The following is a 226,933-nucleotide window of genomic DNA, read 5'->3' on the forward strand; positions in this document are numbered from 1 at the left end:
ATCCCCAGGATTGTGCCCAGCACCGCTGCGACGCCAGCCACCAACACTGCCTCGATGGCCAGCATTCCCCGAAGCTGTCCACGCGTCAGGCCGAGGGCGCGCAGGAGCGAGTTCTCCCTGGTGCGTTCCAGTACGGACAGGGACAGAGTGTTTGCCACGCCAATCAGGGCGATGACCACTGCCACGCCCAAGAGGCCGGTAACCACCAGCAAAAGGACATCAATGATCTCGTTGAAAGTAGCCCGTTCAATCGCGGCGCCGCTGACGGAAGCTGCAGGTACCTTCAGGGCCGTTGCCACAGACTGCTGGACGTCGCGAACTGCGTCCCCGGTGATCTCCTTATCCAGCAGGAGCCACAGGGTCGGTCCGTCGGCTGTCTCCGGGGCATCGGCTGAATGGGCGGGGGCCGATGCGCCCGGGACTAAAGCCAAAGTGCGGCTGTCGATGAGGGGTGACATGTTGCGGGTCTTGAGCACCACGGGTTCAAGTTGGATCGTGCTTCCGCCCACGGTCATGGTCACCGGCGTGTTAGGTGAGTCCTCAGGAAGGTAGATCTTGCCGGGCTCCGGCCTCAAGGTTGAATCCCGTAACACACCGGCATCGGACGCTGCCAGGGAGTACACGGGGACGTCGGCGCCGTCGAGCTTGACGGTCCCGGCTTCCGGCAACAACGCAGCAGCCTTCACTCCATCGATCGCCTGAACCGCTTCAACCTGGCTCTTTAACGACTCCGGGGAAGCAAGCACCGCCATGTCCACGGGATAGTTCTGGGCCAGGACCTGGTCAAAGGCGAGACGGGATGACGACGCCCCGGTCATCATCAGGGTCACCAGGGTGACGCCGATCAGGAGTGCTGCCGCAGTCACGGACGTCCGTCCCGGGTTCCGGACGGCGTTGCGGGCAGCCAGATGGCCGGGCACCCCGGAAGGAGCGGCCAGCCGGCCTGCAAGTGCCACGAGCTGCGGCACGAACAGGGTGGCACACAGCAGCACTCCCAGAAAGGACAATGCGCCTCCGGCCAGAGCAATGAGCAGTTGATTGCTCCACGCCCCAAATCCTAAGGCCGCAGCCCCGCCCAAAAGCGCCAGTAATCCTCCCACGAGACGAAGACGGCCTTTCGGGTTCCCTAGCGCTGCCGGATCGGCAGGGCGGAGGGCGGCTAGGGGCGCCACCGCTGTGGCTGCCCGCGCAGGGATTAGGGCGGCGATGACGGTCAGGAGCATTCCTACGGCCAACCCTGTGAGGATGGCCGACGGCGGTATAGAGAGCGTGGCAAAAGCCCTGTCAGGCTGGCTCTTGGCCCAGGCGATGAGCGCGGACATGAGTCCAGCACCGGCCAGAACTCCTGCCGCCGATGAAACCGCTCCAACAAGCAACGCCTCAAACAGGACAGACCCACGGATCTGGGAACGGCCAGCACCAAGGCACCGGAGCAGGGCAAGCTCACGGGTGCGTTGCGCCACCAGGACGGCAAAGGTGTTGCTGACAACCAGCGCCGACACCACCAGTGCCACCCCTGCGAATGCCAGCAGGATCACTGTCAGTTCGTCCTTGCCTGAGCTGAACTGTGCCACCTGGTAGGTCACCTGTTCCGTCGCGGTCCGCAGTACGGCGTCGCCCGCCCCCGCGTTTGCGAGCGCAGCCGCAACCTGCCCCTTAGCTGTTGCATCGCCGTCGCCGGCCATTACAACCTGGATCGCTTCCAGGCTTTGCCCATCGCCGGCAAGAGTGCTGACCGCGGGCGTCTGGGCCAACAACTGGGGTAGGGCGGACGCGAAGGGATCGTTGCTGGGAACCAGGACTCCAGTGACGGTCAAGGCCACGGTGGTGGAAGCGTCTCCGGCTATGAGTTTGAGTTGCTGGCCGATTTGCAGGCCGTAGCGTGTGACGGTGTCGGCATCTACGGCGACTTCACTCGCCGTCTGTGGATAGCTGCCGGTTTTAAGAATTGACGGTTCCAGAGCATCGGGGGCAAGATTCCGGATGCGTCCGGACACTTCGTCTCCTCCGACGGCGAATGCAGTGAAGGCCGTCTGCTGACCGTAGACAGCCGTAACACCAACAAGGCCGCTGACGGATGCGATGGCTGCCTGCTCCAAGGGAGCTGTGCCAGGCGAAGCGATGAGATCAGCCTTGCGGTAGGTCTCGCCCACGCTGGCACCGAGGGAGGCCTGGGTGCTCGCGCTGACCATAAGCGTGGTGGAGAGGAAGGCAACGGACAACATCACGGCAAGCCCGACGGCGATAAATCGCCTGGCGTGCGTAGTGAGTTGGGAGAGTGCAACACGGAGCATGACTATGCCCCCAGCTTGCCGAGTGCAACGAGGATGCTCTCAGTGGTGGGGTTCCGCAGTTCGCCCACCAACCCGCCGTCGCTCATCAGCACAACGCGGTCCGCGTAGCTGGCCGCCACGGGATCATGCGTCACCATGATGATCGTCTGGCCCATCTCCTGGCTGCTGCGGCGGAGCAGCGCCAGGACTTCCCCGCCAGACTTTGAATCCAGGTTGCCGGTGGGCTCATCTCCGAAGATGACGTCCGGACGGGTCAGCAGCGCCCTGGCGACCGCAACGCGCTGTTGCTGCCCGCCGGACAATTCGTGCGGACGGTGGGAGAGACGGTCTTTGAGCCCCAGAATAGTCACGACCTCCGTGAACCACGCAGTATCCGTCTTGGCTCCGGCGAGCGCCAGCGGGAGGGTGATGTTCTGTTCCGCCGTCAGCGTGGGGACAAGGTTGAACGCCTGAAAGACAAAGCCGATCCGTTCCCGGCGGAGGGTTGTTAGTTGCTTATCGTTGAGCCCGGTAATTTCGGTGCCGCCCACGGTGATCCTGCCGTCGTCAGCGGTGTCCAACCCGGCGAGGCAGTGCATGAGGGTTGATTTTCCGGATCCGGATGGGCCCATGATGGCCGTGAATTTGCCGGCTTCAAAACTTACGCTGACGTTTCGGAGGGCCATCACCCTGGTTTCAGCGCGGCCGTAGCCCTTGGAGAGCGAGAAGGCTTCGACGGCGGATTGGGCGGTGGCGCTGTCATGGCCGGATTGTGGGAGTTGCATGGAAGTTGTCATGCTTCCACGCTATTGAGGGAAAGCAGCCACGCCGTCGTGCCCAGGGCTGGTCAATGCGATGGGTTCCTCATACCGGGGGAGGAGACGGCGTCGATATTTATGCGCCCGGAGTGACCACGCCTGTCTCGTAGGCGATGACCACAATCTGAACGCGGTCCCGGGCATGCAGTTTCGCCAGAATATGCCCCACATGCGTCTTGACCGTGGCTTCTGACAGGAAAAGCCCGGCAGCGATTTCGGGATTGGACTGGCCCTGGGCGATGAGTTCGAAGACTTCGCGCTCACGGGCGGTGAGGCGCTCGACGGCGGCGCTGTGCATCGCCTGCTCAGGCCCTTGGGTGCGAAGCAACGGGGCAACGTGGTCCAACAGCCGCCGTGTGGTGGACGGCGCCACAACGGCATCACCTCGATGCACGGTCCTGATGGCGTTCAGTAGTTCCTCTGGCGGGGCGTCTTTCAGGAGGAAGCCGCTGGCACCTGCCTGGATGGCAGCCAAGGCGTACTCGTCCAGGTCGAACGTTGTCAGCACGACGATCTTGATGTCGGCCCTTCTGGAGCCTGTGGGGGCCGCGGCTGCCTGCTCCAGGAGCCGGGCAGTTGCCTCGATCCCGTCCATTCCGGGCATCCTGACATCCATGAGCACCACGTCAGCCACGGTGGCATTGAGCGACTGGATGGCCTCGATACCGTTGCCGGCTTCGACCACCACTTGCAAGTCAGGCTGCGAATTGATGAGCATGCCGAAGCCCGAACGGACCAGGCGCTGGTCATCCACCAATGCCACCCTGATCACCTCTGATGCATCCGTTCGTGTGGCTGCTGTTTCCTGGCTGAAATCAAACCCGGGAGGAACGCTTACCTGAAATTCTCGGGTCATAGGGTTATGCCTCCGTGTAGGGGATGAATGCCGAAACCTGGAAGCCGCCGCCAGCGGCCGGCCCGGCCTCCAGTGAACCATCGTAGAGGCTGATACGTTCGCCCATGCCGTGCAGTCCGTTGCCCTCCCCGTGGGTTGTATCTGCAGCAGCGCCATGACCGTCGTCCGTAACTTCCAGCCTGAGCCCTGATGACTGCCACTGCATTGAAGCGCTTGCTTTGGCCTGTGATCCGGCGTGCTTGAGTACATTCGTGAGCGCTTCCTGGAGTACTCGGTAGGCCGTTAGCTCCGCGCCTGAGGGTAAGGCGCGGCGTGGGGTTCCACTTTGTTCGAATCTCAGGGGCAGGCCGGCAGCGCGGAATCCCAGGAGGAGTTCGTCCAAATCCGTCAGGCCGGGGAGTGGCCGCGTTGAGGCTTGTTCGTCGCTGCGCAGCACCCCCAGGAGCCGGCGCATTTCATTCAGCGAACTGCGTCCGGCGGAGGCGATCGTCTCGAGCGTCGCTGTAGCGATTCTCGGGTCGGAAGCAGCGGCGTAGCGGCCGCCGTCGGCCTGGGTAATGATTACCGAGAGCGAGTGAGCCACGATGTCGTGCATTTCACGTGCAATATGGGATCGTTCATCGGCCGCTGCCAGCAACCGTTCCTGGTGCTGTTCAATCTCCAGACGGCGGGTCCGGTCCTCAAGCGCCTGCAGTTGCAGCCGCCGCACGCGCGTAAGGTCGCCCAGAGTCCAGCTGACCATCACAAGCATCCAGATCAGGACTGTATAGAGAACCCCGATGCTCAGGCCCAAAATGCCGGATTCCGACGGGCTGGTGAAGTACCGGGTGGTGAGCATAACGCCGCCCACGAGGCCGAGTGCCAGGACAGAGCGGCTCGCCCAGGCCGGTCCGTAGGCAGCCACGGCATAGATAACCAGCGGTACAGCAAGCTGTCCGACCACAGGCTCCACTGCGAAAGCCCACTGCACCAGGCAGACGACGGCGATCGCCGCTGCTGCCGCTACTGGCCGGGTGCGGCGCCAGGCCAAGGGGATCAGGAGGCTGCAGGACAAGGCAAACAGCAGCGGCCGGTCAGCCAGCAGGTAAACCGGACCAAATGCCAAAAACAGGAGGCCGGTGGCAGCGATGTCCACTTTGAACGGGTTGTTCCGTACCCAGCTGTACAGAGCGTGACGTTTATCCACTGTGAAACTCTATTTCCTCAGCAGCTCCGGGGCGTCATACCGTAGGCGGACATTTCCGGTGTCCCACCGTGACGCTCACTCACGTTTCGCAGGTTTTTGGGGGACCCTCCCTCACTTGCGGGACAGAAGTGAGGGAGGGCTGGCGGTTTTACGGCGAAACGTGAGGGAGGGTTTGCTGCACGGAACCCAGGAGTCTGCAAGTAGCGGCAGGTACAGGAGTGAGTGACGTGGCGCTGAACCAAGTACTCGAGGCTCTGCGAGTTATCGAATAAACGCGTACCGGCTACTCGGGCTTATTAATTGGCACAAATTTAGCCTGAAAAGGCAAAGCGAACTGATGACACTTTCTGGGGAGTAACTGTCACAATTCATTTCGCTGTTGAGGTCTCAAATAGGTTATTCATTCCTGGTCTCAAAGACGGTTACTCCGCAAAGTCTGGTCGGTTCGAATCCGATTTGGTATGGAGGGACCGAAAATGAAACGAACTATTGCCACCCTTGGGGTCCTGGGCCTCGGATTGATGGGCGCCACCGTTGCCGCGAACGCTGCTCCGCCGGACAACACGAATGATGACAAAAAGATCAGTATCTGCCACGCCACCAGCTCACCGGATAACCCATATCTGTTTCAGACCATCAGCCTGAGCGCATTGACCGCGCACGCCGGTGATACGGGGGATATCGTGCCCGCGAACTCCGGCACAGTCATGCCGAATGGCCTGAATCTGACGCCAGAGAACATCATCCTCCTGGCCAACCAGTGCGTTGCGCCAATTGTTCAGCCAACGGTGGAGCCAACCATTGAACCAACGGTGGAGCCAACCATTGAACCAACGGTGGAGCCAACTATTGAACCAACGGTGGAGCCAACCGTTGAACCAACGGTGGAGCCAACCGTTGAACCTACAGTGGAGCCAACCGTTGAACCTACAGTGGAGCCAACCGTTGAACCTACAGTGGAGCCAACCGTTGAACCGACAGTGGAGCCAACCGTTGAACCGACCGTGGAGCCAACCGTTGAACCGACCGTGGAGCCAACTGTTGTTCCGACGACGACAGTAACGACGACTCCTGCCGGAGTGGGCACGGGCGCGGGCACGGGCAAGACCGTAGTCAAGGACACGGTGAACAAGAGGGGATACAACGTCCAGACAGCTGCTGGTAGCAGCACTGTTGCGGGGATCCCCACCTGGCTCACCGGACTCACTGGCCTCCTAACCACCGTGGCAGCACTTGTGCTTTGGAGGAGCGGAGCCAGGGCCAGGGGCACTCACAGCTAGGCACAAACTCAGGCAGACAGTGAGGGCGGGTGCCACGGAAAAGTATCCGTGGCACCCGCCCTTCCACATCCCGATCACAGGAGTAAGCCGTGGCAAGTCAGCGCAGGGTTCGGCGCAGTAGGAGAGCCGTTAAACGCAGCCTGCTTCTGCGGGGCAGGGATGTGCTTATTCTTGCCATCTGTGCAGGTGGTCTCCTGACCGCCTGGCTTGCCCACGGAATGGCCGGAGCCTATGGCACGGGCAACCAAGCCGGCAATGGAATCAGCAGCTTTCCTACTCCAAGCATCAGCGCATCTGTCAGCATTCCCGCAACACCGCCTTCTGCCTCCGTGAAAGAACCGGAACCCTCTGCATCGGCCCGGGTACCTGAAGTACCGGATACGCCCTCGCAGGCCGGACTTGCCGTTGTGCCGATGCCTGACCAGGGATCCGGGTCGCTTCCTGCCGCCTCTGCCCCCTCACGGGTCACGTATCCCAAAGCAGGGATGGACGTGGTGGTTCACGCCCTGGAACCGCATGCTGACAGTCAGAGCATCGATCCGCCTGTAACCATGGACGGGTACTGGCTGACGCCCTTCGGCTTGCCCGGCGCGGGATCCACGGACACGACCTACATCATCGGTCACAGTTGGCTGGATCGGGATGCCCCGTTCAACCACTTGAGCTGGGCCGCAAATGAAGGTGACGAACTGACAGTTACTACGGCAAACGGCGTCGTGGCTTACCGGGTTGAGTCGGTCACCACCTATTCCAAGTCCACACTGAAAGACAGCCCGATCTGGGATGCAGTACCCAACCGCCTTGTCCTGGTCAGTTGCTACTCAGAAGATCCTTGGGGAAGGAATGTTGTAGTGGTGGCCTCGCCGGCCCCGGAAAACTAGCGCCGTTCGCATATTGAGACAACTTGACCATTATGTGGATGGTTTGGCTACCCTGAAAACATGAGCGCATCCACCATTGATCTTGCTGTCATTCCAGGCGACGGCATCGGCCCGGAGGTCATTGCCGAAGCCCTGAAGGTTCTGGAGAAGGTGGCGGCAGCCGAAGGCGTCGCCATTGAGCAGACCCACTACAAATTGGGTGCGCAGCACTGGTTGGAGAGCGGTGAAACTCTTCCCGACGAGGTCCTGGAGGACCTGCGAACAAGGGATGCCATCCTGTTCGGTGCCGTCGGAGCTGCACCAGGGGACACACGGATCCCGTCCGGCCTCATTGAACGCGAGATGTTGCTCAAGCTGCGGTTCAGCCTTGACCACTTCGTCAACCTGCGGCCGTCCAGGCTCTATGGGGGCGTGGGAAGTCCGCTCGCCACCCCTGGCACCATCGATTTCGTCGTGGTCCGTGAAGGTACGGAGGGCCCCTACGTTGGAAACGGTGGCACGCTCCGCGGTGGAACTCCCCACGAGGTGGCCACTGAGGTTTCGCTGAACACAGCCCATGGAGTGGAACGGGTGGTCCGCGATGCCTTCCGCCGGGCCAGTGAGCGTCCGCGCAAGAAGGTCACCCTGGTCCACAAGCACAACGTCCTGGTGTACGCCGGTCACTTGTGGAAACGAACCGTCGAGGCTGTCGCCCAGGAATTCCCCGAGGTCAGTCACGACTACCTGCACGTGGATGCCGCCACGATTTTCATGGTCACAGACCCCGCCCGCTTTGATGTCATAGTCACGGACAACCTCTTCGGAGATATCCTCACCGACCTCGCGGCGGCCGTAACAGGCGGCATTGGTCTTGCAGCTTCGGGCAACCTGAATATGGACCGGACAGCACCTTCGATGTTCGAACCCGTCCACGGCTCCGCACCCGATATCGCGGGCCAGCAGAAGGCGGACCCGACGGCGGCCATCCTGTCTGCAGCGCTCCTGCTGGACCACCTCGGCTACTCCGAGGCGGCACGGAAGGTCGAAGCTGCGGTAATTGCCGACGTCGAAAGCCGGAACGGCGAAGCCCGGAGCACTTCCGCAATCGGCGACTCGATCGCTGCCGCCCTGTAGGTCCGGCCCCTCCGGCCAGCAGGCGTAAGCTAGTTTCGAATCACCAAACTGCTGCCGTGGTCCGAGGCTGAACCACGTTTACCATCAGGCAGCCAACCGTGGAGGAACCATGACTCAGACTGCCCATGGCGTCGAATTCACCCAGCAACTTTCGGCAACCCCGAAGTCAGCTGAAGAGCGTGCGGCCATCCTGGCGAACCCAGGATTCGGCAACTTCTTTACCGACCACACCGCCGTCGTCGACTACAGCGTTGACGCCGAAGGGAAGGGCGGCTGGCACAGCCCCCGCGTGGAGTCTTACGGGCCAATCACCCTGGACCCCTCCGCCGCCGTCTTCCACTACGGCCAGGAAATCTTCGAGGGCCTTAAGGCCTACCGTCATGGCGATGGCTCCATCTGGACCTTCCGTCCGGAGGCGAATGCAGCACGCCTGAACAAGTCAGCGCGTCGGCTTGCCCTCCCGGAGCTTCCGGAAGAGTATTTCCTGGGGGCCATCCGTGAGCTCGTCGCCGCGGATAAGGAATGGGTACCTTCCGGCGACGGCGAGGCCCTCTACCTTCGCCCCTTCATGATCGCCACCGAAGCTTTCCTCGGTGTGCGGGCGGCCCGCGAAGTGTCGTTCAGAGTCATTGCCTCCCCGGCAGGAAACTACTTTGGCGGCGAACTCAAGCCCGTCTCCATCTGGATCTCCCGCGACTATGCCCGCGCCGGTCGTGGCGGCACCGGTGATGCCAAATGCGGCGGTAACTACGCGGCGTCCCTGATCGCCCAGCAGGAAGCCGAAGCCCACGGCTGCAAGCAGGTGCTGTTCCTTGACCAGTTCAATGACAATGCCGTTGAGGAACTGGGCGGCATGAACGTCTTCTTCGTCCTGAAGGATGGTTCCCTGGCCACACCGGCGCTTACCGGCACAATCCTCGAGGGCATCACCCGGATGTCCGTTATCCAGGTGGCCAAGGATATGGGCCGCGAGGTCAGCGAACGCAAGATCACCCTCGACGAATGGCGTGAGGGAGTGGCCTCCGGCGAGATCACCGAAGTCTTTGCCTGCGGAACAGCGGCCGTCATCACGCCCATCGGCCTGCTCAAGGACGCTACTGAGTTCATCGGGTCTGAAGACGCGACGGCGGGGGAGACCACCATGGCGATCCGTGAGAAGCTGCTGGGCATCCAGACCGGAACGGTCGAGGACACGCACGGCTGGCTTACGCGGCTGGCCTAGCGGCGGCTCTCACCGCTTCCTTACTAAGGAACACACATACGACGGCGGTTGGCCGGCGCTGCAGCAACAGGAACGCAGTGCGGGCCCGCCGCCGTCGTTCCTTAATCCCCGGGAGACGAGAGGCCGGATTCGCGCGTCAGCGCCTGGCGGCGTTCCGTGCCGCGTTCTTCAGTGCCTTGCGCGACACAGGCTTCAGAGCCTTCCGCACAGCCTCGTCCGCCAGGGCTTGGTTGCGACGGGCATCGATGATGTCGTTCCAGAAAGTGGTCGCGAAAACGCCGCCGTCCTGCGCGTAAAGGTCATAGGGATAGCCGGCAAGATAGGACGGCGGGGCGCTGCCGGTGGGCAGATCCTTCCCGGTTGCCTTCGCGACGGCATCGGCCACTGCCCAGGTCCGGGTCAGGTGATGCGTGAGGTTTTCCTGGACGAAAGCGTTGACGTCGCTGGAAACCGCGGCGAGTTTCAGGAGTGTGGCAAGGTCGTCCGCCAGGAACTTGGCGGCCCATTCTTCCCTGGATCCTGAGCCCGACCGCAGGTCTTCAGCGGCTCCGTCCACGGCCTCGCTCCAATCGGCGGTCTCACGGAACTTCTTCCATGTGGGAAACCAGACAATGCTGCCCGTTGCGTGGTTGTGGATGTGCAGGAGCCCGCTGTTCTTCTCCGTAGCGGCATGGTCGTGGCCGGCAGCATCGGCTTCGGCGAGGAGTTCTGCAAGCGTGGTGGTGCTCATGATGGCTGGTTCCGGCTTCCTGGGAGAGATGGTGTGGTCTTCACTGGAGATCAACCCGGACCGCCCGGTGTTCTATTCCGGCGCAGAAGACAGTGGCTGCGGCGGGGTCGATGCAAAGATGGGATGGTGACTTCAGCTTCCGGCCCCATCGTGCACCGCAGCTCAGCCCTGACGGAGTTCATCCTGGCCCCCAACCCGGGGCCGATGAGCTTGGAGGGCACCAACTCTTATGTAGTGCGGGAGCCGGGATGCCCGGCCGCTATTGTGGTTGACCCTGGGCCGCTGCACGAAGGGCATCTCCAGGCGCTCGCCGTGGCCGGCAGCGTGGAACTCATCCTGATCACCCACCGGCACCCTGATCACACTGCAGGGGCCGCCCGGCTCCACCAGATAACCGGCGCTCCTGTTCGTGCGGCGGATCCGGTCCATTGCCACGGGGGAGCTGTCCTGACTGATCACGAGAGTATCCGGGCCTGCGGGGTGGAACTGAGGGTACTCGCGACTCCGGGCCACACCTCAGACTCGCTGAGTTTTCATCTGCCGGCCGACGGCCCGCACGGCTCTGTCCTGACCGGCGACACCGTATTGGGCAGGGGAACCACTGTCCTGGATTTTCCGGATGGATCCCTGGCCGACTATCTGGCCTCCCTCGACCGCCTGGAGCAGCTGGGGCAGGCAACAGTGCTTCCAGCCCACGGCCCTGTGCTGCCGGAGCTGGACACGCTGGTCCGGGCCTACCGGGCCCACCGGCAGGAACGTCTTGAGCAGATTCGGAGGGCGCTGAACGTCCTGGGGCACGGGGCAGGGGTTCACGAGGTAACGGACCTGGTCTATTCCGACGTCGGCCCTGACGTCCGCAAAGCTGCTGAGAATTCCGTCGCTGCACAGCTGGCATACCTGCGCCGATGATCTGCCGGGAGAGGACGTCCCCCCGGAGACGGTAGGCTGGAAACCATGCGTATCGCCCGGTTTGTTGTTGATTCTGATCCCGTCTACGGCGTTGTTGAAGGCCAACCTGGGAGCGAGGAGATTACCGTCATTAACGGCGACCCCTTCTTCCATGGTGTAGAGCGCACCGGAGTCAGGCACAAGCTGGAGGATGTCCGCCTCCTCGCCCCCATCATTCCGCGCAGCAAGGTCATCGGAGTGGGACGCAATTTTGTGGAACATGCCCGCGAGCTCGGCAACGAGGTCCCTGCCCACCCTCTGCTGTTCTTGAAGCCCAACACGTCTGTCATCGGACCCAATGACCCCATAGTGCTGCCCGAGTTCTCCGACGAAGTGTCTTTCGAGGCGGAACTCTGCGTCGTAATCGGGCGGATCTGCAAGGACGTCCCCGAGGAACGGGTGGACGATGTCATCTTCGGATACACCTGCGGGAATGACCTGACCGCACGGGATGTCCAGAAAACGGATCTGCAATGGGCCAGGGCCAAAGGTTTTGACACCTCAGCTCCTTTGGGTCCCTGGATCGAAACCGAACTGGACACCGAGGACCTTTCCATTCAGGGCCGGCTCAATGGTGAACTGCGTCAAGACGGCAGCACCAGCCAGATGATCCGCGGCGTCCGTGAGCTGGTTTCCATCGTGTCCCAGGCCTTTACTCTCCTGCCTGGTGACGTCATCATGACCGGCACTCCTGCCGGCGTCGGCCTCGTCAAGGCGGGCGACCGCTACGAAGTCGAGATCGAGGGCATCGGCCGCCTCTCCAACCCGGTAGTCCGCCGCTGAGTAATGCGGCGTGACCGCCGTCAGGGGACGCTGCCCGGGTCGCGGGCGACGTCCCTGACAGGCGGTAAAGTTGGACGCACTATGACTACTCCTTCCGTGCCCAACGACGCCCTCGACGCTGCTGCCGCCCCCACTGACTCCGAATCGAACGTGCGGGTCCGCTTCTGCCCTTCACCCACCGGTACACCGCACGTCGGCCTTATCCGTACGGCTCTGTTCAATTGGGCCTACGCCAAACACACCAAGGGCACGTTCGTCTTCAGAATCGAGGACACGGACGCAGCACGCGATTCCGAGGAGAGCTACCAGCAGTTGCTTGAGGCGCTGAAGTGGCTGGGCATCACGTGGGAAGAAGGCGTCGAGGTGGGCGGCCCGCACGAGCCCTACCGCCAGTCGCAGCGGCTTGACCTTTACAAAGACGTCGTCTCCCGCCTCATTGAGGGTGGCCACGCCTACGAGTGCTACTCCTCCCCGGAGGAAGTTGAGGCACGCCACCGTGCCGCCGGCCGCGACCCCAAGCTGGGCTATGACAACTTTGACCGTGAGCTCACTCAGGAGCAGATTGCTGCGTTCAAGGCCGAGGGCCGCGAGCCTGTGCTGCGCATGCGTATGCCGGATGAGGACGTAACGTTTACGGATCTGGTCCGAGGCGAGATCACCTTTAAGGCAGGGAGCATCCCCGACTATGTGATCGTCCGGGCAGACGGCTCACCGTTGTACACACTGGTTAACCCTGTGGACGATGCCCTGATGGGGATCACGCACGTGCTGCGCGGGGAGGACCTGCTGTCCTCGACACCCCGCCAGGTGGTCATGATCAACGCACTGATAAAGCTCGGCGTTGCCCAGTACCTTCCCGAGTTCGGCCACCTGCCCTACGTCATGGGCGAGGGCAACAAGAAGCTCTCCAAGCGCGATCCGCAGTCCAATCTCTTCCTGCTCCGTGACCGCGGCTTCATCCCCGAGGGTCTCCTGAACTATCTTTCCCTTCTGGGCTGGAGCCTGTCCGCCGATGAAGACATTTTCACTGTGGACCAGCTCATCGAACACTTTGATGTGCACGACGTGCTCGCGAACCCGGCCCGGTTCGATATCAAAAAGGCCGAGGCCATTAACGGCACCCATGTACGCATGCTGGAAGCCGAGGACTTCCGGAACCGCCTGGTTCCCTACCTGCGCACCGCGGGCCTTGTGGGCGAGTCGCTTACTGAACGTGAAGACGACATCCTCAGTGAGGCGGCCCCGCTGATCCAGGAGCGGATCGCCCTGCTGGGTGAAGCGCCTGAAATGCTGGCCTTCCTCTTCAAGAACGACGACGCCATCGACGTCGCTGACGATGCCCGGAAGGGACTGCCGCAGAACCTCACCGAGGTTCTGGACGCCGCCATTGCCGCGCTCGACCCGGTCACGGACTGGAGCGCTGAAAATATCCAGACTGCTTTAAAGGAGGCCTTGGTTGAGGGCATGGGAATCAAACCCCGGCTCGCTTTCGGTCCCGTGCGCACCGCGGTATCCGGTAGGCGCATTTCGCCGCCGCTGTTCGAATCCATGGTCATCCTGGGCAAGGAGTCTTCACTGAAGCGCCTTCAGGCGTTCCGCGGCTGATGACCCAGCCTGTGGGAGGAGCCCTGGAAACAGAATTCGGAGCAGTGCAGGGGATCCTGTTCGATATCGACGACACCTTGGTGGATCTTGAATTTTCCATGACCACCGCACTGCGCGATGTAAGTGAGCACCTCCTGCCCGGTCTCGATCAGGCCGGGTGGGAGAAGTTCGGCAGGATCTTCACCCATGAGACCACTCATTATTTCGACCGGTACCTGGCCGGCGAACTGACGTTCAACGAGCAAAGACTCCTGCGGGGACGCGCAGCCTTAGGACATTTCGGCGTGGATCTGGGGGAGGGGGAGGAGGCGCACAACTGGCTCACCTCTTATGCCCGGCTCCAGCCCGGCTACGTCCGCCCCTTTGACGACGTCGAGCCCCTGCTCGATGCCCTCGATGCCGCCGGAATTCCATACGGCGCCGTGAGCAACAACGTCCACGACTATCAGCGCGCAAAGCTGGACAGCGCCGGGCTGCAACGCATCCGGCTGCTCGTCGGCACCGACACCGTCGGGGTCCCGAAACCTGATCCTGCGATCTACCTTGAGGGCGTCCGGCAACTGGGAATCCCGGCCGCCGAAACCCTCTTCGTGGGCGACAACCCTTTGCTTGACGCCGAAGGCGCCACTGCCGCCGGCCTCCTCGGAGTGTGGCTGAACCGAACAGGCCAGCCAGCAAGAGATTTCACTGGCAGGGAAGTAAGCACCCTCGCCGAACTGCTGCCTTAATCCGCTTCCCCTTGCTGGCGGTTAGCGTGCGCGGTTCCGTCGATTTGTGCGAGCCAAGACTCTCGGGTAAAGTAATTACTCGTGCTGAGGCGCTGGGAGCGCGGGTTTTGACCCGTAGATCCAGCCCGAAAGTTCCATTGGGATATGGTGTAATTGGCAACACTACGGTTTCTGGTACCGTCATTCTAGGTTCGAGTCCTGGTATCCCAGCTCTGAAATATCGCCGTAAACAGCGGAATTTTAGAACTTTCAAACCGGTTATGCCGATTTGAAACGCGCGCGGAAAGTGTGAAACAATCTTTCGGTGCGCGAGGCAGAAATGCCTGGGAAGTACACGGCCCCATCGTATAGCGGCCTAGTACGCTGCCCTCTCACGGCGGTAACGCGGGTTCGAATCCCGCTGGGGTCACCAATAAAGGGGCCGGAAACTTACGGGTTTCCGGCCCCTTGTTTTTGTATCCTGCTCCAAGTCAGCGCTTATGGCATAGCTCGCACGTCTCTCGCACAAAAGCGCTAATATCTCCTTTCACCAGGCTCATCGGAAATCGTTTCCAAGGCTGGCATGATGTTGGTGTGACCTCCAACGAAATCACCGGTCCGGGCGGGAACTCCACCCCGGCCCAGCGGACGGCCTCGGCGATTGAACTTCTGGAAAGCGTCCAGGAGGACCTTTCGGCCGTGACGCTGCCCCTCGCCCTCGCTGGCGCGGATCAGGCCAAGCTGGACGTCCGGAATTCCCTGGCCCAACTTGAGGATTATATTCTGCCGCGCTACCGAAGCCTGGATGCGCCCCTGCTTGCCGTAGTGGGCGGCTCCACCGGTGCCGGGAAATCAACGTTGGTCAACGCTCTGGTGGGACACCCTGTTACGCGTGCCGGAGCTATTCGTCCTACAACGCGCCAGCCCATTCTGCTCCACCACCCCGATGATGCCGAGTGGTTTGAAGGCCAACGCGTCCTGCCGAAACTCAGCCGCATCCGGGGCGCGGTCCTCTGGACCCCCCTCCCCAGAAGCGAGGCCGGCCAGGCATATGCAATCCCGGAGCCGGGGCCGGTTTCGTCCCTCGTTCTGGTCGCCGATTCATCGGTGCCGGCGGGCATCGCGGTACTTGACGCTCCCGACGTCGACTCCATCTCCGACGCGAACCGCCAGCTGGCCGGTCAACTGCTGGCGGCCGCGGATCTCTGGATCTTTGTCACTACGGCCAACCGCTATGCAGATGCCGTGCCATGGAAGCTCCTCCTGGATGCAGCCTCACGGGACATTCTGGTGGCTGTTGTCCTGGACCGGGTGCCGGCCTCGGCTGAAACGGAAGTCAGCACCGACCTACGTTCCATGCTCCAGCGCGAAGGATTGGGGGAGGCCAGGCTCTTCATTGTCCCGGAAGTGGAATTGGACGGTCTCGGGATGCTGCCGCAATCGCCCGTAGAACCCATCAGGCATTGGCTGCGGAACCTGGCCGAAGACGCAGCGGGGCGGGCGGGCATTGCACGGCGGACTCTCAACGGGACCGTCAAAGGGCTTGCGCTGCGCGTTGCCGGTGCAGGCAAGGCAGTGGAGGATCAACAGCGGGCGGCAGAGGTTCTGGCGGACGACGTACGAGGCGCCTACACCGACGCCGTTGCCAGGATCCTTGAGGCCACGCGGGATGGGGCTTTACTCCGGGGCGAGGTGCTTGCCCGCTGGCAGGATTTTGTTGGCACCGGGGAGTTCTTCCGGACGCTTGAACAGAACATCGGCCGTGCCCGGGACAGAATCGGTGCCTACTTTCGCGGTGAGCCGGCTCCGGCAGTCAAGGTGGAAACCGCAATCGAATCTGGTCTTCAAGCCGTAATCATGGACGAGGCGGCTAATGCTGCCGAAGATTCAGACCGGCGCTGGCGCTCTGACCCGGCCGGCCGTCAACTGCTGGGAAGCGATGACCTGAGTGGCACGAGCGCTGGTTTTGGGGACAAGGTGGCCGCCGAGATCAGGGACTGGCAGGGCGCGCTGATGGAACTGATCCGGACCGAGGGCCAGGGAAGGCGCACCCAGGCCCGGTGGCTTTCCATTGGTGTGAATGGACTTGGGGCGGCTCTCATGATTGTTGTGTTTTCCATGACTGCCGGCCTGACGGGCTTGGAGATTGGTGTTGCCGGCGGTACCGCCGTCGTCGGGCAAAAGCTTCTGGAAGCAGTATTCGGTGAGGACGCCGTGAGGCGCCTCGCCCGGACGGCGCGGGAGGATCTGCATGTGCGCTGCGAGAATCTGCTGCGGGCCGAGCAGCAGAGGTTCCTGGTGAGGCTTGAGAGTGACGGCGGCGTTTCTCCCCAGACACTGCTTGCCCATGCGAAAGCACTCGAGACGCTCGCAGCCGCCGCATGAGCCGTCATGGTGCGGCCCGCGAAGCGTCAGACCTTCACCGCAGGCTGGAGGCCCTGAATAACGCCCGCGAACTGGCGGAGGGGGTCCTATCCGACGAGACGCTGGATGCCGTCCTGGACGTGCTGGAACGGGCCAGTTCGCGACGCTCGCTCTCGTCGGACCACACCGTTGTGGGATTCTTCGGAGCAACCGGCAGCGGAAAGTCTTCCCTCTTCAATGCGGTTGGGGGAGCGGAAATTGCGACGGCGGCAGCCCGGCGGCCAACTACCTCTGAACCTTTAGCAAGCGTTTGGGGCGTCACTGGAAGTGAGCCGATCCTCGACTGGCTGGAGGTCAAGCAGCGTCACCACGCGACGGCGGTGCCAGGGTTTGCCGATGAATCTACTGGCCTGATCCTGCTCGACCTTCCGGACTTTGATTCCACCAGGGCTGCCAACCGCGAAATCGTGCAACGAATGGTTGGTCTGGTGGACGTCCTGGTCTGGGTTCTGGATCCACAAAAATATGCGGACGCAGCCGTACACAACGATTTTCTGACCCCCCTGGCCTCCCACGCCGACGTGACACTGGTGGTCCTCAACCAGATCGACAGGCTGCCAAAAGCTGAGGTTGATCCTGTGCTGGAGTCGCTGCGGGGCATTCTTGCCCGTGACGGGCTGGGGCCGGTTCGGGTAATGGGCACGTCCGCGGTGACGGAGGAAGGAATTGACGACGTCAGGGCTGCGATCCGCAGGGTAGTGGTGCAGCGCCAGGCATCGTCCCAACGCCTGGCTGCGGACGTAGCGCGTGAGTCTTCCCGGCTCGCTACTGAGTCCGGAGACGGTGAAGCGGCCGGGGTGACCTCAGGAGCCAGGGCACGCCTGGCCGACGAACTCGCTTCCGCCGCAAACGTTCCGCTGGTGGTAGAAGCTGTCGCCAAGTCTTACACGATCGAATCCACCCGACGGACGGGTTGGCCGGTGACCCGCTGGCTGGTGCGCTTCCGTCCGGACCCGCTGCGCAGGCTCAATCTGCGCCGGAACGAACCTTCGGCCGTCAACAGGACGTCGCTGCCCCCGGCGGGAGCCCCGGAACGTGCAAGGACGGATGCCGCCGTCCGCGAGTTTGCCGACGCCGCGAGCGAAGGCGCCCCTGGGCCCTGGCGCGCTGTAATCCGAAGCGCCGCCCGTGATGGCAGGGATCAATTGCCCGACGCCCTGGATCAGGCCATTGCCGGAACCGAGCTGTCCGCCGGAAAAAAATCGTGGTGGTGGCCTGTCTTCAATTTGGTCCAGTGGCTGGCGCTGCTGACAGTCCTTGGCGGCTTGGGCTGGCTGGGTGGCCTCGCCGTTCTGGGCTATTTGCAGTTGCCGGTTCCGGAGGTTCCCAGGGTGGAAGGTTGGCCGCTACCAACCCTGATGGTGCTCGGCGGAGCGGTGCTGGGGATATTCCTTGCTATTACCGGCAGGGTCATAGCTGTTGTTGCGGCCAAGGTGCGGGCTGCTGCGGCAAGGAGGAGGCTGAAGAGTGCCGTAACTGCAGTAGCCGAGCGGAAGGTGGTGGAGCCGGTGGAAGCTCAGATCAGCCGGCTGCGCTCCTTCAGTGCCGCGCTCAAGGCCGCCCGGGCCAAGTGACGCCCGGTCTCCTCACTCCTGCGAAAGAGCGTTTGCGGCGTCCCGCACCTTAATCAGGGTGCGAAGGTTGCGCGTAGTGGTGGTCGATTTGTAGCGTGGCTTGGCCGAAACCTTACTGAACGGGCTCTCAAGGGTTCCCCCGGCGGGAGCCAACCAGGCCACCGCCTCCGGACCCAGCCGTTGGAGGACGTTTCCTTCAAGCCCGGAGCCCTCAAGGGCGGAGGCGGCTTTGACCAGGTCGTCCAGCATGCCGGGATCCGAGGACAGTGTGACGTAGCTGTGCGTGCTTTTATCATCTGCCGGATAGGGACATGCTTCCACGAGGTCCGCCACCCGCTTGTCCGTCAGAACCACCACCCAGGCGTCGTAGCCAAAGGACTCGCGCAGACAGGCCTCAAATTCCTTCTTCACCGCAGCCGGGTCCAGGTCACTGGTCAGCACAACGTTTCCGCTGGCCAGGAGCGTCTTTACGTTGTTGAACGGACACTTTTTGAGGGCCATTTGGAGATCGGCCATCTTGATATTGATTCCACCCACGTTCACGCCTCGGAGAAACACTGCGTAGCTGGTCATGGTGCCAGCCTAGTGCCGGCGCCGGCGGTACCTCAGCCGAACCGCAGCAGTACCTGGATACAGCAGGCAGCCGGTTTGCCGTCAGTCGTTGGTCTTGCGGAGTGCTTCAGTCAGGAGGCGGGCAGCGTTGCACACCACTTCGGCGTGGAGCCTTCCTGGCTGACGCGTCAATCGCTCAATCGGGCCGGAAATGGAAACTGCCGCAATCACGCGTCCGGACGGCCCACGGACGGGGGCCGAAACTGACGCCACCCCAGGCTCGCGTTCACCCAGGCTCTGACCCCATCCGCGCCGTCGTACTCCTGCAAGGACAGTGGGAGTGAAGCGGGCCGACTGCAGACCCTCCAGGAGGCGGTCATGGTCCTCCCATGCCAGGAGGACCTGGGCAGCAGATCCGGCTTTCATGGACAGCTGTGTGCCCACGGGGATCGTGTCGCGGAGTCCAATGGGGCGTTCCGCTGAGGCGACGCAAACGCGCCAGTCGCCCTGGCGGCGGAAGATCTGGGCGCTTTCGCCGGTGGCATCGCGCAACTGCATGAGGACGGGTCCGGCGGAGGCGATCAGTCGGTCCTCGCCTGCCGCGGAAGCGAGCTCAACGAGCCGGCTGCCGAGGACAAATCTTCCCTGGATGTCCCGGCTCACAAGCCTGTGGTGGACAAGGGCCAAAGCGAGCCGATGCACCGTTGGTCGCGCCAGCCCGGTAGCCGCCACGAGCTGCGCCAGTGTGGTGGGTCCGGCCTCCAGTGCGTCAAGCACATGGGCCGCTTTATCGATGACACCGACTCCGCTAGAATTGTCCATGTACTGATATTGACGTCTCATTATCTGAGATGCAAATCTTTGGACTGGCTTATTACAGAGGTCTGCTGATTCAGTGGATATTAACAGCCAACAGCAGTGAAGGGAGATGGCCATGGCAAAGACATTGGCCGAGAAAGTCTGGGACGCGCACGTGGTGCGCAAAGGCGACGGCGATGGCGCCAACGCTCAGCCGGACCTTCTTTACATTGACCTTCACCTGGTCCACGAAGTGACGTCACCGCAGGCCTTCGAAGGCCTCCGCCTGGCTGGCCGCAAGTTGCGCCGCCCCGACCTCACTATCGCCACCGAAGACCACAACACGCCGACGCTGGACATCGACAAGCCCATTGCCGACCTCACCAGCCGGACCCAAATCCAGACCCTGCGCAATAACTGCCAGGAGTTCGGCGTCAGGCTGCATTCCCTCGGTGATGCCGAACAGGGGATCGTCCATGTCGTGGGCCCCCAGCTCGGCCTGACCCAGCCCGGGATGACTGTTGTCTGCGGTGACTCCCATACCTCCACCCATGGGGCGTTCGGCGCACTTGCGATGGGTATCGGCACGTCCGAGGTTGAGCACGTTATGGCCACCCAGACCCTTTCCCTGAAGCCTTTCAAGACCATGGCCATCAACGTCGAAGGCACCTTGAAGCCCGGCGTTTCCGCCAAGGACATTATCCTGGCCGTCATCGCGAAAATCGGTACGGGCGGCGGCCAGGGCTATGTCCTGGAATACCGCGGCTCCGCCATCCGTGCACTCTCGATGGAAGCGCGGATGACCATCTGCAACATGTCCATCGAAGCGGGTGCCCGCGCCGGCCTGGTGGCCCCGGATGAGACCACGTACGCCTACATGAAGGGCCGCCCGCACGCGCCGCAGGGCGCAGAGTGGGACGCCGCCGTCGAGTACTGGAACACCCTGCTGACTGAAGAAGACGCGACATTCGATGCTGAGGTGGATCTCGACGCCGATACGCTTGAGCCGTTTGTCACCTGGGGCACCAATCCGGGCCAGGGCGTGTCCCTGTCCTCCAAGGTTCCCTCTCCCGAGGACTTCGGTGACGAGAATGCCAAAGCCGCGGCCGAGCGTGCCCTGCAGTACATGGGCCTGACAGCCGGTACCCCCATGAAGGAAATCCGTGTGGACACTGTGTTCCTGGGTTCCTGCACCAATTCACGTATGGAAGACCTCCGGGCAGCTGCTGACATCGTCCGCGGCCGCCAGAAGGACCCCAATATCCGCATGCTGGTGGTGCCGGGATCCGCGCGCGTGCGGCTTGAAGCCGAGGCTGAGGGTCTGGACAAGGTCTTCAAGGACTTCGGTGCCGAGTGGCGCTTCGCCGGATGCTCCATGTGCCTGGGAATGAACCCGGACCAGCTGGAGGTGGGTGAGCGCTGCGCTTCGACCTCCAACCGTAACTTCGAGGGCCGGCAGGGCAAGGGTGGCAGGACGCACCTCGTTTCGCCTGTTGTGGCCGCCGCTACCGCTGTCCGCGGAACGCTCAGTTCCCCGTCGGATCTGGACCCCGCTCCGGACACCGCAGCCATCCGCACCGACGCCGCCTAGGAGTATCCATGGAAAAGTTCACCACCCACACCGGAATTGGCGTCCCGCTGCGACAGAGCAATGTGGACACCGACCAGATCATCCCTGCGGTTTATCTCAAACGCATCACCAGGACCGGTTTCGAGGACGCCTTGTTCTCAGCCTGGCGCAAAGATCCGTCCTTCATCCTGAACCAGGCTCCGTTCAATGCCGGGTCCGTACTGGTTGCCGGCCCCGACTTCGGTACGGGTTCCTCCCGTGAGCACGCAGTCTGGGCACTGAAGGATTACGGCTTTAAGACAGTTCTCTCCTCACGCTTCGCTGACATCTTCCGCGGCAACTCCGGTAAGCAGGGACTGCTCGCGGCCGAATTGGCCCAGGATGACATCGAACTCATCTGGAAAGTCCTCGAGAACGCCCCGGGCACCGAGGTGACTGTGGACCTTGTTTCCAAGACGGTCATCTGCGGTAACGTCGTGGCCCCGTTCGAAATCGATGATTACACGCGCTGGCGTCTCCTGGAGGGCCTCGATGACATCGGGCTGACCCTCAAATACGAGGAAGACATCACCGCCTATGAGGCCACCCGGCCCGCGTTCAAACCCAAGACCCTGCCTGCACGGCTGTCCTGAACGTCCCCTCGGAGCAGAGTTCTCCAGCAGGCTTCAGACCGCAGTCGCTTGCCCGCTCATCACACCGTATTTAAGCGGGCCACAGATGCCACGGTACTGCCTCCGCCGGCCGCTCGGCTGCGCCTGTATTTCGGTTCGGTACAGCGAACTCATATGCTTAGCGGGAGCCTTTGGAAGTATTGGGGGGCGAGTAATCGTGAGGAAACCGGTATATGAGTAGTGTTCTGACAATCCGCGGAGGCGTCCCGCTTACAGGCCGCGTCACCGTCCGTGGGGCCAAGAACCTCGTCCCCAAGGCGATGGTTGCGGCCTTGCTGGGCAATGAGCCGTCCCTGCTGCGGAACGTTCCTGAAATTAAGGACGTGGAGGTTGTTACCAGCCTCCTGCAGCTGCATGGCGTCACCGTGGACAAGGATCCCATCACTGGCGATCTCACACTTGACCCCAAAGATGCCAAGACGGCATCCAGCACTGCCATCGATGCACACGCGGGTGACTCGCGCATCCCCATCCTTCTTTGCGGACCCCTGATCCACGCGATTGGCGAAGCTTTCATTCCCGACCTCGGCGGCTGCAAGATCGGCGATCGGCCTATCGACTACCACCTCGATGTGCTGCGGCAGTTCGGCGCTGTAGTGGAGAAGCGGCCCGGTGGCATCCACATCTCCGCACCCCGGGGCCTGCAGGGAGCAAAGATTTCCCTTCCCTACCCCTCGGTAGGCGCCACAGAGCAGGTCCTGTTGAGCGCCACTCGCGCGGACGGCATCACCGAGCTTTCGGGTGCGGCGACGGAACCGGAGATTGTGGACCTCATCGCTGTGCTCCAAAAAATGGGCGCCATCATCAGCGTGCAGACGGACCGGACTATCCGCATCGAAGGTGTCCGTGACCTGGGCGGATACAACCACCGCGCTCTTTCGGACCGCAACGAATCGGCGTCGTGGGCCTCTGCCGCGCTTGTGACACGAGGCGATATCTTCGTCGAGGGTGCAACTCAGCGCGACATGATGACGTTCCTGAACACCTACCGCAAGGTGGGCGGGGGAATGGACATCGGCGAGGACGGCATCCGCTTCTATCACCACGGCGGAAAGCTCAGTCCGCTTGTGCTCGAGACCGATGTGCATCCCGGGTTCATGACCGACTGGCAGCAGCCCCTGGTTGTGGCCCTCACCCAGGCTGAGGGCGTTTCCATCGTCCACGAGACTGTGTACGAGAACCGCTTCGGTTTCACGGATGCCCTGCTCCGCATGGGGGCCAACATCCAAGTGCACCGCGAGTGCCTGGGCAGCGTTCCGTGCCGGTTCGGGCAACGCAACTTCCTGCACTCTGCCGTTATTTCCGGTTCCACCCAGCTCAAGGGAACTGACATCGACGTGCCCGACCTTCGCGGCGGGTTCAGCCACCTCATCGCGGCGCTGGCGGCCACCGGGACATCGCGCGTCACCGGCATCGACATCATCAACCGAGGCTACGAACGGTTCACCGAGAAGCTTGCGGGCCTGGGCGCCGATTTCGACATCACTGCAGTTAAGTAGCGGGGGCTCCCTTTGAAGGAAACGGCCAAGAGCCACGTCACATTCATGATCATCGCGGGCATCGTACGCAGCCTGCTGAACGTCATGATGGACAGGAAATGGGAGGGCACGGAGAAGCTTCCCGCGGGCGGCTTCATCGCTGCCCCCAACCACTGCACGGAAATTGATCCCCTTGTCGTGGGGCATATGCTCTACAACCAGAAGCGGGCGCCGCACTTCCTCGCCAAGGCGAGCCTTTTCAAGGTTCCCGTACTGGGCTGGATCCTGCGTGCAACCAAACAGATCCCGGTGGAACGCTCGACGGCGGGAGCGAACCGTTCACTGCAGCTCGCCCAGGAGATCGTGGCCGAAGGCGGAGCCATTGTCATCTACCCCGAAGGCACCCTTACCCGGGACCCCGGACTCTGGCCCATGAAAGGCCACACCGGGGCGGCCCGCTTGGCTCTTGAGGGCGGGATCCCCGTTGTTCCCATAGCCCATTGGGGAGCCCACGAGGTTTTTCCCCGCTATGCCAAAAGCTTCCACCTTTTTCCGCGGAAGCGTTCACGGCTGGTGGTGGGGCCACCAGTGGACCTCAGCGCCTTTGAGGGCCGCCCCTTGGACAAGGCAACGTTGACCGCGGCCACCGCAGCGATCATGAAGGACATCACAGCGTTGCTGGCTGGGATACGCGGTGAGGACCCGCCAGCCGAGCGCTGGGATCCTGCTGCCCATAACCAGTCAAAGCATGGCCGGAAGATTCAAAAGGGCTCCCCGGAAATCATCGCCGACGGCAGCGACGCTCCCGGGAGCAACCCGACCGACCCTTCCCGGGGTGTGGAATGACCGAGCAGGACACCAAACCCGGTTCGGCGCTCTCGGTGGCCGTTCTGGGTGCAGGCTCCTGGGGAACCACCTTCGCGAAGATCCTCGCTGACGCCGCAACGGCCTCCGGCATCGACCGGAGCATCCGAATCTGGGGGCGCCGCTCTGAAGTGGTCGAGCAGATCAACGCAAGCCACCGCAACCCGCAATACCTTAAGGATGTTGAATTACCGCCGAGCATTACCGCGTCCATGAATGTGGATGAGGTTCTGGCGGGCGCTGACCTGGTGGTGCTGGCTGTGCCGGCCCAGACCCTGAGACCACAGCTGCGTAGCTGGAAACACCTTGTGGGCGCAGATGCCATGGTGGTCTCCCTGATGAAGGGCCTGGAGCTGAGTACCGACGCCCGCATGAGTGAGGTCATCTGTGAGGAATTGGGCATTCCAGCAGATCGCATCGCGGTGGTTTCAGGTCCCAACCTCGCGATGGAGATCGCTAGGGAAGAGCCCACCGCTTCTGTTGTGGCTTGTTCCAACGCTGCCGCTGCGGGATGGATCGCACGCACTTGCACTGCGCCGTATTTCCGTCCCTACACCACGGGGGACGTCGTCGGCGTCGAAATTGGTGGCATCGTGAAGAACGTGATCGCGCTGGCCGTAGGCATCTGCGAAGGCAAGCAGATGGGGGACAACACCAAAGCCTCAGTCATCACCAGGGGGCTGGCCGAGACTTCCCGCCTGGCGCTTGCCCTGGGCGGCAACGCCAAGACGATGGCCGGACTGGCGGGTCTGGGTGACCTTGTGGCAACGTGTTCCTCGCCGTTGTCCAGGAACCATACTGCCGGCCGGCTGCTGGGAGAGGGTCTTACCCTGGTCCAGGTAGCTGAGAAGATGACGCAGACGGCCGAAGGGATCAAATCCGGCCAGGCTGTTCATGAACTGGCAGGAAAACTGGGTGTTGATATGCCCATTACGGCGGCCGTGGTAGCCGTCCTTGCCGGAAAGATGTCCGTTGACGAACTGGGACCGCGGCTGCTCGCCCGGGAACTGAAACCCGAAGGCGATTACTGACTGTGTCGGATGAGAATGTAGAAACCGCGGGCAAGCCCCGCCCCCGGGTTGTTGTGCTCTTCGGTGGCCGCTCCAGCGAGCATGCCGTCAGCTGCGTCACTGCCGCCGGGGTGCTGGCTGCCATCGACAAGGATAAGTACGACGTCATTCCCATCGGCATTGCCAAGACCGGCCAATGGGTCCTGGCATCCGGAGATACCAGGCAATGGTCGCTGTCCTCGTCATTGTTGCCGGAGGTCGAGGCGTCGTCCAACACGGTAACGCTGGCGGAGATCGGCGGCGAGCACCAGCTGATTGTCGCCTCACCGAACCAGATCCCACAGGAACTCGGAACGGTCGACGTCGTGTTCCCCCTCCTGCACGGGCCGTTCGGCGAGGACGGGACCATCCAGGGGCTGTTGGAACTTTCTGATACCCGCTACGTGGGCGCCGGGGTGCTGGCCTCTGCCGTCGGTATGGACAAGCACTTCATGAAGGTTGTCTTTGAGGCGGCCGGGCTTCACGTGGGACCTTACGTGGCCGTGACAGACCGCCAGTGGCTTACTGATCCTGAATCAGTGCGTAAACGCGTCGACCTGCTTGGATTCCCCGTTTTTGTGAAGCCGGCCCGGGCGGGATCGTCCATGGGGATCTCAAAAGTGGACTCCCTTGAAGGCCTGGATGCCGCCATTGAGGAGGCACGCCTGCACGATCTCAAGCTCGTCATTGAAGCGGGAATCGTCGGACGGGAGATCGAGTGTGCCGTGCTTGAGGGGCGGGGGACGCAACCCCCGCGTACTTCAATGCCAGGCGAGATCTCGGTTGCAGGGGGCGGCCACGAATTCTATGACTTCGAAGCCAAGTACGTTGAGGATGATGCTGCACAGCTGAGCTGCCCCGCTGACATTCCCGAAGAAGCCATAGCCCGGGTCCGTGAACTCGCTGCCGCAGCTTTTGACGCCGTTGGTGCCGAGGGCCTGAGCCGTGTGGACTTCTTCTACACGCCCGACGGCCAGATCATTATCAATGAGATCAACACAATGCCCGGATTCACCCCCAAAAGCATGTACCCGCAAATGTGGGCCGCTTCAGGGCTAAGCTATCCGGCCCTCATTGACGAACTGATCTACCTGGCCCTCAACCGGAAAACAGGGCTCCGCTAGTCCCCACCGGCACCCTAACCTCGCTCCGCTTCGGCCAGGGAACCCTGCCGGCGTGGGCCCAGGCGGCACCCTAACCTCGCTCGAGTTAGGCTCTAACTGCTTGGTGGCAGGTTCTGCAGATCTTCCTTGCCCACGCAGTTGCGGCTTGCAGGGATCTTTCCAGCAGCACTGGCAAGATCAGCCAACACCGTTGCCGAGGATATTTTGTCCGGATCCATCAGGATCTCCGTAGCGGGTTCCCGCCCGAACGTGGTGAGCGTGTAGACCGGGTCACCTTCTTTAATGACCCAGTCGATGCCGTTGACGCTGACGCACCTGTCAGTCGTGGGTCCCGGCGGGTTGACGCCGCACCGGAGGATGACGCGGGAGGGGTCTCCCCATGCCGCTGTCGCCTGGCTGTTCGTCTTGCGCAACGGGGCGTCCCCTATTGCCTCGGGAAGGGCCACCATCATGGGTGCACAGGCCGGATTGGCGGCATCCTTCGCGGGGGCAACATCGACGACGGGAGAGCAGGCTGTAAGCGAAAGCGCGCCAGCGGCCAGAATGGCGAGGAGGCGGATCCTGTGGGAGGTGACCGGTGAGTTGGGCCGAAGCATCAAACAAGCCTATCCTGCAGCGCCCGCCCGGTGATGTCGCTGCCCGTGATGTCCGCCCCCCACGATAGCGTAGTGCCGTGCTTGAAACTCCGTTGACCGTTGCTGACCTCACCGAATCCGGGCTGCTTGCCAGGATCTTCCCCCGCCTCAAAGGCGCGCCTGAGGCCGACGCCCTGTTACTGCTTGGCCCTGGCGATGACGCTGCAATTGTGGGCGCGCCGGACGGGCGTACGGTAATCAGCATCGACACCCAGGTCCAGGATCAGGACTTTCGCCTCGTGTGGCCCAACGGCCATGCGAGCACAGGGTACGACGTCGGCTGGAAGGCTGCTGCCCAGAACCTCAGCGACATCAACGCCATGGGGGCCCAGGCAACCGCCATGGTGGTGAGCCTGACTTTGCCCAGCGAAACCCGGGTGTCCTGGGTCGAGGATTTTGCGGATGGATTGTCTGCCGCCATCGGTGAACTGGGAGCACTCCGCTGTTCAGTCGCCGGTGGTGACCTGGGGCGCGGACGTGAAATTGCCGTGACGGTGGCTATCCTGGGGACTCTGGATGGCAGGGACCCCGTCCTTCGGTCCGGTGCCGCGCCGGGAGATGTCCTGGCCCTGGCCGGCACGGTGGGCCGGGCGGCGGCCGGCCTTGCCATTCTGGAGTCGGGACACAGCGTGGCGTCACTGGCGCCGGGGCTGCGCCAGTTCGTGGACGCCCAGTGCCGCCCGATTCCGCCGCTGGCCTCGGGTCCGTTGGCGCTGGAGGCGGGAGCCTCGTCCATGCTTGATATCTCTGACGGGCTCGTGAGGGATGCCGGCCGGATGGCGGCCGCCAGCCAAGTGATCGTGGACCTTGATCCCGAGTCTTTGAAGCTCCTGGCCGCCCCACTGGCACCCGCGGGGCAGCTGCTCGGCACGGAGCCGCTTGAGTGGGTGCTGGGCGGAGGCGAGGACCACGGTTTGCTTGCAACCTTCCGCGCTGGAGTTCAGTTGCCCAGAGGCTTTGCTGCGATAGGCTCAGTGCAGGCCCTTGCAGGAAACAACAGTACGGGTGTCAATATCGCGGGCCGGCCCGCTGACCTTGTGGGATGGGATCACTTTGCAGACTAAGATTGCCGCCAACGCGCAAGCGATGAAGCGGTGGTTGAGCAAGGCAGAAACGGCCCTTGGAAACCACAGCGATCGCCTTAATGCGATCAATATCTTTCCGGTCGCAGACGGGGACACCGGCACCAACCTGTATCTCACCGTCCGCGCCGCAACGGAAGCTTTGGGCGGACGCAGCAGCTCAGCAACAGCCGGGCCCCAGGGCGCGTCGGGGGAATCAGTAGCTGCCGTCCACGGAATTGCCGGACAAAGTGATGTGGGGGCCGTGCTCGCAATGGCAGGGCAAGCGGCCATGGAGAAAGCCCGCGGCAACTCCGGAACGCTGTTTTCGGTGTTCCTCTGTGCCGCCGCTGAACCCCTCGCCGGGCACACACGGCTTAGTTCGCCTCTGCTGGCAGCCGCCCTCAACAGGGCACAGATCAGGGCGTGGACTGCCCTCAGTGATCCGGTGCCCGGCACCATGCTCTCCGTGATCGAGGCTGCTTCCCGGGCAGTCTCCGCCGTCGACTCAGCATTGAACGGGGATGACAGCAATCATGCCCTTGGCCTCGCCCTCGACGCCGCGGTGCAGGCCGCCCTGGAAGCCGTGATCCGTACAGAGTCCCAGCTGGATGCGCTGCAGGCGGCCAAAGTGGTGGATGCGGGGGGAGTCGGAATGCTCCTGATCCTGGACTGCCTGCGCTCGGCTGTCCTCGGGGAAGAGCTGCAAAGTGAACTTCTGGATGGCTTGCACGGCTACGACGTGCAGGACCCCCATATCCATACCGACATGCCCGACGACGACGGCGTGGAAGTCATGTGTACCATCAACCTCTCGCCCCTGGATGCCGCCACCCTGCGGCAGCGCCTTGACCAGATGGGCGACTCCGTCATTATGAGTCAGCTGGGCCATTCTGCAGACCCGGAAGGCAAGTACCGCTGGCGGGTCCACGTCCATGTGAAGGAAGAGGCCCCCGCCGTCGCCCTGATCCGCGCGCTGGGTGAGCCCGCCGAAATCTCCGTCAGCGAGCTGGCCCCGGCGCGGAATGTTGAGGTCGGAGACTATAACGGGTATGAGCGCTGAGCTGAAACTTGCCTTGGAGCGTCGCATAGGAAAGCGTTCCGCGGCTGTCATCGAGAAGCACCTTGGCATTACCACAGTTGGTGAGCTCCTCAATTACTTCCCCCGCCGCTATCTGAGCAGGGGAGAGCTGACACCTATCAGCGAGGTGCCGCTGGATGAAGAAGTTACGCTGATTGCCCGCGTCGTCTCCAGCAGCACGCGGGCCATGAGGGCCCGCCGTGGTTCCCTGACCGACGTCGTCATTACCGACGACGCCGGGACCGCCGCCGGGCAAGGCGCAGGCCCCGGCGCCCGGGCGGGAACGCTCAAAATCAGCTTCTTTAACGGGTATAGGGCTAAGGCTGAACTCCTTCCTGGCCGCCGGGCCATGTTCTCCGGCAAAGTCACGATGTTCGGCGGCACGCTGGGGCTGACCAATCCAGACTTCCTCCTGCTGGACGAGGACCCCGACACTCCGGGCGTGGACCCCGAGAAGCTCGCCGCAATGCCCATTCCTGTCTATCCGGCCACGGCCAAACTCACCAGTTGGTCCATCCAGAAAGTGATCTCCACGCTGCTCGACACTGTTGAGCTCGGCGACCTGGAGGACCCGCTCCCTGCCGACATCGCCAGCAGGGAAAAGTTTCTTCCGGTGGATGAGGCCTACCGCCTGATCCATGCCCCTGAGACGCAGCAGGACTGGCAGCGCGCCAGGGACCGCTTCCGGTTCCAGGAGGCTCTGGTCCTTCAATCGGCTCTTGCGCGGAGGCGCGCGCAGCTGGCGTCCGAGGAAGCGACTGCACGAAGGCCGGTAACCAATGGCGTGCTGGCTGCCTTCGACCGGCAGCTGCCCTTTACGCTCACGGCCGGGCAGGCCGCCGTCGGAAAAACCCTTTCCGGTGAGCTTTCCCAGGACAGCCCCATGAACCGGCTCCTGCAGGGAGAAGTCGGCTCCGGAAAGACCATCGTGGCCTTACGCGCGATGCTGCAGGTTGTTGACTCGGGTGGACAGGCGGCCTTGCTCGCACCCACCGAAGTCCTCGCAGCCCAGCACTTCGAGTCGATCCGCCGGACCCTCGGCCCGCTGGTCCGCGATGGTCTCCTTGGCAGCGGGGATGCGGCCGGGGCAACCGATGGCATCCATGTCACGCTGCTGACGGGATCAATGCCGACGGCTGCCCGAAAGCAGGCCATGCTGGATGCGGCCTCCGGAACAGCCGGCATCATCATCGGCACTCACGCCCTGCTCAGCGAAAACGTCTTGTTCTACGACCTGGGCCTGATTGTGGTGGACGAGCAGCACCGTTTCGGAGTCGAGCAGCGCGATGCCCTCCGCGCCAAAGCCCGCAAGCCGCCACACCTGCTGGTCATGACCGCCACGCCCATCCCGCGGACCGTCGCGATGACCGTTTTCGGTGATCTGGAAACGTCGGTCCTCGACGAGCTCCCCGCCGGGCGTGCCCCGATTTCCACTCATATTGTCGGCCTGGCCGAGAACCCGGCCTGGGCAGCACGGATCTGGTCGAGATCCCGGGAAGAGATCGACGCCGGACACCAGGTATACGTGGTGTGCCCCAAGATCGGCACGGACGACGACGGCGACTTCAGCCCCGGCGAGGCAGAGCCTTCCGGAGCGGAACCAGAAAATGATACGACCGGGCGCGAACTGGCCTCGGTGACCGCCGTCGTCGAACATCTCAAGGAGGAACCAGTCCTCGCCGGTGTGCCTCTGGCACCACTTCACGGTAGGCAGGATCCCGCCTTGAAGTCGGAGACCATGGCGTCCTTCACCACGAACCAGGTCAAACTTCTTGTCTCCACCACGGTCATCGAGGTAGGAGTGGATGTCCATAACGCCACACTGATGGTGATCCTTGATGCCGACAGGTTTGGCATTTCCCAGCTCCACCAGCTCCGCGGCAGGGTTGGCCGCGGCGGATTCCCTGGGACCTGCCTGCTGGTGACCACCCTGGAACCCGGGCATCCGAGCCGCCGACGGCTGGACGCCGTCGCAGCCACCACCGACGGCTTTGAGCTGTCGCAGGAGGACCTCAAGCTTCGCCGCGAAGGGGACATCCTCGGAGCCTCGCAGTCTGGCGGCCGCTCCACATTGAAGCTGTTGAGGGTGCTGGAACATGAGGATGTCATTGCACGCGCACGGCAGGATGCCCAACGCATTGTCGGCCTGGATCCGCAGCTGTTGACCTATCCTGTCCTGGCTGCAGCCATCGACGAATACCTGAACCCTGAAAAGGAGGCCTTCCTTGAGCGAGGCTAAGACAAATGCCGCCATGGAATCCGGCCTGCGCTCCGGGGGAGCGGCTTGAGCCGGGTCATTGCCGGTGTGGCCGGCGGGACACCCCTGGTCAGCGTCCCGGGTTCGTTGACGCGACCCACCACGGACCGGGTCAAGGAGGCACTGTTTTCCCGGCTGGAGGCCTTCGACGTCATCGCCGGGGCCAGGGTTCTGGATCTCTATGCGGGTTCAGGATCGTTGGGCGTAGAAAGCGCCAGCCGTGGTGCCGAAGCCGTGGACCTCGTGGAATCCGATGCGAAGGCAAGCGCCGTCTGCCAGCGGAATGCGGACATGATCAACACAGCGCTGGGCAGCAAGAACGTCTCGGTTCACAGGTCAAAGGTGGAGCCGTTTCTTGAACGGGCCGAGGCGGGAATCCTCTGGGATCTGGTGTTCCTGGATCCGCCCTATCCGCTGGATGAGCCTGCCCTCGCCGCTGTTCTGGAGAAACTGTCCGGACATCTCGCCGACGCTGCCGTGGTGGTGGTGGAACGTTCGTCGCGGACCCCTGAACCGCAGTGGCCTGCCTCCATGGAACGATTTGCGGAACGAAAATACGGCGAAACCAAATTGTGGTTCGCTGAACCCTCCGCCGGGGATTAGAGCCTGTGGCTGATTCGGTCAGTTGAGGGCGTCGAGGTCCACTCCGGCAAGCACCTTCGCCGGATGGGGTGCACGGGACTTGAGGGACGTCGTCCATTCCTCCGGCCATGCCTGCTGCGTTCCCACCAGGACAATGTTGCCCGGGTAGCGACCTGCGAACATCCCGGCCTCAGCCGTTGCTGCTACCGCCTGGAATACCCTCCGCAGGGCTGCAACCTGGCTCCGGACGAGGCTTAGCCCCGGCTCGTCACCCACGTTTACGATGAGGACTCCTCCCGGAGCCAGTCGATCAGCCGCCTCTTCGTAGAACCCGCTGCAGGCAATGTGCGCGGGGGCTTCCGGGCCCGAGAAGATGTCCAGGATAATCACGTCGAAAGAGAGGCCGGCCGGAAGGTCGGCAAGGGACTCGCGGGCGTCCCCAACAATCGCAGTCAGATCAGTCCCTTCAGGCAAAGGAAGGTGCTGGAGGACAAAGTCCAGCAGTTCCCGTTCCAGCTCAACTGCATACTGGCGCGAACCGGGCCGGGTGGCCTGAATGTAGCGGGCCAGTGTGAGGGCACCTGCGCCAAGGTGCAGCGCGTGGACGGCCTGGCCGGGAGGGGCGGCGAGATCCACCACGTTCGCGATCCTCCGCAGATACTCATAAAAGACCTCATGGGGGTCGGCGAGGTTTACGTGGGACTGCTCCGCGCCCCCGATGCTGAGGACGTAGCCGCCTTGAGTGTAAGCATCCGGCTCTATGCTGGCGTGTTGTCCGATGCCTTGGAGGAACCGAGCGGCTGGCGGGCCGCTGCGGCTGATCATCAGAGCCTGTCCCGCAGCGTCGCCAGGCGAGCGGCAGCCTCTTCGAGGACTGCCGTTTTTTTGCAGAAGGCGAAGCGCAGGAGGCTCCGGGTGCGCTCTGCACCTTCCGGATGGCAGAACACCGGAACGGGTATGGCAGCAACGCCTACCAGCGCCGGTAGCCGCCGGGCCAGATCCACGGCATCGGAGATTCCCAACGGGGAGGTGTCGACGTTCACGAAATATGTGCCCCGTGGTGTGAACACGTCCAGGCCTGCGGCCCGTAGGCCTTCGCTGAGGATGTCACGCTTGCGCTCCAGGCTCTTGGCGATCCCGGTGTAGAAATCATCAGGAAGGCCAAGCCCCACCGCAATGGCACCCTGGAACGGTGTGCCGGAGCTGTAGCTCAGGAACTGCTTCACGGTCCGGATGGCGGCGACCAGATGTTCGGGGCCACTGAGCCAGCCGATCTTCCAGCCGGTAAACGAGAAGGTCTTGCCGGCGGAGGAGATGGTGATGGTGCGCTCCGCGGCACCGGGAAGGGTGGCGACGGGAATATGGGGGACACCGAATGTGAGGTGCTCGTACACCTCATCCGTGACGATGACGGCATTGTGCCGGGTTGCCAGGTCGACGACGCGCTGAAGCACTTCACGGGGAAACACAGCGCCAGTGGGGTTGTGGGGATTGTTGATCAGCACCACCTTGGTCCGCTCCGTGAAGGCTTCCTCCATCAGCGCAGCATCGGGCATAAAGTCCGGCGCGAGGAGGGGCACAGTGGTATGCGTGGCCCCTGAGAGGCCGATCATTGCGCCGTAGGAGTCATAGAACGGCTCGAACGTGAGGACCTCGTCCCCAGATTCCACAAGTGCAAGCAGGGTGGCCGCGATACCCTCCGTGGCCCCGGTCGTGACGATTATCTCAGTGCGGGGATCCGGCCGGAGCCCATAGAACCGGTCCTGGTGGCCTGCAATGGCTTCCCTCAGCTCCACCGTTCCCTTACCAGGGGCATATTGATTGGCGCCGGCGGCGATGGCAGCTTGCGCCGCCGCCTTGATCTCGGCGGGTCCATCCTCGTCCGGAAATCCCTGGCCCAGGTTGATGGCGCCGGTCTTCACCGCGAGGGTGGTCATCTCTTCGAAGATTGTGACGCCAAGGGAACCGTCGGCGGCGAGCAGATTGGCTCCGGTGGCTGCCCGCTGCCAAGGGGAAGGAGTTGTTCGGGTCACGTGGTTCCTGTCTGTGCTTTCCCGGCTTATCCCGGGCTTATCTCCGGCTCAATCGCGCGTCCATGCGGTGCTGTCATGGTATCCCGCTCCGCCCATGGGGTAGGTTCGGAATATGCGACGCGCAGTATGCCCAGGTTCCTTTGATCCCATCCATAACGGTCACCTGGAGGTCATCGCCAGGGCGGCCGGGCTCTTTGACGAAGTCATTGTGGCCGTCTCCACGAACTATGCGAAAAAGTACCGGTTCACGCTCGATGAACGCATCGATATGGCACGGGAAACGCTCGCATCACTGCGCGGGATCGTGGTGGAGCCTGTAGGGGAGGGCTTACTGGCGGAGTACTGCCGCAAGCGCGGTGTGTCCGCCATCGTTAAGGGCTTGAGATCGTCCTCGGATTTTGACTACGAGCTGCCAATGGCCACGATGAACCGGCAGCTAAGCGGCGTGGAAACTGTCTTCCTTCCCGCTGAAGGGCACTACCTCCATCTGTCCTCCACCTTGATAAAGGAAGTCGCCTCCCTGGGCGGCAACGTCTCGGACTTTGTCCCCAGGTCGGTCCTCAAACGTATGCTTGCTGGCGAGTCTTCAGCATAAGCACCGCCCAGAGGGTAAGCTCTATCGGTACACATCGCCCGACGACTGTGGCATTCACCCCGATGGCAAGCGCTGCATGCAGCGGTTCGGCCTTCAGTTTGAGTCCGCACCGCCCATCAGGCTAAGATGGTACGTCGGTCATATGTTCAACAGGAGTTCTCATTAAACGAGATGCTAGTTCGCCCTTGGTGTTTGACGTCAAGGACCTCGGACGCAGTCCGGGAAGCATGCGGACACTGACGGAGCATGTACCTGCACCAGGTGATCTTGGTGTAGCACTCATTGGCGTTCAGCAAGGTTCGGATATCGAACTGGACCTGAGGCTTGAGGCCGTACACGAAGGAATTCTGGTATCAGGAAATGTAATCGCCGAAGTTTCAGGCGAATGCGGCCGATGCCTGGATCCCCTTGCGTATGACCTTGAGGTCAATGTGCAAGAACTTTTCTTCTACGAGGGCGTTCAGTTCTCTGAAGGAGAAGACGATGAAGAGCAACGTCGAGTCGAGCACGATCTGATCGATCTTGAACCGGTGTTGCGGGACGCAGTGATTACCATGCTGCCGTTCCAGCCGGTGTGCCGGGAAGACTGCCAGGGCCTTTGTTCCGAATGCGGAGCGCGCCTGGAAGACGAGCCGGGGCACCACCACGAGGTCGTAGATCCTCGCTGGGCTGCCCTAGCTGATCTGGCTAAGCCTGACCGGCAAAATTGATTTGTAAGTGTTGGACTAAGAGAGAAATGAGTTAGCCGTGGCTGTTCCCAAGCGGAAAATGTCTCGCTCGAATACCCGCGCCCGCCGTTCCCAGTGGAAGGCGACCGCCCCCCACCTGGTGAAGACCGTTGAGAACGGCCAGGTTACCTACAGCCTGCCGCACCAGGCAAAGGTCGTTACCGACTCGGCTGGCACTGCGCTGTTCCTTGAGTACAAGGGCCGCAGGGTCGCGGACGTCTAATCGGCCATACAAGGCTGAACAAGATGTCTTCAACTGAAGAGCTTCTGAAGCGTCTCGGTGTCTCTATTGACGCCGGGACGCTTCGTCTTGCGCTCACACACCGCTCCTATGCCTACGAAAACGGCGGCATACCCACCAACGAGCGTCTGGAGTTCCTGGGTGATTCCATCCTTGGCTTCTCCGTCACTGACGCCCTGTACCGTGACAATCCATCCCTGCCGGAAGGTGATCTCGCCAAGCGACGCTCCGCCGTCGTCAGTACAAGGGCGCTGGCAGGAATCGGGCGAAGCCTCGGTATCGGGGAGTACATCTATCTTGGCCAGGGTGAAAAACTCACTGAGGGCAAGAACAAGGCTTCCATCCTTGCGGACACCATGGAGGCCCTGATCGGGGCCACCTATGTCTCCAATGACATCGAGACCGCCCGCCAGCTGGTGATGCGCCTTATCGGACCGCTCCTAAAGGACGCCGCCGCCCTTGGTGCCGGAACCGACTGGAAGACCAGCATCCAGGAGCTGGCTGCCAGCCGGCAACTGGGCAGCATCTACTATGCCGTTGAGGGTTCCGGCCCGGACCACGCCCGTACTTTCCAGGCCGTGCTTCGCATCGGTGGAACCGATTATGGCAAAGGTGCCGGGCACTCGAAGAAGGAAGCGGAGCAGGAAGCGGCCGCCGATGCCTGGCGCAAGCTCTCCTCACCCCAGGACGCCAACGCAGCATCCGGTACACAGGCGGGCGTCTAGGCGGTTCCTTGCCCGAGCTGCCTGAAGTAGAAGTCGTGCGCCGCGGCCTGGTGAACTGGGTCCGCGGACGCACCATCATCTCGGTGGATGTACTCGATCCCCGTTCCGTCCGCAGGCATCTGCTGGGTCCTGAGGACTTTGTGGGGAATCTTGAGGGCGCGACGGTCCTCGATGTTGTCCGCCGCGGCAAGTTCCTGTGGATGCCGCTGGCCGAAGCTGAACCCGACCCTGCAGGTGTACCCACGGAACCGGCCTCGGGGCCGGCTTCACTTCGGAACACTCGTCCGGCTGTGGCGGTGATGGCCCATTTGGGCATGAGCGGCCAACTGCTGGTCGAGGATGCCGCGGAACCTGATGAAAAACACCTGAAGGTCCGGCTTCGGCTGAGTCCCAGCAACGGCATGCCCGAAGAACTGCGTTTCGTGGACCAACGGATTTTTGGCGGGCTTTTCGTCACCTCGCTTGTTCCAACAGACGACGGCGGCCCAGGCGGGCTCGCCGAGGAGCCTCTGCCGATGATCGCCGAGGAGGCCTCCCACATTGCACGTGACCCCCTGGATCCCCATTTCTCCTTCGATGCCTTCTATCGGCGGCTGCGTCTTCGCAAGACAGGGCTGAAGCGTGCGCTCCTGGATCAGGGCCTTGTTTCGGGCATCGGCAACATTTATGCAGACGAGGCGCTATGGAAAGCCCGGCTGCATTACGCCCGTCCCACTGACACGCTTCGAAAGGCAGAAGCGCTGCGCGTGATCGAGGCTGCCCGCGAGGTGATGCTGGAGGCCCTGGCCGCCGGGGGTACCAGTTTCGACGCCCTCTATGTCAACGTCAATGGAGCCTCCGGCTACTTCGACCGTTCCCTGAATGCCTATGGCCGGGAGGGCCAGGAGTGCAAGCGGTGCGCGGAAGCCGGCCTGGTCAGTCTGATGAAGAGGGAGCAGTTCATGAACCGCTCCTCCTACACTTGTCCCGTCTGCCAGCCGAGACCACGAAACGGACGCTGGTAGCCGCTCCTGCCGGTCGCACTCCGACGAATGATGGACGGCAAATCTGCCGCCCAAACCGGCGGAAATCCGCTGATTGTCGTTGCCACGCAGTAGATTTGGGCTGGAAAGCTACCGCTGCTTCCGTCACCTTGCTTGTACAACCTTGTCCGCATCAACCAGCACCGCAGCTATTCAGGAGATCCGAACCACTTTGCACCTTAAGAGCCTGACTGTCCGGGGATTCAAGTCGTTTGCGTCGGCCACGACCTTCGATTTTGAGCCAGGCGTCACTGCTGTGGTGGGTCCCAACGGTTCGGGCAAGTCCAACGTGGTGGACGCGCTGGCCTGGGTCATGGGTGAACAGGGCGCCAAGACCCTGCGCGGCGGAAAGATGGAGGACGTTATTTTTGCGGGAACGTCCGGCCGGCCACCCCTCGGCCGGGCGCACGTGTCGTTGACCATCGATAACACCGACGGCGCACTGCCGATCGAATACAGCGAGGTCACCATCTCCCGCACCCTGTTCAGGACTGGCGGCTCCGAGTACGCCATTAACGGCGCCAGCTGCCGTCTGTTGGATATCCAGGAACTGCTCTCGGATTCTGGTCTGGGCCGTGAAATGCATGTGATTGTCGGACAAGGGCAGCTCGACAAGGTCCTGCACGCAACACCCGAGGACCGCAGGGGCTTCATCGAGGAGGCCGCCGGCATCCTCAAGCACCGCCGTCGCAAGGAAAAAACTGTCCGCAAGCTCGAGGCCATGCAGGCCAACCTCCAACGGCTCAGTGACCTGACCTCAGAGATACGCCGTCAGCTGACGCCGCTTGGCAAGCAGGCGGAAATCGCCCGGCGTGCCCAGACAGTCCAGTTCGAGGTTCGTGACGCCCGGGCAAGGCTCCTCGCCGACGACCTTGTCCAGCTGCAGTCCGCCTTCGAACAGGACGTTGCCGATGAGTCTGCTCTCAAGGAGCGCCGTGGTGTGGTGGAGCTGGAGCTTGAAGGTGGTCGACGGCGGCAGGCCGCTTTGGAACAGCTGGCAGCCGAAGCCACGCCCCGGCTCAGCGCCGCTCGGGATACGTGGTACCAGCTGACAGCTCACCGGGAGCGTCTCCGATCGCTTGGATCCCTGGCCACGGAAAGGCGTCGGCTGCTTGGCGCCTCCGACCCCCTTCCCGACTCCGGACGGGATCCTGAACAGCTGGAAAAGCAGGCAGCAAGGGTGCGGGCCGAACAGGCTGAGCTGGAGCACCTCATCGCGGTCAAAAGCGGTGAGCTGGAAGCAGCGACAACGGGAAAGAAAGAGGCCGAAGAAGCGGCGGCAGCCGAGGACAGGCGACTCGCCTCAGTGCTCAGGGCCGCGGCGGACCGGCGCGAAGGGCTGGCACGTCTGGCCGGCCAGGTTGCCGCTGCGAGGTCCCGCGTGGAATCGGCAGAAGCTGAGCTGGGACGCCTTCGGGAATCAAAAGCTGCAGGTGATGAGCGGCGCCGTCTTGCTCAATCCGAGTTCACCGCCCTCGAATCCCAAGTGGCAGGGGTGGAGGATGGCGAGGAAAGCCTCGACGCCGACTACGAAAACGCCAGTGCCCTCCTCGAGGAAGTTCTCTCCGAGATCGAAGAGCTGAGAGCTGCTGAGCGCGAGGCTGAACGCGAACGGGATGCTCTGGCTGCCAGACGCGATGCCCTGCAAATGGGGCTGAACCGCAAGGACGGAACAAGCCACATCGTTGATGCCGGGCTTCCGGGAGCCATGGGCACGTTGGCCTCATCGCTGAAGGTCGAGGCCGGTTACGAAGCGGCTATCGCCGCGGCCCTCGGTTCGTGCTCAGATGCCGTGGTGGTTCGGGACGCCCGCACGGCCGTTGAAGCAGTTCAGCTTTTGAAGGACGACGACGCCGGACGTGCCTCGCTGCTGCTCGCTGGAGCTGGGGCGGGCACCCTCGGATCGGTGGCAAGGGAGCTATCAGCAACACACGGGCAGGAGCTTCCTCCAAGTAGTCCAGAGCTCCCGGCTGGTGCCCGGTGGGCCCTGGCGCTTGTGCAGTCCCCGGTGCTCATTGAAGGCCCAGAGCTCATTGAATCCTCGGAGCAGGGTGAAACTTCCCGGCGGGGTGAGGGGGCCCTGGCAGAACTGCTTGCCGGCGTCGTCGTTGTTGAGGACCTGGAGTCCGCCGCGGGGGTCGTCGCAAATCGACCCGAACTGACGGCCGTGACGCGAGCCGGGGACGTCTTTACGGCTCTGACGGTCACCGGCGGTTCGGCTTCGGTTCCGTCCTTGTTGGAGGTCCAGGCCGCCGTCGACGACGCCGATGCCCGGATCCAAGGCGTTGTGGCTGAGTTGGAGCGAACCCGGTTTGCGCTGGCCGCCGCAGAGTCAAAAAGGGCGGAGGCCCAGGACAGGACGGACGCTGCGCTCGAGAAACTGCACGATTCGGATGCCAGGCTGGCAGCTGTCGCCGAACGCCTTGGCCATCTGAATTCCGTGCTGCGCAGTGCCGTGGGGGAGAGCGAAAGGCTTGCTGCCTCGTTGACGGCAGCAGAGGCGAACATCCTGAGTGAGCGGGACGCTCTGCAGCAGATAGCTGCCCGTCTGGCCGCAGCGGAGGAGGCTCCCGCGGACCAGGAACCATCCTCCGAGCACCGGGACGCCCTGGCGCTGGCGGCCTCGTTGGCCAGGGCTGCGGAAATGGACACCAGGCTCTCGCTGAGGAGTGCCGAAGAACAACTGACTGCCACCCGAAACCGGGCGTCTTCCATTGAAAGGGCGGCCGCTACGGAGCGGCGCGCGCGGGAGGAAGCAGCGCAGCGGGCTGCCAGGCGGCGCCTCCAGGCTGCCCGCGCCGCTGCCGTCGCCGCCGGCGTGGAGCAGGCGGCCGCCTTCGTCGATGTATCGGTTGAACTCGCCCGGCAGGAACGCGACCATGCCGAGGAACAGAAGGAAGCAAGGGACAGCGAGCTCGTGGAAGTGAGGTCAGCAAACGATGCCCTTGCCCGGGAACTGGCTGACCTGACCGACTCCGTGCACCGGGATGAGCTGGCCCGCGCCCAGCAGCAGCTCCGGATCGAGGCCCTCGAGCTCCGGTCGGTGGAAGAACTTGGGCTTACCCCTGACCAACTCATAGCTGACTACGGCCCCCATTTGCCGGTTCCGGTGCCTGCAGGGGAAACAACCGATAAATGGGCCTCCCTGCGCGCGCCGGTAGATGAAGAGGGAAACCCTGTCCTGGAGGGCAAGCCCTATGTCAGGGAGGAACAGGAAAAACGCCTGAAAAGGGCTGAGCGGGACCTCTCCTCGTTGGGCCGCGTCAATCCGCTTGCCTTGGAAGAATTCGCAGCCCTCGAAGAACGGCATCAGTTCCTCAGCACCCAGTTGGAAGATCTTAGCTCCAGCCGCAAGGACCTCCTGGACATCATTAAGGAAGTCGACGATCGCGTGCAGAAGGTGTTCGCGGAGGCTTTCGCCGACACTTCAGCCCAGTTCGTGCGGGTGTTTGCCCGGCTGTTTCCGGGTGGTGAAGGCCGGCTGGTGCTGACCGATCCCACGGACATGCTTACCACCGGCATCGAGGTTGAAGCCCGCCCGGCCGGAAAGAAAATAAAGCGGCTCTCACTGCTTTCAGGCGGCGAACGCTCCCTCACGGCAGTGGCTCTCCTTGTTGCCATTTTCAAGGCCCGGCCGTCACCCTTCTACGTTATGGATGAAGTGGAGGCAGCCCTTGATGACACCAACCTTGGCCGTCTCATCACCATCTTCGAGGAACTGCGGGAATCCAGCCAGCTAATCGTTATAACCCACCAAAAGCGGACCATGGAAGTTGCGGACGCGCTGTACGGTGTGACCATGCGCGGAGATGGTGTCTCCACCGTCATCAGCCAACGGCTCGCTGCTGAGGTGTGAGTAGAGGCTCTCACCTTCGGGGCCCGGGGAGCGCTGAGGCCAGTCGGCCTTCAAAAAAACACCGTTCCCGATTGTGAGAAGCTAGGGGAGTGAACGACATCCTCCCTATTCTTCTGCCCATTCTTGCTGCCCTGGTGGTTATCGGCGGCCTGATTCCGGTTTTCATGAAGACCCGGAAGAACATCAACCGCTACCCGGGAACGCGTGACCTGAACGATCCCGAGGAGCCGCAGCAAGGATCCCGCGGCACACTGGTTGAGGAGAGGCCTGTGGCTGGTAAGGAGCGCAACGCTCCTGCCGGCGTCGACCTCGAAGACCTTGAAATCACAGAGGTGCCGGATAACGTTGCCGGGCTGGAAACCATTCCGGTTGAAACACCACTTCCGGTAGCCGGCCGCCTGAACAGGCTGCGGGAACGCTTGGTCAAGTCCAACAACATCCTGGGCAAGGGGCTTTTGGTCCTGCTGTCCAGCGACAAAATCGACGAGGACGTCTGGGACCAGGTCGAAGAGACCCTGCTGCTGGCCGACCTTGGCACCGGCCCCACCATGGAGTTGATGGACGCCCTCCGCGAACGGGTCAAGGTACTTGGCACGCGCTCGCCGGAACAGGTCAAGGCACTCCTGCGCGAAGAGCTGATCAAGCTGGTGGATCCTTCAATGGACCGGAGCCTGCGGGTGGAGCGCCACGCCGATACTCCTGCCGTGATGCTGGTAGTCGGCGTTAACGGTGTCGGCAAGACCACCACCGTGGGCAAGCTCGCCCGGGTACTGGTGGCCGAGGACAAGGACGTCCTGCTTGGCGCTGCTGACACTTTCCGCGCAGCCGCCGCTGAGCAGTTGGCCACCTGGGGCCAGCGCGTGGGCGTAGCCACCGTGAAGTCCGACGTCGAGGGTGCGGACCCTGCCTCTGTCGCCTATGAGGCGGTCAAGGCCGGTATCGACCAGGAAGTTGACGTGGTGATGATTGACACCGCCGGAAGGCTTCAGAACAAGACCGGGCTGATGGACGAACTCGGCAAGGTGAAGCGGGTCATCGAGAAGCTCGCAGAGGTGGACGAGGTCCTTCTGGTCCTGGACGCGACCACCGGCCAGAACGGGCTGAACCAGGCCCGGGTTTTTGCTGAGGTAGTCAACATCACGGGCATCGTGCTCACCAAACTCGACGGCACCGCCAAGGGCGGGATCGTCGTCGCCATCCAGAAATCACTTGGAGTGCCAGTTAAGCTCATCGGCCTCGGTGAGGGCGCTGATGACCTGGCACCGTTCGAAGCTGAAGGCTTCGTGGACGCCCTCCTGAACTAGCACCACACTAGGCCGGCTGACTGGACGGGCGTTGCAGGGACTCCCGGGCCAGTAGCCAGGCGACGGCGGCCACCACCAGCACGCCGCCCGTGAGACCGAACGCCCAGCCGTACCCAAGCTGGTCCGCCAGGACGCCGGCAAGCACGGGCCCAATGATGGCGCCGATGTCGGCCGTCATCTGGAACACCGCGAGAACACGGCCTCCTGACCGTTCGCTTCCGATCACGTCGGCAATGGCAGCCTGCTGCGCCGGACCCAGAATCCCTGAGCCGATGCCGGCCGCAGCTGATGCCACCAGGAACCAGACCATGTCGGACGTGAATCCGATGGCCCCCGTGGCCACACCGGTCAGCAGCAGGCCGGTGATCATCATTGGTCGGCGTCCCAAAGAATCTGCCAGCCGTCCAGAGAATGAGAGCGAAGCGGCGTTTCCCGCGGCGAAAACCGCCAACGCCCACCCCGCAGCTTCAGTGCCGGCGCCCAAAGCGGCCACCGCGAACAGCGGGACCGTGGCCATCCTTACGCCAAAGGTGGCCCAGCCGTTGGCGAAGCTTGAGACCAGGCCTGCGCGGTAAACGCTGTCGGCCAGCGCGTCGCCAAGCTCCATAGCGGGGCCGGCCTTACCTGCTTCCCTCGAACCCGCCACGTGGGTGAGCTGTGTCTGAACCACCACGGCCGCCAACACCAGTGCCCCGGCGTACGCCAGGAACGGAACCCGCAGCCCATATCCGGCCAGCAGGCCTCCCACGATTGGTCCGCAAACGTTGCCGATCAGGAACGCGGAAGCATAGGCTCCGGAAACCCGCCCGCGGCTTTCGGGCGGAGCGAGCCTCACCACCAATGCCATAGAGGCCACCGTGAACATCACGGACCCTGCCCCGCCCAGCCCCCGGAAAATGAGCAGTTGCCAATAGTCCTGGGCGAACGCGCATGCTGCCGTGGAAACGGCAACGATCAGCAGCCCGCCCACATAAATGGGCCGCTCGCCGAACTTGACGATCAATGCCCCGCCCGCCGGTGCGAAGACAAGCCTCATGAAGGCGAAAATGCTCACGATCACCGCGGCAGCAGTAGCGCCGACGTCGAAAGTGGTGGCGAACTGCGGGAGTACAGGTGCCACGAGGCCGAATCCCAAGGCAATAAGGAACGCTGCAACCAACATCACCTTGATATCGCGGGGGAGTCCCCTGCCGGTCGATGCGGTATCCGCTGAAATTCCCTTGGTCCCGTTGCCGGAAGGGGATCGTTCGGTCATGGCGCTTGCTTCCTAGCGATTGAAGAAAAGGAGGGGGTTTGGACTCGTGAAACATATCCGTAACAAGCAGGATATGCACCATTTACTTCCGGGAGATTCTTGTAACAACCCGGCAATCTAAATCCTCCGTGAGTGAAACACAGCACAGCCAAAATCTTCTAAGAACGCAAACAAGGCGTTGGCAAGCGGATCACTTCGCAGCATCAAACAAGCATCTATCAAGCATCAGGCAAGGGAGGACGTGCACCATGGAACTTACCGCAGGTCACGTATGGCTCATGGTTGCGGCGGCACTCGTGCTGTTCATGACACCAGGGCTGGCATTTTTTTACGGCGGCATGACGCGAGCCAAGGCGGCGCTGAACATGATGATGATGAGTTTCATCTCCATCGGCATCGTGAGCGTTGTCTGGGTCCTCTGGGGCTACTCCATGACGGGCGGTGAAGGCTTCCTGCAGATTGTCGGAAACCCATTCACCAGCTTTGGTCTTGAGGGCGTCAACTCCGCGGAGTCGCCCAATGGCCTCATCCTTGCAGGCTACGGAGCTACTTTCGCCATCATCACCGTGGCCCTGATCAGTGGTGCCATCGCGGACCGCGCCAAGTTCGGCGCCTGGACTGTCTTCGTGCCGGTATGGGTAACTCTTGTCTACTGCCCGCTGGCCTACATGGTCTGGGGCGGCGGCCTCTTCGGCGCGGACGGCGCAATCGGCCAGGCCCTCGGCACTGCGATCGACTTCGCCGGAGGTACCGTTGTCCACATCAACGCCGGTGTGGCGGCTCTGATCCTCGTCCTGATCATCGGCAACCGCAAGGGCTTCGGCAAGGATCCCAACCACCGCCCGCACAACATCCCCTTCGTCATGCTCGGCGCTGCCATCCTGTGGTTCGGTTGGTTCGGCTTCAACGGCGGCCTGGCCTCTACTGCTGAGCAGGGTGGCACTATCTGGGTCAACACCCTCGCGGCACCTGCCGCAGCCATGATCGGCTGGCTCATCGTTGAGCGTATCCGCGACGGACACCCCACCTCCCTGGGCGCAGCTTCCGGTGTTGTCGCAGGCCTCGTGGCCATCACCCCGGCTTGTGCAGACGTCAGTCCTGGCGGCGCACTGGGCCTCGGCCTCATTGCAGGCATCGCATCTGCCCTGGCTGTTGGCCTGAAGTTCCGCTGGGGCTTCGATGACTCCCTGGACGTTGTGGGTGTCCACCTTGTCTCCGGCATCATCGGCACAGTGGCGCTGGGCTTCATCGCCTTGCCGAATGAGGGCGCCGCTGGCGGCCTCTTCTACGGCGGCGGCTTCACCCAACTGTGGGCCCAGCTGGCAGTAGCCGGCATCGCCATTGCCTACTCGGCAATCCTCACAGCCGTGATCGGCCTGGCCATTCACAAGACCATGGGCTTCCGGGTTTCCCAGGAGCAGGAAGCTGTGGGCGTGGACCTCAGCCTGCACGCAGAGACCGCTTACGAGTTCGGCGTCGGCGGCCACGGCGGAAGCTTCCAGCCGCTGCACGAACTGATCACCGGCAAGCCGCAGGGCGACGCAGCAGCACCCGCAGACAGCACAAAGACTGATGCAGCAGCAGGTAAGGAAAGCGTGGGCGCATGAAACTGATTACAGCAATCGTTAGGCCGGAGAAGCTCGAGTCCATCCGTGAAGGGCTGGAAGCATACGGGGTACAGGGCCTGACGGTCAGCGCGGCCAGCGGCTACGGCCGGCAGCGCGGCTACACCGAGGTTTACCGCGGTGCTGAGTACAACGTGGACCTGCTGCCGAAGATCCGGGTGGAGGTTCTGGCCACCGACGAACAGGCAGACGACATCCTCGATGTCATCATCGCCAGCTCCAACACGGGGCGCGCCGGTGACGGCAAGGTATGGACCGTGGACGTCTTCGAAGCCGTCCGGGTCCGTACCGGAGAACGCGGTTCCGCAGCAATCTAGTTCGCAGCAATCTAGTTCAAGGACCAGAGGCTGATACAGCTGAAGCAAAAAGCGGGCCGGGTACCTGAAAAGGTATCCGGCCCGCTTTTGCTTGTCCGGCGAATCTTGTTACGCGAATCTTGTTACGCGAACCCGGTTATGGCGAACCCGGCCAGGAAGCCGGTCCTGTTGTTCCGGCGTCGTACTCCTCCAGAGGCACCTCGCCGTTTGACCAGGCCCGCAGGACAGGGTCCACGATGCGCCAGCAGTCCTCCGCGGCATCGCCGCGCACGGACAACAACGGGTCCCCGGTGAGCACCCCTTCCAGGACTTCGCCATAAGGAAGGAGGTCCGAGGCACTCAACACAGCGTTCAGCGTTGTGCGGTCGAGGCTCAGGATATTGCCCGGACCATTGACGTCGACGTCGAACTGAAGTGTGTCAGGCCCGAATCCGATCCGGAGCTGGTTAGGGGAGTCCACGCCTGTAAATCCGGCCGGAAGGTGCGGCACAGGCCGGAAGGTGATGACCGCTTCCTTGCGCTTGTTTCCCATGGCTTTTCCCGAGCGGAGGATGAACGGGACTCCCTGCCAGCGCCAGTTGTCTATTTCAACGCGGACCTCTGCAAGGGTCTCCGTGTCCCTGGCCGCATCAACCCCCTGTTCCTGGACGTAATCGGGGATGCTCCTTCCCGAAATGGAGCCGGCTGTGTAGCGGGCCCGCCGGGAGGTGTTGCTGAACGGCGGCTTGATGCTGCTCGCCCGCAGGACGGTACTGATGGCATCCCTGAGATCGCGTTCGCCCACCGTTGCCGGCGGCTCTATCGCCATGAGCGCCATGATCTGGAGCAGGTGGCTCTGGATCATGTCCCGTAGAGCACCCGCGCCGTCGTAATACCGTGCGCGCCCCTCCAAGGCGAGGTCCTCCTCGAAGATGACCTCCACCTTCTCGATGTAGTTCCGGTTCCAGACAGGTTCCAGGAACGTGTTGGCGAAGCGGAGCCCAAGGATGTTCAACACAGTGGCTTTTCCCAGGAAGTGGTCCACACGATGGATGTGGTCCTCCGGAACAAGGCCCACAAGGGTCGTGTTCAGTTCCCGGGCAGTGGACTCGCTGGAGCCGAAGGGCTTTTCCATCACCAGCCGTGTCCCCGGCGGAACTTCTTCCGGGGTGAGGACTTCACAGGCTTTCTGGCTGACCTGCGGCGGGAGCGCAAAGTAGACGGCCACCGGGGCTTCCAACTGTTTCAAAAGAGCCCCAAGCTCGCCTCCGGCAGTCACATCCAGTTGGTGGTATCCGGTAGAGCGGGCGATCCTCTCCAATTCCCGCTTTCCGTCAGGATCGGCCTCGGTTAGCGCATCCGCGAAGGAGGTATTCACCCGTTCGAGCCACTGCTCCGGAGTCCACGGGTCAGAGCCTGCACCCACGAGCTTAAGGCCCCCTGCACGGGTCCTGGCGGCGAGTCTGGCGAGCCCGGGTAGCAGGAGCCGGCCGGTGAGATCACCGGAAGCACCCAGAATGAGGAGGGTTTTTACACTTGATTGGCTGGTCACCCTGCCAGCATGCCATCTTGAAGGTGGCTCTTGGTACCCTAGATAGTCGAGTCCCGTTGTCGAGGCAGTCCGTCCGGACGAGCAGTCCGGACGAACACCAGTCCCGACGTTGGCGCGCCTTAGTGGCCGTCATCCGAGAACAACTGAAAGAAGTGCACGGCGCGTGTTCAATTCACTCTCTGACCGGTTGGCAGCAACCTTCAAGAATCTCCGCGGCAAGGGCCGCCTCACCGAGGCCGATGTTGATGCCACGGTCCGTGAAATACGTCGCGCCCTCCTGGATGCCGACGTCGCCGTACCAGTAGTGCGTGAATTCACCGCGCGGGTGCGCGAGCGTGCACTCGGTGCTGAGGTTTCCGGTGCCCTGAACCCGAGCCAGCAGATCGTAAAGATCGTCAACGAGGAACTCGTTGAGATCCTCGGTGGTGAAACCCGGCGTATCCGCCTCGCCAAGACAGGCCCCACCATCATCATGTTGGCGGGTCTGCAGGGTGCAGGAAAGACCACCCTCGCCGGCAAGCTCTCCAAATGGATGAAGTCCCAGGGTCACAGCCCCCTCCTCGTTGCCTGCGACCTCCAGCGGCCCAACGCGGTGACCCAGCTTCAGGTGGTGGGTAAGCGGGCTGGCGTACCGGTCTTCGCACCGCACCCCGGCGCCACCTCCGAGCTTGAGCACCCGGCCGGCGATCCTGTAGCCGTTGCCCGCGCAGGTGTGGAGGAGGCGCGGCAGAAACTCCACGACGTCGTGATTGTCGATACCGCCGGACGTCTCGGCGTGGATACCGACATGATGGATCAGGCGCGGAACATCCGCCGGGCCATTGTCCCCAACGAAGTGCTGTTCGTCGTCGACGCCATGATCGGCCAGGACGCCGTCAACACGGCGCTCGCCTTCGATGAAGGCGTCAACTTCACAGGCATCGTGCTCTCCAAGCTCGACGGCGATGCCCGCGGCGGTGCTGCGCTCTCGATCGCCTCGGTCACCGGTAAGCCGGTCATGTTCGCCTCCACCGGTGAAAGCCTGGATGACTTCGAGCTCTTCCACCCGGACCGTATGGCCTCGCGCATCCTGGACATGGGTGACGTCCTCACCCTCATCGAGCAGGCCGAGAAGTCCTGGGACAAGGACGAAGCTGCCCGGATGGCGAAGAAATTCGCTGACCAGGAAGACTTCACCCTTGACGATTTCCTGGCCCAGATGCAGCAGATACGCAACATGGGTTCCATGAAGAAGATGCTCATGATGATGCCGGGTGCCCAAAACATCCGCCAGCAGCTCGAGCAGTTCGACGAGCGGGAAATTGACCGGGTCGAAGCCATCGTCCGGTCCATGACGCCGCACGAACGCGTCGCGCCGAAAATCATCAATGGCTCACGCCGGGCGCGTATTGCCCGCGGCTCGGGTGTGCACGTCTCCGAGGTGAACGGCCTGCTTGAACGCTTCGCCCAGGCCCAGAAGATGATGAAGAAGATGGCCCAGGGCGGCGGCATGCCGGGGATGCCGGGCATGCCCGGAGCAGGCAACGGGGCTGGTGCCCGCAAGGGTGCGAAGAACGCCCCGAAGAAGAAGGCGCGGTCCGGAAATCCTGCCAAGGCGGCCCAGGAACTGCGCGACGCCGAAACGCGCCGCTCGCAGGCCGCGAAGGCCCTTCCCACTGGTGCCGCCTTCGGCCAGCAGAGCGGCGACTTCGATCCCGCCCAGCTGAACCTGCCCAAGGGCTTCGACAAGTTCCTTGGCGGAAACAAGTAACCGAGGCGTTGATGTTGCCCGGGCACAGTGCCCGGGCCTTGCCTTAGGGTTGGGTCATGTTCAAGCAGCGGGTAGTGTTCGTCCACGGCTCAGGCAGCTTCGGATCGGCGGCCTGGCCGAAGCAGCACGGCATGGCGCTGGCCTATGACGCCCTCTTCTTGCGGCGTTACGGATTCGATGTCGAGGCGGAGCCGCTGGAGTCCAACTTCGACGCTGACACCCGCATAGTTCTGGGGGCTTTGAGCGATGAGGGCCGGGGCGCAGCAGGCGGTCACGTCGTGGCGCATTCCCAGGGCGCCATCTCGGCAATGATGGCAGCAGTGGAACGCCCGGACCTTGTGTATTCCCTGACCCTGGTGGAGCCCGCCTGCCTTTCCCTGACGGCCGAACTACCTGCGACCGCCGCCCACAGGTCGCTCATGGAGCCGCTGTTCGATGTCAGGCACCAGCTTGGGGACGAAGACTTCCAGCGGGAATTCGTCCGCCGTGCTTTTTCAGCGGAAACACCCGGTCCAACTACGCCAGAGGCGCGTAAGGCGGCGAGGCGGCTCCGGCTGCAGGCTCCGCCCTGGGAAGCGCCACTCCACATCGTGCCGGGGGTGCCAACCCTGGTCCTCACAGGAGGGTGGGAGCCACTCTATGAGGAGATTGCCGCCTACCTGCGCGAAACCGGCGCCCTTCACCGCACTGCCGCGGGAGGGCACCGGCCTCACGATTCCGTCGAGGGAGACGGCATCATCCGGTCATTCCTGGCTGACGTCAGCCGGCGTCAGCACTCCCGGGCTTCCTGAGCCCACCAGGGGAATTTGCCGGAACCAGCAATTCAGGCAGATACACCTTCCCGCCAGCAGCCAGGAACTCCTGGCTTTTCTCCCGCATACCGGCCGTCATTGCAGCATTCTCTGCAACCTGTGCTTGTGCCTCCGCGGACCCGAACTCGTTCCGAATATCCTGACTGATCCGCATGGAACAGAACTTGGGACCGCACATGGAGCAGAAATGGGCGGTTTTTGCCGGTTCGGCCGGCAGAGTCTCGTCATGGAAAGCCTCGGCCGTTACCGGATCAAGTGAGAGTGCGAACTGGTCCCGCCAGCGGAATTCGAACCGCGCTTTGGAAAGTGCGTCGTCCCGCTCATTCGCTCCGGGGTGGCCCTTCGCAAGGTCAGCGGCGTGAGCGGCGATCTTGTAGGTGATGACACCCGTCTTCACGTCGTCTTTGTTCGGCAGGCCCAGGTGTTCCTTGGGAGTCACGTAGCAGAGCATGGCGGTGCCGTACCTGGCGATCTCCGTGGCTCCGATGGCAGATGTGATGTGGTCATAGCCCGGGGCGACATCGGTGACGAGCGGGCCAAGGGTGTAGAAGGGTGCTCCCTTGCAGAGTTCTTGCTGGCGTTCCACGTTCTCCCGCACAAGGTGGAAGGGGATGTGCCCGGGGCCTTCCACCATGACCTGGACATCATATTCCCAGGCACGCTGGGTGAGCTCGGCAAGAGTGTCCAGTTCGGCGAACTGCGCGGCGTCATTGGCGTCCGCTGTGGCACCGGGCCGCAGTCCGTCTCCCAGTGAAAACGCGACGTCGTACATTGAGAAAATATCGCACAGCTCATCGAAGTGGGTGTAAAGGAAGTTCTCCTCGTGGTGGGCAAGGCACCAGCCGGCCATGATCGAGCCGCCACGGGACACGATGCCCGTAACCCGGTTGGCAGTCAGCGGGACATAGCGAAGCAGGACGCCGGCGTGGATGGTCATGTAGTCCACGCCCTGCTCACACTGTTCAATGACGGTGTCCCGGAAAATCTCCCAGGTCAGCGCATTGGCTTCACCATTGACCTTCTCCAGCGCCTGATAGATGGGAACGGTTCCGATCGGCACGGGGGAGTTTCGGATGATCCATTCGCGGGTGGTGTGGATGTCGTCGCCGGTGGAGAGGTCCATCACGGTGTCGGCACCCCACTGTGTGGCCCACTGCAGCTTGTCCACCTCTTCGGCAATGGAACTTGTCACCGCCGAGTTCCCGATGTTCGCATTGATTTTCACCAGGAATGCCTTGCCGATGATCATGGGCTCGGACTCGGGGTGGTTGATGTTGTTCGGGATGATGGCCCGGCCTGCGGCCAACTCGCTGCGGACCAGCTCAACGTCGCAGTTTTCGCGGAGTGCCACAAAACGCATTTCCGGAGTGATGATGCCCTGCCGTGCGTAGTGCATCTGGGTGACTGTCCTGCCGCCGACGGCGCGGCGGGGCACCGGCTGTGCTCCCTTCCATTCCGCTGAAGCTGCTCCCCGACGGACAGCCGAGCGGCCGTCGTCGAGCAGGGTGCGCTCCCGTCCGCTGTACGGCTCGGTGTCCCCACGGACTTCAATCCATTCTGAACGGAACGGCCTGAGCCCGACCACCGGGTCGCTGCCGGGACCGGCCGTCCGGTAGATGTGGAAAGGACCGTTTTTATCTCCGTTGGGGGAGTCCTCCAAGGCGATCGCAGTCACCGGCACCTTGATTCCGTTTTCTTCATCGGAGAGGTAGGTGAGGGAGTGTGACTTCAGGGACTGTGTTTCGCCGGATGGACTTTGGACAGGGCTGTGCTGTGGTTCTGGGGTACTCAAGGGAATACTCACTTCCTTCGCCGGCATTACCCGGACAGGTTCAACGGTCGCAAGCTGCGTCAGCCCGATCTCAGCCCCTGCAAGGGCACCCGTGTGGTCGTAATGAAGCTATCACACCGGTGCCTTCCGCAACCGGCAGGACGGCAGCTTCCGCCCTCCGAGGGAATATCGTGCTGCAGTCCGCCGCTAGGCTTTTGCCCATGCCGAAAATCATTGAGTTCAGCGGAGCCGTGCTCACGTCCCCTGATGCGGAGCGCCACGGCATGTGGGCTGTAGACGGGAAGTTGACCTTTCATCGTCCTGCAAGGGACCCCGACGTCGTCCTCGATGGCTGGGTGCTGCCGGGACTCACCGATGCGCATTGCCACATAGGTCTGGGCCCGGAAGGTGAAGTGCCTGACCACGTGGCCGAAGCCCAGGCAATGCTGGACCGGAATGCCGGAACTTTGCTGGTCCGCGATGCCGGCTCGCCCAGTGAAACCGCGTGGCTGCAGCAGCGAAGGGACATGCCGCGGATCGTCAGGTGCGGACGGCATGTTGCCAGGTCCCGCCGTTACCTGAAGAACCTCGCCCTGGAGGTGGAGCCCCGGGATCTGGCGGAAACTGTGAGGAAGCAGGCCCGCGCGGGCGACGGGTGGATCAAACTCGTGGGGGACTGGATAGACCGCGGGGCCGGGGATCTCGCGCCCAGCTTTCCTGCCTGGGCGGTGAAGGATGCTGTCCTCGCGGCACATGAGGAGGGTGCCCGGGTGGCCGCCCACTGTTTTGCCGAGGACACCCTGGATGACATGCTCGACGCCGGGGTTGACTCCATTGAACACGGCACCGGCCTCCTGCCGCGCCACATTCCCCGCTTAGTGGAGCAGGCTGTTCCCCTGGTTCCCACGCTGATTAATGTCGCCACTTTTCCAGATATCGCCGCCAGGGCCGATGGGAAGTTTCCTATCTACGCCGCCCACATGCGTTCCCTGTGGGAGCGGCGGAGCGAGCGCGTCCTGGAGGCATTCGAAGCAGGGGTGCGAATCCTTGCCGGCACAGATGCGGGAACAGTCATAGCGCACGGACGGATTGTGGACGAAGTCCTCGCCTTGAACGCAGCCGGACTCCCTGCCGCCGCCGCGCTGGACTCGGCGGCGTGGGCGGCACGCGCCTGGCTGGGCGCCGAAGGCGTGACGGAAGGTGCCAGCGCCGATGTGCTGGTATGCGCCGAAGATCCCCGCGAGTCCTTGACTACCTTGAAGACGCTCCGGAACATCGTGCTGAGAGGGGAAGTGCTTCTTTAGGGAAGTGCCTTTCCTCCGCGTTGCGCCGCACAGGGAATAAATTGAAGCTTCAAGTAATTTAACTCTGTGAGTGCAGGTCGCCGATCCCCGGGCGGCCCCGGATCAGGAGTGAATTATGACCACGGAAACGAGCAGCCAGGACCTGCTCCCCGCCGACCTCACCATGGGCACAGTGATGCTCAAGGTGCGGGACCTGAAACTGATGACTGACTATTACCAGCGCGCACTCGGCCTGGAAATCGTGGCCGAGCAGGATGGTGGGCTCTATCTGGGCCGCCGCCACCAACCGTTGGTTCACCTCGCTTCGGCGCCAGGACTCGCTGTTCCTGCCCGCGGTGAAGCAGGCTTGTTCCATACGGCCTTGTTGTTCGAGGATCAGGCAGCCCTTGCAGCCACCGTGGCCACAGCCGCCCGGTACGAGGCCCGCTTGTTCACCGGCAGCGCGGATCACCTGGTGAGCGAAGCTTTCTACTTCAACGATCCTGAAGGAAACGGTATCGAGCTCTACTGGGACCGCCCCCGCGAGGCATGGTCCTGGGACGGCAAGAACGTCGTGATGGACAGCTTGCCCCTTGCCCCTCAGCACTATCTGCAGCGCCACCTGACTGAAGAGAGAGTCTTCGGACAGCGTGAGTCGGGTGCCGGCGTCGGGCACGTCCACCTCCAGGTAGGTGACGTCCAGACGGCCCAGGACTTCTACGTGGATACGCTGGGCTTTGAAAAGACCGCGGGCTGGCATGGCCAGGCCCTCTTTGTGTCCGCCGGAGGCTATCACCACCACATGGCCATGAACGTCTGGAACAGCCGCGGCGCCGGGCCCCGCAAGGACACCCTCGGATTGGGCGAGGTTCTCATTGAAGTTCCCTCAGGGGACGACGTCGGGGCGCTCGCTGACCGCTTGAAAGTCGCCGGGGTCTCTTCCCGCCACACCGGCCTGGAGCTCCGCTTTGAGGATCCGTGGCGCAACCGGATCCGCGTGGCAGTGCGCTGACGTCATGCCTTCCGGGTTGGGCTGCCTTCTGCGTTAGGCTGATTCGGAGGGCCACGGTGGGGTTCAGTTCAGCACCGTAGGACCTTCCTTGCAGCGACGGAATGAGGGCGATTTCCATGGGGTTTACCGAGATCTTTGTTTCCACCCACGACGGCGCGCTGAAGCGGGCCACAGCGCTCGACGGCGGAGGGTCTGCCACCGGTGATGCCGTTCGCATCCCCGGGATCAGCGACTTCGAAATCGAACAGCTGGGCGACCTCGCAGGCGCGGCCGTGCACGCAGCGGGCGCGGACTATGAACTGGCCATGGTGGACGTGGCAAGCGACTCCCTTCTCGGTGTTCCGCCGGCTATGGTCCGCGCCCTGGCCGAATTGCTCAGCTACGAATCGGAAGGCGAAGGCGATGTGCTTGAGCATGTCGCTGAGCAGTGGGCTGCCGAGGACGACATGCCTTTTGGGCCCGACGAAGCCAAGGGCTACGTCCAGCGGATTGCAGAGCTGGCCAGCGGCGTGGACGACAACGATCGGACCGGCCTGTACGTCTGGGCATCCTAGCTCTAAGGGCCAGAAGAAGGCCGCCCGGGCGTCAAGTCGAAATCCCGCCGTCGATCTGGCACAATAAGTAGGTACTTGATCTGCGTGGCCCCTCTCTCCGCGTCTGGATCCTGTCCTTTAGAACCCCCTAGTATGGCCCGCCCCACGGGTGCAGAACGCCGGGTTCGACCCCGTTTCAGAAACAGGAGTGACCACAAAAGTGGCCGTAAAGATTCGCCTTAAGCGCTTCGGTAAGATGCGCGCACCGTACTACCGCATTGTCGTTGCAGACTCACGCACCAAGCGTGATGGTCGTGCCATCGAAGAAATCGGCAAGTACCACCCCACCGAGGAGCCCTCATACATCGAGGTTGACTCCGAGCGTGCCCAGTACTGGCTGTCCGTCGGCGCCCAGCCGTCCGAGCAGGTTGCTGCGATCCTCAAGATCACCGGTGACTGGCAGAAGTTCAAGGGTCTTCCCGGCCAGGAAGGTACCTTGAAGACGAAAGCTCCCAAGGTTGCCTTCGTTGCTCCGGAAAAGCGCTCCGTGATCATCCCGGAAGCCATCACCAAGAAGGCCAAGGCGGAAGCTCCGGCTGAAGCAGGCGCCGAAGCAGAGACCACCGAGGCTGAGTAAATTGCTGGCAGAAGCGCTCGAACACCTTGTCCGCGGGATTGTTGACAGCCCCGAGGACGTCAAGGTCAGTGCCAAGAACAACCGCCGCGGGGACACCCTCGAGGTACGCGTTCATCAGGACGATCTTGGCCGGGTGATCGGCCGCCAGGGCCGCACCGCACGTGCATTGCGCACTGTGGTGGCGGCATTGGCGGATGGCGAGCAGGTCCGGGTCGACGTCGTCGACACCGACCGCCGCCGGTAATCGCGCCAGCAACACTTGTCTTGGGTCCGGCCCCTTCACCAGATGGTGGAGGGGCCGGACTTTTTTGAGATCCAATACCCTTCCCAGAGCGGCAGCTCGAAACTATTCACCCCGAATCCGGAACAGAGGAACAGATGCAGCTTCAGGTGGCACGAATCGGAAAACCCCATGGCATCCGCGGTGAGGTGACCGTACAGGTGTTGACGGATGCACCGGAGGATCGATTTGTCCCTGGCACTGAGTTCGTTGTGGAACCCGCTTCCGCCGGGCCGCTGACGATTCTGAGCGCCCGCTGGAACAAGGACATCCTGCTGCTCGGATTCGAGGAGATCGAGACCCGCAATGAGGCGGAAACACTCCGTGGAGCCAAGCTCTTCATTGAAACCGAGGAGCTGGACGAGGACGACGACGAAGGCTGGTATGAGCACGAGCTCGTGGGGCTTGAGGCGCGGGTGGGGTCCGAGGTCGTTGGCAAAATCGCCGCCCTCACCACCTTGCCGGTTCAGGATCTCCTGACCGTCAAAACTCCTGAAGGCAAGGAAATCCTGGTTCCCTTTGTGGAGCAGATTGTCCCCGAGGTCAACGTTGCCGAAGGCTATGTGCTGATCACGCCCCCGCCGGGCCTCTTTGGCATCAATGAAGAAGGCGGCACCGGCGACACCGAAGACGCCACATCCTCCGAAGCCGGGGACGACGACTAAATGCAGATCGACGTCGTCAGTATCTTTCCGGAATATCTGGCGCCTTTAGAGCTCTCCCTGATCGGGAAAGCCCGTCAGGACGGGTTGCTTGAGCTGAAGGTGCACGACCTTCGCGAATTCACCTCTGACCGGCACAGGACCGTCGACGACACCCCTTACGGTGGCGGAGCCGGCATGGTTATGAAGGCCGAACCCTGGGCGCAGGCACTTTCTTCCGTCGCGGAGGCGGGGCACGCGGGCAAGAAGCCGGTACTGATCGTTCCGTCGCCCGCCGGAGAGCGTTTCAACCAAGCGCTGGCGCACGAGCTGGCGGAAGAAGAGCAGCTTGTTTTCGCCTGTGGGCGGTATGAAGGCATAGACGAGAGGGTCATCGAGTGGGCCTCGGAGCACTTTATTGTCCGCCCGATGAGCCTTGGCGACTATGTTCTGAACGGCGGCGAAGTCGCCGTGCTGGCCATGGTTGAAGCGATTGTCCGGCTTTTGCCAGGCGTTGTTGGCAATCCGGAGTCCCTGGTGGAGGAATCGCACGCTGACGGACTGCTGGAGTACCCGGTCTACACGAAGCCTTCCACCTGGCGCGACCGGGAAGTCCCGCCCATCCTTCTTAGCGGCAATCACGGGAAAATCGCCCAGTGGCGCCGCCATGAACAGTACCGCCGCACGGCAGCGCGTCGCCCGGATCTCTTGGATGGTTTTGATGTGACAAAACTGACCCGTGCGGACCGGACGGAATTCGCGGACCTCGGGTACGACGTCGTCGACGGCCGCCTGCGTCGCCGGCCGGAGGAGCCGGGAAGCGATCAGGGCTGAGGGATTCGCCTCAAGGCCCCGCATGTGGCAAAATTAGTCCTTGTGCCTACTGGGTGCGAACCTGCCACAGGGGGAGCGTAACCAACAGCCTGGCGCCCCGGCGCCGTCAATCAGTGACGGAACCGGAACAGCAACTTTCGGCGGTAATTTCCGGAGCATCAAAACCCGGGCTTGACCGCCGTGACCCAAAGTAAATGACCTGTGGCGTTTACCAGGAGTGGATCAAATGCAAATCCTCGATTCCGTAGATGCAGCCTCGCTGCGCACCGATGTTCCTGAGTTCCGCGCGGGTGACACCCTCAAGGTTCACGTCAACATCATCGAAGGCAAGAACTCCCGTGTCCAGGTGTTCCAGGGCTTTGTTCTTGGCCGCCAGGGCGACGGTATCCGCGAAACCTTCACCGTCCGCAAGGTTTCCTTCGGTGTCGGCGTAGAGCGTACCTTCCCGGTACACTCCCCGATCATCGACAAGATCGAGCTCGTCACCAAGGGTGACGTGCGCCGGGCCAAGCTTTACTACATGCGCGCACTGCGCGGTAAGGCCGCCAAGATCAAGGAAAAGCGCGACTTCCAGACCGCCAAGTAAGTCTCCGGACTTTCGACGCGGGTCCGCACCCGTATCCGGCTGCGCCGGAGCCATCCGCAACAGCGCCACAGGATACGGAACATGGACAACACAAAACGCCAGCACGGGAGACCGGGTTGGCGTTTTGTTTTGCTTGCGTTTGTGGTCGCAGTAGCTATCAGCGGGCTGATCCGGTCGCTTTGGCTGGATATCTACTACATCCCCTCGGCATCGATGGAGCCCCGCTTTGAAACGGGAGACCGGATACTGGTGTCCCGGACGGATTTCCAGGCCGAGCCCATTAGCCGTGGAGACGTGGTGGTCTTCGACGGCCGGGGTACCTTTGCTCCGCTGAACAGCGGTCAGGGTCCATTGTTGGATGTCGTTTCAAGCATGGGCCACTGGCTGGGCCTGACGGGCAGTGACACCACCTACGTAAAGCGGGTTATCGGGCTCCCGGGCGACCATGTGGTGTGCTGCGGAACGGACGGCAGACTCACAGTAAACGGCCAGTCTCTTGAGGAACCCTATGTGTATGACGGCGACGTGCCGAGCGAGCAAAAGTTCAGTGTGATAGTGCCTTCCGGACGGCTATGGTTGCTCGGTGACCACCGGTCCATGTCAGCCGATTCGCGGAGCCTGCTGGGCGCCCCGGGCGGCGGCATGGTTCCTTTGGACCGCGTTATCGGCAGACCGGTACAGATCATCTGGCCGCTTGATAGATTTGGCTCAGTGGAGCGGCCTTCCAAGGCCGGGACAACAACGAAGGATGGACAATAGATGCCCGAGACCGACCCCCGGGATCCCGGGTCGCACGAGCGGGACGAGTCCGGACACCTTCCGTTCTCCGGGGTGGCCCCCGCCGCGGCTTCGAGTGTGCCGGCTTCAGGTTTACCGGCTGCCGAACCGGCAGGAACCGGAGCCTCCGTTCTTGGGCGTGCAGCACAAAGGCGTGCGGAGAACGGCCAGGCAGAGAGAAGCACTGGAGGCGGTGGCCAGCTTCTCCTTTGGCTGAAGGAAGTGGCAACGGTTGTGGCAATTGCCATAGTCCTCTCCTTCCTTATCAAGACCTTCCTGTTCCGCGCGTTCTATATCCCCTCCGAATCCATGGTCAATACGCTGGACATCCACGATCGGATCTTCGTTAATCTTCTGGTTCCGGAGCCCTTTGCGCTTCAGCGCGGCGACGTCGTGGTTTTCAGGGACACCAAGGGCTGGCTTCCTCAGACGCCCCAGGAGGCGGACGGGCCCTTCACCTGGTTCGAAGATGCCGTGATTTTCGTGGGGCTGTTGCCTGATGATACGGAACAGCATCTGGTTAAACGCGTCATCGGGCTCCCTGGCGACCACGTGGTCTGTTGCGACGCCGGCGGGCGGCTGACCGTCAACGGCGTTCCCCTGGATGAGGCCTACGTGAATAAGGCCGAGGTGCCTGAGCTCAAGAACTTCGACGTCGTGGTTCCCGCCGGCAAGGTGTGGGTCATGGGAGACAACCGGAACCACTCGGCCGATTCCCGCGCCCACCAGGACGTCAACGGCGGGTTCATAGATCTGCCTGATGTTGAGGGAAAGGCGGCGGTTATAGCGTGGCCGCTCAACAGGCTGGGCGTATTGGACAACTATCCGGACGTTTTCAAGAACGTCCCTTCTCCCGCGGCAAAGTAATGGCTACCGAAGCACCCACCCTTGACTACGAGCGCCGGTTCCTTAGCCGCGGTGTGCAGTTGCTCGCCGGCGTCGATGAGGTGGGCCGCGGTGCCTTGGCCGGGCCCGTCACTGTGGGGATTACGGTGGTGGACCTTGGCAGGCAGGAACTCCTCGAGGACGTCCGGGACAGCAAACTGCTCAAGGCCGAAGACCGGGAGCGGCTGGAGCCCCTCGTGCGGGGCTGGAGTGTGGCATCGGCGGTAGGTCACGCATCGGCAAACGAAATTGATTCGCTGGGCATCATCGCCGCACTGAGGACTGCCGGGAACCGTGCCTGGAATCAGATCCTCGCGCTCGGAATTACGCCCCAGGCCGTGCTTCTCGACGGCAGCCACAACTGGCTAACGCCTGACCCCCAGCCATCGCTTTTCGACGAGCCCGGCCTTTTCGACGAACCTTCCCTGTCCGGTGAGCCCACGCTAATGGTCACCGCGATGTCCGAGCCCGGTTGTGAGGCTCCGGTTTACACGCTCGTGAAGGCAGACATGCAGTGCCTCAGCGTAGCCGCGGCCAGCGTCCTCGCGAAGGTGGAACGCGACCGCCTCATGCTCTCGCTGCATAACGAATACCCCGCTTTCGGCTGGAACGAGAACAAGGGTTACGGGACGGCCGCCCACCGCGAAGCTCTCCGCATTTCAGGGCCCACCCCCTATCACAGGGTCAGTTGGCAGTTGTTCGGAACTGAGGTTTGACCCAGTGACCTGCCGCCGCCTCTCGTGGCGCACAGCGCATGCTGCATGGTGCAAGATGGAAGCATGAGTGCCGAGGATCTTGAGAACTACGAAACAGACATGGAGCTTCAGCTCTACCGTGAGTACCGGGACGTCGTCGGCCTGTTCAGCTACGTTGTCGAAACCGAGCGGCGGTTCTACCTTGCCAACCACGTGGACCTTCAGGCCCGGAGTGCCGACGGCGAGGTCTACTTCGATCTGACGCTGCAGGACGCGTGGGTATGGGACGTCTACCGCTCAGCAAGGTTTGTGAAGAGCGTACGGGTTATCACGTTCAAGGACGTAAACGTCGAAGAGCTTCCCCGCAGCGAAGAACTGGCGCTTCCGAAAGACGTCGACCTCGGCAATTAGCCTTTGCCACTTTCCCTCCACAAACAACCTTGGGCTGACTTACCCACATAGCGCAACATCTCCCCGCCGTGCCTTCCCTCGCTCCGCGAAGGTTGGTCTTGGAGGTAGAGATGAAAGCCAAAGACATACTTGGCCGGCGCGGGGAAGATCTTGCTGCCGGTTATCTGGAACTGCAGGGCATGCGGATTATCGACCGCAACTGGCGCTGCACGGACGGGGAAATTGACATCGTCGCCCTCGACGGCGACTCCCTCGTCGTCGCCGAGGTCAAGACACGCACGTCACTGTCGTACGGACATCCTTTTGAAGCCGTCGGCGTTAGCAAACTCGCCCGGCTGCATCGGTAGTCGAAGTTGAAGCAGACATCGGACAGCCGATATCCAATAAATGACACAGGTTTTACCACACCTGAGGCCTGAACAGGTCAAAGTAGGGTGGGTTCCATGAATGAAGACGTCGGGGCAGAACTCGAAGAACTAAGCGCAGAACACGATTTGAGTTTTCTTACTCCACCTCCGGTGTTATATCACTACACGTCTTCGGCAGGGCTCCAAGGCATCCTAGAATCTGGTGGCGTATGGGCCACGGATATCGAGTTTCTGAATGATGAGCAGGAACTCCGCCACGGATTCGACCAGTTTATGGACATTCTTCAGGAGAGGATTCGGACGGAGAATGATGACTCCCCCTTGCACCGCGAGATGGCAAAAACAATCGGTGACAGGGGTACTTCGAGGCATTTCGTGACCTGTTTCTGCGAGGACGGCGACCTGCTGAGCCAATGGCGAGGATACGCAAGCCCCGGTGGATACGCCATAGGCTTTGCCACTCCCAGAATCGCCGCGAACCTAGAACCAAAGAAAGAGTCCGGCTTCGCCCGAGTCTGGTACGAGCCTAAGCACGTTGCAAGTATGGCGAAGATCTGGGCCGGAAAGGTTGCGGACGGTTACAAGGAGACGTTCTCAGATGCTCTACAAGCAATCATGGCGGTCTCACAAGAAGAAGCGTTAGAGGAGATGGCAAAGCGGATGTACAACTTCGAAACCCAACATTTTTCTAAGGCCGTTCACTTGTGCTCTCTCTTGAAGAATCCGTCCTTCAGCGAGGAGAAAGAATGGCGCATTGTTCGGGAATCCAACGACTGGAATGCCTCTGATGACGAACTTTTAAAGTTCCGTCAAGGCCCATTGGGCTTAACGCCGTACATGAATGTCGATCTGAAAGAGGACAGCGGGAGACTCCCGATTGCTGAGATAATTGTCGGGCCTGGGGCAGGTATGGAGCTCAGGATGAGAGCAGTCCGACTTCTATTGAACAAATTGAAGTACGCCCGGGATGTGCCCGTTATTGCTTCGACAATCCCCTACCGTCCGTAGACCTTCTCGGATGGGGAGGGCAGGGAGCAGCCCCCAGCGAAGTGAACTGCTCCCCGGGAGTCAGAACTGAATTTCTCAGTCCAACTTCCGGGGAGCAGTTCAAAGTACTGAGGGCTTCTTTTTTGGGTCTAAAGGTCTGTGCTTAAACGAATGCGTGCCAAGGGCTGCTCATCCTGCCGCTGTTAGGCTTCGGCAATGGGGATACTTCAGAAGCTTTTAGCCTTCCTCCGGGGCAGGGAAGTCAAGGCCAGGGCGCCGGAACAACCGCAAGTGGCCGAACGATTTGTCGCCGGGACAGAACCTACCGAGGCGAGCTTCGGCGCTCCATCTGAGACGCCGGAACCTGCCTTACATAATTCTGCGCCCGAGCAGCAGACGGTACGGCGGGCTACGAGTGTGAAGAAGGTTGTGCTCGACGAGGCCGAATTATCGGTTCTCGACCTTCGTGAGCTTCCTTCCACCCGGTTCCGGATTGTGGGGTCGGGATTTTGGGTGACGAATTCGGGACGTTACAAGCACGGTGGGGACGACTACTTGTTAGCTCGTGAGCCGAAGAACAAATGGGATGCCAACGCGGTTGCGGTATATGGAAAGGGTCGCAAGGTGGGGTGTCTTTCCGAGGCAAAGGCGGCCGCATTGGCTCCAATTTTCGATGGACTTCCCTTCGACGCTTATAGGGTCGGCGGGGCGCCCCCAGAGGCCGATTCGATCCGTATGTGGGTAGACCTTCCGACGATTCCGAAGCTCAGGGCGTTTGTTAGGAGCCTGGACGTGGAGCGCGGCTGATGTATAGGGAGCAAGTGACCTGTAAGGGTTGCGGCACTGTGTTTGAGGCGCATACGCCGAGCCGAGACTACTGCTGCGATTTGTGCAGGGTATTGCGGGGGGCGACTGCGGGGCAGATGCGAACCTGCTTACTGTGTCAGGGCGTCTGGAGCGAAGCCGCCGGGCAGACGCAGCCGGAGTTCGTGAAGCAACACGCGGCGTGCCGCAAGGCCATGCTGGACAGCGACGGACGGCGCGACGACTGCCTCTGTGGCGACTGTAAGCGACGTAAGGGAGTGACGACAGTTTTGCCCGTCCCGCCGTCCCGCCGTAAGCGCCGAGGCAGAACTTACGCGAAGCACAAAGGAGCGGTCTTCGAGCGGGACAACTTCATCTGCCAGATTTGCCAGCTTCCCACTGATCCGGATGCGCGCCCTTCCGATGACCGCTACCCTACCGTGGATCACATCTTTCCCGTTGCTCTGGGCGGGGATGACGAGCTTGCCAACCTCAGGACTGCGCACAGATGGTGCAATATTGCGGTCGGCGACGGCGCCTCGGGTTATGACGAATGGGTGCGGGAGATTGCGCAAAAGAAGTTCACCTAGCGTGCCCTACGGCGACTTATGAGCAACGCAAAAAGGCCCCTCTCGCGGCCTAGGAAGTGATTCCTGGGGCGTGGAGAGGGGCCTTTTCCGTTACTTCTTGAAGTAGTCCAGGTAGGACTCAACCTCTTGGGATTTATTCGGGCAGAAATAGGCAACTGTGAGCCGCACGCCGTCGATTCCGCCACCTGTCTCATTACCGCCGATGGAGCGCACGGATACGCCGAGGCCGGCGCCCGTCTGATCGCAGATCTGCTTCTCCATGTAGTCGGCGAAGCTCTTGACGTTGTCGGGGACGACGCCGAGCGCCGCGAGGTCAGCCGCGTATGAGCCAGTTGTGGCGACCGTAGACGGCGTCGCCTTTGCCGTCTTTGTAACGGCCCTGGAAGGCGTTGGCGTTGGAGAGATGGTTGTCGCGGTAGGCGTCACCGAGTTGGCGCTCGATCCTGCTCCACTACAGCCCGACAGAATAGTGAGGAGTAGAAGGGCGCCGCCGCTTACGGCTTGCTTTTTCATGGTTCCCCCGATTCACGAAGTTGTATCTGCACCCTATCTGGGAATCATAAAGGCCCTCTCCCGCCCGAGGAAGTAGTTCCTGGACGCTGAGGGCCCTTTTGTTACTGGGCATTTGGCCGCCTTGGCAGATAGGACCGGGCACGCGTCCTGAGCACGTATGATCAGGCTACGATGCCGCCCGATCGATGCCGCGGCGTCGATATTGGGGGAGGAACTCAAGAATGATTTCAAAGGTTATTGCGTCGGCCGTCTTGCTGGCAGGAGCGCTGGCTCTTTCCGGCTGCGGAGGTTCTCCGTCTGCGGCGCCTACGACTGGCACGCCGACGCCGACTGTGACCGCGCCGGCAGCCAATGGCGGCACGTACTCAACAGTGGCTGCGCTGAAGGACGCCTATGTGAAGGCTGGAGGTGCATGTCCGGCCTTCAACCAGACCAACAGGATCACTCTCGCCGCCGAGTCGGCGGAGTGCTGGAAGGACAGCGTCATCTCGACTTATGTGTCAAGTAGTGACATCAGCCTGCTCATTCAGAACATCAAGAAGCTAAACGCTGATTTGAAGTCGCCGGGAGGTCATTCATGGCTCGTGGGCGAGAACTGGGTAATCAACAGCCCGATGGCTGGCAAAATGCAGGAGAAAATGGGCGGGAAGGTCGTCAGCTTCTCCTGAACGCAGAAAGGCCCGCCCTAGGATTTCCCAAGGGCGGGCTTTGTCATCAGCCGATCATCACGCGGCGGCTTCGCGGCGCGGGAGCTCGTCGGCGTGGACGCTGGCGAGAGCGGCCTCGGCGTGCTCGCGGGCGCGTCCGGTGAGCTCAGTTAGATACTCGCCGAGCAGGGCCTCGGCCCGAGGGCCTTTGAAGTCGCAGCTGACCGTTTTTGGTCGAATGAGTGTCATGGCGACTCTCCCTCCACAAAGAGCCTTGGCCTGAGTTACCCACATAGCGCAACCTCTCCCCGCCTTGCCTTCCCTCGCTCCGCGAAGGTTGGTCTTGGAGGTAGAGATGAAAGCCAAAGACATACTTGGCCGGCGCGGGGAAGATCTTGCTGCCGGTTATCTGGAACTGCAGGGCATGCGGATTATCGACCGCAACTGGCGCTGCACGGACGGGGAAATTGACATCGTGGCGCTCGACGGCGACTCCCTCGTCGTCGCCGAGGTCAAGACACGCACGTCACTGTCCTACGGACATCCTTTTGAGGCCGTCGGCGTTAGCAAACTCGCCCGGCTGCATCGGCTGGCAGCAGCCTGGTGCCGCGACCATGAGCTGAGAATGCCGCTGCGGCGGGTGGACGTTATAGCCGTGGTTGACGACGGCGTAGGCGAGCCCGTGGTGGAGCACCTCAAGGGTGTGGGCTAGGTGGGGCTCGGCAGGGCCTACTCAGTTGCCCTGGTGGGGCTGAACGGCTACATAGTCGAAGTTGAGGCAGACATCGGCCAGACCCTTCCGGCATTTGTGATTCTGGGCCTGCCGGATGCGAGCCTTAACGAGGCCAAGGAGCGGATCCGTTCGGCCGCGCAGAACTCTGGTATTCCACTCAGCCGGCGCAAGATCACGGCCAACCTGATCCCCGCCTCTCTGCCAAAACGCGGCTCGGGGTTTGACCTCGCCATCACAATGTCGGTCCTCCGGGCAGCCAATGACATCAAGAGCACAGCGCGGACGGTCTTCATCTCCGAGCTGGGCCTTGACGGACGGCTTCGACCTGTTCGCGGGATCCTGCCGGCCGTGATGGCCGCTGTCCAGGCGGGTTATCCGGATATCGTGGTGGCGCAGGCGAATGCGGCCGAGGCCGAGCTTGTGCCCGGCGCACACGTGAGGGGATACAAGACCCTCGCACGGCTTGCCCTCGATTTCGGGGCTGATCCGCAGGAACTCGCCTTGGACTTCGAACCTGAGGACGAGGAGCCCTGCGACCAGGAGGATGTCGCCCGGCCAGCCCCCGACATGAGCGACGTATCAGGACAGGGGGATGCACGGCGTGCTTTGGAAGTGGCCGCGGCGGGAGCCCACCATCTGCTCCTGACGGGCCCTCCCGGCGCAGGCAAAACGATGCTTGCGGAGCGGCTTCCCGGGCTCCTCCCCGATCTTGGCGATACCGAGGCGATGGAAGTAACGGCCATTCACTCGCTGTGCTCCCTGCCCTCAGCTTCAGTCCAGCTTGTCCGGAGGCCGCCCTTCGAGAATCCACACCACAGTGCCACTTCGGCCGCCATCATAGGCGGCGGGTCCGGCCTGCCCAGACCCGGCGCAGCCTCACGGGCACATCGTGGGGTCCTTTTCCTTGACGAGGCGCCGGAGTACGAGCGCCGAGTCCTCGACGCCCTTCGCCAGCCGCTTGAGAGCGGTGAACTCGTCATCCACCGTTCGGCAGGTACGGCCGCCTACCCCGCCCGTTTCCAGTTGGTGCTGGCCTCCAATCCCTGCCCCTGCGGCAAAGCCTCGGGGAAAGGGCTGGACTGCACTTGTACGCCCATGATGAGGCGCCGCTATGTCGCGAGGATGTCAGGGCCGCTCCTTGACCGGGTGGACATCCAGTTGGAGGTCGAACGGGTTTCCTTGGCGGAGTTTGGTCAGTCCGGAGGGGAGGAAGACACCAGGACCATTGCCGCCCGCGTTGCAGCTGCCCGGAACAGGCAGTCGGAACGGCTCCTGCCTTTTGGCATGGAGACCAATTCGCAGGTGCCGGGCCGTGTTCTGCGGGGAATCCTGCGGTTACCGGCTCCCACAACACGGATTCTGGATCATTCACTGGAACGTGGTGTTTTGACTGCACGGGGATACGACAGGGTTCTCCGCTTGGCGTGGACACTTGCCGATCTTGGTGAACGCGGCAGCCCTGATTCCAATGACATCGGGCAAGCACTCGCTTTGCGGCAGGCAGCCACGTCGGCTGCGGCGTGAGAGGAAAAGATGACTGACAACGAGCGATCAGCCAGGGCTGCATTGTCCAGGCTGATGGAACCCCAGGATGCGGCTGGCATGGCATTGGTAAGCGTAGTTGGGGCAACAGACGCCCTGCGGATTGCCACTGGCCAGATAGGAACCGGACCGGAACTTGAACGTGATATCACAACCGTACTTGCGGACAGCGGCGGTGGAACCCACTGGCCGGGACTGGAAGCGGCATTGAAACGTTGGGCGCCCCGGATACCGGATCTGGCGCCGGAGCGGGACCTCGCGACTATGCAGCGGCTGGGAGGACGTATGATCATTCCCGCTGATGATCTCTGGCCGGGCCAATTAGAGGACTTGGGCATCCATCAGCCGCTGTGCCTCTGGTGGCGGGGCATGGAACAGGTGCTGCCAGCAGCTGCCAAATCTGTGGCCCTCGTTGGCTCCCGTGACAGCACCAGCTATGGCGCTTCGGTGACAGGTGATCTGGCCTATTCTTTGGCCCAACGTGGTTTTACGATCGTGTCGGGCGGGGCTTATGGCATTGACGCCCATGCTCACCGGGCCGCCCTTAGCGGAGGAACAGCACCGGTTCCCACCATCGCCGTGATGGCAGGAGGCGTTGACCGCTTCTATCCATCGGGCAACGAGGACCTGCTGAGAGCGGTAACCAATCAAGGTGCCGTTATTGCTGAAGTGCCGCCTGGCTCTGCGCCTACGAGGTATCGCTTCCTCCAAAGGAACCGGCTAATCGCTGCTTTGACGGCTGTCACTGTTGTAGTGGAAGCGAGGTGGCGCTCCGGGGCGCTCAATACTGCGCACCATGCCGAGAGTCTCGGAAGGGTGGTCGGAGCCGTTCCCGGCTCCGTCCACAGTGCAAACTCGGCCGGCTGCCATCGCCTGCTGAGGGACGGAGGTGCAGTGTGCGTCACGGACGCTGGTGACGTGGCAGAACTGGCTGGCCCCAGCGGAAGCTCGCTGTCGGACGATAAGCGCGGGGCAGCGGCAGACCATGACGGACTGACTCTTGAAGACCTGATCCTTCTGGATGCGCTTCCGCTGCGCTCCACGAGTTCGGTGGAAAAACTCACCGCAGTGGCGGGCCTGGGCATCGAATCGGTCCGTGCCGGGCTGGGGCGGCTTGGTCTCCTTGGCCTTGCCGTATCCGAGGGCGGAGGCTGGAAGAGGTCAAAGAAATCCTGCTGAACTGGTTGATGCCAGTGAGCCCAGGGACTCGCCGCGCGCATGCTTGATCCGGGCGCAAATGGTGGGAAAGTGAAGGCGTGAAGATCCAAGACCTGTCCTCCGCGCTTGCCGGTGCTGCCGACAGCTTTGGCAAATATCTTGTGGGGGAGCGGGCCCGGTCCCCGCATACGGTGCGGGCGTATCTCTCGGACCTGGAAAGCCTTCTTGTCCACGTTGCATTGGAAGGAATCACCAGCCCGGAGGACATAGAACTCGGGACATTGCGCCGTTGGCTGGGCGCCCAGAGCGAAGCCGGGATATCCCGGTCAACCCTCGCGCGGCGGGCTGCCACCGCGCGGGCTTTTACTGCCTGGGCGCTGCGCGAGGAACTGATCGCTGTCGATCCGGCCCTAAGGCTCAAGGCGCCGAAGCGGGAAGGATCCCTCCCGGGCGTCCTCAACCAGCAACAGGTTTCGAGACTTCTAACGGACCTGGAAACCACGGCGGCGGCTGGTGAGCCCATCCCGCTGAGGAACCGTGCAATGGTGGAACTGCTTTACGCAACGGGAGTGCGCGTGGGGGAGCTTGCCGGCATGGATGTCGACGATCTCGATCCGGACAGGAGGACATTGCGCGTCCTGGGCAAAGGCAACAAAGAGCGTACGGTTCCTTACGGCCTCCCTGCTGCTGTCGCCGTGGATGACTGGCTGCGTCGCGGGAGGCCACGCCTGGCTACGGATGTAAGTGGTCCGGCGCTTTTCCTGGGCCTGCGGGGAAAGCGGGTTGACCAGCGCCAGGTCCGGACAGTCGTTGAGGGCCTGCTTGAGGCCTTGGGCGATACATCGGCAACGGGGCCCCATGCCTTGCGCCACTCGGCAGCCACCCATTTGCTCGACGGTGGAGCTGACCTGCGGGCCGTCCAGGAAATCCTCGGGCACAGCAGCCTTGCCACTACCCAGATCTACACCCATGTCTCTGTAGACCGCTTGCGGAAGAGCTATCTTCAGGCTCATCCCCGCGCTTGAACGGTACCCCTTTGCCTCAGCCCGCTGCAATCAGAACCCGAAGCCCGGAAGGCAGGGCCCCGTAGTTCATGTTCGAATTGCACTGGCGTAATTAGGCGTGGTACGGCACAATAAGACTCAGTCGGCAACTCTCAACTGATGCTTGAAGCTAGGAACCTGGCACTTTACAAGACGCCGACGTTGCTCTGAAAATTTCATAAGTCTGGCAAGGATCACCCGCACTACGCGGTAACCGGGCAGCGGACACACATCCAGGCAGAGGTCGTTGGGGAAGACGTACCTACAGCTATGGAGGATGGAATGTCTGTTGCAATGACCCGCGGTCTGTTGTTCATTCACTCGGCCCCGACTGCCCTGTGCCCGCACGTTGAGTGGGCTATCGGGTCAGTCGTGGACAAGCGAACGGACCTGGAGTGGACTGCTCAGCCTGCTGCGCCCGGAATGTTCCGGGCGGAGCTGTCGTGGACGGGCAACCAGGGAACCGGTGCCCAGCTCGCTTCTGCCCTGCGCGGTTGGGCGCACCTCCGCTATGAAGTCACGGAAGAGCCCAGCCCCGGCGTCGACGGCGGACGCTGGTCGCACACCCCGGAGCTCGGCATCTTTCACGCCATGACGGACGTTCACGGAAACATCATGGTCTCTGAAGACCGCATCCGCTACGCCTATGAATCAGGCGCCGGCGATCCTTCCGCCGTCTACCACGAGCTGTCTCTGGCACTTGGCGAGGCGTGGGATGAGGAACTGGAACCCTTCAGGCACGCCGCGGAAGGTGCACCAGTCCGCTGGCTGCATCAGGTCGGCTAGATTTACCCTCCATAGCAAAGAAGTGGCCCCCACCGGAGTGAACTGCTCCGTGGGGGCCACTTCTGCGTATGGCTGCGATCGGTATAAGACCCTGCGGTGTTAGACGCTACGGACAGCGATGACCGCGTTGTGACCGCCGAAACCGAAGGAGTTGCTCAACGCGACGATGTTCCCGGAAGGGAGATCGCGGGCGCTGGTCACGACGTCAAGCCGGATTTCAGGATCCTGGTTTTCAAGGTTGATCGTCACCGGCGCCTTCCGGTCATAGACAGCGAGCACGGTCAGCACCGCTTCCACGGCCCCTGAGGCGCCCAGGAGGTGCCCCATCTGCGACTTGGTGGCGGAGACTGCCACGTTGTCCACGTGGGCACCGAGCGCGGCTTTAAGGGCCGTGTACTCCGGCTTGTCGCCTACCGGAGTGGAGGTGGCGTGTGCATTCACGTGGACAACGTCCTCCGCCTGCACGCGGCCGTCAAACATGGCTGCCTTCAGGGCCCGGGTTGCGCCAAGGCCTTCCGGGTCCGGGGCCGTGATGTGGTAAGCGTCAGCCGTCACCGACGTGCCTGCAAGCTCCGCATAAATGCGTGCACCGCGGGCAAGGGCGTGTTCTTCGGCTTCGAGGACAATGGCGCCGGCGCCTTCACCCATTACAAAGCCGTCCCGGTCCTTGTCGTACGGCCGTGAGGCGCCCTCAGGGTTCTCATTGCGCCGGGACAGTGCCTGCATGGAGGAGAAGGCTGCGATCGGCATCGGGTGGATCGCGGCTTCCGCACCGCCGCAAACAACGACGTCCGCTTTACCGGAACGGATCAGTTCAAGGCCAAGGTGCAAGGCTTCCGTTCCGGAGGCGCATGCTGAAACGGGAGTGTGGGCGCCTGCACGGGCACCGAGGTCAAGGCTGACTGCTGCGGCCACTCCATTGGGCATCAGCATCGGAACTGTCATGGGAAGAACCCGCCGAGGGCCCTTTTCACGCAGGGTGTCCCAGGCATCGAGGAGGGTCCAGACTCCGCCAATGCCGGTGGCGAAGGCAACGGCGAGCCGGTCGTGATCAACTTCGGTAATCCCGGAGTCACCCCAGGCCTCCCGGGCAGCGATGACGCCGAACTGGGTGGACGGGTCCATCCGCTTTGCTTCAACCCGGGCGAGCACGTCCAGGGCCGGGGTGGAGGCCCGCGCAGCAAAGTGGACAGGAAGCTCAAACTTGGCCACCCAGTCATCTTCGAGGGTGCGGGCTCCGGAGACGCCCTTCAGCGCATTCGTCCACATCGTGGGTACGTCGCCGCCGATGGGCGTGGTGGCACCCAGACCGGTAATGACTACTTTGCGTGTCATGGGATCACTCTCTGTCGGTGCTTGCCGCGCCCTGCGCTGGTGGCCGAAAGGCTGCGCGGGGCGTGCGTTAAGGATCTTTCGAAAACTTTGTATTTCTTTGGGCTGCCGGTCCCGGCGGCGGAATTGCCGACCGGGACCAGCGGCCCTCAGACCTGTTGCCTGAAAGCCGGACTAGGCCTGGGCGTTGGAAATGAAGCTGACGGCGTCGCCAACGGTCTTGAGGTTCTTGACCTCTTCGTCCGGGATGCGCACGCCGAACTTCTCTTCGGCGTTGACCACGATGGTCATCATGGAGATCGAGTCGATGTCCAGGTCCTCGGTGAAGGACTTGTCCAGCTCCACTGCCTCAGTAGCCAGGCCGGTCTCTTCGTTGACGATTTCAGCCAGGCCGGCCAGGATCTCTTCGTTGCTAGCCATTGGTGGCTCCTTTTCTTGTGTTGCCGGCAATTACCGGAAATGGTGCAAACCGCGGATACGGCTTGGTGTGGAAAGATGCGTGCTTTTCAGAACGTATTCAGTTGTTTCATCGGACCGGAGAACCGGTGCTTAGGGGAGCACGACAACCTGTGCGCCAAAGACCAGGCCGGCGCCGAAGCCGATCTGCAGGGCCAGCCCGCCGCTCAGAGCCGGGTTTTCCTTGAGGAGTCTGTGGGTGGCCAGGGGGATGGAGGCGGCGGAGGTGTTACCTGCTTCGGCGATGTCCCGGGCAACCGTGACCGTCTCGGGGAGTTTGAGCTTCTTTACCATCTCATCGATGATCCGCATGTTGGCCTGGTGGGGTACGAAGGCCACGAGGTCATCCGCCGTGACGCCTGCGGCGTCCAGCGCCTGCTGGGCCACCTTGGCCATCTCCCACACTGCCCAGCGGAAAACGGTCTGTCCGTCCTGGCGGAGGGTGGGCCAGATGGCTGCTTCGGTTACAGCGGCTTCGGCGGTGCTCAACGCGGTGAGGGTGGTGTTCCCGTGGGCAGCGTTCCCTTGAACGGGGTTCCCTTGGGAGTTGATCCGGGTCAGTCCCTGGGGGTCGAGTGCCTGGTCCCGGGCTTCATTCAGGGAATGCGTCATACCGATGGCATCCCACTTGCTGCCGTCCGAACCCCAGACCGATGGGCCGATACCGGGAGTGTCTGACGGGCCGATGACCACTGCGCCTGCGCCGTCACCGAGCAGGAAGGAGATGGTTCGCTCGGTGTTGTCGATGACGTCCGAAAGTTTCTCCGCACCAACCACCAGAACGTACTCTGCGGCTCCCGACCTGACGAGGGCGTCACCCTGGGCAATGCCGTAGCAGTAGCCCGCGCAGGCTGCGGAGATGTCGAAGGCTGGAGCGGGGGTGGCTCCGATCCGGTCCGCAAGGCTGGCTGCAGCGGACGGCGTTGCGTAGGGGTGGGTCACTGTGGAGACGATCACCGCGCCCAGCTGGGAGGCTTCGATGCCTGCCTTCTGGAGGGCCTCGCGGGCCGCGCCCTCGGCCATGTCGATCACGCTGACATCAGCGGCTGCACGGTGCCGGGTGACGATGCCGGTGCGCTGCCGGATCCACTCGTCAGAAGAATCGATCCACTGGCAAACGTCGTCGTTAGTGACGATGACATCGGGACGGTAGGCGCCGAGACCAAGAATCCTGGTGTTCGGATTTATAGGTGCCTGCTTGAGAACGGGAACGCTCATGACTGGCCCTCCAGCTCTGCGAAGAGGGCAAGGGCTGCGGAAAGGTCTTCCGGGGTCTTGACGGCGACTGTCTTGACGCCTGGCATTCCTCGCTTGGCGAGACCGGCAAGGGTACCGGCGGGGGCGAGTTCAATAACCCCGGTGACGCCTCGCTGAACCAGGGACTCCATGCACAGGTCCCACCGGACGGGCCGGGATACCTGGGCGATGAGGCTCTCCACTGCGGCGGAGCCTTCCGTCACCTCCTGGCCGTCAAAGTTGGAGAGGAGGGGCACCTGGGGTTTCTGCGGGGACAGGGTGGGCTTCAGGGCCTCCAGCGCGCTCACAGCGGGGGACATGTGCGAGGTGTGGAAGGCGCCTGCGACCTTCAAAGGGATGACCCGTGCCTTGGCCGGGGGATTGTCGGCGAGGAACTTCAGCTGATCGAAGGTGCCTGCGGCTACAGTCTGGCCGGCTCCATTGACGTTGGCCGGTGTTGCCCCCGAGGCTTCAATGGCAGCGAGGACCTCGGCGGAATCGCCGCCCACAACAGCGCTCATGCCGGTGGGGGTCACCGCCGCAGCCGCAGCCATGCTGTTGGCACGCTCGCGGACGAAGCTCATGGCCTCCGCCTCAGTGACGACGCCTGCCAGGGCGGAGGCAGTGATCTCTCCCACGGAGTGGCCCGCCAGGACCACCGGAAGGGTGCTGAGTTCGACGTCGAACAGTGACTTTGCTGCCACCAGGCCTGCGGCCACAATCAAAGGCTGCGCAACAGCAGTATCTTTGATCGTCTCTTCGTTCGAGGTGGTTCCATGCGCGGTGAGGTCTATGCCTGCGATTTCACTCAGAGCGGCCAGATGGCCTGCTACGGAAGGCAGTTCAAGCCAAGGGGCCAGAAAACCAGGGGTCTGGGAGCCCTGTCCAGGGCAGACGATTGCAAGCACGTATCCAGCTTTCCAAATTACCGAGCGATTCAGCGGTGCATTGATGCACCAAGCTCCATGGGTCAGTTTGTAGGAAGTCTACAACGGTTCAGTTGTTGTTTCGGGACGGTTGGCGTTCCGTGGCAGCCTTCGGAGGGGTGGATAAACGGCCCACCACCAGCGCCGCCTGGAGAACAAATGCCTCCCGGGGGAGGAGCGGATCCCATCCTGTAACATCACAAACCCGCTTCAGCCGGTAACGCACAGTGTTGGCATGAACGAAGAGTTCCCGGGCTGTTGCCTCCAACGAATGCCCTAGTTCCAAATACGTTCCCAGCGTCTCCACGAGTCCGTTGGAGGCCGCCACCAGGGGTCTGTAGATGTTTTTCACCAGGCACCTGCGCGCTGCATCGTCGCCGGAAATGACCCGTTCAGGCAGCAGGTCATCGGCGGCGACCGGGCGGGGCGCCGAAGGCCAGGCACGGGCAGCGGTCAACCCGGCAAAGGCCGACTGGGCTGAACCGCTGGCTTCCAGGAGCGAACCGGCTTCCGGACCGTAGACCACCGGACCCGGAGCGAACAGCTCGCTGAGCTTCTGATAAGCGGACTCCCTGTCCTGCAAACCACCCAGGATGAGGATCAGGCGGTCACCTTGGATGCCTACAAGGGCGTCCTCGGCAAAGCGGCCGGCAGTACGGCGCAATTCGCTCACGTAGCTCGCGCTTGGCTCGGACGGCGAGTTACCGACCATAACAGTGAACCGTTCCTGGGCTTTCCAACCCAAAGCAGCGATCCTGGATCTCAGTGCGTCTGTGTTCTCCCCGCGAAGGATCGCATCAACAATCAGTGCTTCCAGGCGTGTGTCCCAGGATCCCCGGGATTCCGCGGCCCGGGCGTAGACGTCTGCGGCTGCAAAGGCCACTTCCCGGGAATAGCGCAGCACGGCTTCACGCAGCGACGGCTGATCAGCCTCGGGAGCGATCACCGGCACCTGGTCCTCGACAACCTCCACCACAATGCGGATCAGCTGGAGGGCTTTTTGCAGGCTGATGGAGCGGGTGAGTTCAGTTGGCGCTGTCCCGAACACATCCGAAAGAATCCACGACGGCGAACTCGGCCTTTCGTACCAGGTCACGAACGCTGCGATGCCGTTTTGGGCGACCATCCCGAGGGCAGACCGCTCATCCGAGCTGAGCCTGCTGTACCAAGGAAGCGATTTTTCCAGTTGGCGCAAAGTGGTGGTGGACAGCTGGCCCACGCTGGCCCGCAGCTTTTTAAGCGTTTCGGTCTTTTCGGGGCTGAGTGCCCGTGACGCAGGTTTGCGCTTTGGGGGAGTTGGGTTTGGCTCTGCCATGCAACGAGCATACGGTGCGCGCCGGGCAAGCTCCATTTGTGCGAAGGCTACAAACCACCTTTCGGCCCAAGAACGAAGACGGCGGTCCCCACCGAAAGGTGGGAACCGCCGTCGCCATGGCAATGCTCAATGCAGGTGCTGTCCGGGGCTAGGAGTCGCCTCCAGCGTTCCCGGTGCTGCCGGCATTGACGTTGTGCAGGCGGTACTTCTCGATTGCCTGGGCGGGTGCTCCTGCGTCCACCTCTCCGCGGCGCGCCAGCATCTCAAGGGACCGGACAACCACTGAGTGGGTGTCGTTCTTGAAGAAGCGGCGTGCAGCGGCACGGGTGTCCGAGAAACCGAACCCGTCCGCGCCGAGCGAGGCGAACTCGTTCGGCAGGAACTGACGGATCTGGTCCGGCACGGCCTTCATGTAGTCGGTAACGGCAACAATCGGTCCTGTTGCCCCGGCCAACTGCTGGGCCACGAACGGTGTCCGTGCAGGCTGTCCCGGGTTCAGGAACGCCTCTTCTTCGGCGGCAAGGCCGTCGCGGCGGAGTTCGTTCCAGGACGTAACAGACCAGACGTCGGCGGAAACGCCCCAGTCCTCGGCAAGGATTCGTTGGGCGTCCAGGGCCCAGGGAACCGACACGCCCGAGGCAAGGATCTGGGTCCGGGGACCGTCGATCTTGGCCGGTGCCAGCAGATAGATGCCCTTGAGGAGTCCCTCGACGTCCAGTTCTTCGGGCTCCGCAGGCTGCAGGATTGGCTCGTTGTACACCGTGAGGTAGTACATGAGGTTCCGGTCACCACTGTTCTCGCCGTACATCCGCTCCAGGCCGTCACGGACGATGTGGCCCATTTCGTAACCGTAAGCGGGGTCATAGGTGACCACGGCGGGGTTTGTGGCGGCCAGAATCGGGGAGTGTCCGTCAGCGTGCTGGAGGCCTTCACCGGTAAGGGTGGTGCGGCCAGCCGTTGCGCCGATGATGAAACCACGAGTCATCTGGTCAGCCGCTGCCCAGAAAGCATCACCTGTCCGCTGGAAACCGAACATTGAGTAGAACACATAAACCGGTATCAGCGGCTGGCCGTGGGTGGCGTATGCGGTTCCGGCTGCGGTGAAGGCCGCCACTGCTCCGGCTTCGTTAATGCCCGGGTGGATCAGCTGCCCGGCGGGAGACTCCTTGTAAGCCAGGACGAGGTCCCGGTCCACGGAAAGGTAGTTCTGGCCCTTGGGGTTGTAGATCTTGGCCGTCGGGAAGAAGGCGTCCATACCGAAGGTACGGGCCTCATCGGGGATGATCGGCACAATCCGCTGGCCGAATTCCTTATCCCTCATGAGGTCCTTGAGCAACCGGACGAACGCCATCGTGGTGGCCGCCATTTGCTTGCCCGAACCGCGCCTGGCAACTTCATAAGCCTTGGTGTCAGGAAGCTTGACCTCCACGTGCTCGGACCGCCGCTCGGGAACAGAACCGCCCAAGGCAGCCCGCCGCTCCATCATGTATTTGATTTCAGGAGCTTCGGTTCCAGGGTGGAAATACGGCGGCTGGTAAGGGTCGCCTTCAAGCTGGTCATCCGAAATGGGGATGCGCAGGTGGTCCCGGAATGCCTTGAGGTCATCCAAGGTGAGTTTCTTCATCTGGTGAGTGGCGTTGCGGCCTTCGAAGTGCGGTCCCAGACCATAGCCCTTGACCGTCTTCGCCAGGATGACGGTGGGCTTGCCCTTGAATTCAGTGGCTGCCTTGTATGCGGCGTAGACCTTGCGGTAGTCATGCCCGCCGCGCTTGAGGTTCCAGATGTCGTCGTCGCTCAAGTCCGCGACCATGTCCTTGGTCTGCGGGGTCTTACCGAAGAAGTGCTCGCGCACGAATCCACCGGATTCGGCCTTGTACGTCTGGTAATCGCCGTCGGCCGTTTCGTTCATGATCTTCACGAGCGATCCATCCGAATCGCGCGTCAGCAGGTCGTCCCACTCGCGGCCCCAGACCACCTTGATGACGTTCCAGCCGGCGCCACGGAAGAACGCCTCCAGTTCCTGCATGATCTTGCCGTTGCCGCGGACCGGCCCGTCAAGGCGCTGCAGGTTGCAGTTGATCACAAAGTTCAGGTTGTCCAGGTTCTCGTTTGCTGCGAGCTGGAGCAGGCCGCGTGACTCGGGCTCGTCCATTTCCCCGTCGCCCAGGAATGCCCAGACCTGCTGGTCTGAGGTGTCCTTGAAGCCACGGTTGTGCAGGTACCGGTTGGACTGGGCCTGGTAAATAGCATTCATGGGTCCAATGCCCATGGACACTGTGGGGAATTCCCAGAAGTCGGGCATCAGCCGGGGATGCGGATAGGAGGAGAGGGCATGTCCCTCACGGGACTTTTCCTGCCTGAACCCATCGAGGTCCTTCTCGCTGAGCCGGCCTTCCATAAAGGCACGTGCGTACATTCCCGGGGACGCGTGTCCCTGGAAGAACACCTGGTCCCCGCCACTGGGGTGGTCCTTGCCGCGGAAGAAGTGGTTAAAACCCACCTCGTAAAGCGTCGCAGCACCGGCATAGGTGGAGATGTGCCCGCCAACGCCGATATTGGGGCGCTGGGAACGGTGCACCATCACTGCTGCATTCCAGCGCATGTATGCCCGGTAGCGGCGCTCGTACTCCTCGTTTCCGGGGAATTCCGCTTCCTGGTCCACCGGGATGGTGTTCACATAGTCCGTGGTGGTAACCATCGGAACCCCGACGCTCTGGGCGCCGGCACGCTGCAACAGACTGCGCATGATGTACTGGGCACGCTCGGTGCCCTGTTCCCTGATCAGCGAGTCGAGGGACTCAATCCATTCGGCGGTCTCATCCGGATCACGATCAGGCAGCTGGTTAGTCAACCCGCTGAGGATATGGGAGGTATCTTCTCCTGCAGCCACGTCCAACCTCTCTTTGCGCGCATTCAGCGGCGCCCTCAGGTCCGGCAGGGTAACTGCCTGGCGTGAACGCGACGTGTGCGACGTATCGGTAACATCAGCCCGGTCATGTGCGCCGGGCAGGGGTCCTATCACGTCTATGACCACACATAAAGCCAGAGCGGTTGCCCCGCAGGCATAGACGTCATCAGCAACTCTAACTCTGACCGCGATGCGATGCGTAGCCGCCTGCTTTATACCCCTGTCGTATTTCGCAGTCATACTGGTTGTGTGACAATCCGTCGGGTAGCCTCAGCGGATCCGGCGCGCCCCTTGACGCAGAAATTGCAGGGCCACGGGGCCAACAGCTTGATGCACAGGCACAAAGGGTGTTGGCTTGTACTAATGGAGGTCGCCTGACTTTTATGCAATCAAGAGTATTGGAGGAACACGTGAGCGAGGCCGACGCCGCCACTTCGGTAAATGTGGCGGAAAAATTGGGTTTCAAAAACGGGGATCTGATTCAGGAGTTCGGTTACGACGACGACGTCGACTTCGACTTACGTGACGATATTGAAGACCTCACGGGCTCGGAACTTCTCGATGAGGACGACCACGACGTCGTTGACGCCGCAATACTGTGGTGGAGGGCCGACGACGGCGATCTGGTGGACACCCTTGTCGAACCCCTGACCACCCTCTCCGAGGGCGGTGCAATCTGGGTACTTACCCCGAAATCCGGCCGACCCGGTTATGTGTCTCCTGCGGACATCCAGGATGCTGCCCCCACCGCTGGCCTGCACGTCACCACTTCAGCCGGCGTCTCCAAGGACTGGAGCGCCACCCGGTTGGTGACCAGGAAGAATAAGTGACCCTGCCGGTTCAGGCCTTGGGGGAACACACGCTCGTGCCCGTCGTCGGCCAAGCGGCTCCCGACTTCGAACTGGTCAATCAGTTCGGTGAGCCTGTCCGGCTCACTGGGTTGCGCGGCCAAAACGTGGTTGTGCTTTTTTATCCGTTTGCCTTTTCCGGTATCTGCACCCAAGAGCTGTGCGAGATCCGGGACAATCTTGCTGTGTTCGATGAGACGAACGCTACCGTGCTGGCAGTTTCTGTTGACAGTAAGTTCACGCTTCGTGCGTATGCAGAGGCGGAAGGCTATGGCTTCAACCTGCTGGCCGACTTTTGGCCACACGGGGCGGTAGCAGAGCAGTACGGGGTATTTGATGCCGTCACGGGGATGGCCTTGCGCGGCACTTTTATCATCGACGCGCACGGCGTGATCCAATACGTCGTGGTCAATCCCCGCGGACAGGCCCGGGACCTGGCCGACTATCGTGCGGCCTTGGCTGGACTGGTCAGGTAACCGGATCAATGAGGCAGCGGCGGCCGGGGATCGGGATGACTGGGTTTGCAATCCTGCCCTCGGTTCCTGCCGAAGACCCCGCCCCCGATCAGCTGGAAACACTCCAGGCGATAGCGGGACTCCTTGCCGGCCTCCGGTTTGCCATGCTCACCGGAGCCGGATTGAGTACCGATTCCGGGATTCCCGATTACCGTGGCCCTGGATCGCCTCCCCGCGAGCCCATGACCTACCAGGAGTTCGTGGGGAAGCACCATAATCGCCAGCGCTATTGGGCACGCAACCACATCGGATGGTCGCGCCTGTTGCGGGCCGATCCGAACCCCGGACACTTGGCCGTCACAGCTCTTGAACAGCGTGGGCTTTTGACTGGCCTTATTACACAGAACGTTGACCGCCTGCATGAAGACGCTGGAAGCGTCAACGTGGTTGATCTGCACGGCCGTTTTGACCAGGTGGTCTGCCTCTCGTGCTCCCGCCGCTACAGCCGGAAACTTGTGGCGGGCGTGCTTGAAGAACTCAATCCGGGATTCCTTGAGGAAGCACTTGCTGCCGGAGTGGTCGAGATGGCGCCCGACGCTGATGCTGAAGTAGACGACTCCCGGCTGATCGAGAGCTTCGTAATCGCCAATTGCCCGGCCTGCGGTGGGCTGCTCAAGCCGGACTTCGTCTATTTTGGCGAAAATGTTCCGAGAGCAAGAGTGGAGCAGGCCTACGGCATGGTGGACGAAGGTGAAGCCCTTGTGGTTGCAGGATCCTCACTGACCGTGATGAGCGGTTTGCGCTTCGTGCGGCATGCAGGGAAGCAGGGAAAACCGGTGGTCATCATTAACCGGGGTGAAACCCGCGGAGATAACCTGGCCACCATAAAGCTCGAAGCTGGTGTAAGTGAGTCACTGACCTGGCTGGCGGCTAATCTTCCCGCCCTATAGGGCAAACATCGGGCGGCGGCGAAGGCGATTGGATTTCTCCGCCCGGGTTCGGGTAGAGTCTATGTTCGTTGGTTGGACGCGCGAAAGCGTTGAAACCATACGATGGGTCTTTAGCTCAGCTGGTAGAGCGCCACGTTTACACCGTGGATGTCATCGGTTCGATCCCGGTAGGACCCACCACAGGAAACCCCGTCATTCTGGTTTATTTAGCCAGAGTGACGGGGTTTTTCGCGTTCCTTTGTTTGTCGGACCCTCGCTGTAGCTTGGGCCAATGGAACACGTACTAGTACGCCTGAACCCCAATGGCCATCCCGCAGCTGTCGTCAGGAGTGGCCGGGAGTGGACCGTCGGAGCCGACTGCGTCCGGTGGTTTGAGCGTACAAACTGGTGGGAATCCCAGCGGAGAATGCCGAAGGGGCTGAGCCGTGTAGATGTGGAGGTGTGGCAGATCCAGGCGAGGTTGGGCCACAATCGTTCTTCTCCGTTGACCACCATGGAGTTGATCCGCGACGGATTGGGGGGAGGCTGGCGGGTTCGCTCTGCCGTGGCCGCTTAAGGTGAGCCATTCAGCGCGATATTAGCGCTAACCACAGAATTGGATAAGCCCTCCACCGCGGCTATTGGGGGATGCCGCGGTGGAAGGCTTGGAATGAATATACCGTGAAGCGTTGGAAAAGAGAAACAACACGCAACTATTAAGGAAACTTCAGGGCAACATCTGTTAGCGGGCCGTGCGCCTGACGTCCAACACAGGGCGACAAGATGCCGGTATCCGCGGAATCAATCTTTCCGGTACACCGAGACGTGGCTGCGGGAGTCCGCGGTGAATTCGCTGCGGTCCCAGTCCGCCCATCTCGATTCGAGCTCGAATCCGGCCAGCCGCGCCATAAGATCCAGCTCGCTGGGCCAGATGTAGCGGTGCGGTGTACGTCCGATCCTTGCGTCCCTCCCGGCCGATAGCTCGGCGCTGAATTTCACGTGGTGCGAGACGACGTGCTGCTGTAACACGTCATAGGTATCGACCAGCAGGTATCCGGGCTGGCTCACCTCGACTGTCGCCGCGTGTCCGGGCGGAAGCGAACGCAGCTGCGGCACCCAGAGCTCAATAACGAAGCGCCGCCTGGTGCCAGATGACGGGCGGCGTTCTGGAAACACCGGACCTGTTCGTCCTGTGTGAGGAGGTTGGAGATGGTGTTGAACACTAGAAAAGCCAGCGAATAGTTCTCGCCTGCAGATGCCTCAGTCATGTCACCCGGGACGACTCCAATGCGCTCCTCGCTGGCCTTTTCACGTAGCCGTGAGATCATCGCATGGGACAGCTCGATGCCGCTGACCTGGACCCCCGCTTCTGCCAAGGGAATGGCGACACGCCCCGTGCCAATGGCGAACTCGACTGCCGGACCGTCGCCTGCGAGCTTCGACAGAACCTCTACCGTGGGCCGAAGAACTTCGGGAGAGAACATTCCTTGCCCAGGAGTGTCGTACTCTTTCGCGACGGTCTCATCCCAAAGCTGTTGCTGATCAACCATCCCGCCACTATTTCATAAGCCGCGCAAGGGCCGTGGTGAAGCGCGGCCAACATCGTCCAGACACGGGAATGATGATCACAAACGTCACCTGCGAGGCTGTAGAAATACCCGGGGTTGATCCCGCCAGTTCGGCTCCAACTCTGCCAGGGAGTGGCGCATGATCTTGTCAGCTGCTTCCCGCGCCCCCACTGAATCTGCGGCCGCGATCGCCTCTGCCACCTCTCTGTGCCATCCGAGGGCAGCTTCACTCGGGTGATCGGGCATCAATCCCAGGACAGTCCGGCCTGTCAGAGTCTCGGCTACCTGCCCCACGAGGTTTGCGAACATCTCATTGCCCGAGCCCGTGAGCAGTAACGAATGGAACCGGATGTCCAGGTTCAGGAACTGGGGGAGGTCGCCAGCCTCGCCTGCGGCTTTCATTGCGTCGGACACTTCAAGGAGCTCGCTCCGAAGGGCCTCCGGCGCGTTGAGGGCCGCAAGCTCCGCAGCTATTGGTTCAACCGCGGAACGGAGCTCTGCGAGTGAGCGGAGTTGAGCTCCGCGGGCATCTCCCGCCAGGCGCCACCGGATCACGAGAGGATCGAACGGGTTCCAGCGGTCGGCGGGCAGGACCCGGATGCCTACCCGCTTGATCGTTTCGACCAGGCCCAGGGACTGCAGGACCCGGACTGCTTCGCGGACCACCGAGCGGGATACTTGAAGTTCATCCTCCAGTTGCTCAGCCAGTACAACATGACCTGCGGGAAGACTTCCTCCGACGATGCTGGTCCCCAAATGTTCAATGGCGCGATGGTGGAGGCTGGTTGACATAGTGGTAAGCATAATCGTGCCCGTGTTGTTTCTTTCAGCTGGCTGCCGGCAGGTCGGAAGATGCACCCGGGCAGGCCTTTGGGCCTTTTTATGACGCAAAGTCTTCCAGTACGTGGGCTGAACTTCCTCGTACTGTCCGGCAATACATATGCTTTATTCATATCCACTGCTTCTCAAACTGTGTTCCGCAGGAAGTACGGGACTGGATGCATACCCTGCACATGAATGAATTGGAGTTTTGATGTCTGCACACATCGGTGTCACCGGCCTCGCGGTCATGGGTGCCAACCTGGCCCGAAACCTCGCCAGGAACGGCTTCACCGTTGCCCTGCACAACAGGTCCGTGGAGAAGACGGACGTTCTGCTGGAAAAGCACGGGCACGACGGCGACTTTGTCCGAACCGAAACCCTTCAGGAGCTGGTTGATTCCCTGGAGAAGCCGCGCCGTGTGCTCATCATGGTCAAGGCCGGAAAGCCAGTGGACTCTGTGATTGAGCAGCTGGAGCCTTTGCTTGAGCCTGGCGACATCATCATCGACGCCGGCAACTCCCACTACGAGGACACCCGTCGCCGGGAAGCTGCCCTTGCTGCCAAGGACCTGCACTTTGTGGGTATCGGTGTTTCCGGTGGAGAAGAAGGCGCCCTCAACGGACCCTCCATCATGCCCGGCGGCTCAAAGGAGTCCTACGATGCGCTTGGGCCTCTGCTGGAGAAGATTGCAGCCCAGGTCGATGGCAAGCCGTGCTGCGCCTGGATCGGCACTGATGGCGCCGGCCACTTCGTCAAAATGGTCCACAATGGCATTGAATATGCCGACATGCAGGTCATCGGTGAAGCGTTCGACCTGCTCCGTTCAGGAGCCGGTATCGAGCCGGCGGAGCAGTCGAAGATTTTCGCTGAATGGAATCAGGGTGAACTTGCATCGTTCCTGATCGAGATCTCGGCCGAGGTTCTGGGTCACGTGGATTCCAAGACGGGTAAGCCGTTTGTCGACGTCGTAGTTGACGCCGCCGGGCAAAAGGGCACCGGCCGTTGGACGGTCATTTCCGCGCTCGAACTCGGTTCCCCGACGTCCGGCATTGCCGAGTCCGTTTTCGCACGGGCGCTCTCCTCACAGTCGGAGCAGCGCAAGCTGGCGCAGGAGCTCCTCGCCGGTGAGGAAATCGACGTCGAGATTCCCGCCACCTTCGTCGAGGACGTCAGGCAGGCACTCTACGCCTCCAAGCTTGTCTCCTACGCACAGGGCCTGGACATGCTGACTTCCGCAGCCAAGGAATACGGCTGGGACCTGAAGCTGGACGAGATCGCTTCCCTGTGGCGGGGCGGCTGCATCATCCGCGCCGAGCTGCTCAAGGAAATCACCAAGGCCTACGCCGCCGAGGAGAAGCCCGCGAACCTGCTCTTCGCACCGGCCTTCACCAAGGCCATCGCCGAGGTACTTCCGGCATGGCGGCGGGTTGTCGCCACTGCCGTTCAGCTGGGCATCCCCGTTCCGGTATTCTCCTCGTCACTGGCTTACTACGACGGCCTGCGCCGCAAGCGCCTCCCGGCCGCCGTGATCCAGGGCCAGCGCGACCTGTTTGGAGCCCACACCTACGGCCGCATTGATGCCGAAGGTACATTCCACACCCTGTGGGGCGAAGACAAGTCAGAAATAGCGGCAGTGGACACACACTAGTCCCTGCCATAAACGGAACGGCCGGCGACCCGAGCGGGGGTGCCGGCCGTTTTTGTTTCTGCGTTCTCAGGCGGTTTAAGGTGCCAGGACCGTCAGATCCGGTATTCGATGTAGTACTCGGCAGGGTCAACCGCTGCCTTGGTTTCCCGCTGGGCGTCGCGGTGCCGCCACGTTGCAGGAACACCCGTGACGATGGATTCAGCCGGTGCGTCCTTAACAACGACGGCGTTGGCGCCAACAGCACTGTCGCGTCCAATGGTGATGGGGCCCAGGATCTTGGCCCCTGCACCGATGGTGACGCGGTCGCCGATGGTGGGGTGCCGCTTTACCTTGGCAAGCGACCGCCCGCCGAGGGTTACGCCGTGATAAATCATCACGTCCTCGCCGATTTCCGCGGTCTCGCCGATCACCACGCCCATACCGTGATCGATAAAGAACCGGCGGCCGATGGTGGCGCCCGGGTGGATCTCGATGCCCGTGAGGAACCGGGCAAGTTGGGAGACCAGCCGCGCGGGAAAGCGCAACGAAGGAGTTTGCCACAGCCGGTGGGTCAGGCGATGTGCCCAGATGGCGTGCAAACCGGAGTAGGCGAAAAAGTTCTCAAAAGAACCTCGAGCCGCCGGGTCGTGTGACCGGGCGGCGTCGAGGTCTTCCTTAAGTCTTGCGAAAAAGCTCACAAAGATCTTTCTACAGGAAAGGGGGGAGAGCGGGCGAAGTATCAGCCGCGGATATCGTCATAGAGCACAGTGGAGATGTAACGCTCGCCGAAGTCGCATACCACTGCCACAATCAGCTTGCCTGCGTTCTCCGGGCGCTTTGCCAGCTCAAGCGCACCCCACACAATGGCGCCCGAGGAAATGCCGCCAAGGATGCCTTCCTTGATGCCGAGTTCGCGTGCCACCCGTACGGAGTCTTCGAGGGTTGCGTCCAGGACCTCGTCATAGACGTTGGTGTCCAGGATCTCCGGAACGAAGTTCGCGCCGATGCCCTGGATTTTGTGCGGTCCGGGGGCGCCGCCGTTGAGGATGGCCGAGTCTTTCGGTTCCACAGCGACGATCTGGACGCCGGGGTTGCGTTCCTTCAGGACCTGCCCGACGCCGGTGATGGTTCCGCCGGTGCCGATGCCGGATACGAAGATATCGACCTTGCCGTCGGTGTCCGTCCAGATTTCTTCGGCCGTGGTGGTGCGGTGGATCTCAGGGTTTGCCTCGTTGGCAAACTGCTGCGCCCAGATGGAGTTCTCGGTATTGGCAACAATTTCCTGCGCCTTTTCCACTGCCCCGCGCATTCCCTCAGAACCTGGGGTGAGCACAATCTCCGCACCAAAGGCGCGCAGCATGACGCGGCGCTCGGTGGACATGGTTTCGGGCATGGTGAGGATGACCTTGTAGCCGCGGGCTGCGCCCACCATTGCCAGGGCGATGCCGGTGTTGCCCGACGTTCCCTCGACGATGGTTCCGCCGGGCTTCAGGGCACCGGACTTCTCGGCAGCGTCGATGATGGCAACACCGATGCGGTCCTTGACGCTGTTGGCCGGGTTGTAGAACTCGAGCTTGACGGCCACTGTTGCATCGAGGCCTTCGGTCAAGCGGTTGAGCCTGACCAAGGGGGTGCCGCCGACCAACTGGGTAACGTCGTCATAGATCCGTGCCATGTATCTGAGCCTGTTCTCTGAGGTGGGAATACTGAGGTCAGCCTAACGAGGCCTGGGAACCCGTGCTAAGCGTTAAGCCATGCAGAGTAATATTTCCGGGCCTTTGCCAGCTTGGGGTTGATGATGACCTGGCAATAGCCCTGCTCGGGGTGTTTGCCGTAGTAGTTCTGGTGGAATTCCTCGGCTACGTAGAATCGCGGCAGCCTGCTGACTTCGGTAACGATCGGGTGGGACCACAGTGCCTGGTTCCGCTCGATGGCCTCCTCAAAAAGGATCTTCTCTTCCGTTGTCTCGTAGAACATCGAGGAACGGTACTGCGTGCCGACGTCGTAACCCTGCCTGTTCAGCGTGGTGGGATCATGCAGGGCAAAAAACATGTCAAGAATGACTTCTGCAGGGATCACTTCCTCGTCGAAAGTAACGGCAACAACCTCAGCGTGTCCGGTGGTGCCGGCACACACTGAGTAGTAATCGGGATGGGGATCGTGGCCTCCGGTATAGCCGGAGACAACCGAGGTGACACCCTTGGTTATCTGGTAGACGGCGTCCAGGCACCAGAAGCAGCCTCCGCCAAGTACAAACGTTTTCATGTCCTCTTCAATGGTTGAAGCAGTCCGATGATTCCCGGACAACCTTACGAGAGTGCAACGCGTGCAGTCGAGGCCCTGCAATAGGGTAAAAATGGGGGTATGGAACCAGTGAACACGGATGTTTCAACGGCGCCCTCCGCGCAGGGCACGCCCACCCCGGATCCCTCGGGGACCGAGAACGTGTCTTTGACGCCCACACTGGGTGAGATTCTGCTCGCGGTGGAGGAACTATGGCCGGAATCCCTCGCAGAAGAATGGGACGAAGTCGGTCTTGTGGCCGGGCATCCTTCCGCGACCGTCAAGCGCATCATGTTCGCCGTGGATCCCACCCTGGAAGTCATCGAGGAAGCCATTGAATGGGGCGCCCAGCTCCTGATCACACACCACCCCCTGCTGCTTAAGGGCGTGAACTCTGTCGCAGCCACCACACCCAAGGGTGCGGCCGTCCACCGGCTGATCGAGTCCGGTACGGGGCTTCTGACAGTCCACACAAACGGTGATTCGGCCGTCGGGGGCGTCTCTGACGTCCTTGCTGACGCGCTGGGTCTTCAGAATGTTGTGCCGTTGATGGCTGCCGCAAACGGGCTGCCTGAAGAAGGAATTGGCCGCGTGGGCGATCTCGCCGAGGTTATGACCCTCGGCGACTTTGCCGCCCGGGTGTTCGGCATCCTTCCCTCGGTTGCAGGCGGAGTCCGTGTCTCCGGGGACAAGGACGGACTCATCCGCAGGGTTGCCGTCTGCGGAGGTGCGGGGGACTCCCTTTTCAATGAGGTCAGGGCCAGCAACGCCGATATTTTTGTCACGGCCGACCTTCGCCACCACCCTGCGTCCGAAGCGCGTGAGGCCGCTGTTAATGGCAGGCCGTACCTGATTGATGTTTCACACTTCGCCAGCGAGTGGCTGTGGCTGCCGGCGGCCGCGGAAGCACTGGGCAACGTCCTGAACGACCAGGGCCACGAGGTGGAGATTCAGGTGAGCACCACCAACAGCGATCCGTGGGACTTCATTCTGACTCCGGGCTAAGCCTGAGGTGCGAGGGGCCCCGGGTGAGCGCAGCGAGGCAGGGGAGCAGCGCAGGCGCTAGAGTCTAAAGAGCGCCGCACGGCGTCCGGCTCCGGCCGGTTGGAACAAGCGGAGGTATCAGTGGCCAAGGCAGCACCGGCGGAACAGTTGAAGTTGTTAGAACTGCAGGGGCTTGATGCCAAACTCAAGTCACTGTCCAACCGCCGTCGTATCCTTGAAAACGATCCCCGCATCACCGACCTCGAGGCGGCACTCAACGTAGCCAACGGCGAGTTGGGGGCGGCCAAGATGGCCGTCCACGACGCCGAGACTGAGCTCAAGCGCGCCGAGGACGACGTCGAGCAGGTGGCCTCGCGGATCGGGCGGGACGAAGCGCGGCTCAACAGCGGCACGGGGTTGTCAAAGGACCTTGTTGCGCTGCAAAAGGACATCGCCTCGCTGAACAAGAGGCGCTCAGACCTCGAGGACGTCGAACTCGAGGTAATGGAACGGCTCGATGCCCTGCGGGAACGCCAAGCCGCCCAGCAGCAGATCGTGGACGATATCAAGGCCTCGTTCAGTGTGATCCGGGCGGAACTCGACGCCGCCCTGGCCGAAGTCTCCTCTGAGGAGCACACAGTTTCGGCCCAGCGGTCAGCGTTCGCTTCAGGACTCGACGGCGGGATGCTGGCGGTCTATGAAAAGACCCTCACCAAGAGGGGAGTCGGGGCGGCGCGCCTCTTCCACGGCAAGTCTGAAGGCTCGGGCATGCAGCTCAGCCCGGGGGACCTCGCCGAGATCAAGGCAGCTGCAGAAGACGACATCGTGTTCTGCCCGGACTCCGGCTGCATCCTTGTCCGCTCGCCTGAATGGGCCTGACCCGAGTGGTCGTGGCAACCTGACCTAGCTGGGCAGGATGATATTGAGGGCATGGGCCTTCCGGGCTGTGCCTTCAACGAGTTCGCAGCTCCACTTCTCGCCGGCAGCTTTGAGTAGCTGCGCGGGAGTGCCCGGTGCATTTCCTCGTCTGGTCAGCAGATGGCGGGCAACCTCGCCACGCGTGTGCTTGGCGAAGTGGCTGACCACTTTGCGTACACCTGCCACTTCCGTGAAGACATTTACTGCTACCGTCTGGCTGGCCGGCGGCGCCCAGGCCGCGGCGTAGGTGCTTGAGCGGCAGTCCACGAACAACTCGCCTGCGGTCAGGCCGGCAAGGGCTTCTGTAATCCTGAGCTTCCAAAAGGAAGCCAGGCGTCCGACGTCGGGAAGTGCCGTTCCCATGGATAGCCGGTAGGCGGGCACCCGGTCATTGAAACGAATGGCGCCCCACAGGGCCGAGATGACCAGCACCGAGTCATGCGCCTTTTTCCGTTGCGCCGGAGTGAGGGTCTGATAACCGAGTGCGTCGTACAGGACGCCCGAGTAGACCTGGTGAGCGGGAGCCGCCGGCTCCCGGTGCAGGCGGGTGTTGCGGTCGACGTCGTCCTTCAGTGATGCCCCAACGCCCAGAAGAGAGAGGGCATCTTCATGCGCGCTCACAGTTCCGAGTGCCTCCAGTACCTCTGCACGGTGGGTGTTCAGTTCGGGGAAACTCAGGCTGGGCCAGTGGACGGCGTCGCCGCGGACGGCAGGGGTCTTGCCTTCGGAAGGGGGGAGCAGAATCAGCACCGTACGATCTTAGGGGCCGCTACGGAGGGCGCCAAAGATGACGGTGGCCTGGCCTTGGTTCGGCGGTGCAGCCGGTGGAGCGGCTGCCCGTAGAATGGACTCGGATGGGTTGACCAGGCGGTCGCGCGTCACGAAAGTGGCTCGAGGAACGTCCGGGCTCCGTAGAGCAGGGTGGTGGGTAACGCCCACTCGGGGTAACCCGCAGGCCAGTGCCACAGAAAACAGACCGCCTGCAGTTTTGGTTGTGTTCGCACAGCCGGATTGGCAGGTAAGGGTGAAACGGTGGTGTAAGAGACCACCAGCTTCCCGGGTGACCGGGAAGGCTAGGTAAACCCCACCCGGAGCAAGGCCATACAGGGCGCGTTTGAGGGCTGCTCGCCCGAGCGCCCGGGTAGGCCGCTGGAGGGCGTCGGCAACGGCGTTCGTAGATGGATGGCCGCTACTCCCGTGCCGGTAACAGCGCGGGAGCACAGAACCCGGCGTATCGGTCAACCCATCCACATACTCCGCCAGGTTGCCAGGTGAGGCATGGCTTGCCTGCCCGTGTGAGTGACTTCACGCCCAACTGAGGCGGGAAGTCAAGCCCTTCGCCTCTAGAATGGACAGTGAACGTAGAAGTTCTGCCGCCGGATCTGCGTTTGCAGCGGCGGTTTTTCTTTGCGCTTCTCCAAGGCATCCGGGGTGGACCGAATCCCCGCTGGTGCCTGCGCCCCGGAACACCTCCGGCGGCCGACATCTTCATACGAAGACGTATGCAGTTGACCCAAGGAAGGTAGTTCTGTGAGCCAGACGTCAGATTCTTGTCTTGATACGTGGATGGGCCGGGAGGCACTTGCCGAGGCCATGATCCCCGTGATCGGCCGGCTGTACCGCGAGAACAACGTGGTCACCAGCATCCACGGACGCAGCCTGATCAATAAGTCCACCATGAACATCCTGAAGGCACACCGGTTTGCACGCCGGATGAGCAAAGACGAACTGCTTCTCGAAGAGACAGCTCCGTTGCTCAATGTCCTGTCCCAGCTGGAGCTCGGAGCAGCGGCGATCGACATCGCCCGCCTGAACCAGAAATACAAGGTCGAGGGCAATGGCGCCACCCTTGAAGCATTCCTGCGAGACGAGCTTTCCGACATTGTTGGCAAGCGCGGGGGCGATGACCGCACCAGCACCGACGTCGTGCTTTACGGTTTTGGACGCATTGGACGCCTCCTGGCCCGTCTGCTCATCGAAAAGGCCGGTGGAGGCCACGGCCTGCGCCTGCGCGCCATTGTTGTCCGCCGCGGTTCTGATAATGACCTGGCCAAGCGGGCAAGCCTGCTCCGCCGTGATTCAGTGCACGGTTCCTTCGAAGGCACCATCCGTGTTGACGAAGAGAAGAACACCATCACCGCCAACGGTGTCCAGGTTCAGGTCATCTACTCTGATAACCCTGCCACCATCGACTACACCACCTACGGCATTCACAACGCACTCGTGGTGGACAACACGGGCCGCTGGCGCGACGCCGAGGGCCTGTCCCAGCACCTGCAGAGCAAGGGCGTTTCCCGCGTGCTGCTGACAGCACCCGGCAAGGGCGATCTGAAGAACATCGTTCACGGCATCAACCACGGGACCATCCTGGATTCGGACAAGATCGTCACGGCGGCATCCTGCACCACCAACGCCATCACTCCGGTCCTGAAGGCCATCAACGACAAGTACGGCGTGGTCCACGGGCACGTCGAGACGGTTCACTCCTTCACCAATGACCAGAACCTGATCGACAACTTCCACAAGGGCGACCGCCGTGGCCGTTCGGCCGCGCTGAACATGGTGATCACCGAGACCGGTGCTGCCAAGGCCGTGGCGAAGGCCCTGCCTGAGCTGTTGGGCAAGCTCACCGGCAGCTCCATCCGCGTTCCCACGCCGGATGTCTCCCTTGCCGTCCTGAACCTGAGCCTGGAAAACGGCACCACGAAGGAGGAAGTCAACAACTACCTCCGCGAAATGTCCCTGCACTCGGAGCTGCGTAAGCAGATCGACTACATTGACTCTCCTGAAGTTGTGTCCACCGACTTCGTGGGGTCCCGCCGTGCGGGAATCGTCGACGGTCTGGCGACGATTTCCAATGAAAAGAACCTCATACTGTACGTCTGGTACGACAACGAATTCGGCTACAGCTGCCAGGTAGTCCGCGTCATGGAGGAGATGGCCGGGGTCAACCCGCCGTCGTTCCCGGCCAAAGAGCCGACCTCTGTGCTTGCGGCCATCGCCGTCTAGCATTCGGGAGATTCCCGGCTGACACTCTGGTATCAGCCGGGAAAGGTGCCCAGAATGGTGTCATGGATACAGACTCAGCTCTCGGAGAACATGACACCACCCTTGAACACGCGCTTGACGTAGCACGCGCCAACCATAAAGAAGCCAAACGGCTGTTGGATCAGGCCCGCGCGGCACATGCGGCCGGGGAAATCGGCGATGAGAGGATCAGGCAGCTCGAGGACCTGATGAACCTCGCCGAGGAAGACCTTCGCAGAGTCACAAGGGAGCAGTAATCAGAGGCCGCTGCACCGGGGAGGCCCTTCCTTCGCCTGGCACTGTTCCTCCACACTGTGGATAGCCCCGGAATTGTCGGAGGCCTGCCCTAGGCTTTTCGGGTGCCTCACAGACTTCCGCTACACAGAGTCCCGCTTCATGTAACCCGGCCATACGTCAGAACCAGCATGGCCGGACAGCCATGACCATCCACTGGTCCGCTTACCGCCGTGCCCGCCGTCGTTCCCGCCAGGCGTGGGCCATACTGTCCGTACTCATCCTCGGAGTCGTCTGTGTCATCGGCTGGTTCTTCACCGCCGGACAATTCGCCATCGCGGAGCCCCGCGTCAATGGGCCCTCGGAAGCTCCCGTGCTGGACCCGGGCTGGATGAAGCCTGTAGCTCCCGTGCAGCCCGTTCCTGTCGGAAGCGCAGCCGGAGCCCTGGAGCAGCTGCCAGTTAAGGGCCGGGCACCCAAGAACGACTATGACCGCAGCGCGTTCGGACAGGCATGGTTCGACGCCGATCACAACGGCTGTGACGCCCGCAATGACATCCTCAGGCGCGACCTGACAGGGGAGTCATTCACTGAAGGCTCAGACTGCAAGGTTTCGAGCGGTGATTTCCACGAGCCCTACACAGGATCCATGGTTGCATTCCGCCGAGGCCCTGAGAGCAGCATGGCGGTCCAGATCGATCACGTGGTTGCCCTGGCTGATTCCTGGCAGAAAGGCGCGCAGCAGCTGACGAAGCAACAGAGACAGAACCTGGCCAACGATCCCCTGAACCTCATCGCGGCCGATGGTCCCGCCAACCAGGAGAAGGGCGCCGGGGACGCGGCAACCTGGCTTCCGGGGAACAAGGCTTTCAGGTGCCACTACGTTGCCCGGCAAATCTCGGTGAAAGCGGCCTACCGGCTCTGGGTCACCCAGCCGGAGAAGGACGCCATGAAGCGGGTCCTTGATTCCTGCCCGTGGCAGCAGACCATTATTGCCGAGTGAGCGTCAGTGGCCGAACGGATCAGGGTCAACCCCCGGCATCCAGGTCAGGCCCGGCACACCCCATCCGCTCTTCTTGGCCTGCTTCAGTGCCTTGCGGGCATACCTGTCAATCAGACGGTTCACGTACAGCTTGCCGTCCAAATGGTCGTACTCGTGCTGGATGACGCGTGCGAACCAGTCAGTGGCTTCGAAATCCAGGGGTTTCCCGTCGCCGTCGAATCCCTGCACCCGGACCCACTCGGCCCGCTTTAGCGGGTACTGCCCGCCAGGGAAGGAGAGGCAGCCTTCGACTTCCTCGTCAGGATCCGGCAGCGCACCGGAGACCTTGGACAAGGTCAGGACGGGGTTCACAACCACTCCGGTAGGCGGGACATCGTCATCGTTGGCGAACTTGTAGATGAAGACCCGCTTGCCGACGCCGATCTGGGGTGCTGCAAGCCCGACGCCATTGGCAGCGTCATTGGTCTCGAACATGTCCGCAATAAGACTGCGGAGTTCATCGTCGAAGACGTCGACCTCGGCGGCCCGGCGGTGGAGTACCGGCTCGCCCCAGATGGTGATCGGCAAAACGGTCATCTCGGCGGATTCCTTCAGTGCAGGGGGCAATAAAAACAACAAAGACCGTACCGGATTCCGGTACGGTCTTTGGCGAAAGCCGGCGACAAGCCGGTCTTCATGAGGGTGAGCGACGGGGGTTGAACCCGCGACCTCCTGGACCACAACCAGGCGCTCTGCCAACTGAGCTACGCCCACCATGCACCCTGTCATGCCTTCCGGCGAACCGGCTGGCTGAAAAGGCAACGTCAAATAGTTTACCTGCTGTCAGAGGGTGCTTTTGCCACTTTTGCGTGTTTTGCCAAAAAATCCCTCAAACGTGGCGCAGATTACTTTTCCTGTGCGGCGGGGGAGGCGGTGGTGGACGATGCGTCCGGCTCCGCAGTGACAGGAGTATTGCCCGCCATCACAGCCTTGGAGATCCTCTGTGCCGTTGCGCTGTCAGGTCCAGGCGCAGGCACGAAGACGGCCTCACGGTAGTACCGGAGCTCATCAATGGAGTCCTTGATATCGCCGAGGGCCCTGTGGCCGCCCAGCTTCGCGGGCGCCTGGAAGTACGCGCGTGCAAACCAGCGACGGGACAGCTCCTTGATGGTGCTGACGTCGATGACGCGGTAGTGCAGATGCTCAACCACTGACGGCATATCCCGGACCAGGAAGACCCGGTCCGTTCCCACTGAATTTCCTCCCAGCGGTGCCTTGCGGGCGTCAGGCACCCACTTACGGATGTATTCCAGGATGGCGTTTTCGGCTTCGGCCATGGTTTTCCCATGAGGCAGTTCCTCAAGGAGGCCGGAGCGGGTATGCATGTCGCGGACAAAGTCGTTCATCTGGGCAAGGGCTGCGTCATCGGGCTTGATGACGACATCCACCCCTTCGCCAAGGATGTTCAGCTCGGAATCAGTTACCAGCGCGGCCACTTCAATGAGGGCGTCATTGATGGGGTCAAGGCCGGTCATTTCGCAGTCGATCCAGACGATGCGTTCGTTAGATATAGGCACCCGTCCAGCCTACCGTTAGGCTGCCTAGGGCCCGTCCGATGCTAGGATTTTTGGGTACGCGGCGGGATCAATTACCATGCCGCGCTCAGCCTTGGGCCGGTAAGCCCGCCTGGCCTCCCGGCGGAATCCTGTCCCACCAACAGATTGGACGCTCCTGAGATGACGGCGCCTGTACCCGCTCCGGGGGAGCTGGCTGCCGATAAGTCTCCTGTGTCCGCTGTGGTGGAAGTGGACAACGCGGCATCTCCGCTGCTCGCAGGTTTTGTCGGGTCCCTGTTTATGGCCTTCGGATCCGTGGGGGTGGGGTGGCTGGCCCAGGCCTCGGAACTGTGGCGGCTGCCGCTCTTCATCTGGATGCGGACCGAGGGGTTGGGCGTTGCCCTTTCCATTGTCTTGCTGGCGATCGGCGGCATGTTGCTGGTTCGGGCGTGGCTGCGACTGGGACAACGCGTGAAGGTCTGGGGGCCAGCCGCACGGAAGGCGACCCTTCAGGCCGTCGCTCTGTGGGGCTCTCCGATGATGCTGTCGATTCCGCTGTTCAGCCGTGATGTCTATGCCTACATCGGCCAGGGCCGGCTCATGGTGGAGGGCTTTAATCCCTATGAGAACGGGATTTCAGCCTTGTCCAACTACTTCCAGTTGGGCGCGGACAAGATGTGGACGGAGGCACCGGTTCCCTACGGTCAGCTGTTCCTCTGGATCGAACAGTTCGTGGTGTGGTCTACAAATGTCCAACCGGAGGCCAGCGTCATGCTGTTCCGGCTGGTGGCAGTGTGTGGAGTGATTCTGTGCATCATTTACGTCCCCAAGCTGGCCGAACTTCACGGGGTCAATCCGCACCGTGCCCTGTGGCTTACTGCAGCCAACCCGCTTTTCCTGACAAACTTCATCGCAAGCGTCCATAACGATGCGTTGATGATCGGACTGGCCTTGGCCGGCCTCTACTATTGCGCCACCAGGCGCATGCTCCTGGGGCTGGTGCTGGTCACCTTGTCGATCTCCGTCAAGCCGATCACTATTGTCTTCCTGCCTTTTATAGGTCTGCTTTGGGCTGGAAAAAACGCCGGCTGGGTGAGGAAGTTCCTCTTCTGGGGACTCACTGCAGCAATCAGTCTGGGAATCCTGTATGCGCTGAGCCTCGTCAATGGCTTCGGCTTTGGCTGGGTCAACGGCCTCTCGGCCCCCGGGAGTATCTGGATCTGGTATGCGCCGGTAGGCCTGTTGGGACTGATCGTTGCCTCCATCCTCGATGCTTTCGGCTTTGACGGCTGGGCTCTGGCGAAATGGGTTTACGACGCCGGCAAAGTCCTGGCCCTTGGAATAGTTGCATGGCAGATTTTCCGCGGGGACCACGACCGCCTCATGCGGCGCCTTACCCTGGCCTTCGCCGCGATCGTCGTCCTGGCTCCCATGATCCAGTCCTGGTATGTGGTCTGGCTCATCCCTCTTTTTGCGATCACGGGTATTCGGGATGACTGGCAGGTCAAGGCTCTGTATTTCATCGTCTCGTTCTTCATGATTTATGCCATTTCAGACCAGTTGGACGTTTTCCCCTACCAGGCTGAGGATCTTGGCCTTGCTCTGGCGTTGGCTCGCATTGCTGCCGCTGTCATAGCTGTTCTGTTTGCCCTCTACCTGATCTTCCTCGATCCCAGAACCAAATGGCTCTTTACGAAAACGCATGAGCCGATCCCCACGCGCCCTGTGATTTAGGGGCCTGTTACGTCCGGAGAACCACAGTGTCCATGACCAAGAGCCCAGAAGAAATCGCCCTGATGCGTGAGGCCGGGAGGGTTGTGGCCAATGCGTTGGCCGCAGTGAAGTCCGTTGCAGGAGTCGGCGTCTCCCTCAAGGAACTCGATGAGGTGGCAGCGTCATTAATCTCCGACGCCGGCGCTACTCCCGCTTTTCTCAATTACCAGCCCCGGTGGGCCACCGTGCCTTTTTCGGGCGTGATCTGCACCAGCGTCAATGACGCGGTTGTCCACGGCGTGCCGAACGAATACAGGCTCCAGGATGGCGACCTGCTGAGCGTTGACTGCGGGGCGTTCGTGGACGGCTGGTGCGGTGATGCGGCGATCAGTTTCGTCGTGGGTACGGCCAACCCGGAGGACATCGCACTCATCGAGGCGACAGAGGCAGCACTGGCGCGCGGAATTGACGCCGCCAGGGTCGGCAACAAGATGGGGGACCTGGCGTATGCGATCGGCGGTGCTGCGCGGAGGGCGGGTTACGGCTTACTGGCGGATCACGGCGGACACGGAATCGGCCGCACCATGCATGCTGATCCTGCCGTCCCCAACGAGGGCAGGCCCGGACGTGGCATCAAATTCAGCGAAGGATTGGTCATTGCCATTGAACCCATGCTGATTCTTGGGGGTAAGGATGACTACTACCACGATGACGACGAATGGACCTTGCGGTCCGCAAGCGGCCGCCGCGCCGCCCACAGCGAGCACACGGTGGCAATAACGGCTGATGGCCCTGTCATCCTGACGCTTCCTTAGCGCAGCTGGCCTTCAATGAACGTAACCCTTGGACCCGGTCTCCAGGCCGCACTATAGTGGTTAGCGCTAACAGCCCTCAGTCGCAAAGGAACGCCATGGCAGTCACAGAGCACAACATCAGCTTCGGGCCATACACGGCCATTGTGACGGCCAGGAGCGGGGCCCTGCGGGAATTTCGCCATGAAGGCCGCGACCTCGTGATCAGCTTCGGTCCGGAAGGTGGCATTCCTGACTACCGCGGGACGATCTGTGCCCCTTGGCCCAACCGGCTGGCTAACGGTACATACAGCTTCCAAGGAACTCAGTATCAGGCTGAGATTAATGAACCTGAGCGCGGCACGGCGCTCCATGGGCTTGTTATCGGCAAGACCTGGGAAGTGCGTCACCAGGGACCGTCTTCGATCAGCCTCGGCACCACAGTGACGGGCGGGCCAGCCTATCCGGGGGATCTGGACGTCAGCGTCACCTATGAGCTGAAGGAAGACGGGCTGCACAGCACCGTCAATACCCGGAATACCGGAGAACAAGCCGCCCCCTACGGTGTTTGTCCTCATCCCTATCTGGTGGCGGGGCCTGCCCCTTTGGACGAATGGACGCTGCAGATGCCCGCGGCTGTCTTCCTGGAGGTCACCCCGGACAGGTTGCTGCCGGTGCGCACGGCGACAGTTGAGGGGCATGATTTTGATTTCCGCAGTGAAAAGCCCTTGGGATCGGTGGAGATTGACCACGCGTTCACTGACATCGAAATGTCCTCCGGCTCTGCGTCCGTCCGTGTCTTTGACCCTTCAGGCTCAGGCGTCGAGCTCGAATGGGACGATCAATGGCCGTGGTTGCAGATCCACACCGCTGACAAGCCCACAGGTCCATCAAGGCTCGGGCTGGCAGTGGAACCCATGACCTGTCCGCCGGATGCCTTCAACACGGGCGTGGACGTCGTCGAATTGGCCCCCGGCGCTACCCACGAGGCCACCTGGATTATCAGAGCCCTGAACCGCTGACCTTATCCAGCCGCACCACGGCGCGGCCCGGCGTCGTTGTGTCCACCAGCCTGAAGCCTGCGGCCAGGAACAAGGATAAAGTGCCGTGGTAGAGATCGGCTGCACCGGCCTTCGGCCTGGCAGCCGGATCAACGGGGTAACCCTCCACGCTACCGGCACCGTGGGTGAAGGCGTGTCCAACAGCTGCGTGCAGTAAGGCTGCGGCAATTCCCTTGCGGCGGTGTCCGGGGGCGACGACGAAGCAAGTGATTGACCATATTGTGCCGGGATCCGGAAGTTCGGCCAGGCCAGGTGCCGCCGCCCGCATCAGTTGCGAACTTTCAATGCGGGGATAGCAGGAGCGGGGTTCAACGGCGCACCATCCCACTGGATCGCCGTCCAGGCAGGCCATGACTCCCGGCTCCGGTTCTGAAGAGTCAAAACGGGCATGCAAGTGACTTTTCCGCTCTGCTGGCGTCGTGCTCCTATATTCAGGGTTCGTCATGGCGAAGAAACGGCACCAGCACCGGGCGGGATCACCGCGCACTCCGAACAGGGTCTCGACGTCAGGCCAAAGGGCGGGGCCGGTAGTTACGGCGGAGTCCGGGGCATCGTTCATCTTCGGCATGGCAAAAGGCTAAGCGTAGTGAACGTCTTTGACTACTGCCTGACTTCGGCTCCTAAGGGGATGGCGCATTCTCAGCTGTTAAGCGGGCATTTGTCGAAATCCAGCCGCGGCTTTGGAGCCATCGTTCACAGAGCCGGGTCCATTGGCTGACATCGGCATCATCCGGAGCCATGCCCAAACCGTGCCGGCCATGAGGAAACACATGCAGCTCCGTAGGAATGCCGGCCCTGGTCAAGGCGGAGGCGTAGCGCAAACTGTGTTCTGCGTTGACTGCTGTGTCATCTGCGGTGTGCCAAGCGAACGTCGGAGGCGTGGTACGGGTGACGTTAAATTCCGCCGACAGCTTCCTGAGGGACGGCGAGGAGGGTGAGACGCCCAACAGGTTGTCTATGCATCCCTGGTGCACGGAGGACGTGAAGGAAATCACGGGATAGCAGAGTACGGCGAGATCAGGCACCGACGTATCGGTGTCCAGCTTGGCGTCTCCCGTTTCAACCGAGGTGGACAGCGTTGCGGCCACATGGCCTCCGGCAGAAAACCCCAGAACCCCAACCCGTTCCGCATCAACCGCTAAACCATGCTTGCCTGAACGAATCCATTGCACTGCCCTTTTGGCGTCTATCAGCGGAGCGGGATGCCGGTGCGGCGAGGTCCGGTATCGCAGCACAAAGGCGTGTAACCCCAAGGAAGCGAGCCACGTGGCGACGGGTTCCGCCTCGTGCCCCGCATGGTGGGAATACCCTCCGCCAGGGAGCACCAACATGGCAGGCAGCGTACCAGCGGCGTGAGTGTCCGCAGCGACTACAGTCATTCCGTCCGGCGCGGAGAACTCTCTGGCTAGGGGGTCCACTGCGTGCTCCGACGAAGCTTGACCTCGCCGGTAACTGCTGGCCCCTGATCCTCATTGAGGTTGGTTGCCCCGGTACTTGCTGACTGGTGTTCCGCTGTGTTAGCAGTCTTTGATTTGGCTAAAGCATCTTTCCGGCTGTGGCCAGCGGTGCTCAGGGTTGCGAGCCGGCCGATGTCTTCCAGGGGCAAGCGGACGGTGGAGAGTGCAGGACGGAAATCCCTGAGGGTTTCAATGTCATCGAAGCCTGCAATAAGGGCGTCGCGGGGGATTCGCAGACCCTCCTCCCGCAATGCAGCAACCACTCCAATAGCCATGACGTCATTGGCAGCGAAGATACAAACTCGCGAACTCTTCTGCTCCCCTTGATCCTGGCTTTCTTCTGATACCTGGGACGAGCGGATGCGCTCTGCCAACTGCCGTCCCGCCTCATACCCGCCGGCCCGGTTGAAGGAAGTGTTCACCACCTCGGCGGGGGGACGTCCTGCGTTTGCAAGGCCCTTCTGGAAGCCACGGATGCGGTCATCCGAGGTAACGAGTCCCTCCGGACCGGCGACTATTACAAACTCGCCGATGTGCAGTTGGGCCAGTTGGCCCGCAAGCTCAGAGGCAAGCTGCTCATTGGGAAGCTCCACCAGGTGGTAGCCCTCGGATCTCCCCGCTCCGACGATCGCCTGACCGACGATTCCCACATGACCGCCGTTGCGGCAATACCTGTCCAGCTCGGCCGCCAGTTCCGTGTTGGCCTTCTGGTCTTCAGGCCGCGAGGAACGGGAACCAGCGATCACAATCGCATCGGCCCGTCTGGCAGCAAAAGCGGCGACGGCCTCCTTTTCGTCAGCCGGGGTTCCTCCAGTGGTTGCAAGAAGCACCATCTTGTTCTGGGTCCTGGCTACGCTTTGGACCCCTCGCGCGATGGCGGAAAAGTACGGATCAGCAATGTCGTGGACGATCAGGCCGATGAGTCCCGAACTCGACTTCGCCAACGCCTGGGCTTGCGCATTGGGAATGTAGCCCAGCTCCTCCGCCGCCTGACGCACACGTTCGGAAACGCCAGGGCCCGGTTTACGGTCGGATCCGTTGAGCACCCGTGAGGCGGTGGCTGGTGACACGCCAGCCAGGCGCGCCACCTCGGTCAGGGTACTTGCAGCCACGGGGAAATCTCCTGTTCGGCAAAACTTCTGCGTTTTCCACATTATGACAGCTGGGACGACTTTCAGGAAAGCGCTTGCCAACTCTGCCTGAAACGGGCATTATGAATGAAACGGGAATGCGCTTTCCCAAAACTACTGCGTTACAGCAATCGCTGTGGAGGACACATGGGCTACGAAACGAAGACGATCCGCATCGCCATGAACGGCATCACCGGACGCATGGGATACCGGCAGCACTTGCTCCGTTCCATCCTGCCTATCCGGGACGCCGGGGGATTTACCCTGGAAGACGGCACCAAGGTGCAGGTAGAACCCATCCTGGTGGGACGCAATGAAGCGAAAATCCGGGAACTCGCCGAGCTCCACAAGGTATCCGAGTGGAGTACCGATCTCGACGCCGTCATCAATGACCCCACCGTGGACGTTGTGTTTGATGCCTCGATGACCAGCCTGCGTGCGGCCACCCTGAAAAAGGCAATGAACGCCGGCAAGCACATCTTCACTGAAAAGCCCACGGCCGAGACCCTCGAGGAAGCCATCGAGCTCGCTCGGATAGGCAGGGAAGCCGGCGTTACAGCAGGCGTTGTCCACGACAAGCTCTACCTGCCGGGCCTCGTCAAGCTCCGCCGGCTCGTGGATGAGGGCTTCTTCGGACGTATCCTCTCCATCAGGGGCGAATTCGGTTACTGGGTGTTCGAAGGCGACGTCCAGGCGGCACAGCGTCCCTCCTGGAACTACCGCAAGGAAGACGGCGGCGGCATGACCACCGACATGTTCTGCCACTGGAACTACGTTCTGGAAGGCATCATCGGCAAGGTCAAGAGCGTCAACGCCAAGACCGCCACCCACATCCCCACCCGCTGGGATGAGTCCGGCAAGGAGTACAAGGCCACCGCAGACGACGCCTCCTACGGCATCTTCGAGTTGGAAACGCCCGGTGGTGATGAAGTCATCGGCCAGATCAACTCCTCCTGGGCTGTACGGGTCTACCGTGATGAACTCGTGGAATTCCAGATTGACGGAACACACGGGTCAGCGGTTGCAGGCCTGAACAAGTGCGTCGCCCAACAGCGGGCGCACACCCCGAAGCCCGTTTGGAACCCCGACCTCCCCGTGACGGAGTCCTTCCGCAGCCAGTGGCAGGAGGTTCCGGCTAACGCGGACCTGGACAACGGCTTCAAGCTGCAGTGGGAAGAGTTCCTGCGTGATGTTGTAGCCGGACGTGAACACCGCTTCGGCCTCCTTTCAGCGGCCCGCGGTGTGCAGCTCGCCGAGCTGGGCCTGCAGTCCTCAGACGAGCGGCGCACCATCGACATCCCGGAGATCACCCTCTGATGACTTCCCTGATTCTTCCCACGTCCGACGGCGGAACGCGCGAGTACCGCTTGCGGTCGGCTCCCTCCTGGCCTAAACCGTCGGCTCCGTTGACCTCACGCCGGGCGTACGCCGCCGCCCATGTCATTCCGGAGGTAACTGCGGACAACACCCCCGGCGCGCCTGCCCGCCTGGACTGGGATGCCACCCTGGCCTACCGCCATGAATTGTGGTCCTACGGCCTTGGCGTTGCCGATGCCATGGACACCGCGCAGCGCGGCATGGGCCTCGACTGGGCCGCGACTCAACAGCTCATCAAGCGCAGCGGCGCCGAAGCGGCATCGGTTGTCGCCAGCGGAAACGCAGCCACCGCTGGAAAGTCCGTTCGCGATCTGGTTTCCTGCGGCGCCGGCACAGATCAGCTGGACCTGGATTCGCTGAATCCTGGCCCTGATGGGATCCAGGCTGTCCTCGACGCCTACCGTGAGCAGATCGCCGTCGTCAGCGAGGCGGGACCAAAGGTCATCCTGATGGCCTCCCGTGCCTTGGCCAAGGTGGCCTCAGGTCCTGATGACTACCTCCATGTGTACGGAACGCTCCTTGGCGAAGTGGATCAGCCGGTGATCCTGCACTGGCTGGGCACCATGTTCGATCCCGCCCTGGCCGGATACTGGGGATCGGACGATGTTGCCTCGGCTACTGAAACCTTCCTGGGCCTCATCCGGGAGCATGCGGACAAGGTAGACGGCGTCAAGGTCTCGCTCCTTGACGCCAGTCACGAAGTGGCATTGCGCGCTTCGTTGCCTGAAGGAGTGCGCCTCTACACGGGCGACGATTTCAACTACCCTGAGCTCATCGACGGCGACGCCACACACCATTCAGATGCCCTGCTGGGAATTTTCGCCGCCATCTACCCTGCGGCATCGGCCGCTTTGCAGAGCTATGAGGCGGGAGATGGGGACAAGGGCCGCGCCATCCTGGACTCCACCCGGGAGCTGGGAAAGCACATCTTCAGTGCTCCGACCTTTTACTACAAGACCGGCATCGCCTTTATGTCCTGGCTGAACGGCAAGCAGCCCGGCTTCCAAATGGTGGGCGGACTGCATTCGGGACGTTCGGTGATCCACCTTGCCAAGACGTTCGAGCTCGCTGACCAGGCCGGACTTTTGAAGGATCCGGCCCTCGCAGCCTTCCGTATGTCCGACTACCTGAGGATCAACGGAGTGGGAGTATGAGCGACTTTTCGAGGCTTTCACTGAACAGTGCCACCACCAAGAAATGGACCCTGGCGGAGGCCGTTGAGGGTTGTGCGCGCGCAGGCATCCCTGCCATCGGGCCATGGCGGGATCGCGTTGCGGAGGCAGGGCTGGAAAAATCGGCCAAGCTGATCAAAGACGCCGGACTGCGGGTTTCCTCGCTATGCCGTGGAGGGTTCCTCACGGCACCAGATGCGGAAGGACAAGCCGCAGCGTTGGCGGACAACCGTGCCGCCGTACTGGAGGCAGTCGCCTTGGACACCAAGGAGCTTTTCCTTGTGGTTGGTGGGCTCGCCCCGGGGGAGAAGGATGTTGTGGCCGCCCGCCAGCGGGTGGCCGACCGCTTGGAGGATCTGGTGCCGTTCGCCGTCGAACACGGTGTTCGGCTTGTATTGGAGCCCCTTCATCCCATGTACGCGGCGGACCGCGCACTCATCTCCACGCTTGGCCAGGCGCTCGATCTTGCGGCTCCGTACGAGACGAACGCCGTCGGCGTCGCCATCGACACCTTCCATGTGTGGTGGGATCCGGAGCTGAAAGCGCAGATTGAGCGGGCCGGCCGGGAAAACCGCATCGCTTCCTATCAGGTCTGCGACTTCAACTTGCCCATTGCCGCTGACGCTCTGCTGTCCCGGGGCATGATGGGCGACGGCGTCATCGACTTTGCGACCATCGGCGCGTGGGTGAGGGACTCCGGCTACACCGGAGACATCGAAGTCGAAATCTTCAATCAGGAAATCTGGGACGCCGACGGCGACAGCGTCCTGGCCTCCATGAAGCAGCGGTACGCGGAACTCGTTCTCCCGTACGCCTGAATGGCCTGATTTAGACTGCGGGCCCTTGCTTCGTCACGGCAAGGGCCCGCGCACCACGAAACGGTCCTGCATTGCCTTGCGGTGCGGGACCGTTCGCGTTCCCTGCACGGAGCCCTCGACATCGCCCCGCAACGGGTTTAGTTTGGGCACATGACTGAGATTCCGGATGAATACCGGGCGGTGCGCGGCGACGGTCAGCTTCAGGAAACCGAGGAAGATGCCGGCCGTGAATCCCTGGAAGGGGAGCTGGCCAGAACCGTTGACCCTGACATCTCCGAGCTTGATGACGAGGCCCCTGACGGGAATCCAGTAAACCGGGATCTTTAAGCGCGCTATGCGCCCGTGCTACTTGATTGTGGGCGGCTGACCGACTCGGCCTGCCCGGCGGTGCGCCGCGGTGCGCAGCTGGATGATCCGTGCTGCGCCTGCGATGGCCACCAGTACCCCGCCTGCCACTGCAGCGATGAACAGAGCCATACCCAGGGAAACCGCTCCCTCAAGTCCCAGGAACCGCACCTGCACGTAGTCCTGGTTCTGCAGGATGAAGACGATAAGCAGCACCAGGAGCACCAAGGCAGTAGCTACAGAAACCCACACCATTCCCGCTCGGGTGACCCTTTTCTCCGTGAGCGGCGCACCAGGCATCGCGCGTTCGGAAGCCGGAACGCGGCTGGCGTCGGTGCCGCCTGCCGGCCCTGCGGCAGGAACATCCCGGCCTGTACTCACCGGCGGGAGGTAGCCGGCCCGGCCTTCACCTGGGGTGGCCTGATCCTGATTGTTGGGTTGTTGAGTCATGGCTTTTGATCCCTCCCATAGACTGCCTGCCAGAGCCTGCTGCCACCTAATTGGCGGGCTTGCCGGCGGTGGCCCCGACCTCTCTACTTCGAATCATAAGCCCATTCAAAGAAATTACTAAGTATGCTTGTCAATTGGATACTAAGCATGCTTATTATGGATGCCTGGACCCGGGGGGAACTGCCTCATCTATTGGCAATCGGTCCAGTCCTTGTTGCCTGGCAACAACCCTGCGCGGGTAAGCGCAGGTGCTGCAGAACGACATCCAAGCTGGAAAGAAAAGATCCAAGGAGAGAAACATGCTCACCAGGGAAAGTATTGACGAACTGCTCAACAGGGGCGGCAATGTGCTCACCACTGACGGAGACAAGATTGGCTCCATCGGGCAGGTGTACGTCGATGATGACAACGATCAGCCCACCTGGGTCACGGTAAAGACCGGACTGTTCGGTACGTCGGAGTCTTTCGTGCCCCTTGAGGGCGCCCGTCTTGAAGGCAACGACATCCTTGTGCCTTACTCAAAGGACCAGGTGAAGGATGCGCCGCGCGTCGAGAACGACGGACACTTGGAGCCCACTGATGAAGACCGGCTCTACGAGCACTACAGCCTGGGCCGGACCTATAGCGACGCAAGGACCGGCATGGGTGGCGGAGTGGGCCGCACTGACACGGACGACGACAGGACGGACGCAGCCGGCACAGTGGGCAGGGATACGTCCGGGCCTACTACCGACGACGCCATGACGCGCTCAGAGGAGCGGCTGCATGTCGGCACTGAACGCCAGGAGGCCGGCAGGGCAAGACTGCGCAAGTACGTAACCACGGAAAACGTAACCAAAACAGTTCCCGTCCAGCGGGAAGAGGTCCGGCTTGAGCGTGAACCCATCATGGACTCCAATCGCGGAGCAGCCATGAGTGGACCGGATCTTAGTGAGGAAGAGCACGAAGTTACCCTTCACGAGGAACGGCCGGTTGTTGAGAAGGAGACTGTTCCGGTCGAGCGGGTGCGGCTGGACAAGGACGTTGTAAGTGACGATGTCACTGTCGAGGAGGATGTCCGTCGGGAGCACATCGACGCAGACGGAGACGGAATCGACGACAGGCGCCGGTAAGTCAGCCATTGAGGGAGGCCTCCGGCCCAGGGATCATCCTGGTCCGGGGGCCTTTGCTGATTGGTGGCTTTGCCTAGCCCGCAGGCTGGTTGTCTGTTCGTGGCCGCCCGTTGGCGGCGAGCCGGGGGAGACTTGCCGCTGCAACAACCAGGGCGAGCGCTCCCAGGCCAAGTGGAAGACTGGCGAGGGTGGCGATGCCTCCCACCAGCAAAGGACCGCCGGCATCTCCAAGTTCCCGTCCGAGCTCGGCTGAACCCATGGTTCGGCCAATCCGTTCGGGTGGCGTGGAGTCTGCCAGGTGAGCAAAGCCAATTGGCGTGGTCGCGCCCACTCCTGCGCCAATTGCCGCTGCCGCGATAAATATCGTTACTGGCCCCGGCGCCACGGCCAGGAGAGCCACTCCGCCTGCGGTCAGCAGGAGTCCTGCTGACATGCCGTTGGTGTCGGAGATGCTGCCCCTGTCGCGGAGGTGGCCAATCCTTGGCTGGATGAGTACGGAGGCGATGGCAAGGACGCTCACAGCTGCAGTTCCGGCAATGGGATCAAGGCCGAGGCGGGTAGCCAGTGCCGGAAGAAATCCGATCGCCGCACCGAGCGCCGACGTCGACGCCGCCAGCACCAGTGTGGGGACAAGGAACCGACGTTCCGTGGCCTGGCGTACCAGATCCACCACGGTATAGCGCTGCCGGGGGAGTGGCGCAAGATTGGGTACGGACACTACAACCCATACCGCTGTTGCGGCTGCCAGGACTGACAATGCCGCAAACAAAAGGGCAAAACCGCCGGCGAAAATCAGCGCCGCTCCCAGCAGGGGCCCGATGACGTATCCGAGGCTCTTCCAGGATCCGTAGCGGCCGAAAAATGTTCCGGCATTCTTACCGCGCCCGAGACGGGCAAGACCCAGCATGAGGGGATCGGCTCCCCACAACCCGATGAGTGAGAGCGCGGCAAAGGCCAGGAGCCCTCCGACAATAACCGGCTTCGTGCCGATCCGGTCACTGAGTGCGCCGAAGACAGGTTTGAGGAATACCTCGGAGATGTCGTACACGGCCAGGAGGATGCCCAGGTTGAGCAACGTCAGGCCAATGTTTTCGCTTTGCGCGCCCATTCCGGCGGCAATGCTGTGGGCACCGAAGGCAGTCACAAAACCTGCCGCATATAACGCGGCGGAGGGTGTCCGTGCGGCCAGTTCCGGAGCAGCCGATTTCATGAACTCAGCTCCTGGTTGGATGACGGATGCACGAACGTATTTTCACCTGGACCGGCCCTGGCCTGTGTTCTACAGGCCAGAGCCTCATTCTTGTGCCCCAGGAGGGAATCGAACCCCCGACCGGCGGATTAGAAGGCCGCTGCTCTATCCCCTGAGCTACTGGGGCAACACTTGTCCTCAAGGCTGTCCAAGAGGCAACTCAAAAAGTTTACAGTGACTTGCCCTTGGAAACCGCCAGCTGTCACGGTGATTTTCACTTGTCCTCAACACTCTTATTGCGGAGCGGAGTTTTGCACATAGCCGATCTGGCCCCTCGCTACAGCCGATGTCCTCCACGAAGCTGGAATTGCCTACCAGGGCAGAACACTTCGAGACAGGACATCACCATGACTGACAACATCACGGTCCGGGGCTTCGTGGCCACCGAGATCAAAACTTCAACCACACCGGGCGGGATAGCCACTGCATCCTTTCGGATCGGCTCCACAGACCGCCGCTTTGACCGGACCGCAAACGCGTGGGTGGACGGCAACACCAACTGGTTCACGGTACAGGGATACCGGCAACTGGCAGGCAACCTGGCCTGCAGCATCAAGAAGGGGCAGCGAGTCATCATTGTGGGCCGGCTCAAGATGCGCAGCTGGGAGAAGGACGGGCGCATCTACCATGCGGCCGAAATCGACGCTGAATCTGTTGGTCACGACCTCATGTGGGGTTCAGCCAACTTCATCCGGACCTCTGCCCAGAATGGACAATCCAACACTCAGGCCGTGCAGATTGCCGCCGAAGGAGATTCCGAGCGTGCATCGGGCGGGTTCGCGTCAGAGCGCGACGACGACGGCTCAGAACGTGAGCCGGACGAGGGCCCGGACGTTCCGCCAGGGATGGATGAAGCACCCTCCGTTTTCGTCGACGAGGAAAGCGGGCAGCTGCTCTCAGTTGATGCCACCACAGGGGAACTCACCGGCGCCGCGGCTTAGCACGAGCTCTTGCTGGGCTCGCCTGCCCGGGCCTCGCCCGGTGGGGGCCGCGCTGCGGTTGCGACGTCGCGGGTCACGGAGTCGCGCTCGCGGGGTGCCGGGTGCCGGGGGCGGGGTGCCGAAAGGGGTGTGGACTGCGTGGCAGAATGGCAAGGTGATGCGAGCGACTAAACCTCTGAGGCCCACCCGTCGTACGCTAACCCTCCGTTTTTTTCGTGTCCGCCAGTTTCCAGTCCGCCACCAACGCGTTGCAGTTCTGGCGTTTCTCGTCCTCATCGCGGCGTCTGCGTGTAGCCCAACGCCGGGTACGGATCCGAGCGGCACCGCTTCCGCTGGAGGATCAGCCGTTCCGACGTCTGCTCCGCCCCCTGGCACAGGCTCTGTGGCCCCGGCTCCATCTGTGGCGGCCCCGGCTTCCGCCACCGCGCTCCTGAAGGACAAGGTTGAACAGGCGCTCAACAACCTGGCTGCCGGCTCGGCAAAACCAACGAGGGACCAAATGGTTGCCACGATGACTGCTGCCGGGGTGTCGCCGTCCGCATTGGAGGTGTCGGCAAGCCAGACTCCCACCGGCCTGGAAGTTGATGCGATAGAAGCCGCGGCTCTTCAGGACAAGGACTGCGTCATCGGACAGGTCCGCGAAGGAAAAGTCAAAGTAGTCATTCTGCCCGTGCTGTCGACCGGCAAATGCTTTGCAGGTACGCAACTCTGAACCGTCGGGCCGCCTGGTTCCTTCCATGTCCTTGAACCGTCCCGAATGTGAGTTATCCGGGCCGACCCACTAGATTTGGAACCATGGCGGAATTTATCTACACAATGACCAAGGCCCGTAAGGCTGTTGGCGAAAAGCTCATTCTCGACGACGTCAGCATGTCGTTCTTTCCTGGAGCCAAGATCGGTGTGGTCGGCCCCAACGGCGCCGGTAAATCCACCATTCTCAAGATCATGGCCGGCCTGGACACACCCTCCAACGGTGAAGCGCGGCTCAGCCCCGGCTACTCTGTGGGCATCCTGCTTCAGGAACCGCCGCTGAACGAAGAGAAGACAGTCCTCGGCAACGTCCAGGAGGGCGTCGGCGAAATCATCGGGAAGATCGAGCGGTTCAACGCGATCTCGGAGGAGATGGCAAGCCCGGACGCCGACTACGATTCCCTGCTCGAGGAAATGGGCCACCTGCAGGAAGCGATTGATGCTGCCGATGCCTGGGACCTGGATTCACAGCTGGAACAGGCCATGGATGCTCTGCGCTGCCCGCCTGCGGATGCCAACGTAACTCTCCTCTCCGGCGGTGAGCGCCGTCGCGTGGCCTTGTGCAAGCTGCTGTTGCAGAAGCCTGACCTGCTGCTTCTCGATGAACCCACCAACCATCTGGACGCCGAGAGCGTGCTGTGGCTGGAGCAGCACCTTTCCAACTACCACGGCGCTGTCCTGGCCGTAACCCACGATCGCTACTTCCTTGACCACGTAGCCCAGTGGATCGCCGAAGTGGACCGCGGGCACCTGTACCCGTATGAAGGCAACTACTCCACCTACCTGGAGAAGAAGCGTGCCCGCCTGGAAGTTCAGGGCAAGAAGGACGCCAAGCAGGCCAAGCGACTGACAGAAGAGCTGGAATGGGTCCGCTCCAACGCCAAGGGCCGCCAGACCAAGTCGAAAGCCCGCCTGGCCCGGTACGAGGAAATGGCAGCGGAAGCTGACCGCACGCGCAAGCTCGACTTCGAAGAGATCCAGATTCCGCCCGGACCACGCCTGGGTGGCCTTGTACTGGAAGCCAAGAACCTGCAGAAGGGCTTCGAGGACAGGACCCTTATTGACGGACTGTCCTTTTCGCTGCCCCGCAACGGCATTGTCGGCGTCATCGGCCCGAACGGTGTGGGTAAGACCACCCTGTTCAAGACCATCGTGGGCCTTGAGCCCCTCGACGGCGGCGATCTCAAGATCGGTGACTCCGTAAAGATTTCCTATGCCGACCAGAGTCGCGGCGGCATCGATCCCAACAAGACGCTGTGGGAAGTAGTTTCCGATGGCCTGGACTACATCCAGGTAGGCCACGTAGAAATGCCCTCCCGGGCGTATGTTGCAGCCTTCGGGTTCAAGGGCCCGGACCAGCAGAAGAAAGCCGGAGTGCTTTCCGGCGGTGAGCGTAACCGCCTGAACCTGGCTCTGACCCTCAAGCAGGGCGGAAACCTCCTGCTCCTTGACGAACCCACTAACGACCTCGACGTCGAAACACTCAGCAGCCTCGAGAACGCCCTCCTGGAATTCCCCGGCTGCGCCGTGGTGGTCTCGCACGACCGTTGGTTCCTCGACAGGGTGGCCACTCACATTCTCGCCTACGAAGGTGATGAGGAGAACCCGTCCAAGTGGTACTGGTTCGAGGGCAACTTCGAGTCCTACGAGGAGAACAAGGTGGAGCGACTCGGTCCCGATGCCGCGAAGCCGCACCGTGTGACTCACCGGCGCCTCACGCGCGACTGATCCTCACGGGAAAGTCTAAAAACGGGCGCGAAAAGTCCTGAAAACGACGAGGCCGGCCTGACGGGTATCACCCGCCAGGCCGGCCTTTCGTCTGCCTAAGGGGCTGTTTAGCATTTTACCGTTCGGCTTTGCGCATCTGGTGTTTGAGAACCTTGGATTGGACGGCACCCACCACCTTGTTCTTCAGGTCCGTGGGGATCCGAACCATGCCTTCCTGCGCCACCGAGGCCACATGCCGGCCTTCCCTGTCGAAGATCTTGCCGGTGGCCAGGCCGCGTGCACCCTGAGCGCTGGGAGACTCCTGCACGTAGAGCAGCCACTGGTCAACCCGTACAGGGCGGTGCCACCACATTGCATGATCAAGGCTGGCGACACTCATCCCTGGGGTGACCCAGCTCAAGCCGTGCTTGCGAAGGATCGATTCCAGGATGGTGTAATCGCTGGCGTAGGCCAGCGCAGCCCGGTGCATGTTGGCGTCGTCCGGCATGGGTCCAAACGTTTTCATCCAGACAGCGTTCCTGGCTTCTTTGGTCCCGTTGGCCGACACATAGAGTGCGGGGTCGACGTGCCGGATGTCTATGGGACGCTCATAGGCCCAATGCCGGGCTACGGGATGATCGTACTTGCCCAGAAGATCTGCGGTGCTGGGTAGCGACTCGGGTTCCGGAATCCCCACCGGCATCTCGGACTGGTGGTCCAGGCCCTCGTCGTCCTCCTGAAAGGACGCGATCATGGACAGGATCGGTGTGCCGTCCTGGTAAGCGTGGACACGACGGGCCGAGAACGACCTCCCGTCGCGGAGACGCTGCACGCCGAACGTGATGGGCTGGTTTGCATCCCCGGGGCGGAGGAAATAACCGTGCATCGAATGCACGTGGCGTGCCGGATCCACGGTTCGGTTTGCGGCAATGAGGGATTGGGCCAGAACCTGACCTCCGAAAACCCGTTGCCGCGGCTGCCGTTGTGACGGGCCCATAAAGATGTCCTCATCCGTGCGGGCACCTTCGAGTTCCCCGAGATCAAGAAGTTCGATCAAGGAGGTGGTGGGGTCCTGCGTGGGCAACGCTTGCAATCCGGCTTCCGCTTCAGTCATGGTTTGACTCTAGACGTCACCCCAGTACTGCTCAACCGGGCGCCTGGCGGTAGAGTCCTTAAGGTGTCTGATGTTCTCACCCAGCCCTTCCGCTTCGCCGATCCCCAGGATCTGGCGGACCTCCGCACCTATGTGACCCGCGCAAAGGCGGTGGACGACGGCGCCATCCGGTTGCAGGCGTCCGGCTCGGTTCTTGCCGCTTATGTATGCGTGCTGCGGCCGCGGCTGCTCGGTGAAGCAACTCCCACTATCCTCGGCCTGCGCACCATCGGTTTGGCGGAGCCGGCCCAAGCGGACGTTACCGTTACGCTCGCAGCGGTCCTTGACCGGCTCGCACGGGCGGGAGAATCCGACGTCGAACTCGCCGTTCCGCCGTCGACGGTCACTGAGTCCTGGGCAGGGGTCGGCGCCCCACGGACGGGCTGGGAGCTCCTGGGCTCACTGACAGACTCTGAGCTGAAGGATGCCGCGCAAGCCGGGATCGCCGAGGTGGCGCAGATCGTTCCGGACAAGCCCGGCGCCCTGATGGTCAACAACGCAAGGGCCTCGGTATGGGGGCGTGAGCTTCCCGGAGCCGGAGGACTGCCCACCGGGGCGGCTTTTGCTGCCCTCACCCTGGGTTTTCTCGGCAGCGGCGAGCACCAGCTTTACCGTGCCGGGCGCTGGTTCAGGCTCAGCAGTTCCAGAGGCCACGTTCTTGCCAGGAGCGGCGCCGGGCTCGGCCTGTGACCGTTACTTTCAGGCGTGCGAGGGGCCGTTAGCGGAAGGGCTGTTCACCATGGACAGCGCAGCGCGCTCCATGTAGTCCCACAGGGTATTTTCGTACAACGGCGGAAGCTCAAGGGAGTCGACGGCTGTCCGCATGTGCAGCAGCCACCGGTCCTTCGCTTCAGGCGTGACGCTGAACGGCATGTGCCGCATCCTGAGCCTCGGGTGGCCGCGTTCGTCGCCGTAAGTGGTGGGCCCGCCCCAATACTGCTCCAGGAACATCAGGAAGCGTCGCTTCGCCGGTCCAAGATCCTCTTCCGGATACATCGGCCGGAGGATCGGATCCGTCGCAACGCCGTCGTAGAAAACGTCAATGAGCTTCACGAACGTAGCGTGGCCCCCTACTGCATCGTAGAAGTTGTCCGTGTAGCCAGGCTGGCTGAACGGATCATTTTGCATCAGCATTTTCGGCTGTCCAGGCTCGACGGGTGGATTGGTCATGACTACTCTCCGGCTTTCTGCGGTGTTGGTGCTTCATCGTCGTCTGTAACTTCCGGCTGTTGCTCGGGCGGAATATAGGTCCCCTGTGACCGGTTGCCTACCCTTAGGATTTCACCGTTGCGCAGGTACCAGATGGTGCCGTCCTCGGCGAGTACCCTGGTGATCCGCAAGCCCATGGACTCCACTGTGCCCACCACTTCGCTGGTCTCGATGACGTCACCGATCCCGTACTGGTCCTCGATGGTGATGAAGATCCCTGCAAGGAAGTCGCGGATCAGTTGCTGGGCGCCGAAGCCTATGGCAATACCCAGGATGCCAACACTCGTCAGCAGGGGAGCGATGTCGATATCCAGGTTGCGGAGCACATACATGGTGGTGATGGTTGCGACGAGCACGCCCACCACACTGTTGAGCAGGGAACCGATGGTGTTTGCCCGCTGCACACGCCGCTCATGGTCCAGGGCACGCAATGCCGGCGCCACCCACCGGAAATGGGGCTTCTTGAAAAAGGTGCTCCCGGAGGCGACCCGTCGGGAGATCCGGGAAATCACGAAGGTCGCCGCCAGCCAGATGGCGACACCAACACCCAGGCTGATCACAATTCCCGGAACGCTGATTCCCTCTGTGGCTGACGTTAGGGGCGGTGCGATCGACAACGTGCTGTACATCTGTGGATGTGCTCCTCACTGCAGACCGGCTGTTGCCGGTTACTTCTACGGGGGTTATTTCTACCCGACTTCACCGGCGTTCACCCGGCGCATAAACTCTGGTTACTTTCAACACTAGCGCCGTAGCGTGGCCACATGCGCATCCTGATTCTTGGCGGTACAGCGTTCCTTTCGACGGAAATTGCCCGGCAAGCAGTGGCAGACGGCCACAATGTGACGTGTCTGGCACGGGGCTCAACCGCGGCACCCCCGGCCGGCGCCCACTGGATCCAAGCGGACCGCAGCGAAGGAGCTGCCGCCTACGCTGAAGCCGCTCGGGAATGGGACGCAGTCATCGACGTGGCGCGCGATCCGCAGCAAGCGGCGGCTGCCCTAAAGTCGTTGGGGGACCGGACTGCGCATTGGACCTTTGTGTCGAGTTGTTCAGTCTATGCAGACCATTCAGTACCGGGAGCCGGCGAGGACGCGAGGTTGCTTGACCCGCTGACCGACGGCACACCATTCTCTCCCGAAGTCTATGGAGAGGCCAAGTCCGCCATCGAGGAGCTGACCCTCAGGGTGCGTCCAGCCCATCTCTGCAGGGCAGGCCTGATCAGCGGGCCAGGCGACGAAACCGACCGCTACGGGTACTGGCCTGCCCGGTTTGCGCGAGCCGCCGCCGAGCGCACCGGGCCCGTTTTGGTGCCGGACATTCCCGACGCCGCCACCCAGATTATCGACGTCAGGGATCTAGCCGTCTGGATCCTTTACGCAGCCCGGCAGGGAATTGCGGAACCCTTGAATGCGGTTGGCGCAGTGGTCCCCTTCCAGGAGTACAACGAGGAATCGCAAAGGTTGACTGGCGCCACGGATACAGTCAGAGCCTCCGAAGAATGGCTCATCAATGAAGGAGTTGCTCCCTGGGCAGGTAAGGATTCGCTGCCGCTCTGGCTGCCGCCTGACCACGAAGGGTTCTGTGCCCGCAACAACTCAGCCGCCGTTGCCCGCGGGCTTACCCTGAGGCCCTGGCAGGAAACCCTTCGTGACACGCTCGAGGATGAACGGAGCCGCGGACTGGCCAGGGAGCGGAAGGCCGGGCTCAGCCCCGAGACGGAACGCCGTCTCGTGGGCAGACTGCTCGCAGCAGACTAGGCAGCGGCTACCTCGGAAGTCGGGGCATGCCGGACCGGAAAGTTCACGCTCCTGGCGATGAAACACAGCTGGTTGGCTTCGTGGTGCATGTCCGCCAGGAGCCCGTCAGGCGTAGCTTCCGCCGTGGTCACATGGGGATTGAGCGTTGCCTCCTCGAACTGGCCGCTGCCGTCCCGGTTGAGGCGCATAACGCCGTCGGCGTGGTCCTCGTAAGCCGTCACCACAACGCCGCGCTTCACTGCCACATGAAGGAAGGACAGCATGTGGCACTGGGACAAGGCGGTCAGCAACAGCTGTTCCGGGTTGTGGCGGGTCCTGTCCCCATGGAAGGTGGGATCGGCTGAACCTTTGAGGACGGGCAGCCCCTCGATCCCGATGTCGTGGTCGCGCGAATACGCCCGGTAGGCGGACGTCCCGGTGCCCAGGTTGCCTGTCCAGCGGACAGTGACGGAATAGCGGTGCTCGGCCAGGGTCATGTCCTAGTCCTCATCAGCCTTCCGGGCCCGCAGTGCCCTGGCAACGGCGTCGCGGTTTTCCAGCATCATGCGCCTGAGGGCAGCGCTCTCCTCAGGAAGGGCTGTGATGAACTCGTCCGTCCTGTCCACCGTTGCCTGCGTTGTCAGCTGGGAGGGGTAAAGCCCGACGACGATCTGCTGGGCGAGCGCATGGGTGCGGGACGCCACAATGCCGGGGACAGCGTCGAAATATCTGTCCACGTACGGTTCGAGGAGCGAGGTGTCCAGGACCCTGGAGAAGCCGGCAACAGCCGAGGCCTGCAGCGCGTTGGAGAGCTCTCCTTTGACCACGATCGATTCCCAGGCCGCAGCTTTTGCTTCGGGGGTGGGAATGGCTGCTTTGGCGAGTGCTGCTGCGTTCTGGCCGTTGGAGGTGTTGTCGCGGTCAAGTTCCGCGTCAATCCGGTCCTGATCGGCCCTCCCACCTGCAACCAGCGAAGCCAGAAGCTCCCACCGGAGGTCCTGGTCAACGCTGAGCCCTTCAAGGACCACAGAACCGTCAAGGAGCCCGGCAACGGTGTCCAACTGCCCGGCGCTCCTGGCGAGGAGGGCGTAGGACTTAATGAACTGGAGCTGGGAGTCGGAGGCGGGCGGAACCTCACCGGCGAGTTCCCACAGCCGGTCCGCTGCCGAGATTGCTGTTGCTTCCTTATGGGCTTCTGCCACGTAGAAGTTCAAGGTGGTAGCGAGCTGGCGCAGCTGGACAAGGATGACCGACGAGTCCGATTCCTGAGCGATGTTGGCGAGGATCAGCTCAACGTACGCGCGGGCGGGCGTTTCACCGTCACGGGCGGCATCCCAGGCTGAACCCCAGACCAGAGTGCGCGGAAGGCTCTCGCTGAAGTCCTTGAGGTGCGCCGTGGCCGTGGCCAGGGACTTGGGGTCCAGACGGACCTTGGCATAGGCCAGGTCATCGTCGTTCAGCAGGATGAGGTCAGGTTGCTGCAACCCGGCCAGGGCTGGAACCTCCGTGCGCTCGCCGTCGACGTCGAGCTCTTCGCGGTGGACCCGCTCAAGTTTGCCGGCGTCTGTGAGATTGTAGAACCCCACAGCGAGTCGGTGGGGGCGGATAGTGGGCTGGTCCGCAACAGCCGACTGAAGGATGGCGAACGAGGAGATGGCACCCTCGCCGTCAACTGACAGTTCGGGTTTGAGTGTGTTGACTCCGGCAGTTTCCAGCCAGAGCCGGCCCCACGCGTCCAGATCCCGCCCGCTGGCAGACTCAAGCTCCGCCATGAGATCGCTGAGCTCCGTGTTCTGCCAGGCGTGCTTACGGAAGTACTCCCGCACGCCTGCCATGAACTGTTCGGGGCCCACCCAAGCCACCAGTTGCCGCAGCACTGAAGCACCCTTGGCGTAGGTGATGCCATCGAAGTTCACCTCAACATCCTGCAGGTCGTTGATTTCGGCAAAAATGGGGTGCGTCGTGGGCAGCTGGTCCTGTCGGTAGGCCCAGGACTTCTCCACTGAGGCGAACGTGGTCCAGGCGCGATCGAACTTGGTGTTTTCCACTGCCGCCAGATGGGACATGTACTCAGCGAAGGACTCGTTCAGCCACAGGTCGTTCCACCAGCGCATGGTGACCAGATCCCCGAACCACATGTGGGCCAGTTCGTGCAGCACGGTAATGGCACGGCGCTCTACCTGCGCCTCCGCCACCTTGCCGCGGAAGATATAGCCCTCAAGGATGGTCACCGCGCCCGCGTTCTCCATGGCTCCCGCATTGAATTCGGGAACAAAGAGCTGATCGTACTTTTCAAAGGGGTACGGGCAGCCAAACTGGGTTTCAAAAAATTCGAAACCCTGCCGGGTCAGGTCGAAGATGTTATCGGCGTCGAGATACTGCATCAGCGATTTGCGGGCGTAGATGCCCAGCGGGACCACTCTGCCGTCAGAGCTCTTCACCTCACTGCTGATTGACTGGTACGGCCCGGCGATGAGGGCCGTGACGTAGGAGGACAGCCGGGGCGTTGGCGCGAATTCCCACACGGACCGCGCTCCGCCGTCGACGGCCGGGATGGTCTCCACCGGAGCCGGAGTGGGTGAGTTGGACACCACATTCCAGTGTGAAGGAGCTGTGACAGTGAAAGTGAAGGTCGCTTTAAGGTCAGGTTGTTCGAACACAGCAAACATCCGCCGCGAATCGGGAACCTCGAACTGGGTGTACAGGTAGACCTCATTGTCTACCGGATCCACAAAGCGGTGGAGGCCTTCGCCCGTGTTCATGTAGGGCGCGTCGGCAACTACCAGGAGTTCGTTCCGCTCCGCCAGCTCGGGGAGCTGGATCCGGACACCGTCGGCTACTTCGGAAGGGTCCAGGGCCTGCCCGTTGAGTGTGACGCTGTGGACAGTCTCGGTCACTGCGTCGATAAAGGTGGACGAGCCGGGTATCGCCGTGAAATTCACGGCGGTGGTGGTGCCGAAGACCTTGTCCCCTTTGGTCAGGTCCAGGCTGACTTCGTATGACTCGACGATGATCAGTTCTGCGCGCTCGCGGGCTTCGGCGCGCGTCAGGTTCATACCTGGCAAAGTGTTGCCTCCAAAAAGGTTGCGGCTGCCGGTGGGAAACCCCCTCCACCAAGCACTGTGAAGTCATTCTTTCATTTCGGGCAGCGTTGGCAAGTTAGGCAGCTCACACGCCCGCCGGCAGGGGTAGCTTTGAACCATGGGAACGTTCCGTGATGCTGTGGATGCCAAGGCTCTTAGATTCGCTTTGGGGTTTCCGGTGTTGCTGGCCGCGGCCTTCGTGGTGTGCGCCGTTCTGCTCCGTCCCGACCTCCCCGAGCCCTTAGCGGTCCTGTGGACGTCCGACGGCGTGACGGGCTTTGCGCCGTTTCCGGTCTTTGTGGGGGTGGGCGCAGGTTTCATCGTCATTATCAGCTGGCTGGTCCTGCTGCAGGCCGTCCCCGTCTCCAGGCCGGTGCTCATGCGCCGGATCATGATGGGAACAGGGATCTCGCTGAGCCTGTTCATAACTGCGGTCCTGGCCGCGGTGCTGGTTGGCCAGGCAGGGGTGGCAGACGCACGACTGGCTCAGGTTGACGCCATAGTGCTCGCGATGGGAAGCGGCTTTGCCGTTGCCATGGGGGTGGTGGTTGGCTTTGTTTTCAAGGCGGATGAGCAGTGGTCGGTGGATGATGACCGAGCGCTGCAACAGGCTCTTGAACAGGAACTTGATCCGGATCTGGTGCGGGACAAGGTCAGGCTTTGGGTGCATGCCCGCAGTTCTGTGTTTGTGATGCTGATTGTGGGCACTCTGTTCCCGGCGTCGTTGATTGCACTGGCGCTGCCTTGGCTTAGCGGCCTGCTGGTGGCGGTTGCAGCAGTGTTGGCAGCGTTTCTCTTTGCTCGGGTCACTGCTGACCGCAGCGGGCTGCGGGTCTTCGTGGCGGGATTCGTCCGCGTCATGAACGTGCCCGCAGCCACCATTTCCTCTGCCGCAGCTTCCGATGTGCGCGCAGCCGAATATGGGGGATGGGGATACCGGAGCCAGGGGGACACCAAAGCGGTGCTGGTCAGCAGCGGGCCCGCTGTGGTGCTGAAGCAAACGGACGGACAAAGGGCAGTTATCAGCGGCGGCAATCCGGATTCCGCACAGAGGCTGGCCGAGGTGTTGTCACGAGTCGCCGCACGCGCGCGGGGTGAGGGCCCTTCCTAGTAGTCTTAGTTTCACCCCTAGACAGCCCGGACGCTCACCGGTGCTCACGACCAGAACGGACAACGCCGTGACCACATCCCCTTCATTTCCGCGGGTTCATATCGCCACAGACCACGCCGGTATGGAGCTCAGCGCCCACCTCGTCAGCCACCTCACGTCGCAGGGCTATGAGGTGGTTGATCACGGACCCAAGGTTTACGACGCACTCGACGATTACCCGTCCTTCTGCATCAACGCAGCTCTGGCAGTTGTTGCAGACCAGCAGGCGGGTGTCCACGCTCTCGGAATTGTCCTGGGCGGCTCCGGGAACGGCGAACAGATCGCGGCAAACAAGGTCAAAGGCGTGAGGGCCGCGCTGGCGTGGAACCATTCCACCGCCACCTTGGCCCGCGAACACAATGACGCGAACGTCGTCGCAGTCGGTGGCCGCCAACACAGCGTTGAGGAAGCCACCGCGCTCATCGAGGCATTCCTCAAGGAACCTTTCAGCAACGACGAACGGCACATCCGCAGGATTTCAAAGATCGCCGCCTTCGAGACCACCGGTGAGGTCATCGAGTAGTGCCCGAGGGGCATTCGGTCCACCGCCTCGCCCGGCAGTTCCGGGACATCTTCCTGGGGCAACAGCTCAGTGTCAGCAGTCCTCAGGGACGCTTCTCCGCTGGTGCGAAGCTCCTGGACGGGCACACGCTGTCCTCTTCTCAGGCGCACGGAAAACATCTCTTCCTCGAGTTCAGCCATGGCCTTTTCCTGCACGTCCATCTGGGCCTGTACGGAGCCTGGAACTTCGGCGGAGATGATTCCTTCCGGGGCGCCTCGAGTATCGGTGCTCCCCGCACGGTGGGAGAGCAGGAAGTGTTCGACGACGGCGCGCCCGCCGTGTATACCGGCCCACCGGAGCCTGTGGGCGCCGTCCGCGTACGGCTCACGTCCAGCCATGGGTGGGCTGACCTCAGGGGAGCCACAACGTGTGCTGTCATTACGGAGGAGGAGCTTGCCGTTGTGCTCAAGCGGCTGGGCCCGGATCCGCTCCGGAACCTGCCGGCGGCGCCGGACCGGCGGGGAGACAGGGAAGTCTTCGTGCGCAACGTGCTGTCCAGGCGGACCCCTCTTGCCGCGTTGCTCATGGACCAAAAGGTGATTGCCGGCGTTGGAAATGTCTACCGGGCGGAATTACTCTTCAGGCAGCGGCTTAGCCCCTGGCTGCCCGGGACTTCGTTGACGCCTTCTGCTGCAGAAAGGTTGTGGGACGACGCTGTGGCCATGATGTCCGACGGTGCGCGGGACGGAAGGATCATCACCACCCCCGCCGCTTACTGGTCTACCGGGCCCAATGTCCTTCCGGACCAGGATGAAGCCCACTTCACCTACCGCCGCCAGGGCCTCGAATGCCGGGTCTGCGGCACGCCCATAGCAATGACAGATCTCTCGGCCAGAAAACTCTATTGGTGCCCTGTCTGCCAGCAAACGGATTGAGGTAGCCTGTCAACGATGGTCCCCGACCCAGCCCTGCTCGACTGGCTGCTTGACGCCGACCCGGCGCTGCGGTGGCAGGTGGAGCGCGACCTCCTGGGGGCGCCGCCCGACGTGTGGCTGACTACCCGGGGCCGTATCGCTACAGAGGGCTTTGGGGCGCGGCTGCTGGCGCTGCAGGATCCGGACGGACAATGGGCCGGCGGAGCGTACTACCCCAAGGACTTCAACTTCAACGGGCCCGAGGCCGATGAGGGTGCAGGGCAGCCCTGGACCGCCACGACCTATGCACTCAACACTCTCCGGGACTGGGGACTGGATTCCGGCGCGCTCGCCGGTACAGCCGGCTTGCTGGAGGCCAACAGCCGCTGGGAGTACGACAACCTCCCGTATTGGGCCGGCGAGGTGGACTGCTGCATCAATGCGTTTACTCTTTCCAACGGCCTCTGGCTCGGAGCCGACGTCTCCGGGGTGGCCCAGTGGTTTCTCAACCACAGGATGGCCGACGGCGGCTGGAACTGTGAGTGGATGGAGGGTTCTACCCGATCTTCTTTCCATTCCACGCTGAACTCCCTGAAAGGCCTGCTGGATTTTGAGGTTGCGACCGGCGGCAGCGACGCACACCGCGAGGCCCGGCGGGCCGGTGAGGAGTACTTGCTGCAGCGCAGGCTGCTTCGTACCCTGGCCACAGGTGAGTTGGTTGGCCCCTGGGCCACGATGTTTGCGTACCCGTTCCGCTGGTTCTACAGCGCCCTCAATGCGGCGGACTACTTTCGCGCTGCGGCGCTGCATGATGGCAAAGCACCCGATCCCCGGCTTGCAGAAGCTATGGACGTGATCCGGGCGGCGCGTCGTCCGGACGGTACCTGGCTGCAGGAACGCCGCCATCCGGGGCGGGTGTGGTTCGAGGTGGATGTGCCTCCCGGGGAGCCGTCCAAATGGCTGACTTTCTACGGCACCCGCGTGCTTGCCTGGTGGGACGGGGAGAGGTGGGACGGGGAGAGGTGGGACGCGGAGGGCAAAAAAGAACACCCCGGTCTGTAGACCAGGGTGCTCGTAATCGGAGGGGACGACGGGAATCGAACCCGCGTAATCAGTTTGGAAGACTGAGGCTTTACCATTAAGCTACGTCCCCGGGAAGGCGCAACAACAGCGTCTGTAGCTATTCTCGCAGATCTTTCCGGCGGCTTCTTCAAGCCGGATACAACTAAACCTAATTCATGCCCCAAGTGTCAAATGTGCATTCCAAGGCAAAATCCCCGTAGACTGTCCTGTGCACTAACGGGGTGTAGCTCAGCTTGGCTAGAGCGCCTGCTTTGGGAGCAGGAAGTCGCAGGTTCAAATCCTGTCACCCCGACTCTGCAGTCCCGGCCGACGGCCGGACAGGACATTGAGTTCGCAGAAACCCATCCCACAAAAACCAGGAGTACTTAGACTGTGAAGAGCGCTGTCGAGAACCTCACCCCTACCCGGGTCAAGCTCAATGTTGAGGTCCCTTTTGAGGAATTGAAGCCCAGCATCGAAGAGGCATACAAGACTGTCGCTTCGCAGATCCAGGTCCCCGGTTTCCGTAAGGGCAAGGTTCCTTCCAAGCTGATCGACCAGCGTGTTGGCCGCGGCTACGTGCTGGAGACTGCCATCAACGAGGGCCTCAACGGCTGGTACCAGGCTGCTGTTCAAGAGTCGGGAATCCGTCCCTTGAGCCGTCCCGAGGTTGAAATCACCGAGGTGCCGGACCCGTCCTCCACCGACGGCGAACTGAAGTTCCACGCCGAGGTTGACGTCCGTCCCGAGGTTGAACTTCCGGACTACGCCGGCATCAAGGTTGAGGTCGCTGCCGCTGCTTCTTCCGACGCCGACGTCGACAAGGCCCTTGACGAGCTTCGCGGCCGCTTCGGCACGCTCAAGCCCGTGGACCGCCCGGCTGCTGACGGTGACTTCCTCACCATCGACATCACAGCCACCATTGATGGTGCTGAGGTTGATTCTGCTTCCGGTCTGTCCTACCAGGTGGGAACCGGCACCATGCTCGAAGGCCTCGACGAGGCCGTCACCGGCCTCAGCGCCGACGAGGACGCCATTTTCGAAACCACCCTCGTTGGCGGTGACCACGCCGGTGAAGCCGCGCAGGTAAAGGTAGTGGTCAAGTCCGTCAAGGAGCGCGAGCTCCCCGAGGCTGACGACGACTTCGCCCAGCTCGCTTCCGAGTTCGACACCCTTGCAGAACTGCGCGAGGACCTGGCCAAGCAGGCAGCCGAGTCTAAGGTAGTAGAGCAGGGCGTCGAGGCCCGGGACAAGGTCCTGGACAAGCTGGTTGAGCTGGTTGAGGTTCCCGTGCCGGATTCCGTAGTGGAAGAGCAGCTCGAGGCCCACTTCAAGGCTGAGAACTCCCACGGTGAAGGCGACCACGACACCGAGGAGCACCGCGCCGAGGTCAAGGCCAACACCCAGCGCGCCTTCAAGAACGAGATCATTCTTGACGCCATTGCGGACAAGGAAGAAGTCGGTGTCAGCCAGAACGAGCTCATCGACTACATCGTGACCACCGCAAGCCAGTACGGCATGGACCCGAACCAGTTCGCCCAGATCATCGATCAGAGCGGCCAGGTCCCCATGATGGTTTCCGAGGTTCGCCGCCGGAAGGCCCTGGCCGTTGTGCTGGGCCAGGCAGAGGTAACCGACACTGACGGCAAGGCCGTTGACCTGAGTGACTTCGTGCGCCCCGGTGGCGAAGAGGCACCTGCCGCTGAAGCCGAAGAGACCGAAGAACCGGCCACCGAGGTTGCTGCGAGCGACGACCCGGCAGCCGTAAAGTTCTAAGCTTTGTTGCAAGGCAGCCCCTGGATTTCTGATCCGGGGGCTGCCGCATTTAACCACCGTTTGGACGCATGGAACCATCTGCGCGAGTACGGTGCGCCGTCAGCGAACAGTGCGATTCCTGCGAACAAAACGGCCATGAAAACGGTTAGTGTCCAAGTAGTGAAGTTCAGTGACGTCATTCAGTGGCGTTACCGTCAGCAGCGAGAGGTAAGCACATATGTCACAGCAATCAGCGGCTCCAAGAATGGCCACCGTCGATCCGGCCGCCCAGGACAACTACATCTACAACCGACTGCTGAAAGAGCGCATCATCTGGCTCGGCTCCGAGGTGCGTGACGAGAACGCCAACGCGATCTGCTCGCAGCTGTTGCTCCTCTCGGCAGAGGATCCCAATAAGGACATCTACCTCTACATCAACTCTCCTGGCGGCTCCGTCACCGCCGGTATGGCTATCTACGACACCATGCAGTTCATCCCGAATGACGTTGTCACGGTGGCAACAGGCCTCGCTGCCTCCATGGGCCAGTTCTTGCTCTCCTCTGGCACCAAGGGCAAGCGCTACGCCACGCCGAATGCCCGCATTCTGATGCACCAGCCTTCAGGCGGCATCGGCGGTACGGCCTCCGACATCAAGATCCAGGCGGAACTCATTCTGCACATGAAGAAGGTCATGGCGGAACTTACGGCAGAGCAGACCGGCCAGACCGTCGATACCATCCTCAAGGACAACGACCGCGACAAATGGTTCACCGCCGTCGAAGCCCTGGAGTACGGCTTCTTCGACAGAATCTCCGCCCACGCCGGATCTGTTGCCGGTGGCGGCGGAACCGCCCAGAACTAACCGGTATAGACAGAACTGAAATTCAGGAGCAATGGAAATGACTTACAACTTCGGATCGTCTGCCGGTAATTTGCCTACCAGCCGCTACGTGCTGCCGCAGTTCGAAGAGCGTACCCCCTATGGCTTCAAGCGACAGGATCCGTACACCAAACTGTTCGAGGACCGCATCATCTTCCTCGGAGTCCAGGTTGATGACGCTTCCGCCGATGACGTTATGGCACAGCTGCTGGTACTCGAGTCCACCGACCCGGACCGCGACATCACGCTGTACATCAACTCGCCGGGCGGTTCCTTCACCGCCATGACGGCCATTTATGACACCATGCAGTACATCCGCCCCGAGATCCAGACGGTATGCCTGGGACAGGCGGCCAGCGCCGCAGCAGTTCTCCTCGCGGCTGGAACCCCCGGCAAGCGCCTGGCGCTGCCGAACGCCCGGGTCCTGATCCACCAGCCCGCCCTCTCCGGCGGCCAGGGCGGCCAGGCCTCGGACCTCGAAATCCAGGCGGCGGAAGTCATGCGGATGCGCGCCTGGCTGGAAGACACGCTGGCCCACCACTCGGGCCGGACGTCCGAGCAGGTTAACAACGACATTGAGCGGGACAAGATCCTCACCGCTGAGGAGGCCATGAATTACGGCCTCATCGACCAGGTTCTGGATTCACGCAAGATCAAGCCGCAGGCAATCACGCGGTAGCAATTCCACCCGACGCCGGTACGGTTCAGATTTTTTTTGGACCGTATCGGCGTCTGGTTTCCACCCTTCAGGCCCAATGTGACCTAGAGTGGATGTTGTCACGGCGGGGCTTGTCTCAGGCACGTCGCTGATTCCAACAACCGGTGCACAGCTGCTTTCGCAGCAAGATACTAAGGGGTTTCCATATGGCTCGGATTGGCGAGAGCACCGATTTGCTGAAGTGTTCTTTCTGCGGAAAGAGCCAGAAGCAGGTGCGCAAGCTCATTGCCGGGCCCGGTGTCTATATCTGCGACGAATGCATTGAGCTTTGCAACGAGATCATTGAGGAAGAACTTGCGGAAGTGGCTGATCTTGGCAGCTTCGAGCTTCCTAAGCCCCGCGAGATCTTCGACTTCCTGCAGGAATATGTCATCGGCCAGGAGCCGGCCAAGCGATCGCTGGCAGTGGCTGTCTACAACCACTACAAACGAATCCAGGCAGGGCACGCGCCCAAGAGTGGCAGTCTCGCTGAAGGCGTCCACCATGACGACGTCGAGATTTCGAAATCCAACATCCTCCTGATCGGCCCCACCGGCTGCGGAAAAACCTACCTGGCACAGACCCTTGCCCGCCGGCTTAACGTTCCGTTCGCCGTCGCGGATGCCACCGCTCTGACCGAGGCCGGCTATGTTGGCGAGGACGTTGAGAACATCCTGCTTAAGCTGATCCAGGCAGCGGATTACGACGTCAAAAAGGCCGAGCAAGGCATTATCTACATTGATGAGATCGACAAGATTTCGCGGAAGAGCGAGAACCCTTCCATTACCCGTGACGTGTCCGGTGAAGGTGTACAGCAGGCCCTCCTGAAGATCCTGGAAGGAACTGTGGCTTCAGTTCCACCGCAGGGCGGGCGCAAGCACCCGCACCAGGAGTTCATCCAGATAGATACGACGAACGTTCTGTTCATCGTCGCTGGCGCCTTCGCCGGCCTGGAAGAAATCATTGGCTCCCGCTCCGGGCGCAAGGGGATTGGATTTGGTGCCCCGCTGAACGAGGTCAAGAACAAGGTGGACTCCTACGGCGAGGTCATGCCTGAGGATCTGTTGAAGTTCGGACTTATTCCCGAGTTCATCGGCAGGCTCCCCGTCATCACCACCGTCTCCCACCTGGACCGGTCGGCATTGATCCAGATCCTTTCCACCCCCAAGAACGCGCTCATTAAGCAGTACCAGAAGATGTTCCAGTTGGACGGCGTGGAGCTCGTGTTCGACGACGAGGCCCTGAACATCATCGCCGATCAGGCGTTGGAGCGCGGGACCGGAGCCCGCGGTCTCCGTGCCATCCTCGAGGAAGTCCTGCTTCCTGTGATGTTTGATCTGCCTAGCCGCGATGACATCGCCAGTGTTGTCATCACCGCCGACGTCGTCTCCCACAAGGCACAACCCACCATGATCGCGCATGACGTGGTGGCAAAACGGCGGAATAAATCCGCCTAGGCCTTCGCTGTTTTGAGTAAGCGCCTGCAGGCGCCATGCCCTGACGCCTTTTCGAGGAGAATCTCTGTGCCTGAAACCATTGCCAGCAAAGCCGACTTCTGGTTTGATCCCCTCTGCCCCTTCGCCTGGATCACGTCCCGGTGGATCGGTGAGGTGGAGGAAGTCCGCGACATCGCCACGGAATGGCATGTTATGAGCCTCGCCGTCCTGAACGAGGGCCGCGATCTTGACGCCGGCTACCGCGAACTTATGGACAAAGCATGGGGTCCGGTCAGGGTCATCATTGCAGCCAGTGAGCAGCATGGTGCCCACGTGATCAAGCCGCTGTACGACGCGATGGGCACTTTGATCCACGCCGGCGGTGAAAAGGACTACGCGCTCGTGGTCCAGAAGGCACTGGCAGAATGCGGCCTGCCTGCAGCTCTTGCTGACGCCGCCGCTTCGGATGAGTTCGACACCCAATTGCGCGCAAGCCACGAAGCCGGGATCTCCCTTGTGGGCCAGGACGTGGGCACCCCGGTTGTCGCCTTCAACGGCACCGCATTCTTTGGACCGGTCCTGACGCGGATACCGCGGGGTGAGGAAGCGGGCCGGCTATGGGACGCAACGGTAACGCTCGCATCGTTCCCGCATTTCTTCGAGCTCAAGCGGAGCCGGACGGAACGCCCCGAGTTCGACTGAAACTGACCCGAAGGGCACCGGAAAAACTACCCTGTTGTAGTTCTCCCGGTGCCCTTGCGTATCCCCGCACGCGGGACAACAATGGTTCTTACCCACTTCGAAAGAAGTGGGACGCAAGAACCAAAGATTCAGTGACATGCATCTGACGCAGCCTTCGGCAAAGTCAGAAGCAGACTACCAGTGACGGGGTAGGAAGACCTGAAAATCCGAGGATCTTGCCAGACTGTCAAAGACGTCACCAGACAGCCGAAAAGTCGAAGCCCCACCAACGGCAAAACGCTGATGGGGCTTCCCCTTTGCCCAAAAATAGCTCCCGGGCCCTCCTAGGCCTTCTGCACCTCTTCGGCGGGAGCCAATTCCACCGCACTCACGGTCAATTCACCGTTTGCAGCTTCCAAGGTCAGCTCCCGGGCATTGGAGGCGGCTTTGAGATCGCCCAGGCCAGCCCTCAGCTGCGCAGTCAGCGCCTCAGAGGCAGTGATGGTCGCGGACAGAACCTCGGTGCGCTGTTTGACCTTGGCCTCGGACTTGGCCTTGCGGATTCCGCTGAGTGCGGTTCCCACGGTTGCGAGCATGGTGGTGTCGCCGTCGGCAACCTCCAGAACAGAGGGCCAGGCCGCACGGTGAACCGAACCTGAGCGCCACCAGCTCCACACTTCCTCGGTTGCGAAGGGCAGGAAGGGTGCGAAGAGGCGCAGCAGCGTGTCCAGGGTGGTAGCGAGGGCTGCCAGAACCGATGCCTGTTCGGTCGGCCCGGATGCACCGTACGCGCGGTCCTTGATGAGCTCCACGTAATCGTCCGTGAACTGCCAGAAGAAGCTCTCGGTAATCTGCAGCGCCCGGGCGTAGTCGTAGTTCTCAAAAGCCTTGGTGGCCTGCTGCACTACGTCCGAAAGCTGCGCGAGCACGGCGCGGTCCAAGGGGTTGGTCAAAACGGACAAGTCGCCTGAAACCACTGAGTTTTCCGTTGCGCCGAGATTCAGGACGAACTTCGAGGCGTTCAGCAGCTTGATGGCCAGCCTGCGGCCGATTTTCATTTGCGCGATCTCGTAGGCCGTATCCGCTCCCAGCTTGGCCGATGTAGCCCAGTACCTCACGGCGTCGGAGCCGAACTCTTCCAGGATGTCGGTAGGAACCACTACGTTGCCCTTGGACTTGGACATCTTTTTCCGCTCGGGGTCCAGGATCCAGCCAGAGATGGCAGCGTGTTTCCAGGGCGCCGCGTTCTGCAGGGCGTCGGCCCGGACGGCCGAGGAGAAGAGCCACGTCCGGATGATGTCGTGGCCCTGCGGGCGGAGATCGAAGGGGAAGACCTTGGCAAAGAGTTCTTCGTCGCGGCTCCAGCCGCCCACGATCTGCGGCGTCAGGCAGGAAGTGGCCCAGGTATCCAGGATATCGGCGTCCCCGGTGAAGCCACCCGGAACGTCCCGCTGGGCTTCTTCGTAGCCTGGTGCCGCATCGGCGGCCGGGTCCACGGGCAGAGCCTCGTCTGCCGGAAGGACCGGTGCGTCGTACTGCGGGTTGCCGTCAGCATCCAGCGGGTACCAGACAGGAATGGGCACACCGAAGAAGCGCTGACGGGAAACCAGCCAGTCTCCGTTCAGCCCCGAGATCCAGTTCTCGTAACGTGACCGCATGAAGGATGGGTGGAATTCAATCTCATGGCCGCGGGCGATGAGTCGTTCGCGGCGGTCCTCGTCGCGTCCGCCGTTGCGGATGTACCACTGGCGGGAGGTCACCACTTCGAGGGGCTTGTCGCCCTTTTCATAGAAGTTGACCGGGTGCATGATCTTCTTCGGCTCGCCATCGAGCAGGTCAGCCGCAGAAAGCAGCTTCACCACCGATTCCTTGGCGCTGAACACTGTCTTACCGGAGATGGCTTCAAAAGCTTCACGGCCGGCGTCGGTGGTGATCCATTCCGGGGTCTCGCCGATGATCCGACCATCCCGGCCTACAATGGCACGGGTGGGCAGCTGGAGCTCCCGCCACCAGGTGACGTCGGTCAGATCACCGAATGTGCAGACCATCGCAATGCCTGAACCCTTGTCGGCCTTGGCGAGGTGGTGGGCCTTGACCTCCACCTCCACGCCGAAGAGGGGCGAGGTGACCTTCTTGCCGAACAGCGGCTGGTAGCGCTCGTCGTCGGGGTTTGCCACAAGAGCGGCACACGCGGCCAGGAGTTCCGGGCGGGTGGTCTCGATGTAGATCTTTTCGCCGTCTTCGGTGAAGAACGGGTAGCGGTAGTACGCGCCGGCTACCTCGCGGTCCTCCAGCTCGGCCTGCGCCACAGCCGTGCGGAAAGTCACGTCCCACAGGGTTGGAGCCTCAGCCATGTAGGCGTCACCGGCAGTCAGGTTGGCCAGGAAGGCGCGCTGTGAGACGGCTCGGGAGTTATCGTCAATGGTCCGGTAGGTGAGGTTCCAGTCGACGGACAGCCCAAGGGTCTGGAAGAGGTTCTCGAAGACTTTCTCGTCCTCAACGGCCAGTTCCTCGCAGAGTCCAATGAAGTTCCGGCGCGAGACGACGTCGAAATCGCGCTGGTTCCTGGCTGGCACGGCCGGCGGCTGGTAATCGGCGTTATACGGAATGGCAGGATCGCAGCGCACACCATAGAAGTTCTGTACGCGGCGTTCCGTGGGCAAGCCGTTGTCGTCCCAGCCCATGGGGTAAAAGACGTTCTTGCCGGACATCCGCTGATAGCGTGCCAGCGCGTCCGTCTGCGTGTACGAGAACATGTGGCCCACATGAAGGGATCCTGATGCCGTCGGCGGGGGAGTGTCTATGGAATAGACCTGTTCACGCGTCGTCTGGGGATCGAACTTGTAGGTGCCTTCGTTCAGCCAGCGTTGCGTGAGGGCAGCTTCGAGCCCTTCCAGCGCGGGTTTGTCGGGAACGTTGATAGGGGCAGTGGTGGGCGTGTCTGTACCCTGATTTGCTTGAGCCATGGAGCAATTGTTTCACGGTCTCTTACATGGCCGGCACGGGAGTTGCTCACACCCGAATTCGCGGAGCCCCCGATCCCGCTAGGGTGGTGCCATGACTGAGGAGACACCGAACAAGACGGCAGTGGTTACCGGAGCCAGCACAGGCATAGGCGAGTCTACTGTCCGTGCACTGCGTAAAGAGGGCTGGAACGTTTTCGCGGTGGCCCGCCGCGAGGAACGGCTGGCCTCGCTGGCTGCCGAGACTGGCGCCGTCGGTATTCCGGCGGACATTACCCAGGACGCCGACGTCGCACGGCTGCTGGCGGAGGTCACAAAGGCCGGAGGTGCTGACACGCTGGTCAATATCGCCGGTGGTGCCCGCGGCACCGACAAGGTGGGGGACGCAAAGTCCGACGACTGGACCTGGATGTTCGAGGTGAATGTCCTGGGAACCATGAAACTTACGCGAGCGTTCCTGCCCATGCTTCGCGCCAACGGCAAAGGCACTGTACTGAACCTCACCTCCACTGCCGGCCTGGTGGCATATGAGGGCGGTGCGGGCTACAACGCAGCCAAGTTCGGCCAGCACGCCCTGACCGGGGCACTCCGGCTGGAAGAGGCGGAGCACAACATCCGCGTCATCGAAATTGCGCCGGGGATGGTGCAAACGGAGGAATTTTCCCTCAACCGCCTCGGAGGTGACCGCACGGCCGCTGAAAGTGTCTACCAGGGCGTCGAGAACCCCCTGACAGCCGATGACGTAGCCGACGTCGTCCGGTACGCCGTCACGGCACCCCACCATGTGAACCTGGACCAGATAGTGATCCGGCCGGTAGCGCAGGCGGCCAATCACAAAGTAATCCGGAAGACCACTTAGTCAGCGGTCAAGGCAAGTCTCCTGACAAGGCAATCCTTCTGGACAGACCCTCCGGGGTGGCACCTCCTGGACCAGCGGTCACCCGGCGGCCGGGATCAGGAGAGTGGCAATGATGGCAGCATGATCAGAGCCTGGGACGCGGTGTACTGAATAGCCGGAGCTCTGCACCTGTGGGCTTGTCACCACATGGTCAATCACGATCCCGGGCAGCCACGGACCTTCCATGGGCCAGGTTGGGAGCAGCCGTGAGCCAGTGGCCGTTCCCACATCCACCATTGTGGTATCGGTTGGTCCTTGGCCCAGTAGTTGCCTGAACTCGGAGTGGTCATAGGTGGCGTTGAAGTCCCCGATCAGCAATTGGTTCCCGGAACGGTCTGCCACCCGTCCAAGCGCCCGCAGATCGCTTCTCCACTGCTCAACCCGGACATCCACCGGAGGCAGTGTATGAACGTTCGTCGTCTCGAGCACGGCAGTCCGTGCTTCGTGGCGGACAGTCACCCGGACCGTGGGCATCTGGAACGGGCTGTCGGGAACCTCACCCACCGGCTGCAGGGAATGCACCGAATAAATGGCGCTTCCCGCTGCATCATCGGTGGGATCGCTGATCCTGTTCGGGAGTATGGTTCCTATGCCCTCGGCAGTAAGCCGGTCCTCCAAGGCCTGGCTGTGTTCCTGGATCGTCACCAGTCCAACACCGTTCTCCCTGACCAGCCGGACTATCTCCCGGGCATCGGCCTCTCCATACTCGGAGTTGATGTTCATGACTGTGAGTTCCACCGTTGGCGCGGAAGCCCCTGGCACGTGCCGGCCTGCGTCCAGGGGGAACAGCCAGAACAACTGCGCAGCGAGGAGCCCCCCGGCGATGACCATTGCCCAGGCTTTCCTGCCCAAAACAGCCAAAACAACGGCAGCGGCTGCAGGTAACACCAGCCAAGGCGTGAAGGACAGCAACTGGACCACCGGCGTCGGCCATTCAGCAGGGATGGCGCGGAAGACGGACAGCACCGCCACAGGCAGGCTTACCAGGATGGCCATGAGACGGACAGCAAAGCGAAAGCCGGAAGGTGGGGCAGCCAGTTCGGCGGTAGGCAGTGTCATGACCATGAGTCTAGGGATGACGGTGGCCCCTCGCCGATTCCGGCGGAGGGATTCCGGTTAGCGGGCCCCGGCGGGGAACCGTTAGACTGGCTGCAACAGCTTTGACCCGGCAATCACCGGCGAGCTTCCGGAAGAACGCCCTCACCGCACGTTATGCGCGGGGAGGGTCAGTAGAGCCGGACGGGTAAGCCCGTCACAGCAGTAATGAGCGGCCGACGCCGGTTCAGCTTCCCCAGGGGGAGTCAGACGGCGGAGGTAAGTGAGGTGGTACCGCGGTGCCGGGCTACGTTGGAAAGTATCGCAGGACAGCGAGACTGGACAACCAGCCAGAAGCCGTCCTCGCATCCTGAATGAATCCACTTATTCACCAGCTCAAACCAGGATGTCGAAATGACCCATTACCCCAAGGCCTCGGCCGCACCTACCGGTGCAGCCTCCCCTACCTCAGGTGTATCCGCCTCCGTGAAATTTCCGGAGATTGAAGAGCGGATCCTGAAGTACTGGGACCAGGACGGGACATTCCAGGCGAGCATCGACCAGCGCCCTTCGGATCTTCCGGGAGGCGCCCCCGGCAGCAACGAGTTCGTCTTCTACGACGGCCCGCCCTTCGCCAACGGTCTGCCTCACTACGGCCACCTCCTGACCGGCTACGCCAAAGACCTGGTGGGCCGTTACCAGACGCAGCGCGGAAAGCGTGTCGAGCGCCGGTTCGGCTGGGACACCCATGGGCTTCCTGCGGAACTCGAAGCCATGAAACAGCTCGGCATGACGGACAAGACCCAGATCGAAGCCATGGGCATCGACAAATTCAACGACGCGTGCCGGGCCTCGGTCATGAAGTACGCCGATGAGTGGAAGAACTACGTCACCCGCCAGGCCCGCTGGGTGGACTTTGAAAATGACTACAAGACGCTCAACGTCGAATACATGGAGTCCGTGCTCTGGGCGTTCAAGCAGCTCCACAAAAAAGGCCTCACCTACAACGGCTACCGGGTGCTGCCGTACTGCTGGAAGGACGAGACACCGCTCTCCAACCATGAATTGCGGATGGACGACGACGTCTACAAGAACCGCCAGGACCAGACCGTCACCGTGACGTTCCCCATCAAGGCAGGAACATCGGAACTGTCCCGGAGCCTCGAAGGGGTGCAGGCGCTCGCCTGGACCACAACGCCCTGGACGCTGCCCACCAACCTGGCGCTCGCCGTCGGACCGTCCATCACGTATGCCGTGCTTCCGGCGGGTCCTAACGGCATCAAAGCCGCCTCCCCTGAAGCGCCGGTGACCGGAAGCTTCCTTCTGGCTGCGGACCTTCTGGGTATGTACGCAAAGGACCTCGGATATGGCGATGGCGCGGCGGGTGTTGAAGCCGCCCAGGCCGCCGTGACGGTCACTGTCACAGGCGCTGAGCTTGACGGGCTTCAGTACCAGCCGCTCTGGAATGACTTCAGCGACGCCGAGAAGTTTGGCACGGAGAACGCCTGGCGATTCCTGGTGGCCGACTACGTCACCACCACGGACGGCACGGGCATCGTCCACCAGGCCCCGGCCTATGGTGAAGATGACCAGAAGGTCTGTGAAGAGGCCGGCATCCCAGTGGTCCTGTCCGTGGATGAGGGTGCCAAATTCCTGCCGCTCTTCGCCCACGGAGACCTTCACGACATCGTGGGGCTGCAGGTGTTCGACGCCAACAAGCCCATCACACAGGTGCTCCGGGCGCAGGGACGCCTGGTCCGCCAGGCCAGCTATGAGCACAGCTACCCGCACTGCTGGCGCTGCCGTAACCCCCTGATCTACCGCGCCGTGTCCTCCTGGTATGTGGAAGTCACCAAGTTCAAAGACCGCATGTCCGAGCTCAACCAGGAAATCAACTGGATCCCGGGCAACGTCAAGGACGGGCAGTTCGGCAAGTGGCTGGAAAACGCCCGCGACTGGTCCATCAGCCGGAACCGCTACTGGGGCAGCCCCATCCCGGTGTGGCAGTCCACTGACCCCGAGTACCCGCGTACCGATGTCTACGGCTCGCTTGCAGAGATTGAGGCAGATTTTGGCCGGCTGCCGCTGAACAAGGACGGCCAGGTTGACCTGCACCGGCCCTTCATCGACGAGCTGACAAGGCCCAACCCGGACGACCCCCGGACTCCGGAAGAGGGCCAGTCGGTCATGCGCCGTGTGGAGGACGTCCTGGACGTCTGGTTCGACTCCGGCTCCATGCCCTACGGCCAGGTCCACTACCCGTTCCAAAACGAGGAATGGTTCGACACCCACAACCCCGCAGATTTCATCGTGGAGTACATCGGGCAGACCCGCGGCTGGTTCTACATGCTGCATATCCTGTCCACGGCACTGTTTGATCGTCCGGCTTTCAGGAACGTCATCAGCCACGGCATCGTGCTGGGCTCTGACGGGCAGAAGATGTCCAAGAGCCTGCGGAACTACCCTGACGTGTCCGAGGTCCTGGACCGCGACGGCTCCGACGCGATGCGCTGGTTCCTGATGTCCAGCCCCATCCTGCGTGGTGGGAACCTCGTGGTCACCGAGCAGGGAATCCGCGACGGCGTCCGCCAGGTAATCCTGCCGCTCTGGAACGTTTACAGCTTCTTCACGCTGTACACGAACGCTTCGGCCGGTGGCGACGGCTATGAAGCCAAGCTCCGCTATGACGGCTACACGGACACCATGGACCAGTACCTGCTGGCCAACACCGGTGATCTGGTGCGGAATATGACCGCGCAGCTGGACAGCTACGACATCTCCGGTGCCTGCGATGAACTCCGCAGCTATCTGGATATGCTCACCAACTGGTACGTCCGCCGCAGCCGTCAGCGCTTTTTCGACGAGAACGTGAATGCCTTCGACGCGCTCTACACCGCACTTGAGGCTGTTTGCCGCGTTTCCGCATCCTTGCTGCCCCTCGTGTCCGAGGAGATCTGGCGCGGACTGACGGGCGGGCGCTCCGTGCACCTGGCCAACTGGCCGGACGCCGGGCTGTTCCCTGCCAATGCGCGCCTCGTCGAGGCAATGGACCGTGTCCAGCAGATCTGCTCCACTGGCTCGTCCCTCCGTAAGGCAGCGAACCTCCGTGTGCGGCTGCCGCTTCAGGAACTCACTGTGGTGGCACCCGGCGCAGATGCGCTGGAAGGTTTCGCCGCCGTCGTCGCCGATGAATTGAACCTGCGTTCAGTGCGGTTGCTCGACGCCGCCAGCGCCTCCCCGGAGGAGTTCGGGATCGAGCAGAAACTCGTGGTCAACGCGAGGGCCGCGGGACCGCGTCTGGGGAAGAACGTCCAGCAGGCCATCAAGGGCTCGAAGTCCGGTGACTGGTCGGTTAACGAAGCAGGGGTGGTTACGGCCGGTGGCCTGGAACTGGAGCCGCAGGAGTACACGCTGGAGACTGTCGTTGCGGATTCCGCAGCGGGTACCGGATCCCGGGCAGCCGGGGTGCTGCCAGGAGGCGGATTCGTGGTCCTCAACATCGAAGTCAGGCCTGAACTCGAAGCAGAGGGCCTGGCACGCGACATGGTCCGCGCCATCCAGCAGGCACGCAAGGATGCCGGACTGAACGTCAGTGACCGTATCCGGACGACTGTCACAGCGGCACAGGGCATCGTGGACTCCCTGCTGGCCAATGCGGATCTGGTCAAGACCGAGACACTCACTGTGGATCTGGTCGCTACTCCCGCCGACTCGGCAGAACCGCGAATCGCCGTCGAAAAAATAGGGGCCTGAGCAATGACTGACGAATTTTCCGTAGAAAGCGTCTACGCCGAACTGTTGGGCCGTGCCCCCGAAAACAAGATGGAGCCGCGGCTTGCCCCCTTGTTCCGGGCGATGGAAATCCTGGGGGAGCCGAACAAGGCTTTCCCGATCATCCACATCACCGGCACCAACGGGAAGACCTCCACCGCCCGGATGATCGAGGCAGGCTTGCGCGCGCACGGCCTCAGCACCGGGCGTTACACCAGCCCGCATCTCTCCAAGGTGACGGAACGGATCAGCATTGACGGCTCGCCGGTACCGGATGAAACCTTCGTGCGGATCTGGGACGAGATCCGGCCCTACCTGGACATTGTGGATAAAGAGCTCCTTGCCGAAGGCCAGCCCCGGCTGACCTACTTCGAATGCCTCACCATCCTCGGCTTCGCTGTTTTTGCAGACCAGCCGGTCAACGTTGCCGTGATGGAAGTGGGCCTGGGCGGCATCACCGACGCCACCAATGTGGGCGACGGGCAGGTCGCCGTCATCACACCCATCTCGCTGGACCACACGGACCTGCTCGGCGACACCACTGAGGACATCGCCTACGAGAAAGCGGGCATCATCAAGCCCGGAGGATTCCTGGTCAGCGCAGCGCAGCCGGTGGACGCAGCACAGGTGCTGCTGGAAAAGGCGAAGGACGTCCAGGTTCCGTTCCGCTTTGAGGGCGTCGAGTTCGGCGTTGCCTCACGCACCGTTGCTGTCGGCGGCCAGGTTGTGACCATCCAGGGCCTCGCAGGCCGCTACGAGGACCTGCTGTTGCCGCTGCACGGCGCGCATCAGGCTGAGAATGCGGCTGTGGCCGTGGCAGCCCTTGAGGCATTCCTCGGCGGCGGGGAAAAAGAGCTCGACGCCGAAATCCTCCAGGAGGCTTTCGCCTCCGTCACCTCGCCCGGCCGCCTGGAAGTGGTGCGGACTGCACCGACCATCATCGTGGACGCGGCCCACAACCCTGAAGGAATCCGGGTCTCGGCCGAAGCAATCCATGAAGCCTTCACTCTGACCAAGCTCGTGGTTGTAGTGGGAGTGCTCAAGGAAAAGGATGCGGAGGAGATTCTCAGACAGCTCAAGGAGTCACTGGGCGATCTGGCCGCTGAATACTGCTTTACGCAGTCCAACTCGCCCCGCGCAGTCCCGGCGGAAGACCTTGAAGAGCTGGCCCTTGACCTGGGATTCGGCGAGGACAACGTCCACGTCGCCGCCCAGCTGGACGACGCCCTCGAATGGGCCGTGGAGCGCGCAGAGTCAAATGACGACCTCTCCGGCGGTGTCCTGGTGACCGGATCCATCACCCTTGTTGCAGAAGCCCGCATCCTGCTGGGGAAGACGGAGGTCTAAGCAATGGCCAGACTTACCAAGGCCCAGCGTGAATGGCAGCCGGGCATGCCGAAGAAACGCCGCTCCACGAAGGTAATGTTCGCTTCGACTGTCCTGTTGCTTGAGGGCTTCGTGGCCTTCTTCGCCACCCTGGCGGTATTTGGCCTGCGGCGCGGGGAAATTTCTCCCGTGCTCATCCTTTCCGTCGGCATCGCGTTGAGTCTCGTCCTCGTTTTCACCTGTGCCGTGCTGTCCAAACCCTGGGGCGTAGGCCTCGGGTGGGTGCTGCAGCTTGTGTTGATTCTTACCGGACTCGTGGAACCCATGATGTTCCTCGTTGGCGGGCTGTTCGCGCTTGCCTGGTGGTACGGCATCCGCACCGGCATCCGGCTCGACTCTGAAGCCGCACAGCGCGAGCGTGAACAGGCCGAATGGGAAGCCTCGCATCCTGTCGGAAGCGAGCCCGAAGCAGGGAGCGAAACCCCGTAGACTTACGGAGAACCCCACCACCAACTACTTTGGAGCACCTGTGAGCGTTGAGCGCACCCTCGTACTGATCAAGCCCGACGGCGTTGTCCGGAACCTGAGCGGCATCATCCTGAGCCGGATTGAGGCCAAGGGCTACACCCTTGCCGAGTTGAAAAAGGTCAATGCCAGCAGGGAACTGCTCGAGCAGCACTATGCCGAGCACGCCGGCAAGCCGTTCTACGAGCCCCTCGTGGAATTCATGCTCAGCGGCCCGGTGGTTGCTGCCATCTTCGAAGGCCACAAAGTGATCGAGGGCTTCCGCTCGCTGGCGGGCACCACCGATCCCACCACCGCCGCTCCCGGAACCATTCGTGGCGACTTCGGCCGTGATTGGGGCCTGAAGGTCCAGCAGAACCTGGTCCATGGCTCCGATTCCGTCGATTCGGCCGAGCGCGAGATCGCCATCTGGTTCTAGTAGGCACGCAAACTCCTGGGGCCACTTAGCCCCCCGAGATGACAGATAAGGCCAATGTCCGGCCCGGACATTGGCCTTATCTGCACTCTCGGCGCTCTAGAAACTGCCGTTGCCAACAAACATGTTGAGGAAAGCGAAAAAGATCGAGGCGATAACGGCTACGTACAGGAGTGCCGTGATGATCCAGCCATAATCGCCAAGTATCTTTGCCAGACGGGCGGGAACGGGCATGACTTTGTGGCTGACGTTGCGGATCGTCACCCAGACGAACAGCGGAATCATGGCAGCCCAGACAACCATGCAGAACGGGCACAGGATGTGGATGTCGTACAGTGCCTGATACCAGAGCCAGACCACGAAGATGAAGCCCAGGGTCACCCCGGTTTGAAGGCCCAGCCAGTACCACCGGCCGAACGTGGCCCCGGCAAGCAGCCCCATGCCCGTGGTGATAATGATGGCGAACGCCACGATTCCCATGAACATGTTGGGGAATCCGAAGACTTCACTTTGCCACTGCTGCATGACCTGACCGCAGGAGATCCAAGGGTTGACGTCGCATACGGTGGTGTAGTTGGCATCTTTTAGCGTTTCGAGTTTCTCGAGAACCAGAATTCCCGACGCGAGCCAGCCGATGATGCCCGTGGTAACCAGGAGCCAGCCGAACGGGCGGGCGCGGGTCATCGGAGGCAACCCCTGCTCCTCGGGGCTTCCGGCTACGTCGGTGAAACCCTCTGCAGGCGCAGCGCCGCCAGTGGTCTTGGAGATGCTGGGCATGAGCTTGATGCGTCCTTTGTGTTGAGTGGTCTTTGCCCGATTGTAACGCCGGACTCTGGGTGCGCGGTGTGACGGCGTGAGCATACGTGATACTCCACTGCGTGATAGTCCCTCTGAGTCGCCGGCACTGTAGCCACTGTTGTGCGCGTCCCCGCTGAATCGACTTCTCGTGTGAGAGAATGAACGTGGCTGGAAGACGAACCACATTCGGATTCCGGTCCGGTGACTTGTTTCCCAAGACCGCCAATGATGAGCAGGGCACGCCGGGGATCTTCGATCACGGCCTATCCCGCAATGCCATTGGACGGCACCTGGTTGTGGCTGGTAGAACAACGGGTTTTCAGAACAATTTCGCCGGCCCTCCAGGGCTGCCGCACCCCACTGCCGGTGCGAACCTGAGGGTATTCAATTGACTTCTGTCAATGCCTGCGGGTTTTGACAATATGTGCCCCAATGGGTGCCGAATGTGGCGGTACGTCAGGGGCAGGAGTATAGCCACATATGGATAAAGACCAAGTTGTAGCCGTTAACGTCGACGCTGCGGAAGCACCCGAAGCGCCAAAGAAGGCCACCCGGACCCGCCGCAAAGCCATCCCCAAGGCACAGGCCGTCACCGCAGAGGGCATCCCCATCGATCAGGACGCTGCCGCCACGGACACGGGTGAAGCAACCGCGGCACCTGAAAAGGCTGCCCCCGCCAAGCGGAGCCGTGCCCGCAAACCAGCAGAGTCCGCCGTCGCCGAGGAAGCGATCGTCACCGGCAAGGCAGCACCTGCCGAGGAGGCAGCATCCGCTGGGGAAGCAGCAGTAGATCCCGCCCTGGAAGACGCCCCGGAGAAGAAGCCTGTGCGTCGGCGTGCCAGCCGTGCAAAAGCAGCTGCTGCCACGGTGGAAGAGGAAGCCGCCGGTACAACTCCGGAGCCCGCCGAAGCACCAGCTGACACTGTGCAGTCTGCCGGTGCCGCTGTTCCTGCTCCCGGCCAGGACACTGAAGCTGCCGAGGAACGCCAGGAAACCACGGAAGTAGCGGCCGAAGAGCAGCCCAAGCCTGAGACGGCCGGCGCGGTGGGTTCCTTGTTCCTGGAACCCGGTTCGGTGACCTCCATGATTTTTCAGGCGCCAGATCTCAGTACGGTCGTCAGGCCTGTACCGGCACCTGTTGCCGAGGACGAAGATGAAGCCGAGAACACATCTGACGAGGGCGAACTGGACGAATCCGGCAACCGCCGCCGTCGCCGTAGCCGTGGCCGCCGTGGCCGTAGCCGCGGAACCGACCGTGAGGCCGAAGACGAGACGGAGGACACCGACGGTGACGCCGGTGAAGCGGAAGCTGATGAGCAGGGGACTGCAGTCTTGGGCGACGGCGTTACGTCGCGCCGCCGTCGTCGTCGCCGCCGTGGTGACCAGGACATTGAACTTACCGGCGGGGGAGACGACGATCCTCCCAACACGGTAACGAGGGTCCGCGCACCGCGCGCCGTCACAGAGGCTCCGGTGAGTAACCGCGTCACCAGCGTCAAGGGTTCCACCCGCCTTGAAGCGAAGAAGCAGCGCCGGCGCGAATCCCGTGACACGGGCCGCCGGCGTACGGTCATCACTGAAGCTGAATTCCTGGCACGCCGTGAATCCGTTGACCGGCAGATGATCGTCCGCCAGCGCGACGACAGAATCCAGATCGCAGTTCTCGAAGACGGCGTTTTGGCCGAGCACTTCGTGTCCAAGACCCAGCAGGATTCACTGATCGGCAACGTCTACCTGGGCAAGGTCCAGAACGTGTTGCCGTCCATGGAAGCTGCGTTCGTCGACATCGGCCGCGGCCGCAATGCCGTGCTGTACGCTGGCGAGGTCAACTGGGATGTTGCAAGCCTGGAAGGCAAGCAGCGCCGCATCGAGAACGCACTCAAGTCAGGCGATTCCGTGCTCGTGCAGGTCACCAAGGACCCCGTAGGACACAAGGGAGCCCGCCTCACCAGCCAGATTTCCCTGCCGGGCCGCTACCTGGTCTATGTGCCGGGCGGTTCCATGACCGGAATCTCACGCAAGCTTCCCGACGTCGAACGGAACCGGCTCAAGCGGATCCTCAAGGACCGCCTGCCCGAAGATGCGGGCGTCATCGTCCGCACTGCGGCCGAGGGAGCTTCCGAAGAAGAGCTGACGCACGACATCAACCGCCTCCGCGCACAGTGGGAGGGCATTGAAAGCCAGGCGACCTCCACGAAGGTCCTGGCGCCGGAACTGCTCTACGGGGAACCTGACCTCACCATCAAGGTGGTCCGTGACGTCTTCAACGAGGACTTCTCGAAGCTGATCGTCTCCGGCGAGGAGGCCTGGGACACCATCGAGGCCTATGTGACCTACGTGGCACCGGACCTCGTTGGCCGCTTGGAAAAGTGGACCAAGGACCAGGACATCTTCTCGGCCTGGCGCATCGATGAGCAGATCCACAAGGCACTGGACCGCAAGGTCTTCCTGCCCTCCGGTGGCTCCCTGGTGATCGACCGTACTGAGGCGATGACGGTAGTGGACGTCAACACGGGCAAGTTCACCGGCAGCGGCGGAAACCTCGAAGAGACCGTCACCAAGAACAACCTGGAAGCTGCCGAGGAAGTCGTCCGCCAGCTGCGCCTGCGGGACATCGGCGGCATCATCGTTATCGACTTCATCGACATGGTCCTGGAGTCCAACCGGGATCTGGTGCTCCGCCGGATGGTCGAGTGCCTGGGCCGGGACCGGACCAAGCACCAGGTGGCTGAAGTTACCTCCCTGGGCCTGGTCCAGATGACCCGTAAGCGGATGGGTACCGGCCTCCTTGAGGTCTTCGGCGAGCAGTGCGAGCATTGCGCGGGCCGCGGCGTTGTCACGCATGACGAGCCCGTGGAGCACCGCAGGGCCAACACCGTTGCAGCAGAGCACTACGTGCCGCGTGCCGAAGTGCAGCCTGCTGCGCGGACAGAGCGCAAGCGGCGTCGCGGCAAGGGTGGACAGGCCCTGGGCGAGCCACTGACCCTTCCGGCACCCGTCCACGCTGAACCCACCGACGCCGAACGCCACGCTAAGGCCGAGGCTACCCGGGCAGCGTTGGCCAACATTGCCGCCGCCGCGCATGCAGCCCACCTTCATGACGACGACATTCAGGCAGCCCGTGCCAGTACAACCGGTGCAGAACGGGAAGCTGTCCGCTCGGAATCCGTTGCCCAGGCACCTTCCCGCTCGCGGGAAACGTCGCGGGCGCAGGCAGCTGAGCCCGTTCAGGCGGGTTCCGAGGCCGGGCGAAGCGGCCAGGGCGAGGAGACGTCCGGTGGACGTCCCGCCGCAGTCCTTACCTTCGGCGGTGAACGAGTGGTTCTGCCGTTCGTGGACCACGCGGGTGAAGCGTCCACGGGGACACCAGAGCTGACCCTGGATCTGCTGGCTGAGGCCTTTGCCCACCTTGGTGAACAGAGCGACCAGCCACAGGAGACTGAGGAAACGCGGAAGCCTGAGGAAACCCAAAAGCCTGCCACCGCGGCGGCCACTGCCTCAGAGGTACGTGCGGCTCCGGCCACGGCAGGTTCTTCCTCCAGGCGGGGACGCCGTAACCGCAGCGCCAGCCGTGCGCAGGGAGCCGCGAACGAGACCGCCGTCGAGCAGAACCAGGATGCGCCTGCCGCCACCGGTTCCACTCACGCGGCCAAGGCTCCGGAGGCGCCCGCCAAGCCGGCCGCCTCGGCAGGGGAGCCCATCATCCTCGGTGTGGGAGTGCCTGCCTCGGAGCTGTAAAGAGTGGGTGTGTCAATGCCCCTGCAGTCAATAGGCGTTAGGTAGGGCTGAAGCCCGGACCGGAATCACCCGGTCCGGGCTTCAGCTGTTTAACATTCCCCCGCACCCGCTAGGCTGGGTTCCTGACACGGGGTGCCGCGCAAAGGGCCGGCTGAGATCCAAACCCGTTGAACCTGTCCGGTTAGTACCGGCGAAGGGATGTCTCCTTTGTCCTCTACGTTTTTGCAGTCACCTGCGGCTGCCGATACTGCCCCAGCGGTTCTCCGCGCCATCCCCCGAGTACTGGCGATAGCTGGCTCAGACCCGTCAGGCGGTGCCGGAATACAGGCAGACCTGAAGAGCATCGCTGCAAATGGCGGCTACGGAATGGCAGTGGTTACGGCACTCACAGCGCAGAACACCCAAGGCGTCCGGGCCGTCCATGTGCCGCCCGCTGCCTTCCTGGCCGAACAGCTGGAGGCCATCAGCGACGACATCGTCGTGGATGCCGTGAAAATCGGGATGCTCGGAGACGCTGATGTCATCGGGGTGGTCAGGAGCTGGCTCACTAAGGTGCGTCCCGGCGTCGTGGTCCTGGATCCTGTCATGGTGGCCACCAGCGGGGACCGGCTGCTCCAGGAATCCGCCGAATCAGCACTGCGTGCGCTGCTGCCGCTTGCTGATCTCCTCACGCCCAACCTCGCAGAACTCGCCATGCTGCTGAAGGAGCCCCTGGCGCCGGATTGGGAAGCGGCACTGGAACAGGGCAAACGCCTTGCCGCCGTCACCGGCGCCACCGTATTGGTTAAGGGTGGGCATCTCGACGGCGGGGAGTGCCCGGATGCCCTCGTAAGCGCCGTGGCAGGGCTCGAGGCGGAGGTGGTGGTGGTTCCGGGTGACCGTGTGCCAACGAGGAACAGCCACGGAACGGGATGTTCACTTTCGTCAGCTTTGGCGACGGCCCAAGCGCGGCTGGGAAACTGGGAAGAGGCCCTTCGGGAGGTCAAGCCCTGGCTCCGTGGAGCCTTGGAAGAATCAGACATCCTGGAGGTGGGCAGGGGAGCAGGTCCGGTTAATCACTTCCATCACTTCCATGACTTCCATCAAACCCCCGAAGTCGTGCTCGAAGGGCAGCCAGCAGTGCAGCCCGGAAAAGCCTTCATGGCGGAGCTGCGCGAGAGCGCTGACCATCATTTGTCATCCATATACCGTCTCGATTTCATCCGTGGCCTCGTTGAAGGCTCCCTACCCGAAGAGCAGTTCGCCTACTACCTCAGCCAGGACGCGATCTATCTGAACGGATATTCGAGGGTGCTCGCAAGGGCATCCGCGATGGCTCCCAGCGAAGAGGAACAGCTATTCTGGGCGCGGTCCGCCCAGCAGTGCCTGGAAGTTGAATCAGAACTCCACCGCAGTTGGCTCAGCACCCGCCCCGTCCAGTCAGTGCTGGGGCCAGTGACAAAGTCATACGTGGACCACCTCCTGGCCAGCTCGCTGGCGGGAAGCTACGGCGTGCTTATTGCTGCTGCTTTGCCATGCTTCTGGCTTTACGCAGAAGTAGGAGCCACTCTTCACGCGGAGTTCCAGGCCACCGGAGCTCCGGCGGGACATGCCTACGCCGACTGGCTGCGGACTTATGCGGACGAGGAGTTTGCCGCCGCAACACGCCAGGCCATCGGGTTTACCGAGAGGGCCGCACTGGCAGGTTCCGAAGCCGAGCGCCAAGCAATGGTGGTGGCGTTCGGGCAGTCCTCCCTCTACGAGGTGGAATTCTTCGACGCGCCACGCCTGCACGCGTGAACCTGAAGCGGGCAGGGAGCCTGTAAGATCATGGGGCAAGGTTCGGGAAGTCGTCAGGTAAGCCGTTGTGGCCCCTATCACGTACTCAGCCCCGGAACCAGCCTCATTTGCGGCCGAAGGCAAAATTAGCGTAAACTAGATCTTCGGTGCTTACGCCAACACTTGGGTTTTGACCTCGGGAACGGGCCACTTGGAAAACAAGTGGACATTGTTTCCGGGCTAGCTCACGGATTTCCTTGAGGAATCCACGGCGTTGAGGCACAGCGTGAGCCAGGCCAAACAACCGGACCCAGGTTCCGCACGCAAATTTAGTAAGAAACGTCGAGAGAAGTGAGTTCCCAAGTGGTGTACGCGATTGTCCGCGCAGGCGGCCGCCAAGAGAAGGTTTCCGTTGGAGACTTCGTTACCCTGAACCGCGTCACCGGTGGAGCCGGCAGCACTATTCAGCTGCCCGCACTGCTCCTGGTAGACGGTGACAAGATCACGTCCGCAGCTGCGGATCTGGCTAAGGTAACTGTTACGGCTGAAATCCTCCAGGACCTCCGTGGTCCGAAGATTGTCATCCAGAAGTTCAAGAACAAGACCGGCTACAAGAAGCGCCAGGGTCACCGTCAGGAATTGACCAAGGTCAAGATCACCGGTATCAAGTAGCCACTGGTTACTGTTCAGGTTTTCAGCAGATTCCCCAGAATTTAGAGGCAGGCATTTCAAATGGCACATAAAAAAGGCGCGAGCTCCACTCGCAACGGTCGTGACTCGAACGCACAGTACCTTGGCGTCAAGCGCTTCGGTGGCCAGGTCGTTTCGGCAGGCGAAATCATCGTCCGCCAGCGTGGCACCCACTTCCACCCGGGCGCCGGCGTAGGACGCGGCGGCGACGACACCCTGTTCGCACTGCAGGCAGGCGCTGTTGAATTCGGCACCCGCCGCGGCCGTCGGGTCGTGAACATCGTTACTGCTGCAGCTGCAGAGTAACAAATAGTTTTTGAACCGGTGGAGCGGGCCATATGGTCCGCTCCACCGGTGTTTTAACCGCATTACAATCATCTTGGGCATCTTTCGGACGTCCGGAAAACAGCACTGAGGAGATCCACGTGGCGAGCTTTGTAGACCGGGTAGTACTGCACGTATCCGGCGGTACCGGCGGCCATGGCTGTGTTTCCGTACACCGTGAAAAGTTCAAGCCGCTGGGCGGCCCCGACGGTGGAAACGGCGGCAATGGCGGCGACGTCATCCTGCGCGTTGACCACCAGACCACCACCTTGCTGGACTACCACCATGCGCCGCACCGTCACGCGACCAATGGCGGTCCGGGGATGGGCGACTGGCGCGGCGGTAAGAACGGCGAAACTCTGATCCTGCCGGTACCGGATGGCACCGTGGTCAAATCCAAGGACGGCAAAGTCCTCGCTGACCTCGTAGGTGAAGGTGCAGAGTACGTAGCGGCTGCCGGCGGAATCGGCGGCCTGGGAAACGCTTCACTCTCCTCACAAAAGCGCCGTGCCCCAGGGTTCGCCCTCCTCGGCATTGAAGGCGAATCCAGCGACATCGTCCTGGAACTCAAGTCCATCGCGGACATCGCCCTGGTCGGGTTCCCGTCGGCGGGCAAGTCCAGCCTGATCGCCGCCATGTCTGCAGCCCGGCCCAAGATCGCCGATTACCCGTTCACCACGCTTATCCCCAACCTTGGAGTTGTGCAGGCCGGCGAGGTCCGTTTCACCATCGCCGACGTTCCCGGCCTCATTGAAGGCGCCAGCGAAGGCAAGGGCCTTGGCCACAACTTCCTCAGGCATGTCGAACGCTGCGCTGCCCTGGTTCACGTCCTCGATTGCGGCACCTTGGAATCCGATCGCGATCCGCTGTCAGACCTCGCCATCATTGAGGCCGAACTTGAGAAGTACGCCGTCGACATGAGCTATGCCGGAACGGACGGCGAGGTTGTGCCGCTGAACCATCGCCCGCGTCTGGTTGCCCTGAATAAGGTGGACCTCCCGGACGGCAAGGACATGGCCGAATTTGTGCGCCCTGAACTGGAATCACGTGGATATCGTGTCTTCGAGATTTCTGCGACAAGCCACGAGGGACTCCGCCAGTTGGGCTTCGCCATGGCAGAAATCGTCAAGGCAGCCCGCGACGCCGTGGCCTCCACCCCGCCGAAGGTCCACGCTCCGGTGCTCCGCCCCCGCGCGGTCAATGAAGCAGGCTTCAAGATCCGCAGGGAAGAGAAGAACCTGGAGCCGTTGTTCCGCGTGCTTGGTGACAAGCCGGTCCGCTGGGTCAAGCAGACTGACTTCACCAACGAGGAAGCCATCGGCTACCTCGCGGACCGCCTGGCTAAGCTCGGCGTCGAGAATGAGCTGTTCAAACAGGGCGCCAAGCCCGGCGACACCGTGGTGATCGGCGAAGACGACGGCGTGGTCTTCGACTGGGAGCCCACCATGATGGCCGGTGCGGAGCTGCTCGCATCACCTCGCGGCACCGACGTACGCTTCGCCGACATCGGCGACCGTCCCACGCGTGGCCAGAAACGCGACGAGCAACAGGATCGCAAGGACGCCAAGGCCGCCGCCCGCGCCGAACTGGAAGCAGAACGCAAGGCTGGTATCTGGACCGAATCCGTGAGCGGCCGCCGTGCTGCACGCCCGCTCAAGGAGAGTGGACTGGGCGCGGAAGATGACGACTAAGGCCGTGAGCCCGGTCAGGACCCCAGCGGTTCCTGACCGGAGCGTCCTTTCGGGTGCCCGCCGCATCGTGGTGAAGGTGGGTTCGTCCTCTCTCACCAGCATCAAGGGCGGTATTTCTGAAGAGGCCTTGACCGGCCTTGCCGATGCTCTGGCCCACAAGCGGAACGCCGGGACGGAGATCATCCTGGTCTCTTCAGGGGCCATTGCCGCTGGCCTGGCACCCCTCGGTTTGGCGAAACGCCCCCGGGATCTTGCCACCCAGCAGGCTGCAGCCAGCGTTGGCCAGGGGCTCCTGATGGCCCGTTATACACAGGCTTTCGGTGCCCATGGGGTGACGGTCAGCCAGGTACTCCTGACCGCCGATGACTTCATGCGCCGCAGCCAGCACACCAATGCTTTCCGTGCCCTCGACAGGCTCTTGAACCTTGGCGTGGTGCCGGTGGTCAACGAAAACGACACCGTGGCTACCCACGAGATCCGCTTCGGTGACAACGACCGCCTCGCCGCCCTGGTGGCCCACCTGGTGCGCGCCGACGTCCTGGTCCTGCTGTCCGACGTCGACTCGCTTTACGACGGGCCCCCCTCACACGGTGCCCTGCGGATTCCGCACGTTGCCGGGCCGCATGATCTCGACGGCGTCTCGATCGGCAGCGCAGGCAAGGCCGGGGTAGGGACCGGAGGAATGCTCACTAAAGTGGAAGCGGCGTCCATTGCCGCAGGCTCCGGAATCCATGCGCTTGTCACCTCCACCCGGAACGCCGCGGCAGCCCTGGCTGGGGAGGATGTTGGCACGTGGTTCTCCGTCAACGGCTCCCGGAAACCCATCCGGCTCCTTTGGTTGGCTCACCTCGCCTCCGTAAAGGGGCGCCTGGTTCTCGACGACGGTGCGGTGCTGGCTGTCCGGGACCGGCGGACATCATTGCTCCCCGCGGGTATTTCCGCCGTGCACGGCGATTTTGAAGCGGGCGACGCCGTCGAGATGGTTTCCGCCGACAACACCGTGATTGCGCGCGGACTTGTCAACTACTCTGCCTCCGAACTTCCCCAGATGCTGGGGCGCTCCACGAAGGAACTCGGCAAGGCCCTGGGCCGGGGTTATGACCGTGAAGTTGTTCACGTTGACGATCTGGTGCTGGTTTAGCCCGCCCGCTCGCCTAAACTTGAACCATGACTGAGGCCCTGATTCCCAATGCACCTGCGATTTCCGAGGAAACCCCTGTGGTTGTCCCGGTTCCGGACGCTGGAATTATGCCGTCGACTCCTGCCGAAGTAGAAGCCGCCGTCCACGCAATCGCAGACCGCTCCCGCCACGCCGCACGGCGGATGGCGCGGGCCAACCGTGCGTGGAAAGACCGGGCGCTCCGGGCCGTCGGTGATGCCCTGCTCGAGCACCGCGGCCGGATTCTGGCCGCTAACGCAAAGGATGTGGCCGCGGGCAAAGCCAACGGCACCTCAATTGCGCTGCTGGACAGGCTGACGCTGGACGAGAAGCGCATTGAAGCCCTCGCCGCGGCCCTGGAGAGTCTCGCCAATCTGCCTGATCCCGTTGGAAATGTGGTGCGGGGGCAGACACTGCCCAACGGTTTGCGCCTGCGCCAGATTAACGTGCCCATGGGAGTGGTGGCCGCAATTTATGAGGCCCGCCCCAATGTCACGGTCGACATCGCCGGTCTCGCGCTGAAGAGCGGCAATGCCGTCATCCTGCGAGGCGGAACGGCAGCGGCCTCAACCAACGACGCCTTGGTTCAGATCCTGCGGGATGCCCTGGAATCAGTCGGCCTCCCGGCTGACGCCGTCCAGACTGTTGACCAGTACGGGCGTGAAGGCGCGAATGCATTGATGCGTGCCCGTGGACGCGTGGATGTCCTGATTCCCCGGGGCGGCCGCGAGCTCATCCAGACGGTCGTCGCGAACTCTGCGGTTCCTGTCATTGAGACCGGCGAAGGAAACGTCCACATCTTCATCGACGAATCCGCCGATGAAGAGATGGCAACAGAGATCCTCCTCAACGCCAAGACGCAGCGTCCGAGCGTCTGCAACACCGTGGAGACCCTTCTGGTCCATTCCGGATCGAGTGTCCTTCCCGCTGTTGCCTCTGCGCTACGCAAGGCAGGGGTCACCCTTCACACTGATGAGAGGACCCGCGCAGCTTTGCCGGCCTCTGTTGACACTGTTCCTGCCACAGACGAGGACTGGGCCACCGAATACATGGACCTGGATCTCGCAGTGGCAATCGTGGACAGCCTGGACGACGCCGTGAAGCACATCAGGACGTGGTCCACTGGTCATACCGAGGCAATTCTGACCAACAACCTCGCCAATGCTGAACGGTTCATCGCCGAGGTGGATTCGGCCGCAGTGATCGTGAACGCGTCAACGCGCTTCACTGACGGCGGTGAGTTCGGTCTCGGAGCCGAGGTAGGAATTTCCACCCAAAAACTCCATGCACGCGGACCCATGGGGCTGCCCGAACTGACCACTACCAAGTGGATTGTCCAGGGCGAGGGCCAAATCCGCAGCTAGCAAAGCTGTAACATAGAACAGAAGTCCTGACGGTGGGACCGCCCGCCGTCGTCATCCTTTGTACTCAGTAGGGGAGAAAATGCTGCTTCAGCAGATCGCCACGTCCATCGCTGCCACCGCCGGCGGTGAAGCCGGCCATGAGGAGCTCGCTCCATTGTGGGCCGAGCCCTGGGTGTTCGGCGCGGTGATGTTTGCCATCCTCGTAGCGCTGATGTTTGTGACTCTGTCCTATACCAACCTCGGCAGGCGCCACGAAGCTGTTGAAGAACACGCAGATCCCCACCGCCAGCACCCGAACAAGCACGATCACGGCCAGGGCCACTAACATTTCCGCCAAACTGCAGCAGAGCGGGGCGAAGCGCCGCCTGCGTCTGGGCGTGATGGGCGGCACATTCGACCCCATCCATCACGGACACCTTGTCGCGGCCAGCGAAGTGGCCGCGCAGTTTGGCTTGGACGAAGTTGTGTTTGTGCCCACGGGGCAGCCTTGGCAGAAAATGACTAAAAAAGTCAGCGAGCCGGAGCATCGTTATCTGATGACGGTCATCGCTACGGCGTCCAATCCCCGATTCACCGTCAGCCGGGTGGACGTCGACAGGCCCGGACCGACTTACACGATAGACACGCTCCGCGACTTGCACGTCCAGCGGCCCGATGCTGATCTTTTCTTCATCACCGGGGCTGATGCCATGGCTCAGATCCTCTCGTGGAAGAACATCGAGGAACTCTGGTCCCTTGCACACTTCGTGGGAGTGACCAGGCCAGGCCATGTGTTGGATGGAATGGGCCGCGATGACGTCAGCCTCCTTGAGGTGCCGGCCATGGCTATCTCCTCAACGGACTGCCGCACCAGGGTTGCCGCAGGGGAGCCGGTCTGGTATCTGGTACCTGATGGTGTGGTCCAATACATAGCAAAATATGGGCTCTATGCCGGTGCTCAGCCCGGTCACGAGCACCACGCACAACCAACCGCCAGACAAACCAGCCAGCACTGAATGAGTTTTAAATGAGTCAGGAACAGCCTCCCGTCCGCAGCCGTCGTGAACTACGTCAGGCAAGAGATGCGCGTCTGGATGAAACCCGCGACACCGGAGCCCAGGCTCCCGGTCAGGTTCCTCTTGTCTCGACACAGCCAACCGCACCCCAGCCTGTAGACAGCCCGGGCACGGACGGCCAGGACACCGGGAACACCGGCCGGGTTCGTCGGGTTGCTTCTGAGCCAGTGGATTCGGCCAGGACATCGGCTGAACGTTCCTCCCAGATCCGGGCCAGAGACCGTGCCGCGCTGCGGACCATCAAGGAATTGGCCGAAAAGGAAGAGCAGCTTTCAGCCGGCGGGCCGCCCACGCGGCGTCAGTTAAGGCTTCAGCAGTTGAGGGCTGAAGCGTCTCCGCCAACTGCTGCGAATCCGGTGATCCCGGCGTCCCGTGGTGGCGCGAATGCCCCAGCAGAAGGTAATAAGCCGCGGCGCCAGGAAACCCCTGCAACTGCCTCTGCCGAAAGTCGCAACACGGACCCGGACGACGGATTGGACGTCCCGGACGGCATGACTGTGGAGCAGGCTTTGGCCACCCGCACGCTCATTGCTGAACAGGCCAAGAACCAGTTGGCCAAAATGGAGCATATCGCGGCGAATGACCCGGAGGCTGTGGATCCTGAGATCCTGGCCCAGCAGATTGCCCTTGCTGAGCGAGCCGCGGTGCTCAACAAGCGTGCCATGGCCAAGCAGAAGCTTGCCGAGCAGGCGACGGCACCTCAGCAGCCCCGCCACGATCCTTCGGCGGCCAGCAACCTTGCCATGGTGACACCACTCGAATTTGTGCAGGTTCCGGGCATCGACCGGCCGGTCATGAAGAAGCCAGCCACGTCATATGTGCCGGTGGTGACGCACCCGGGACCCCGCGTTCCGGCAGAACGTCAGGCCGGCCCACGAAAGCCGGGCGCTCCCCGGCTCAACAGCAGCGGTCCCGTTACGGGGCGTTCCGGCGTTCTGGCGCGTGCCGAGGCCGTGGCGCTGGCAAGCTCTCCACCAGCCCCTGAGGCCCCCCAGACAACCCCAGTCAGTGTTCAACGCAGACAGACCTGGGACACAGAGGTCGAAGAAAATTTCACTGAGCACCGGCGTATCAGTGCCAAAGAAGCGTATGGCCTTGAACCGTTGGACGCTGTTACTGCAGGCCTGGGCAGGGCCCACCGCCTGCGCCTGCTTCAGTTGGCTGTACTCGCCATTGGCATCGTTGCCCTGATTGCCGGCGTCACCATGATTGTCAGCGGACTGACCCGCTGAGCCCCGCTTTAACCCACTACAAGGAGTCCCGTGACTGCATCTGAATCATCCATCGCCACAGCCCGCATCGCAGCCAAAGCTGCGGCGGAAAAAATAGCCGAGGACATCGTTGCCCTCGACGTTAGTGAGCGCCTGGCCCTCGCCGACGTGTTCCTGATCGCATCCGCACCGAGCGAGCGGCAGGTCAACGCCATCGTTGACGGTATCGAGGAGGAGCTCTCCAAGCAGGAACTGCGCCCGGTCCGGCGCGAAGGCAGGTCCGGCGGCCGCTGGGTGCTGCTGGACTACTCCGACGTCGTCATCCACGTCCAGCACGAGGAAGACCGGGTTTTCTACGCCTTGGAGCGTCTGTGGAAGGACTGCCCAGTGGTGGATCTGCAACTTGGAAATGACAACTCGGCCAAAGCTGCGGTCACCTCCGACACGGAGTAATCGCGCGGAAAAGACGAATATGCCCGATTTGGAATTTTCCGAAGGGCTGATCTAAGATATTTGAGTTGCTCCGGAGAGATCCGGATAGGAAATCAGCTGGATGAGCCGGGTTATCCGGTCGAATTTGTGCAGGAGCAACGAAAATTCGGGGCTGTGGCGCAGCTGGTAGCGCACCTGCATGGCATGCAGGGGGTCAGGGGTTCGAGTCCCCTCAGCTCCACCGGATATCCGCCGGAACCGCAAGGTTCCGGCGGATTTTTTTGTTTCCTGATCCGTTGTCCGCGGCCCGGTGATCCTGGTCTCCGACGTGGGCACGGACGTTTCGATTCGGATTCGCATCCCGCCAGTTTCTGCATTAAGCTGGTCGAACTGCTTCCGCAAAGAATAATTCTTCAAGGGGTCAGCATTCGGGGCTGTGGCGCAGCTGGTAGCGCACCTGCATGGCATGCAGGGGGTCAGGGGTTCGAGTCCCCTCAGCTCCACCGAATACCGCTGGAGCCCAGGACTATCCCTGGGTCTGGCGGTTTTCTTTTGTCCTATGCTCCTCTTGGGACCCGTGCTTTTGGGTCTGTGCTCGTGGAGCTGGCCAGCATGCCACCGTGCACGCACTGGACTAGGATGACAAGGTGAATGAAGCACTGCCCCCTTGCCCTGCATGCCCAAACTTGACGGTGTGGGGGCCGATTCAGCTCAAACCGGGCGTGGTGAAAAAGGTCTGACCGCAACCCAGCAAACTCCTGGAAACCAGCACGATCAGGACGTGGAGGCCGACGTCGTAGTCATCGGAGCCGGCCAAGCAGGCCTGTCTGCCGCCTACCATCTGGCCCGCCGCGGTGTCATTCCGGCCGCCAGCGTCCTTCCGCCGGAGACTCAGCCGTGGACATACGCAGTGCTCGACGCCGAAGAAGGACCCGGGGGAGCGTGGCGGCACCGTTGGAAAAGCCTCCGCATGGCCACGGTCAACGGAATCAGTGATCTTCCCGGTATCCCGAAACCCGAGGTGGACCCGTCAGAGCCCAGCTCCGAATTCCTCACCCGCTACTTCAGCGGCTATGAAGAGCAACTGGGGCTGGCGATTCAGCGGCCGGTCAAAGTGCGGGCCGTTTCCCGGCAGGATGCTGACCCCTCTGGGCGTCTCCGGATCGAAACATCCGCAGGATCGTGGAACGCACGCGCTGTCATCAATGCGACGGGAACGTGGAGCCGGCCCTTCTGGCCCGTGTATCCGGGCCAGTTCACTTTCCGCGGCAGGCAACTGCACGTGGCTGATTATGTCTCAGCAGAGGAATTCCGCGGGAAGCACGTTCTGGTGGTGGGCGGCGGAATTTCAGCCGTAGGGCTTCTGGACGAGATTTCCAAGGTCACCACCACCAGCTGGTTCACCCGCAGGGAGCCTGTCTGGCGCGACGGTGACTTCGACCAACAGGCAGGTCACGACGCCGTCGCCCTCGTGGAAGAACGTGTCAGGTTGGGCTTGCCCCCGCAAAGCGTCGTGGCGGTCACCGGCCTTCTGTGGACGCCGACGCTCAGGGCCGCTGAGAAGCGTGGTGCCCTCGACCGGAACCCGATGTTCACCGCCATTGAGCCGGAGGGAGTCCGCCTGGTCGACGGCGGTTTCCTCGCCGCCGACGTCATTTTATGGGCCACGGGGTTCAGGGCAGAACTGGAGCATTTGGCCCCGCTGCACCTTCGAGGCCCGGGCGGCGGAATAGCCATGGATGGAACGCAGGTGGCCGCCGAGCCGAGGGTGCACCTGGTGGGTTACGGCCCGTCGTCGTCCACTATTGGCGCAAACCGCGCCGGCAGGGCCGCCGTCGCAGGCATCCTGCGCTTTCTTGAAGGACAATATGAACCCCGCAACTGAGAGCGAACCCATTCCTTTGCTCAGCAGCCTCCGGCGCTATCCGGACGTTGAGGCCGCCAATCTGCAGGCGTGGGATGCCACCGACAGCCTGCTGCTTGACACGGCAGCTGATTTCCTGCCGGGGGACGGGAATGTGGCGGTGATCGGTGACCGCTACGGGGCGCTTACTCTTCCGCTGGCGGGTTCTCAGGAAGCGACGACGAGGGGCACGGTTCGCGTCCATCAGGATCTCGTGACGGGTGAGAAAGCCCTAAGAAACAACGCTGCCAGGCTTGGAGTCGGCGGATTCGAGCAGCTGCCGCTCGGTCCGTCACTGCTGGCGGGAGCGCGCCTTGTGTTGATGCAGCTCCCCAGGACATTGGCCGAACTTGAAGAGGCCGCCGATGCTGTGGCGCGCTATGCCGAGCCGGACGTGGTTCTCCTGGCCGGCGGCCGGATCAAACACATGAGCCTGGGTATGAACGATGTTCTTGCCCGCTGTTTCGAAGAAGTAGAGCCGCAGCGGGCACGGCAGAAATCCCGGGTGTTGGTAGCCAGGATTCCCAAGGTCCGGAGCGGGCCCCTGCCGTATCCAGTCGTCGAGGAAAACGCCGAGCTTGGACTCACGGTCTGCGCCCATGGCGCCGTGTTCTCCGGCACCAGACTGGACATCGGAACAAGGTTCCTTCTGACATTCCTCCTCAAAATGGCCCCCGCCACCCATGCCGTGGACCTGGGCTGCGGAACGGGAATTTTGGCGGCCATGTACGCCCGCACCCACCCCGGGGCACGTGTCACTGCCACCGACCGCTCCGCAGCGGCAGTCGCCTCGGCCACCTGTACCGCCGAAGCCAACGGGTTGTCGGGCCGCATCGGGGTGCTGCAGGACGACGCCATGGAATCCCTTCCTGACGCCAGCGCGGGATTGATTCTGCTAAACCCGCCGTTTCACCTGGGAGCGAGTGTGCATGCAGGTGCGGGCATCAAGCTGTTTGAAGCTGCGGCAAGGGTGCTGGAACCTGGCGGCGAACTCTGGACCGTCTTCAACAGCCACCTGCCGTACCGGCCCGCTCTGGAACGGCTGGTGGGCGTGACGACAGTGCAGGGAAGGAACACAAAATTCACCGTCGCGAAGAGCATTTCCCGGGGGCGAAATTGAAACCGGATAACCGACTTTTTGGCGCGCGGAAGACCTGTTGGTCAAGTGTGCGTGGGGTCGTGCCGGGACGCCCGGGAGTAACGTACGATGCAGACATCACTAATAAATTTGCCGAGAAAGTGTAGGGGAATCCTTGACTGAGATCCGCCAGCCGTCCCCAAGGCGCGGAACAAATCTGCCTCGGATGGGCGACTTTAATCTCACGGTCATCCTGGATGCCATCCGCCGGTCAACAGCGGGACTGAGCCGGGTGGAACTTGCCCAGATTGTCGGACTCTCCCCCCAGACCATCTCCAACATTTCCCGTCGGCTACTGGATCAGCATTTGATCATTGAGGCGGGTAAAGAGGGCAATGGGCCAGGGAAACCACGGACCATCCTGCAGCTCAACCCCTCCGGGATGTATGCCGTAGGCGTCCACCTTGACCCCGCCGTGACGACGTTCGTGGTCCTGGACCTTGTGGGTGCCGTGGTGAAACACTCGAGGATCAACACGCCGGGAGGGTCCGAGCCTGCTGCTGTGATTGCAACGATCGCAGGTGAAATCAAAAAACTCGTGGACGAATCAGGAGTGGATGCCTCGAAGATTGCCGGACTCGGCGTCGCTACGCCCGGGCCGATCGATTTGGAGCACGGCACCGTTGTGGCCCCTCCGCTCCTTACCGGCTGGGACCGGGTACCCCTGAGGGATGCTCTTGCTGAGGCCACGGGGCTGTCCACTCTGGTGGACAAGGACGTTACCAGTGCTGCTGTGGCGGAGACCTGGGCAGGTGGTCCCAGCGGCTCGGGGAGTTTCGTCTTTATGTATATGGGCACGGGCATAGGCTGCGGAATTGTGCTCAATGACGAGTTGGTAAGAGGAACGTCGGGCAACGCGGGAGAGATCGGCCACATCATCGTGGATCCTGACGGTCCGCCCTGTGATTGCGGGCTGCGGGGCTGCGTTAAGTCTTCCTGCATCCCTCAAGTGCTGGTCGCCCAGGCCGTCGAGGCGGGAGTGCTTGAGCGCGACGCCGGGGATTCAGGCGAGGCGTCGGCAATTCAAAACAGCTTTGCCAAGCTGTTCGAGGCTGCTGAGGCAGGAAACAGTACGGCAGCGGAGATTATTGACCGCTCGGCAGTCCTTGTCTCGCGGGCCGTTGCGGTCATCACCAACACCCTTGACGTTGAACGTGTCGTATTTGGCGGCCCCTTCTGGAACCTCCTGTCAGAGCGCTATCTGAACCGGATCCCGGAGCTGCTTGAAAGCAGCAGCGCTGCGCGGCAGATTCACGGCATAGAGGTGGTGGGCACCGGCGTCGGCGAGGACGTTGGTGCGGTAGGAGCTGCCTGCCTGGTCCTCGAGCACACGTTGGCACCGCGGTCCCAGCGCTTGTTGCTCGAGGGCTGACACCGCTCGGGCAAAGTCGCCGGGTTCACGGCATGTCCGCATCAACCCACCCTTGTGGCCCGCAGATCATCGACTGACACCATCAGCGGGGCTGTGGTTGCGCTACCTGAGAGATAGGTCATCAGGCCGATGCTGCCGGGGACCTGAAGGGCTTCTGTCGAATCCGTAGCAGTGCGCTGCCACGTTGTGGGTTCGGTGGTTCCGAGCTCCCACACTTTTGCCCTCACGGTCGTCGGGCCGGTTCCGGTTACTTGGAGCCGGATGGCGAGCTTGTCACCAACAGCGTAGTTCAGCCCGGCAATTGTCAGGCCAGTGCCAAGGATCGTCTCGGCGCCAGTTGACGATGCCCGTATCAAATAAAGTCTGACAGCACCGTTTCCTGTCAGCTGGACCTGTGTCCTGTACGCACCGCCACCCGTTATGCGTCGGCCGACGACTGAGAGGTACAGACCTGAACCGCTTGCTGCCTTGTCCGTCGCCAGTGTGAGATAGAGGTCCGTGCTAGAGGAATTGACCCCGTTCAGATAAACGTTGTTGCCACTACCCGCCGTCGGGATCCTGATCTTTCCTGCTCCTTCGGATACTGCATAAGCAGACGCGGTTCCCGTGATGCTCCAGGCACCGCCGACTTCTGCCGAGCCAAACCCGTTTGTTACCGTCCGGCCGAACGCATCCGATGCCAGCACTAAAGCAGTACCAACATCGACCTGCCGGGAAGCCAATGCGGTGGCACCGCTGTTGTCCGTTACTGTGAGCGTGATGGTGTGAGCCCCCGCGGCCGCGTAGGTGTGGGATGGAGTAGCCGTGTTTGCGGTGCCGCCGTCGCCAAAGTCCCAGGAGTAAGCGGCGATGCTTCCGTCAGGGTCAGAGGAAGCTGAAGCATCAAAGTTGCAGGTAAGGCCGCTGCAGGCTTCGGTGAAGGAGGCTATAGGGGAGGCGTTCTCTCCGCCAGATGCGATTGTGAACTCATCGGTGAATCCGCCTTGTGTTGCCACAAAGCGGGACGTCAGAGATGTATCGGTGATTTGGAGGTCAACAAGGCCATGACTGGGACTGGAATTAAGCCCTGAGGAGGCTGCAAAGTATGGCGCTTCAGGGTCTGCAGGGAACACATCACGCAGGGCGACACCCCCGGTGCCCACGGTAGAAATCACAGTTCCTGCGCCCTTTGAAACGGAATTGTCGCCGTCTCGGACGCATGACGCGTTGTATGTGCCCGGGACGACGCCGGTGCAGCCTGCGGCCAGCGCGAGCTGCTTGCTCCGCTGGTACAGGTGCTCATGCCCGTTCAACACCAGGTCAACCTTCTTGCTCACCAGCAGATTGGTCACGTCAGCTCCAGCAGCGCAGCCATACTGCCCGATGGAAAGACAGGGCATGTGCGTTGCCACGATCACCCAGGGTATGGACGCGGACCTGGCCCCGTCTATTGCGGCCACCGTCCAGTTGTAGCGTGCGGTTCCGGCACCGTAGTTCCAGGTCCCGTCTGTGAAGGGCACGCCGGGAGAGATGAATACGAAGCGGGCCAGGGGATTCTGTTGTGGGACGTCAACGTAGTATTGCCTGCCGTAGCTGCCAATCACGCCAGGGAGCTGGTTGGGAAGGCAAGCAGAAAAGTCGTTGATGTTGCCGTTTTGCCCGTTGCTTTCATGGTTTCCTGCGACGAGCTGGAAGGGGAATCCTGGACCCGTTCGGGACGTTACAAAGTCGCACCAGCTCTGCTCATCTCCCGTGGCTCCATAGGAAAGATCGCCCAGCGCCAAATGGAGATCGGGCTTGATGGTGCCAATCCGTGACAGGACACCGGCTGCCGCAGCACTGGCGGAATAGTCACCCGCGGCGGTTACACGGAGTTGGCCCGGCACCGCCGGTATCGCAGCCTGGGGTACTGCGGCTGGCTGAAGGGCCATCGGGGCTGCACCTTGTGTGAGATGGGCAGCAAGCATGGGTCCGCTCGCGGCGCTCAGACTCGGAAGCGTTCCGAGCACGAGGGCGACGGTGGCAAGAGCGAGGATTGAGGTTCTACCTATGTGAAGGATGCCCCTGTGCATCTTGACTCCCTGTACCCGAAGGACCGGCACATAAAAAGCCGGAGCCAGGGCCCGGACCGGGCGTAGCCACCCTTACTCTCCACGGGTACTGAACAGGCGGGCGTGAGACCGCGCAAGGCGTATTAGCCCCATGGTAACGCCGGCCTCCTAGACTGACCAGCAAACCGGGAAGGCATTTTTCCAGGCCCGCTCGGACAGTGTTCTTCAGTCGATGTCCTCGATGATGGTTCCGTACGGCAATGTTTCATCGAGGTGGGCCTGATGCCCTGTGGCTCCGGGGTTGTAGATCACCCGTACGCCGTACTTCTGGTCGGCTGCTGACTGCATCAGGACGGGGCGGATGGCATCGACAACGTGCTGATCCTGTGCCGCGAGATACTGCTGGTAGTTGGCTGGAAGCTGAATCATGCCATCAGAATAGACCTGTGGGCCGCGCATGGGGAGAGGTCCCCATTGCCCGAAACACCTGTTCCCGTTTGGATAGGATGGCCGGTGGCGGCGCTTCATTCCGCCGTCGCGCCGCCGGGAGGCAACTCCCGTCGGCAACCAGCAGCTCTCAGGGGGATTTAAGTGCTTCAGACGACGGCGGCCGCAAGGATCGAGCCCGCGGAACTCGCCCGCGCCCAACAGATCATGGGGGATATCTCCCGCAGTTTTGAAGCGAAAGTCGTTGGACAGACGCGGCTGCGCGAATCACTCCTCATCGGTCTCATGACCGGAGGACATATCCTTCTGGAGAGTGTCCCCGGGCTGGCCAAAACCACTGCCGCCCAGACCGTGGCCGAGGCCGTCAGTGCCGATTTCCGCCGGATCCAGTGCACGCCTGACCTGCTGCCCAGCGACATCTCGGGCACGCAGATCTACGACGCCGCCAAAGGAACGTTCGTCACGCAGCTGGGTCCCGTGCATGCGAACATCGTGCTCCTGGATGAAATCAACCGGTCGAGCGCAAAAACCCAGAGCGCGATGCTCGAAGCCATGCAGGAACGGCAAACCACCATCGGGGGCGTGGTCTATCGTCTGCCATCGCCCTTTCTCGTGCTGGCAACCCAGAACCCGATCGAGCAGGAGGGGACGTACGTTCTCCCGGAAGCCCAAATGGACCGGTTCATGCTCAAAGATGTACTGGACTATCCAACGCCCGCTGAAGAGGCCGAAATTATCCGGCGGATCGATGCCGGCATCTTCACCGAGGAGCAGAAGCCTGCCGCTGCCGCATCCCTGGCGGCGATTGCCGAAGTCCAGGAGCTGGTTCGCAGGGTCTACATCGATCCTGCCATCGTCCGGTACATTGTCGGACTGGTCTACGTCACCAGGAACGCAGCGCAGTATATAGACGAACGGCTTGCCGGTTTCATCGAGTTCGGCGCCAGCCCGCGCGCCAGCATTGCCTTCAGCCAGGCAGCCCGGGCCGTAGCCTTGCTGAACGGTCGCGACCACGTGATCCCTGAGGACGTAAAGTCCCTGGCACACCGTGTTTTCCGGCACCGGCTGATCCTGGGATTCGAAGCTGTTGCCGAGCAGGTCCGTGTTGAGACAGTGATCGACGCCATTGTCGCTTCCGTCCAAACACCCTGAGTCCGCCGTGACGACCAGCCTGGTGCAGCGGGTGAAATCGAAGATGTCCATCTTCGCCCATCGCAAAGCCCGTGGAATGCTTGACGGCGAGTACGGTTCTGTCTTCAAGGGCCGCAGTCTGGACTTCGAGGACCTCCGGGCCTATGTTCCCGGTGATGAAGTCCGCGATATCGATTGGAAGGCGTCTGCCCGCCACGGATCTCCCCTTGTCCGCCGCTACGTGGCCGTCCGGCGCCAGACGCTGCTGCTGGTGACTGATACAGGCCGCAATATGGCGGCGACGTCGGCTGACGGTGAAGACAAGAAGGATATCGCCGTGATGGCCCTCGGGATTCTGGGCTACCTTGCCCTCCGCCACCGCGACGTCGTCGGCCTCGTCGCAGGAGATTCGACCGGTTCACGGTCGCTGCCCGCCAAAGGGGGAGAGGCGCATCTGGAACGGCTTCTACGTGAGGTGCATACCCGCGTGGGGCTTTCAGCTCCTCCCAGTGAGCTCCGCATCCAGCTCGAACATGTGGCCCGAAACTATCGGCAGCGGATGCTGCTGTTCGTCGTTGCGGACGAGTTTCCCCCGGATGCAGGACTGGAAGCTCTGTTGCGCCGGCTCCGGGCGCAGCACGAGATACTGTGGCTGACCGTACGTGACGCAAACCTGGGCGAGCCGGGGGAGCAGTTCGACGTCGCCGATGCGCGCGTACTCATGAGCCGGTTGACTGGGTCTGAAGCAGTCAGCCGTGCCTACAGACTGGCGGTTGCGGAGCGGACCGCCGCACGCGCTGGAATGTTCCGGCGACTGGGGATTGCTGAAGTGTCCGCCGGAAGCAGCCACGAGGTTGTTCCCGCGATTTTCTCCTTGCTGGAACGGCACCGCCATGGACGGTAAGGCGGAGTTCTATGGGCCGATGCTGTACAGTCCGTGGCTGCTGTGGTTCGGGTTGGGCCTGATAGTTCTGGTGGCAGGGTGGTTCCTGTTCGTGTTCGTCAGCACCAGGAGTCCGCGCCTCCAGACGGTGCGTTACGCACCGGCGTCGGACCTGAACGCATTGCAGCAGGAATTTCTGGCAGGCATCAACAAAGTGGCCGCCGACGCAAACTCGGGCCGCTTGCCTGCACGCCAGGCCCATCAGGAACTCAGTCTCCTCGTCCGGATGTTTGTGCAGCGAGCCTCGGGCGTCGCCGCTCCCCGGATGACGCTTGCGGAGTTGCAGGAGAACGGCCCGCCCGCCCTGGTCACAGCCATAGCGCGGATCTACCCTGGCGAGTTCGCTGCGCATCCGCAGGAATCACCGGCCGCTGCCGCGGAGACGGCCAGGGAAGTGGTCCGCTCATGGAGCTGACTTTCTGGTGGGTTCTCCCCGCAGCGCTGGCGATGGCTGGGGCCGCTTTCTGGTGGGGACTGAGGCGGTACAAGCACGGGAATGCCCGACGGCGTCCGGTGGCCCATGGCGATCGGCTCACCGCCCTGCCTGAGTACCAGGCGGCCGTCCGGCGGTATCGGCGTTGGGTCCTGGTCATGGCGGTGGCGGCGGGGTTGCTGGTCACGTCATGTGCTGTGGCAGCGGCCCGGCCGGCCGAGCGCAGCAACGTCCGGCCTGAACAGCAAAACCGGGACATCGTCCTCTGCCTCGATGCCTCCGGTTCCATGAGCAGCGCCGACTCCGCAATAGTGGAGACCTTCGGCCGGCTCGCTCAGGAGTTCGACGGCGAGCGCATAGGACTGACCATTTTCGACAGCACCGCCGTCCAGGTCTTCCCCCTGACGGATGACTACGAGTACGTCGCCGAACAACTCAAGGAAGCACGACGGGCGTTTGATGGGGAGTCAGAGGCCTCAGGCTTCCTCGACGGAACCTGGGGCGGTGAGGGATCATCACTCATCGGAGATGGGCTGGCGTCCTGCGTGCGGAGCTTCCCCAAGACAGACGGTCAACCGGGGGCTGAGCAAGAGGAACCACCGCAAGAGGGGAATCCACAGCGGCGGTCACGGTCCATCATTCTGGCCACCGACAACTACCTGTCTGGAAACCCCATCTTCACCCTCGTCGAAGCGGGTGCATTGGCCCAGGAAAGCGGCGTGCGAATCTATGCGTTGAATCCTGGCGACTACGATTTCGGCAGCGATCCCGGGCAGCCGGGAGCCCAGCTGCGGTCTGTCGCCGAGAAGACCAACGGCGGCTACTACGCTCTGGACGATCCTGAAGCCGTGGCAGGCATCATCCACAGTGTGCAGGCCACGGAGGCTTCCAGGTTTCAAGGTTCCCCACGGGCCGTGGTTGCGGACCGCGCGGAGATCCCGCTGGCCATTGCGCTGCTGTCCGGCCTGGTCCTCGCAGGGGCGTCATGGCGGCTGAAGCCATGACGTTCAACCCGATTGTGCCTTGGTGGATGCTGGGCTTGGCCTTAGCAGCCTCCATGGTGCTGGTTCTCCGGATGCTCCTGAAGGGGAGCGTTGGCGCAGTGAACCTTGGCCGAGGCATAACCGGCAGGGCACATGTCAGGGACTGGCTGTTCCGTGGCGGCCTTGTACTCCTGCTGGTTCTCGCAGCGCTTCGCCCGGGATTGCCTGGCGGACACTTGACTGCCGCAGCCTCCGACCTGAATGTCTTTTTTGTCGTGGACACCACCAGCAGCATGGTGGCGGAGGACTTCGGGAGTTCGAAGCCCAGGATGCAGGGAGTCAAGGCGGACATCTTGTCCATTGCCGGGGAGCTCTCCGGGGCCCGCTATTCAGTCATCACTTTCGACTCATCGGCCGCAGTACGGATGCCATTGACTGTTGACGCGTCGGCGTTGGAAACAGTCGTTTCCATCCTGGGTCCGCAGATCACGAACTACTCGACCGGAAGCAGCGTCACCATGGCGGGGAAGGCTCTGCAGGCCAGACTTCAGGCGGCCAAAGAAAGCCATCCCGAGAGGCCCCGGATTGTTTATTACCTCGGTGACGGCGAACAGACCAGTGCCGAGCGGCCGGCACCCTTGGGAGTAGAAGGCTCCCTTGTGGACGGCGGGGCGGTGTTGGGATACGGCACGCGGGAGGGCGGGAAAATGCGCGAAAACACGGGTTCGGGCGACGCCGGCGAATCGGACTACATCAAGGACCGGACGGGCGGCGAAACCCGTGATGCCATCTCCAAAATTGATGAGGACCGGTTAAAGGAAATTGCGGGCCAGCTTGGAATCCCGTACGTGCACCGTACCGCAGACGCGTCCACGGCGCCGATGATGCAGGACGCGCGTCCCGGCAACCTCGACCGTACTGACCAGGACCTTGACGGCCGGACCGAGTTGTATTGGATCCCGGCGCTCGCAGCACTCCTGCTCGCCCTGCGCGAGGGCATTTTGATCATGGGGCAACTGAGGATGTTGAGGCCGCTCCGTGACGGATAGGAATTCCTGCCCCGAGGATGTCAAACGGCTGAGGCGGCGTCGCAAGCTGCTGTGGTGGTCGGTGGTTCCTGTCCTCCTTGTGCTGCTTACCACGGCAAAAGTTTTCAGCCTCGGAGTCCTGGGAAACAGTGCAGCGGAGGGTTTTCAGCGGGGGGACCCTGCGGCCGTGGGGTCCGCTGCTTCAGCATTGGCCTTCGCCAACATTTTCGAGCCGCACAAGGCGCTCTTTGCCGCCGGGGACGCTTTCGTGCTCAAAGAGGACTATGCAGGTGCACGCGTCAGATTCGAGGAAGCATTGGCAGCAGCTCCGGAGTCCGACGATTGCAGGATCAGAGTGAACCTTGTGCTGACCATCGAGGCGCTGGGCGACTCGGCGCTGGCGTCGGCCGGCAGCTCCGAGGCTGCGCGGCTCTATGCGGAAGGGCTCGCTGTGATTAAGGAAGCACCACCGGCATGTTTCCCTGAGTCCCAGAGTGCTCGGGGCAGCGAAGGCGAGAAGCTCAATCGTGCTGACGCTCGCCTGAAGGAGAAATCAGGGCAGGGCTCCCAGAAGCAGCCGGAGCAAAGCGATGGAGCTGACGGGCAGCCCCAGCCTTCGAATGAGGCCAGGCAGAGCCAGCTCCAGAAGCTTGAGCAAAGCGCCAAGAAGTCCCAGCAGGATCGCAACACCGGCCAGCAACGTGACGAATACCTCGACAGCGACGGCGCCGGTACGGACCGGCCATGGTGAGGTGGCTCGCCCCGCAGTCAGCGTAAAGGCGTTCGTCTGGGCCAACGCCCCTTCCCGGTCGAAGATTCTTCTGCTTCCGGCACCAACCGACCGTAAAACTGCGTCTTAATTCGGAGGCCAACTTGAAGCCGTGCTGCGGGGACCATAGAGTTCTATACAAGTTACCGAGGTAACGTGTCAGCGATCCTCCGCAGTGCCCGTCGCAAATGCGTCGTGTGAGGAGGGTGTGGGTGCCCCCATGTGGGCCTGACATTTGCTCACGGAGAACTTCCTTCCAGGCGTAACAGTCGCGGCTGCGTCCTGCGGAAGTCTTTTCGTGTTCCCCAAACTCCATTCATTGACGGCACTGCCGTACTGGTAAAGGGCTTCCAGCCACAAGACCGGACGAACGTATCACCAATGTCAAAGCCAAGGACGCAAATGTCACCACCAAGCCTTATTGACGCACATTCGAATCTTTCCGACACCGCTCCGGTGGCGCTCTCTTACGAGCTCTTCCCGCCCCGGTCGCCTGCCGCGGCCGAATCCCTGTGGACCACCATCGGAGAACTGGAGTCCACGGACCCCGACTACGTCTCCGTGACCTACGGGGCCAGCGGCTCTAACCGGGACACCGCCGTCGAACTGATCAATCGGCTCATACTCGAAACCACGCTCCGGCCGTTGGCGCACCTGACCTGCGTGGGCAATACGCCCGAGGAACTTGCCGGGATCATCGGTGAACTGCTCGATGTCGGCGTCCGCGGCATCCTTGCCCTGCGGGGAGACGAGCCCAAGGACGGTGCAGCGCCGGCCAGCGGTTCCCTCCGTTACGCCCAGGATCTCATCGAACTGATCCGCCGCGTGGAGCAGCGCCGTTCTGCCCTGCTCTGTGCGGGCAAGGTGGCTGTTGGCGTCGCTGCCTACCCCACCCGGCACCCTGAATCGCCGAATGAGGCCCACGACGTCGAGGTGCTGCTGGCCAAGCAGCGCTCAGGGGCCGATTTCGCTATTACCCAGGTGTTCTTCCACTCTGAGCAGTACGCGGACCTGATGACCAGGGCACGCCGCGCCGGTGTCACCATCCCCATCATCCCCGGCGTTATGCCGCTGACGAGCCTTCGCCGGGTCACGCGGCTCGGCGAGCTTGCGGGTGTCGCACCGGATCCGCGGCTGATGGAACGCCTCGCGTCGGCGGACAACGACATCGAGCGTCGGCGGATTGGTGTGGCTGCCACAGTGGACCTCGCCAATGCTGCCCTGGACGCCGGTGCTCCTGGCATCCACCTGTACACCTTCAACGAGCATGCGTGTGCCCTTGATGTCCTGGACAAGCTGGCCTTGCCCCGCCCGGCCCGTCCGGCCAGCCGACTCAATGCGATCGCCCGCCGGCAGGTTCTTGCCAGCTGAATACCCGCTCGAAGTGCCGGATGAACGCTGGCACCTGACGGATTAACACCTCTCTGCTGACGGGTGAACACCCGTCCGCTTCTTCATACCCTCCAAGAATTTCACCCACACACTTCAAGGAATCCTCACATGACTGAAAAGACTGCCACCGCAGCCACAGCCTTCCCGTCCGCCTCGATCCTTGGCTACCCGCGCATCGGCCGTCGCCGTGAGCTGAAGAAGGCCATTGAAGCCTACTGGGCCGGCAAAATCGACGCCGCAGCCCTCGACGCCGCAGCCAAGGAGATCCAGCTCGGCACGGCCAAGCGGCTGCAGGCCCTGGGGCTGACCGAGGCTGCCGCCGTTCCGGGCACCTTCTCCTACTACGACCAGGTGCTCGACGCCGCTGCCCACCTGGGTGCAGTACCGGCACGATTCGGTCAGCTTCTCAACGCCGACGGCCAGCTGGACATCGACGGCTACTTCACCCTTGCCCGCGGCAACAAGGAGCAGCAGCCGCTGGAAATGACCAAGTGGTTCGACACCAACTACCACTACCTCGTGCCGGAAATCGGCCCGGAGACCAACTTCGCGCTGACCTCGAACCGCATCGTTGAAGAGTTCGAGTACGCCCTGGCCAACGGCGTGGAGACCCGCCCCTACATCGTGGGCCCGGTCACCTTCCTGCTGCTCAGCAAGGCTTCCGACGACGCCCCGGCCGGCTTCAGCCCGCTGTCACGCCTCGAGGACATCCTGCCGGTCTACACAGCGTTGCTGGAGAAGCTGGCTGCTGCCGGCGCCAGCTGGATCCAGGTTGACGAGCCGTCCCTGGTAGTTGACCAGGACACCTCCGCCGAGGAGATCCAGGCCGCCGTCGCCCGCTCCTACGAGGTCCTTTCCGCCGCAGCCAGCCGCCCGCAGCTGTTCGTCTCCACCCCGTACGGTGCCCTCAACGGCCAGCTCGGAACCCTTGCTGCAACAAACATCGACGCACTGCACATCGACGTCTTCAAGGGCGCTGTTCCGTCTGCCGCGGCGCTTGCTGCCCTGGGTAACAAGACCCTCGTTGCCGGCGTCGTGGACGGCCACAACATCTGGCGGAATGACCTCCAGGCCTCAGCAGACAAGATCGCCGAGCTGAAGAAGTCCGTAGCCAAGCTGGCCATCAGCACCTCCACTTCCACCCAGCACGTCCCGCACGACGTCGAGGAAGAGGCGCAGCTGTCCGGGCAGCTCCGCAGCTGGCTGGCATTCGCGGACCAGAAGGCAGTTGAGGTTGTTACCCTCGCCGGCCTGCTGACCGACGCCGCTGCTGTTCAGCCCGCCATCGATGAAGCCACCCGCATCAATGCTTCCCGTGCCGAGGCTGAAGGCGTGCGCCGCGCTGACGTCCGTGCCCGCACAGCAGCCCTGACTGCGGCTGACTTCAACCGCTCCGAGTACTCGGTCCGTGAAGCAGCCCAGGAAGAGGCCCTGCACCTGCCGCCGCTGCCCACCACCACCATCGGTTCGTTCCCGCAGACCTCCGAAATCCGGTCCGCCCGCGCCCGCAACAACAAGGGCGACCTCACCAACGAGCAGTACGAGCAGCTCATGAAGGATGAGATCAAGCGCGTTGTCGAACTCCAGGAAGAGCTCGGCTACGACGTACTGGTTCACGGCGAGCCCGAGCGTAACGACATGGTCCAGTACTTCGCTGAGAACCTCGAAGGCTTCGACGTCACCGTCCACGGCTGGGTCCAGTCCTACGGCTCACGCTGCACCCGTCCGTCCATCCTGTGGGGCGATGTCACCCGCAGCGCCCCCATCACGGTGGAATGGGCCAAGTACGCGCAGTCCCTGACCAGCAAGCCCATGAAGGGCATGCTCACCGGTCCGGTCACCATCCTGGCCTGGTCCTTCGTCCGCGATGACCAGCCCCTGGGAGAGACCGCCAACCAGGTTGGCCTGGCACTGCGCGATGAAATCGCCGACCTCGAAGCCGCCGGCATCAAGGTCATCCAGGTAGACGAACCCGCCCTTCGGGAGCTCCTGCCACTGCGGAAAGCAGATCAGGCCGCTTACCTTGACTGGTCAGTGAACTCGTTCCGCCTCTCCACTGCCGGCGCATCGGATGCAACGCAGATCCACACCCACCTGTGCTACTCGGAGTTCGGCGCCATCATCGACGCCATCGATGGCCTGGACGCGGACGTCACTTCCATCGAGGCTGCCCGCTCCCGCATGGAAGTGGTTCATGACCTCGAGTCCCACGGCTTCGGCCGCGGCGTTGGCCCGGGCGTCTATGACATCCACTCGCCCCGCGTTCCGGGCCAGCAGGAAGTCACTGAACTGCTGAGCACCGCTGTCAAGCACGTCCCGTCGCGCCAGCTCTGGGTCAACCCGGACTGTGGCCTGAAGACCCGCGGCTACGCTGAGACTGAAGAGTCCCTGCGCAACCTGGTTGAGGCTACCAAGACGGTTCGCGCCGAACTGCTGGAAACCGCCAAGTAGTAACTGACTAATTACGCCGCCGGCCGGTCCCCTCGCAAGGTGACCGGCCGGCGTCGTACTTTAACGTGACTGGTTGAGGTCAGGACTCCCAGACGATCTCATCGTCCACTACGCCGTCTTCATCCGCCGAGGCAACCAGGACTTCATCAGTGAAGTGCTGGCCAAGGGTGAAATCGAGGACGAAATACCGCTCGGGCTGTCCGGGATAAATACCCACATGGCCCAGTTTCAGCGCCTTGAGGAAAACGGCGTTGGTGAGCTCGCTCTTATCCGAGACGCCGAACACTTTCTGGAGGTGCTCTTCTTTGATGGCGTTGCTGTGGAACCGGAGGTACTCCTGGGGGCTGGTTCCCTCTTGCTCGAGTTCGATGGCGATCATGTCGCGCACTTCGTCTACGAGTTCGGGAAGGAAGCGCAGCCGGTAGTCCACCTTGTGCATGGCAGCTTCGTCGAAATGGTCGTGTGCGTTGATGTTCAGGTCCAGCTCAAGGGTCTGACCGGCCAGCTCGTGTCTGGCCGCGATGTTGTGATCCCGGCCGTGATTGAGTTCAATCTCACCAAAGTGCTGGCTCGCTACCTTGTTCATGAGTTCAACATAGCCCCCAAAAGCACCGTATTTCCAGCATCCGGGATTATTTCCCCTTCGAGCCCAGATTGCTGAGCGTCTCAGCCAGAAGATCGACGAACAGCTGGACGCGGGCGGTTTTCTTTTCGTTGAACAAAAGAGCAAAGACGTTCCGGGCCAGCCGGATTTCAGGGACATCCAGCACGACGACGCCAGGCGGTTGGCGCAGGAGGGCGAGCTCCGGAACCAGGGCCGCACCGAGTCCTGCAGCGGCCATCTCCAGGCTGGCATGGAAATCGTCGCTGTAGGCCACAACCCGCGGATGCAGGTTGCAGCTGGCGAACAGCCGCTCGATGACGGTGGCATCGCTGGTTCCCGGGTGATGAACGATCCAAGGCATTTCAGACAGGTGGTCGGCGGCCATTTTCGCGTCCGTGCGGATTCCCCAGGCGGCAGGGAGCACAACCCTGAAGTTGTCGTCACCGATCCACTGGCGGTTTAACGTATGGGGCCAAGCCAGCCCGGACTGACCCACCTGATAGACGAGGGCAAGATCCAGCTCGCCGCCGGTCCGCAGTCCCTGGATGGTCTGCGACGGTTCTGCCACGGAGACGCGGAGATCGATGCCGAGGTCTTTCCAGGCCGGCTTCTCGAGGATCTTGGGGAGAACGTAGGTGGCCAGGCTGGGGAAGATGCCAAGCCTCAGTTCCTGGCTCGTGACATCGTGCGTCCTGGTTGCTGCTGCCATGAGGGCTTCAATGTCGGTCAGCACCTTGGAGGCATGCCTGGTCATCACCACCGCGGCCTCGGTAGGCAGGATGCTCTTGGCCGAACGGTGGAACAGATCCACTCCCGTGTCCCGCTCCAGGGCCGACATCTGTTGTGAAACGGCCGACGCCGTGTAGCCCAGGCGGGTTGCTGCCGCCGCAAAGGATCCCAGCCGGACCACTTCGACCAGGGTGCGGAGGTGGACGGGGTTGACCATCAGAAATCCTTTCCTTGGCCACTGTCTTGCAACAGCTTTGCTGATGCATCGGCCCGTCTGAACATCCTAGTTCAAAGACGGGCCGAGTCAGCTCAGAGCAGGCCCGATGCGCATCGGATCGTCGTCGAATTGATGGAGCCGACAACGGCCACGGTTCCCTTTGACGTCGTCATCGCTCGTTTTCCCCTAGTGCTGCTTGCTTGGCTGATGGGCATGCTCTCCGGGACTGCGTGACTGCCCTTGTTGGCGCTGCGCCAGGCGGTGCTGTAGCTCACGGGTCGCTGGATACAGCTCAAGGTACAGGGCATAGAGCTCTTCGTAGTTCTCCCGGACGGCCGGCTGCGGGTACACGATGTGGGACGGTGGGTTCCACTCGGCGATCGTAACCTCCTGCCCAGCCTCGCCGCCGCCTGTGGCAGCCTGCCCTGTGACCGCCTGGGCGGCGAGGAAGGCTGCACCATAACTCGCACCGATGGTTTTTGTCGGTACTACCTGCTCGCGCCCGGTGACATCGGAAACAATCTGGGTCCAGAGCCCGCCCTGGGTGCCACCGCCGACAGCTATCAGGCGGTCAATTGACGCCCCGGCCTGCTCCATTCTGTCGATGTTGTGGCGTACGCCCATGGCTGTAGCCTCCAGCGCTGCCCGGTAGAGATCGCCGCGGCCGTGGGAGAGGGTCAATCCGGCCACAACCCCGCGCGCCTCGGGATCGGCGATGGGCGTCCGCTCACCCGCAAAGTAGGGCAGCATAAGTAAACCCTTCGCCCCAGGTCCGGACTCTTCTGCTTCGGCAAGCAGTTGGGGGTAATCCACGGCGCCGAAGAGTTCTTTCAGCCAGCTGGTGATAGCACCCGACGTCGCCATCCCGCCGGCAAGGGACCGGGTCCCCTCGTAGGCGCCCACGGTGCCCCACAGCTCCGGGACCGAGATGCGATTGGCCGTGGTGTGGACGAGGAACATGGTGGTGCCGTACATCAGCATGAGGTCACCCGGTTTCTGCGCCCCTACACTGACCGATTCCGTCCAGGCATCGATGGTGCCGGTGATAACGGGGATTCCCTGCGGCAGCCCGGTCTCCGCCGCCGCCTCCGCTGTGATGCGTCCGGCTGTGTCTGAGGGCCACCGCAACGGCGGCAGGGCCAGGAGCGGCGCAATTTCCTGCACCCACGGCTGGTACCAGTCGAGTGCAACGGCATCGTAAAGCGGGGTGCATTGGCTGGCTGAGTGATGATCAAGCACATATTCGCCGGTCAACTGGTAAGCCAGCCAGGAAGCCGGCATGAACAGCATCCGCGCGTCTCCGGCAACCTCCGGCTCATGTTCTTCGATCCAGGCAATTTTCGGGCCCACCGCCTGTGTGGACAGCACCGAACCGCACCTGTCCAGGATGCTGTGGGCTCCGCCGAGTCGTTCCGTCAGCTCAGCGATCTGGGCGGTTGCCCGTGTATCCACCCCATAGAGAATCGCAGGACGCAGTGGAGTGCCGGCGGCGTCGGCCAGAAGGACGCAGGGTCCCATTCCGCTGACGCCGACGGCGGTAACGGTATCCCCAGAGGTGACGAGGCTGCGGGCGATCGCCGCGAACTCCTCCCACCACACGCGTCCATCCATCTCCACCCAGCCAGGCTGCGGCCGGTCGACGCGGTGCTCAAGGGTTTCACTGCGCAGCACATTGCCGGCAAGGTCAACCAGTACGCCTTTGCTGCTGGAGGTGCCGATATCGACGCCGAGTATTACGTCCGCCATGACGGATCCTTAAAGGTTTACGTCGCCGCAAAGGTGCACGTGGACGCCCAGGTCCTGGAAGAGTGCGGCCTTGGCCACCAGGGCCTTGTCTGCCGTCTCGGCGTCCGGTGCATAAACGACCTGCACGTGGTTGGCTTTGTGCCGCGCCATGAGCTGATCGCGCGAGACGCCATGCAGCACGGCGTGCATGATGGGCCACTCCTTGTTGGTGGCATTAAGCCGGCGCTGGGTTTCCTCGTCGGGCAGCTCAATGGCGTGGCCCCGGCCAAGGTCCACGTGGAGTGCACCGTCCATGATGAAAACCCGGGACCAGACAATCTCACCGGGTTTCGAGGTTCCGGACAGAGTGGAACCGCCCCTGGGGAAAAACATAGCGGGTTGCCTGAGGCCGTGGGATTTGTCATAGCCGCCGTTGTGGGAGGCAGGGACTGAACCGGAAATCTCGAAGACCCACACGAATTCGCCGTCGTATTCCTCTCCCCAGCGGATGTCATGAAGAGTCGTCGCAGGATCCAGGCCCATGGCCGTCCAGACCCGGTTGGTGACCAGCGCATCTACCGCCACACCTTCGTCCACTTCGTTGAAGTGAGGTAGCGCCGCGCCCTCGTACAGTTCACGGGATCCATCCCGGGATAGCACTGGCGGGCGGGAAACGTTGTTCAGCAGCCCTTCCACCAGGTCCGAGGCCGGGGTCATGTCCTTGAGGCCCTGCTGGTACTGGATGCCGATAGCGTCTACCCCGAAGTCGTCGGCAATCCTCACTGCAGCGATGTACATCTTTAGCTGTTCATGTACCTGGGCTTCGGTGAGTTCAGTGGCGTCGTCAGTGCCGAAATGGAAGGTGAATCCTGCATTATCCAGCCATCTACGGACCTTCTGAGCCTCATCATCGGAAACGTTCCGCATTTCGGCTACCAGCCCGGACTGCGAAAGGCGCTCCTTGTAGATGCCCAGCGGATTCAGCAGCTCGTCGTCGATGATCGCGTTGTACATGCCCATGCAGCCTTCATCGAACACGCCAATGATGGCCTTTTCCTGCAGCAGCTGCTGTGCCAGTGCCTGGCCCAACTGCACTTCGTCCGTGTCCGGCAGTCCTTCCAGGTCGCGAACATGGCCGATATCATGCCGGATAGTGCCTGTCTCGAGCCATTCGCCCACTTTTTCCGTTGCCCACTCGTCTGTGAAGTCCTTGCTCCACAGCGACGAGTAAGGCACCCCCGCCTTGGTTAGTGAAGCAGTCAGGTTAAGCAGACCCACCAGGCCCGGGAAATCGCCGGCCCAGTTTGCCACAATCAAGATGGGGCCCTGGTGCGCGCGAAGCCCAGCCAACACATGATGGCTGTACTGCCACACGGCATCCACCACCACCAGCGGAGCCGTGGCGGGAACGTTACGGAAAACCCCCAGCCCGGCGCGCTGGCTGTCAATGAAACCGTGGCCCTTCTCGGGATCTACATCATGTGCCCTCCGGACTTGGAACCCGAAACGTTCGACGGCGGCGGTAAAGTCAGCTTCCAGCTTCTGTTGGGTGGGCCAGCCGGCCGTATTGGCGCTGAGGCGGAGATCGCCGCTGGCCACGGTGTAAACCGTTTTTTCCTGGAGGGCCGGCAGCTGGAGCTGCTCGGGGAATGCGTAAGTGGTCACGGAAATCTCCTCGGGTTTAGAAGGGTTTGGGCGCTCGCAGGGGTTAGGAATTGAGGGAAGCGGCCCGATGAAGTTCTGTGCGCAATGAGTCGTCGATGGCCGGCATCGGCATGCGAGAGGCCCATTCGCCGTCGACGTTCACCGAGACTGCTTCTTTCAGGCGGATGATGGACGGCCCTGCCAGGCGGACCAGTTCCACGACTGTCTTCTGTAGGGATTGTGCTTCGTCGCTGATTCCCTCACCCTTCTGCGGCGAGGCGTCAAGCGCCGCGGCCAGGCGGGCGAAGGTTTCCGGGAATGCCGCCGAGACGCCGGAAACTACTCCGATCCCGCCGTGCTCGAGAACCTGCGGCAGCGTGGAATCGTCTCCGGAATACACTTCCTGGCCTGGGCTGAGTTCAGCCGAATAGGCCACAAGGTCCAGAGAGGCAGCACCGGAAAGCTTTACGCCGCGGACCCCCGGCAGTGCCATGATGTCCCGGAACGCGTCAGTGGAGACAGTGATACCCGTGCGCTCGGGGAAGAGGTAGACGTAGTGATCGATCCCCGGCAGGGAAGCGGTCACGCCCCGGAAGAACTCCACGACGGCTGCGTCATCTGCAGGCAGATAGTAGGGGTTGAGGGTGGCCATCCGGGTGATGCCCAGTGCAGCGGTGGCCTTGCCCAGCCGGACGACTTGCCGGAGGCTGGGGTGCCCGATGTGGGCGATCACGCGTTCGGTTCCAAGGACCAGGCAAGCGCGACGGAAGGCTTCGAGCCGTTCGTCGTCGTCGAGAGCCGGGAACTCGCCTGTGGTTCCGGCAACCAGGGCTCCATGTACATATGGGGAAACGCGTTGCAGCAGGGCGTCGTAGCTGTCCCACTCGATGATGCCTTCGTCAGTGAAGGGAAGGGGGAGGGCGCTGATGATCTGCGCGGTCATGAGAAAGCCTCTCGGTGTGGTTCAGAATCTTGCTGTTCTGGGTTGGTTAGTAAGTTGAGGGGTATGGTCGCGCAGGCGATGGCTCTGCGCTGCCAGGTGTAGGTGATGATCAGATCGTCGCCGAGTATCACGGCGGCCGGGTAGGAGTATTCCCCGGTACCGTCGGTACGTACCCCTTCGTCCCTGGGCTGGAAACCGGTGGCGGACTCCGCGGGAAGGCTCGGTTCGAAGCCGTCCAAGGGGGTGCGGCCATCCTCGACGACGACGGCTTCCTCCCAGTTACGCCCATCCTCGGAGACGGAGACAGCGAGTGGGCACCGCGAGCCCCAGTTTGCAGTGGTGGGGTTGTGGACGCAGGCCAAGGAGCCGTCGGGCAGCTGGGTGAGAGTGAGGCCGCTGTTGTTGTTGGGGAGTGTGCTGGGTTCTGCGAACGAGAAGGTCCGGCCGCCGTCGTCCGAGAAGGAGACGTAGGCATGCCCCTCTGTGGACCGCATGAGCGCGCCCACCGAGCTGCCGTTGGACCAGAGCGCGGGCTGGATGATGCCTGCACCTCGTAGACCCTTGCGGGGGAGTGGTATCCGGGAGGACTCCCACGTGGAGCCGCCGTCGGTGGAGCGGTCAACGAAACTCTCCCATACAGCCCCGGATGGGTGCCATTCTTCGATGGACCCCGGCGCCAGCCAACCCCCGTCCTCTGTTTGGATGGGAGGGTTCTTAACCGGGCCACGGCCACCGCTATCACCGGGAACAAGTTCGCGAGCCTCGCTCCACGTGATGCCCTCATCGGTGCTTGTGCACACCCAGGTGCTCCAGGACGAGATGCGGTCCCCGCGCTTGTGGAAGAGCCAGACCTCGCCGTTGGGTGCGTGGGCAAGAACTGGATTCCAATGGGCAACGGGGGTGCTTCCTGCGACGATGCGCGGGATGCTCCAGATGCCATCCGAGTCGCGCCTGGAGCTCCAGATCCGGTTGTCGGCGGTGCCCTCTTCGGTTCCAGCGAACCAGGCACACAAAAGCTGGTCTCCCAGGCTGAGCACAGTGGAGGCATGGCACTGGTGCCACATCCGCCCGAATGCATGGTGGGGGGAAGCCACCCACTCGCGCGTGACCCCGGGTGTGATGGTGGCAGAATTCATTTCTTCTCCGTCACCTGACCGGCTGCTTCACGCCGGGTCCGCTCTGCGAGCTGTTCTTCAAGGGAGGCGGCACCTCCCGTGCCCTGGCGCGCACTGCGAAACTTGCCAATGATGGGCAGAGCCAACGAGACCGTAGCCAGCAACAGCAGCACAAAGGAAATGGGATGGGTGACCAGGATCTCAGGACCATCTATCAGAAGTGCCCGGCGCAGGTTGGACTCGGCGAGCGGTCCAAGGAGCAGCCCAAGTACGACGGGGCCGGCGGGGAACCCCGTCCGCTTCATGATCAGGCCAACGATGCCGGCTATGAGCATGACGATCACCGTGTACATGTTGTTGGTCACCGTGTAGGTGCCTACGAGGCAGAAAATCAGGATGGCCGACCAGATGTAGTGGTTCGGCAAATCCATAAGCCGGACCATCCCACGCATGCGCACAAGGCTCACCACCAGCGAGACCACTGTTGCGATGATCATGATCGCCGCGATCGAAACCACGAGTTCGGGACTGTTGCTGAAGAGCTGTGGGCCGGGTTGGAGGCCCCAGATGACCATCGACCCGATCATCACTGCCATCACGGAATCGCCGGGGATACCCAACGCCATGGTGGTGGTGAGGGATCCTCCCAACGTGCCGCTGGAAGCGCTGTCTGCCGCGGTGATGCCTTCGATGGAGCCTTTGCCGAACTTGTCCTTTTCTTTCGAGATTGCGCGCGCCCTGTCCCATCCGATCAGGCCGGCGATGTCCCCGCCAGCGGCGGGCACGACCCCTACGAATACTCCTATTCCCGTGCCCAGCGCCATCGGCTTGCCCATCTGCTTGTACTCAGCTTTGTTGGGCCACCACCTTCCCAAGGAGGAAATGGGCTTGATCTTGTGCTCGTGGTGCGTAAGGAGCTGGTCAAAAAGTTCAGCAATACCGAAAAGACCGATGATGATGGCGATGAAGTCCAAGCCCCCGGCAAGGTCATTGATACCGAAAGTGAATCGCCGGTCCCCGGTGATAGGGTCCCGGCCCACGGCGCCGAGCACCAGGCCAACAATGCCGGCGAGCAGCCCTTTAACGATGGATTTCGAGGAGATAGACACCATGATGGTCAAACCGAAGACCACGAGGGCAAACATTTCAGCCGGACCAAAGTTCAAGGCGACCGCGGCCACAGGTTGCGCCGCCACGATGAAGACAACGATCGAAACGAGGATGGCGATGGTTGAGGCAATCGACGAGATGACCAGAGCCAATCCCGCACGGCCGTCTTTCGCCATTGGATAGCCGTCAAAGGTTGTGGCTATGGCTGCCGGAGTTCCGGGGGTGTTGACCAGGATTGATGGGACGCGGTCCCCGTAATTGGCTCCGACATAGATGCTGAGGAGTACCGCAAGACCTTGCACGGGTTCCAGGGTCAGAGTGAATCCGGATGCCAGGGCGACGGCCATCGATCCGGTGACACCTGGGAAAACTCCCACGAGTGTTCCCACCGCGAGTCCGATGATCAAACACAGCAGGGTGACGGGATCCGTGACGGCGCTGAGTCCGGCTTCCAAGGCGTTCATAGCGGAACCTTCAGGAGTAGGTTGAACAGGGCGTAGATCAGGGCCGCCATCACAATGGGGTAGATGAGCAGCGCACGGAATCCCCGTCCGCCGCCGATGGCAGTCACCACGGCAATGAAGACCGGTGCGGTAAAGACGAAGCCGAGAAGCGGCCATGCCGCGAGGAACGCGATGGTGGCAACAACTGTGAGGAGCAGCCGCAGCCAACCTGGCCGGGTGGAGGCTTCGAGATCGGATCGCGATTGAGGCGGACGGAGAACGGCTGTTAGCAACAGGAGGATAGAGAGCCCAAGACCCAGCCCGCCCAACAACTGCGGCCAGGAGCGCGGCGTCATCCCTGGCTGCTCAATCCGAAGCTCGATGGCCCCGCCCAGCAGATAAACCGCTGCTGTAAGTGCGACGGCGGCAGCCGCAATAGCGATTTCGAGCCACTTTGACGGGCTGGCTGAGGCAGAAGCAAACGGTGCTTCTGCCTCCTCGGCGCCTGGAGCTGCGCTCATACCAGCCGCCTCGACGTCGTTAGGCGTCGTCGTCTCCGCCTTGCGGTCCCGTCGATTGAGGGGACTGGCGTTCATGATCAGCTCTTCTTAAGGAGCTTGCCGAAGCGCTCGTACTCGCTGTCGATGAAGGACGTGAAGTCCTCAGGCGACTTGTAGACGGGCAGAGCCCCACCCTTGGAGATCGTGTTGATGAAACCCTCAGATTTGGCCGACTTCTCAATGGCACTGGCCAAGCGATCGCGCACCTCGTCGGGGAGGCCCTTGGGAGCGTAGACGCCGCCCCAGCCGCCGAATTCAAGGTCGTAACCGAGTTCCTTCGCGGTGGGAACGTCCTTGATCAGCGGGTGGCGCTCGTTGTGGAGGACAGCGAGAGCACGGATCTGGCCGGCATTGTGTGCAGCCTGTGATTCAGAGGTCCCACCTACTGCCCCGTCCACTTGTTTGCCGATGACAGCTGCGACGGCAGGCGCACCGCCGTCGAACGGCACAGGAACTATCTGGGCGCCGGTGGCCTCGGCGATACCCAGCTCTGCTGCCTCCCAAATGGAACCGGGTCCTGAGTTTGCCATATTCAGGGGCTCGTTCTTCCCGGCAGCCACCAGGTCGTCCATTGTTTTAATCGGGCTGTCCACCGGTACGGAGACGACACCGGGGGCGAGCATGATCTGTCCGAGGAAGTCATAATTCGCGGGCTCGACGTCGAAGCCCTGATGGCCGAGCATGGAAATTTCCACCGGGACGAAGCCGATGGTGTAACCGTCAGGTTTAGCGTCGGCAACGTACTGCATAGCCGTAGAACCCGAGGCGCCGGGACGGTTTTCCACGATCACGGAGACGCCCAGGTCCTTCTCAAGTTCGGCGGCGAGGGCGCGGGAGGCGAGGTCGGAACCGCCACCAGCCGCAGCCTGGACAATGAAGGTGATGTCCTTTTCCGGATAGTTATCCGCAGCGGGAGCGCCACCGGTTCCACCACCTCCCTGGCATGCTGTGAGCGCAAAGGCAGCCGCGGAAAAAACGCTGGCCACTGTGAGACTGCGAGACTTTTTCATGATCCAACTTCCTTGTTGTTGCAGTGCGGGTGGTGCTTGGCTCGGAGAGCCGGTGTTTCAGGACTCGTTGTGGAGTCGGCTGAAGGCCTTGGTGAGGCGGCCGCGGGAACCCTGCAAATGGAGTCGAAGCATATCTACAGCCTTTTGCAGCTCGCCCTCGCGTAGCGTTGTGTAGAGATCGAGGTGGTCCTGATAGATGGGTTCAAGGTCGCGCTCTTCAGCATTGGTGAGCTGAAGCATCACCGAGAACGTGGGTTCGTATTGCTTCCACATACTCTCCAATCGCTTGGTGCCGCCGACTGTGTAAAACGCCGAGTGGAAGCTGAGGTCGGCCCGTGCGAATCCAAGAGAGTCCTTCGCCTGTGCACGGTCCTTCATGGCCTCCAGGCTCTGCAGCACTGGCCCCCAATCGGCATCCTCGGATTTTCCGTAGGCCAGTTCTATAGCTTTGACTTCGAGAAGCTCCCGCAGCTCGTAGAGCTCCTCAACATCGGAGGCACGAAGGCCTACCGCAAAGACACCCCGCCGCCGGCTTTCAACCAGCCCCTCCGCCTCGAGCTGACGGAAGGCATCGCGGATGGGACCTCGACTGACGCCGAAGCTGGCAGATACTTGCGACTCAACCAAATGAGTTCCGGGCGGGATTTCGCTGGCCACGATTGCATGGCGCAATTGCGAAACCACTTGGGCACCTAGGCCTTCTGCCTGAGATATGGGGCGTTCCCCGTTGGTAAATAGCAGGCTCGTCATCATTGACTACTTCCTCGACCGCTCTTGCTTGACGGCCGGTTTACGGTTAACCGTTTACTGTTAACCAAGGTAAAACGTGACACAGAGCACGTCAAGGGGTTTCGGTAAGGGGGAATGGAGCACGAAAAGTTGGGGAACGAAGAATTTTGGCTGGGTGGATTCATCGCCCGAAAATCAAAAAGCCGTTGTTTTCACGGCCTGTTGCGGTACCTGAGATAGACCACGCCGCTGGCGAAGCGGCGCTCCTCCAGTAGTTCGATCCGGAGGCGGACGTCGTCGGGCAGGAACTGCTTGCCCCCTCCGACGATCATCGAGGTGACGTACACGCTATACTCATCCACCAGCCCTGCCCTGATGGCATGGGAAGCAAGATCCGGGCCGGCAATGCCGATGTCCCTGTCGGCCGTTTCCTTCAGTTGTCGGATTGCCCCGGGGTCGAAGCTCCGCTCGATTCTGGTCCTGGTGCTGGATATAGCGTCGAGCGTCTTGGAGTAGACCACCTTATCTGCCTCCTTCCAGATCCGGGCGAACTCCGTTATGGCGGGGGGCTCGTCGTCGAGTGGAAGAGTCTCCCACCAGACCATCACTTCATACATCCGGCGCCCCAGAAGGAACGTGCCAATCAGCCTTTCATGCTCGTTAATGAACGTGTGGACTTCATCGTCCGGCGCGCTCCAGTCGAAGTTGCCCTCGCGGTCCGCGATGTAGCCGTCCAGGGACGTGATCCCGGTGTAGATCAATTTCGCCATGGACACTCGGCCTTCCCTATCCGTTGCGGGCTGGTGCGGTTGGTTCGAACCTAGGTCAGGGCAATCAGCGGCGTCCAGATGCTGCGCCGGAAGGGCCCGCGACACGCCGTCCACCAAGCGACACGCTGAGGTTTAAATGTGGCTAAGTACTCCACAGGGTGTGGATTAAGTCCGCCAAAACATGAGAAATCCGGACATTTTGAAGGACCTTGCCTGTGGATTAACGGTGCATTAAATGACATACTTGTAATACATCATGTTGGGGTTCCACGGAGGAACGTGCACTACATGTAGTATCGACTTACTGATTGATCGGGGAATCAGCGAAGACAACAAACTGGTTCAGTGTGGCTCAGGCAGCTTGAACCAGGGGCAGTAACGGACAAGGAAACCCAGTTCCGGTTGCGGCCTACGGATAACGAAGAGCTAAGAGTTCAACAAAGGGGACAGGGACCATGACCGTTACGGTTTACACGAAACCGGCCTGTGTTCAGTGCAACGCGACTTACCGCGCGCTGGACAAGAAGGGCATCACATACCAGAGCGTCGACATCTCGCAGGATGCGGATGCCCTCGAGCGCCTGAAGGCCCTCGGCTACATGCAGGCACCAGTTGTGGTCACCGACCAGGATCACTGGTCCGGCTTCCGTCCGGACAAGATCGAGGAACTGGCCATGCTGGCCACTTCCTCCGTCGCATAGGCACGGGCTCAAACCCCGCTCGCTGCGGCACCCAGACAGCCGCAGCATATGAACAAGCACAGGTGAGGTGACTCCCATGGCAGCACTGGCGGTGGCCGATGCTCCGCTTGGGGCTCAGGCCATCAACACCACGCACAGCGCACTGATCTATTTTTCCTCATCGTCGGAAAACACCAAGCGCTTCGTCGACAAGCTTGGACGGGATTCGGCGCGGATTCCGCTCTATGCGAGCGAGAGCCCGCTGGTCGCTACTGAGCCTTTTGTGCTGGTGCTGCCTACATACGGCGGGACCGGGGGAGAGGGCTCGGTTCCCAAGCAGGTCATCCGTTTCCTCAATAATCCGCAGAACAGGAAGCTGATCCGCGGGGTCATTGGCGCCGGAAACACGAATTTCGGGGACAACTACTGCATGGCCGGCGACATCGTCGCCGCCAAATGCAAGGTCCCGCACCTCTATCGATTTGAACTTATGGGGACGCCAGACGACGTCCGCCTGGTCAACCAAGGATTGGACAAGTTTTGGACACGACTGTCGCAGATACAGAAGTAACCGCCGTCGCCCCCGCTAAGAAGGCGCTGCCGGCTGCCTACAAGGGCCTTGGTTATCACGAACTGAACGCGATGCTGAACCTCTACGGTCCCAACGGAGAGATCCAGTTCGAGGCGGACCGTGAAGCGGCGCACCAGTACTTCCTGCAGCACGTGAACAACAACACGGTCTTCTTCCATGACCTCGAGGAGAAGCTCGACTACCTGGTGAAGAACCAGTACTACGAGCGCGAAACCCTCGACCAGTACACGATGAACTTCATCCGCGAGCTCTACAAGCGGGCATACCAGAAGAAGTTCCGCTTTGAGACCTTCCTCGGCGCGTTCAAGTTCTACACCTCCTACACGCTGAAGACCTTTGACGGCAAGCGTTTCCTGGAGCGGTACGAGGACCGCGTGTGCATGGTGGCCCTGCACCTTGCCCGCGGCGACGAGCAGCTTGCCCTCCAGATGGTGGACGAGATCATTGAGGGGCGCTTCCAGCCCGCGACTCCTACCTTCCTGAACGCCGGCAAGCGCCAGCGCGGCGAGCTGGTGTCCTGCTTCCTGCTGCGTATCGAAGACAACATGGAATCGATCGGCCGCTCCATCAACTCGGCCCTGCAGCTGTCCAAGCGCGGCGGCGGTGTGGCCTTCGCGCTGACCAACATCCGCGAAGTGGGCGCGCCCATCAAGCAGATCGAGAACCAGTCCTCCGGCGTCATCCCCGTGATGAAGCTTCTCGAGGACAGCTTCTCCTACGCCAACCAGCTCGGTGCCCGCCAGGGTGCCGGAGCCGTTTACCTGCATGCCCACCACCCGGATATTTACCGGTTCCTGGACACCAAGCGGGAGAACGCTGACGAGAAGATCCGCATCAAGACCCTCTCACTCGGCGTCGTGATTCCGGACATCACCTTTGAGCTGGCAAAGAAGGACGAGGACATGTACCTGTTCTCGCCGTACGACGTCGAACGCGTCTACGGGATGCCGTTCTCTGACGTCTCGGTCACCGAGAAGTACTACGAGATGGTGGACGATTCCCGCATCAAGAAGACCAAGATCAAGGCGCGCGAGTTCTTCCAGACCCTCGCCGAGATCCAGTTCGAATCCGGCTACCCGTACATCATGTTCGAGGACACCGTGAACCGGGCCAACCCGATCGACGGCAAGATCATCATGTCCAACCTGTGCTCGGAGATCCTCCAGGTTTCCCAGCCCACTACGTACAACGATGACCTCTCCTACGCGGAAACCGGCAAGGACATCTCCTGCAACCTGGGCTCGCTGAACATCGCGAAGACCATGGATTCACCGGACTTCGGCCTGACCATTGAGACGGCCATCCGCTCCCTCTCAGCGGTCTCGGACATGTCCAACATCACCTCGGTGCCCTCCATCGCCAAGGGTAACGACCAGTCGCACGCCATCGGCCTGGGCCAGATGAACCTGCACGGCTACCTTGCGCGTGAGCGGGTCCACTACGGCTCCGAAGAGGGCCTGGACTTCACCAACATCTACTTCTACTCGGTGGTGTACCACGCTGTCCGCGCCTCCAATAAGCTGGCCATCCAGACCGGCCAGACCTTCGGCGGCTTCGAGAAGTCCAAGTACGCGACCGGCGAGTACTTTGACAAGTACACCGAGCAGGAATGGGTTCCGAAGACGGAGAAGGTCAAGGAGCTCTTCAAGAACGTCCACATTCCCACCCAGGATGACTGGCGTGAGCTGAAGGCTTCTGTCATGGAGCATGGCATCTACAACCAGAACCTGCAGGCTGTTCCGCCGACGGGCTCCATCAGCTACATCAACAACTCCACCTCCTCGATCCACCCGGTGGCGTCCAAGATCGAAATCCGCAAAGAAGGCAAGCTGGGCCGCGTGTACTACCCGGCGCCTTACCTCACCAACGACAACCTGGAGTACTACCAGGACGCTTATGAGATCGGCTACGAGAAGGTCATCGACACCTATGCCGCGGCTACGCAGCACGTGGACCAGGGCCTGAGCCTGACGCTGTTCTTCAAGGACACCGCCACCACGCGTGACATCAACAAGGCGCAGATCTACGCGTGGCGCAAGGGCATCAAGACCATCTACTACATCCGTCTCCGCCAGCTCGCGCTGGAGGGCACGGAGGTGGAAAATTGTGTTTCTTGCATGCTGTAACCGAAATCGGTTGATTACGACGGCGGGCCACCGCCCGCCGTCGTAAACCAAACTTAAAAGCTTGAGGAGCCATGCTCTAACATGACTCCTCAATTTGTCCCGGTGACGAGACGGTTCCAAAGTTCCACCTTGGACTGTCGAGTTTACATGAGTTTCTAACCGTCGCCAGACGGTCCTCATCCGGGGCGTGATCGCCCTGGAGGAGGTGATAATTATGAGTAGGACTGTAAATAGGAGCGCCGGAAGCGGTCGCTTCGTCAGTAATGCAACAGCCGTTCGATGGCCGTCGAAGACAACCACCGAGCGTGTAGGTAGTGGAACGTCCAACGCCAAGACCGTGAATCGGTCGGCAGCGACGGGACAATTCGTTACCGGCGCAGCGGCTAAGCGGAATCCTGGCGGAACGATAAGCCAGCGAGTGTAAGTGGGTTGGGGGCCGAGGCCAGCGGCCCGGCCCCCAATTTCAGGATCAGGTGTGCTGGTTCTGACAGAGAAGTCATGAGGCGAGGAAAAGATGAGCGAGAAGGTCAAGCTGCTGACACACGTCGAGGCCATCAACTGGAACCGCATCCAGGACGACAAGGACGTGGACGTCTGGAACCGCCTGGTCAACAACTTCTGGTTGCCGGAGAAGGTGCCGCTGTCCAACGACATTCAGTCCTGGGCAACGCTGACCCCGGACGAGCAGCAACTCACCATGCGCGTTTTCACCGGGCTGACGCTGCTGGACACCATCCAGGGCACTGTCGGCGCTGTTTCGTTGATTCCGGATGCCCTCACTCCGCATGAAGAGGCCGTCTACACGAACATCGCGTTCATGGAGTCTGTTCACGCCAAGAGTTATTCCTCCATCTTCTCCACGCTGGCCTCCACGAAGGAGATCGACGAGGCGTTCCGCTGGTCCACCGAGAACGAGAACCTTCAGAAGAAGGCTCAGATCGTGATGGATTACTACCAGGGCGATGACCCCCTGAAGCGCAAGGTGGCCTCCACGCTGCTGGAGAGCTTCCTGTTCTACTCGGGCTTCTACCTGCCCATGTACTGGTCCTCACGGGCGAAGCTGACGAACACTGCTGACCTGATCCGCCTCATCATCCGCGACGAGGCCGTGCACGGCTACTACATCGGCTACAAGTTCCAGAAGGGCCTTGAGGGTCTTTCCGAGGAGCGCAAGCAGGAGATCAAGGACTACACGTTCGAGTTGCTCTTCGAGTTGTACGAGAACGAAGTCCAGTACACGCACGACCTCTACGACTCCGTTGGCCTGGCCGAGGACGTCAAGAAATTCCTGCACTACAACGCCAACAAGGCGTTGATGAACCTGGGCTACGAGGCCATGTTCCCGGCTTCGGTCACCGACGTGAACCCGGCCATCCTCTCGGCTTTGTCCCCGAATGCAGACGAGAACCACGACTTCTTCTCGGGGTCAGGATCCTCATATGTGATCGGCAAGGCTGTGAACACTGAAGACGAGGACTGGGACTTCTAGGAACATCTGAGACGAAGACCCAGTTGGCGGTTGGTCGTCGGTCTGGCGGCCTAGCTGACTTCTCACTCGCGCAGTCACAGGTCCCGTGCTTTCCAGCGCGGGGCCTTCTGCGCCCTCTGGCCGGTGTACGTTGACCACGAGGCCATCAACATGGCGGAGCTTGCTAAGCCCGGAGCCTTAACTCTTTTAGAACAGCGGCCAGGGTACCGCCGACATCTCACCACTCGGAGCCGGAAACCGCCCTGCCAATCGCAACCGGGCGCAGCGCGCGGCGAGCGAAGCGATTTCTTCGACGCTGAGCAAATCTGCCAGGTTTCGGCCCAGCTCATCGCTCAGTCCTTCGCTGACGCGATCGATGCCGTCGTGTTCCTCCGCGGTCAGAGCATCTCCTAGCCACCCCCACAGCACCGTGCGCAACTTATGGTCACGGTGAAACGTGAGCCCATGGTCCACACCACGCCGGTGTCCATCTGTAATGGCCAGGATGTGATCGCCTTTGCGGTCGGCGTTGTTCACGATGACGTCGAACACCGCCATGCGTCTGAGCGCCGGAGAGTCCTCGTGGACGAGGACGACCATCCGTCCGTTCTCATCCTGACCCTCAAGGACGTGTTTCCAACCAATCTCTGGTACGTCGTTCGACGCAACGAGGTCCACGGCGTTCTGGTCGGGGTCAGTCTCCTGCCACAGTTGCACCATTCCTTCGCCGAACGGACCATCGCGCAGCCAGGTGCATGGCACCACGTTCCAGCCGAGGACCTCCGAAACGAGGTAGGCCGCAACCTCCCGGTGAGCAAGGAAGCCGTTGGGAAAATCCCACAGCGGTTTCTCCCCGGCTATCGGTTTATACACGACCGTCGTGTCGCCGATGCTTCCCAGGAAGGTGGCGTTCGACGCCGTCGTAATGCGCCCAGTGAGCGTCAGCTCGGCCGTCAACAGGTCTGGTGCCGGCATCAGGCCTCGGGAAGAGTGCAGACGTGCCCGTCAGCGTCTACGGGGTAACCGCAGAGCGGGCATGCGGGACGGCCGGCGCCCACAACCTCACGGGTTCGCATGGCGAATGCGCGCGCGGTGCCAACCGGCATCCGCACCAGCAGCATTTCGGGCACGTCAGCGTCGTCCTCATCAACGGATTCGTCGCTGTTATGAGGGTCGACATCGGTGATTGAGTAGGCCTCTATCACGACCTGCGACGTCGTCGGATCCCAACCTAAGGTCATGGCGCCGGTCCGAAACTGCTCATGAACTCCCTCAAGCTGATCATTGTCGACGAGTTCGATGGGAGTACCGGCGGGAACGCTGTGGGGGTTGCCCTCGACGGTGAGAAGCTGGTCGAGAATTTCGTCAATTTTGTCGGCGAGCAGAGCGGACTGCTGCTTCTCCAAGGCGATACTTACGATTTGAGTCCCTGTGCGCACCTGCAGATAGAACGTGCGCGCCCCGGGGAGGCCAATGGTGCCGACGACGACCCGATCGTGCCAGGCGAATTCGTGAACGCGTGTGGGCATACGAGTATTTTAGGCATATGAGCTTCATGGTGCCTTCTGCCCTGCACCCCCGCCCACCGGCGCATCGCCAGAGTGGAGTGCGTTCGTCAGCCACGACAGATCTCCCGCCTCGGTGTTGGTCGCGTAAACGCTCGGCCGACTAGCGCCGTAGCGCACAATCGATACGGAGGCGGGGCCCACGTTAATCCGCTGGAATAGGTCAAGGTGCATGCCGAGCGCGTCGGCGAGGATTGATTTGATAATGTCACCGTGACTCACCGCCACCCACACTGCTCCTTGTCCGTACTCGGCTTCGAAGGCTGCATCGTGGCGTCGAATCGTTGCTACCGCCCGAGCCTGCATCGCCGCCATAGATTCACCGCCGGGAAAAATGACGGCGGACGGCTGCGACTGCACAACCGGCCACAAATCCTCGGTCGCGAGATCACTGAGCGTGCGGCCCTGCCACTGACCGTAATCGCACTCGGTGAGATCGGGATCGACCGGCGCATGCGGATTGCCAGCTTGACGATCGAGGATGAACTGGGCGGTCTGCTGACAACGCTCTAGAGGACTCGATACCACCCCAGCTAAGGGAACGACCGCGAGTCGATCCCCTGTCAAAGCCGCCTGCTCGCGCCCGATCTGGTCCAGGCTGACGCCAGCGGCCCGACCAGCCAACAGTCCAGTGGCATTAGCTGTGGTGCGGCCGTGCCGCACGAGAAGAACTGTCGCCATCCACCTAGCGTAACCACCCGCGCTATCGGCCTGCCGCGGCTCCGGTCAGACCAGCCAGCGCCACCAGCGTGACTGCTCCGGTTCCGGCGTCGGTTCCGGCTCCGGTTCCTCACCCAAGGCCAGCGCGGCCTCGACGATGTCGTCCGCGGTGAGCGTCATGACAGCCTCACGATCGAGTGCGTCGAGACTTTGTTGCTCGTCGAGCGACAGCCGCAGCGCCTGGCGGTTGAGCGCCTGCTCGAACAGCGTGCGGGCGAACCGTGCGTTGCCGGAGTCCTCGCCCGCGTGGAGCCCGGTGAAGATGCGGCGCAGCATCTGGTCGGCACCTGGCTCCAGCGTGTACTCGTGCTGGGTCAGCATCTGGTGGAAGATCGTCTGGAGTGCGTCGACGGAGTAGTCGGGGAATGTGATCTCGCGGGCGAACCGGGAGCGGAGTCCGGGATTCGAGAGCAAGAAGGACTCCATCAGCCGCGGGTACCCGGCCACGATCACCACCAGGCGGTGGCGGTGGTCCTCCATCCGCTTGAGCAGGACCTCGATCGCCTCGGGGCCGAAGTCCATCCGGCCGTCCTCCGGGGCCAGCGCGTAGGCCTCGTCGATGAACAGGACGCCGTCCAGCGCACGCCGGATCACCCGGTCCGTCTTGATGGCTGTGGCGCCGACGTACTGCCCCACCAGGCCCGAACGGTCGACCTCGACCAGATGACCTTTCTGCAGCAGGCCGACAGCGCGGTACATTTCGGCCAGGAGCCGCGCCACGGTGGTCTTGCCCGTGCCCGGGTTTCCGAGGAACACCAGATGCTGTGATGTGGCCACCTCCGGCAGGCCGTGTGCCTTACGGCGGGCCTGGACCTGGAGGAGTGCGACGAGGGCCCGCACCTGCTCCTTCACGGTCTCCAGTCCGACCAGCGCGTCGAGCTCGGCCTGCACCTCGGACAGCGGCCGGGCCGGCCCGGGCCTGGCACCGATGAAATCGCCCACCAGGTCGTCGACGCGCTCTGAACCGGGCAGCTTTAGCTGATCGGCCAGATGGCCGATAGTTTCGCGCAGGTCCTCGAGCGGATTGCGGCTGGGAGCCATGCATCCACTGTAGTCCTCGATTCCCGGGACCTCGAGGGCTACATACCTGAGTCTTTCCGGCACGGCTGAAGGCAACTGAACCTAACTGGCCCATCCGACTCTTCTCGGCGGCTTGAATGACACGTCCGCTCCATGCGTTCCTGGCAGGGGCGGAGCCGTCGAGTAGTAGCTGTGGCCCGTCGGAGTAGTAAGTAGGACGGTATGCCGCGGTCCCGGCCTCGGTCTCGCCTTCCAACCCGATATTTCCTTGGTGTAATTGCACGCTTCGCAGAGTCCAGCCCCGTTCTGGGCCGCGGTCGGCCCGTCGTGGTGCCAAGGCACGATGTGGTCGTAGTGCCGGATAGGTGCGTCGCAGTAGGGTGTGCGGCAAATGTCGTCCCGGGCACTGATCAAACGGCGAAGCCCCGCAGGGAACAGGCGGGCCCGGGAATCCATGGCGACGAGGTCGCCCGTGCCGGGTGCTGTGTAGAGCCGTCGAAGCCAGACGCCGAGGGTGCCCGTGCAGGGTCCGGAGCCTCCACCAGCGTGATCGTCTGTTCCTGAGGGGCTTTGCTCGAGCATGGCCATTCTGCGCGCCCAAGCCGCCGGAACGATTCCGTAGCCAGCCAGTCGCACCGGTTCGCTGTCACCCTGAAACAACGTTCGGTCGGTCATGACCAGCTGAATTTCGACGCCGGCGACGCCGCCGGGAGTGCCGGTGACGCGTTCCACGAGGGCATCAGCCATTACCTGGCCTCGCGATCGTTTGTCCCCTCCTGAGCGGAGTGCGTCGGCGTGGCGGATAAGGGCTGCGTGCACTGCCACACCCTGCGCGACGGGTAAGAGGGCAGTGAGATAAGCCATAGTGTCCGGCGCGGGGCGCAGGCTGACGGTCCGCTCCGATGCAGCATGGCTGGCCCGCTGGATGATGGAACGCGGATCCCGGCGATAGGAAGCGGCCCGTGCCGCTGCTATAACCGCCCGGTCTCCCGCTCCGATGAATGTCCCGGTATCTGCAGATAGTTCCTCATCCACAGCACACCGGTCTTCAGCGCTCAGGCACGCGGTCTCCTTGACCAGCAAAGTGGCCCGCCATTCGTTCAGTTGGCCGCTTTCCAGCGCGGCCAAAGTGTGCGGCATTTCCGTCACCAGTGCTTTGGCGAGACCCAGCAGACGGCTACCGCGGGCAGGAGATTCCCGCCGGGCAAGGGCAATCTGGGCGCTGACGCCTTGGCCTTGCTCTTGGCCCGGGAGCCCCTGTTCGGCCTGCTTCCGGCGCTCGAGGCCATCAAAGGCCACTGCAAGCCGCGCTTGCTCGCCACAGATGGCCGACTTCAAGTCTTCAAGGCCCCGCATTTGATCGATCAAAGCAGCGCTATCAGAGGACAGACGGGTGGCTTTCGCGGCAGAAATCAGGCCACGCACGGCCGCATTCCAGGGAGCAGCGCCCGATGGCACTGCCATCAGAAGCGGTCCTGTTTCCTGAGCGCCTTCCATAACCAAAGTCTTCCACCGACCCCTGACATTATCGGAGCAGCCATTCGGAAATCCAGCATGACTCTTTGAGACTCCGGGGGTCGCTCATTGCTTCCCGCCTTAAGCTTTAGTACGCCATGCTTTAGAGGCTGCTTACTCCGGCTATCACCAGGCTGATGCCAGCCGCGAGCAGGCCTGCCGTGAGGGCCGCAGCACCGAGCCACAACAAAGCGATGAGCCTGTTGGGGCGCTCGGGATTCTTTCCCGTCACCGAGAGAAAGAAGCCAGCCGGCATGAGGATGGCCGCGAGAGGTACGCCGTTACGAGCCACAAGCTCAAGCGCCGGCACTGGCTCCACCTGATCCAGCACCAGCACGATCAGAATACTCAGTATCAATAAGACAGCGGCATGGGCGTGACCGGCACGGAAGAAGCCCTTCTGCAAATCATTGGCCGGAACTTGCTGGCGAACGACCTTGGTGAGGAAGTATCCGCCTGACTCGACGGTCACCAGGAAGAGCAACAGCACGCCAATGAGGAGGGCTGTTTGTGATTGGATAGTCATAGTATCCAGTATTGGATATTAGAACTATCCAAGCAAGGGGATTTCTGTGCGCATGTCAGAAATAGTCGAACGGTCAGGCGTGCCGCTGGCAACAGTGAAGTACTACCTCCGCGAAGGGCTGCTTCCTCCCGGGGAGTCCACGGGCGCAACCTCGGCGCGCTATGGAGAGCAACATGTCCGTCGGCTGGCACTGATCCGTGCACTGACAGACGTCGCCGGGCTGAGCGTTGCGAAGACAAAGGTGGTGCTGGGCCTCATCGATTCCCCACCCGCGGATCTCTATACAACTCTTGGCCAAGCGGTTGGGGCGTTGCCGCCCTACGCCGACGATTACATTGAAGATCATCCAAGAGCTCGAACGGCAATCGAAGTGCTGGGATGGATCTATGACCCCTGCTATCCAGCCGTTGCGCAACTGGAGCGTGCGCTCGCAGCCGCTGAATCAGTGGGCATGCCAATGAGTGACGAACGGCTGCTCGGGTACGGCGAGCACGTACACGCCATGGCACAGATCGACATCGCGCAGATCCCGTCCGGTGATGCTCAGGCTGCGATTAAGTACGCTGTGCTCGGAACTGCGCTTTATGAGCCCATTCTTGCGGCCCTGCGGCGGCTGGCACACCAGGACGTCAGCAGCTCCGAACTTGGCTCACGCCCCGGGACGTGAATGCCCGGCTTTTTTGTCAGCCCCTTCCCATATGCTTCAAAAATGCGCTCTATCCAACTTCTCCATACACGAAGTTCACGTCGACCATTCGGAATGGACAACTGTTCCGGACCCCGGTTCCCGCAGTTGTGTTGACGGCAAGGGGGCTGACTTCGTGCCCCAGCAATAACGCTTTCGCGGGGAGAGCTATAGTCCTTCTCCTGGCGGTCGGGACGCTGCTTCTGACAGGCTGCCAGACAACTCCTGTACTGAACCGGACAGTGTATGTCACCCCTACTGCCCCTCCGGCTGCCGACGAAGGTTCCGGACATTCAGCAGGCATGGACGTACCGTTCGGATCCGCAACTTTCGGAATTACGTGCGGTGCGGATTCCGTCGGTGACAGCACCCGCGGCACCGCGGCTCTGATGTGCACTTGGAGAACCGAGCACCGCTGACGGGTACGTGTTCCTTAGGATCAGGCCAGTTCTCGGCTCGCAACCGCCCAGCCGGACCTGTCCTAGAGGAACTTCACCCCCTGGGCGAGCGGCAGTTCTCCCGAGAAGTTGATGGTGTTGGTGGCCTGGCGCATGTACACCTTCCAGGAATCGGAGCCGGACTCGCGACCACCTCCGGTTTCCTTTTCTCCACCAAAGGCGCCCCCAATTTCGGCTCCCGAGGTACCGATATTGACGTTGGCGATCCCGCAGTCGGATCCGCTGGCTGAAATGAAGCGTTCGGCTTCCGCCTGGTCCTGCGTAAAGATTGCCGAGGACAGGCCCTGGGGAACATCATTGTGGATCTCGATGGCCTCTTTCAGGGTGTCGTAGGTCATGACGTACAGGATCGGGGCGAAAGTTTCATCATGTACGACGGCGGTTTGGCCGGGCATGCGGACGACGGCCGGTTCCACGTAGAAGGCCTCGGGCTGGTCTTCGGCCAGAACGCGGTTGCCGCCGTAGACCAACTCGCCACCTTCCGCGACGGCCTTGGCAAGGGCCTCCTGCTGGGCCTGGAAACTGCCGGCGTTGATGAGCGGTCCCACCAGGGTTTCGTTCTCGGTGGGGCTGCCAATGTTCAGCGTCCGGTACGCGTCTACGATTCTGCTGACAAGCGTGTCGGCTATGGAGGAGTGAACGATGACCCGGCGCAATGACGTGCAGCGTTGGCCCGCAGTACCCGCGGCCGAGAACACAATGCCGCGCAGGGCAAGGTCCAGATCCGCCGACGGGGCCACAATTGCCCCATTGTTGCCGCCAAGTTCCAGGAGGACTCGGCCGAATCGTTCGGCGACAATCGGCGCGATTTCCTTGCCCATACGCACTGAACCGGTCGCTGAGACGAGGGCAATGCGCGGATCTTCCACCAGCTTCTGTCCGCCCACCCGGTCGGTCAGGAGCAGGTGGTGGATTCCTTCCGGCGCTCCAACTTCTTTGACTGCCCGTGCCAGAAGGGCGTCGACAGCAAGGGCGGACAGGCGTGTCGCGTCGGCAGGCTTCCAAACAACCGTGTCCCCGGCCACCAGGGCCAGGGCCGTGTTCCAGGCGTACACGGCAACAGGGAAATTGAAGGCGGAGATGATGCCGACGACGCCAAGCGGGTGCCAGGTTTCGGCCAGACGGTGACCGGGCCGTTCAGAGGGCATGGTCTTGCCATACAGTTGACGCGACTGCCCGACAGCAAGGTCAGCGATGTCGATCATTTCCTGGACTTCGCCGAGGGCCTCGGAACGGATCTTTCCAACTTCGGCCGTGATGAGCGTGGCGACATCTTCCTTGTGCTCGGTCAGCAGCTGACCCCAGCGCTTCACCAGCGCCCCACGGACGGGAGCCGGGACATTGCGCCAGGTTTTGAAGGCATCGGTGGCCTGCGCGATGGCAGATTCGATGTCGACGTCGTTGTCGACTTTGCTGTACAGGATGACTTCCCCTGTGATGGGGGAGCGCGTTTCGTGAGTCCCATCGAGGGAGACGGGGTCGACGCCGATTGCCTGGAGGCTCTTTCGGACCTGCTCGGTGATTTCGGCGGTTGCCGGGATGGAGGAGGTAAGGGTGGTCATGGTTGCCTTCTTTCGGAGCCAGGGGTGGGTTAGGAGGGGAGGCCGGCAATGCTGATGCCGAGTTGGCGCTCGGCCTCTTTGATGGACGCTGCTTGCTGAGCGTGGTAAAGCTCATTTGGGTCGAAGATCCTGGTGCCCAGGACTTCTGACAGGCGGTCGATGTCGTAGGGGGTGCCCAGTTGGTGGTCGTCCCGTGAGCCGTCATCGGTGAGGTTGGACTGGAAGATTCCGGCGGCAGAACGGGGCAGGAAGTCTTCGTAGACGATGGGTTCGGGGATCAGGACGCCAGCTTCCACCAGCTCACGCAGGGAAGCGGATGGCTGTGCAACGGATTGCCGCGGAGCGACCACTCGGTAGGTGAAATATCCCAGGCCCTGAAGGGCCAGCTCCCTTTCGCTGTCCGGAAGGTTCTTACGCCACACCTGCTCGGCCGCCTCTACCCGGGTTGCCCCCGGCGGGGCCCCGGCAAGGCGAGTGTCGACGTCGGTCACCATCCGGTCATAGACATCTCTGCCGAACGGGGTCAAAGCAATGCCGCGCTGCTCTACCTCACCGAAGCGCACGCGGAGCAATCCCGGCCGGATGCCGCCGTCGGGATGGCGGAAGTTCCGTTCCTCAGCGAGGGCGCGGAACGATGTCTGGCGGAGCAGGACATCGGGTCCTTCCCAGTTCGGGGGGCCCTGAATCTCATCGATCATGGCGATTCCAAGGGCTTCCATCCGGTCATAAAGGTCATCAATGTCCAGGACACGCGGGGTGAGGTGATTGATGTGGGTGGAGGGCACGCCGCCGATGTCCGCGGCGACTGCAGAGATGCGTTCCAGTCTGAAGTACCAGTCATGGTCCACAGGCTCCTGGGATAGCTCGAACGCCGCCGTCGCAAGGTCCAGGAGGCGGCTGGCCTCTTCGCTTGCCAACTCCTTCTCGGCGCTCGCCGTGTCCGCCAGCTCCAGAAGCTCCTCGCTGAACAGCGTGCGGGATCCAATGAAGGACTCGAGCAGTTTCTCGGTTTCCTCATCGAAGAACCGCCGGTCGTCGTAAGTGAGCATCGAGGTGAACACCCTGAACGGGTTCTTCGCCAGCTCATCGTCTTGGACAGGACGGAAGGCTGTGGATACGACAGGGACTGAGCTTTTTGAGGCGTCACGCAGGTCGTAGAAGCCCACCGGATACATGCCGAAGGCTGCGAAGAGCCGGGCCGCCTGGGCAAGTTCCCTGGCTGATCCGACGCGGATGGCACCATGGCGTTCTGCCGTGACGCGTTGAATGCTCCCCAGCCGTTCGGCGTCTTCTCTGTTTTTGCTGATGAAGTCCTCATTGACGTCCCGGGAGACGTCAACGAGGGTGTTGTAGGCCGGAACTTCATTGCCGTACAGCGTGGCCAGCCGAACAGCGAACTCTGCCCGCAGTTCCCACAGCTGCAGCTTGGTTGCAGTTGGCATGGGTTGTTGTCCTTTCTGGTGCTGCGCTCTGCGTGAGCGGCTCAAATGATGTGTACTTCCCGGACCGGGGAGAGCTCACCGGCAAACCTTGCGGCGCTGAAATGTGCCGGATCCATAAACGACTCCCTCCCCAGATAGATGTCCCGGACGAGTTCGCCCACCGCCGGCCCCTGCAGGAATCCATGGCCTGAGAATCCAGTGGCGTACATAAAGCCGTCCACGGTGACCGAACTACCGATCATCGCGTTGTGGTCCGGGGTGTTTTCGTACAAACCGGCCCAGCCGACTTCCAGCTCCCGGTTTGCCAGGGACGGTGCCACAACTTCGGCGGCGCTGTTGAACGCCGGCAGCCACTGGTAGTCGAACTCCCGGCAGAAACCCGGTTCCTGATCCTGGTTCGAAATCCCCAAAAGCATTCCGTTCAGGTAATTGTGGAAATAGAGCGTCGTGGAGAGGTCAAGGGTGAACGGAACGGTGGGGAGCGGGCTGGACCCCTGCGGAGTCATTCCGATCTGGCGCCGCACTGGCTCAATTGGCAAATGAACGCCGGCCATCGCTCCCAGCCTGGTTGACCAGGCACCGGCCGCGCAGATAACTGTGGAAGTCCGGATGGAGCCCCGGTTGGTATGGACTGCTCCCACCTCACCGCTTGCAGCGTCGATACCCAGAACTTCTGTATCTTGGCAGACCGTCACACCGAGCTGCCGGGCGGCTTCCGAATAGGCACGGACCACCTTGGAAGGCTGGGCGAATCCGTCACGCGGTGAATAGGAGGCTGCGACCAGCGCTCGCGGATCGATGAAGGTGTTGATCTGATGAGCTTGATCAGGGGAGACCATCCGGCTGGAGCCACCAAGGCGGTTCTGGATACGGGTGCTGTCTTCCACCTGCAGAAGCTCGGCTTCGTTCCGGCAAAGGAAGAGGTAACCCACCTGGCGTAGGCCTATGTCGGTCTTGAACTTCTCTCCGAACCTTTCATAGGCTTCAAGGCTGCGTTGGCCAAGCTTGATGTTGCCGGGATCTGAGAAGGTTGCCCGGACCCCGCCCAGTGGCTTGGCAGAAGACCCCGATCCGAGCACATGACGCTCCACCAGGACGATGTTCTTCACTCCGGCCTCTGCCAGATGATAGGCGATGCTGGTTCCCATGATCCCGCCACCGAGAATAACGACATCTCCTGCTGCGGGTAGTGCGCACGCGGGAGATCTCACCAGTGGAACAACATTGTCCATGTGCCGTTTCTGCATGGCGGTCCCTCCCAAATTCCAATGGATTCAGCTTCCATTGGGAGGTCGTTTAGGTCTATCGATAGTTTTTCAACATTCCATATAGCATTCCTATATGAAGTGGACGTTCGAGCAGCTGAAGACCTTCAAAGTGGTTGCTGAACTTGGCACTATGACCTCAGCGGCCGAAGCGCTGGGACTAACTCCGGGAGCTGTCTCCCAGCAGATGGCTGCTCTCCAAGGCGGGCTTTCGCGTCCCATTTTCGCGCGAGACGGCCGGCGGGTCATTCTCACCGACGCAGGGGAGACTCTTCTGCGGCACGCCCGCATTCTCCTTGAGGACGAGCGAAAGGCAGCGATTGCCCTCAGCGGACCCCAGTCAGAACAGAGAACCGTGGTTTCGGTTGGTGTCTTTGGGTCCGCGGCCGTATCGGCCATAGGACCCGCGATACAGCATCTGCGTAAAAGATCCCCGAACATCGCCATCCAAGCCGCGGAAGTCGACGTCGAAATAATGCCGCAGGCGATTCTCGACGGCCTGATCGACATAGCGCTGGGGCTGAGTTATCAGAACGCACCGCAACCACCTTTGCGCGGCGTGAGGGCGGAAGTCCTCCATCGCGAACCGTTTTTGATGGTGCTTCCGCCCGAGGCCAGGGACCTTGCCGATGACCATGGCGCGCTGGTGGACTACGCCAACGCCACTGACTGGGTGCTCCCGCCGGTCGAGTCATATTTCGGCAGGGCTTGCCGCTTCGCATGTGCGGAGGCGGGTATCGAACCCAAGGTGCAACATACGGTGACAGATACCGCCGTCTCGATCGCACTGGCCGAATCCGGCGTGGGTATCACGCTGGCCACACCGCTCATGTTGGGCTTGCGTCCCACAAACAGTCCCATCGCCACGCTTCCCGGTAACTCAGAGCGCAGCATCGTCGCCATTGCCCGCTCCTCAGCGCTGCAAAAGGAAAGTGTCAGTGCCGTTAGAGACGCATTGATCTACGCTTTCTCGCGTTGAGGCCGGCTCAAAATCCCCTTGCCGCAGAAGGTACTTCGGGGGAGGATATGCGGCCACTCCAGGAGGTTCTTTATGCTCCAGCTTGGCAAGTTTGAAAAGTACCTCATCGAGGAATTCTTCGATGACTACCGCGCCGGGGAGATGACGCAGCGGACCTTTACGCGACGGGTAGCCTTCATCACCGGCAGCATGGCGGCAGCTTCCGCTGCAATGCTGCTGGTCGGTTGCACGCCGAATGAAGTTCCGAAGGGCACAGATCCCATGCCGACGCCGGAACCCTCCTCATCGCTCCGGGGAGCGGCAGCGCTGCTGCCGGGGCAGTGCCGGGAGCAAAAAGCCCGCTGTCGGTCCCTGAGGGTTCGCCGGGCCTTATCACGACGACAGTACGGTTTTCTTCCAGCGGAACGGATGTACGCTGTCTCGGGAGCATTGACCCGTGCCGGTACTCAACGCCACGTCTCCGACTTCTCGGCAGCGTTCGACTACCTGCGCTCGCAGGAGTTCGTTGATCCTGATCGGATCGCCATGACCGGCTTCTGTTTTGGCGGAGGCATCACCTGGCACGCCGCAACGGAGTTGCCTCGACTGAAGGCAACGTCAGCGTTTTACGGGCCTGCTCCCGATCTGGAGAAGATCCAGGACATCAAGCCGGCAGTCTTTGGCGTCTATGCCGAACGCGATAGGCGGATCACGGGACCGATGCCGGCTCTTCGGGTTGCGCTCGCCGCTACTGATGTCCGGCATGAGCTCAAGGTCTATCCGGGGGTCGATCATGCGTTTCACAATGACACGTCCGACCGTTACAACGAGCAGCAGGCAACTGCTGCCTGGAACGACACCTTGGCTTGGTTCGGCAGGTACGTCTGATGTGTACGGCCAACCATAGGTTCGGGCAACCATAAGGGTGTTGAGTTTTGATGGACCGGCTGTCAAAGTAAGGGCCATGATCGCATATTGGACAGTTACAGTTCCCTATTCAGATGCAACAGGAGCACCCCACACTCGCGATCAGGCGATCATCAAAGCCCGCCAGGAACTGCAAGCCGGGCTGGCCAGCAAGGGAATATCGGTGACCCTGGAGGATGTAGCCAATAACGCCCTTGTCACCGACTCCTGGAATACCGCGGGCGGGGACGGACGAGCTGACGCCAGCGAAGCCCATGTGCATCTCTCCTGGCCGGCAAACTTCTAGCACCTGCTTCCGGAGCGCCGTTTTCCTACCCTGCCGTCTCCTTACAGCACAGCGTCGATTCCAACGATGATGCATTTGCGTAGGAACCTTCTGTGGAACGGTCTGGAAACTTAGAGGCCGACCGCGAAACCACCGACGAACAAGGCTGCCGCAATGCCGACTAGAGCCAGTGAAATTAGCGCGGCGAACGCGAGTCGAAGGATCACGTCGCGGTACTTCCTTGGACGACTCAACTGGATCCACAGAATGCAGATGAAGGGAAGAATCATCAGGCCGCCATATAGGAGCGCTGGGAAGAGCCTCGCCCCTGGCCTGGGGCAGGAATAGGCAAGAGCGCAAAGCATAGGCATGCTCTGGATGCTCCAGAGCAGTAGCCATGCCGCCAAGAGGACCGTAAACGCCAGCAGCACTGTTCTCCTCCCGCCATGTGCAGTGGGAGGGGTGTCGGATTCTGCGCTTGTTCCACCTTCGGGGAGTGGCCGGGATGCGCCCGAGCTATCCACCGACAATGGAGTACTCGCCGTTCAGTTCCCTCGCCAGGCGTTGGATATTCGACGTCGATGGCTGGCGGGTAGCAATTTGGCTGAAATCCACAACCATCCAATTCTTGCCATGTACGAGTGGGACTTTGCCCTGATTCGAGTCGGACAACACGCGGTAGCTTTCCTGGAGGGCGTTCTGATCCGTGTAAAGGTCTAACCGGACGTTTCTACCCCCGGTTATTGACGGAACTATTCCACATGGGCGTGAATAGGTGAAGCCAAAAGCGCGGCAACAGCCAAAACGACTCGTTACGCCCACACAGCTGCTACACCAAGACGTGAACGTCCTCGACTCGGGTGGTCCCGGAGTCAACTTCGGTTTTCTCGAGGAATGGTGTTGGCAACGCTTTGATCAAGTCAGGATGATTCCCGGGCAATGAGGGATGCCATTGCGGCAGCCGGTTCGACGTCGTACCCAGTTGCACGATCCCCCCACCAGTTGAGCCCCAGAAGGAGGCCATCCTGCTCGAGGCCAGGAATCCATCTAGATCGCCACTCACCAAGAGGGATCGCCACCTTCTCAAATCCTGCGTAAGCATCAACGGAGGAGATGATTGTTCCTACACGAGAGGCTAAGGACCAGAACGGCATCGCACGCCTTCCGTCGCTGCCAAAAGGAGCCGGAATGCCTTCCGAGTCTTGGATGGTCCAAACCTGACCTTCACGGACTATCTCGTCGAAAAATGTTGATGCGTGTGCGCTACTGATGCTCATGACCACATAATCTCAGACTCCCGTTGGACCAGGCGCGCCGTTTTTCCTAATCCTTGAACTGGGTGTGCTGGCCCTCGTCCGGCATGACTACCCCCGCAAGAAAGGGGAAGTAGGCTCCCCAGCCCATAACCAGGCGCCGAACACCAGAGGCTAGGCTGCGGGTATGGGGCATGGGGAAAAGTGTGCAGCGGCCGGTTATTTGGTTAGGACTGGCAGGATACGTATCGGTGCTGGGTTACGCAGTCGCCGGAGTGTTTCAGATTCTGGTGTGGAATCCTATGGCCGCTGTCCCAGGCGCAACCCTGGATGAAATCCATGCAGATATGGCCCAGGCAAACGAAAACCTTTCCGCGCCAGTGGTCCTTGGATGGGCAGCCACCGGAGCCCTCCTGGCCGCAGCTGTTCTGATGGCCGCGCTGAAGCAATCCATTTCAATAAGAGCCACGGAGTTCTCTACCTGTTGCTTCTGGGGCTAGGGGCACCGTCACTTATGATGGCCTCTTTTCCTGCGGGGATGGGAGTGGCTGATGCCTTTGCAACGTCAGGCGGGGATCACGCTCCATGGGGACGGGTGCTCTATATCGTCAGCGCCGTGGCATTTCTAGCTCTGCTGGTGGTCGCCGTCCCTAGGAACACGAGTCAGGACTGACTGCGTGTGGGCGCACAACGATACAGGGACGCCTTCGCGCCTTTCGAGGGTGATAGCGGAGGCAGGACAACAATGGGTATATGCAATTCCCTGCCAGGTTTCCCGCGACAGCGAACTCGACCCAATTGCTCTTCGCAGTGATGCTTTGCGCTAACTTGGGCGCTTTCCCAGTCGCTTGCTCTTCGTCCTTTGGAGGCGAGCCGCCCTGTTCACCGCCTGCCTATTCAGTGAGTCCGACCAGCGCCAGACCAGGCGAGATGGTGACAGTTGAGGCACCGCCAGCGGACTGCAACCCCCGATACGGCACGAATGCCCAAATTCAAGTAAGCGTCGCGGATAACAGCGGCGCGGAAGTCATCAACACAACGGCTCCAATGACCGATTCCGGGGAATTCACCTACACCTTTACTGTCCCTGCCGACGTGGCGGCTGGGGAAGCAACAGTGATCGCAATGCCGCACAATATTGACTGGTGCGACGACACCGGAAGGAACAACCGTGCAGAAGGAACAACCAACTTTCTGCTCGCCGCGTGTGCAATGCCGGTGGAGACACTCACAATCACGCGCTAGCGAGTCCAATCCCAAGCTCGCAAGAGGAATCAGCTACGGTCTGCTGGAGGGTTGACTCAGTTTCTGGGGCTCCCGATAGTTATGTCTCCGCTCTTCAAGCCCTGCCGAAGGCAGTCTGCGATCCGCTCAGCGTCTTCCCTTTTCGCCGCTTCGCGAAGTTTGATGCTCAAGTGCGTGGATGGCAGATTTGCACTTGCAATGGACTCTTCGATAATCCGGTCTTCCAAGCATGGGTCTATCACACCAGTCCGGGGACCTGTCACCCCGATGATCCAACGGTCGGAAGTGCCGGGAGTGACAGCTGTGTTGCCGGGACTTAATGCACAGCTTCCTAAGGCAAGGGGAAGAACACCCATGAAAATGATCCACTGATAATTAGCCTTCCCGGCCCTTCCACGCGCTCGCAGCATGGCCTGAGCATACTCCCGAAGCTCGAAAGATCTCGGCGACGGAGGGGACTATCTTGGCGCGTCCGGTGCGAGGAACGCTGAAAAGTGTGGTGTAGTCTCGGCGGAACGACAGCCTGAGGGGGAGGGCATGAATCGACACACGTTTCCACTGATTACGGTAGTGCTTACGGCAGGAGTACTGCTCGGCGGCTGCGCAGCCCAACCGGGAATCAAGGCATTAGATCGCCAGGCAAGCGCCGAGGACAGAATGCCGGATGACATCACGTTTTCAGGGACTCAGGTCAAAGGTGAAAATGCCCGCTTACTCGCTGAGAATGACGGCGTCAAATACTTCGCTGCAAAGGCCGATGCTACTCACGAGGCATGTGTAGTCATCGTTCCGGACACTGACCCGTCACTATGGATAGCAGGTTGCGGAAGTTTGATGAACAGTGGACGCGAGGTGGTCACGGTCAAAAACGCAAGCGGAAAATCGGCGGTCCTCGTTGAAGATGGCGTCGACACGAAACAGTGGGAGTCAGAGGGCTGGACTAAGGTGCATGACAACGTGCTCATCCCCGGCGGCTAACCATCTGCCGCTCTGCGATGTCGTCTGCAGGTGACGTGGAGGACAAAATGATCGTTCGATCGGCCCAGCCCGGAGACGTTACGAGGCTGGCTGCCTTGAAGGAAAGCTGGGCCCAGTTGTCCCGCCCAGTATCCGAATCCGAGCAGCGAGAGTTTGCTGAAGACCTTGGTGCCTGGATGCGTTCCCAAGGGCAGGCATTAGAGTGCCGTGTGGCCGAGATCGACGGTGAGCTCGTCGGCATGGCATGGCTGGTGCTTTTCGAAAGGGTTCCCGATATTCACGATCGAACCCGCCTCACAGGCGACATTCAGAGTGTCTACGTGCTCCCGCAACACAGGCAGCGAGGTATCGGCCGGGCGCTGGTTCGCTCCTTGATCGATGCGGCGGACGAGCGTGGCGTTCCGCGAGTGACTGTGAGCGCAAATGCAGCCGCCGCTCCGATCTATTCAGCAGAGGGCTTTGTGACAGCACCCTACCTACTTGAACGTCCTCACCGGTGAGCCCCGGGTTCGATCACGGGTACAAGGTGTCAGGACCCGCAGGTAGTCTTGATGAATGAGTTCTGTAGACCAGACCAACGTCGTTCTTGACGGTCGCTTTGCCCGAGAGCTGGCCGAAATGGCGATTCCCTGGCAAGCGGAGGAGGCTCCAGACCCGCGGTTGCTCGTGCTTAACGAGCCCCTGGCCACAGAACTGGGTCTGGATCCAACCTCGCTGCGGACTCCTGAGGGGTTGCTTCTGCTGATAGGCAACAGTGTCCCCGATGGTGCCACTCCGGTGGCGCAGGCCTATGCAGGCCACCAGTTCGGCGGGTACAGCCCCCAACTCGGCGACGGACGGGCACTCCTGCTCGGTGAGGTGGTCGACGTCGACGGCCGGCTTCGCGACCTCCACCTCAAAGGCTCGGGCCGCACGCCGTTCGCGCGCGGCGGTGACGGGTTGGCAGCAGTCGGTCCGATGCTGCGCGAGTACGTTATCAGTGAGGCAATGAACGCCCTTGGCATCCCCACCACCCGCTCCCTCGCCGTGGTGGCGACGGGACGGCCGGTGCAGCGAGAAACGCTGTTGCCAGGGGCTGTTCTAACACGGGTAGCGAGCAGTCACCTGCGCGTGGGCAGCTTCCAGTTTGCCCGGGCAACGGACGACGTCGACCTGCTCCGCCGTCTGGCCGATCATGCCATTGCCCGTCATTACCCCCGTGCAGCTCAAGCCGGGAACCCGTACCTCGCACTGTTCCAGGCCGTGTCAGCGGCGCAGGCGTCCCTCGTGGCCGAGTGGATGCTTGTGGGATTCATCCACGGAGTGATGAACACCGACAACATGACAATCTCGGGTGAGACCATCGACTATGGCCCCTGCGCCTTCATGGACGGGTTCGATCCCGCCGCGGTTTACAGTTCCATCGACCAGACCGGACGCTATGCCTACGGCAATCAGCCCTTAGTGGCCGAGTGGAACCTGGCCAGGCTTGCTGAGGCCCTGCTGCCCCTCTTGCACGACGATCAGGAACACGCCGTCGCCTTGGCCGTGGAATCCCTTGAGGCGTTCCGCTCACAGTACAGCGCCGCGTGGTCGGCGGGTATGAAGGCCAAGTTAGGCTTGCGGAAAGACGTCGACGACGAAGTGACCTCACCTCTCGTCGATGACCTGCTGGCTCTCCTTCAGGAGGGGAACGTCGACTACACATCGTTTTTCCGGAACCTCGGCAAGAGCGCCCGGGGCCACGCTGAGCCCGCGCGGGGCATGGTCCTGGACCTGGCGGCCTTCGATGCGTGGACTGAACGTTGGCGTGCTCTGGACCCGGACGCGGATGCGATGGACAGGATCAACCCTGTGTATATTCCCCGTAACCATCTGGTTGAGGAGGCGCTGGGGGCCGCGACGCTGGGCGACCTGGCGCCGCTCGAAAAGCTCCTGGTTGCGGTGACCAACCCTTACGACGACCTGCCTGGTCTTGACCGCTACGCAGACCCTGCACCGGAGGACTTCGGTGCCTACCGGACCTTCTGTGGAACCTGACCGAGCCTGGTTGCTGTCGAATATTAGCTAGTCCAGAGATTTGGCCTTTGGCGCAAGGACTCGAGCGAACACCACCACCAGCAGCCCGGCGACGGGGACAACAACCAGGCCGAGGCGCAGGGAAGAGGCGTCTGCAATCGCACCGACGAGAGGAGGTGCAAAAAGGAAACCGAGGCGGAGCAACCAGCTGACGATGGTGAGTCCCGCGCCCGGACGGAACCCGGGTAGTTCGTCGGCAGCGTGCATGGCCGCAGGGATGAGAGTGGCAACACCGAAACCTGCCAGGCCAAATCCTATGACGCTTCCAATAACCGTGGGGAACATAAGAGCGCAGCCCATTCCCAGCAGAACGATAAAGCCACCGGTGCGTGCAACGGCGCGCTGACCGAAGCGGTCCACCATACGGTCACCCAGTATCCGGCCGACAAACTGCATTCCCTGCAACGCCACAAAACCAGCGCCCGCCATAAAGGCCGAAGCTTCAAGAGAACCTGCGAGGTAGATGGCGGACCAGGTACTGCCCGAATCCTCGACGAGCGCCCCCGCTGCAGCGATCATCACCAGCGCAAGAAGCACTCCATACTTGGCCATGGACTTACCCGAGGCACCACCCCAAGGCTTCACCTCCCCGCCGCGCCGACCGCCACCAGGCCCTGACTTTCCCTCCCGGGCGTGGTCTTCGCGGTCATCCCCTTCGGAGTCGGCCTCGGCTGGTTCCTGCCCAGGAAGCAGCAGCCGGTAGGAAAGGACAGCCATGAGGCTGAAAATCACGGCGGCCAGACTGAGGTGAAGGGGACGGGGGAGGGCCATCCCTGCTGCAGCTGCACCCAGGAGGCCGCCCCCTACTGCCCCCACACTCCAGACTGCGTGGAAGGAGTTAAGAATCGACCTTCCGTAGAGCCTTTGGACTCGAAGGCCATGGGAGTTCTGCGCTACATCTGTGATTGAGTCCATAGCCCCGGCAATAAAGAGACCGACGGCGAGCGCCACCCAGGCTGGGGCGTTTCCGGCGAGGAGGATCCCCAGTGACGACAGCACTGTTGCGACGATTGCCACCCTGGAGGACCGAAACAGGCGAACCAGCGGGCCTGCGCTCAGGCCTGCAAGGACGGCACCCACCGGAAAGGCAGCAATGGCGAAGCCAAAGGCAGCGTTTGTCAGCCCGAGATCGGCTTTAATTTCCGGATACCTCGGCAGAAGGCTGGCAAAGATGGCGCCATTGGTGAAGAACAGAACGTTGACCCCGAGGCGGGCATGGCGCACAGCCTTGGTGGGTAGTTGATCCAGAAGCGGAGCAAGCGACATAGGGGGTTCGATTCTTCTCGGCTGGCGGGCTGGTTCACTGGCAATGCTGATCAGGGGGAGTAAAAAGATTCGCCGTGACTGGCAAACGTGAACGTTCACGAACTTGTTGCAACGGTACGCGAGCATCCATCAATCTGCAATGCTGTTCAGCATGACCACCACCCTGGAATGGCGCGGCACTTTTGAGAACGAAGAAATCAACACACTTCACGCAGAGGGTTTCAACCATGAACCGGGCGACAGAACAATCCAGCTCCGCTAACCCTTCCAGCCCGGCTAACCGGAAATGCCCCGTTGTCTCTTGGGAAACGGGATCCGGTCGAGGTCGTTCGCGATGAGCACAGTGGCACCGCCTGCACGGGCTTTAGCTTGGCCGGCCAGTGGTGCAACGTCCTCGTAGCGGGCTGAGAAGTGCGTCAAAATGAGCGTTCCGACTCCGCCTTTGCCCGCCAGCTCACCAGCCTGGCCGGCTGTGAGGTGACGGTACTGCTCAGCGAGCGCGGCGTCGTCGTCGCTGAACGTGCACTCCGCCACCAGCAGATCGACGCCGCTGGCAAGCTCCTCCGCCTCAGCGCAGGCCGCCGTGTCCATCACGAAGGCAAAGCGCTGCCCGGGTCGCGGAACGCTGACGTCTTCCAGGCGCACGCCCGCCAGGCGTCCTTCCCGTTGGAGCCGGCCGACGTCGGGTCCGGAGATCCCGGCAGCGGCAAGCCGCTCCGGAAGGAGGGTGCGGCTGTCCGGTTCGACCAGCCGGTAGCCGTACGTTTCGATCCTGTGGTTCAGTGGCCGCACCTCCAGGCCGGGAGCCACCATTGCGCTGGCCCCGTGCGGGTGCAGCCGAAGATCAAGGCCGGGCGAAGCCAGGGAAACAAGCGCCTTGACCACGTCCTCGCCGGAAGCGGGAAAGTGCAGGTGGACCGGGTGCTGCACGCCGTCCAAAACCATCCGGGAAAGCACGCCGGGCAGACCGTAGCAGTGGTCACCGTGGACGTGGGTGAGGCAGATCCGGGTGATCTGGCTGGCCGACACGCCGGCGAGCATCATCTGGCGCTGCGTGCCCTCGCCTGGATCGAAGAGCAGGCCTTCGCCGTCCCACAGCAGCAGGTAGCCGTTGTGGTTACGGGTCCGGGTGGGCACCTGCGAGGCCGTGCCGAGGACGACGAATTCACGCATGGATCCGAGTGTGCCATGGCTCTGCCAAGAAGCGAGAATGGACCGGTGACCGATCCAGGTGAATTCGTGGACTCAGCCCTGCAGCGGGAGGGCTCGTGGTACCGCGCGCAGGACGCTCAGGACCGGCTGGGTAACGACCTGCGATTTTACGGCGCCTCGGTAGGCGCAATCCGCGGCGCCATCCGCGATGCTTCCCGCCGGTACCGGGATCTGACCCATGACGATATCACTGCGCTGAGCTCCGAACTGTGGGATGTCCCGGTCTTTGAGCGCCGGCTGGCTGCGATAGTCCTCCTCCAGTCCAATGTCCGACTCCTGAAAAATACCGATCTGACACGGCTTGAGGGCTTTGTACGGGACTCGCATCTGCCGGAATTGGTGGATCCGCTGGCCATCGACGTGGTTGGCCCGTTGGTAGCTGACCTGGATGTGCTGGGCCGTCTGCGGGCCGACAGTGTCTTGGACCGCTGGGCACGGGACCCGGATGAATGGCTGAGGCGGGCATCCGTTCTCTCCCAGCTTCGGGAACTTCGGCGAAGCTCGGAAAGCTGGACCACCTTTGTCCGGAGGGCGAATCTGGCGCTGGAACACCCTAAGGCGTCCGACGGCGGAGGAACAGTCAGGGAGGCTGTCGCGCGTGTTGTTCGGGAAACCACCAAAGACCGGCAAGGACTGGAATTCACTTTAAAAGATGTTTGATCCGCTTTTCCCGTGCTTCTTGACCCTGTTCCGACGTCCGGCCACGATGGGGTATGAGTGATTCTGCAGCCGATACCGGAGACGTTCCCTCAGGCGATGCCGAGGGCCTGGATATTGAGAATCCGACTCCGCCTGAAAATACCGCTGAAACCGTGGAAAGGATCGCGGACGACATTCGCGACGACGTCAGGCTGGGTCACGTCCAGGATGACGTCAGCCATGTTCTGGAAGAGCGTCTCGACGAGGCCGGCATAGAGATGCGCCCCGAGGACGTGGATGATCTCGCGGAGGAGATCGAGAAGGACGCCTCCACCTGAGTTCCGTGTGAACCGGCAGGATGGTGCCGAATGCCGGAACTGGTGCCCTTTCGGATAGGCACATTCGAAGATTCGGCAAGATGTTGCCGAAATCTCCTCTTTAGGGAACTATGGGAAGCAGGAGATGCCATAACCGGCAGAATCCTGCCCCTGTGAAGGCCTTTGGAGGAAAGCTATGGAGGACGTTCAGTCCATCGCGTCAAGCATTCGTGCTGCGCGGAAAGAGGCCGGGCTCACGCAAGAGGACCTCGCGCATCTTGCAGGAACGTCTGAGCGGACGGTACGGGGCCTCGAAACGGCCACCGGAAACCCGTCCTTGCGGGCGGTCGTCGCTATCGCGAACGTGCTTGGACTTCACCTGGCGGCGGGATGACGCCGTCGCTGATGCCGCGTGACCTGCAGCAACTCAAATTCGTCAGGACCGCGGACGTCTACAAGAACGGCGTTCTTGCCGGTCACCTTGCAAGGACCGAACACGGTGGAGTGAGGTTCTGGTACGAGCGAAAGTACCTGGACGGACGGGGACAGCCAATGGCCGTTTCATTGCCCCTGTCCGAAACGGCGGTAGAAACGCCTGCCGGCGCCCTGCCTCCATTCTTTGCCGGCTTGCTCCCCGAAGGGCACCGGCTGACCGTGCTGAAGAATGCCGCCAAGACCAGTTTCGACGACGAACTGACCCTCCTGCTCGCTGTGGGGGCAGACGTTCCCGGCGATGTACAGGTGGTTCCTTCCGGTGCGCTCCCGGAGGAACCCCCGCCCCTGGCCGATACCACCCGGCCCGAGGAACTGGATTTCTCCGCCTTGGCGGACATTGTGGATCTTCACGGGCTCCCGGGGGTCCAGCGGAAAACCAGTGCCTCGATGCTCACCACACCGCTGGCTTTGAGGGGCCAGCGGTATCTGCTCAAGCTTGACCCGCCGGAACATCCACATCTGGTGGTGAACGAGGCCGTGCATCTCTCCGCGGCGAGGGCGCTGAAAATACCGGTGGCAGCGGCCTCCGTGATCTCCGACAGGAACGCACTTCCGGGTTTGCTCGTGCAACGTTTTGACCGGGTCAAGGGCTCGGATGGGAGCTGGATCCGGTTGCCCTTTGAGGACGGAACCCAGGTCTTAGGCATGCCGCCGGCTTCCAAGTACGCCGTCAACTCCGAGGACGTAGCCCTGGCGCTCATGCGGATCTGCCAGGCACCGATGGTGGCGGGCCGGAACCTTTACCTGCAGTTCGTCTTCGCCTGGCTCACTGGAAACGGGGACCTACACGCCAAGAACGTCGCGATCCTTGGGGGACGCAGGGGCTTTGTGATGGCCCCCATCTATGACATCCCCTGCACTTTGGTTTATGGGGATGACAGCCTTGCCCTCCCGGTCGCAGGGAAGACGAAGAACCTGAAGGCCAGGCACTGGGCAGAGTTGGCAGCAGCAATCGGCTTGCCTGCCAAGGCGGCAGCGTCAGCTAACCGCCTGGCGATGACAGCTGCAAACGCCATCAATTTGGACACCCTGCCCTTTTCCGGCTCCCCGCTGCGGGGTGCCCAGCGCGAACTAAGGTTTCGCCGCAGCCAGTTGCAGGACTAGCGGGAGGCCTCCCGTTCACATATGTCCTTGAGCTTCTCCAAAGCCCTTGGCCACATTTCATTGAACATTTGCACGAACTCGTCATCGCTGCCTGCGTTGAGCTCGATCTCAACGTCAAGCTCCGTCCTGCCGTCGGCCTGCCTGAAGGTGTAGTTCTCATGAGCTCCGGCGATACTCTTCGCTTCGTCACTGGTCGTGTCGTTTACACCGCCCACAATCTGGCCGAGGTAGCGGAGGGAAACAAACTCGTTGGGCCGGCTTTCCTCCACGGTGGCGAGCATTCCGCCCGTAGACCCGTTCTCGTCAGGGCCGAGGAAGCGTATTTCACTGCCCTGGTTCCAATCGCCCTCGTAATATGAACCCTCCTGGAATTCACTGGTCCATTCCCGATACGTCGCATCATCGAGCATGGTGCTCCATACAGTCTGGACTGGCGCATTGATCCTGGTTGAAAACTGCAGCTTTTCCATGCGCCATCTTAGGCTCAGTACCGCCGCCTAAAAAAGGGGAATCAGGGCCGTAGCACTTCCACCAGGTCCACGTTCAGCAGGGCGCCGTCAGCAACGGTTGCTGTCATATAGGTGCACACGGGTTGGCGACGGCGGTCCGTGGGCGACCCCGGATTCAACAGGCGCAGGCCGCGTCGCGACGTCGTGTCCCAGGGAATGTGGCTGTGTCCGAAAACGAGGACATCCGCTTCGGGAAACAGGGCTTCGCAGCGCTGCTCACGGCCCGCTGCCTGTCCGGTTTCATGGATCAAGGCGAATCGGACGCCTTCCAGAGTGACTGCTGCCGTTTCTGGCAGCCTGAGGCGGAGATCGCCGTCGTCGTTGTTGCCGTAAACGCCGACGAGCCGGCGGCTGCGCTCCTCGAACTCATCCAGCAACTCCACGGACACCCAATCGCCGGCATGAAAAACCACATCGGCCGAGGCTGCCGCGGCCCATATTTGCTCGGGAAGCTTCCGTGCACGGACCGGGACATGCGTGTCTGAAACCAATAAAAGCCGGACGGTCATAGCGCATCGTTTCACGGGTTCCGATTCCCTGCCAGCACCCTGTTCCCCCGGCACGTGGGCGCGAAGTACTCTATGGCTGGGAGGTAAATTGCCATGAAAGCAACCCAGGGCGACCGCATCACCATCCGCGGCAAGACCGTCGAGTCAGCTGACCGGCACGGCCAAATCATCGAAGTCCGCGGAGCAGACGGCGCTCCGCCGTACCAGGTCAGGTTCGACGACGGCCATGAGACTATCGTCTTCCCCGGCGGGGATTTCGTCGTCGACCGTAAACAGCCACCTGCTGAATGAGCGGAACCATCCACCAGCCATCAGAAGGTCCACCCCGGCGCCTTGGTCCCCGTGACCCCGGCGACGCATGGGTGGAAGGGGAGCACGGCAGGTATTGGGGCCGCTTCGGAGCCGCTGGCGTTCTGGTCTATGACGTCAGGCGCGGCATCCTGCTGCAGCACAGGGCCATCTGGAGCGACCGCGGCGGAACCTGGGGCCTGCCCGGGGGAGCGCTTCATCAGGGCGAGGACGCCGTGGAGGGTGCGCTCCGGGAGGCCTTCGAGGAAGCCGCCGTTCCCCCTGACAGAGTGAAGGTCCTGTTCACGTCAGTGCTCGACGTCGGCTACTGGTCCTATACAACGGTGGTGGCCCGCGCGCTGGAACCCTTCGAGCCCGCCATCAACGACCCCGAGAGCATTGCCGTGGAGTGGGTTCCACTCGACACGGTTCACCAAAAGGAGCTTCACCCAGGCTTCGCATCATCCTGGCCTGAACTTCGAACGAGGTTGCTGGAGGACAGGCACCTCGAGGACGGGCAATGAACCGTCAGTTGTAGCGTGTCAGGACTCAGTTATCCCCTGGATGGGTCCGTAGTCTTCGCCGTACTGCGCCGTGACGAGAATGGGCAGGTGGTCCGAAGCGCCCCTGGGCAGGGTTTCAACACTTTCGATGTTGAGCCCCAGTGACGTCGCAAAGTCGAAGTGACCCTTGAAGACCTTGTACCGGGTATAGGTTCTGCGGTCACTGAGCGATAACTCATACCCGGAGTTCTTCATGTGTTCGGTGAGGTTTTTGGTGAAGAACGGATAGTTGAAATCGCCCACCATCAAGGTCATCAGGCCGGCCCCCATGCCGAGCAGTTCCGCATGGGCGGCGTGAATCTGGTTGCGCCGCAAGGAGTTCGACGCCGTCAGGGGAGCCGCATGGAATGAAGCGATCACCAGTTCGTGGTCAGTCTCCTTGTCCGTGACGCGAATTCCGATCAGCCGCTCGTGGGCTGGGGCCAGCACGAGGTCGTGAAGGGACTTCTTCAGCGCAAACGCCTTCGTCTCATGCGAGGCGAAACGGTCCATCCTGTAGTAAATGGCAAGGCCCAGGCGGTTGCCCTTGGTGGAATCTGCCAGATGCAGGGGCCCCAACGTCTCGGGAAGGTCTGACGTGTCGCACTCCTGCAGGCAGAGGATGTCGATCTCGAAGTCCTTGGTCAGGTTGAGCAGTTCACCACTGGCCTTGTGCTTCCGGAGGTTGTAGCTGATGACTCGTATCAGGGGGAGCACCTCTTCGGAGGGAAGTTGGATAGGAAACCAGTCACCGAGTCTACCCAGTCGAAAGCGAGCGTGCCGGAAATGTCTTCAGCGCGTCCGCGCATTCAAAGGCGCAGTCTAACGGCCTTGGCCCAACCGTCGCGGCTATCCGTCGGGTGCTGGCGCGGAGGACGCCGCTGAAGGAGATAGTGTGTTCTGGAATCTGCAACAGCAAGGCGAAAGGGTCACCGTTGACTGCTGCTCTCCCGGAACTTGCCGAAGGCGACTACTACTACCAGTCGCTGGGCGGCGGACGTTTCCGCTCAACTATTCACGCCCAGGGTGCCTGGAATGAGCACGAACAGCACATGGCACCGGCGTCCGGGCTGATGGCGGAGTGCCTGGAACGTCACGAGCCGCGGGTCGGTTTGAGGATGGCCCGCCTCAGTTACGAGATCCTGGGGCTGATTCCCGGCGGCGAATTCAGCATCGTTACAACTACCCTCCGCCCAGGACGCACCATCGAGCTGGTCCAGGCGGAGCTGGTGGCAGGCGGCCGGGTCGCTATCCGGGCAACGGCATGGCGGATGATGACGAGCGACACCTCAGCCGTAGCCGCCGTCGAGGAACCCCCCATCCCGGCCTTGGAGGATTGCAAGCCGTACGACGGCGCCAGCGTCTGGCCTGGCGGTTTTATCGCTTCCCTGGAAATGCGGGTGGCGGAGGGGCATCGTCCCGGTTCCGGCAAGGTGTGGCTTCGCACCTCCCACCCGCTGACAGAAGCATCTGACAGCAGCGACGTTGCACGGCTCATCGGCCTAGTTGACACGGCCAACGGCATCGCGGCGCGGGTGCCTCCTGGCGCCGGCAGCTATGCCTTTCCCAATGTGGACCTGCAGATCCATATGTACCGCGAACCATCCGGTGAATGGCTGGGGCTGGATAACGCCGTCTCGTTCGGAGCGGACGGCATTGGGCTGACCTCAACGGTGCTGCACGATCTCCAAGGGCCCTTCGGACGGGCAGAACAGATCCTCACCCTGCGAAAAACTCCATGACAGCTGCGCCGCCGAAGACGCTTACCGTGATCCGGCAGGAGAAGTCACTTGGAGCGGCGCGGGACCTGGAGTTCGGCATCGAACTCCTTGGCAAGGTCAAGGCCGGGGCGACCGGCCCCAGCCTCAGGCTCTACCGTCCGGCACCCACGGTTGCCTTCGGTCAACGGGATGCCAACCTTCCCGGCTTCGAGGCAGCAGCCGAGGCATGCCGTCAACTTGGATTCGAACCGTTGGTACGAAGGGCCGGCGGCAGGGCTGCTGCCTACCATGAGGGCACCCTTATCATCGACCATGTTGAACCGCACCGGGACGCGATTGCCGGGGCAAAGGGAAGGTTTGCTTTCTTCGGTGAATTACTGGCCGAGGCTCTGCGCAGTGTGGGTGTGCAGGCCGCCGTGGGAGAGATACCCGGGGAATACTGCCCCGGCGAATTCAGTGTCCACGGAAATGCTGCCGATGATCCTGGCCATCAGGTCAAGTTGATCGGAACGGCACAGCGTGTTGTCTCCGGAGGATGGCTGTTCAGCTCCGTGATCGTGGTGGAGAATTCCGAGCCCATCCGCCAGGTCCTGACCGCCAGTTACGCAGCCCTGGGGCTGGACTGGGATCCGCGGACGGCAGGAGCGGTCAACGATCTGGTGCCACACCTTGATGTCTCAGCCATCGAGGCAGCAGTCATCAATACCTATGCCGGCTACGCGAACCTCAGCCAAGGTGCCTTCGGGTGAGCCGGACATTTTCCTAGAGTTCGGCCAGGGCCCCGAGGCGGCTCTTCACCTCTGCGAGTGAGGGGTTGGTGGCCGCGGTGCCGTCGGGGAACAAGACAGTGGGGACCGTCTGGTTGCCGCCGTTGAGTTGCTCCACGAGTTCGGCAGTGCCTGCGACTTCCTCGATGTTTATTTCGGTATAGCCGATGCCTTGGCCATCAAGCTGCTTCTTCAGCCGGTTGCAGTAACCGCACCAGGTGGTCGAAAACATAGTGATGGTGCCGTCTTCAGGCGTAAAGTCCACGGGTTTCTCCTTGGTTCAGGGGGTTCCTTTGTTCCAACGGTAACCCGCAGGCGGGTATTCCATTGTCCTTGAGGGCCCTACATGACACCGGACGCGGAGTGGTGGCATGCTGATCGGATGTGTGGACGCTACGTGATGGCCCGGGCTGTGGGAGATCTGCTTGCCAAGTTCGACGCTGAGCTGGAACAGGACATAGCGGTGCGGCCCTCGTGGAACATTGCGCCAACTGCCGCGGTTCCCGTTGTGCTGGAAAGGCTCCTCGACGGCGGGGTGGCCCGCCAATTGCATCTGGCGCGCTGGGGCTTGATTCCCTCCTGGGCCAAAGAACCTGGCATAGGCGCCAAGATGATCAACGCACGCAGCGAAACAGTCCTGGAGAAGCCAGCCTTCCGCGAAGCCGTCACTTCAAGGCGCTGCGCCGTGCCGGCCGACGGCTACTACGAATGGAAAGGCTCGGGCAAGAGCAAGCAGCCGTACTATGTGCACGCGGCGGACGACGGCGGAATGGTCTTCGCCGGGGTGTACGAGTGGTGGAGGGACACTTCCAAGGCGCCAGGTGATCCGGGCCGCTGGATCCTCTCGACCTCCATCCTGACTGCATCGTCGACGCCGGAAGGCTCACCGCCGGAAGGCTCGCCCCAGAAAGGATCACCCCGGAAAGGATCCGAAGCGCCGGTCCTGCGGGAACTCGCGGCCCTCCACGACCGGGTTCCCCTGGCCATGAGCGCCGAGGCCATGGGTGAATGGCTGAACCCTGGAGCTGAGGATGCCGCCGCCCTGGTCGGCTTGGTTCGTTCCAAGGCCCGCCAGGTGGCAGAGGGCTGGAGAATCGATCCCGTGGGTGCCGCGGTTGGAAGTGTGCACAACGACTCCCCGGAGCTCGTCCAGCGGGTGGAACCACTTGGGCCGGCTGAGGCTCTGTTCTAACTGCCAGCCTCCTCCCGCCGGATCTGAATGCTGGAGGCGCGGGCGTCATACCCGCGCCTCCCTTGTGGTTCTCCGACTCCTTTACGGTTTACTCCTTTACCGTGAACCCCTGCTCGGAGCCGTACTTGCCGGTGGCCTTCTGCCAGGCGTTCAGCCCCTCCGTGAGTTTCGTATCGGAGACGTAGGCCTGGCCGACCGTGTCATTGAAAATGCTGTTGGCATACACCTGGAAGGGCAGGTAGGACCAGCCCTGGACCACATTCTGGGCGGACTCGGCGAAGACCTTGTTTGCTTGCTGGCCGCCGAAGTACTTGAATTCCGCATTGAGGAACTCCGGGGAGGAGATTTCCTTTGCTGTTGCAGGGAAGGAGCCGCCGTCAATGCGGGTCTTCACGCCGTCGTCGACGTTTGAGTATTTGAGGAAGCCGTAGGCAAGGGCAGCCTGGGTGCCGGCGGCGGGGATAGCCAGTGAGCTGCCGCCGTTTTCGGAGCTGCTCTTGCCGCCTTCCTCCCACTGGGGAAGGGGCGCTGCGCGCCATTTGCCTTCTCCTTCGGCCACACCGGAGGAGAGGTTGCCGGGCATCCAGGCTCCGATGGGCAGAGTGGCGATGGTGCCGCTGCCAAGGCCCTTGTACCATTCGTCGCTCCAGGAGCTGACGGGAGCCAGGAGCTTCTCATCGATGAGCTTCTGCCAGGTTTCGGTGAACTTCTTGGAGCCGTCGTCGGAGAAGTTGACGGTGACGTTGCTGCCGTCCACCTTGTAGGGCTTTCCACCTGCCTGCCAGATCATGCTCGTCGTAAAGCCTGCGTCCCCGGTGTCGTTGGCGATGTACGCGTTCGGATCGGCCTTCTGCAAGGCACGGCCGGCTTCCAGGAATTCGTCCCAGGTCTTGGGCACCTCAATCCCATGCTTGTCGAACACCTCTTTGTTGTAGAACAAGGCCATGGGACCTGAGTCCATCGGCAGCCCGTAAACTCCACCCGCGGCCTGCACGGAAGACCAGGGGCCGGGGGTGAAGGTGTCCTTGAGCTCCGAGGCGCCGAACGGGGAGAGATCTGTCACTGACTTGGCAAGGGAAAACTGGGGGAGTGCGTAATATTCGATCTGAGCTACGTCAGGGACGCCGGATCCTGCCGAGATGGCGTTCTGAAGGGCGGTGTACTGGTCATTGCCAGTACCGGCGTTGACGAGTTCCACGTCCACGTTCGGGTACTTGGCTTCGAAGCCTTCGACCACTTTCTTAAGGGTTGGCTCCCAGGCCCATACGGTGAGCTTGCCGCCCTTTTGAAGGGCTTCTTCAACGGCGTTGCTGCTGACGGTCTGCTGGGCGGCCGGGGCGCCACCCCCACAACCGGTCAGGCCCAGTGCCAGTGCTGCTGCGACTGCCGAACCTTGCAGCAGGCCGCGACGGGTCAGGGTGTTATTCATGGTCTTCCTTCTACTTGCGTTAGTGGTGCATGTGCGGAGGGCGGTGGTACGGGGGACGCTATTCTTTGACGCTTCCGGCCGAGAGGCCCGACTGCCAGTAGCGCTGCAGGAGCAGGAAGGCGACGATCAGGGGCAGGATGGTGAGCAGCGATCCGGTAATGACCAGATTGAAGATTGCTTCGCCTCCGGCGGTGGCGGCCTGGGCATTCCAGGCATTCAGGCCAAGCGTGAGCGGGTACCAATCCGGGTTCTTCAGCATGATCAGCGGGAGGAAGTAGTTGTTCCAGGTCGCCACCATGGTGAACAGCAGCACAGTGACAATGCCGGGTGTCAGCAGCGGCAGGCAGACCTGGAAAAACGTCCGTGCTTCACTGGCTCCGTCAATCCGGGCGGACTCGAGGATCTCCGTGGGAATCGCTTCTGAGGCGAAGGTCCACATGAGGTAGAGGCCGAACGGGGAGATGAGCGAGGGGATGATGACCGCCCAGGGAGTGTTTGTCAGGCCCATTTGGCTGAACATGAGGAAGGTGGGAACGGCCAACGCTGTGCCGGGTACCGCGACTGCGCCGATGACTACAGCGAAAACACCTTTCTTGCCGGGGAAGTCGAATTTCGCGAGCGCGTAGCCGCCAAGTACGGCAAGGAAAGTGGCACCCCCGGCGCCGAGAACCACGTACAGGACCGTGTTGGCGAGCCAACGGAGGAATATTCCGCCGTCATAAGTGGCAGTCCGTGCGATGTTGTCCCACAGGGCGAAGTCGCCGTCGAACCAGAGGCCGAAGGAGCTGAAGAGTCCTTCCTGGGTTTTGGTGGAGTTGACGAGCAGCCAGAACAGCGGGGCAAGGCTGTACAGGAGAACCAGCCCCATGGCGAGGGTCAGCCCGATGCTTCGCTTCGATCGTCGCTTAGGGGCAGCAGGGGAGGACCGCAACCGTGCTGGGGTGGCGGTTCGTCTGGCCGGCGGGATGGTTCCGGGGCGGGTGACCGTGGGGACGCTCATTGTTTAGCGTTCCTTTCGCATGCCGCGGACCTGGACGGCGAAGGCGATTGCCATAGTGAGCAGGCCCATGATGATGGCAACTGTGGCGGAATAGTTGTACTGCTGGCCTGAGAAGGAGAGGGAGTAGGCGTACAGATTGGGGGTGAAGAACGTGGAGATGGTGTTCGGCGACAAGCTCTTGAGGATGCTTGGTTCGTTGAAGAGCTGGAAGCTTCCGATGACAGAGAAAATCGTCGCAACCACAATGGCGCCTCGGATGGCCGGCAGTTTGATGGCCGTAATGACTCTGAGCTGCCCCGCACCGTCGATTTCGGCTGCCTCATAGAGCGACTTCGGAATCACCGTAAGCGCGGAGAAGAAGATCAGCATGTTGTAACCGATGAATTCCCACGTCACGATGTTCCCGATCGAGAGAAGGACCAGTTCGGCGGACAGCGGACTCGGCAATGACAGCCCGAAAGCCTGGTTGATGTTCCCCACCAGCCCGAAGCGTGTCCCGTACATGAATCCCCACATGAGGGCCGCCACCACAGCGGGTACGGCATAGGGCAGGAAGATCGAGATGCGGAAGAAGGACTTCCCGTACAACCGGCCGCTGTCCAAAGCCAGGGCCACTAGCAGCGCGATGAAGAGCATCACCGGTACCTGGACGGTGAGGAACAGCGAGACCCGCCCCAGCGCAGACCAGAACTGCGGATCAGTCAGGGCACGGACGTAGTTGTCCAGGCCCACGAAGGCGGTTCCGCCAATGAGCTGGTTCCGGAAGACGCTCAGGTAGATCGAGTAGGTGATCGGCGCCAGGAACACCAGGGCAAAAACCGCCATGAAAGGGCCGATGAACCACCACCCTGCCCAGGATCTCCGGCGGGCTCTCCGCTGGACTTCAGCGGAAGCCGCGGGCGCGGCCAGCGATGGGGACGCCATTGTCATGAAAGGTCCTTTGCGTTCTCAGGCAGCGGAAACAGGGGTTTGGTTACGTAAACATAGCTCGGCCCGTAAAAAGAGTGTTTACGTAAACATGATTGGGTACGATGTTGGCATGCTCACAAAGTCTGGTCAACCTCATCGTGCTGCCGAGGATGTGCGGGAGGGATCTCCGGCTCGTGACCGGAAGCGGCGGGTGTCCATGGCCGATGTGGCAGAGCTGGCCGGTGTGTCCTCCCAGACCGTCTCCAGGGTCTCCAACGGCAGCCCCGACGTCATTGAGGCAACCCGCCAGCAAGTCATCTCCGCCATGAACGAGCTCGGCTACCGGCCCAACAGTGCTGCCCGGGCGCTGAAGCGCGGCAGCTTCCGCACCATCGGCGTCATCCTCTTCTCCCTATCCTCGATCGGTAACGTGAGGACTTTGGAGGCCATCGCCCTGCACGCCGCCAAAAAGGACTACGCCATTACCCTTATCCCGGTGACGGCACCGACGCAGGCCGAGGTTCAGGGGGCGTTCTCACGCATGGGGGAGTTGGCCGTCGACGGTGTTATCGCCATCATGGAGATCCATCTCCTGGATGCAGCGACAGTCTCGGTACCGCCGGGAGTCAAAGTGGTGGTGGTGGATTCCAATGCCGGCGAGACGTACAGCGTGGTGGATACGGATCAGGCCGATGGCGCGCACAAGGCGGTGGAACATCTCCTCGACCTGGGCCACCAGACCGTCTGGCATGTGGCCGGTCCGGAGGAATCCTTCGCGAGCGGGCGCCGCCAGCAGGCCTGGCGGAAAACCCTGCTGGCCCGCGGTAAGGACGTTCCGCCCGTAGTGCGGGGAGACTGGTCAGCCGAGTCAGGCTATAAAGCCGGGCTCTGGCTCGCCGGGCAGGAAGGTTGCACGGCAGTCTTTACCGCCAACGATCACATGGCGCTCGGCGTCCTCCGCGCGTTCCGGGAGAAGGGCAAGGCAGTTCCGGAGGACATCAGTTTGGTGGGATTCGACGACGTGCCGGAAGCATCGTCCTACAGCCCGCCTCTGACTACAGTTCACCAGGACTTTGCGCAGGTCGGGCACCGCTGCGTGGACGATGTCCTCCGCCAGATCAGGAGCAATTCCACCGAGCCCGGGATGACTCTGGTACCTACAAGCCTGGTGGTGCGTGAGAGCACAACAGCCCCGCGGGACATCGATGTCAGTGCGTGACTAATTTTAGCTGCTCATCTTCGGCTTCGTAGTCGAAGCGTCCTTCGAAGAAAGGCAGATTCTGGGCTTCCGCGCCATCTCTCTGGAAGGCGTCAGCCAGCCAATCGAGGGATTCGGCCACGGTCTGCGCGTACGTTCCCACTGGAACATAACCGAGTTTGGCGGCGGCGCTCATATCCAACACCATCGGCGAGGTGCTGTCCCAAGGCGTCCGTCCGACGTCGGACAGTGGGTCCTCTTCCACTGGCACTTCCCTCCAGGAGTGCCGGAAATGCCGGGCGGCGGTGCGCGCAATTTCCAGGACGGTCGGCGCATCTGGATCTGCGCCGTTGAGCACACGGGCACCCCGCAGCCCTGCGACAGTTTCAATCAGTGCTGCGAGATTTACCGCAGCGCTGGTGTGATCGACTGACTTGCCGCCGTTCCGGAGGAAAATAGCGGATCGACCGTCCATGATCCGCTTCACGAAGAACCATTCGCGTGCGGGTGCGGCGCCTTGGCCATGAACTTTTGAGGCTCTGATGACGGTGACCGGATTCCCGCTGTCCAGTAGAGCCTGTTCTGCAGCCACCTTGTTGGGGCCGTATCCTTCAGCCGTGTGGTAGTCGCCGCTCCCTGCCGCCAGCGTGGGGTTGGTCTCCGAGATGGGGCCATCGAATTGCGGGCGCACCACGGAGTTCACGTGCCGGCCTTCAGCATCGACGTATACGGCCTTGCTGGAGATCATGACGGTTGACCCGATGGACCCCAGGAACGGGAGCACGAGCCGCGCATCAGAGGCAGTGAAGGCAAGGCAGTCGACCAGCAGATCGGCGCCATCATTCAGGGCTGACCGGAGTGACGATGCATCCGCCCGGTCCAGAATACGGTGCCTGGCACCCTTGGCTTCCAGATCCGCGGGCATCCGTCCAGGGTTCCGGCTGCACACGTCGACCTGCCAGCCGGCGGCTAGCAGTCTGCGCGCCACAGCCTGCCCGATAGCCCCGGTTCCTCCCAAAATCACAGCTTTTGACATACGCCGACTCTAGCGGCTTAGCTGCTGCCTCCCGCCCCTCCCGTTGCCGTAGGCGTCGCGTCATCAGTAGCTTCGCCAATTTCCGTGCCCGACGGCGACGGCTCGGGTGTGTTGTCCCGTACGGATCCAGTCGGGGACGGTGAGACGGTTGTTGTGTCGGTTGACGTGCTGGTGGGTGAGCGTGTCGCCGTGGGTGAGGAACCGTCGTCGGCCTTGTCCAGGACCTCGTTGATGAGTTTCTCCAGTTCAGTCTGGTCATCCTCGCCGAGTGCGGCCCCGCTCTTCGTAGCCACGACGAGCAGCCTGTCCTTTCCCGCCGAAACCTGCATCAGCATGTCCGAGGTCCCTTCGCCACGGGTGCTGAGGGTGGCGAACGTTTCGTCCGCCTCGGTTTCGGCTTGCAGTTCCTCACTTTTGACGTCGAGGCGCTGCCCCGCGACGTCAATCGTGAACTGGGCGCATTCACCCATCTTCCCCCGGATATCCCTGACCAGTGACTCGGCGTCGGGTCCCTCCTGGCCGGACTGTGCAGACAGCGTGCGGGGTTTCTCACTGTCGGAAACTGCCACGGCCACTTCGCCGTTCTCCACACTTTCGAGCAACCCGGCGGTGGCGATGGACCTGCAGCCGCCGGGATTCACGGTTGCAGTACCCATGAGGAGCCGCGCGATCCGCTCACCCTGATCAACCTGGTCGGGGGAGTAGAGCCTGAGCTCGTTCCCATCGTCGTCCTTCATTCCTGAAATCAGGTCCCGGAGTTCGTCCTCGCTGTAGACCTTGCTTTGCGCCTCTGTCGGGGCAGGACTGCCGGGGCTGGTGGTGCCCGAACCCCCGCCTCCGGTGCAGGAGGAGAGGGTGACGGCGGCAGCTGCCGCCAAGGCGAGTACGGACAAGTTCTTCACTTAAACCACCCCAATAAATGGAAAGCATGCTTACGAATTCAAGATTAGGGCTGATCGCTGTGCCGCGATAGAACCTCCTGGCCCGCGGGAGGATTTGTATTCAGACCGTGACGTTGGCCGTGATGTTGCCGGTGAGACTCACTTTTCGTCTTCAACATCCTGGACGGATCGGGATAACAGACAGAACTCGTTGCCCTCGGGATCGCTGAGGACCACCCAACTGACGTCAGGTCCCTGGCCCACATCCGTGCGCCGGGCGCCGAGGGCGAGCAGCCGCTCGAGCTCCTCGCTGGTGGATACGCCGTCCGCCCGCAGGTCGAAATGCAGCCGGTTCTTTACGGTCTTGCCCTCAGGCACGGCGATGACATCAATCGAAGGCCAGCTCCCATCGTCCGGTCCAATGCTGATGATGTCCGCATCCTCGTCGACTACGCACCAGCCCAGGACGGCGCACCAGAAATCGGCCACCACCCGTGGTTGGATCGCGTCGATGGCAATGACAGCTAAACGGCTCGGCATGGCACCACGATAGCCCAGCGGGGGAACGACATTAGACAGCCGTTGCCCATCCTGCCGGATCGTCGCCGGGCGGGATGGCATTGATTCCCTGCCACAGCGTAAGTACGTGCAGCCACTGGCGCTCAAGCCCTGTGAGCGGCCGCACTGTTTCGTACCCGTGCAGTAGGGCCTGGCGGACGCTGGCTGGCGTTGGTTGCCAATGGGTGAACCGGGTACTGAGGTAGACAGATGCGTTCGCGAGGTCGCTTACGCAGTAGTCCAGGGCGACCTCGTCGAAATCGAGAACGGCAACAATCTCTGTACCGGAGGTGAGCACATTGGAGGACCTGAAGTCGTTGTGGATCAGCTGCGGATCGCTATCGATCGGCGGGAGTGACGCTATCTGTTCACGTAATATTGCGGACGCTTCCGGTGCCCTGCCTTGGTCATCATGCTGCAGCCAATACTCTATGCGCCCGCGCAAATCCAGGGTCCCATGTGTGTGTCGCCCTAACTTGGTCAACCGGCTGTCTCCCTGTTTTGCCAAAGCGCAGTGCAAGCGCGCCAGCGAGGCCCCGGCCCTTCGGACCGCTGTGCCGGCAGTGGTGTCAAGCAGTTCGCCGTCAATCTGCGGTTGCACCGTGACGGACGAGGAATCGATGACAACTCTATGCTTGCCGTCAGTGGCCGCCAGCGGAGGAGCCACTGGAAGCCCTTCTTTATGCAACGCATCCAGCAGATCTGCGGTCCCGGCGAATTTGACGAACTGATCCTGGTCCCGGGACCACTTTGCAATCAAGGCTCCGTGATCCGTGCTGATCCAAGCAATGGCGTTGTGGTCGCTAATGATAATTCGCTCGCAGGTGTGCACTTTAATGGCCCAGGCGTCAGCAAGAACCCTTGTGAGCCAGCCGCCCGCTTCGTCGAAGCTGCCCAGGCCAAACCTGTTCTTCAGTGCGCTCTGTGGTTCGGTGGACTCCCACAGCATTGATAACCCGGATGGAAACATCCTCAGAAGTCTAGTCGAGGCAGCCCGGCAGGGGAGACAGTATGGCGAACTTCAACTGGGCCCGCGTCGTGCCGCCGTCGAAATCCGGATGCTTGTCTCAGTGCATAAAGCCGCTGCCGTCCTTGTCCCGGTCGTACTTACCGCAACGGGTGCACCGCCTGTAACGGCCGCTGCCATCCTCTGCAGATTCTATGTGCCAAGCATGGCGCAAATTGAGTTTGCACATGAGCATCTTGAGCATGGCGCTCTCCGTTCTGACGCACGCTTAACCCGCAAACCGCGGTCGCTACGTGAACACCCAAAGTTTACGCTGTGCCTCTGCGGGCCGGTAGTGAATGGGCCGCCATGGAGGCGCCTCGGTGCCACTCCAACCAGGGGCGATAGAGTTCCGAATAATCATGAAAAACGAAAAGTACGTAAGTTATCTGGTTTCTCTGATCAAGAATTTCGATTATTCGATGTTGAGCGACGCAGAATGGGATGCGTTAACGGACATTGACGCGTCCGACGACGTCCAGCTGTCAGAGGCGATTCGTGATGTTGTCAAACCTGAATATGCTTCCTGGGATTCGTCGTCCAGGCAGTTGGCGAAGGATGCGCTGGAAGCTTGCTTGGCGCTCCCCGACTACGACTTCGGAGCAGTTCTTCGCAATGTGGAGATGCCGTTCGCTTCCAATCGGAACCCCCGAACCTTTTTCCTGTTGGTACAGCAAGCAGTGCTGGAAGACACCGCTTAGGCCTTGCTGATGCTGAATCCTGTCCCATCTTTCAGGAATCTTGACCAGGGCGGGTGGCTGGCCATGCTGTCAGGGCCAAGTCAACCACCTCATGAAGCGCGGAGCGTGTGACTCCTGTTGCTGCTGCGGCAGATAGGCCGTGCCAGAGGGTCATAATGAAGTCGGCCAGGACCGGGGCGGACTGGTCCGGTAACTCCCCGGCCTGCATCGAGGACTCGATGCGATCCTGAAAAACCTGCGCGTTGGCCCGTTGTTTCCGTGCAACGGCTGAGCGAACATCGAACGTTCCAGGTCCTCCGGACATTGCAGCGCTGGTGGTGAGACATCCTGCGGGTTGATCGTCTGCGGTAAACCGGTCAACACTCTGGTGGAGTATTCTCGCGGCCGCCGCGGCCGCGGTCGGTTCCTCCGCGCAGGCATCAATGAAGATCGCCGCATACTGCCGCATATACGTATCCACGGCTTCTGTGAACAGCTCGAGCTTGTTGCCAAAGGCTGCGTACAGGCTGGATTGGGCGATGCCCATTGCTGAGGAGAGGTCAACCAAAGAAGTGCCCTCATAGCCCTGCCTCCAGAAGATCTCCGTGGCACGTTGGAGTGCAACGCTGCGGTCAAAGCTGCGGGGTCGGCCGGTAGGGGACATGGATCCCAATCTAGTGCGATCACTCCAGAAGGTGCTACCGTGACTTCTGTTGTAACCACCCCAGAAAGCTGAATAATGGACCAGTATGAGGTGCAGGTGGAAGAGGGCTTTGTGGCTGTCCACCGTCACGGAAATGTTCACGAGCAGGAAACGCCGTTGGTGATGATGCCCGGTGTGATGAGCGATGCTGCCGGGTGGGGGACTGTTGCGAACCTTCTGGCGCGGGACAGGGAGGTTCATGTTCTCAATCGCCGCGGCAGGTATCCAAGCTCGGATCTTCCCTCCGAGTATTCGCTCCTCACGGAAGTGGGGGACTTAGGCGCCGTCCTCGCGGCCCTGGGGAGGCCGGCGCAGGTCTTTGGTTGGAGCCTTGGCGGGCTAGTGGCCCTTGAAGCAGCGGCATCCGGGGCTGAGGTGGTGTCGCTGATTGTTTATGAGCCTGTCATGGCACCATTCGGGGACGAACAGATAAAGCCCCTGCGGGAGGCCCGCGACCGGGACGATTTCGATGCGATGGTCGAGATCGTTAACCGGGATATCTCCGGATATCCACAAGAGCACGTGGATGCGTTGCGCAGTGAAGGCAAATCCTGGGCCCACCTACGGGAGTTGGCGATTCCGCTGGCCGACGAGATCGAGGCACTGAACGGGTTTGTACCTGATCTGGAGAGCTACGGTAAAATCAAGACGCCCACCGCAGTTCTTAGCGGGACAGAGAGCAGTCCGGTCTATGGGGCGCACTGCACGCGTATCGTGCAGGCACTGCGACGCCCGGTAACCACTTCACTTCAGGGCGTGGATCATCTTGTCCACATCACTGCACCTAACGTTTTGGTAGATGCCGTCCGAGAACACCTCAGCCTCCCTAAAGGCGTATGAATTTCCCCGCCGGGAATTGGAGGTGAAGGGGCAGTGCCATCTGGATGGGAGCAAGGCCGACCGTTTCGTCGAGCAGCTCGTTGATCGAGGTCTGCCCATCCAGCTCGCCGGAATGTTCCTTATCCATATACCGACCCTATGTGCGTTCTCGTACTGGTGAATCCAAGACACGCGTTTCAGACCTGGCCGCCTGTTGTGAACCTCTACTCTGCTAACTGCAAGGGAAAGAAGTCGACTCGGGTTGCATCCTTGGATACTGTCAGTCACATGCCCACAAATCACGGACTCGACAAAAACTCCCAGGCCGACAAAGAACAGCTCGCCGCCGTGCGTGTGGCAGTTGATGAAGTGGACGAGCAGATTGTGAGCCTCATCGCCCGTCGAGAACGGCTGATCCGCATAGCCGGGACGCTCAAAGGGGACAGTGCAGAAGTGCGCGCCCCGGGCCGGGTGGAACGCATTATCGAGCACGTCCGGTTCGCAGCCGTAAAGAAGGGCATAGATCCCGGGCTGGTGGAAACGACCTACCGGACGATGATTTCCGAATTCATCGAACTGGAACTCAAAGTCCAGAAGGACAACGGCTGATCCAGCTTTAGAGAGACTCCTGGACCTGAACGCCTGCCTGGAACTCCCGTCCGTCGGCTTCGCTGAAGGCTGATATCAGGTGCCCCTTGCCGAGACCCATAATGGTGCTCAGTGGAAAATGCCCTGTGATGGTGCTGCCTGAATGCTCCACTCCGTCCAGGTCGAAGTTCTCCTCGGTGCCGTCATGGTTGAAGGCATAGAACGAGACTGCCTCGCCATTCATGAACTCGATTCCAAGCCTTCGTTGATGTGAGAGGTCAGGGGTGGACGCCACAAGCCCCACCACGTAGGCGCCCGAAGACGGAATGTTGCCGTCAATATCGAAAGTCGCCACCAAATGTGAATTTTTGGCGGCGATGCTGGCGTTTCTCAGGAGTGCTTCATTGGAACTCATGGCTCCATCCTGCTCTCTGCTTCCCCTTCCGTCCACCCCCGACCTAGGTTTTGTCATGCCCCGGGCGTAGACTGAGAGTATTCGAAGATATATTCGAAGAAGGAAGTTTCTTAGGAAGTTTTACAGGAGTTGTCAGGAAGTTGCACGGAGGCACCAATGGGGATATTCAGTGATGGCGTAGAGGTGGAATGCGCTCCTGGAGGTCAGCCCTTGAACCTTCTCTGGGCAGGCCGCCGCTACACCGTGTGTGCAGAAGCTGTCCGCTGGTTTGAACGGCGCCAATGGTGGGCTGAGGAAAAAAGGGCACCCCTGGGGGCAGGCAAGGGATTGGTTGATCATGAAATCTGGCGTGTTCAGGTCAAAGGTGAAAATCAGGGTGCTCCGGGTGTTTCGCAGGAACCGTTAACACTGGACCTGTCGCGTGATATTGGCAGCGGACGCTGGAGGCTTCTGCGGATTCATGATGCCCTTCAGTCAAAGACAGCACCAAAAACAGCATGAGCTTTACCCACCTTCACGTTTCCACTGCCTTCAGCGCCCACTATGGAGTCTCCTGGCCGGAACAACTTGCCAGTGCTGCAGAGGCTGACGGGGCAACAGCGTTGGCGTGCACCGACAGGGACGGGCTGTATGGAACGGTCAAACACCTCAAGGCATGTATGGCTGCGGACCTCGATCCGGTAGTGGGGGTTGATCTCGCAGTGTTTGACGACGACGGCGATCACCGCACCCAGCTTTCGGGCCGGATTGTTGTCCTCGCCCATGGACACAACAACGGAGCTGGCTACCGTGCCCTCTGCCGGCTTATCTCCGACGCCCATGCCAGGACAACAGGCAAGGCCGGGGGAGTGGTCCCTGTCGCCGTGACCCGGGCGGAGCTGGCCTCCCGAACACTGGATCCAAACACTTTGAAACCGGTCCTGACTGTTCTCATCGGACCCGATTCCGACGTCGGCCAGTCCATGGGAGGACGGAAATACCTTCTTCCCCGCACCTTATTCAAGCGCTGGCTGGAAGCAATGCCCCAGGGGACTGTAGTGGCCGAAGTCGTGTCACAGCTAAGCGCCCCAGGTGCCCCCCTCAGCACTGCCCATGCTGTACGCATGCTCAAACTTGCAGCTGAACACCATGTACCAGCAGTCCTGACCAACGCCGTCAGGTACTGCGAAGAGGACGGCGCTGCCACAGCAGATGTCCTTGATTCGGCCCGAACACTGAAATCTCTCCCGGAGCTATCCTCAGCTCCCCTTTTGCAACCAACTGGGCAGGGATGGCTCAAGTCCGAGACGCAAATGGTGGAGCTGGCCAAAGAAATCATCCAGTCAGCGGGATACGGCACAGCTGACCTGAAAAGACTGCTTGCTCAGACGGAGGCGCTCGCGGACCGCTGCCGGATGGATCCTGTCTCAGACATGGGCTGGAAGCAACCTGTTGTTCCTGAAACTTCCGTTATCGGCATTACTGGTGATCCTTTGGTTGAACTTACCCAACGCTGTGAGGCAGGGATAGGCCGCCGCTTCGCGGGGATCTCAGGTAAGCAGGAAGCTGAAATGCGCTCCCGGTTAGAGCATGAACTCAGGATCATCGGAAACCTCGGCTTTGCCTCCTACTTCCTCACCGTTGCCGAAGTTTCCCGCATGATCCTGGACATGAACGTCAGGGCGGCAGCAAGAGGCTCCGGAGCTTCAAGTTTGGTCAACTTCCTCATAGATATCAGCCAGGTGAATCCCCTCCAGCACGACCTCGTATTTGAACGGTTTCTTTCCGGTGACAGGGCAACCTTGCCCGACATTGACATAGACGTTGAGAGCGCCGAAAGGCACAATGTCTACCGGAAAATCTTCGAGCGGTTCGGTGCTGAACGGGTCACCCTGATGAGCATGCAAAATGGATACCGCGCTCGCGGTGCTGTCCGCGATGCGGGCCTGGCCCTTGGAATGGACGACGGAGAAATAGGAGAAATCGCCAAGCAGCTGTGGCGCTTTTCCGCCCGTAAATTCCGCGAAGCCCTTGCCGAGAAACCGGAACTGCGGGAGTTCGCAGGCCGTGTTGAACGGGATTTTTCTGAGAACCAGCAGCTTGATCTTCTGGTAGATCTCACTGAACGTCTGGACCGGTTGCCACGCCACATCTCCATGCACCCCTGCGGAGTGATCCTGGGCGATTCCACCCTTTTGGACAGGACACCGGTCCAGCCCAGCGGACTTGGATTACCCATGAGCCAATTCGATAAACACGACATGGATCCCATGGGGATGCTGAAGCTCGATGTCCTGGGAGTCAGGATGCAAAGCGCTATGGCCTTTGCTGTCCGGGAAGTAATCCGGCTGCATCCCTCCAAGGCAGAGGTCGTTGCAGTTGGTTCCTATCCTTCAGGGAACGACGGGAAGGGCCCTGACTACATCTCCGAAGACGGGCATATCGACCTCAACGCAGTGCCCCTGGACGATGAACCAACTTATGAGTTGATACGCAGCACCCACACGCTGGGGTGCTTCCAGATTGAATCTCCAGGGCAGCGGGAACTGGTAGGCAAAATGGCCCCTAGGGATTTCAATGACCTGATCATCGACATCTCGCTTTTCCGCCCTGGTCCCATGAAATCGGATATGGTCAGGCCATTCCTGGAGCACCGGCACGGGTTCGCACCGGAGGTCTACCCTCATCCGGATTTGAAGCCCGTCCTGCAGGAAACCCACGGAGTCACCGTTTTCCATGAGCAGATCCTGAAGACTTTTGACGTGATGACAGGGTGCGGGCTTGCCAGGGCTGACGAATTCCGTCGCATCCTGGGGAATGAAGCCCTGGAATTCAAGGTTGAGGAGTTCTTCCGTCGTGAGGCCAAAGCAAAAGGCTATTCCCCGGAAGTTGTGGACAAGGTCTGGGGAACACTGAAGT

220 protein-coding genes, 9 tRNA genes, 1 other RNA gene, 2 pseudogenes and 2 riboswitches (2 of these 234 cut by a window edge) are annotated in these 226,933 nt (G+C 61.8%); of the genes and pseudogenes, 148 read left to right on the forward strand and 84 right to left on the reverse strand.

What is annotated here, in order from left to right:
* From M1E02_RS08080 to M1E02_RS08095, 4 genes are all read right to left on the reverse strand, one after another.
* Positions 1–2,294, reverse strand: partial view of an ABC transporter permease gene (locus M1E02_RS08080; RefSeq protein ID WP_479377556.1) — the 5' portion only. 184 nt of this gene lie to the left of the window's left edge; the window shows 2,294 of its 2,478 coding nt (coding positions 1–2,294); the start codon lies at positions 2,292–2,294; its stop codon lies beyond the left edge, outside the window.
* Between the two features lie 2 nt (positions 2,295–2,296).
* On the reverse strand, positions 2,297–3,070 hold the full coding sequence (locus M1E02_RS08085) for an ABC transporter ATP-binding protein (protein WP_479377557.1): 774 nt from the start codon (positions 3,068–3,070) through the stop codon (positions 2,297–2,299).
* Between the two features lie 97 nt (positions 3,071–3,167).
* Complete coding sequence (locus M1E02_RS08090; RefSeq protein WP_479378099.1) at positions 3,168–3,809, reverse strand: LuxR C-terminal-related transcriptional regulator; 642 nt, start codon at positions 3,807–3,809, stop codon at positions 3,168–3,170.
* Between the two features lie 142 nt (positions 3,810–3,951).
* Positions 3,952–5,133, reverse strand: coding sequence for a sensor histidine kinase (locus M1E02_RS08095; protein WP_479377558.1), 1,182 nt, complete (start codon positions 5,131–5,133; stop codon positions 3,952–3,954).
* 476 nt (positions 5,134–5,609) lie between these two features.
* Between M1E02_RS08095 and M1E02_RS08100 the strand changes: the two genes are divergently transcribed.
* The 4 genes from M1E02_RS08100 (at position 5,610) to M1E02_RS08115 (ending at position 9,629) form a co-directional block, all read left to right on the forward strand.
* A complete protein-coding gene (locus M1E02_RS08100; RefSeq protein ID WP_479377559.1) occupies positions 5,610–6,413 on the forward strand; it encodes a hypothetical protein in 804 nt (267 codons plus the stop codon).
* Positions 6,414–6,574: 161 nt separating this feature from the next.
* Positions 6,575–7,294 carry a class F sortase gene (locus M1E02_RS08105; protein WP_479377560.1) on the forward strand — a complete coding sequence of 240 codons (720 nt, stop codon included), beginning with the start codon at positions 6,575–6,577 and terminating at the stop codon, positions 7,292–7,294.
* A 60-nt stretch (positions 7,295–7,354) separates the two neighbouring features.
* The gene (locus M1E02_RS08110; RefSeq protein WP_479377561.1) at positions 7,355–8,407 is read left to right on the forward strand and encodes a 3-isopropylmalate dehydrogenase; all 1,053 of its coding nucleotides are present in this window, start codon (positions 7,355–7,357) and stop codon (positions 8,405–8,407) included.
* A 109-nt stretch (positions 8,408–8,516) separates the two neighbouring features.
* Positions 8,517–9,629 (forward strand): branched-chain amino acid aminotransferase, encoded by a 1,113-nt coding sequence (locus M1E02_RS08115; protein ID WP_479377562.1) that lies wholly within the window; start codon positions 8,517–8,519, stop codon positions 9,627–9,629.
* Between the two features lie 136 nt (positions 9,630–9,765).
* Here M1E02_RS08115 and M1E02_RS08120 read toward each other — a convergent pair whose 3' ends face one another.
* Positions 9,766–10,359 (reverse strand): hypothetical protein, encoded by a 594-nt coding sequence (locus M1E02_RS08120; protein WP_479377563.1) that lies wholly within the window; start codon positions 10,357–10,359, stop codon positions 9,766–9,768.
* On the opposite strand from M1E02_RS08120, the gene M1E02_RS08125 reads away from it, so the two are divergent.
* The 9 genes from M1E02_RS08125 (at position 10,358) to M1E02_RS08165 (ending at position 18,400) form a co-directional block, all read left to right on the forward strand.
* Positions 10,358–10,489, forward strand: coding sequence for a hypothetical protein (locus M1E02_RS08125; protein WP_479377564.1), 132 nt, complete (start codon positions 10,358–10,360; stop codon positions 10,487–10,489). The genes M1E02_RS08120 and M1E02_RS08125 overlap by 2 nt on opposite strands.
* On the forward strand, positions 10,483–11,268 hold the full coding sequence (locus M1E02_RS08130; protein ID WP_479377565.1) for an MBL fold metallo-hydrolase: 786 nt from the start codon (positions 10,483–10,485) through the stop codon (positions 11,266–11,268). Before M1E02_RS08125 ends, M1E02_RS08130 begins: the two co-directional genes overlap by 7 nt.
* 45 nt (positions 11,269–11,313) lie before the next feature.
* Positions 11,314–12,090 carry a fumarylacetoacetate hydrolase family protein gene (locus M1E02_RS08135; RefSeq protein WP_479377566.1) on the forward strand — a complete coding sequence of 259 codons (777 nt, stop codon included), beginning with the start codon at positions 11,314–11,316 and terminating at the stop codon, positions 12,088–12,090.
* 81 nt (positions 12,091–12,171) lie between these two features.
* A complete protein-coding gene (gene gltX / locus M1E02_RS08140) occupies positions 12,172–13,695 on the forward strand; it encodes a glutamate--tRNA ligase (protein WP_479377567.1) in 1,524 nt (507 codons plus the stop codon).
* Positions 13,695–14,423, forward strand: coding sequence for an HAD family hydrolase (locus tag M1E02_RS08145; protein WP_479377568.1), 729 nt, complete (start codon positions 13,695–13,697; stop codon positions 14,421–14,423). Before gltX ends, M1E02_RS08145 begins: the two co-directional genes overlap by 1 nt.
* Positions 14,424–14,561: 138 nt before the next feature.
* Positions 14,562–14,633, forward strand: a tRNA-Gln gene (locus M1E02_RS08150).
* 126 nt (positions 14,634–14,759) lie between these two features.
* Positions 14,760–14,835, forward strand: a tRNA-Glu gene (locus tag M1E02_RS08155).
* A gap of 161 nt (positions 14,836–14,996) precedes the next feature.
* A complete protein-coding gene (locus M1E02_RS08160) occupies positions 14,997–16,787 on the forward strand; it encodes a dynamin family protein (protein ID WP_479377569.1) in 1,791 nt (596 codons plus the stop codon).
* Positions 16,784–18,400, forward strand: coding sequence for a GTPase (locus tag M1E02_RS08165; RefSeq protein ID WP_479377570.1), 1,617 nt, complete (start codon positions 16,784–16,786; stop codon positions 18,398–18,400). The genes M1E02_RS08160 and M1E02_RS08165 overlap by 4 nt, the downstream gene beginning before the upstream one ends.
* A gap of 12 nt (positions 18,401–18,412) precedes the next feature.
* Here the strand turns inward: M1E02_RS08165 and M1E02_RS08170 are convergent, their stop codons facing one another.
* Positions 18,413–18,973: a DUF1697 domain-containing protein gene (locus tag M1E02_RS08170; RefSeq protein WP_479377571.1), complete on the reverse strand. Its 561-nt coding sequence runs from the start codon at positions 18,971–18,973 to the stop codon at positions 18,413–18,415.
* Between the two features lie 81 nt (positions 18,974–19,054).
* Positions 19,055–19,774, reverse strand: a complete 720-nt coding sequence (locus M1E02_RS08175; protein WP_479377572.1) for an IclR family transcriptional regulator — start codon at positions 19,772–19,774, stop codon at positions 19,055–19,057.
* Positions 19,775–19,886: 112 nt separating this feature from the next.
* On the opposite strand from M1E02_RS08175, the gene leuC reads away from it, so the two are divergent.
* The 6 genes from leuC (at position 19,887) to M1E02_RS08205 (ending at position 26,506) form a co-directional block, all read left to right on the forward strand.
* A complete protein-coding gene (gene leuC / locus M1E02_RS08180) occupies positions 19,887–21,341 on the forward strand; it encodes a 3-isopropylmalate dehydratase large subunit (RefSeq protein ID WP_479377573.1) in 1,455 nt (484 codons plus the stop codon).
* An 8-nt stretch (positions 21,342–21,349) separates the two neighbouring features.
* Positions 21,350–21,952 (forward strand): 3-isopropylmalate dehydratase small subunit, encoded by a 603-nt coding sequence (gene leuD / locus M1E02_RS08185; protein ID WP_479377574.1) that lies wholly within the window; start codon positions 21,350–21,352, stop codon positions 21,950–21,952.
* 212 nt (positions 21,953–22,164) lie between these two features.
* A complete protein-coding gene (gene murA / locus M1E02_RS08190) occupies positions 22,165–23,490 on the forward strand; it encodes a UDP-N-acetylglucosamine 1-carboxyvinyltransferase (RefSeq protein ID WP_479377575.1) in 1,326 nt (441 codons plus the stop codon).
* Positions 23,491–23,502: 12 nt separating this feature from the next.
* Positions 23,503–24,315 carry a lysophospholipid acyltransferase family protein gene (locus M1E02_RS08195; RefSeq protein WP_479377576.1) on the forward strand — a complete coding sequence of 271 codons (813 nt, stop codon included), beginning with the start codon at positions 23,503–23,505 and terminating at the stop codon, positions 24,313–24,315.
* Positions 24,312–25,364: an NAD(P)H-dependent glycerol-3-phosphate dehydrogenase gene (locus M1E02_RS08200; RefSeq protein WP_479377577.1), complete on the forward strand. Its 1,053-nt coding sequence runs from the start codon at positions 24,312–24,314 to the stop codon at positions 25,362–25,364. The genes M1E02_RS08195 and M1E02_RS08200 overlap by 4 nt, the downstream gene beginning before the upstream one ends.
* Positions 25,361–26,506: a D-alanine--D-alanine ligase family protein gene (locus M1E02_RS08205; RefSeq protein ID WP_479378100.1), complete on the forward strand. Its 1,146-nt coding sequence runs from the start codon at positions 25,361–25,363 to the stop codon at positions 26,504–26,506. The genes M1E02_RS08200 and M1E02_RS08205 overlap by 4 nt, the downstream gene beginning before the upstream one ends.
* Before the next feature lie 92 nt (positions 26,507–26,598).
* On the opposite strand, the gene M1E02_RS08210 is transcribed toward M1E02_RS08205, so the two are convergent.
* Positions 26,599–27,102, reverse strand: coding sequence for a DUF3515 domain-containing protein (locus M1E02_RS08210; RefSeq protein WP_479377578.1), 504 nt, complete (start codon positions 27,100–27,102; stop codon positions 26,599–26,601).
* Between the two features lie 77 nt (positions 27,103–27,179).
* Here M1E02_RS08210 and thiL point away from each other — a divergent pair, with 77 nt between their 5' ends.
* The 4 genes from thiL to rsmD are packed head-to-tail and all read left to right on the forward strand — an operon-like array spanning position 27,180 to position 32,143.
* Positions 27,180–28,205, forward strand: coding sequence for a thiamine-phosphate kinase (gene thiL, locus M1E02_RS08215; protein ID WP_479377579.1), 1,026 nt, complete (start codon positions 27,180–27,182; stop codon positions 28,203–28,205).
* Between the two features lie 22 nt (positions 28,206–28,227).
* Positions 28,228–29,265, forward strand: a complete 1,038-nt coding sequence (locus M1E02_RS08220) for a DAK2 domain-containing protein (RefSeq protein ID WP_479378101.1) — start codon at positions 28,228–28,230, stop codon at positions 29,263–29,265.
* A complete protein-coding gene (locus tag M1E02_RS08225) occupies positions 29,255–31,522 on the forward strand; it encodes an ATP-dependent DNA helicase RecG (RefSeq protein WP_479377580.1) in 2,268 nt (755 codons plus the stop codon). The genes M1E02_RS08220 and M1E02_RS08225 overlap by 11 nt, the downstream gene beginning before the upstream one ends.
* 45 nt (positions 31,523–31,567) lie before the next feature.
* Positions 31,568–32,143, forward strand: a complete 576-nt coding sequence (gene rsmD / locus M1E02_RS08230; RefSeq protein ID WP_479377581.1) for a 16S rRNA (guanine(966)-N(2))-methyltransferase RsmD — start codon at positions 31,568–31,570, stop codon at positions 32,141–32,143.
* 18 nt (positions 32,144–32,161) lie between these two features.
* On the opposite strand, the gene M1E02_RS08235 is transcribed toward rsmD, so the two are convergent.
* Together M1E02_RS08235 and M1E02_RS08240 are read right to left on the reverse strand one after the other, a co-directional pair.
* Complete coding sequence (locus M1E02_RS08235; protein WP_479377582.1) at positions 32,162–32,947, reverse strand: spermidine synthase; 786 nt, start codon at positions 32,945–32,947, stop codon at positions 32,162–32,164.
* On the reverse strand, positions 32,947–34,155 hold the full coding sequence (locus M1E02_RS08240) for an aminotransferase class I/II-fold pyridoxal phosphate-dependent enzyme (RefSeq protein WP_479377583.1): 1,209 nt from the start codon (positions 34,153–34,155) through the stop codon (positions 32,947–32,949). The genes M1E02_RS08235 and M1E02_RS08240 overlap by 1 nt, the downstream gene beginning before the upstream one ends.
* Before the next feature lie 112 nt (positions 34,156–34,267).
* Between M1E02_RS08240 and coaD the strand changes: the two genes are divergently transcribed.
* From coaD to ftsY, 7 genes are all read left to right on the forward strand, one after another.
* Positions 34,268–34,750, forward strand: a complete 483-nt coding sequence (coaD, locus tag M1E02_RS08245) for a pantetheine-phosphate adenylyltransferase (protein WP_479377584.1) — start codon at positions 34,268–34,270, stop codon at positions 34,748–34,750.
* Positions 34,751–34,935: 185 nt separating this feature from the next.
* Complete coding sequence (locus M1E02_RS08250) at positions 34,936–35,460, forward strand: YceD family protein (RefSeq protein ID WP_479377585.1); 525 nt, start codon at positions 34,936–34,938, stop codon at positions 35,458–35,460.
* Positions 35,461–35,497: 37 nt separating this feature from the next.
* On the forward strand, positions 35,498–35,701 hold the full coding sequence (gene rpmF / locus M1E02_RS08255; protein ID WP_479377586.1) for a 50S ribosomal protein L32: 204 nt from the start codon (positions 35,498–35,500) through the stop codon (positions 35,699–35,701).
* A 23-nt stretch (positions 35,702–35,724) separates the two neighbouring features.
* Positions 35,725–36,444, forward strand: coding sequence for a ribonuclease III (gene rnc / locus M1E02_RS08260; protein ID WP_479377587.1), 720 nt, complete (start codon positions 35,725–35,727; stop codon positions 36,442–36,444).
* Between the two features lie 8 nt (positions 36,445–36,452).
* A complete protein-coding gene (gene mutM, locus M1E02_RS08265; RefSeq protein ID WP_479377588.1) occupies positions 36,453–37,448 on the forward strand; it encodes a bifunctional DNA-formamidopyrimidine glycosylase/DNA-(apurinic or apyrimidinic site) lyase in 996 nt (331 codons plus the stop codon).
* A gap of 190 nt (positions 37,449–37,638) precedes the next feature.
* Entirely contained in the window at positions 37,639–41,322 is a 3,684-nt protein-coding gene (locus M1E02_RS08270; RefSeq protein ID WP_479378102.1) for an AAA family ATPase, read from the forward strand.
* 89 nt (positions 41,323–41,411) lie between these two features.
* A complete protein-coding gene (gene ftsY, locus M1E02_RS08275) occupies positions 41,412–42,626 on the forward strand; it encodes a signal recognition particle-docking protein FtsY (RefSeq protein WP_479377589.1) in 1,215 nt (404 codons plus the stop codon).
* Positions 42,627–42,633: 7 nt separating this feature from the next.
* Here the strand turns inward: ftsY and M1E02_RS08280 are convergent, their stop codons facing one another.
* On the reverse strand, positions 42,634–43,788 hold the full coding sequence (locus tag M1E02_RS08280; protein ID WP_479378103.1) for an MFS transporter: 1,155 nt from the start codon (positions 43,786–43,788) through the stop codon (positions 42,634–42,636).
* Positions 43,789–44,129: 341 nt separating this feature from the next.
* Here M1E02_RS08280 and M1E02_RS08285 point away from each other — a divergent pair, with 341 nt between their 5' ends.
* Together M1E02_RS08285 and M1E02_RS08290 are read left to right on the forward strand one after the other, a co-directional pair.
* Entirely contained in the window at positions 44,130–45,488 is a 1,359-nt protein-coding gene (locus tag M1E02_RS08285) for an ammonium transporter (protein WP_479377590.1), read from the forward strand.
* Positions 45,485–45,823, forward strand: a complete 339-nt coding sequence (locus tag M1E02_RS08290; RefSeq protein ID WP_247045651.1) for a P-II family nitrogen regulator — start codon at positions 45,485–45,487, stop codon at positions 45,821–45,823. The genes M1E02_RS08285 and M1E02_RS08290 overlap by 4 nt, the downstream gene beginning before the upstream one ends.
* Before the next feature lie 136 nt (positions 45,824–45,959).
* Here the strand turns inward: M1E02_RS08290 and M1E02_RS08295 are convergent, their stop codons facing one another.
* Positions 45,960–47,354: a glucose-6-phosphate dehydrogenase gene (locus tag M1E02_RS08295; protein ID WP_479377591.1), complete on the reverse strand. Its 1,395-nt coding sequence runs from the start codon at positions 47,352–47,354 to the stop codon at positions 45,960–45,962.
* A gap of 163 nt (positions 47,355–47,517) precedes the next feature.
* Here M1E02_RS08295 and ffh point away from each other — a divergent pair, with 163 nt between their 5' ends.
* Together ffh and M1E02_RS08305 are read left to right on the forward strand one after the other, a co-directional pair.
* On the forward strand, positions 47,518–49,104 hold the full coding sequence (gene ffh / locus M1E02_RS08300; protein ID WP_479377592.1) for a signal recognition particle protein: 1,587 nt from the start codon (positions 47,518–47,520) through the stop codon (positions 49,102–49,104).
* Between the two features lie 56 nt (positions 49,105–49,160).
* Positions 49,161–49,895 (forward strand): alpha/beta fold hydrolase, encoded by a 735-nt coding sequence (locus M1E02_RS08305; RefSeq protein ID WP_479377593.1) that lies wholly within the window; start codon positions 49,161–49,163, stop codon positions 49,893–49,895.
* Here the strand turns inward: M1E02_RS08305 and thiC are convergent.
* Entirely contained in the window at positions 49,864–51,708 is a 1,845-nt protein-coding gene (gene thiC, locus M1E02_RS08310; RefSeq protein WP_479377594.1) for a phosphomethylpyrimidine synthase ThiC, read from the reverse strand. The genes M1E02_RS08305 and thiC overlap by 32 nt on opposite strands.
* Positions 51,704–51,811, reverse strand: a riboswitch (TPP riboswitch). Its footprint overlaps the gene before it by 5 nt.
* Before the next feature lie 97 nt (positions 51,812–51,908).
* On the opposite strand from thiC, the gene M1E02_RS08315 reads away from it, so the two are divergent.
* From M1E02_RS08315 to M1E02_RS08390, 16 genes and pseudogenes are all read left to right on the forward strand, one after another.
* Positions 51,909–52,991, forward strand: a complete 1,083-nt coding sequence (locus M1E02_RS08315; RefSeq protein WP_479377595.1) for an amidohydrolase family protein — start codon at positions 51,909–51,911, stop codon at positions 52,989–52,991.
* Between the two features lie 115 nt (positions 52,992–53,106).
* Entirely contained in the window at positions 53,107–53,982 is an 876-nt protein-coding gene (locus tag M1E02_RS08320; RefSeq protein ID WP_479377596.1) for a VOC family protein, read from the forward strand.
* Positions 53,983–54,098: 116 nt separating this feature from the next.
* The gene (locus M1E02_RS08325; protein ID WP_479377597.1) at positions 54,099–54,536 is read left to right on the forward strand and encodes a hypothetical protein; all 438 of its coding nucleotides are present in this window, start codon (positions 54,099–54,101) and stop codon (positions 54,534–54,536) included.
* 199 nt (positions 54,537–54,735) lie between these two features.
* The gene (rpsP, locus tag M1E02_RS08330) at positions 54,736–55,152 is read left to right on the forward strand and encodes a 30S ribosomal protein S16 (protein ID WP_309105501.1); all 417 of its coding nucleotides are present in this window, start codon (positions 54,736–54,738) and stop codon (positions 55,150–55,152) included.
* 1 nt (position 55,153) lies between these two features.
* The gene (locus M1E02_RS08335; protein ID WP_056632598.1) at positions 55,154–55,396 is read left to right on the forward strand and encodes an RNA-binding protein; all 243 of its coding nucleotides are present in this window, start codon (positions 55,154–55,156) and stop codon (positions 55,394–55,396) included.
* A gap of 134 nt (positions 55,397–55,530) precedes the next feature.
* A complete protein-coding gene (gene rimM / locus M1E02_RS08340) occupies positions 55,531–56,097 on the forward strand; it encodes a ribosome maturation factor RimM (protein WP_479377598.1) in 567 nt (188 codons plus the stop codon).
* Positions 56,098–56,907 (forward strand): tRNA (guanosine(37)-N1)-methyltransferase TrmD, encoded by an 810-nt coding sequence (trmD, locus tag M1E02_RS08345; protein ID WP_479377599.1) that lies wholly within the window; start codon positions 56,098–56,100, stop codon positions 56,905–56,907.
* Between the two features lie 226 nt (positions 56,908–57,133).
* Complete coding sequence (gene rplS / locus M1E02_RS08350; RefSeq protein WP_479377600.1) at positions 57,134–57,493, forward strand: 50S ribosomal protein L19; 360 nt, start codon at positions 57,134–57,136, stop codon at positions 57,491–57,493.
* An 81-nt stretch (positions 57,494–57,574) separates the two neighbouring features.
* On the forward strand, positions 57,575–58,252 hold the full coding sequence (lepB, locus tag M1E02_RS08355) for a signal peptidase I (RefSeq protein WP_479377601.1): 678 nt from the start codon (positions 57,575–57,577) through the stop codon (positions 58,250–58,252).
* Positions 58,253–59,137 (forward strand): signal peptidase I, encoded by an 885-nt coding sequence (gene lepB / locus M1E02_RS08360; protein WP_479377602.1) that lies wholly within the window; start codon positions 58,253–58,255, stop codon positions 59,135–59,137. It begins immediately after the preceding gene.
* Positions 59,137–59,871: a ribonuclease HII gene (locus tag M1E02_RS08365; RefSeq protein WP_479377603.1), complete on the forward strand. Its 735-nt coding sequence runs from the start codon at positions 59,137–59,139 to the stop codon at positions 59,869–59,871. The genes lepB (M1E02_RS08360) and M1E02_RS08365 overlap by 1 nt, the downstream gene beginning before the upstream one ends.
* Before the next feature lie 63 nt (positions 59,872–59,934).
* Positions 59,935–60,261: a DUF2469 domain-containing protein gene (locus tag M1E02_RS08370; RefSeq protein ID WP_056632617.1), complete on the forward strand. Its 327-nt coding sequence runs from the start codon at positions 59,935–59,937 to the stop codon at positions 60,259–60,261.
* A 110-nt stretch (positions 60,262–60,371) separates the two neighbouring features.
* A pseudogene (locus M1E02_RS08375) lies at positions 60,372–60,605 on the forward strand (YraN family protein); the annotation flags it as partial.
* A 99-nt stretch (positions 60,606–60,704) separates the two neighbouring features.
* Positions 60,705–61,637, forward strand: coding sequence for a DUF2971 domain-containing protein (locus M1E02_RS08380; protein WP_479377604.1), 933 nt, complete (start codon positions 60,705–60,707; stop codon positions 61,635–61,637).
* Positions 61,638–61,832: 195 nt separating this feature from the next.
* A complete protein-coding gene (locus M1E02_RS08385) occupies positions 61,833–62,423 on the forward strand; it encodes an HIRAN domain-containing protein (protein ID WP_479377605.1) in 591 nt (196 codons plus the stop codon).
* 275 nt (positions 62,424–62,698) lie between these two features.
* Positions 62,699–63,010: an HNH endonuclease gene (locus M1E02_RS08390; protein ID WP_479377606.1), complete on the forward strand. Its 312-nt coding sequence runs from the start codon at positions 62,699–62,701 to the stop codon at positions 63,008–63,010.
* Positions 63,011–63,100: 90 nt separating this feature from the next.
* On the opposite strand, the gene M1E02_RS08395 is transcribed toward M1E02_RS08390, so the two are convergent.
* Entirely contained in the window at positions 63,101–63,523 is a 423-nt protein-coding gene (locus tag M1E02_RS08395) for a hypothetical protein (RefSeq protein WP_479377607.1), read from the reverse strand.
* Positions 63,524–63,744: 221 nt separating this feature from the next.
* On the opposite strand from M1E02_RS08395, the gene M1E02_RS08400 reads away from it, so the two are divergent.
* Complete coding sequence (locus M1E02_RS08400; protein WP_479377608.1) at positions 63,745–64,191, forward strand: hypothetical protein; 447 nt, start codon at positions 63,745–63,747, stop codon at positions 64,189–64,191.
* 57 nt (positions 64,192–64,248) lie between these two features.
* Here the strand turns inward: M1E02_RS08400 and M1E02_RS08405 are convergent, their stop codons facing one another.
* Positions 64,249–64,419 (reverse strand): hypothetical protein, encoded by a 171-nt coding sequence (locus M1E02_RS08405; RefSeq protein ID WP_479377609.1) that lies wholly within the window; start codon positions 64,417–64,419, stop codon positions 64,249–64,251.
* Positions 64,420–64,525: 106 nt separating this feature from the next.
* Here M1E02_RS08405 and M1E02_RS08410 point away from each other — a divergent pair, with 106 nt between their 5' ends.
* The 5 genes from M1E02_RS08410 (at position 64,526) to M1E02_RS08430 (ending at position 69,432) form a co-directional block, all read left to right on the forward strand.
* Positions 64,526–64,882: a YraN family protein gene (locus M1E02_RS08410; protein WP_479377610.1), complete on the forward strand. Its 357-nt coding sequence runs from the start codon at positions 64,526–64,528 to the stop codon at positions 64,880–64,882.
* Positions 64,883–66,427: a YifB family Mg chelatase-like AAA ATPase gene (locus M1E02_RS08415; RefSeq protein ID WP_479377611.1), complete on the forward strand. Its 1,545-nt coding sequence runs from the start codon at positions 64,883–64,885 to the stop codon at positions 66,425–66,427. It abuts the gene before it with no gap.
* A 9-nt stretch (positions 66,428–66,436) separates the two neighbouring features.
* A complete protein-coding gene (dprA, locus tag M1E02_RS08420) occupies positions 66,437–67,624 on the forward strand; it encodes a DNA-processing protein DprA (RefSeq protein WP_479377612.1) in 1,188 nt (395 codons plus the stop codon).
* 77 nt (positions 67,625–67,701) lie between these two features.
* Complete coding sequence (locus M1E02_RS08425; RefSeq protein ID WP_479377613.1) at positions 67,702–68,628, forward strand: tyrosine recombinase XerC; 927 nt, start codon at positions 67,702–67,704, stop codon at positions 68,626–68,628.
* 300 nt (positions 68,629–68,928) lie between these two features.
* Positions 68,929–69,432, forward strand: coding sequence for a DUF3145 domain-containing protein (locus M1E02_RS08430; RefSeq protein WP_479377614.1), 504 nt, complete (start codon positions 68,929–68,931; stop codon positions 69,430–69,432).
* 99 nt (positions 69,433–69,531) lie between these two features.
* Here M1E02_RS08430 and M1E02_RS08435 read toward each other — a convergent pair whose 3' ends face one another.
* From M1E02_RS08435 to aceE, 6 genes are all read right to left on the reverse strand, one after another.
* Positions 69,532–70,767, reverse strand: a complete 1,236-nt coding sequence (locus M1E02_RS08435; protein WP_479377615.1) for a beta-ketoacyl-[acyl-carrier-protein] synthase family protein — start codon at positions 70,765–70,767, stop codon at positions 69,532–69,534.
* A gap of 171 nt (positions 70,768–70,938) precedes the next feature.
* On the reverse strand, positions 70,939–71,184 hold the full coding sequence (locus M1E02_RS08440; protein ID WP_214840220.1) for an acyl carrier protein: 246 nt from the start codon (positions 71,182–71,184) through the stop codon (positions 70,939–70,941).
* Positions 71,185–71,313: 129 nt separating this feature from the next.
* Entirely contained in the window at positions 71,314–72,438 is a 1,125-nt protein-coding gene (locus M1E02_RS08445) for a beta-ketoacyl-ACP synthase III (RefSeq protein WP_479377616.1), read from the reverse strand.
* Positions 72,435–73,364 carry an ACP S-malonyltransferase gene (locus M1E02_RS08450; protein WP_479377617.1) on the reverse strand — a complete coding sequence of 310 codons (930 nt, stop codon included), beginning with the start codon at positions 73,362–73,364 and terminating at the stop codon, positions 72,435–72,437. The genes M1E02_RS08445 and M1E02_RS08450 overlap by 4 nt, the downstream gene beginning before the upstream one ends.
* Before the next feature lie 88 nt (positions 73,365–73,452).
* Complete coding sequence (locus M1E02_RS08455) at positions 73,453–74,697, reverse strand: PucR family transcriptional regulator (RefSeq protein WP_479377618.1); 1,245 nt, start codon at positions 74,695–74,697, stop codon at positions 73,453–73,455.
* Positions 74,698–74,845: 148 nt separating this feature from the next.
* Positions 74,846–77,587: a pyruvate dehydrogenase (acetyl-transferring), homodimeric type gene (gene aceE, locus M1E02_RS08460; RefSeq protein ID WP_479378104.1), complete on the reverse strand. Its 2,742-nt coding sequence runs from the start codon at positions 77,585–77,587 to the stop codon at positions 74,846–74,848.
* Between the two features lie 428 nt (positions 77,588–78,015).
* Between aceE and M1E02_RS08465 the strand changes: the two genes are divergently transcribed.
* The 5 genes from M1E02_RS08465 to M1E02_RS08485 all read left to right on the forward strand — a co-directional run bounded on the left by M1E02_RS08465 (position 78,016) and on the right by M1E02_RS08485 (position 80,414).
* A complete protein-coding gene (locus M1E02_RS08465) occupies positions 78,016–78,435 on the forward strand; it encodes a DUF3052 domain-containing protein (protein ID WP_309105427.1) in 420 nt (139 codons plus the stop codon).
* A 2-nt stretch (positions 78,436–78,437) separates the two neighbouring features.
* Complete coding sequence (locus tag M1E02_RS08470) at positions 78,438–78,929, forward strand: peroxiredoxin (RefSeq protein WP_479378105.1); 492 nt, start codon at positions 78,438–78,440, stop codon at positions 78,927–78,929.
* Between the two features lie 8 nt (positions 78,930–78,937).
* On the forward strand, positions 78,938–79,858 hold the full coding sequence (locus tag M1E02_RS08475) for an NAD-dependent protein deacetylase (RefSeq protein WP_479377619.1): 921 nt from the start codon (positions 78,938–78,940) through the stop codon (positions 79,856–79,858).
* Positions 79,859–79,962: 104 nt separating this feature from the next.
* Positions 79,963–80,038, forward strand: a tRNA-Val gene (locus M1E02_RS08480).
* A 91-nt stretch (positions 80,039–80,129) separates the two neighbouring features.
* On the forward strand, positions 80,130–80,414 hold the full coding sequence (locus M1E02_RS08485) for a hypothetical protein (protein ID WP_479377620.1): 285 nt from the start codon (positions 80,130–80,132) through the stop codon (positions 80,412–80,414).
* A 224-nt stretch (positions 80,415–80,638) separates the two neighbouring features.
* Here M1E02_RS08485 and M1E02_RS08490 read toward each other — a convergent pair.
* Both M1E02_RS08490 and M1E02_RS08495 read right to left on the reverse strand, forming a co-directional pair.
* Positions 80,639–81,387: pseudogene (locus M1E02_RS08490) on the reverse strand (class I SAM-dependent methyltransferase).
* An 84-nt stretch (positions 81,388–81,471) separates the two neighbouring features.
* The gene (locus M1E02_RS08495) at positions 81,472–82,197 is read right to left on the reverse strand and encodes a FadR/GntR family transcriptional regulator (RefSeq protein ID WP_479377621.1); all 726 of its coding nucleotides are present in this window, start codon (positions 82,195–82,197) and stop codon (positions 81,472–81,474) included.
* 241 nt (positions 82,198–82,438) lie between these two features.
* Between M1E02_RS08495 and gndA the strand changes: the two genes are divergently transcribed.
* Positions 82,439–83,875 (forward strand): NADP-dependent phosphogluconate dehydrogenase, encoded by a 1,437-nt coding sequence (gene gndA, locus M1E02_RS08500; RefSeq protein WP_479377622.1) that lies wholly within the window; start codon positions 82,439–82,441, stop codon positions 83,873–83,875.
* Between the two features lie 92 nt (positions 83,876–83,967).
* Here the strand turns inward: gndA and epsC are convergent, their stop codons facing one another.
* The 3 genes from epsC to msrA all read right to left on the reverse strand — a co-directional run bounded on the left by epsC (position 83,968) and on the right by msrA (position 86,119).
* Positions 83,968–84,552, reverse strand: a complete 585-nt coding sequence (gene epsC / locus M1E02_RS08505) for a serine O-acetyltransferase EpsC (protein ID WP_479377623.1) — start codon at positions 84,550–84,552, stop codon at positions 83,968–83,970.
* A gap of 41 nt (positions 84,553–84,593) precedes the next feature.
* Positions 84,594–85,529, reverse strand: coding sequence for a cysteine synthase A (gene cysK / locus M1E02_RS08510; protein WP_479377624.1), 936 nt, complete (start codon positions 85,527–85,529; stop codon positions 84,594–84,596).
* Between the two features lie 65 nt (positions 85,530–85,594).
* Positions 85,595–86,119, reverse strand: a complete 525-nt coding sequence (gene msrA, locus M1E02_RS08515) for a peptide-methionine (S)-S-oxide reductase MsrA (RefSeq protein ID WP_479377625.1) — start codon at positions 86,117–86,119, stop codon at positions 85,595–85,597.
* Positions 86,120–86,218: 99 nt separating this feature from the next.
* On the opposite strand from msrA, the gene M1E02_RS08520 reads away from it, so the two are divergent.
* Together M1E02_RS08520 and M1E02_RS08525 are read left to right on the forward strand one after the other, a co-directional pair.
* Positions 86,219–87,142 carry a Nif3-like dinuclear metal center hexameric protein gene (locus tag M1E02_RS08520; RefSeq protein WP_479377626.1) on the forward strand — a complete coding sequence of 308 codons (924 nt, stop codon included), beginning with the start codon at positions 86,219–86,221 and terminating at the stop codon, positions 87,140–87,142.
* A 120-nt stretch (positions 87,143–87,262) separates the two neighbouring features.
* Entirely contained in the window at positions 87,263–88,000 is a 738-nt protein-coding gene (locus M1E02_RS08525) for a zinc ribbon domain-containing protein (RefSeq protein ID WP_479377627.1), read from the forward strand.
* Between the two features lie 24 nt (positions 88,001–88,024).
* Here M1E02_RS08525 and M1E02_RS08530 read toward each other — a convergent pair whose 3' ends face one another.
* A complete protein-coding gene (locus M1E02_RS08530; protein ID WP_479377628.1) occupies positions 88,025–88,789 on the reverse strand; it encodes a YaaA family protein in 765 nt (254 codons plus the stop codon).
* A gap of 105 nt (positions 88,790–88,894) precedes the next feature.
* Between M1E02_RS08530 and rnpB the strand changes: the two genes are divergently transcribed.
* The 4 genes from rnpB to M1E02_RS08550 all read left to right on the forward strand — a co-directional run bounded on the left by rnpB (position 88,895) and on the right by M1E02_RS08550 (position 92,303).
* Positions 88,895–89,289, forward strand: an RNA gene (gene rnpB, locus M1E02_RS08535) — RNase P RNA component class A.
* A 316-nt stretch (positions 89,290–89,605) separates the two neighbouring features.
* Complete coding sequence (locus M1E02_RS08540) at positions 89,606–91,048, forward strand: glyceraldehyde-3-phosphate dehydrogenase (RefSeq protein ID WP_479378106.1); 1,443 nt, start codon at positions 89,606–89,608, stop codon at positions 91,046–91,048.
* 62 nt (positions 91,049–91,110) lie between these two features.
* On the forward strand, positions 91,111–91,323 hold the full coding sequence (locus tag M1E02_RS08545) for a hypothetical protein (RefSeq protein ID WP_458111165.1): 213 nt from the start codon (positions 91,111–91,113) through the stop codon (positions 91,321–91,323).
* A gap of 182 nt (positions 91,324–91,505) precedes the next feature.
* Complete coding sequence (locus tag M1E02_RS08550) at positions 91,506–92,303, forward strand: HNH endonuclease family protein (protein WP_479377629.1); 798 nt, start codon at positions 91,506–91,508, stop codon at positions 92,301–92,303.
* Positions 92,304–92,306: 3 nt separating this feature from the next.
* Here the strand turns inward: M1E02_RS08550 and def are convergent, their stop codons facing one another.
* The 3 genes from def to orn form a co-directional block, all read right to left on the reverse strand.
* Positions 92,307–92,879 carry a peptide deformylase gene (gene def / locus M1E02_RS08555; protein WP_479377630.1) on the reverse strand — a complete coding sequence of 191 codons (573 nt, stop codon included), beginning with the start codon at positions 92,877–92,879 and terminating at the stop codon, positions 92,307–92,309.
* 104 nt (positions 92,880–92,983) lie between these two features.
* Positions 92,984–93,056 (reverse strand) — tRNA-His (locus M1E02_RS08560).
* Positions 93,057–93,187: 131 nt separating this feature from the next.
* On the reverse strand, positions 93,188–93,817 hold the full coding sequence (gene orn, locus M1E02_RS08565; protein ID WP_479378107.1) for an oligoribonuclease: 630 nt from the start codon (positions 93,815–93,817) through the stop codon (positions 93,188–93,190).
* Between the two features lie 201 nt (positions 93,818–94,018).
* On the opposite strand from orn, the gene mptB reads away from it, so the two are divergent.
* The 3 genes from mptB to M1E02_RS08580 all read left to right on the forward strand — a co-directional run bounded on the left by mptB (position 94,019) and on the right by M1E02_RS08580 (position 97,364).
* Positions 94,019–95,572, forward strand: coding sequence for a polyprenol phosphomannose-dependent alpha 1,6 mannosyltransferase MptB (gene mptB, locus M1E02_RS08570; RefSeq protein ID WP_479377631.1), 1,554 nt, complete (start codon positions 94,019–94,021; stop codon positions 95,570–95,572).
* Positions 95,573–95,604: 32 nt separating this feature from the next.
* A complete protein-coding gene (gene map, locus M1E02_RS08575) occupies positions 95,605–96,366 on the forward strand; it encodes a type I methionyl aminopeptidase (RefSeq protein ID WP_479377632.1) in 762 nt (253 codons plus the stop codon).
* Between the two features lie 95 nt (positions 96,367–96,461).
* Entirely contained in the window at positions 96,462–97,364 is a 903-nt protein-coding gene (locus M1E02_RS08580) for an aldose 1-epimerase family protein (protein ID WP_479377633.1), read from the forward strand.
* On the opposite strand, the gene M1E02_RS08585 is transcribed toward M1E02_RS08580, so the two are convergent.
* From M1E02_RS08585 to M1E02_RS08595, 3 genes are read right to left on the reverse strand one after another with little or no spacing between them, the layout of a single operon-like run.
* Positions 97,345–97,971: an N-acetyltransferase family protein gene (locus M1E02_RS08585; protein ID WP_479377634.1), complete on the reverse strand. Its 627-nt coding sequence runs from the start codon at positions 97,969–97,971 to the stop codon at positions 97,345–97,347. The two genes, M1E02_RS08580 and M1E02_RS08585, sit on opposite strands and share 20 nt — an antisense overlap.
* Positions 97,972–98,023: 52 nt before the next feature.
* Positions 98,024–98,782: an alpha/beta hydrolase gene (locus M1E02_RS08590; RefSeq protein ID WP_479377635.1), complete on the reverse strand. Its 759-nt coding sequence runs from the start codon at positions 98,780–98,782 to the stop codon at positions 98,024–98,026.
* Positions 98,783–98,808: 26 nt separating this feature from the next.
* Positions 98,809–99,972 (reverse strand): LacI family DNA-binding transcriptional regulator, encoded by a 1,164-nt coding sequence (locus tag M1E02_RS08595; protein WP_479377636.1) that lies wholly within the window; start codon positions 99,970–99,972, stop codon positions 98,809–98,811.
* A gap of 165 nt (positions 99,973–100,137) precedes the next feature.
* Here M1E02_RS08595 and M1E02_RS08600 point away from each other — a divergent pair, with 165 nt between their 5' ends.
* The 4 genes from M1E02_RS08600 (at position 100,138) to M1E02_RS08615 (ending at position 103,684) form a co-directional block, all read left to right on the forward strand.
* Entirely contained in the window at positions 100,138–101,307 is a 1,170-nt protein-coding gene (locus M1E02_RS08600; protein WP_479377637.1) for a Gfo/Idh/MocA family protein, read from the forward strand.
* The gene (locus M1E02_RS08605) at positions 101,307–102,521 is read left to right on the forward strand and encodes a dihydrodipicolinate synthase family protein (RefSeq protein WP_479377638.1); all 1,215 of its coding nucleotides are present in this window, start codon (positions 101,307–101,309) and stop codon (positions 102,519–102,521) included. The genes M1E02_RS08600 and M1E02_RS08605 overlap by 1 nt, the downstream gene beginning before the upstream one ends.
* Positions 102,518–103,357 (forward strand): sugar phosphate isomerase/epimerase family protein, encoded by an 840-nt coding sequence (locus tag M1E02_RS08610; protein WP_479377639.1) that lies wholly within the window; start codon positions 102,518–102,520, stop codon positions 103,355–103,357. Before M1E02_RS08605 ends, M1E02_RS08610 begins: the two co-directional genes overlap by 4 nt.
* 150 nt (positions 103,358–103,507) lie before the next feature.
* On the forward strand, positions 103,508–103,684 hold the full coding sequence (locus M1E02_RS08615) for a hypothetical protein (RefSeq protein ID WP_479377640.1): 177 nt from the start codon (positions 103,508–103,510) through the stop codon (positions 103,682–103,684).
* An 18-nt stretch (positions 103,685–103,702) separates the two neighbouring features.
* Here the strand turns inward: M1E02_RS08615 and M1E02_RS08620 are convergent, their stop codons facing one another.
* The gene (locus M1E02_RS08620) at positions 103,703–104,152 is read right to left on the reverse strand and encodes a LapA family protein (protein WP_479377641.1); all 450 of its coding nucleotides are present in this window, start codon (positions 104,150–104,152) and stop codon (positions 103,703–103,705) included.
* A 299-nt stretch (positions 104,153–104,451) separates the two neighbouring features.
* Here M1E02_RS08620 and M1E02_RS08625 point away from each other — a divergent pair, with 299 nt between their 5' ends.
* Positions 104,452–105,264, forward strand: coding sequence for a DUF2382 domain-containing protein (locus M1E02_RS08625; RefSeq protein WP_479377642.1), 813 nt, complete (start codon positions 104,452–104,454; stop codon positions 105,262–105,264).
* A gap of 73 nt (positions 105,265–105,337) precedes the next feature.
* Here M1E02_RS08625 and M1E02_RS08630 read toward each other — a convergent pair whose 3' ends face one another.
* Positions 105,338–106,474 carry an MFS transporter gene (locus M1E02_RS08630; protein ID WP_479377643.1) on the reverse strand — a complete coding sequence of 379 codons (1,137 nt, stop codon included), beginning with the start codon at positions 106,472–106,474 and terminating at the stop codon, positions 105,338–105,340.
* A gap of 93 nt (positions 106,475–106,567) precedes the next feature.
* A tRNA-Arg gene (locus M1E02_RS08635) sits at positions 106,568–106,640 on the reverse strand.
* A 220-nt stretch (positions 106,641–106,860) separates the two neighbouring features.
* Here M1E02_RS08635 and M1E02_RS08640 point away from each other — a divergent pair.
* The 3 genes from M1E02_RS08640 to ettA all read left to right on the forward strand — a co-directional run bounded on the left by M1E02_RS08640 (position 106,861) and on the right by ettA (position 109,932).
* Positions 106,861–107,454, forward strand: a complete 594-nt coding sequence (locus M1E02_RS08640; RefSeq protein ID WP_479377644.1) for a single-stranded DNA-binding protein — start codon at positions 106,861–106,863, stop codon at positions 107,452–107,454.
* 400 nt (positions 107,455–107,854) lie between these two features.
* Positions 107,855–108,166 carry a DUF6993 domain-containing protein gene (locus tag M1E02_RS08645; protein WP_479377645.1) on the forward strand — a complete coding sequence of 104 codons (312 nt, stop codon included), beginning with the start codon at positions 107,855–107,857 and terminating at the stop codon, positions 108,164–108,166.
* An 83-nt stretch (positions 108,167–108,249) separates the two neighbouring features.
* Positions 108,250–109,932, forward strand: a complete 1,683-nt coding sequence (gene ettA, locus M1E02_RS08650) for an energy-dependent translational throttle protein EttA (protein ID WP_309105393.1) — start codon at positions 108,250–108,252, stop codon at positions 109,930–109,932.
* A gap of 115 nt (positions 109,933–110,047) precedes the next feature.
* Here ettA and M1E02_RS08655 read toward each other — a convergent pair whose 3' ends face one another.
* Entirely contained in the window at positions 110,048–111,025 is a 978-nt protein-coding gene (locus tag M1E02_RS08655; protein WP_479377646.1) for an acyl-CoA thioesterase, read from the reverse strand.
* 63 nt (positions 111,026–111,088) lie between these two features.
* On the opposite strand from M1E02_RS08655, the gene M1E02_RS08660 reads away from it, so the two are divergent.
* Positions 111,089–111,754 (forward strand): DUF8185 domain-containing protein, encoded by a 666-nt coding sequence (locus tag M1E02_RS08660; protein ID WP_479377647.1) that lies wholly within the window; start codon positions 111,089–111,091, stop codon positions 111,752–111,754.
* Positions 111,755–111,763: 9 nt separating this feature from the next.
* Here the strand turns inward: M1E02_RS08660 and M1E02_RS08665 are convergent, their stop codons facing one another.
* Together M1E02_RS08665 and M1E02_RS08670 are read right to left on the reverse strand one after the other, a co-directional pair.
* Positions 111,764–112,234, reverse strand: coding sequence for a globin (locus M1E02_RS08665; protein ID WP_479377648.1), 471 nt, complete (start codon positions 112,232–112,234; stop codon positions 111,764–111,766).
* A 2-nt stretch (positions 112,235–112,236) separates the two neighbouring features.
* On the reverse strand, positions 112,237–112,902 hold the full coding sequence (locus tag M1E02_RS08670; RefSeq protein ID WP_479377649.1) for a mechanosensitive ion channel family protein: 666 nt from the start codon (positions 112,900–112,902) through the stop codon (positions 112,237–112,239).
* A gap of 135 nt (positions 112,903–113,037) precedes the next feature.
* On the opposite strand from M1E02_RS08670, the gene M1E02_RS08675 reads away from it, so the two are divergent.
* Positions 113,038–114,033, forward strand: a complete 996-nt coding sequence (locus M1E02_RS08675; protein WP_479377650.1) for an NAD-dependent epimerase/dehydratase family protein — start codon at positions 113,038–113,040, stop codon at positions 114,031–114,033.
* Here the strand turns inward: M1E02_RS08675 and M1E02_RS08680 are convergent.
* Together M1E02_RS08680 and pepN are read right to left on the reverse strand one after the other, a co-directional pair.
* Complete coding sequence (locus tag M1E02_RS08680) at positions 114,030–114,509, reverse strand: OsmC family protein (protein ID WP_479377651.1); 480 nt, start codon at positions 114,507–114,509, stop codon at positions 114,030–114,032. The two genes, M1E02_RS08675 and M1E02_RS08680, sit on opposite strands and share 4 nt — an antisense overlap.
* A 3-nt stretch (positions 114,510–114,512) precedes the next feature.
* The gene (pepN, locus tag M1E02_RS08685; protein WP_479377652.1) at positions 114,513–117,068 is read right to left on the reverse strand and encodes an aminopeptidase N; all 2,556 of its coding nucleotides are present in this window, start codon (positions 117,066–117,068) and stop codon (positions 114,513–114,515) included.
* Positions 117,069–117,213: 145 nt separating this feature from the next.
* Here pepN and M1E02_RS08690 point away from each other — a divergent pair, with 145 nt between their 5' ends.
* The 4 genes from M1E02_RS08690 (at position 117,214) to M1E02_RS08705 (ending at position 120,723) form a co-directional block, all read left to right on the forward strand.
* Complete coding sequence (locus M1E02_RS08690) at positions 117,214–118,206, forward strand: hypothetical protein (protein WP_479377653.1); 993 nt, start codon at positions 117,214–117,216, stop codon at positions 118,204–118,206.
* Between the two features lie 67 nt (positions 118,207–118,273).
* Positions 118,274–118,768: a ribose-5-phosphate isomerase gene (locus M1E02_RS08695; RefSeq protein ID WP_479377654.1), complete on the forward strand. Its 495-nt coding sequence runs from the start codon at positions 118,274–118,276 to the stop codon at positions 118,766–118,768.
* A complete protein-coding gene (locus tag M1E02_RS08700; protein ID WP_479377655.1) occupies positions 118,768–119,682 on the forward strand; it encodes an Fpg/Nei family DNA glycosylase in 915 nt (304 codons plus the stop codon). Before M1E02_RS08695 ends, M1E02_RS08700 begins: the two co-directional genes overlap by 1 nt.
* Positions 119,683–119,697: 15 nt before the next feature.
* A complete protein-coding gene (locus M1E02_RS08705; protein ID WP_479377656.1) occupies positions 119,698–120,723 on the forward strand; it encodes a squalene cyclase in 1,026 nt (341 codons plus the stop codon).
* A gap of 20 nt (positions 120,724–120,743) precedes the next feature.
* Here the strand turns inward: M1E02_RS08705 and M1E02_RS08710 are convergent.
* Positions 120,744–120,814, reverse strand: a tRNA-Gly gene (locus M1E02_RS08710).
* A gap of 147 nt (positions 120,815–120,961) precedes the next feature.
* On the opposite strand from M1E02_RS08710, the gene M1E02_RS08715 reads away from it, so the two are divergent.
* The 6 genes from M1E02_RS08715 (at position 120,962) to M1E02_RS08740 (ending at position 126,193) form a co-directional block, all read left to right on the forward strand.
* Positions 120,962–121,036 (forward strand) — tRNA-Pro (locus M1E02_RS08715).
* A gap of 80 nt (positions 121,037–121,116) precedes the next feature.
* Positions 121,117–122,499, forward strand: coding sequence for a trigger factor (gene tig / locus M1E02_RS08720; RefSeq protein WP_479377657.1), 1,383 nt, complete (start codon positions 121,117–121,119; stop codon positions 122,497–122,499).
* Positions 122,500–122,743: 244 nt separating this feature from the next.
* Positions 122,744–123,340 carry an ATP-dependent Clp protease proteolytic subunit gene (locus M1E02_RS08725; protein WP_247045935.1) on the forward strand — a complete coding sequence of 199 codons (597 nt, stop codon included), beginning with the start codon at positions 122,744–122,746 and terminating at the stop codon, positions 123,338–123,340.
* Positions 123,341–123,377: 37 nt separating this feature from the next.
* Positions 123,378–124,037, forward strand: coding sequence for an ATP-dependent Clp protease proteolytic subunit (locus M1E02_RS08730; RefSeq protein ID WP_247045785.1), 660 nt, complete (start codon positions 123,378–123,380; stop codon positions 124,035–124,037).
* Positions 124,038–124,222: 185 nt separating this feature from the next.
* A complete protein-coding gene (clpX, locus tag M1E02_RS08735; protein WP_479377658.1) occupies positions 124,223–125,512 on the forward strand; it encodes an ATP-dependent Clp protease ATP-binding subunit ClpX in 1,290 nt (429 codons plus the stop codon).
* Positions 125,513–125,578: 66 nt separating this feature from the next.
* Positions 125,579–126,193, forward strand: a complete 615-nt coding sequence (locus M1E02_RS08740; protein WP_479377659.1) for a mycothiol-dependent nitroreductase Rv2466c family protein — start codon at positions 125,579–125,581, stop codon at positions 126,191–126,193.
* A 323-nt stretch (positions 126,194–126,516) separates the two neighbouring features.
* On the opposite strand, the gene valS is transcribed toward M1E02_RS08740, so the two are convergent.
* Positions 126,517–129,138, reverse strand: coding sequence for a valine--tRNA ligase (gene valS, locus M1E02_RS08745; RefSeq protein WP_479377660.1), 2,622 nt, complete (start codon positions 129,136–129,138; stop codon positions 126,517–126,519).
* 91 nt (positions 129,139–129,229) lie between these two features.
* Between valS and M1E02_RS08750 the strand changes: the two genes are divergently transcribed.
* On the forward strand, positions 129,230–129,994 hold the full coding sequence (locus M1E02_RS08750) for an SDR family oxidoreductase (RefSeq protein ID WP_479377661.1): 765 nt from the start codon (positions 129,230–129,232) through the stop codon (positions 129,992–129,994).
* A 78-nt stretch (positions 129,995–130,072) separates the two neighbouring features.
* On the opposite strand, the gene M1E02_RS08755 is transcribed toward M1E02_RS08750, so the two are convergent.
* Positions 130,073–131,092, reverse strand: coding sequence for an endonuclease/exonuclease/phosphatase family protein (locus M1E02_RS08755; RefSeq protein ID WP_479377662.1), 1,020 nt, complete (start codon positions 131,090–131,092; stop codon positions 130,073–130,075).
* A 390-nt stretch (positions 131,093–131,482) separates the two neighbouring features.
* Between M1E02_RS08755 and ileS the strand changes: the two genes are divergently transcribed.
* From ileS to ndk, 4 genes are read left to right on the forward strand one after another with little or no spacing between them, the layout of a single operon-like run.
* Positions 131,483–134,821 (forward strand): isoleucine--tRNA ligase, encoded by a 3,339-nt coding sequence (gene ileS, locus M1E02_RS08760; protein ID WP_479377663.1) that lies wholly within the window; start codon positions 131,483–131,485, stop codon positions 134,819–134,821.
* Between the two features lie 3 nt (positions 134,822–134,824).
* A complete protein-coding gene (locus tag M1E02_RS08765; protein WP_479377664.1) occupies positions 134,825–136,186 on the forward strand; it encodes a bifunctional folylpolyglutamate synthase/dihydrofolate synthase in 1,362 nt (453 codons plus the stop codon).
* Positions 136,187–136,189: 3 nt separating this feature from the next.
* Complete coding sequence (locus M1E02_RS08770; protein WP_247045801.1) at positions 136,190–136,654, forward strand: DUF4233 domain-containing protein; 465 nt, start codon at positions 136,190–136,192, stop codon at positions 136,652–136,654.
* Between the two features lie 40 nt (positions 136,655–136,694).
* Positions 136,695–137,108: a nucleoside-diphosphate kinase gene (ndk, locus tag M1E02_RS08775; protein WP_479377665.1), complete on the forward strand. Its 414-nt coding sequence runs from the start codon at positions 136,695–136,697 to the stop codon at positions 137,106–137,108.
* Between the two features lie 96 nt (positions 137,109–137,204).
* Here the strand turns inward: ndk and M1E02_RS08780 are convergent, their stop codons facing one another.
* Positions 137,205–137,882, reverse strand: coding sequence for a vitamin K epoxide reductase family protein (locus M1E02_RS08780; protein WP_479377666.1), 678 nt, complete (start codon positions 137,880–137,882; stop codon positions 137,205–137,207).
* A 501-nt stretch (positions 137,883–138,383) separates the two neighbouring features.
* Here M1E02_RS08780 and M1E02_RS08785 point away from each other — a divergent pair.
* The 16 genes from M1E02_RS08785 to M1E02_RS08860 all read left to right on the forward strand — a co-directional run bounded on the left by M1E02_RS08785 (position 138,384) and on the right by M1E02_RS08860 (position 155,738).
* Positions 138,384–141,641, forward strand: a complete 3,258-nt coding sequence (locus tag M1E02_RS08785; RefSeq protein WP_479377667.1) for an Rne/Rng family ribonuclease — start codon at positions 138,384–138,386, stop codon at positions 141,639–141,641.
* Positions 141,642–141,759: 118 nt separating this feature from the next.
* A riboswitch (TPP riboswitch) is annotated at positions 141,760–141,857 on the forward strand.
* On the forward strand, positions 141,840–143,420 hold the full coding sequence (locus M1E02_RS08790) for a bifunctional hydroxymethylpyrimidine kinase/phosphomethylpyrimidine kinase (protein WP_479377668.1): 1,581 nt from the start codon (positions 141,840–141,842) through the stop codon (positions 143,418–143,420). It overlaps the preceding riboswitch by 18 nt.
* Positions 143,421–143,762: 342 nt before the next feature.
* Positions 143,763–144,071 carry a 50S ribosomal protein L21 gene (gene rplU, locus M1E02_RS08795; protein ID WP_247045937.1) on the forward strand — a complete coding sequence of 103 codons (309 nt, stop codon included), beginning with the start codon at positions 143,763–143,765 and terminating at the stop codon, positions 144,069–144,071.
* Positions 144,072–144,131: 60 nt separating this feature from the next.
* Positions 144,132–144,395, forward strand: coding sequence for a 50S ribosomal protein L27 (gene rpmA / locus M1E02_RS08800; RefSeq protein ID WP_247045811.1), 264 nt, complete (start codon positions 144,132–144,134; stop codon positions 144,393–144,395).
* Positions 144,396–144,514: 119 nt separating this feature from the next.
* Complete coding sequence (gene obgE / locus M1E02_RS08805; protein WP_479377669.1) at positions 144,515–146,104, forward strand: GTPase ObgE; 1,590 nt, start codon at positions 144,515–144,517, stop codon at positions 146,102–146,104.
* Complete coding sequence (gene proB, locus M1E02_RS08810; RefSeq protein WP_479377670.1) at positions 146,094–147,245, forward strand: glutamate 5-kinase; 1,152 nt, start codon at positions 146,094–146,096, stop codon at positions 147,243–147,245. Before obgE ends, proB begins: the two co-directional genes overlap by 11 nt.
* Before the next feature lie 107 nt (positions 147,246–147,352).
* On the forward strand, positions 147,353–148,627 hold the full coding sequence (locus M1E02_RS08815) for a glutamate-5-semialdehyde dehydrogenase (protein WP_479378108.1): 1,275 nt from the start codon (positions 147,353–147,355) through the stop codon (positions 148,625–148,627).
* Positions 148,628–148,706: 79 nt separating this feature from the next.
* The gene (locus M1E02_RS08820) at positions 148,707–148,952 is read left to right on the forward strand and encodes a hypothetical protein (RefSeq protein WP_479377671.1); all 246 of its coding nucleotides are present in this window, start codon (positions 148,707–148,709) and stop codon (positions 148,950–148,952) included.
* Positions 148,953–149,007: 55 nt separating this feature from the next.
* Positions 149,008–149,622 (forward strand): nicotinate-nucleotide adenylyltransferase, encoded by a 615-nt coding sequence (gene nadD, locus M1E02_RS08825; RefSeq protein ID WP_479378109.1) that lies wholly within the window; start codon positions 149,008–149,010, stop codon positions 149,620–149,622.
* Between the two features lie 11 nt (positions 149,623–149,633).
* On the forward strand, positions 149,634–150,914 hold the full coding sequence (locus tag M1E02_RS08830; RefSeq protein WP_479377672.1) for a hypothetical protein: 1,281 nt from the start codon (positions 149,634–149,636) through the stop codon (positions 150,912–150,914).
* A gap of 30 nt (positions 150,915–150,944) precedes the next feature.
* Positions 150,945–151,346 carry a ribosome silencing factor gene (gene rsfS, locus M1E02_RS08835; RefSeq protein WP_479377673.1) on the forward strand — a complete coding sequence of 134 codons (402 nt, stop codon included), beginning with the start codon at positions 150,945–150,947 and terminating at the stop codon, positions 151,344–151,346.
* Between the two features lie 147 nt (positions 151,347–151,493).
* Positions 151,494–151,566: transfer RNA gene (locus tag M1E02_RS08840), tRNA-Ala, on the forward strand.
* A 189-nt stretch (positions 151,567–151,755) separates the two neighbouring features.
* Positions 151,756–151,828, forward strand: a tRNA-Ala gene (locus M1E02_RS08845).
* A 173-nt stretch (positions 151,829–152,001) separates the two neighbouring features.
* Complete coding sequence (locus M1E02_RS08850) at positions 152,002–153,210, forward strand: NAD(P)-binding domain-containing protein (protein ID WP_479377674.1); 1,209 nt, start codon at positions 152,002–152,004, stop codon at positions 153,208–153,210.
* Entirely contained in the window at positions 153,194–154,348 is a 1,155-nt protein-coding gene (locus M1E02_RS08855; protein ID WP_479377675.1) for a class I SAM-dependent methyltransferase, read from the forward strand. The genes M1E02_RS08850 and M1E02_RS08855 overlap by 17 nt, the downstream gene beginning before the upstream one ends.
* A gap of 184 nt (positions 154,349–154,532) precedes the next feature.
* On the forward strand, positions 154,533–155,738 hold the full coding sequence (locus tag M1E02_RS08860) for an ROK family transcriptional regulator (RefSeq protein ID WP_479377676.1): 1,206 nt from the start codon (positions 154,533–154,535) through the stop codon (positions 155,736–155,738).
* Positions 155,739–155,779: 41 nt separating this feature from the next.
* On the opposite strand, the gene M1E02_RS08865 is transcribed toward M1E02_RS08860, so the two are convergent.
* On the reverse strand, positions 155,780–157,789 hold the full coding sequence (locus tag M1E02_RS08865; RefSeq protein WP_479377677.1) for a PKD domain-containing protein: 2,010 nt from the start codon (positions 157,787–157,789) through the stop codon (positions 155,780–155,782).
* A gap of 204 nt (positions 157,790–157,993) precedes the next feature.
* Positions 157,994–158,197 (reverse strand): hypothetical protein, encoded by a 204-nt coding sequence (locus M1E02_RS08870; protein WP_479377678.1) that lies wholly within the window; start codon positions 158,195–158,197, stop codon positions 157,994–157,996.
* A 162-nt stretch (positions 158,198–158,359) separates the two neighbouring features.
* Here M1E02_RS08870 and M1E02_RS08875 point away from each other — a divergent pair, with 162 nt between their 5' ends.
* The 8 genes from M1E02_RS08875 (at position 158,360) to metE (ending at position 167,345) form a co-directional block, all read left to right on the forward strand.
* Positions 158,360–159,367: an AAA family ATPase gene (locus tag M1E02_RS08875; protein ID WP_479377679.1), complete on the forward strand. Its 1,008-nt coding sequence runs from the start codon at positions 158,360–158,362 to the stop codon at positions 159,365–159,367.
* Positions 159,368–159,410: 43 nt separating this feature from the next.
* On the forward strand, positions 159,411–160,250 hold the full coding sequence (locus M1E02_RS08880) for a DUF58 domain-containing protein (protein ID WP_479378110.1): 840 nt from the start codon (positions 159,411–159,413) through the stop codon (positions 160,248–160,250).
* A complete protein-coding gene (locus tag M1E02_RS08885; RefSeq protein WP_479377680.1) occupies positions 160,240–160,704 on the forward strand; it encodes a hypothetical protein in 465 nt (154 codons plus the stop codon). The genes M1E02_RS08880 and M1E02_RS08885 overlap by 11 nt, the downstream gene beginning before the upstream one ends.
* The gene (locus tag M1E02_RS08890) at positions 160,695–161,726 is read left to right on the forward strand and encodes a vWA domain-containing protein (protein WP_479377681.1); all 1,032 of its coding nucleotides are present in this window, start codon (positions 160,695–160,697) and stop codon (positions 161,724–161,726) included. Before M1E02_RS08885 ends, M1E02_RS08890 begins: the two co-directional genes overlap by 10 nt.
* On the forward strand, positions 161,708–162,754 hold the full coding sequence (locus M1E02_RS08895; RefSeq protein ID WP_479377682.1) for a vWA domain-containing protein: 1,047 nt from the start codon (positions 161,708–161,710) through the stop codon (positions 162,752–162,754). The genes M1E02_RS08890 and M1E02_RS08895 overlap by 19 nt, the downstream gene beginning before the upstream one ends.
* A complete protein-coding gene (locus M1E02_RS08900) occupies positions 162,744–163,484 on the forward strand; it encodes a hypothetical protein (RefSeq protein ID WP_479377683.1) in 741 nt (246 codons plus the stop codon). The genes M1E02_RS08895 and M1E02_RS08900 overlap by 11 nt, the downstream gene beginning before the upstream one ends.
* 420 nt (positions 163,485–163,904) lie before the next feature.
* Positions 163,905–164,873, forward strand: a complete 969-nt coding sequence (locus tag M1E02_RS08905) for a methylenetetrahydrofolate reductase (RefSeq protein ID WP_479377684.1) — start codon at positions 163,905–163,907, stop codon at positions 164,871–164,873.
* 129 nt (positions 164,874–165,002) lie between these two features.
* Positions 165,003–167,345, forward strand: coding sequence for a 5-methyltetrahydropteroyltriglutamate--homocysteine S-methyltransferase (gene metE, locus M1E02_RS08910; RefSeq protein WP_479377685.1), 2,343 nt, complete (start codon positions 165,003–165,005; stop codon positions 167,343–167,345).
* Between the two features lie 79 nt (positions 167,346–167,424).
* On the opposite strand, the gene M1E02_RS08915 is transcribed toward metE, so the two are convergent.
* From M1E02_RS08915 to M1E02_RS08965, 11 genes are all read right to left on the reverse strand, one after another.
* Positions 167,425–167,931 carry a DUF2004 domain-containing protein gene (locus tag M1E02_RS08915; protein ID WP_479377686.1) on the reverse strand — a complete coding sequence of 169 codons (507 nt, stop codon included), beginning with the start codon at positions 167,929–167,931 and terminating at the stop codon, positions 167,425–167,427.
* Between the two features lie 46 nt (positions 167,932–167,977).
* Positions 167,978–168,895: a LysR family transcriptional regulator gene (locus M1E02_RS08920; protein WP_479377687.1), complete on the reverse strand. Its 918-nt coding sequence runs from the start codon at positions 168,893–168,895 to the stop codon at positions 167,978–167,980.
* Positions 168,896–169,081: 186 nt separating this feature from the next.
* Positions 169,082–170,641 (reverse strand): FGGY-family carbohydrate kinase, encoded by a 1,560-nt coding sequence (locus M1E02_RS08925; RefSeq protein WP_479377688.1) that lies wholly within the window; start codon positions 170,639–170,641, stop codon positions 169,082–169,084.
* Positions 170,642–170,650: 9 nt separating this feature from the next.
* A complete protein-coding gene (locus tag M1E02_RS08930; protein ID WP_479377689.1) occupies positions 170,651–172,285 on the reverse strand; it encodes a fucose isomerase in 1,635 nt (544 codons plus the stop codon).
* 43 nt (positions 172,286–172,328) lie between these two features.
* Positions 172,329–173,207 (reverse strand): dihydrodipicolinate synthase family protein, encoded by an 879-nt coding sequence (locus tag M1E02_RS08935; RefSeq protein WP_479377690.1) that lies wholly within the window; start codon positions 173,205–173,207, stop codon positions 172,329–172,331.
* Positions 173,204–174,343 carry a sialidase family protein gene (locus tag M1E02_RS08940; protein ID WP_479377691.1) on the reverse strand — a complete coding sequence of 380 codons (1,140 nt, stop codon included), beginning with the start codon at positions 174,341–174,343 and terminating at the stop codon, positions 173,204–173,206. The genes M1E02_RS08935 and M1E02_RS08940 overlap by 4 nt, the downstream gene beginning before the upstream one ends.
* Positions 174,340–175,896, reverse strand: a complete 1,557-nt coding sequence (locus M1E02_RS08945; RefSeq protein WP_479377692.1) for a tripartite tricarboxylate transporter permease — start codon at positions 175,894–175,896, stop codon at positions 174,340–174,342. The genes M1E02_RS08940 and M1E02_RS08945 overlap by 4 nt, the downstream gene beginning before the upstream one ends.
* The gene (locus M1E02_RS08950; RefSeq protein WP_479377693.1) at positions 175,893–176,471 is read right to left on the reverse strand and encodes a tripartite tricarboxylate transporter TctB family protein; all 579 of its coding nucleotides are present in this window, start codon (positions 176,469–176,471) and stop codon (positions 175,893–175,895) included. The genes M1E02_RS08945 and M1E02_RS08950 overlap by 4 nt, the downstream gene beginning before the upstream one ends.
* 2 nt (positions 176,472–176,473) lie before the next feature.
* Positions 176,474–177,445 (reverse strand): tripartite tricarboxylate transporter substrate binding protein, encoded by a 972-nt coding sequence (locus M1E02_RS08955; RefSeq protein ID WP_479377694.1) that lies wholly within the window; start codon positions 177,443–177,445, stop codon positions 176,474–176,476.
* A 57-nt stretch (positions 177,446–177,502) separates the two neighbouring features.
* Entirely contained in the window at positions 177,503–178,198 is a 696-nt protein-coding gene (locus tag M1E02_RS08960; RefSeq protein ID WP_479377695.1) for a GntR family transcriptional regulator, read from the reverse strand.
* 188 nt (positions 178,199–178,386) lie between these two features.
* A complete protein-coding gene (locus M1E02_RS08965; protein WP_479377696.1) occupies positions 178,387–178,944 on the reverse strand; it encodes a dihydrofolate reductase family protein in 558 nt (185 codons plus the stop codon).
* 455 nt (positions 178,945–179,399) lie between these two features.
* Between M1E02_RS08965 and nrdH the strand changes: the two genes are divergently transcribed.
* The 4 genes from nrdH (at position 179,400) to nrdF (ending at position 183,831) form a co-directional block, all read left to right on the forward strand.
* Positions 179,400–179,645 carry a glutaredoxin-like protein NrdH gene (gene nrdH, locus M1E02_RS08970; RefSeq protein ID WP_247045862.1) on the forward strand — a complete coding sequence of 82 codons (246 nt, stop codon included), beginning with the start codon at positions 179,400–179,402 and terminating at the stop codon, positions 179,643–179,645.
* A gap of 76 nt (positions 179,646–179,721) precedes the next feature.
* Positions 179,722–180,195 (forward strand): class Ib ribonucleoside-diphosphate reductase assembly flavoprotein NrdI, encoded by a 474-nt coding sequence (nrdI, locus tag M1E02_RS08975; RefSeq protein WP_479377697.1) that lies wholly within the window; start codon positions 179,722–179,724, stop codon positions 180,193–180,195.
* Between the two features lie 26 nt (positions 180,196–180,221).
* The gene (gene nrdE / locus M1E02_RS08980) at positions 180,222–182,342 is read left to right on the forward strand and encodes a class 1b ribonucleoside-diphosphate reductase subunit alpha (protein WP_309105492.1); all 2,121 of its coding nucleotides are present in this window, start codon (positions 180,222–180,224) and stop codon (positions 182,340–182,342) included.
* A 514-nt stretch (positions 182,343–182,856) separates the two neighbouring features.
* Positions 182,857–183,831 carry a class 1b ribonucleoside-diphosphate reductase subunit beta gene (gene nrdF, locus M1E02_RS08985; RefSeq protein WP_479377698.1) on the forward strand — a complete coding sequence of 325 codons (975 nt, stop codon included), beginning with the start codon at positions 182,857–182,859 and terminating at the stop codon, positions 183,829–183,831.
* 186 nt (positions 183,832–184,017) lie between these two features.
* Here the strand turns inward: nrdF and M1E02_RS08990 are convergent, their stop codons facing one another.
* The 6 genes from M1E02_RS08990 to M1E02_RS09015 form a co-directional block, all read right to left on the reverse strand.
* On the reverse strand, positions 184,018–184,785 hold the full coding sequence (locus M1E02_RS08990) for an SCO1664 family protein (protein ID WP_479377699.1): 768 nt from the start codon (positions 184,783–184,785) through the stop codon (positions 184,018–184,020).
* Entirely contained in the window at positions 184,785–185,339 is a 555-nt protein-coding gene (locus M1E02_RS08995) for a DUF3090 domain-containing protein (protein ID WP_479377700.1), read from the reverse strand. The genes M1E02_RS08990 and M1E02_RS08995 overlap by 1 nt, the downstream gene beginning before the upstream one ends.
* 24 nt (positions 185,340–185,363) lie before the next feature.
* Positions 185,364–186,056: a histidine phosphatase family protein gene (locus M1E02_RS09000; protein ID WP_479377701.1), complete on the reverse strand. Its 693-nt coding sequence runs from the start codon at positions 186,054–186,056 to the stop codon at positions 185,364–185,366.
* A 45-nt stretch (positions 186,057–186,101) separates the two neighbouring features.
* Positions 186,102–187,136, reverse strand: coding sequence for an AAA family ATPase (locus M1E02_RS09005; RefSeq protein ID WP_479377702.1), 1,035 nt, complete (start codon positions 187,134–187,136; stop codon positions 186,102–186,104).
* 81 nt (positions 187,137–187,217) lie between these two features.
* Complete coding sequence (locus tag M1E02_RS09010; RefSeq protein ID WP_479377703.1) at positions 187,218–188,579, reverse strand: HNH endonuclease; 1,362 nt, start codon at positions 188,577–188,579, stop codon at positions 187,218–187,220.
* A 154-nt stretch (positions 188,580–188,733) separates the two neighbouring features.
* A complete protein-coding gene (locus M1E02_RS09015) occupies positions 188,734–189,156 on the reverse strand; it encodes a hypothetical protein (RefSeq protein WP_479377704.1) in 423 nt (140 codons plus the stop codon).
* Between the two features lie 52 nt (positions 189,157–189,208).
* Between M1E02_RS09015 and M1E02_RS09020 the strand changes: the two genes are divergently transcribed.
* On the forward strand, positions 189,209–189,823 hold the full coding sequence (locus M1E02_RS09020; protein ID WP_479377705.1) for a MerR family transcriptional regulator: 615 nt from the start codon (positions 189,209–189,211) through the stop codon (positions 189,821–189,823).
* A gap of 499 nt (positions 189,824–190,322) precedes the next feature.
* Here the strand turns inward: M1E02_RS09020 and amaB are convergent, their stop codons facing one another.
* From amaB to M1E02_RS09035, 3 genes are read right to left on the reverse strand one after another with little or no spacing between them, the layout of a single operon-like run.
* Positions 190,323–191,861 carry an L-piperidine-6-carboxylate dehydrogenase gene (amaB, locus tag M1E02_RS09025; protein ID WP_479377706.1) on the reverse strand — a complete coding sequence of 513 codons (1,539 nt, stop codon included), beginning with the start codon at positions 191,859–191,861 and terminating at the stop codon, positions 190,323–190,325.
* Between the two features lie 29 nt (positions 191,862–191,890).
* Positions 191,891–193,303, reverse strand: a complete 1,413-nt coding sequence (gene hglS, locus M1E02_RS09030; RefSeq protein ID WP_479377707.1) for a 2-oxoadipate dioxygenase/decarboxylase — start codon at positions 193,301–193,303, stop codon at positions 191,891–191,893.
* 41 nt (positions 193,304–193,344) lie between these two features.
* Positions 193,345–194,550 (reverse strand): NAD(P)/FAD-dependent oxidoreductase, encoded by a 1,206-nt coding sequence (locus M1E02_RS09035; RefSeq protein WP_479377708.1) that lies wholly within the window; start codon positions 194,548–194,550, stop codon positions 193,345–193,347.
* A gap of 94 nt (positions 194,551–194,644) precedes the next feature.
* Between M1E02_RS09035 and M1E02_RS09040 the strand changes: the two genes are divergently transcribed.
* From M1E02_RS09040 to M1E02_RS09050, 3 genes are all read left to right on the forward strand, one after another.
* Positions 194,645–195,547 carry a LysR family transcriptional regulator gene (locus M1E02_RS09040; RefSeq protein ID WP_479377709.1) on the forward strand — a complete coding sequence of 301 codons (903 nt, stop codon included), beginning with the start codon at positions 194,645–194,647 and terminating at the stop codon, positions 195,545–195,547.
* Positions 195,548–195,619: 72 nt separating this feature from the next.
* Positions 195,620–196,414 (forward strand): dienelactone hydrolase family protein, encoded by a 795-nt coding sequence (locus tag M1E02_RS09045; RefSeq protein ID WP_479377710.1) that lies wholly within the window; start codon positions 195,620–195,622, stop codon positions 196,412–196,414.
* Positions 196,415–196,490: 76 nt separating this feature from the next.
* Positions 196,491–196,739, forward strand: coding sequence for a hypothetical protein (locus M1E02_RS09050; RefSeq protein WP_479377711.1), 249 nt, complete (start codon positions 196,491–196,493; stop codon positions 196,737–196,739).
* Positions 196,740–197,638: 899 nt separating this feature from the next.
* On the opposite strand, the gene M1E02_RS09055 is transcribed toward M1E02_RS09050, so the two are convergent.
* Entirely contained in the window at positions 197,639–197,995 is a 357-nt protein-coding gene (locus M1E02_RS09055) for a DUF2750 domain-containing protein (RefSeq protein ID WP_479377712.1), read from the reverse strand.
* 278 nt (positions 197,996–198,273) lie between these two features.
* On the opposite strand from M1E02_RS09055, the gene M1E02_RS09060 reads away from it, so the two are divergent.
* From M1E02_RS09060 to M1E02_RS09080, 5 genes are all read left to right on the forward strand, one after another.
* Positions 198,274–198,471: a hypothetical protein gene (locus M1E02_RS09060; protein WP_479377713.1), complete on the forward strand. Its 198-nt coding sequence runs from the start codon at positions 198,274–198,276 to the stop codon at positions 198,469–198,471.
* Positions 198,472–198,871: 400 nt separating this feature from the next.
* A complete protein-coding gene (locus tag M1E02_RS09065; RefSeq protein WP_479377714.1) occupies positions 198,872–199,216 on the forward strand; it encodes a hypothetical protein in 345 nt (114 codons plus the stop codon).
* A gap of 537 nt (positions 199,217–199,753) precedes the next feature.
* Complete coding sequence (locus M1E02_RS09070) at positions 199,754–200,194, forward strand: hypothetical protein (protein ID WP_479377715.1); 441 nt, start codon at positions 199,754–199,756, stop codon at positions 200,192–200,194.
* Between the two features lie 47 nt (positions 200,195–200,241).
* Positions 200,242–200,694: a GNAT family N-acetyltransferase gene (locus tag M1E02_RS09075; protein WP_479377716.1), complete on the forward strand. Its 453-nt coding sequence runs from the start codon at positions 200,242–200,244 to the stop codon at positions 200,692–200,694.
* A gap of 55 nt (positions 200,695–200,749) precedes the next feature.
* Entirely contained in the window at positions 200,750–202,213 is a 1,464-nt protein-coding gene (locus M1E02_RS09080; protein WP_479377717.1) for a protein adenylyltransferase SelO, read from the forward strand.
* Positions 202,214–202,240: 27 nt separating this feature from the next.
* Here M1E02_RS09080 and M1E02_RS09085 read toward each other — a convergent pair whose 3' ends face one another.
* Positions 202,241–203,518 (reverse strand): MFS transporter, encoded by a 1,278-nt coding sequence (locus M1E02_RS09085; RefSeq protein WP_479377718.1) that lies wholly within the window; start codon positions 203,516–203,518, stop codon positions 202,241–202,243.
* Positions 203,519–203,794: 276 nt separating this feature from the next.
* Positions 203,795–204,691, reverse strand: coding sequence for a ribonuclease Z (locus M1E02_RS09090; RefSeq protein WP_479377719.1), 897 nt, complete (start codon positions 204,689–204,691; stop codon positions 203,795–203,797).
* A gap of 45 nt (positions 204,692–204,736) precedes the next feature.
* Here M1E02_RS09090 and M1E02_RS09095 point away from each other — a divergent pair, with 45 nt between their 5' ends.
* The 4 genes from M1E02_RS09095 (at position 204,737) to M1E02_RS09110 (ending at position 207,285) form a co-directional block, all read left to right on the forward strand.
* Positions 204,737–205,390: a DNA alkylation repair protein gene (locus tag M1E02_RS09095; RefSeq protein ID WP_479377720.1), complete on the forward strand. Its 654-nt coding sequence runs from the start codon at positions 204,737–204,739 to the stop codon at positions 205,388–205,390.
* A gap of 53 nt (positions 205,391–205,443) precedes the next feature.
* A complete protein-coding gene (locus M1E02_RS09100) occupies positions 205,444–205,707 on the forward strand; it encodes a hypothetical protein (protein ID WP_479377721.1) in 264 nt (87 codons plus the stop codon).
* Positions 205,708–205,882: 175 nt separating this feature from the next.
* Positions 205,883–206,080, forward strand: coding sequence for a helix-turn-helix transcriptional regulator (locus M1E02_RS09105; protein WP_479377722.1), 198 nt, complete (start codon positions 205,883–205,885; stop codon positions 206,078–206,080).
* 11 nt (positions 206,081–206,091) lie between these two features.
* Positions 206,092–207,285, forward strand: a complete 1,194-nt coding sequence (locus M1E02_RS09110; protein ID WP_479377723.1) for a type II toxin-antitoxin system HipA family toxin — start codon at positions 206,092–206,094, stop codon at positions 207,283–207,285.
* On the opposite strand, the gene M1E02_RS09115 is transcribed toward M1E02_RS09110, so the two are convergent.
* Positions 207,282–207,755, reverse strand: a complete 474-nt coding sequence (locus tag M1E02_RS09115; RefSeq protein WP_479377724.1) for an SRPBCC family protein — start codon at positions 207,753–207,755, stop codon at positions 207,282–207,284. The genes M1E02_RS09110 and M1E02_RS09115 overlap by 4 nt on opposite strands.
* A 41-nt stretch (positions 207,756–207,796) precedes the next feature.
* Positions 207,797–208,303, reverse strand: coding sequence for a metallophosphoesterase family protein (locus M1E02_RS09120; RefSeq protein ID WP_479378111.1), 507 nt, complete (start codon positions 208,301–208,303; stop codon positions 207,797–207,799).
* Positions 208,304–208,396: 93 nt separating this feature from the next.
* Between M1E02_RS09120 and M1E02_RS09125 the strand changes: the two genes are divergently transcribed.
* Entirely contained in the window at positions 208,397–208,594 is a 198-nt protein-coding gene (locus tag M1E02_RS09125) for a DUF1918 domain-containing protein (RefSeq protein WP_309105314.1), read from the forward strand.
* Positions 208,591–209,115: an NUDIX domain-containing protein gene (locus M1E02_RS09130; protein ID WP_479377725.1), complete on the forward strand. Its 525-nt coding sequence runs from the start codon at positions 208,591–208,593 to the stop codon at positions 209,113–209,115. Before M1E02_RS09125 ends, M1E02_RS09130 begins: the two co-directional genes overlap by 4 nt.
* Before the next feature lie 18 nt (positions 209,116–209,133).
* Here M1E02_RS09130 and M1E02_RS09135 read toward each other — a convergent pair whose 3' ends face one another.
* The gene (locus M1E02_RS09135) at positions 209,134–209,838 is read right to left on the reverse strand and encodes an endonuclease/exonuclease/phosphatase family protein (RefSeq protein ID WP_479378112.1); all 705 of its coding nucleotides are present in this window, start codon (positions 209,836–209,838) and stop codon (positions 209,134–209,136) included.
* 230 nt (positions 209,839–210,068) lie between these two features.
* On the opposite strand from M1E02_RS09135, the gene M1E02_RS09140 reads away from it, so the two are divergent.
* Together M1E02_RS09140 and M1E02_RS09145 are read left to right on the forward strand one after the other, a co-directional pair.
* Positions 210,069–210,875, forward strand: a complete 807-nt coding sequence (locus tag M1E02_RS09140) for a thioesterase family protein (RefSeq protein ID WP_479377726.1) — start codon at positions 210,069–210,071, stop codon at positions 210,873–210,875.
* The gene (locus M1E02_RS09145; RefSeq protein ID WP_479377727.1) at positions 210,872–211,603 is read left to right on the forward strand and encodes a lipoate--protein ligase family protein; all 732 of its coding nucleotides are present in this window, start codon (positions 210,872–210,874) and stop codon (positions 211,601–211,603) included. Before M1E02_RS09140 ends, M1E02_RS09145 begins: the two co-directional genes overlap by 4 nt.
* 13 nt (positions 211,604–211,616) lie before the next feature.
* Here the strand turns inward: M1E02_RS09145 and M1E02_RS09150 are convergent, their stop codons facing one another.
* Complete coding sequence (locus M1E02_RS09150; RefSeq protein WP_479377728.1) at positions 211,617–211,886, reverse strand: mycoredoxin; 270 nt, start codon at positions 211,884–211,886, stop codon at positions 211,617–211,619.
* A gap of 135 nt (positions 211,887–212,021) precedes the next feature.
* Between M1E02_RS09150 and M1E02_RS09155 the strand changes: the two genes are divergently transcribed.
* A complete protein-coding gene (locus tag M1E02_RS09155; protein ID WP_479378113.1) occupies positions 212,022–212,813 on the forward strand; it encodes an SOS response-associated peptidase in 792 nt (263 codons plus the stop codon).
* A gap of 88 nt (positions 212,814–212,901) precedes the next feature.
* Here the strand turns inward: M1E02_RS09155 and M1E02_RS09160 are convergent, their stop codons facing one another.
* From M1E02_RS09160 to M1E02_RS09170, 3 genes are read right to left on the reverse strand one after another with little or no spacing between them, the layout of a single operon-like run.
* Positions 212,902–214,242 (reverse strand): ABC transporter substrate-binding protein, encoded by a 1,341-nt coding sequence (locus tag M1E02_RS09160; RefSeq protein ID WP_479377729.1) that lies wholly within the window; start codon positions 214,240–214,242, stop codon positions 212,902–212,904.
* A gap of 58 nt (positions 214,243–214,300) precedes the next feature.
* Entirely contained in the window at positions 214,301–215,242 is a 942-nt protein-coding gene (locus tag M1E02_RS09165) for a carbohydrate ABC transporter permease (RefSeq protein WP_479377730.1), read from the reverse strand.
* Positions 215,243–215,245: 3 nt separating this feature from the next.
* Positions 215,246–216,172 (reverse strand): carbohydrate ABC transporter permease, encoded by a 927-nt coding sequence (locus M1E02_RS09170; protein WP_479377731.1) that lies wholly within the window; start codon positions 216,170–216,172, stop codon positions 215,246–215,248.
* A 109-nt stretch (positions 216,173–216,281) separates the two neighbouring features.
* On the opposite strand from M1E02_RS09170, the gene M1E02_RS09175 reads away from it, so the two are divergent.
* Complete coding sequence (locus tag M1E02_RS09175; RefSeq protein ID WP_479377732.1) at positions 216,282–217,370, forward strand: LacI family DNA-binding transcriptional regulator; 1,089 nt, start codon at positions 216,282–216,284, stop codon at positions 217,368–217,370.
* Here the strand turns inward: M1E02_RS09175 and M1E02_RS09180 are convergent.
* The 4 genes from M1E02_RS09180 to M1E02_RS09195 form a co-directional block, all read right to left on the reverse strand.
* Positions 217,360–218,385: an NAD-dependent epimerase/dehydratase family protein gene (locus M1E02_RS09180; protein WP_479377733.1), complete on the reverse strand. Its 1,026-nt coding sequence runs from the start codon at positions 218,383–218,385 to the stop codon at positions 217,360–217,362. The genes M1E02_RS09175 and M1E02_RS09180 overlap by 11 nt on opposite strands.
* 17 nt (positions 218,386–218,402) lie before the next feature.
* On the reverse strand, positions 218,403–219,287 hold the full coding sequence (locus M1E02_RS09185; RefSeq protein ID WP_479377734.1) for a hypothetical protein: 885 nt from the start codon (positions 219,285–219,287) through the stop codon (positions 218,403–218,405).
* Positions 219,288–219,425: 138 nt separating this feature from the next.
* Entirely contained in the window at positions 219,426–219,806 is a 381-nt protein-coding gene (locus M1E02_RS09190; protein ID WP_479377735.1) for a VOC family protein, read from the reverse strand.
* A 31-nt stretch (positions 219,807–219,837) separates the two neighbouring features.
* The gene (locus M1E02_RS09195; protein WP_479377736.1) at positions 219,838–220,794 is read right to left on the reverse strand and encodes a phosphotransferase; all 957 of its coding nucleotides are present in this window, start codon (positions 220,792–220,794) and stop codon (positions 219,838–219,840) included.
* Between the two features lie 398 nt (positions 220,795–221,192).
* Between M1E02_RS09195 and M1E02_RS09200 the strand changes: the two genes are divergently transcribed.
* Positions 221,193–221,531 carry a hypothetical protein gene (locus M1E02_RS09200; RefSeq protein WP_479377737.1) on the forward strand — a complete coding sequence of 113 codons (339 nt, stop codon included), beginning with the start codon at positions 221,193–221,195 and terminating at the stop codon, positions 221,529–221,531.
* A gap of 31 nt (positions 221,532–221,562) precedes the next feature.
* On the opposite strand, the gene M1E02_RS09205 is transcribed toward M1E02_RS09200, so the two are convergent.
* A complete protein-coding gene (locus tag M1E02_RS09205) occupies positions 221,563–222,174 on the reverse strand; it encodes a TetR/AcrR family transcriptional regulator (protein ID WP_479377738.1) in 612 nt (203 codons plus the stop codon).
* Positions 222,175–222,249: 75 nt separating this feature from the next.
* Between M1E02_RS09205 and M1E02_RS09210 the strand changes: the two genes are divergently transcribed.
* Entirely contained in the window at positions 222,250–223,053 is an 804-nt protein-coding gene (locus M1E02_RS09210) for an alpha/beta fold hydrolase (RefSeq protein WP_479377739.1), read from the forward strand.
* Here M1E02_RS09210 and M1E02_RS09215 read toward each other — a convergent pair.
* Entirely contained in the window at positions 223,040–223,180 is a 141-nt protein-coding gene (locus M1E02_RS09215; protein ID WP_479377740.1) for a hypothetical protein, read from the reverse strand. The genes M1E02_RS09210 and M1E02_RS09215 overlap by 14 nt on opposite strands.
* 140 nt (positions 223,181–223,320) lie before the next feature.
* On the opposite strand from M1E02_RS09215, the gene M1E02_RS09220 reads away from it, so the two are divergent.
* Positions 223,321–223,641: a chorismate mutase gene (locus M1E02_RS09220; RefSeq protein ID WP_479377741.1), complete on the forward strand. Its 321-nt coding sequence runs from the start codon at positions 223,321–223,323 to the stop codon at positions 223,639–223,641.
* 7 nt (positions 223,642–223,648) lie between these two features.
* Here the strand turns inward: M1E02_RS09220 and M1E02_RS09225 are convergent, their stop codons facing one another.
* Positions 223,649–224,035 carry a hypothetical protein gene (locus tag M1E02_RS09225; RefSeq protein ID WP_479377742.1) on the reverse strand — a complete coding sequence of 129 codons (387 nt, stop codon included), beginning with the start codon at positions 224,033–224,035 and terminating at the stop codon, positions 223,649–223,651.
* A 156-nt stretch (positions 224,036–224,191) separates the two neighbouring features.
* Here M1E02_RS09225 and M1E02_RS09230 point away from each other — a divergent pair, with 156 nt between their 5' ends.
* Together M1E02_RS09230 and M1E02_RS09235 are read left to right on the forward strand one after the other, a co-directional pair.
* Complete coding sequence (locus M1E02_RS09230) at positions 224,192–224,536, forward strand: DUF6504 family protein (protein WP_479377743.1); 345 nt, start codon at positions 224,192–224,194, stop codon at positions 224,534–224,536.
* On the forward strand, positions 224,533–226,933 hold the 5' portion of the coding sequence (locus M1E02_RS09235; protein ID WP_479377744.1) for a DNA polymerase III subunit alpha. Its footprint extends 1,121 nt past the window's final position; only the first 2,401 of its 3,522 coding nucleotides appear in the window; its start codon is at positions 224,533–224,535; the stop codon falls past the right edge of the window. Before M1E02_RS09230 ends, M1E02_RS09235 begins: the two co-directional genes overlap by 4 nt.

The sequence above is a fragment of the Arthrobacter sp. Z5-13 genome (assembly GCF_056499105.1).

Excerpts from the sequence above, each read along its gene's own strand:
- M1E02_RS08085 (WP_479377557.1), bottom strand. The coding sequence starts at position 3,070 with ATGACAACTTCCATGCAACTCCCACAATCCGGCCATGACAGCGCCACC.
- M1E02_RS08090 (WP_479378099.1), bottom strand. The coding sequence starts at position 3,809 with ATGCTCATCAATTCGCAGCCTGACTTGCAAGTGGTGGTCGAAGCCGGC.
- M1E02_RS08100 (WP_479377559.1), top strand. The coding sequence starts at position 5,610 with ATGAAACGAACTATTGCCACCCTTGGGGTCCTGGGCCTCGGATTGATG.
- M1E02_RS08110 (WP_479377561.1), top strand. The coding sequence starts at position 7,355 with ATGAGCGCATCCACCATTGATCTTGCTGTCATTCCAGGCGACGGCATC.
- M1E02_RS08115 (WP_479377562.1), top strand. The coding sequence starts at position 8,517 with ATGACTCAGACTGCCCATGGCGTCGAATTCACCCAGCAACTTTCGGCA.
- M1E02_RS08125 (WP_479377564.1), top strand. The coding sequence starts at position 10,358 with ATGATGGCTGGTTCCGGCTTCCTGGGAGAGATGGTGTGGTCTTCACTG.
- M1E02_RS08120 (WP_479377563.1), bottom strand. The coding sequence starts at position 10,359 with ATGAGCACCACCACGCTTGCAGAACTCCTCGCCGAAGCCGATGCTGCC.
- M1E02_RS08130 (WP_479377565.1), top strand. The coding sequence starts at position 10,483 with ATGGTGACTTCAGCTTCCGGCCCCATCGTGCACCGCAGCTCAGCCCTG.
- M1E02_RS08135 (WP_479377566.1), top strand. The coding sequence starts at position 11,314 with ATGCGTATCGCCCGGTTTGTTGTTGATTCTGATCCCGTCTACGGCGTT.
- gltX (WP_479377567.1), top strand. The coding sequence starts at position 12,172 with ATGACTACTCCTTCCGTGCCCAACGACGCCCTCGACGCTGCTGCCGCC.
- M1E02_RS08145 (WP_479377568.1), top strand. The coding sequence starts at position 13,695 with ATGACCCAGCCTGTGGGAGGAGCCCTGGAAACAGAATTCGGAGCAGTG.
- M1E02_RS08165 (WP_479377570.1), top strand. The coding sequence starts at position 16,784 with ATGAGCCGTCATGGTGCGGCCCGCGAAGCGTCAGACCTTCACCGCAGG.
- M1E02_RS08170 (WP_479377571.1), bottom strand. The coding sequence starts at position 18,973 with ATGACCAGCTACGCAGTGTTTCTCCGAGGCGTGAACGTGGGTGGAATC.
- M1E02_RS08175 (WP_479377572.1), bottom strand. The coding sequence starts at position 19,774 with ATGGACAATTCTAGCGGAGTCGGTGTCATCGATAAAGCGGCCCATGTG.
- leuC (WP_479377573.1), top strand. The coding sequence starts at position 19,887 with ATGGCAAAGACATTGGCCGAGAAAGTCTGGGACGCGCACGTGGTGCGC.
- leuD (WP_479377574.1), top strand. The coding sequence starts at position 21,350 with ATGGAAAAGTTCACCACCCACACCGGAATTGGCGTCCCGCTGCGACAG.
- murA (WP_479377575.1), top strand. The coding sequence starts at position 22,165 with ATGAGTAGTGTTCTGACAATCCGCGGAGGCGTCCCGCTTACAGGCCGC.
- M1E02_RS08200 (WP_479377577.1), top strand. The coding sequence starts at position 24,312 with ATGACCGAGCAGGACACCAAACCCGGTTCGGCGCTCTCGGTGGCCGTT.
- M1E02_RS08210 (WP_479377578.1), bottom strand. The coding sequence starts at position 27,102 with ATGCTTCGGCCCAACTCACCGGTCACCTCCCACAGGATCCGCCTCCTC.
- M1E02_RS08220 (WP_479378101.1), top strand. The coding sequence starts at position 28,228 with ATGAAGCGGTGGTTGAGCAAGGCAGAAACGGCCCTTGGAAACCACAGC.
- M1E02_RS08225 (WP_479377580.1), top strand. The coding sequence starts at position 29,255 with ATGAGCGCTGAGCTGAAACTTGCCTTGGAGCGTCGCATAGGAAAGCGT.
- M1E02_RS08235 (WP_479377582.1), bottom strand. The coding sequence starts at position 32,947 with ATGATCAGCCGCAGCGGCCCGCCAGCCGCTCGGTTCCTCCAAGGCATC.
- coaD (WP_479377584.1), top strand. The coding sequence starts at position 34,268 with ATGCGACGCGCAGTATGCCCAGGTTCCTTTGATCCCATCCATAACGGT.
- rnc (WP_479377587.1), top strand. The coding sequence starts at position 35,725 with ATGTCTTCAACTGAAGAGCTTCTGAAGCGTCTCGGTGTCTCTATTGAC.
- M1E02_RS08280 (WP_479378103.1), bottom strand. The coding sequence starts at position 43,788 with ATGTTGGTTGCAGCGTTCCTTATTGCCTTGGGATTCGGCCTCGTGGCA.
- M1E02_RS08285 (WP_479377590.1), top strand. The coding sequence starts at position 44,130 with ATGGAACTTACCGCAGGTCACGTATGGCTCATGGTTGCGGCGGCACTC.
- M1E02_RS08290 (WP_247045651.1), top strand. The coding sequence starts at position 45,485 with ATGAAACTGATTACAGCAATCGTTAGGCCGGAGAAGCTCGAGTCCATC.
- M1E02_RS08305 (WP_479377593.1), top strand. The coding sequence starts at position 49,161 with ATGTTCAAGCAGCGGGTAGTGTTCGTCCACGGCTCAGGCAGCTTCGGA.
- M1E02_RS08315 (WP_479377595.1), top strand. The coding sequence starts at position 51,909 with ATGCCGAAAATCATTGAGTTCAGCGGAGCCGTGCTCACGTCCCCTGAT.
- M1E02_RS08320 (WP_479377596.1), top strand. The coding sequence starts at position 53,107 with ATGACCACGGAAACGAGCAGCCAGGACCTGCTCCCCGCCGACCTCACC.
- M1E02_RS08325 (WP_479377597.1), top strand. The coding sequence starts at position 54,099 with ATGGGGTTTACCGAGATCTTTGTTTCCACCCACGACGGCGCGCTGAAG.
- rimM (WP_479377598.1), top strand. The coding sequence starts at position 55,531 with ATGCAGCTTCAGGTGGCACGAATCGGAAAACCCCATGGCATCCGCGGT.
- trmD (WP_479377599.1), top strand. The coding sequence starts at position 56,098 with ATGCAGATCGACGTCGTCAGTATCTTTCCGGAATATCTGGCGCCTTTA.
- rplS (WP_479377600.1), top strand. The coding sequence starts at position 57,134 with ATGCAAATCCTCGATTCCGTAGATGCAGCCTCGCTGCGCACCGATGTT.
- lepB (WP_479377601.1), top strand. The coding sequence starts at position 57,575 with ATGGACAACACAAAACGCCAGCACGGGAGACCGGGTTGGCGTTTTGTT.
- lepB (WP_479377602.1), top strand. The coding sequence starts at position 58,253 with ATGCCCGAGACCGACCCCCGGGATCCCGGGTCGCACGAGCGGGACGAG.
- M1E02_RS08365 (WP_479377603.1), top strand. The coding sequence starts at position 59,137 with ATGGCTACCGAAGCACCCACCCTTGACTACGAGCGCCGGTTCCTTAGC.
- M1E02_RS08370 (WP_056632617.1), top strand. The coding sequence starts at position 59,935 with ATGAGTGCCGAGGATCTTGAGAACTACGAAACAGACATGGAGCTTCAG.
- M1E02_RS08380 (WP_479377604.1), top strand. The coding sequence starts at position 60,705 with ATGAATGAAGACGTCGGGGCAGAACTCGAAGAACTAAGCGCAGAACAC.
- M1E02_RS08385 (WP_479377605.1), top strand. The coding sequence starts at position 61,833 with ATGGGGATACTTCAGAAGCTTTTAGCCTTCCTCCGGGGCAGGGAAGTC.
- M1E02_RS08395 (WP_479377607.1), bottom strand. The coding sequence starts at position 63,523 with ATGAAAAAGCAAGCCGTAAGCGGCGGCGCCCTTCTACTCCTCACTATT.
- M1E02_RS08400 (WP_479377608.1), top strand. The coding sequence starts at position 63,745 with ATGATTTCAAAGGTTATTGCGTCGGCCGTCTTGCTGGCAGGAGCGCTG.
- M1E02_RS08405 (WP_479377609.1), bottom strand. The coding sequence starts at position 64,419 with ATGACACTCATTCGACCAAAAACGGTCAGCTGCGACTTCAAAGGCCCT.
- M1E02_RS08410 (WP_479377610.1), top strand. The coding sequence starts at position 64,526 with ATGAAAGCCAAAGACATACTTGGCCGGCGCGGGGAAGATCTTGCTGCC.
- dprA (WP_479377612.1), top strand. The coding sequence starts at position 66,437 with ATGACTGACAACGAGCGATCAGCCAGGGCTGCATTGTCCAGGCTGATG.
- M1E02_RS08430 (WP_479377614.1), top strand. The coding sequence starts at position 68,929 with ATGTCTGTTGCAATGACCCGCGGTCTGTTGTTCATTCACTCGGCCCCG.
- M1E02_RS08435 (WP_479377615.1), bottom strand. The coding sequence starts at position 70,767 with ATGACACGCAAAGTAGTCATTACCGGTCTGGGTGCCACCACGCCCATC.
- M1E02_RS08440 (WP_214840220.1), bottom strand. The coding sequence starts at position 71,184 with ATGGCTAGCAACGAAGAGATCCTGGCCGGCCTGGCTGAAATCGTCAAC.
- M1E02_RS08445 (WP_479377616.1), bottom strand. The coding sequence starts at position 72,438 with ATGAGCGTTCCCGTTCTCAAGCAGGCACCTATAAATCCGAACACCAGG.
- M1E02_RS08455 (WP_479377618.1), bottom strand. The coding sequence starts at position 74,697 with ATGGCAGAGCCAAACCCAACTCCCCCAAAGCGCAAACCTGCGTCACGG.
- M1E02_RS08475 (WP_479377619.1), top strand. The coding sequence starts at position 78,938 with ATGAGGCAGCGGCGGCCGGGGATCGGGATGACTGGGTTTGCAATCCTG.
- M1E02_RS08485 (WP_479377620.1), top strand. The coding sequence starts at position 80,130 with ATGGAACACGTACTAGTACGCCTGAACCCCAATGGCCATCCCGCAGCT.
- M1E02_RS08495 (WP_479377621.1), bottom strand. The coding sequence starts at position 82,197 with ATGTCAACCAGCCTCCACCATCGCGCCATTGAACATTTGGGGACCAGC.
- gndA (WP_479377622.1), top strand. The coding sequence starts at position 82,439 with ATGTCTGCACACATCGGTGTCACCGGCCTCGCGGTCATGGGTGCCAAC.
- cysK (WP_479377624.1), bottom strand. The coding sequence starts at position 85,529 with ATGGCACGGATCTATGACGACGTTACCCAGTTGGTCGGCGGCACCCCC.
- msrA (WP_479377625.1), bottom strand. The coding sequence starts at position 86,119 with ATGAAAACGTTTGTACTTGGCGGAGGCTGCTTCTGGTGCCTGGACGCC.
- M1E02_RS08520 (WP_479377626.1), top strand. The coding sequence starts at position 86,219 with ATGGAACCAGTGAACACGGATGTTTCAACGGCGCCCTCCGCGCAGGGC.
- M1E02_RS08540 (WP_479378106.1), top strand. The coding sequence starts at position 89,606 with ATGGGCCGGGAGGCACTTGCCGAGGCCATGATCCCCGTGATCGGCCGG.
- M1E02_RS08545 (WP_458111165.1), top strand. The coding sequence starts at position 91,111 with ATGGATACAGACTCAGCTCTCGGAGAACATGACACCACCCTTGAACAC.
- M1E02_RS08550 (WP_479377629.1), top strand. The coding sequence starts at position 91,506 with ATGACCATCCACTGGTCCGCTTACCGCCGTGCCCGCCGTCGTTCCCGC.
- def (WP_479377630.1), bottom strand. The coding sequence starts at position 92,879 with ATGACCGTTTTGCCGATCACCATCTGGGGCGAGCCGGTACTCCACCGC.
- orn (WP_479378107.1), bottom strand. The coding sequence starts at position 93,817 with ATGACCGGCCTTGACCCCATCAATGACGCCCTCATTGAAGTGGCCGCG.
- mptB (WP_479377631.1), top strand. The coding sequence starts at position 94,019 with ATGACGGCGCCTGTACCCGCTCCGGGGGAGCTGGCTGCCGATAAGTCT.
- map (WP_479377632.1), top strand. The coding sequence starts at position 95,605 with ATGACCAAGAGCCCAGAAGAAATCGCCCTGATGCGTGAGGCCGGGAGG.
- M1E02_RS08580 (WP_479377633.1), top strand. The coding sequence starts at position 96,462 with ATGGCAGTCACAGAGCACAACATCAGCTTCGGGCCATACACGGCCATT.
- M1E02_RS08585 (WP_479377634.1), bottom strand. The coding sequence starts at position 97,971 with ATGCCGAAGATGAACGATGCCCCGGACTCCGCCGTAACTACCGGCCCC.
- M1E02_RS08590 (WP_479377635.1), bottom strand. The coding sequence starts at position 98,782 with ATGACTGTAGTCGCTGCGGACACTCACGCCGCTGGTACGCTGCCTGCC.
- M1E02_RS08600 (WP_479377637.1), top strand. The coding sequence starts at position 100,138 with ATGGGCTACGAAACGAAGACGATCCGCATCGCCATGAACGGCATCACC.
- M1E02_RS08605 (WP_479377638.1), top strand. The coding sequence starts at position 101,307 with ATGACTTCCCTGATTCTTCCCACGTCCGACGGCGGAACGCGCGAGTAC.
- M1E02_RS08610 (WP_479377639.1), top strand. The coding sequence starts at position 102,518 with ATGAGCGACTTTTCGAGGCTTTCACTGAACAGTGCCACCACCAAGAAA.
- M1E02_RS08615 (WP_479377640.1), top strand. The coding sequence starts at position 103,508 with ATGACTGAGATTCCGGATGAATACCGGGCGGTGCGCGGCGACGGTCAG.
- M1E02_RS08620 (WP_479377641.1), bottom strand. The coding sequence starts at position 104,152 with ATGACTCAACAACCCAACAATCAGGATCAGGCCACCCCAGGTGAAGGC.
- M1E02_RS08625 (WP_479377642.1), top strand. The coding sequence starts at position 104,452 with ATGCTCACCAGGGAAAGTATTGACGAACTGCTCAACAGGGGCGGCAAT.
- M1E02_RS08630 (WP_479377643.1), bottom strand. The coding sequence starts at position 106,474 with ATGAAATCGGCTGCTCCGGAACTGGCCGCACGGACACCCTCCGCCGCG.
- M1E02_RS08640 (WP_479377644.1), top strand. The coding sequence starts at position 106,861 with ATGACTGACAACATCACGGTCCGGGGCTTCGTGGCCACCGAGATCAAA.
- ettA (WP_309105393.1), top strand. The coding sequence starts at position 108,250 with ATGGCGGAATTTATCTACACAATGACCAAGGCCCGTAAGGCTGTTGGC.
- M1E02_RS08655 (WP_479377646.1), bottom strand. The coding sequence starts at position 111,025 with ATGACTGAAGCGGAAGCCGGATTGCAAGCGTTGCCCACGCAGGACCCC.
- M1E02_RS08665 (WP_479377648.1), bottom strand. The coding sequence starts at position 112,234 with ATGACCAATCCACCCGTCGAGCCTGGACAGCCGAAAATGCTGATGCAA.
- M1E02_RS08670 (WP_479377649.1), bottom strand. The coding sequence starts at position 112,902 with ATGTACAGCACGTTGTCGATCGCACCGCCCCTAACGTCAGCCACAGAG.
- M1E02_RS08675 (WP_479377650.1), top strand. The coding sequence starts at position 113,038 with ATGCGCATCCTGATTCTTGGCGGTACAGCGTTCCTTTCGACGGAAATT.
- M1E02_RS08680 (WP_479377651.1), bottom strand. The coding sequence starts at position 114,509 with ATGACCCTGGCCGAGCACCGCTATTCCGTCACTGTCCGCTGGACAGGC.
- pepN (WP_479377652.1), bottom strand. The coding sequence starts at position 117,068 with ATGAACCTGACGCGCGCCGAAGCCCGCGAGCGCGCAGAACTGATCATC.
- M1E02_RS08690 (WP_479377653.1), top strand. The coding sequence starts at position 117,214 with ATGGGAACGTTCCGTGATGCTGTGGATGCCAAGGCTCTTAGATTCGCT.
- M1E02_RS08705 (WP_479377656.1), top strand. The coding sequence starts at position 119,698 with ATGGTCCCCGACCCAGCCCTGCTCGACTGGCTGCTTGACGCCGACCCG.
- M1E02_RS08725 (WP_247045935.1), top strand. The coding sequence starts at position 122,744 with ATGGCCACCGTCGATCCGGCCGCCCAGGACAACTACATCTACAACCGA.
- M1E02_RS08730 (WP_247045785.1), top strand. The coding sequence starts at position 123,378 with ATGACTTACAACTTCGGATCGTCTGCCGGTAATTTGCCTACCAGCCGC.
- clpX (WP_479377658.1), top strand. The coding sequence starts at position 124,223 with ATGGCTCGGATTGGCGAGAGCACCGATTTGCTGAAGTGTTCTTTCTGC.
- valS (WP_479377660.1), bottom strand. The coding sequence starts at position 129,138 with ATGGCTCAAGCAAATCAGGGTACAGACACGCCCACCACTGCCCCTATC.
- M1E02_RS08750 (WP_479377661.1), top strand. The coding sequence starts at position 129,230 with ATGACTGAGGAGACACCGAACAAGACGGCAGTGGTTACCGGAGCCAGC.
- M1E02_RS08755 (WP_479377662.1), bottom strand. The coding sequence starts at position 131,092 with ATGACACTGCCTACCGCCGAACTGGCTGCCCCACCTTCCGGCTTTCGC.
- ileS (WP_479377663.1), top strand. The coding sequence starts at position 131,483 with ATGACCCATTACCCCAAGGCCTCGGCCGCACCTACCGGTGCAGCCTCC.
- M1E02_RS08765 (WP_479377664.1), top strand. The coding sequence starts at position 134,825 with ATGACTGACGAATTTTCCGTAGAAAGCGTCTACGCCGAACTGTTGGGC.
- M1E02_RS08770 (WP_247045801.1), top strand. The coding sequence starts at position 136,190 with ATGGCCAGACTTACCAAGGCCCAGCGTGAATGGCAGCCGGGCATGCCG.
- M1E02_RS08780 (WP_479377666.1), bottom strand. The coding sequence starts at position 137,882 with ATGCCCAGCATCTCCAAGACCACTGGCGGCGCTGCGCCTGCAGAGGGT.
- M1E02_RS08785 (WP_479377667.1), top strand. The coding sequence starts at position 138,384 with ATGGATAAAGACCAAGTTGTAGCCGTTAACGTCGACGCTGCGGAAGCA.
- M1E02_RS08790 (WP_479377668.1), top strand. The coding sequence starts at position 141,840 with ATGTCTCCTTTGTCCTCTACGTTTTTGCAGTCACCTGCGGCTGCCGAT.
- rpmA (WP_247045811.1), top strand. The coding sequence starts at position 144,132 with ATGGCACATAAAAAAGGCGCGAGCTCCACTCGCAACGGTCGTGACTCG.
- proB (WP_479377670.1), top strand. The coding sequence starts at position 146,094 with ATGACGACTAAGGCCGTGAGCCCGGTCAGGACCCCAGCGGTTCCTGAC.
- M1E02_RS08815 (WP_479378108.1), top strand. The coding sequence starts at position 147,353 with ATGCCGTCGACTCCTGCCGAAGTAGAAGCCGCCGTCCACGCAATCGCA.
- M1E02_RS08820 (WP_479377671.1), top strand. The coding sequence starts at position 148,707 with ATGCTGCTTCAGCAGATCGCCACGTCCATCGCTGCCACCGCCGGCGGT.
- nadD (WP_479378109.1), top strand. The coding sequence starts at position 149,008 with ATGGGCGGCACATTCGACCCCATCCATCACGGACACCTTGTCGCGGCC.
- M1E02_RS08830 (WP_479377672.1), top strand. The coding sequence starts at position 149,634 with ATGAGTCAGGAACAGCCTCCCGTCCGCAGCCGTCGTGAACTACGTCAG.
- M1E02_RS08850 (WP_479377674.1), top strand. The coding sequence starts at position 152,002 with ATGCCCAAACTTGACGGTGTGGGGGCCGATTCAGCTCAAACCGGGCGT.
- M1E02_RS08855 (WP_479377675.1), top strand. The coding sequence starts at position 153,194 with ATGAACCCCGCAACTGAGAGCGAACCCATTCCTTTGCTCAGCAGCCTC.
- M1E02_RS08860 (WP_479377676.1), top strand. The coding sequence starts at position 154,533 with ATGGGCGACTTTAATCTCACGGTCATCCTGGATGCCATCCGCCGGTCA.
- M1E02_RS08865 (WP_479377677.1), bottom strand. The coding sequence starts at position 157,789 with ATGCACAGGGGCATCCTTCACATAGGTAGAACCTCAATCCTCGCTCTT.
- M1E02_RS08870 (WP_479377678.1), bottom strand. The coding sequence starts at position 158,197 with ATGATTCAGCTTCCAGCCAACTACCAGCAGTATCTCGCGGCACAGGAT.
- M1E02_RS08880 (WP_479378110.1), top strand. The coding sequence starts at position 159,411 with ATGTCCATCTTCGCCCATCGCAAAGCCCGTGGAATGCTTGACGGCGAG.
- M1E02_RS08885 (WP_479377680.1), top strand. The coding sequence starts at position 160,240 with ATGGACGGTAAGGCGGAGTTCTATGGGCCGATGCTGTACAGTCCGTGG.
- M1E02_RS08890 (WP_479377681.1), top strand. The coding sequence starts at position 160,695 with ATGGAGCTGACTTTCTGGTGGGTTCTCCCCGCAGCGCTGGCGATGGCT.
- M1E02_RS08895 (WP_479377682.1), top strand. The coding sequence starts at position 161,708 with ATGGCGGCTGAAGCCATGACGTTCAACCCGATTGTGCCTTGGTGGATG.
- M1E02_RS08905 (WP_479377684.1), top strand. The coding sequence starts at position 163,905 with ATGTCACCACCAAGCCTTATTGACGCACATTCGAATCTTTCCGACACC.
- metE (WP_479377685.1), top strand. The coding sequence starts at position 165,003 with ATGACTGAAAAGACTGCCACCGCAGCCACAGCCTTCCCGTCCGCCTCG.
- M1E02_RS08915 (WP_479377686.1), bottom strand. The coding sequence starts at position 167,931 with ATGAACAAGGTAGCGAGCCAGCACTTTGGTGAGATTGAACTCAATCAC.
- M1E02_RS08920 (WP_479377687.1), bottom strand. The coding sequence starts at position 168,895 with ATGGTCAACCCCGTCCACCTCCGCACCCTGGTCGAAGTGGTCCGGCTG.
- M1E02_RS08925 (WP_479377688.1), bottom strand. The coding sequence starts at position 170,641 with ATGGCGGACGTAATACTCGGCGTCGATATCGGCACCTCCAGCAGCAAA.
- M1E02_RS08935 (WP_479377690.1), bottom strand. The coding sequence starts at position 173,207 with ATGACCGCGCAGATCATCAGCGCCCTCCCCCTTCCCTTCACTGACGAA.
- M1E02_RS08940 (WP_479377691.1), bottom strand. The coding sequence starts at position 174,343 with ATGAATTCTGCCACCATCACACCCGGGGTCACGCGCGAGTGGGTGGCT.
- M1E02_RS08945 (WP_479377692.1), bottom strand. The coding sequence starts at position 175,896 with ATGAACGCCTTGGAAGCCGGACTCAGCGCCGTCACGGATCCCGTCACC.
- M1E02_RS08950 (WP_479377693.1), bottom strand. The coding sequence starts at position 176,471 with ATGAACGCCAGTCCCCTCAATCGACGGGACCGCAAGGCGGAGACGACG.
- M1E02_RS08955 (WP_479377694.1), bottom strand. The coding sequence starts at position 177,445 with ATGAAAAAGTCTCGCAGTCTCACAGTGGCCAGCGTTTTTTCCGCGGCT.
- M1E02_RS08960 (WP_479377695.1), bottom strand. The coding sequence starts at position 178,198 with ATGATGACGAGCCTGCTATTTACCAACGGGGAACGCCCCATATCTCAG.
- M1E02_RS08965 (WP_479377696.1), bottom strand. The coding sequence starts at position 178,944 with ATGGCGAAATTGATCTACACCGGGATCACGTCCCTGGACGGCTACATC.
- nrdH (WP_247045862.1), top strand. The coding sequence starts at position 179,400 with ATGACCGTTACGGTTTACACGAAACCGGCCTGTGTTCAGTGCAACGCG.
- nrdI (WP_479377697.1), top strand. The coding sequence starts at position 179,722 with ATGGCAGCACTGGCGGTGGCCGATGCTCCGCTTGGGGCTCAGGCCATC.
- nrdF (WP_479377698.1), top strand. The coding sequence starts at position 182,857 with ATGAGCGAGAAGGTCAAGCTGCTGACACACGTCGAGGCCATCAACTGG.
- M1E02_RS08990 (WP_479377699.1), bottom strand. The coding sequence starts at position 184,785 with ATGCCGGCACCAGACCTGTTGACGGCCGAGCTGACGCTCACTGGGCGC.
- M1E02_RS08995 (WP_479377700.1), bottom strand. The coding sequence starts at position 185,339 with ATGCCCACACGCGTTCACGAATTCGCCTGGCACGATCGGGTCGTCGTC.
- M1E02_RS09000 (WP_479377701.1), bottom strand. The coding sequence starts at position 186,056 with ATGGCGACAGTTCTTCTCGTGCGGCACGGCCGCACCACAGCTAATGCC.
- M1E02_RS09005 (WP_479377702.1), bottom strand. The coding sequence starts at position 187,136 with ATGGCTCCCAGCCGCAATCCGCTCGAGGACCTGCGCGAAACTATCGGC.
- M1E02_RS09010 (WP_479377703.1), bottom strand. The coding sequence starts at position 188,579 with ATGGCAGTGCCATCGGGCGCTGCTCCCTGGAATGCGGCCGTGCGTGGC.
- M1E02_RS09015 (WP_479377704.1), bottom strand. The coding sequence starts at position 189,156 with ATGACTATCCAATCACAAACAGCCCTCCTCATTGGCGTGCTGTTGCTC.
- M1E02_RS09020 (WP_479377705.1), top strand. The coding sequence starts at position 189,209 with ATGTCAGAAATAGTCGAACGGTCAGGCGTGCCGCTGGCAACAGTGAAG.
- amaB (WP_479377706.1), bottom strand. The coding sequence starts at position 191,861 with ATGACCACCCTTACCTCCTCCATCCCGGCAACCGCCGAAATCACCGAG.
- hglS (WP_479377707.1), bottom strand. The coding sequence starts at position 193,303 with ATGCCAACTGCAACCAAGCTGCAGCTGTGGGAACTGCGGGCAGAGTTC.
- M1E02_RS09035 (WP_479377708.1), bottom strand. The coding sequence starts at position 194,550 with ATGCAGAAACGGCACATGGACAATGTTGTTCCACTGGTGAGATCTCCC.
- M1E02_RS09040 (WP_479377709.1), top strand. The coding sequence starts at position 194,645 with ATGAAGTGGACGTTCGAGCAGCTGAAGACCTTCAAAGTGGTTGCTGAA.
- M1E02_RS09045 (WP_479377710.1), top strand. The coding sequence starts at position 195,620 with ATGCTCCAGCTTGGCAAGTTTGAAAAGTACCTCATCGAGGAATTCTTC.
- M1E02_RS09050 (WP_479377711.1), top strand. The coding sequence starts at position 196,491 with ATGATCGCATATTGGACAGTTACAGTTCCCTATTCAGATGCAACAGGA.
- M1E02_RS09055 (WP_479377712.1), bottom strand. The coding sequence starts at position 197,995 with ATGAGCATCAGTAGCGCACACGCATCAACATTTTTCGACGAGATAGTC.
- M1E02_RS09060 (WP_479377713.1), top strand. The coding sequence starts at position 198,274 with ATGGCCGCTGTCCCAGGCGCAACCCTGGATGAAATCCATGCAGATATG.
- M1E02_RS09070 (WP_479377715.1), top strand. The coding sequence starts at position 199,754 with ATGAATCGACACACGTTTCCACTGATTACGGTAGTGCTTACGGCAGGA.
- M1E02_RS09075 (WP_479377716.1), top strand. The coding sequence starts at position 200,242 with ATGATCGTTCGATCGGCCCAGCCCGGAGACGTTACGAGGCTGGCTGCC.
- M1E02_RS09080 (WP_479377717.1), top strand. The coding sequence starts at position 200,750 with ATGAGTTCTGTAGACCAGACCAACGTCGTTCTTGACGGTCGCTTTGCC.
- M1E02_RS09085 (WP_479377718.1), bottom strand. The coding sequence starts at position 203,518 with ATGTCGCTTGCTCCGCTTCTGGATCAACTACCCACCAAGGCTGTGCGC.
- M1E02_RS09090 (WP_479377719.1), bottom strand. The coding sequence starts at position 204,691 with ATGCGTGAATTCGTCGTCCTCGGCACGGCCTCGCAGGTGCCCACCCGG.
- M1E02_RS09100 (WP_479377721.1), top strand. The coding sequence starts at position 205,444 with ATGAGTGATTCTGCAGCCGATACCGGAGACGTTCCCTCAGGCGATGCC.
- M1E02_RS09105 (WP_479377722.1), top strand. The coding sequence starts at position 205,883 with ATGGAGGACGTTCAGTCCATCGCGTCAAGCATTCGTGCTGCGCGGAAA.
- M1E02_RS09110 (WP_479377723.1), top strand. The coding sequence starts at position 206,092 with ATGCCGCGTGACCTGCAGCAACTCAAATTCGTCAGGACCGCGGACGTC.
- M1E02_RS09115 (WP_479377724.1), bottom strand. The coding sequence starts at position 207,755 with ATGGAAAAGCTGCAGTTTTCAACCAGGATCAATGCGCCAGTCCAGACT.
- M1E02_RS09120 (WP_479378111.1), bottom strand. The coding sequence starts at position 208,303 with ATGACCGTCCGGCTTTTATTGGTTTCAGACACGCATGTCCCGGTCCGT.
- M1E02_RS09125 (WP_309105314.1), top strand. The coding sequence starts at position 208,397 with ATGAAAGCAACCCAGGGCGACCGCATCACCATCCGCGGCAAGACCGTC.
- M1E02_RS09130 (WP_479377725.1), top strand. The coding sequence starts at position 208,591 with ATGAGCGGAACCATCCACCAGCCATCAGAAGGTCCACCCCGGCGCCTT.
- M1E02_RS09145 (WP_479377727.1), top strand. The coding sequence starts at position 210,872 with ATGACAGCTGCGCCGCCGAAGACGCTTACCGTGATCCGGCAGGAGAAG.
- M1E02_RS09155 (WP_479378113.1), top strand. The coding sequence starts at position 212,022 with ATGGCCCGGGCTGTGGGAGATCTGCTTGCCAAGTTCGACGCTGAGCTG.
- M1E02_RS09160 (WP_479377729.1), bottom strand. The coding sequence starts at position 214,242 with ATGAATAACACCCTGACCCGTCGCGGCCTGCTGCAAGGTTCGGCAGTC.
- M1E02_RS09165 (WP_479377730.1), bottom strand. The coding sequence starts at position 215,242 with ATGAGCGTCCCCACGGTCACCCGCCCCGGAACCATCCCGCCGGCCAGA.
- M1E02_RS09170 (WP_479377731.1), bottom strand. The coding sequence starts at position 216,172 with ATGACAATGGCGTCCCCATCGCTGGCCGCGCCCGCGGCTTCCGCTGAA.
- M1E02_RS09175 (WP_479377732.1), top strand. The coding sequence starts at position 216,282 with ATGCTCACAAAGTCTGGTCAACCTCATCGTGCTGCCGAGGATGTGCGG.
- M1E02_RS09180 (WP_479377733.1), bottom strand. The coding sequence starts at position 218,385 with ATGTCAAAAGCTGTGATTTTGGGAGGAACCGGGGCTATCGGGCAGGCT.
- M1E02_RS09190 (WP_479377735.1), bottom strand. The coding sequence starts at position 219,806 with ATGCCGAGCCGTTTAGCTGTCATTGCCATCGACGCGATCCAACCACGG.
- M1E02_RS09195 (WP_479377736.1), bottom strand. The coding sequence starts at position 220,794 with ATGTTTCCATCCGGGTTATCAATGCTGTGGGAGTCCACCGAACCACAG.
- M1E02_RS09200 (WP_479377737.1), top strand. The coding sequence starts at position 221,193 with ATGAAAAACGAAAAGTACGTAAGTTATCTGGTTTCTCTGATCAAGAAT.
- M1E02_RS09205 (WP_479377738.1), bottom strand. The coding sequence starts at position 222,174 with ATGTCCCCTACCGGCCGACCCCGCAGCTTTGACCGCAGCGTTGCACTC.
- M1E02_RS09210 (WP_479377739.1), top strand. The coding sequence starts at position 222,250 with ATGGACCAGTATGAGGTGCAGGTGGAAGAGGGCTTTGTGGCTGTCCAC.
- M1E02_RS09215 (WP_479377740.1), bottom strand. The coding sequence starts at position 223,180 with ATGGATAAGGAACATTCCGGCGAGCTGGATGGGCAGACCTCGATCAAC.
- M1E02_RS09220 (WP_479377741.1), top strand. The coding sequence starts at position 223,321 with ATGCCCACAAATCACGGACTCGACAAAAACTCCCAGGCCGACAAAGAA.
- M1E02_RS09225 (WP_479377742.1), bottom strand. The coding sequence starts at position 224,035 with ATGAGTTCCAATGAAGCACTCCTGAGAAACGCCAGCATCGCCGCCAAA.
- M1E02_RS09230 (WP_479377743.1), top strand. The coding sequence starts at position 224,192 with ATGGGGATATTCAGTGATGGCGTAGAGGTGGAATGCGCTCCTGGAGGT.